The sequence below is a fragment of the Robiginitalea myxolifaciens genome, assembly GCF_900115205.1.
Classification (GTDB): Bacteria; Bacteroidota; Bacteroidia; order Flavobacteriales; family Flavobacteriaceae; genus Robiginitalea; species Robiginitalea myxolifaciens.
Genome location: NZ_FOYQ01000002.1, coordinates 689,599 through 919,643, shown reverse-complemented (window position 1 = coordinate 919,643; position 230,045 = coordinate 689,599). Strand labels below are relative to the sequence as shown.

Annotated in this window: 221 protein-coding genes, 2 tRNA genes and 1 other RNA gene (2 of these 224 only partly in view); 100 read left to right on the top strand and 124 right to left on the bottom strand. The window is 49.0% G+C overall.

Annotation, left to right across the window (positions count from 1 at the left end):
* On the bottom strand, positions 1-104 hold the 5' end (the start) of the coding sequence (gene purU, locus BM318_RS12135) for a formyltetrahydrofolate deformylase (RefSeq protein WP_092982856.1). It extends 769 nt beyond the left edge of the window; the window shows 104 of its 873 coding nt (coding positions 1-104); it begins with the start codon at positions 102-104; the stop codon falls past the left edge of the window.
* 123 nt (positions 105-227) lie between these two features.
* Between purU and BM318_RS12130 the strand changes: the two genes are divergently transcribed.
* Complete coding sequence (locus tag BM318_RS12130; RefSeq protein WP_092982855.1) at positions 228-3,677, top strand: methylmalonyl-CoA mutase family protein; 3,450 nt, start codon at positions 228-230, stop codon at positions 3,675-3,677.
* Positions 3,678-3,686: 9 nt separating this feature from the next.
* On the opposite strand, the gene BM318_RS12125 is transcribed toward BM318_RS12130, so the two are convergent.
* Positions 3,687-3,974, bottom strand: a complete 288-nt coding sequence (locus BM318_RS12125) for a hypothetical protein (protein WP_245759826.1) — start codon at positions 3,972-3,974, stop codon at positions 3,687-3,689.
* A 231-nt stretch (positions 3,975-4,205) separates the two neighbouring features.
* Here BM318_RS12125 and BM318_RS12120 point away from each other — a divergent pair, with 231 nt between their 5' ends.
* The 3 genes from BM318_RS12120 to BM318_RS12110 are packed head-to-tail and all read left to right on the top strand — an operon-like array spanning position 4,206 to position 6,813.
* Positions 4,206-4,640: an Lrp/AsnC family transcriptional regulator gene (locus tag BM318_RS12120; protein WP_092982853.1), complete on the top strand. Its 435-nt coding sequence runs from the start codon at positions 4,206-4,208 to the stop codon at positions 4,638-4,640.
* 33 nt (positions 4,641-4,673) lie between these two features.
* Positions 4,674-6,119 carry an alpha/beta hydrolase family protein gene (locus tag BM318_RS12115; RefSeq protein WP_092982852.1) on the top strand — a complete coding sequence of 482 codons (1,446 nt, stop codon included), beginning with the start codon at positions 4,674-4,676 and terminating at the stop codon, positions 6,117-6,119.
* Between the two features lie 10 nt (positions 6,120-6,129).
* Positions 6,130-6,813: a DUF1684 domain-containing protein gene (locus BM318_RS12110; protein WP_092982851.1), complete on the top strand. Its 684-nt coding sequence runs from the start codon at positions 6,130-6,132 to the stop codon at positions 6,811-6,813.
* 83 nt (positions 6,814-6,896) lie between these two features.
* On the opposite strand, the gene BM318_RS12105 is transcribed toward BM318_RS12110, so the two are convergent.
* The 6 genes from BM318_RS12105 to BM318_RS12080 form a co-directional block, all read right to left on the bottom strand.
* Positions 6,897-7,946, bottom strand: a complete 1,050-nt coding sequence (locus BM318_RS12105; protein ID WP_092982850.1) for a porin — start codon at positions 7,944-7,946, stop codon at positions 6,897-6,899.
* A 107-nt stretch (positions 7,947-8,053) separates the two neighbouring features.
* The gene (locus BM318_RS12100; protein ID WP_092982849.1) at positions 8,054-9,298 is read right to left on the bottom strand and encodes an ammonium transporter; all 1,245 of its coding nucleotides are present in this window, start codon (positions 9,296-9,298) and stop codon (positions 8,054-8,056) included.
* A 29-nt stretch (positions 9,299-9,327) separates the two neighbouring features.
* The gene (locus BM318_RS12095) at positions 9,328-9,666 is read right to left on the bottom strand and encodes a P-II family nitrogen regulator (RefSeq protein WP_092982848.1); all 339 of its coding nucleotides are present in this window, start codon (positions 9,664-9,666) and stop codon (positions 9,328-9,330) included.
* A 315-nt stretch (positions 9,667-9,981) separates the two neighbouring features.
* Positions 9,982-10,353: a fluoride efflux transporter CrcB gene (gene crcB / locus BM318_RS12090; protein ID WP_092982847.1), complete on the bottom strand. Its 372-nt coding sequence runs from the start codon at positions 10,351-10,353 to the stop codon at positions 9,982-9,984.
* Between the two features lie 113 nt (positions 10,354-10,466).
* Complete coding sequence (locus tag BM318_RS12085; RefSeq protein ID WP_092982846.1) at positions 10,467-10,670, bottom strand: hypothetical protein; 204 nt, start codon at positions 10,668-10,670, stop codon at positions 10,467-10,469.
* A 116-nt stretch (positions 10,671-10,786) separates the two neighbouring features.
* Positions 10,787-10,975 carry a hypothetical protein gene (locus tag BM318_RS12080; RefSeq protein ID WP_092983523.1) on the bottom strand — a complete coding sequence of 63 codons (189 nt, stop codon included), beginning with the start codon at positions 10,973-10,975 and terminating at the stop codon, positions 10,787-10,789.
* Between the two features lie 41 nt (positions 10,976-11,016).
* Here BM318_RS12080 and BM318_RS12075 point away from each other — a divergent pair, with 41 nt between their 5' ends.
* Positions 11,017-11,403: a pyrophosphohydrolase domain-containing protein gene (locus BM318_RS12075; protein WP_092982845.1), complete on the top strand. Its 387-nt coding sequence runs from the start codon at positions 11,017-11,019 to the stop codon at positions 11,401-11,403.
* Here the strand turns inward: BM318_RS12075 and BM318_RS12070 are convergent.
* Complete coding sequence (locus BM318_RS12070; protein WP_092982844.1) at positions 11,400-12,467, bottom strand: branched-chain amino acid aminotransferase; 1,068 nt, start codon at positions 12,465-12,467, stop codon at positions 11,400-11,402. The two genes, BM318_RS12075 and BM318_RS12070, sit on opposite strands and share 4 nt — an antisense overlap.
* Before the next feature lie 70 nt (positions 12,468-12,537).
* On the opposite strand from BM318_RS12070, the gene BM318_RS12065 reads away from it, so the two are divergent.
* The 10 genes from BM318_RS12065 to BM318_RS12020 all read left to right on the top strand — a co-directional run bounded on the left by BM318_RS12065 (position 12,538) and on the right by BM318_RS12020 (position 21,929).
* Positions 12,538-13,059, top strand: coding sequence for a DUF4920 domain-containing protein (locus BM318_RS12065; protein ID WP_177218309.1), 522 nt, complete (start codon positions 12,538-12,540; stop codon positions 13,057-13,059).
* 18 nt (positions 13,060-13,077) lie between these two features.
* A complete protein-coding gene (mnmD, locus tag BM318_RS12060; RefSeq protein WP_092982842.1) occupies positions 13,078-13,743 on the top strand; it encodes a tRNA (5-methylaminomethyl-2-thiouridine)(34)-methyltransferase MnmC2 in 666 nt (221 codons plus the stop codon).
* A 39-nt stretch (positions 13,744-13,782) separates the two neighbouring features.
* Positions 13,783-14,697, top strand: coding sequence for a TIGR01777 family oxidoreductase (locus BM318_RS12055; protein ID WP_092982841.1), 915 nt, complete (start codon positions 13,783-13,785; stop codon positions 14,695-14,697).
* Between the two features lie 95 nt (positions 14,698-14,792).
* Complete coding sequence (locus BM318_RS12050) at positions 14,793-15,374, top strand: nucleotide exchange factor GrpE (RefSeq protein WP_092982840.1); 582 nt, start codon at positions 14,793-14,795, stop codon at positions 15,372-15,374.
* A gap of 3 nt (positions 15,375-15,377) precedes the next feature.
* Positions 15,378-16,493 carry a molecular chaperone DnaJ gene (gene dnaJ / locus BM318_RS12045; RefSeq protein WP_092982839.1) on the top strand — a complete coding sequence of 372 codons (1,116 nt, stop codon included), beginning with the start codon at positions 15,378-15,380 and terminating at the stop codon, positions 16,491-16,493.
* Positions 16,494-16,672: 179 nt separating this feature from the next.
* Positions 16,673-17,608, top strand: coding sequence for an ABC transporter ATP-binding protein (locus BM318_RS12040; RefSeq protein WP_092982838.1), 936 nt, complete (start codon positions 16,673-16,675; stop codon positions 17,606-17,608).
* Positions 17,601-18,926 carry an ABC transporter permease gene (locus BM318_RS12035; protein ID WP_092982837.1) on the top strand — a complete coding sequence of 442 codons (1,326 nt, stop codon included), beginning with the start codon at positions 17,601-17,603 and terminating at the stop codon, positions 18,924-18,926. The genes BM318_RS12040 and BM318_RS12035 overlap by 8 nt, the downstream gene beginning before the upstream one ends.
* Before the next feature lie 4 nt (positions 18,927-18,930).
* Positions 18,931-19,860 (top strand): mechanosensitive ion channel family protein, encoded by a 930-nt coding sequence (locus BM318_RS12030; RefSeq protein WP_092982836.1) that lies wholly within the window; start codon positions 18,931-18,933, stop codon positions 19,858-19,860.
* A 41-nt stretch (positions 19,861-19,901) separates the two neighbouring features.
* The gene (locus BM318_RS12025; protein ID WP_143099972.1) at positions 19,902-20,756 is read left to right on the top strand and encodes a hypothetical protein; all 855 of its coding nucleotides are present in this window, start codon (positions 19,902-19,904) and stop codon (positions 20,754-20,756) included.
* 9 nt (positions 20,757-20,765) lie between these two features.
* On the top strand, positions 20,766-21,929 hold the full coding sequence (locus BM318_RS12020) for a sigma-54-dependent transcriptional regulator (RefSeq protein WP_092982834.1): 1,164 nt from the start codon (positions 20,766-20,768) through the stop codon (positions 21,927-21,929).
* A 5-nt stretch (positions 21,930-21,934) separates the two neighbouring features.
* Here the strand turns inward: BM318_RS12020 and BM318_RS12015 are convergent, their stop codons facing one another.
* Positions 21,935-22,663 (bottom strand): hypothetical protein, encoded by a 729-nt coding sequence (locus BM318_RS12015; RefSeq protein WP_092982833.1) that lies wholly within the window; start codon positions 22,661-22,663, stop codon positions 21,935-21,937.
* Positions 22,664-22,846: 183 nt separating this feature from the next.
* Here BM318_RS12015 and BM318_RS12010 point away from each other — a divergent pair, with 183 nt between their 5' ends.
* The 4 genes from BM318_RS12010 to BM318_RS11995 are packed head-to-tail and all read left to right on the top strand — an operon-like array spanning position 22,847 to position 26,781.
* On the top strand, positions 22,847-23,737 hold the full coding sequence (locus tag BM318_RS12010; protein ID WP_092982832.1) for a PPK2 family polyphosphate kinase: 891 nt from the start codon (positions 22,847-22,849) through the stop codon (positions 23,735-23,737).
* A gap of 35 nt (positions 23,738-23,772) precedes the next feature.
* On the top strand, positions 23,773-25,221 hold the full coding sequence (locus BM318_RS12005; protein ID WP_394333339.1) for a M28 family peptidase: 1,449 nt from the start codon (positions 23,773-23,775) through the stop codon (positions 25,219-25,221).
* A 41-nt stretch (positions 25,222-25,262) separates the two neighbouring features.
* Positions 25,263-26,195 (top strand): peptidylprolyl isomerase, encoded by a 933-nt coding sequence (locus BM318_RS12000; RefSeq protein ID WP_092982830.1) that lies wholly within the window; start codon positions 25,263-25,265, stop codon positions 26,193-26,195.
* Between the two features lie 52 nt (positions 26,196-26,247).
* Positions 26,248-26,781: a YfiT family bacillithiol transferase gene (locus tag BM318_RS11995; RefSeq protein WP_092982829.1), complete on the top strand. Its 534-nt coding sequence runs from the start codon at positions 26,248-26,250 to the stop codon at positions 26,779-26,781.
* Between the two features lie 19 nt (positions 26,782-26,800).
* Here the strand turns inward: BM318_RS11995 and BM318_RS11990 are convergent, their stop codons facing one another.
* Complete coding sequence (locus BM318_RS11990) at positions 26,801-27,370, bottom strand: GNAT family N-acetyltransferase (RefSeq protein ID WP_092982828.1); 570 nt, start codon at positions 27,368-27,370, stop codon at positions 26,801-26,803.
* Positions 27,352-27,915 carry a thioredoxin family protein gene (locus BM318_RS11985; RefSeq protein WP_092982827.1) on the bottom strand — a complete coding sequence of 188 codons (564 nt, stop codon included), beginning with the start codon at positions 27,913-27,915 and terminating at the stop codon, positions 27,352-27,354. The genes BM318_RS11990 and BM318_RS11985 overlap by 19 nt, the downstream gene beginning before the upstream one ends.
* Positions 27,916-27,957: 42 nt before the next feature.
* On the opposite strand from BM318_RS11985, the gene BM318_RS11980 reads away from it, so the two are divergent.
* A complete protein-coding gene (locus BM318_RS11980) occupies positions 27,958-28,932 on the top strand; it encodes a bile acid:sodium symporter family protein (protein ID WP_245759825.1) in 975 nt (324 codons plus the stop codon).
* A complete protein-coding gene (locus BM318_RS11975) occupies positions 28,929-29,969 on the top strand; it encodes a 1-acyl-sn-glycerol-3-phosphate acyltransferase (RefSeq protein WP_143099971.1) in 1,041 nt (346 codons plus the stop codon). The genes BM318_RS11980 and BM318_RS11975 overlap by 4 nt, the downstream gene beginning before the upstream one ends.
* A 49-nt stretch (positions 29,970-30,018) precedes the next feature.
* Here the strand turns inward: BM318_RS11975 and BM318_RS11970 are convergent, their stop codons facing one another.
* The gene (locus BM318_RS11970; protein ID WP_092982825.1) at positions 30,019-30,390 is read right to left on the bottom strand and encodes a PUR family DNA/RNA-binding protein; all 372 of its coding nucleotides are present in this window, start codon (positions 30,388-30,390) and stop codon (positions 30,019-30,021) included.
* Positions 30,391-30,464: 74 nt separating this feature from the next.
* The gene (locus BM318_RS11965) at positions 30,465-32,222 is read right to left on the bottom strand and encodes an ABC transporter ATP-binding protein (protein ID WP_092982824.1); all 1,758 of its coding nucleotides are present in this window, start codon (positions 32,220-32,222) and stop codon (positions 30,465-30,467) included.
* Between the two features lie 164 nt (positions 32,223-32,386).
* Here BM318_RS11965 and nusB point away from each other — a divergent pair, with 164 nt between their 5' ends.
* From nusB to yajC, 3 genes are all read left to right on the top strand, one after another.
* Positions 32,387-33,331, top strand: a complete 945-nt coding sequence (gene nusB / locus BM318_RS11960; protein ID WP_092982823.1) for a transcription antitermination factor NusB — start codon at positions 32,387-32,389, stop codon at positions 33,329-33,331.
* A gap of 69 nt (positions 33,332-33,400) precedes the next feature.
* The gene (locus BM318_RS11955; protein WP_092982822.1) at positions 33,401-33,880 is read left to right on the top strand and encodes a DUF1573 domain-containing protein; all 480 of its coding nucleotides are present in this window, start codon (positions 33,401-33,403) and stop codon (positions 33,878-33,880) included.
* Between the two features lie 34 nt (positions 33,881-33,914).
* A complete protein-coding gene (gene yajC / locus BM318_RS11950; RefSeq protein WP_092982821.1) occupies positions 33,915-34,199 on the top strand; it encodes a preprotein translocase subunit YajC in 285 nt (94 codons plus the stop codon).
* A 70-nt stretch (positions 34,200-34,269) separates the two neighbouring features.
* On the opposite strand, the gene BM318_RS11945 is transcribed toward yajC, so the two are convergent.
* Entirely contained in the window at positions 34,270-34,866 is a 597-nt protein-coding gene (locus tag BM318_RS11945; RefSeq protein ID WP_092982820.1) for a YdeI/OmpD-associated family protein, read from the bottom strand.
* Positions 34,845-36,098, bottom strand: coding sequence for a peptidase T (gene pepT / locus BM318_RS11940; RefSeq protein WP_092982819.1), 1,254 nt, complete (start codon positions 36,096-36,098; stop codon positions 34,845-34,847). Before pepT ends, BM318_RS11945 begins: the two co-directional genes overlap by 22 nt.
* Positions 36,099-36,175: 77 nt before the next feature.
* Here pepT and BM318_RS11935 point away from each other — a divergent pair, with 77 nt between their 5' ends.
* The 3 genes from BM318_RS11935 to BM318_RS11925 are packed head-to-tail and all read left to right on the top strand — an operon-like array spanning position 36,176 to position 38,601.
* Complete coding sequence (locus tag BM318_RS11935; RefSeq protein ID WP_092982818.1) at positions 36,176-36,658, top strand: hypothetical protein; 483 nt, start codon at positions 36,176-36,178, stop codon at positions 36,656-36,658.
* Positions 36,659-36,685: 27 nt separating this feature from the next.
* Positions 36,686-37,723: a quinone-dependent dihydroorotate dehydrogenase gene (locus BM318_RS11930; protein WP_092982817.1), complete on the top strand. Its 1,038-nt coding sequence runs from the start codon at positions 36,686-36,688 to the stop codon at positions 37,721-37,723.
* 11 nt (positions 37,724-37,734) lie between these two features.
* On the top strand, positions 37,735-38,601 hold the full coding sequence (locus BM318_RS11925; RefSeq protein ID WP_092982816.1) for a hydroxymethylglutaryl-CoA lyase: 867 nt from the start codon (positions 37,735-37,737) through the stop codon (positions 38,599-38,601).
* Positions 38,602-38,653: 52 nt separating this feature from the next.
* Here BM318_RS11925 and BM318_RS11920 read toward each other — a convergent pair whose 3' ends face one another.
* A complete protein-coding gene (locus BM318_RS11920) occupies positions 38,654-40,915 on the bottom strand; it encodes a TonB-dependent receptor family protein (RefSeq protein WP_092982815.1) in 2,262 nt (753 codons plus the stop codon).
* A 246-nt stretch (positions 40,916-41,161) separates the two neighbouring features.
* Between BM318_RS11920 and guaB the strand changes: the two genes are divergently transcribed.
* Positions 41,162-42,634 (top strand): IMP dehydrogenase, encoded by a 1,473-nt coding sequence (gene guaB, locus BM318_RS11915; protein WP_092982814.1) that lies wholly within the window; start codon positions 41,162-41,164, stop codon positions 42,632-42,634.
* 38 nt (positions 42,635-42,672) lie between these two features.
* Here guaB and BM318_RS11910 read toward each other — a convergent pair whose 3' ends face one another.
* Together BM318_RS11910 and lysA are read right to left on the bottom strand one after the other, a co-directional pair.
* Positions 42,673-43,191 carry a thioredoxin family protein gene (locus tag BM318_RS11910; protein WP_092982813.1) on the bottom strand — a complete coding sequence of 173 codons (519 nt, stop codon included), beginning with the start codon at positions 43,189-43,191 and terminating at the stop codon, positions 42,673-42,675.
* Between the two features lie 54 nt (positions 43,192-43,245).
* Positions 43,246-44,550: a diaminopimelate decarboxylase gene (lysA, locus tag BM318_RS11905; RefSeq protein WP_092982812.1), complete on the bottom strand. Its 1,305-nt coding sequence runs from the start codon at positions 44,548-44,550 to the stop codon at positions 43,246-43,248.
* A 147-nt stretch (positions 44,551-44,697) separates the two neighbouring features.
* On the opposite strand from lysA, the gene BM318_RS11900 reads away from it, so the two are divergent.
* From BM318_RS11900 to BM318_RS11875, 6 genes are all read left to right on the top strand, one after another.
* On the top strand, positions 44,698-45,339 hold the full coding sequence (locus BM318_RS11900; protein ID WP_092982811.1) for an LON peptidase substrate-binding domain-containing protein: 642 nt from the start codon (positions 44,698-44,700) through the stop codon (positions 45,337-45,339).
* Positions 45,340-45,492: 153 nt separating this feature from the next.
* Positions 45,493-46,686 carry an ADP-forming succinate--CoA ligase subunit beta gene (gene sucC / locus BM318_RS11895; protein WP_092983521.1) on the top strand — a complete coding sequence of 398 codons (1,194 nt, stop codon included), beginning with the start codon at positions 45,493-45,495 and terminating at the stop codon, positions 46,684-46,686.
* 200 nt (positions 46,687-46,886) lie between these two features.
* Positions 46,887-47,225 carry a hypothetical protein gene (locus BM318_RS11890; protein WP_092982810.1) on the top strand — a complete coding sequence of 113 codons (339 nt, stop codon included), beginning with the start codon at positions 46,887-46,889 and terminating at the stop codon, positions 47,223-47,225.
* Positions 47,226-47,399: 174 nt separating this feature from the next.
* Complete coding sequence (locus BM318_RS11885; protein ID WP_092982809.1) at positions 47,400-47,744, top strand: hypothetical protein; 345 nt, start codon at positions 47,400-47,402, stop codon at positions 47,742-47,744.
* Positions 47,745-47,869: 125 nt separating this feature from the next.
* Positions 47,870-48,295, top strand: a complete 426-nt coding sequence (locus BM318_RS11880; RefSeq protein WP_245759824.1) for a TerB family tellurite resistance protein — start codon at positions 47,870-47,872, stop codon at positions 48,293-48,295.
* A 117-nt stretch (positions 48,296-48,412) separates the two neighbouring features.
* Entirely contained in the window at positions 48,413-48,841 is a 429-nt protein-coding gene (locus BM318_RS11875; RefSeq protein WP_092982807.1) for an Hsp20/alpha crystallin family protein, read from the top strand.
* A gap of 128 nt (positions 48,842-48,969) precedes the next feature.
* Here BM318_RS11875 and uvrB read toward each other — a convergent pair whose 3' ends face one another.
* The 4 genes from uvrB to BM318_RS11855 form a co-directional block, all read right to left on the bottom strand.
* The gene (gene uvrB / locus BM318_RS11870) at positions 48,970-50,958 is read right to left on the bottom strand and encodes an excinuclease ABC subunit UvrB (RefSeq protein WP_092982806.1); all 1,989 of its coding nucleotides are present in this window, start codon (positions 50,956-50,958) and stop codon (positions 48,970-48,972) included.
* Between the two features lie 34 nt (positions 50,959-50,992).
* Complete coding sequence (locus BM318_RS11865; RefSeq protein ID WP_177218308.1) at positions 50,993-52,714, bottom strand: T9SS type B sorting domain-containing protein; 1,722 nt, start codon at positions 52,712-52,714, stop codon at positions 50,993-50,995.
* 103 nt (positions 52,715-52,817) lie between these two features.
* Positions 52,818-53,651: an ABC transporter permease subunit gene (locus BM318_RS11860; RefSeq protein ID WP_092982804.1), complete on the bottom strand. Its 834-nt coding sequence runs from the start codon at positions 53,649-53,651 to the stop codon at positions 52,818-52,820.
* Positions 53,648-54,553 carry an ABC transporter ATP-binding protein gene (locus BM318_RS11855; protein ID WP_092983520.1) on the bottom strand — a complete coding sequence of 302 codons (906 nt, stop codon included), beginning with the start codon at positions 54,551-54,553 and terminating at the stop codon, positions 53,648-53,650. Before BM318_RS11855 ends, BM318_RS11860 begins: the two co-directional genes overlap by 4 nt.
* A gap of 80 nt (positions 54,554-54,633) precedes the next feature.
* Here BM318_RS11855 and BM318_RS11850 point away from each other — a divergent pair, with 80 nt between their 5' ends.
* On the top strand, positions 54,634-55,716 hold the full coding sequence (locus BM318_RS11850; protein ID WP_092982803.1) for a hypothetical protein: 1,083 nt from the start codon (positions 54,634-54,636) through the stop codon (positions 55,714-55,716).
* Positions 55,717-55,819: 103 nt separating this feature from the next.
* A complete protein-coding gene (locus tag BM318_RS11845; RefSeq protein ID WP_092982802.1) occupies positions 55,820-56,341 on the top strand; it encodes a nuclear transport factor 2 family protein in 522 nt (173 codons plus the stop codon).
* Positions 56,342-56,353: 12 nt separating this feature from the next.
* Here the strand turns inward: BM318_RS11845 and BM318_RS11840 are convergent, their stop codons facing one another.
* The 10 genes from BM318_RS11840 to BM318_RS11795 form a co-directional block, all read right to left on the bottom strand.
* Positions 56,354-57,412 carry a nucleoid-associated protein gene (locus tag BM318_RS11840; RefSeq protein ID WP_092982801.1) on the bottom strand — a complete coding sequence of 353 codons (1,059 nt, stop codon included), beginning with the start codon at positions 57,410-57,412 and terminating at the stop codon, positions 56,354-56,356.
* 63 nt (positions 57,413-57,475) lie between these two features.
* Positions 57,476-57,967 (bottom strand): IS1096 element passenger TnpR family protein, encoded by a 492-nt coding sequence (locus tag BM318_RS11835; protein WP_092982800.1) that lies wholly within the window; start codon positions 57,965-57,967, stop codon positions 57,476-57,478.
* Positions 57,964-59,040, bottom strand: a complete 1,077-nt coding sequence (locus tag BM318_RS11830; RefSeq protein WP_092982799.1) for a COX15/CtaA family protein — start codon at positions 59,038-59,040, stop codon at positions 57,964-57,966. Before BM318_RS11830 ends, BM318_RS11835 begins: the two co-directional genes overlap by 4 nt.
* Positions 59,037-60,476, bottom strand: coding sequence for a CCA tRNA nucleotidyltransferase (locus BM318_RS11825; RefSeq protein ID WP_092982798.1), 1,440 nt, complete (start codon positions 60,474-60,476; stop codon positions 59,037-59,039). The genes BM318_RS11830 and BM318_RS11825 overlap by 4 nt, the downstream gene beginning before the upstream one ends.
* 50 nt (positions 60,477-60,526) lie before the next feature.
* Entirely contained in the window at positions 60,527-61,300 is a 774-nt protein-coding gene (locus tag BM318_RS11820; protein ID WP_092982797.1) for a glycosyltransferase family 2 protein, read from the bottom strand.
* Positions 61,290-62,402, bottom strand: a complete 1,113-nt coding sequence (locus BM318_RS11815; RefSeq protein ID WP_092982796.1) for a glycosyltransferase — start codon at positions 62,400-62,402, stop codon at positions 61,290-61,292. Before BM318_RS11815 ends, BM318_RS11820 begins: the two co-directional genes overlap by 11 nt.
* Positions 62,399-63,514: a glycosyltransferase family 4 protein gene (locus BM318_RS11810; RefSeq protein WP_092982795.1), complete on the bottom strand. Its 1,116-nt coding sequence runs from the start codon at positions 63,512-63,514 to the stop codon at positions 62,399-62,401. The genes BM318_RS11815 and BM318_RS11810 overlap by 4 nt, the downstream gene beginning before the upstream one ends.
* Entirely contained in the window at positions 63,511-64,425 is a 915-nt protein-coding gene (locus BM318_RS11805; RefSeq protein WP_092982794.1) for an ATP-grasp domain-containing protein, read from the bottom strand. Before BM318_RS11805 ends, BM318_RS11810 begins: the two co-directional genes overlap by 4 nt.
* Before the next feature lie 103 nt (positions 64,426-64,528).
* Positions 64,529-65,338, bottom strand: coding sequence for a glycosyltransferase family 2 protein (locus BM318_RS11800; RefSeq protein WP_245759823.1), 810 nt, complete (start codon positions 65,336-65,338; stop codon positions 64,529-64,531).
* Between the two features lie 190 nt (positions 65,339-65,528).
* Complete coding sequence (locus tag BM318_RS11795) at positions 65,529-66,344, bottom strand: 2,3,4,5-tetrahydropyridine-2,6-dicarboxylate N-succinyltransferase (protein ID WP_092982792.1); 816 nt, start codon at positions 66,342-66,344, stop codon at positions 65,529-65,531.
* Between the two features lie 107 nt (positions 66,345-66,451).
* Here BM318_RS11795 and ruvX point away from each other — a divergent pair, with 107 nt between their 5' ends.
* Genes ruvX through BM318_RS11780 form a run of 3 tightly spaced genes read left to right on the top strand, consistent with a single transcriptional unit; the run spans position 66,452 to position 67,912 of the window.
* Positions 66,452-66,856, top strand: coding sequence for a Holliday junction resolvase RuvX (ruvX, locus tag BM318_RS11790; RefSeq protein WP_245759822.1), 405 nt, complete (start codon positions 66,452-66,454; stop codon positions 66,854-66,856).
* Positions 66,853-67,443, top strand: a complete 591-nt coding sequence (gene def, locus BM318_RS11785) for a peptide deformylase (protein WP_092982790.1) — start codon at positions 66,853-66,855, stop codon at positions 67,441-67,443. Before ruvX ends, def begins: the two co-directional genes overlap by 4 nt.
* Positions 67,444-67,495: 52 nt before the next feature.
* Positions 67,496-67,912 (top strand): DUF5606 family protein, encoded by a 417-nt coding sequence (locus BM318_RS11780; protein ID WP_092982789.1) that lies wholly within the window; start codon positions 67,496-67,498, stop codon positions 67,910-67,912.
* Here the strand turns inward: BM318_RS11780 and BM318_RS11775 are convergent.
* From BM318_RS11775 to BM318_RS11760, 4 genes are all read right to left on the bottom strand, one after another.
* A complete protein-coding gene (locus BM318_RS11775; protein ID WP_092982788.1) occupies positions 67,909-69,528 on the bottom strand; it encodes a beta-N-acetylhexosaminidase in 1,620 nt (539 codons plus the stop codon). The two genes, BM318_RS11780 and BM318_RS11775, sit on opposite strands and share 4 nt — an antisense overlap.
* A gap of 83 nt (positions 69,529-69,611) precedes the next feature.
* Positions 69,612-70,286 carry an SGNH/GDSL hydrolase family protein gene (locus BM318_RS11770; protein ID WP_245759821.1) on the bottom strand — a complete coding sequence of 225 codons (675 nt, stop codon included), beginning with the start codon at positions 70,284-70,286 and terminating at the stop codon, positions 69,612-69,614.
* Positions 70,283-71,176 carry an alpha/beta hydrolase gene (locus BM318_RS11765; RefSeq protein WP_245759820.1) on the bottom strand — a complete coding sequence of 298 codons (894 nt, stop codon included), beginning with the start codon at positions 71,174-71,176 and terminating at the stop codon, positions 70,283-70,285. Before BM318_RS11765 ends, BM318_RS11770 begins: the two co-directional genes overlap by 4 nt.
* Positions 71,177-71,243: 67 nt before the next feature.
* Positions 71,244-73,724 carry an SMP-30/gluconolactonase/LRE family protein gene (locus BM318_RS11760; protein ID WP_245759819.1) on the bottom strand — a complete coding sequence of 827 codons (2,481 nt, stop codon included), beginning with the start codon at positions 73,722-73,724 and terminating at the stop codon, positions 71,244-71,246.
* A gap of 111 nt (positions 73,725-73,835) precedes the next feature.
* On the opposite strand from BM318_RS11760, the gene mazG reads away from it, so the two are divergent.
* From mazG to BM318_RS11735, 5 genes are read left to right on the top strand one after another with little or no spacing between them, the layout of a single operon-like run.
* Positions 73,836-74,654, top strand: a complete 819-nt coding sequence (mazG, locus tag BM318_RS11755; RefSeq protein WP_092982787.1) for a nucleoside triphosphate pyrophosphohydrolase — start codon at positions 73,836-73,838, stop codon at positions 74,652-74,654.
* Entirely contained in the window at positions 74,654-76,033 is a 1,380-nt protein-coding gene (locus BM318_RS11750) for an MATE family efflux transporter (RefSeq protein WP_092982786.1), read from the top strand. Before mazG ends, BM318_RS11750 begins: the two co-directional genes overlap by 1 nt.
* A gap of 18 nt (positions 76,034-76,051) precedes the next feature.
* Positions 76,052-76,279, top strand: a complete 228-nt coding sequence (locus tag BM318_RS11745) for a hypothetical protein (protein ID WP_092982785.1) — start codon at positions 76,052-76,054, stop codon at positions 76,277-76,279.
* 1 nt (position 76,280) lies between these two features.
* The gene (locus tag BM318_RS11740) at positions 76,281-76,850 is read left to right on the top strand and encodes a phosphatase PAP2 family protein (RefSeq protein WP_092982784.1); all 570 of its coding nucleotides are present in this window, start codon (positions 76,281-76,283) and stop codon (positions 76,848-76,850) included.
* Positions 76,847-78,505 (top strand): ArnT family glycosyltransferase, encoded by a 1,659-nt coding sequence (locus tag BM318_RS11735; protein ID WP_092983517.1) that lies wholly within the window; start codon positions 76,847-76,849, stop codon positions 78,503-78,505. Before BM318_RS11740 ends, BM318_RS11735 begins: the two co-directional genes overlap by 4 nt.
* On the opposite strand, the gene BM318_RS11730 is transcribed toward BM318_RS11735, so the two are convergent.
* From BM318_RS11730 to BM318_RS11715, 4 genes are read right to left on the bottom strand one after another with little or no spacing between them, the layout of a single operon-like run.
* Positions 78,495-79,385, bottom strand: coding sequence for a lysylphosphatidylglycerol synthase transmembrane domain-containing protein (locus BM318_RS11730; protein ID WP_092982783.1), 891 nt, complete (start codon positions 79,383-79,385; stop codon positions 78,495-78,497). The two genes, BM318_RS11735 and BM318_RS11730, sit on opposite strands and share 11 nt — an antisense overlap.
* On the bottom strand, positions 79,369-80,328 hold the full coding sequence (locus tag BM318_RS11725) for a glycosyltransferase family 2 protein (protein ID WP_092982782.1): 960 nt from the start codon (positions 80,326-80,328) through the stop codon (positions 79,369-79,371). Before BM318_RS11725 ends, BM318_RS11730 begins: the two co-directional genes overlap by 17 nt.
* A gap of 6 nt (positions 80,329-80,334) precedes the next feature.
* Entirely contained in the window at positions 80,335-81,318 is a 984-nt protein-coding gene (meaB, locus tag BM318_RS11720) for a methylmalonyl Co-A mutase-associated GTPase MeaB (RefSeq protein WP_092982781.1), read from the bottom strand.
* Between the two features lie 3 nt (positions 81,319-81,321).
* The gene (locus BM318_RS11715; RefSeq protein WP_092982780.1) at positions 81,322-81,885 is read right to left on the bottom strand and encodes a DUF2911 domain-containing protein; all 564 of its coding nucleotides are present in this window, start codon (positions 81,883-81,885) and stop codon (positions 81,322-81,324) included.
* Between the two features lie 184 nt (positions 81,886-82,069).
* Here BM318_RS11715 and BM318_RS11710 point away from each other — a divergent pair, with 184 nt between their 5' ends.
* From BM318_RS11710 to BM318_RS11700, 3 genes are read left to right on the top strand one after another with little or no spacing between them, the layout of a single operon-like run.
* Complete coding sequence (locus tag BM318_RS11710) at positions 82,070-82,600, top strand: RNA polymerase sigma factor (protein WP_262501555.1); 531 nt, start codon at positions 82,070-82,072, stop codon at positions 82,598-82,600.
* Entirely contained in the window at positions 82,584-83,225 is a 642-nt protein-coding gene (locus BM318_RS11705; RefSeq protein ID WP_245759818.1) for a hypothetical protein, read from the top strand. Before BM318_RS11710 ends, BM318_RS11705 begins: the two co-directional genes overlap by 17 nt.
* Positions 83,197-84,720: a hypothetical protein gene (locus tag BM318_RS11700; protein ID WP_143099970.1), complete on the top strand. Its 1,524-nt coding sequence runs from the start codon at positions 83,197-83,199 to the stop codon at positions 84,718-84,720. The genes BM318_RS11705 and BM318_RS11700 overlap by 29 nt, the downstream gene beginning before the upstream one ends.
* Positions 84,721-84,746: 26 nt before the next feature.
* On the opposite strand, the gene msrA is transcribed toward BM318_RS11700, so the two are convergent.
* On the bottom strand, positions 84,747-85,430 hold the full coding sequence (gene msrA, locus BM318_RS11695; protein WP_092983514.1) for a peptide-methionine (S)-S-oxide reductase MsrA: 684 nt from the start codon (positions 85,428-85,430) through the stop codon (positions 84,747-84,749).
* Between the two features lie 90 nt (positions 85,431-85,520).
* The gene (locus tag BM318_RS11690) at positions 85,521-86,210 is read right to left on the bottom strand and encodes a malectin (RefSeq protein WP_092982778.1); all 690 of its coding nucleotides are present in this window, start codon (positions 86,208-86,210) and stop codon (positions 85,521-85,523) included.
* Positions 86,211-86,662: 452 nt separating this feature from the next.
* On the opposite strand from BM318_RS11690, the gene BM318_RS11685 reads away from it, so the two are divergent.
* Positions 86,663-86,899, top strand: coding sequence for a hypothetical protein (locus BM318_RS11685; protein WP_092982777.1), 237 nt, complete (start codon positions 86,663-86,665; stop codon positions 86,897-86,899).
* Between the two features lie 37 nt (positions 86,900-86,936).
* Here BM318_RS11685 and BM318_RS11680 read toward each other — a convergent pair whose 3' ends face one another.
* Positions 86,937-87,653: an arylesterase gene (locus tag BM318_RS11680; protein WP_092982776.1), complete on the bottom strand. Its 717-nt coding sequence runs from the start codon at positions 87,651-87,653 to the stop codon at positions 86,937-86,939.
* Between the two features lie 88 nt (positions 87,654-87,741).
* On the opposite strand from BM318_RS11680, the gene BM318_RS11675 reads away from it, so the two are divergent.
* The 4 genes from BM318_RS11675 (at position 87,742) to BM318_RS11660 (ending at position 94,907) form a co-directional block, all read left to right on the top strand.
* Positions 87,742-88,428, top strand: coding sequence for an ABC transporter ATP-binding protein (locus tag BM318_RS11675; RefSeq protein WP_092983513.1), 687 nt, complete (start codon positions 87,742-87,744; stop codon positions 88,426-88,428).
* 17 nt (positions 88,429-88,445) lie between these two features.
* Positions 88,446-90,947, top strand: a complete 2,502-nt coding sequence (locus tag BM318_RS11670) for an ABC transporter permease (protein ID WP_092982775.1) — start codon at positions 88,446-88,448, stop codon at positions 90,945-90,947.
* Positions 90,948-91,067: 120 nt separating this feature from the next.
* Positions 91,068-91,829 carry an outer membrane lipoprotein-sorting protein gene (locus BM318_RS11665; protein WP_092982774.1) on the top strand — a complete coding sequence of 254 codons (762 nt, stop codon included), beginning with the start codon at positions 91,068-91,070 and terminating at the stop codon, positions 91,827-91,829.
* Positions 91,830-91,883: 54 nt separating this feature from the next.
* Positions 91,884-94,907: a WD40/YVTN/BNR-like repeat-containing protein gene (locus BM318_RS11660; protein WP_092982773.1), complete on the top strand. Its 3,024-nt coding sequence runs from the start codon at positions 91,884-91,886 to the stop codon at positions 94,905-94,907.
* Between the two features lie 38 nt (positions 94,908-94,945).
* Here BM318_RS11660 and BM318_RS11655 read toward each other — a convergent pair whose 3' ends face one another.
* From BM318_RS11655 to BM318_RS11600, 13 genes are all read right to left on the bottom strand, one after another.
* Positions 94,946-95,773, bottom strand: a complete 828-nt coding sequence (locus BM318_RS11655; RefSeq protein WP_092982772.1) for an SDR family NAD(P)-dependent oxidoreductase — start codon at positions 95,771-95,773, stop codon at positions 94,946-94,948.
* A gap of 189 nt (positions 95,774-95,962) precedes the next feature.
* Positions 95,963-96,553 (bottom strand): Crp/Fnr family transcriptional regulator, encoded by a 591-nt coding sequence (locus BM318_RS11650; RefSeq protein WP_092982771.1) that lies wholly within the window; start codon positions 96,551-96,553, stop codon positions 95,963-95,965.
* A gap of 23 nt (positions 96,554-96,576) precedes the next feature.
* On the bottom strand, positions 96,577-97,491 hold the full coding sequence (locus tag BM318_RS11645) for a hypothetical protein (RefSeq protein WP_092982770.1): 915 nt from the start codon (positions 97,489-97,491) through the stop codon (positions 96,577-96,579).
* A 249-nt stretch (positions 97,492-97,740) separates the two neighbouring features.
* Positions 97,741-99,297 carry an amidohydrolase family protein gene (locus BM318_RS11640; RefSeq protein WP_092983512.1) on the bottom strand — a complete coding sequence of 519 codons (1,557 nt, stop codon included), beginning with the start codon at positions 99,295-99,297 and terminating at the stop codon, positions 97,741-97,743.
* Positions 99,298-99,359: 62 nt separating this feature from the next.
* Positions 99,360-101,873 (bottom strand): M14 family metallopeptidase, encoded by a 2,514-nt coding sequence (locus BM318_RS11635; RefSeq protein WP_092982769.1) that lies wholly within the window; start codon positions 101,871-101,873, stop codon positions 99,360-99,362.
* A gap of 40 nt (positions 101,874-101,913) precedes the next feature.
* A complete protein-coding gene (locus BM318_RS11630; RefSeq protein WP_245759817.1) occupies positions 101,914-103,131 on the bottom strand; it encodes a sensor histidine kinase in 1,218 nt (405 codons plus the stop codon).
* Positions 103,132-103,254: 123 nt separating this feature from the next.
* Positions 103,255-106,617 carry a preprotein translocase subunit SecA gene (gene secA, locus BM318_RS11625; protein WP_092982767.1) on the bottom strand — a complete coding sequence of 1,121 codons (3,363 nt, stop codon included), beginning with the start codon at positions 106,615-106,617 and terminating at the stop codon, positions 103,255-103,257.
* Positions 106,618-106,848: 231 nt separating this feature from the next.
* The gene (locus BM318_RS11620) at positions 106,849-107,073 is read right to left on the bottom strand and encodes a DUF2795 domain-containing protein (protein ID WP_013551418.1); all 225 of its coding nucleotides are present in this window, start codon (positions 107,071-107,073) and stop codon (positions 106,849-106,851) included.
* 131 nt (positions 107,074-107,204) lie between these two features.
* Complete coding sequence (locus tag BM318_RS11615) at positions 107,205-107,783, bottom strand: cob(I)yrinic acid a,c-diamide adenosyltransferase (RefSeq protein WP_092982766.1); 579 nt, start codon at positions 107,781-107,783, stop codon at positions 107,205-107,207.
* A gap of 3 nt (positions 107,784-107,786) precedes the next feature.
* A complete protein-coding gene (locus BM318_RS14450; RefSeq protein ID WP_177218307.1) occupies positions 107,787-107,963 on the bottom strand; it encodes a hypothetical protein in 177 nt (58 codons plus the stop codon).
* A 17-nt stretch (positions 107,964-107,980) separates the two neighbouring features.
* Positions 107,981-108,418 (bottom strand): hypothetical protein, encoded by a 438-nt coding sequence (locus BM318_RS11610; protein ID WP_092982765.1) that lies wholly within the window; start codon positions 108,416-108,418, stop codon positions 107,981-107,983.
* Positions 108,415-110,310 carry an ABC-F family ATP-binding cassette domain-containing protein gene (locus tag BM318_RS11605; protein WP_092982764.1) on the bottom strand — a complete coding sequence of 632 codons (1,896 nt, stop codon included), beginning with the start codon at positions 110,308-110,310 and terminating at the stop codon, positions 108,415-108,417. The genes BM318_RS11610 and BM318_RS11605 overlap by 4 nt, the downstream gene beginning before the upstream one ends.
* Positions 110,307-111,485, bottom strand: coding sequence for an Lnb N-terminal periplasmic domain-containing protein (locus tag BM318_RS11600; RefSeq protein WP_245759816.1), 1,179 nt, complete (start codon positions 111,483-111,485; stop codon positions 110,307-110,309). The genes BM318_RS11605 and BM318_RS11600 overlap by 4 nt, the downstream gene beginning before the upstream one ends.
* A gap of 97 nt (positions 111,486-111,582) precedes the next feature.
* Here BM318_RS11600 and BM318_RS11595 point away from each other — a divergent pair, with 97 nt between their 5' ends.
* A complete protein-coding gene (locus BM318_RS11595) occupies positions 111,583-112,338 on the top strand; it encodes a CDP-alcohol phosphatidyltransferase family protein (RefSeq protein ID WP_092982762.1) in 756 nt (251 codons plus the stop codon).
* Between the two features lie 18 nt (positions 112,339-112,356).
* On the opposite strand, the gene lptB is transcribed toward BM318_RS11595, so the two are convergent.
* The 4 genes from lptB to BM318_RS11575 form a co-directional block, all read right to left on the bottom strand.
* Positions 112,357-113,097, bottom strand: coding sequence for an LPS export ABC transporter ATP-binding protein (gene lptB, locus BM318_RS11590; RefSeq protein WP_092982761.1), 741 nt, complete (start codon positions 113,095-113,097; stop codon positions 112,357-112,359).
* An 81-nt stretch (positions 113,098-113,178) separates the two neighbouring features.
* Positions 113,179-113,532: a carboxymuconolactone decarboxylase family protein gene (locus tag BM318_RS11585; RefSeq protein ID WP_092982760.1), complete on the bottom strand. Its 354-nt coding sequence runs from the start codon at positions 113,530-113,532 to the stop codon at positions 113,179-113,181.
* 24 nt (positions 113,533-113,556) lie between these two features.
* Entirely contained in the window at positions 113,557-114,393 is an 837-nt protein-coding gene (gene tatC / locus BM318_RS11580) for a twin-arginine translocase subunit TatC (RefSeq protein ID WP_092982759.1), read from the bottom strand.
* Between the two features lie 10 nt (positions 114,394-114,403).
* Positions 114,404-115,369: a KpsF/GutQ family sugar-phosphate isomerase gene (locus tag BM318_RS11575; RefSeq protein ID WP_092982758.1), complete on the bottom strand. Its 966-nt coding sequence runs from the start codon at positions 115,367-115,369 to the stop codon at positions 114,404-114,406.
* A 225-nt stretch (positions 115,370-115,594) separates the two neighbouring features.
* On the opposite strand from BM318_RS11575, the gene recQ reads away from it, so the two are divergent.
* Positions 115,595-117,796, top strand: a complete 2,202-nt coding sequence (recQ, locus tag BM318_RS11570; protein WP_092982757.1) for a DNA helicase RecQ — start codon at positions 115,595-115,597, stop codon at positions 117,794-117,796.
* A 7-nt stretch (positions 117,797-117,803) separates the two neighbouring features.
* On the opposite strand, the gene BM318_RS11565 is transcribed toward recQ, so the two are convergent.
* From BM318_RS11565 to BM318_RS11550, 4 genes are read right to left on the bottom strand one after another with little or no spacing between them, the layout of a single operon-like run.
* Entirely contained in the window at positions 117,804-118,211 is a 408-nt protein-coding gene (locus BM318_RS11565; RefSeq protein WP_092982756.1) for a DUF2752 domain-containing protein, read from the bottom strand.
* Positions 118,195-118,482: a CD225/dispanin family protein gene (locus BM318_RS11560; RefSeq protein WP_092982755.1), complete on the bottom strand. Its 288-nt coding sequence runs from the start codon at positions 118,480-118,482 to the stop codon at positions 118,195-118,197. Before BM318_RS11560 ends, BM318_RS11565 begins: the two co-directional genes overlap by 17 nt.
* Positions 118,483-118,497: 15 nt before the next feature.
* Entirely contained in the window at positions 118,498-118,848 is a 351-nt protein-coding gene (locus tag BM318_RS11555) for a CCC motif membrane protein (protein ID WP_177218306.1), read from the bottom strand.
* Between the two features lie 12 nt (positions 118,849-118,860).
* Entirely contained in the window at positions 118,861-119,169 is a 309-nt protein-coding gene (locus tag BM318_RS11550; protein WP_092982754.1) for a DUF2752 domain-containing protein, read from the bottom strand.
* Positions 119,170-119,267: 98 nt separating this feature from the next.
* Here BM318_RS11550 and BM318_RS11545 point away from each other — a divergent pair, with 98 nt between their 5' ends.
* Positions 119,268-119,825: a Smr/MutS family protein gene (locus tag BM318_RS11545; RefSeq protein WP_092982753.1), complete on the top strand. Its 558-nt coding sequence runs from the start codon at positions 119,268-119,270 to the stop codon at positions 119,823-119,825.
* 26 nt (positions 119,826-119,851) lie between these two features.
* Here BM318_RS11545 and BM318_RS11540 read toward each other — a convergent pair whose 3' ends face one another.
* On the bottom strand, positions 119,852-120,364 hold the full coding sequence (locus BM318_RS11540) for a hypothetical protein (RefSeq protein ID WP_092982752.1): 513 nt from the start codon (positions 120,362-120,364) through the stop codon (positions 119,852-119,854).
* Positions 120,365-120,494: 130 nt separating this feature from the next.
* Here BM318_RS11540 and BM318_RS11535 point away from each other — a divergent pair, with 130 nt between their 5' ends.
* On the top strand, positions 120,495-121,661 hold the full coding sequence (locus tag BM318_RS11535) for a cysteine desulfurase family protein (protein WP_092983511.1): 1,167 nt from the start codon (positions 120,495-120,497) through the stop codon (positions 121,659-121,661).
* On the opposite strand, the gene BM318_RS11530 is transcribed toward BM318_RS11535, so the two are convergent.
* Entirely contained in the window at positions 121,658-122,314 is a 657-nt protein-coding gene (locus BM318_RS11530) for a DUF4136 domain-containing protein (RefSeq protein ID WP_092982751.1), read from the bottom strand. The genes BM318_RS11535 and BM318_RS11530 overlap by 4 nt on opposite strands.
* A gap of 83 nt (positions 122,315-122,397) precedes the next feature.
* Complete coding sequence (locus BM318_RS11525; RefSeq protein ID WP_245759815.1) at positions 122,398-124,107, bottom strand: M23 family metallopeptidase; 1,710 nt, start codon at positions 124,105-124,107, stop codon at positions 122,398-122,400.
* A gap of 245 nt (positions 124,108-124,352) precedes the next feature.
* Between BM318_RS11525 and BM318_RS11520 the strand changes: the two genes are divergently transcribed.
* The 4 genes from BM318_RS11520 to rny all read left to right on the top strand — a co-directional run bounded on the left by BM318_RS11520 (position 124,353) and on the right by rny (position 126,767).
* Positions 124,353-124,643 carry a cell division protein ZapB gene (locus tag BM318_RS11520; RefSeq protein ID WP_092982750.1) on the top strand — a complete coding sequence of 97 codons (291 nt, stop codon included), beginning with the start codon at positions 124,353-124,355 and terminating at the stop codon, positions 124,641-124,643.
* Positions 124,644-124,658: 15 nt separating this feature from the next.
* On the top strand, positions 124,659-124,955 hold the full coding sequence (locus BM318_RS11515; RefSeq protein WP_092982749.1) for a cell division protein ZapA: 297 nt from the start codon (positions 124,659-124,661) through the stop codon (positions 124,953-124,955).
* Positions 124,956-125,008: 53 nt separating this feature from the next.
* Positions 125,009-125,115, top strand: a non-coding RNA gene (ssrS, locus tag BM318_RS11510) — 6S RNA.
* Between the two features lie 83 nt (positions 125,116-125,198).
* Positions 125,199-126,767 carry a ribonuclease Y gene (rny, locus tag BM318_RS11505; RefSeq protein ID WP_092982748.1) on the top strand — a complete coding sequence of 523 codons (1,569 nt, stop codon included), beginning with the start codon at positions 125,199-125,201 and terminating at the stop codon, positions 126,765-126,767.
* 29 nt (positions 126,768-126,796) lie between these two features.
* On the opposite strand, the gene BM318_RS11500 is transcribed toward rny, so the two are convergent.
* Entirely contained in the window at positions 126,797-127,975 is a 1,179-nt protein-coding gene (locus BM318_RS11500) for a serine hydrolase (RefSeq protein WP_092982747.1), read from the bottom strand.
* Entirely contained in the window at positions 127,972-128,433 is a 462-nt protein-coding gene (locus BM318_RS11495; RefSeq protein WP_092983509.1) for an SRPBCC family protein, read from the bottom strand. The genes BM318_RS11500 and BM318_RS11495 overlap by 4 nt, the downstream gene beginning before the upstream one ends.
* 141 nt (positions 128,434-128,574) lie before the next feature.
* Between BM318_RS11495 and BM318_RS11490 the strand changes: the two genes are divergently transcribed.
* The 6 genes from BM318_RS11490 to BM318_RS11465 all read left to right on the top strand — a co-directional run bounded on the left by BM318_RS11490 (position 128,575) and on the right by BM318_RS11465 (position 135,610).
* Positions 128,575-129,462 (top strand): peptidylprolyl isomerase, encoded by an 888-nt coding sequence (locus BM318_RS11490; RefSeq protein WP_092982746.1) that lies wholly within the window; start codon positions 128,575-128,577, stop codon positions 129,460-129,462.
* Positions 129,449-130,900 (top strand): peptidylprolyl isomerase, encoded by a 1,452-nt coding sequence (locus BM318_RS11485; protein ID WP_092982745.1) that lies wholly within the window; start codon positions 129,449-129,451, stop codon positions 130,898-130,900. The genes BM318_RS11490 and BM318_RS11485 overlap by 14 nt, the downstream gene beginning before the upstream one ends.
* A 1-nt stretch (position 130,901) precedes the next feature.
* Positions 130,902-131,855, top strand: a complete 954-nt coding sequence (locus tag BM318_RS11480; protein ID WP_092982744.1) for an AAA family ATPase — start codon at positions 130,902-130,904, stop codon at positions 131,853-131,855.
* Between the two features lie 153 nt (positions 131,856-132,008).
* Entirely contained in the window at positions 132,009-134,279 is a 2,271-nt protein-coding gene (locus BM318_RS11475) for an aconitate hydratase (protein ID WP_092982743.1), read from the top strand.
* 33 nt (positions 134,280-134,312) lie between these two features.
* Positions 134,313-134,879: a TlpA family protein disulfide reductase gene (locus BM318_RS11470; RefSeq protein ID WP_092982742.1), complete on the top strand. Its 567-nt coding sequence runs from the start codon at positions 134,313-134,315 to the stop codon at positions 134,877-134,879.
* A gap of 5 nt (positions 134,880-134,884) precedes the next feature.
* Positions 134,885-135,610 (top strand): hypothetical protein, encoded by a 726-nt coding sequence (locus BM318_RS11465; protein WP_092982741.1) that lies wholly within the window; start codon positions 134,885-134,887, stop codon positions 135,608-135,610.
* Here the strand turns inward: BM318_RS11465 and BM318_RS11460 are convergent.
* The 8 genes from BM318_RS11460 to BM318_RS11425 all read right to left on the bottom strand — a co-directional run bounded on the left by BM318_RS11460 (position 135,605) and on the right by BM318_RS11425 (position 143,174).
* Complete coding sequence (locus tag BM318_RS11460; protein ID WP_177218305.1) at positions 135,605-136,258, bottom strand: carotenoid biosynthesis protein; 654 nt, start codon at positions 136,256-136,258, stop codon at positions 135,605-135,607. The genes BM318_RS11465 and BM318_RS11460 overlap by 6 nt on opposite strands.
* 5 nt (positions 136,259-136,263) lie before the next feature.
* Positions 136,264-137,742 (bottom strand): 1-hydroxycarotenoid 3,4-desaturase CrtD, encoded by a 1,479-nt coding sequence (gene crtD, locus BM318_RS11455; RefSeq protein ID WP_092982739.1) that lies wholly within the window; start codon positions 137,740-137,742, stop codon positions 136,264-136,266.
* 3 nt (positions 137,743-137,745) lie between these two features.
* Positions 137,746-138,195 (bottom strand): sterol desaturase family protein, encoded by a 450-nt coding sequence (locus BM318_RS11450; RefSeq protein WP_092982738.1) that lies wholly within the window; start codon positions 138,193-138,195, stop codon positions 137,746-137,748.
* Positions 138,192-139,034, bottom strand: coding sequence for a phytoene/squalene synthase family protein (locus BM318_RS11445; protein ID WP_092982737.1), 843 nt, complete (start codon positions 139,032-139,034; stop codon positions 138,192-138,194). Before BM318_RS11445 ends, BM318_RS11450 begins: the two co-directional genes overlap by 4 nt.
* 12 nt (positions 139,035-139,046) lie before the next feature.
* On the bottom strand, positions 139,047-140,507 hold the full coding sequence (locus BM318_RS11440; protein WP_092982736.1) for a phytoene desaturase family protein: 1,461 nt from the start codon (positions 140,505-140,507) through the stop codon (positions 139,047-139,049).
* Between the two features lie 11 nt (positions 140,508-140,518).
* On the bottom strand, positions 140,519-141,418 hold the full coding sequence (locus BM318_RS11435; protein WP_092982735.1) for a MerR family transcriptional regulator: 900 nt from the start codon (positions 141,416-141,418) through the stop codon (positions 140,519-140,521).
* Positions 141,419-141,509: 91 nt separating this feature from the next.
* Positions 141,510-142,784, bottom strand: a complete 1,275-nt coding sequence (locus BM318_RS11430) for an NAD(P)/FAD-dependent oxidoreductase (RefSeq protein WP_092982734.1) — start codon at positions 142,782-142,784, stop codon at positions 141,510-141,512.
* 307 nt (positions 142,785-143,091) lie between these two features.
* Positions 143,092-143,174: transfer RNA gene (locus tag BM318_RS11425), tRNA-Leu, on the bottom strand.
* A gap of 116 nt (positions 143,175-143,290) precedes the next feature.
* Between BM318_RS11425 and BM318_RS11420 the strand changes: the two genes are divergently transcribed.
* The gene (locus BM318_RS11420; RefSeq protein ID WP_092982733.1) at positions 143,291-144,037 is read left to right on the top strand and encodes a sulfite exporter TauE/SafE family protein; all 747 of its coding nucleotides are present in this window, start codon (positions 143,291-143,293) and stop codon (positions 144,035-144,037) included.
* A gap of 6 nt (positions 144,038-144,043) precedes the next feature.
* Here the strand turns inward: BM318_RS11420 and BM318_RS11415 are convergent, their stop codons facing one another.
* From BM318_RS11415 to BM318_RS11405, 3 genes are all read right to left on the bottom strand, one after another.
* The gene (locus tag BM318_RS11415) at positions 144,044-145,009 is read right to left on the bottom strand and encodes a sodium-dependent bicarbonate transport family permease (protein WP_092982732.1); all 966 of its coding nucleotides are present in this window, start codon (positions 145,007-145,009) and stop codon (positions 144,044-144,046) included.
* A gap of 47 nt (positions 145,010-145,056) precedes the next feature.
* Positions 145,057-145,365 carry a hypothetical protein gene (locus tag BM318_RS11410; protein WP_092982731.1) on the bottom strand — a complete coding sequence of 103 codons (309 nt, stop codon included), beginning with the start codon at positions 145,363-145,365 and terminating at the stop codon, positions 145,057-145,059.
* Positions 145,366-145,433: 68 nt separating this feature from the next.
* Positions 145,434-145,691 (bottom strand): hypothetical protein, encoded by a 258-nt coding sequence (locus tag BM318_RS11405; RefSeq protein WP_092982730.1) that lies wholly within the window; start codon positions 145,689-145,691, stop codon positions 145,434-145,436.
* Positions 145,692-145,776: 85 nt separating this feature from the next.
* Between BM318_RS11405 and BM318_RS11400 the strand changes: the two genes are divergently transcribed.
* Positions 145,777-146,700: a LysR substrate-binding domain-containing protein gene (locus BM318_RS11400; protein WP_092982729.1), complete on the top strand. Its 924-nt coding sequence runs from the start codon at positions 145,777-145,779 to the stop codon at positions 146,698-146,700.
* Positions 146,701-146,750: 50 nt separating this feature from the next.
* On the opposite strand, the gene BM318_RS11395 is transcribed toward BM318_RS11400, so the two are convergent.
* Positions 146,751-147,884 carry a Gfo/Idh/MocA family protein gene (locus tag BM318_RS11395; protein ID WP_092982728.1) on the bottom strand — a complete coding sequence of 378 codons (1,134 nt, stop codon included), beginning with the start codon at positions 147,882-147,884 and terminating at the stop codon, positions 146,751-146,753.
* Between the two features lie 47 nt (positions 147,885-147,931).
* Positions 147,932-149,899 carry an alpha/beta fold hydrolase gene (locus BM318_RS11390; protein ID WP_092982727.1) on the bottom strand — a complete coding sequence of 656 codons (1,968 nt, stop codon included), beginning with the start codon at positions 149,897-149,899 and terminating at the stop codon, positions 147,932-147,934.
* 179 nt (positions 149,900-150,078) lie between these two features.
* Here BM318_RS11390 and BM318_RS11385 point away from each other — a divergent pair, with 179 nt between their 5' ends.
* On the top strand, positions 150,079-151,860 hold the full coding sequence (locus tag BM318_RS11385; protein ID WP_092982726.1) for a hypothetical protein: 1,782 nt from the start codon (positions 150,079-150,081) through the stop codon (positions 151,858-151,860).
* 98 nt (positions 151,861-151,958) lie between these two features.
* On the opposite strand, the gene BM318_RS11380 is transcribed toward BM318_RS11385, so the two are convergent.
* The 3 genes from BM318_RS11380 to BM318_RS11370 all read right to left on the bottom strand — a co-directional run bounded on the left by BM318_RS11380 (position 151,959) and on the right by BM318_RS11370 (position 154,962).
* On the bottom strand, positions 151,959-153,401 hold the full coding sequence (locus BM318_RS11380; RefSeq protein ID WP_092982725.1) for a serine hydrolase domain-containing protein: 1,443 nt from the start codon (positions 153,399-153,401) through the stop codon (positions 151,959-151,961).
* 153 nt (positions 153,402-153,554) lie between these two features.
* On the bottom strand, positions 153,555-154,598 hold the full coding sequence (locus BM318_RS11375; protein WP_092982724.1) for a zinc-dependent alcohol dehydrogenase family protein: 1,044 nt from the start codon (positions 154,596-154,598) through the stop codon (positions 153,555-153,557).
* A gap of 291 nt (positions 154,599-154,889) precedes the next feature.
* Positions 154,890-154,962: transfer RNA gene (locus BM318_RS11370), tRNA-Lys, on the bottom strand.
* A 144-nt stretch (positions 154,963-155,106) separates the two neighbouring features.
* Between BM318_RS11370 and BM318_RS11365 the strand changes: the two genes are divergently transcribed.
* On the top strand, positions 155,107-155,646 hold the full coding sequence (locus tag BM318_RS11365) for a shikimate kinase (RefSeq protein WP_092982723.1): 540 nt from the start codon (positions 155,107-155,109) through the stop codon (positions 155,644-155,646).
* Positions 155,647-155,703: 57 nt separating this feature from the next.
* On the opposite strand, the gene BM318_RS11360 is transcribed toward BM318_RS11365, so the two are convergent.
* Genes BM318_RS11360 through BM318_RS11350 form a run of 3 tightly spaced genes read right to left on the bottom strand, consistent with a single transcriptional unit; the run spans position 155,704 to position 157,213 of the window.
* The gene (locus BM318_RS11360) at positions 155,704-156,201 is read right to left on the bottom strand and encodes a phosphoribosyltransferase family protein (RefSeq protein WP_092982722.1); all 498 of its coding nucleotides are present in this window, start codon (positions 156,199-156,201) and stop codon (positions 155,704-155,706) included.
* 36 nt (positions 156,202-156,237) lie between these two features.
* Complete coding sequence (locus tag BM318_RS11355) at positions 156,238-156,837, bottom strand: methyltransferase domain-containing protein (RefSeq protein WP_092982721.1); 600 nt, start codon at positions 156,835-156,837, stop codon at positions 156,238-156,240.
* The gene (locus BM318_RS11350) at positions 156,827-157,213 is read right to left on the bottom strand and encodes an RNA-binding S4 domain-containing protein (RefSeq protein ID WP_092982720.1); all 387 of its coding nucleotides are present in this window, start codon (positions 157,211-157,213) and stop codon (positions 156,827-156,829) included. Before BM318_RS11350 ends, BM318_RS11355 begins: the two co-directional genes overlap by 11 nt.
* A 74-nt stretch (positions 157,214-157,287) precedes the next feature.
* Here BM318_RS11350 and BM318_RS11345 point away from each other — a divergent pair, with 74 nt between their 5' ends.
* Positions 157,288-158,241, top strand: coding sequence for an FKBP-type peptidyl-prolyl cis-trans isomerase (locus tag BM318_RS11345; protein WP_143099969.1), 954 nt, complete (start codon positions 157,288-157,290; stop codon positions 158,239-158,241).
* Positions 158,242-158,334: 93 nt separating this feature from the next.
* On the opposite strand, the gene BM318_RS11340 is transcribed toward BM318_RS11345, so the two are convergent.
* From BM318_RS11340 to BM318_RS11330, 3 genes are all read right to left on the bottom strand, one after another.
* The gene (locus BM318_RS11340; protein WP_092982718.1) at positions 158,335-158,922 is read right to left on the bottom strand and encodes an outer membrane beta-barrel protein; all 588 of its coding nucleotides are present in this window, start codon (positions 158,920-158,922) and stop codon (positions 158,335-158,337) included.
* Positions 158,923-159,005: 83 nt separating this feature from the next.
* Positions 159,006-159,962 (bottom strand): transketolase family protein, encoded by a 957-nt coding sequence (locus tag BM318_RS11335; protein WP_092982717.1) that lies wholly within the window; start codon positions 159,960-159,962, stop codon positions 159,006-159,008.
* Positions 159,963-159,974: 12 nt separating this feature from the next.
* Positions 159,975-160,820 carry a transketolase gene (locus tag BM318_RS11330; RefSeq protein WP_092982716.1) on the bottom strand — a complete coding sequence of 282 codons (846 nt, stop codon included), beginning with the start codon at positions 160,818-160,820 and terminating at the stop codon, positions 159,975-159,977.
* Between the two features lie 162 nt (positions 160,821-160,982).
* On the opposite strand from BM318_RS11330, the gene tgt reads away from it, so the two are divergent.
* The 5 genes from tgt (at position 160,983) to BM318_RS11305 (ending at position 167,249) form a co-directional block, all read left to right on the top strand.
* Positions 160,983-162,113 (top strand): tRNA guanosine(34) transglycosylase Tgt, encoded by a 1,131-nt coding sequence (tgt, locus tag BM318_RS11325; RefSeq protein ID WP_092982715.1) that lies wholly within the window; start codon positions 160,983-160,985, stop codon positions 162,111-162,113.
* Between the two features lie 36 nt (positions 162,114-162,149).
* Entirely contained in the window at positions 162,150-163,229 is a 1,080-nt protein-coding gene (locus BM318_RS11320; protein ID WP_092982714.1) for an LptF/LptG family permease, read from the top strand.
* Positions 163,230-163,300: 71 nt separating this feature from the next.
* Positions 163,301-164,254, top strand: coding sequence for an acetyl-CoA carboxylase carboxyltransferase subunit alpha (locus tag BM318_RS11315; RefSeq protein ID WP_092982713.1), 954 nt, complete (start codon positions 163,301-163,303; stop codon positions 164,252-164,254).
* A 168-nt stretch (positions 164,255-164,422) separates the two neighbouring features.
* Entirely contained in the window at positions 164,423-165,976 is a 1,554-nt protein-coding gene (gene dnaB / locus BM318_RS11310; protein WP_092982712.1) for a replicative DNA helicase, read from the top strand.
* Positions 165,977-166,034: 58 nt separating this feature from the next.
* Positions 166,035-167,249 carry an asparagine synthetase B gene (locus BM318_RS11305; protein ID WP_092982711.1) on the top strand — a complete coding sequence of 405 codons (1,215 nt, stop codon included), beginning with the start codon at positions 166,035-166,037 and terminating at the stop codon, positions 167,247-167,249.
* A 35-nt stretch (positions 167,250-167,284) separates the two neighbouring features.
* Here BM318_RS11305 and BM318_RS11300 read toward each other — a convergent pair whose 3' ends face one another.
* The gene (locus BM318_RS11300) at positions 167,285-168,115 is read right to left on the bottom strand and encodes an HAD family hydrolase (protein WP_092982710.1); all 831 of its coding nucleotides are present in this window, start codon (positions 168,113-168,115) and stop codon (positions 167,285-167,287) included.
* A gap of 116 nt (positions 168,116-168,231) precedes the next feature.
* On the opposite strand from BM318_RS11300, the gene BM318_RS11295 reads away from it, so the two are divergent.
* Positions 168,232-168,660, top strand: coding sequence for a secondary thiamine-phosphate synthase enzyme YjbQ (locus BM318_RS11295; RefSeq protein ID WP_092982709.1), 429 nt, complete (start codon positions 168,232-168,234; stop codon positions 168,658-168,660).
* An 81-nt stretch (positions 168,661-168,741) separates the two neighbouring features.
* Here the strand turns inward: BM318_RS11295 and rplT are convergent, their stop codons facing one another.
* The 5 genes from rplT to BM318_RS11270 form a co-directional block, all read right to left on the bottom strand.
* Entirely contained in the window at positions 168,742-169,086 is a 345-nt protein-coding gene (rplT, locus tag BM318_RS11290; protein ID WP_092982708.1) for a 50S ribosomal protein L20, read from the bottom strand.
* An 86-nt stretch (positions 169,087-169,172) separates the two neighbouring features.
* Positions 169,173-169,370, bottom strand: coding sequence for a 50S ribosomal protein L35 (gene rpmI, locus BM318_RS11285; RefSeq protein ID WP_092982707.1), 198 nt, complete (start codon positions 169,368-169,370; stop codon positions 169,173-169,175).
* 88 nt (positions 169,371-169,458) lie between these two features.
* Positions 169,459-170,010 carry a translation initiation factor IF-3 gene (gene infC, locus BM318_RS11280; RefSeq protein WP_092982706.1) on the bottom strand — a complete coding sequence of 184 codons (552 nt, stop codon included), beginning with the start codon at positions 170,008-170,010 and terminating at the stop codon, positions 169,459-169,461.
* Positions 170,011-170,028: 18 nt separating this feature from the next.
* A complete protein-coding gene (gene thrS, locus BM318_RS11275) occupies positions 170,029-171,984 on the bottom strand; it encodes a threonine--tRNA ligase (protein ID WP_092982705.1) in 1,956 nt (651 codons plus the stop codon).
* 89 nt (positions 171,985-172,073) lie between these two features.
* A complete protein-coding gene (locus BM318_RS11270; RefSeq protein ID WP_092982704.1) occupies positions 172,074-172,310 on the bottom strand; it encodes a DUF6095 family protein in 237 nt (78 codons plus the stop codon).
* Positions 172,311-172,397: 87 nt separating this feature from the next.
* Between BM318_RS11270 and BM318_RS11265 the strand changes: the two genes are divergently transcribed.
* Positions 172,398-173,525 carry a glycerate kinase gene (locus BM318_RS11265; protein WP_092982703.1) on the top strand — a complete coding sequence of 376 codons (1,128 nt, stop codon included), beginning with the start codon at positions 172,398-172,400 and terminating at the stop codon, positions 173,523-173,525.
* Between the two features lies 1 nt (position 173,526).
* On the opposite strand, the gene BM318_RS11260 is transcribed toward BM318_RS11265, so the two are convergent.
* The 6 genes from BM318_RS11260 to BM318_RS11235 form a co-directional block, all read right to left on the bottom strand.
* Positions 173,527-174,420, bottom strand: coding sequence for a DUF4249 domain-containing protein (locus BM318_RS11260; protein ID WP_245759814.1), 894 nt, complete (start codon positions 174,418-174,420; stop codon positions 173,527-173,529).
* Positions 174,421-174,429: 9 nt separating this feature from the next.
* Entirely contained in the window at positions 174,430-175,341 is a 912-nt protein-coding gene (locus BM318_RS11255) for a DUF4249 family protein (protein ID WP_092982701.1), read from the bottom strand.
* Positions 175,342-175,346: 5 nt separating this feature from the next.
* Positions 175,347-176,270 (bottom strand): DUF4249 family protein, encoded by a 924-nt coding sequence (locus tag BM318_RS11250; protein ID WP_092982700.1) that lies wholly within the window; start codon positions 176,268-176,270, stop codon positions 175,347-175,349.
* A 3-nt stretch (positions 176,271-176,273) separates the two neighbouring features.
* Positions 176,274-178,676 carry a TonB-dependent receptor gene (locus BM318_RS11245; protein WP_092982699.1) on the bottom strand — a complete coding sequence of 801 codons (2,403 nt, stop codon included), beginning with the start codon at positions 178,674-178,676 and terminating at the stop codon, positions 176,274-176,276.
* A 65-nt stretch (positions 178,677-178,741) separates the two neighbouring features.
* A complete protein-coding gene (locus BM318_RS11240) occupies positions 178,742-180,964 on the bottom strand; it encodes an NADP-dependent isocitrate dehydrogenase (protein ID WP_092982698.1) in 2,223 nt (740 codons plus the stop codon).
* A 550-nt stretch (positions 180,965-181,514) separates the two neighbouring features.
* Complete coding sequence (locus BM318_RS11235; protein ID WP_092982697.1) at positions 181,515-182,792, bottom strand: carboxypeptidase-like regulatory domain-containing protein; 1,278 nt, start codon at positions 182,790-182,792, stop codon at positions 181,515-181,517.
* Positions 182,793-182,870: 78 nt separating this feature from the next.
* Here BM318_RS11235 and BM318_RS11230 point away from each other — a divergent pair, with 78 nt between their 5' ends.
* Positions 182,871-184,172 (top strand): aminotransferase class V-fold PLP-dependent enzyme, encoded by a 1,302-nt coding sequence (locus BM318_RS11230; protein ID WP_092982696.1) that lies wholly within the window; start codon positions 182,871-182,873, stop codon positions 184,170-184,172.
* Position 184,173: 1 nt separating this feature from the next.
* Here BM318_RS11230 and BM318_RS11225 read toward each other — a convergent pair whose 3' ends face one another.
* On the bottom strand, positions 184,174-186,630 hold the full coding sequence (locus BM318_RS11225) for a M14 family zinc carboxypeptidase (protein WP_092982695.1): 2,457 nt from the start codon (positions 186,628-186,630) through the stop codon (positions 184,174-184,176).
* 98 nt (positions 186,631-186,728) lie between these two features.
* On the opposite strand from BM318_RS11225, the gene bshC reads away from it, so the two are divergent.
* Positions 186,729-188,336 (top strand): bacillithiol biosynthesis cysteine-adding enzyme BshC, encoded by a 1,608-nt coding sequence (gene bshC, locus BM318_RS11220; protein WP_092982694.1) that lies wholly within the window; start codon positions 186,729-186,731, stop codon positions 188,334-188,336.
* Positions 188,337-188,340: 4 nt separating this feature from the next.
* Here bshC and BM318_RS11215 read toward each other — a convergent pair whose 3' ends face one another.
* Entirely contained in the window at positions 188,341-188,889 is a 549-nt protein-coding gene (locus tag BM318_RS11215) for a pyridoxamine 5'-phosphate oxidase family protein (RefSeq protein ID WP_092982693.1), read from the bottom strand.
* A 448-nt stretch (positions 188,890-189,337) separates the two neighbouring features.
* Here BM318_RS11215 and guaA point away from each other — a divergent pair, with 448 nt between their 5' ends.
* The 7 genes from guaA to BM318_RS14330 all read left to right on the top strand — a co-directional run bounded on the left by guaA (position 189,338) and on the right by BM318_RS14330 (position 198,421).
* Positions 189,338-190,867, top strand: coding sequence for a glutamine-hydrolyzing GMP synthase (guaA, locus tag BM318_RS11210; protein ID WP_092982692.1), 1,530 nt, complete (start codon positions 189,338-189,340; stop codon positions 190,865-190,867).
* Position 190,868: 1 nt separating this feature from the next.
* On the top strand, positions 190,869-193,013 hold the full coding sequence (locus BM318_RS11205; RefSeq protein WP_092982691.1) for a LysM peptidoglycan-binding domain-containing protein: 2,145 nt from the start codon (positions 190,869-190,871) through the stop codon (positions 193,011-193,013).
* Positions 193,010-193,414 (top strand): OsmC family protein, encoded by a 405-nt coding sequence (locus BM318_RS11200; protein ID WP_092982690.1) that lies wholly within the window; start codon positions 193,010-193,012, stop codon positions 193,412-193,414. Before BM318_RS11205 ends, BM318_RS11200 begins: the two co-directional genes overlap by 4 nt.
* 59 nt (positions 193,415-193,473) lie before the next feature.
* Positions 193,474-194,028 carry a DUF922 domain-containing protein gene (locus BM318_RS11195; protein WP_092982689.1) on the top strand — a complete coding sequence of 185 codons (555 nt, stop codon included), beginning with the start codon at positions 193,474-193,476 and terminating at the stop codon, positions 194,026-194,028.
* A gap of 118 nt (positions 194,029-194,146) precedes the next feature.
* Positions 194,147-195,784 carry a CTP synthase gene (locus BM318_RS11190; protein WP_092982688.1) on the top strand — a complete coding sequence of 546 codons (1,638 nt, stop codon included), beginning with the start codon at positions 194,147-194,149 and terminating at the stop codon, positions 195,782-195,784.
* Between the two features lie 92 nt (positions 195,785-195,876).
* Positions 195,877-197,736 (top strand): membrane protein insertase YidC, encoded by a 1,860-nt coding sequence (yidC, locus tag BM318_RS11185; protein ID WP_092982687.1) that lies wholly within the window; start codon positions 195,877-195,879, stop codon positions 197,734-197,736.
* Positions 197,737-197,818: 82 nt separating this feature from the next.
* On the top strand, positions 197,819-198,421 hold the full coding sequence (locus tag BM318_RS14330) for a DUF6515 family protein (protein ID WP_143099968.1): 603 nt from the start codon (positions 197,819-197,821) through the stop codon (positions 198,419-198,421).
* A gap of 264 nt (positions 198,422-198,685) precedes the next feature.
* On the opposite strand, the gene BM318_RS11175 is transcribed toward BM318_RS14330, so the two are convergent.
* A complete protein-coding gene (locus tag BM318_RS11175; protein ID WP_092982685.1) occupies positions 198,686-200,071 on the bottom strand; it encodes a fasciclin domain-containing protein in 1,386 nt (461 codons plus the stop codon).
* Between the two features lie 165 nt (positions 200,072-200,236).
* Between BM318_RS11175 and mnmA the strand changes: the two genes are divergently transcribed.
* Both mnmA and BM318_RS11165 read left to right on the top strand, forming a co-directional pair.
* Positions 200,237-201,433, top strand: a complete 1,197-nt coding sequence (gene mnmA, locus BM318_RS11170) for a tRNA 2-thiouridine(34) synthase MnmA (protein ID WP_092982684.1) — start codon at positions 200,237-200,239, stop codon at positions 201,431-201,433.
* The gene (locus tag BM318_RS11165) at positions 201,430-202,377 is read left to right on the top strand and encodes an NAD(P)H-dependent flavin oxidoreductase (protein ID WP_092982683.1); all 948 of its coding nucleotides are present in this window, start codon (positions 201,430-201,432) and stop codon (positions 202,375-202,377) included. Before mnmA ends, BM318_RS11165 begins: the two co-directional genes overlap by 4 nt.
* On the opposite strand, the gene BM318_RS11160 is transcribed toward BM318_RS11165, so the two are convergent.
* The 8 genes from BM318_RS11160 to BM318_RS11125 form a co-directional block, all read right to left on the bottom strand.
* The gene (locus BM318_RS11160; RefSeq protein WP_092982682.1) at positions 202,374-204,104 is read right to left on the bottom strand and encodes a tetratricopeptide repeat protein; all 1,731 of its coding nucleotides are present in this window, start codon (positions 204,102-204,104) and stop codon (positions 202,374-202,376) included. The genes BM318_RS11165 and BM318_RS11160 overlap by 4 nt on opposite strands.
* Before the next feature lie 89 nt (positions 204,105-204,193).
* Positions 204,194-205,486, bottom strand: coding sequence for a Zn-dependent hydrolase (locus BM318_RS11155; RefSeq protein WP_092982681.1), 1,293 nt, complete (start codon positions 205,484-205,486; stop codon positions 204,194-204,196).
* A gap of 63 nt (positions 205,487-205,549) precedes the next feature.
* On the bottom strand, positions 205,550-206,884 hold the full coding sequence (locus BM318_RS11150; RefSeq protein ID WP_092982680.1) for a DUF58 domain-containing protein: 1,335 nt from the start codon (positions 206,882-206,884) through the stop codon (positions 205,550-205,552).
* Positions 206,885-206,897: 13 nt separating this feature from the next.
* Positions 206,898-207,914 (bottom strand): AAA family ATPase, encoded by a 1,017-nt coding sequence (locus BM318_RS11145; RefSeq protein ID WP_092982679.1) that lies wholly within the window; start codon positions 207,912-207,914, stop codon positions 206,898-206,900.
* A 3-nt stretch (positions 207,915-207,917) separates the two neighbouring features.
* A complete protein-coding gene (locus BM318_RS11140; protein WP_092982678.1) occupies positions 207,918-209,207 on the bottom strand; it encodes a DUF4350 domain-containing protein in 1,290 nt (429 codons plus the stop codon).
* Positions 209,200-209,913, bottom strand: a complete 714-nt coding sequence (locus BM318_RS11135) for a DUF4129 domain-containing protein (RefSeq protein ID WP_092982677.1) — start codon at positions 209,911-209,913, stop codon at positions 209,200-209,202. The genes BM318_RS11140 and BM318_RS11135 overlap by 8 nt, the downstream gene beginning before the upstream one ends.
* Entirely contained in the window at positions 209,910-210,863 is a 954-nt protein-coding gene (locus BM318_RS11130) for a hypothetical protein (protein ID WP_092982676.1), read from the bottom strand. Before BM318_RS11130 ends, BM318_RS11135 begins: the two co-directional genes overlap by 4 nt.
* Entirely contained in the window at positions 210,835-211,812 is a 978-nt protein-coding gene (locus tag BM318_RS11125; protein WP_092982675.1) for a stage II sporulation protein M, read from the bottom strand. Before BM318_RS11125 ends, BM318_RS11130 begins: the two co-directional genes overlap by 29 nt.
* Positions 211,813-211,849: 37 nt before the next feature.
* On the opposite strand from BM318_RS11125, the gene BM318_RS11120 reads away from it, so the two are divergent.
* Together BM318_RS11120 and BM318_RS11115 are read left to right on the top strand one after the other, a co-directional pair.
* Complete coding sequence (locus BM318_RS11120) at positions 211,850-212,572, top strand: RDD family protein (RefSeq protein ID WP_092982674.1); 723 nt, start codon at positions 211,850-211,852, stop codon at positions 212,570-212,572.
* Positions 212,573-212,574: 2 nt separating this feature from the next.
* Positions 212,575-213,198 (top strand): trimeric intracellular cation channel family protein, encoded by a 624-nt coding sequence (locus tag BM318_RS11115; RefSeq protein ID WP_092982673.1) that lies wholly within the window; start codon positions 212,575-212,577, stop codon positions 213,196-213,198.
* Positions 213,199-213,244: 46 nt separating this feature from the next.
* Here BM318_RS11115 and BM318_RS11110 read toward each other — a convergent pair whose 3' ends face one another.
* The gene (locus BM318_RS11110; RefSeq protein ID WP_092982672.1) at positions 213,245-213,985 is read right to left on the bottom strand and encodes a peptidylprolyl isomerase; all 741 of its coding nucleotides are present in this window, start codon (positions 213,983-213,985) and stop codon (positions 213,245-213,247) included.
* Here BM318_RS11110 and BM318_RS11105 point away from each other — a divergent pair.
* Positions 213,984-214,631, top strand: a complete 648-nt coding sequence (locus tag BM318_RS11105) for an NUDIX hydrolase (protein ID WP_092982671.1) — start codon at positions 213,984-213,986, stop codon at positions 214,629-214,631. The genes BM318_RS11110 and BM318_RS11105 overlap by 2 nt on opposite strands.
* Positions 214,632-214,712: 81 nt before the next feature.
* Positions 214,713-215,525 (top strand): lysophospholipid acyltransferase family protein, encoded by an 813-nt coding sequence (locus tag BM318_RS11100; protein ID WP_092982670.1) that lies wholly within the window; start codon positions 214,713-214,715, stop codon positions 215,523-215,525.
* On the opposite strand, the gene BM318_RS11095 is transcribed toward BM318_RS11100, so the two are convergent.
* From BM318_RS11095 to xerD, 4 genes are all read right to left on the bottom strand, one after another.
* The gene (locus BM318_RS11095) at positions 215,522-216,172 is read right to left on the bottom strand and encodes a hypothetical protein (protein WP_092982669.1); all 651 of its coding nucleotides are present in this window, start codon (positions 216,170-216,172) and stop codon (positions 215,522-215,524) included. The two genes, BM318_RS11100 and BM318_RS11095, sit on opposite strands and share 4 nt — an antisense overlap.
* A gap of 4 nt (positions 216,173-216,176) precedes the next feature.
* Entirely contained in the window at positions 216,177-216,671 is a 495-nt protein-coding gene (locus BM318_RS11090) for an RNA polymerase sigma factor (RefSeq protein WP_092982668.1), read from the bottom strand.
* A gap of 125 nt (positions 216,672-216,796) precedes the next feature.
* Positions 216,797-218,209 (bottom strand): amidohydrolase, encoded by a 1,413-nt coding sequence (locus BM318_RS11085; protein WP_092982667.1) that lies wholly within the window; start codon positions 218,207-218,209, stop codon positions 216,797-216,799.
* 58 nt (positions 218,210-218,267) lie between these two features.
* A complete protein-coding gene (gene xerD / locus BM318_RS11080) occupies positions 218,268-219,200 on the bottom strand; it encodes a site-specific tyrosine recombinase XerD (RefSeq protein WP_092982666.1) in 933 nt (310 codons plus the stop codon).
* A gap of 171 nt (positions 219,201-219,371) precedes the next feature.
* On the opposite strand from xerD, the gene BM318_RS11075 reads away from it, so the two are divergent.
* The 3 genes from BM318_RS11075 (at position 219,372) to aroQ (ending at position 221,109) form a co-directional block, all read left to right on the top strand.
* Positions 219,372-219,899 (top strand): hypothetical protein, encoded by a 528-nt coding sequence (locus tag BM318_RS11075; protein ID WP_092982665.1) that lies wholly within the window; start codon positions 219,372-219,374, stop codon positions 219,897-219,899.
* Between the two features lie 170 nt (positions 219,900-220,069).
* Positions 220,070-220,657, top strand: coding sequence for an outer membrane beta-barrel protein (locus tag BM318_RS11070; protein WP_143099967.1), 588 nt, complete (start codon positions 220,070-220,072; stop codon positions 220,655-220,657).
* A gap of 29 nt (positions 220,658-220,686) precedes the next feature.
* Positions 220,687-221,109, top strand: a complete 423-nt coding sequence (aroQ, locus tag BM318_RS11065) for a type II 3-dehydroquinate dehydratase (protein ID WP_092982663.1) — start codon at positions 220,687-220,689, stop codon at positions 221,107-221,109.
* On the opposite strand, the gene BM318_RS11060 is transcribed toward aroQ, so the two are convergent.
* From BM318_RS11060 to BM318_RS11045, 4 genes are all read right to left on the bottom strand, one after another.
* Positions 221,106-221,414: a DUF3817 domain-containing protein gene (locus BM318_RS11060; RefSeq protein ID WP_092982662.1), complete on the bottom strand. Its 309-nt coding sequence runs from the start codon at positions 221,412-221,414 to the stop codon at positions 221,106-221,108. The genes aroQ and BM318_RS11060 overlap by 4 nt on opposite strands.
* Before the next feature lie 4 nt (positions 221,415-221,418).
* On the bottom strand, positions 221,419-222,810 hold the full coding sequence (lpdA, locus tag BM318_RS11055; protein WP_092982661.1) for a dihydrolipoyl dehydrogenase: 1,392 nt from the start codon (positions 222,808-222,810) through the stop codon (positions 221,419-221,421).
* Positions 222,811-222,870: 60 nt separating this feature from the next.
* A complete protein-coding gene (msrB, locus tag BM318_RS11050) occupies positions 222,871-223,371 on the bottom strand; it encodes a peptide-methionine (R)-S-oxide reductase MsrB (RefSeq protein WP_092983508.1) in 501 nt (166 codons plus the stop codon).
* Positions 223,372-223,549: 178 nt separating this feature from the next.
* A complete protein-coding gene (locus BM318_RS11045; protein WP_092983507.1) occupies positions 223,550-224,128 on the bottom strand; it encodes a hypothetical protein in 579 nt (192 codons plus the stop codon).
* Between the two features lie 208 nt (positions 224,129-224,336).
* Here BM318_RS11045 and BM318_RS11040 point away from each other — a divergent pair, with 208 nt between their 5' ends.
* From BM318_RS11040 to BM318_RS11025, 4 genes are all read left to right on the top strand, one after another.
* Positions 224,337-226,277 carry an alpha-1,4-glucan--maltose-1-phosphate maltosyltransferase gene (locus tag BM318_RS11040; protein WP_092982660.1) on the top strand — a complete coding sequence of 647 codons (1,941 nt, stop codon included), beginning with the start codon at positions 224,337-224,339 and terminating at the stop codon, positions 226,275-226,277.
* A gap of 59 nt (positions 226,278-226,336) precedes the next feature.
* Complete coding sequence (locus BM318_RS11035) at positions 226,337-227,971, top strand: maltokinase N-terminal cap-like domain-containing protein (protein WP_092982659.1); 1,635 nt, start codon at positions 226,337-226,339, stop codon at positions 227,969-227,971.
* Positions 227,972-227,994: 23 nt separating this feature from the next.
* Positions 227,995-229,890: a 1,4-alpha-glucan branching protein GlgB gene (glgB, locus tag BM318_RS11030; protein WP_092982658.1), complete on the top strand. Its 1,896-nt coding sequence runs from the start codon at positions 227,995-227,997 to the stop codon at positions 229,888-229,890.
* 99 nt (positions 229,891-229,989) lie between these two features.
* Positions 229,990-230,045 carry the start of a glycoside hydrolase family 31 protein gene (locus BM318_RS11025; RefSeq protein ID WP_092982657.1) on the top strand. The gene runs 2,344 nt beyond the window's last position, so the window shows 56 of its 2,400 coding nt (coding positions 1-56); the start codon lies at positions 229,990-229,992; its stop codon lies off the right edge, out of view.

The following is a 230,045-nucleotide window of genomic DNA, read 5'->3' as shown; positions in this document are numbered from 1 at the left end:
TGGTCCAGGTACACAATGTTCCCTCCCTGGCTATGAAAGAAACCGGTTACCGCACTAATAATGCCCGGGGCATCCGGACAGTGAATGAGTAGTGTTAAAATCACGGCAATAAAAATAGCAGATTGCCAGTGGACTTGACCGATATCGTGTTATTTTTGTAGCATCCGCAAAAGAAGTGGATTTCTATTACGTTTTCTTTAAAAACCAGAACCTATCCAGGCCGGCCAATGAAAGCACCTGAATCGTACAAACCCAAGAACAAGGTCCGTATCGTAACTGCGGCCTCCCTTTTTGATGGACATGATGCCGCAATCAACATTATGCGGCGGATTATTCAGGCAACCGGCGTTGAGGTGATCCACCTGGGTCACGACCGCAGTGTTGCTGAGGTGGTTGACTGTGCTATTCAGGAGGATGCCAATGCTATCGCGATGACTTCCTATCAGGGGGGGCATAACGAATACTTCCGCTACATGCACGATTTGCTGCTGGAGCGGAACGCCGGACATATAAAGATCTTTGGCGGCGGTGGTGGAGTTATCCTGCCCGAAGAAATCGAGGCCTTGATGGACTATGGGATTGAGCGGATTTACTCCCCCGATGATGGCCGGGAGATGGGGCTTCAGGGAATGATCAATGATTTAGTGAGCCGGGCCGATTATCCGGTTGCCGAGGTGCCTTTCCCAGAACAGACGGCACTGGACCAGGCCATGAAGCAAAAAGACCCGCAGGTCCTGGCCCGCTTGATTTCCATTGCAGAAAATACCCCTGAAGTATTTGAAGGACTGCGGGATAAGCTGGGTAAACCCGAAAAACCAGCGCCTGTCCTGGGAATCACCGGGACTGGTGGTGCAGGTAAAAGCAGCCTTGTCGATGAGTTGGTGCGCCGATTCCTTCGCGATTACCCTGAAAAGAGCATAGGAATCATATCGGTAGATCCCTCCAAAAGAAAAACAGGTGGTGCGCTCCTGGGAGATCGCATTCGCATGAATGCCATACATCATCCCAAGGTGTATATGCGTTCCCTGGCTACCCGACAATCAAACCTGGCCCTTTCGCGATATGTACAGGAGGCTGTAGAAGTGCTTAAGGCGGCAGGATTTGACCTGATCATTCTCGAAACCTCGGGAATCGGGCAGTCCGATACGGAAATCCTTGAACATTCCGATCGTTCCCTGTATGTGATGACCCCGGAATTCGGGGCAGCTACCCAGCTCGAGAAAATCGATATGCTGGATTTTGCCGATCTGGTGGCGATCAATAAATTCGACAAGCGCGGGGCTCAGGATGCCTTGCGGGACGTGCGCAAGCAATATCAGAGAAATCACGGACTTTGGGATGCTAAAGCAGAGGAGTTGCCCGTAATGGGAACGATTGCCTCCCAGTTCAATGATCCCGGGATGAATCAGTTATATGCGGCGATCTTTGAGATGCTTCGCCAAGATGGACTGGACTGGGCGGGAAAATCCCAATCAGATCCCCAGGGTAATTCCGAGAAGCTATTTATTATTCCTCCTGCACGTACCCGATACCTCTCTGAAATTGCCGAGAACAACCGTAGCTACGACCGTATTTCGCGGGAACAGGCAATGGTGGCGGATTCCCTCTATGGGTATTTCAGAAGTCTTTGCTCCCTTACTGGTTTGGATGGGCAATCGCAGGATTTAATTGGAAGCGACGGGATCAATCGCAAGGCATTCCAGCAGGCCATACCCGCTGATCATACCCAGGCAGGAACGGCCTTGTTGGAGCTCTTTGAAGAAAAGCGAAAAGACCTCAATCCCCATTACTGGGATCTCATTTGCCAATGGCCGGAACTGCATAATCGGTATAAGAACCCGGAATTCGTTTACCAGGTCAGGGGGAAAGACATTCGGGTGGCTACCCATACGGAAAGCCTCAGCCATCAACAAATTCCGCGTGTTGCCTTACCGAAATACAGTAGCTGGGGCGATCTGCTGCATTGGATATTGCAGGAGAACCTCCCGGGTCATTTCCCATATACGGCTGGAATCTATCCCTTCAAGCGCAAAGGAGAAGATCCAACGCGGATGTTTGCCGGAGAAGGGGGTCCCGAACGCACCAATCGACGCTTCCATTATGTAAGCCTGGAAATGCCGGCCAAACGGCTGTCTACAGCCTTTGATTCCGTTACCCTTTACGGACAGGATCCGGGACATCGGCCTGATATCTATGGTAAAATTGGCAATGCCGGAGTTTCGGTCTGCTGCCTGGACGATGCCAAAAAGCTTTACAGCGGTTTTGACCTGTGCGATCCGATGACTTCTGTGAGCATGACTATCAACGGCCCGGCGCCCATGTTGTTGGGATATTTCCTCAATGCCGCGATAGACCAGCAGTGCGAGCGATTTATTCGGGAGCAGGGCTTGGAAAAAGAAGTTGAGAAGCGCATTTCGGACTACTTCAAAGAACGCGGGGTACAACGTCCGGTTTATCAGGGCGAATTGCCACAGGGCAATGACGGCCTGGGCTTGATGCTTCTCGGGATAACGGGAGACCAGGTTCTTCCTGCAGAAGATTACCAGCGGATAGTCAAGCAGACGCTCAGACAGGTACGCGGAACGGTACAAGCCGATATCCTCAAAGAGGACCAGGCCCAGAACACCTGCATTTTCTCAACGGAGTTTGCATTGCGCCTCATGGGAGACGTACAGGAATATTTTATTGAGCAAGAGGTTAGAAACTTCTACTCTGTTTCTATTTCGGGCTATCATATCGCCGAAGCCGGTGCCAATCCCATTACCCAACTGGCCTTTACCCTGGCCAATGGGTTTACCTATGTGGAATACTACCTGAGCCGCGGGATGGATGTGAATAAATTCGGCCCGAATCTCAGCTTTTTCTTCTCCAACGGGATTGATCCGGAATACGCCGTTATTGGCCGGGTAGCCCGGAGGATTTGGGCTAAGGCGCTTCGGGACAAATACGGAGCAGACCCCAGGGCACAAATGCTCAAATATCATATTCAGACTTCCGGGCGCAGCCTGCATGCCCAGGAGATAGATTTCAATGATATCCGAACCACGCTTCAGGCGCTCTATGCGATTTACGATAACTGCAATTCCCTGCACACCAATGCCTATGACGAGGCGATTACCACACCTACGGAAGAATCTGTGCGCAGGGCCATGGCTATTCAGTTGATCATTAACAAGGAACTTGGGCTGGCCAAAAACGAAAATCCGTTGCAAGGCTCCTTCATTATCGACGAGCTTACCGATTTGGTAGAGGAGGCGGTCCTGCAGGAATTTGACCGGATTACCGAACGGGGAGGCGTGCTGGGCGCTATGGAGACCATGTACCAGCGATCGCGTATTCAGGAGGAAAGCTTGCATTACGAAACCCTGAAACACAATGGGGAGTATCCGATCATTGGAGTAAATACCTTCCTGAATTCCAAGGGTTCGCCAACAATCTTACCGGCGGAAGTAATTCGCGCTACGGAGGACGAGAAAAAGCAACAGATCGCTACGTTGGAACGGGTACATCAACAACACCAACCGGAAGCTCAAACCGAGCTCGACCGCTTGCGCAAAGCAGCCACGGAAAATGAAAATTTATTCACGGTGCTCATGGAGGTATGCAAGACCTGTAGTTTGGGTCAGATTACCCAGGCGCTCTTCGAAGTCGGGGGACAGTACCGCAGAAATATGTAATCGAAAGCCTTAGCGCAATACGCTTTTTCGCCACTTCTTGAAAGCTACGCGGAAGATGCGAACCTCCCGACGCAATAACTCGAGGTATTCGCGTTCACGGATCCCGTCCATCTCCAGTCCTTTGACATAAGCGTTGAGGTTACGCGTAATCACTCCGATGAATTGGACACGTTGCTCGCGAATGGCCAGGCTGGACGAATTTTCTGCTTCAGCAATTTGCTCTGGAATTAAGGTGGCGTCGGTCAGCAGACAATCTGCCAGTTGATCTCTATGGCTCAGGGAATTCCGCAGGCTCATCAGATCCTTATTGTAACTAACAAAAGCAGCTAACTCACTACTCAGAGTACGTAGTGAGAGCGCTTGCCGGTACACCGGCAGTCTATTTAGCCGAGGTGAAGACATGATTCAATAGCAATTTCAATAAAGATACTTCATTCCAGAGGGTAATACGTTTTGTAAAAAAAGGTAAATAATGTATTTTGCTTATTAAAATAAAGTAGTTATTAATTATTGCTTTAATTATAGCGAATGGATGCCTTAAATCGAAAAATACTAGGTGCTTTGCAACGAAATGCACGCATCTCCTTTACCGCGCTGGGACAGCTGGTAGGCCTCACTCCGCCTGCCGTCGCGGAGCGGGTTAAGCGACTGGAGGACAGTGGGGTTATTGAAGGTTACTGGACGCAGATTTCGCATCAGAAAAGCGGCTATCAACTCAAGGCCATAATTACCCTGAAGGCATTTATGGGTAAGCTAAAACCCTTCCTGGAACAGGTAACTACATTAGAAGAAGTAGTCAATTGTTACCGGATAACCGGGAACGAAAATATTATCATGGAAGTAGTACTTCGGGACCAATCCCACTTGGAGGAATTCATAGATCAATTGATTCGATATGGAGAGACCCGAACCCATATTATTCTGTCCGAAGTAATTTCTAACGCACCGATTAAGGCAGTTTGACATTTTTGGCCGAATTTTTGATACCTTAATGGTATGAGAATAGTTTTATTGATTGTACTGGTATGTTGCTCCACATTATTAACCAGTGCCCAAGAACTACAGCTGACCAAAGGCCGGGTCCTGGAAGACCTGGCATTGCAGGACTCTGTAGGCAGTCGTATGCTGCTATACTTACCCACTAACTTTGATGTGGCCCGTAAATGGCCCGTGCTGTTCCTTACCACTCAGGAGGGGTCGGCATCGCAAAGTTTGCGGTTTATGGCCGGGGCGGCCGAACGCGAAGGCTATATTCTCGCCGCCAATGCTGCCCTGCTCGATACCTTGCCACTAACCCAAAAGGTCTTATATGTAGCAGGGAGCCTCGACAAATTAAAGGAAATACTCCCTGTGGATACCCGCCAGATCTATGTTGGCGGACTGCGGGCCAACGCCGAACTTGCCCAGATTTTACCCAGTCTCGTCCAGGGGATTCGGGGAGTACTTGCGCTGTCATCGGCCCCGCCAAACCCTGAATTGCTCTCCCTGCGTTCTTCCTTTCACTATGTTGGCGTGGTACATCGCGGGGACCACCACTACCTGCCTACGGTGGCCTCAGAGATTTCGCTGCGAGAAAAGCGAATTCCTTATTACCTGCGCTACTTTGAAAGTGACCTGGAATTACCCGGGGAGGACCTGATCGCTGAAAGTTTGGCTGTGTTGCGGGTAATGGCCATGAAAGGAGGCCATATTGCCCAGGATTCTGCGTATATCCGAAAGACCTATGAGCGGGTTCTGACCCAAGTAAGCGTGGAGCAGAAACAGGAAGCATTTATTGTTTCGGAGGCACTCGCCGATATGGGGGGAGAACTCTTTGATGATCTATTGCCAACAACGGGATTAAATGCTGCCCGGACTGCGGTCCGGCGATCCGATGGTTTCCGTTCTCAGCGTCGGGAGCTGCGGAACCTCAAGTTGAAGGAGCAGATTTTAAGCGATGATTTTGTCTATTATTTGGAGGAGGACATTCTCCGGTTTAACCTGGATAATTTGGGCTGGTGGCGCTATCAAATTCAGGCGATAGAGGGATTCAAAAAAAGTGATGAGCACGAGGAGCGCCTGATGGGTAAACGATTGCATTCCTATATCGATGCCCTCATTGAGGATTATGAAACCCTTGCGTTTGCAGCCAAACCTGTAGATGAAGATGCCCTGATTCTCCTGGGCATGTTGCGAACCCTCAGTCACCCAACGGCGTCGGAAGGTTATTTACGGGTCATTTCCCTGACATCCAAATACAATGATTACGGGACAGCCTTATTTTATCTGGAAGAACTTCTGAAAACGGGTTATCGCGATAAGCAAAAACTCTACGATCTGGAGCATACGGCCTTGTTGCGGATTGGACCTGAATTCAACGCCCTTATTGAAAAGTACCTGAACGATCCGCGTTATGAAGTTCCCGAAAATCCCGATGAAGGCGGATTCTGGCCAGGCTATTGATTTTTCGACAATGAGAAGCACTATTTTTTCGCCGAAAGTATATCTCGGCACTTGTCTTTTATTTCTCGTGTTTTTGGGTTCCTGCCGGGATGGCAAGCGCTACCACAGCGAGGCAGAAGTAACAGCGACAACCCGTGCCGATGAAAATAAGGTTGCGGTGGTTGGGTTGAAAGCAATCCTGGCGCATCAGGAAGAGCTCAATGCAGAATTTAGTGACCCGGAGACCTCGCCGCTTTCCCAGGAAGAACTCCGCAAGTTCGATGGATTACCCTTTTTTAGTCCGGACACGACTTATCAGGTGTGGGCTAGACTTGAACGCAGCCCGCAGGCATTGCCTTTTGATATGCCTACCACTACCGAGCGGATGGCAAGGGAACGCCGCTATGGTGTATTGAAATTTAATTTGAATGGCGAATCGTTCCAACTGGAAGTATACCAGAGTCCCGACCTGATGCTGCAGGAGGGAATGGAAGATTACCTTTTCCTTCCCTTTACTGATCGAACGAATGGGGAAACCACCTATGAAGGCGGTCGCTACATGGATCTTCGAATTCCTTCCGGGGATTCGCTGCTCCTTGATTTTAACCGGGCCTACAATCCGTATTGCGCTTACAATGTGAAGTATTCCTGCCCCATAGTCCCGCAAGTTAACCACCTGGATACCGAAGTACAGGCCGGAGTGCGCTACTATTAAAAACGAAAACCCCCGGTGCAAATGCACCAGGGGCTTTCTCCATTAACCAAACGAAACAAATGGAAGCGCGCAATTACGCGCTTTTAGAAAGAATATACTGCGGCCAGCAGGAAAGATGCCAGGCTCTTAGTTGGAGCTAAATCAGTATCGATAAAGGCATCATCCGAGGCGCTGTCTAATCGCAATTCGGGTTTGATAAGCAGGTCGCCGATAGTGGCGCTCCCGGTCAGGGTCAGGGCCAGTACGCTGGAATCCTCAACCCCGGTGCCGATAGCTCCGAAATCTCCGGTTTCAGCGAAATATTCTCCACGAAGCCCAAGGGAGAAGGTTTCGGAAACGCTGTACTGTGGGTATAGCGCTACCCCTGCAAACCCCAGGTCGTCATTGTCGAAATAGGCGGCATTGATCCCGAGGAAAAATTCCTCTGTAACATCAAATCCTCCTGTATAATCGATTTCAAAACCGCCCTGGCTGTAAAGGAAATTCAGGAACTGTCCGGAATATCCAAGCTGGGCACCAACGGCGTAATCTCCAGTAGGGTTGAACTCGGTCAAATCCGTAGGATTCATTACTGCAACCATCGCAGACCAGTCGCTTCCCAGATCAAAATCGGCTTTTATACCGGTATGGGAGAAGGGTCCGTAGGAGAACAGATAGGAGGTACTGTAGTTGAAATTGGCAGCCGGTGAGATTACCTCATACCCCAGGAAGGTGTTGAAGTTACCAAAGGTCAGGGTTACATCGTCTGAAACATTCCAATACATGTACAATTGGTTTACAATATTTCCAGTTCCGAAGGCACTGGTCATTGGGGAGGCAAATACAGCGTCCTCGCCACGTGGACCAAATACGAGGTCGGCAACAAATCCAACCTTTTCGCCTTCATAGGAGGCAATTACATTGGCCATACCCAGGGCAAAGCCTGGCAGGTTCGCAAAAGAGGAACCCGGAGCAATGGCTTCTTCATCGTTGGGAGCGCCGATATTTGTTCGGAAATAGGCATCGACAGTCCCGCTGATTGCGAATTTCTTTTCTTCGGCTTCTTCCTCCTGGGCGCTCAAAGCAAAAGAGCTAAGGGAAAGCGCGGAAATAAGGAGAAATTTTAAGTACTTTGAATTATTAATCAGTTTCATAAGCTACAGTTTTGGCTTCCGCTTAAGGAAGCAGGTTTTAGTCTTAGTCGAGTTAATTGATTATGTAGAACGGAGCGTTCCGCCAAACGCTCCGTTCGTTTGTTTTCTTAGTGCTGGTTCATACGGAAGTCCGCATAAGCGTCCATTCCATGTTCGTGTAAGTCCAGTCCTTCCACTTCTTCCTCTTTGCTGACGCGGATACCCACAGTCTTTTTGAGTGCGATGAGGATCAGGAAAGCGGTTATGATACAGAATACCCCAGCGGCGCCAACACCGGCAAGCTGATACAGGAACTGATCCATTCCGGCTTTATCTCCGAAGATCCCAACAGCGAGAGTACCCCAGATTCCACAGATAAGGTGAACAGTTACTGCTCCAACCGGGTCGTCGAGGCGAATGCGGTCGATCAGGGCAACCCCACCTACTATGATTGCTCCGGCGATAAGTCCAATAATAATAGCTTCAAAAGGCGACATCAGGTCAGCTCCGGCTGTGATTCCTACCAGACCACCCAGGATTCCGTTGAGGAACATGGTCAGGTCGTAATTCTTGTAGGCAATCGACGAAACAATAAAGGAACCAACCCCACCTGCTGCGGCAGCCAGACATGTGGTTACCAATACCAAAGAGGTCAGGGCAGGGTCCGCAGAAAGCACGGAACCTCCGTTGAATCCAAACCAGCCCAGCCACAGTATAAGTACCCCAGCGGTTGCCAGTGGAATATTGTGACCCGGGATTGCCTTGGGTTTTCCATCCTCTCCGAATTTCCCGACACGTGCACCGAGTAACCAGATAGCGATCAGGGCTCCCCATCCTCCTACAGAGTGAACCAGGGTAGATCCTGCAAAGTCGTAGAATCCGGCTTCATCGCCACCCAGGGTAGAAAGGAAACCACCACCCCATTGCCAGGAACCTACGATTGGGTATACCAGGCCAACATACAGGATGGTAAAGGCCATGAACGGGCCAATTTTGATACGCTCTGCTACTGCTCCCGATACGATGGTAGCCGCTGTGGCTGCGAACATCCCCTGGAAGAGGAAGTCGGTCCAGTACGTATATCCGCCATCTGCGTATTCGGGGGTGAGGCCGGCAGCATCCGTACCGATCCCGAATCCGGCAAACCCGAAGTATCCGTTGAATTCTCCAGGGTACATCAGGTTAAACCCTCCGATGTAATAGAGCAGGAGGCCCACGGTGATGATGAAGATATTCTTAAAGAGTATGTTGATGGTGTTTTTCTGCCGGGTCAGTCCAATTTCGAGAAAGGCAAAACCGGCATGCATGAAGAACACCAGCGCGGTGCACACCATCATCCATACGTTGTTAGCTGTAAATAATCCAGTATCCATAATTAATTTCTTTAGTCTTTTGAGTTGGGTTAGTTGATTCCGGCGTGTCCGCTTTCTTTGGTGCGGATTCGGTACGCCTCTTGCATCTCGGAGACGAAAATTTTACCATCGCCTACATTTCCTGTTGAGGCAGTCTCCAACAGCGTATTCACAGTTTTTTCTAAAAAGTCATCTGAGATTACGATTACCAGGTACCTGCGCTGAATGTCCGAGGTACTGTAGGAGATGCCGCGATAGACATGGCCTTGTTTTTCATTTCCAACACCGGTGACATCCCAGTAGCTGAAGAAGTTCACCTCTATCTGATGAAGCGCCTTCTTGACTTCATCAAATTTGGATTTCCGAATGATTGCTTCCACTTTTTTCATGGGTAAAGTTTATTTGTTGATCGGGCCAAATATATATGTATTTGAAAACACCCCTAAAAAATGAGGGGGTCATTGCGACATTTTTATCAGTATCACAAAATGACCCCCAAAAAATTTAGGGTGATGGATTTATATCCGTATTATTTTGAGGATATGTTGAATTGTTTTAGGCAAAAAGCCCAAAATGCTGAAGAAAAAGCATCAAATCCCGGGAGTTCAATGCGAAATTGTTAATAAAGACCCAGAATTGTTGATAAAAGTTTCAGATATCACAAGGCGCAGTCAGAAAAACATTACGCCGGCTTCAAATGCGGTTTAAAAGGATCGCATGAGCCAAATCCCGCAAAGAACTGCGAGTATTCCAAGGACCACGCTAAGTAAGGTGTAGCCAATAAAGGGTAGGTAACTGCCTTCTTTTATGAGTAGAAATAATTCAAGTCCAAAAGCAGAGAACGTGGTGAATCCGCCACAGAATCCGGTGGCAAGTAGGGCGGTATATGTGGCAGCCATCGTTTGATTCTTCAGACTCCAGCCAAAGACCAAACCAATGAGCAAGCACCCCAGGATATTGACCAGGAAGGTACCCAGGTAAAAGTTTTCGAAGATTGGATTTAATGATTTACCGATCCAGTAGCGCAGGCCGCTACCGAGTCCCCCACCGACAATAACGAGAATAACTTCTTTCATAGATAATCATACGCGATTACTACGGCTAAAGCTAATAAAAAGCATTAAGGTATGTAGGTAATAAGGGTGTTAGTGCGGAGAATTATCCGCCCATCTGGGAGAATTCCGGTGCCCTAAACCGCATTTCGAAGCTCAGAATCCGTTGTGTTTAAGGGGTAAATTTTAGGACTGCGAGCAGTTCCTGAGTCAGGATTTCCGAAGAAGAGATCCAGGCTCAAATTAAATTTACCACTGCGATAAACCAGGGAATTACTGAGGAATAAAAGCAGGGCGTTGAGGCCGACAAGAGCAAAAAATACGATAAGGAATGTGACCATCAATCAGAGTTGTTTAATCGTATAACGCAAAAGTACGTGTTTTCTTATACTATACGTTAAACGATTCCTCCAAAGACGATCTAAACGTGATTTTTATGAGCTTCGCAATTTTCCTATTAATTTTTTAGGAAATACTTGAGTAGTAGCAGAATTATTAAGAAACTGATAAAGGCCAGAAGTACTTTTAGAACCCCTTTATATTGTTTTCTTTGCCATCCCCGGTCGCGGCGATACATCAGGGTAATGACTACAATAAATACCAGGGCAAAAATTGCCCCAAAAACCATTTGTCCGGTGGTTAGCATCTTAATATTTTTGAACAAAACTAACGCAATCTGTTCGGAACATGAAAAGTAAAATTGATGCGGTCGCCGCATTCCATACCGCCTTTGGCCTGGGAATTCTCCAGGAACCCACAGCTAATCTGGGGGTGTCAAAAAATACACTGCGATTTAAACTGATGCAGGAGGAAAACGAAGAGTACCTGGAAGCAGCCAATGAAGGGGACCTGGTAGAAGTGGCCGATGCGTTAGGCGATATGTTATACATATTATGTGGTACCATCCTCGAACACGGGATGCAGTACAAAATCGAAGAAGTTTTCGAAGAGATTCAGCGCAGTAATATGAGCAAGCTGGGGCCAGACGGTAAACCCATCTATCGGGAAGATGGTAAAGTATTGAAAGGACCCGAGTACTTTCCACCAAACATTCCAGCTATCCTAAATTCTTAAGAGACGGGATACCTCCACCCAAAAGGATCTTCTGATCGATTGTACTGAATGTCGGTAATGCGCTTTTTAAAGAAGGTTGCGTAACTATCGGCTACTTCCGGAAGATCAAAACGTTCGTCGCGATAACCATACCCGCTGATCGGGGAAACAACTGCAGCTGTCCCTGCGCCAAACATCTCCTTTAGCTGGCCTTTTTTGGAAGCCTCTACGATCTCGCTGACGCTTATTTTGCGAACTTCAGTAGGAATTCCTTCCGCTTCGGCTAACTCGAGAATACTTTTCCGGGTAATACCGTCCAGGATCCGATCGCTGGTTGGGCTGGTAAGTAAGGTGTCTCCAATACGCACAAAGATATTCATAGCGCCGGCCTCCTCTATGTACTCATGCGTGTTATCGTCTGTCCAGATCACCTGCTGAAAGCCAGCTTCTTTGGCCAGTTGCGTAGGATAGAATTGTCCTGCGTAATTTCCACCCGCCTTAGCATATCCCACACCTCCGTTGGCAGCCCGGCTGTATTTTTCCTCAATGCGCACATGGACCTCCCCGGCAAAATAAGCTCCCGAAGGCGCCGTGGCAATAACAAAAGTGTAGCGGTCCGAAGGCGAGGCGTGAAAGCCATTCCCGGAAGCGAATAAAAATGGACGAATATAGAGGGAACTCCCGGCAACCGTGGGAATCCAATCACTATCGGTACGCAACAGGGTTTTTAACCCTTCCATAAAAATGGCCTCAGGCAGCTCAGGAATCATTAGGCGGGAAGCAGACTTGTTTAACCGGCGCTGATTTTCCAGCGGGCGAAATAACCATACCTGTCCTTCCTTATCCTTGTAGGCCTTCATGCCCTCAAAAACTTCCTGCCCGTAGTGGAATACCTTGGCGGCAGGTTCAAGACTCAGCGGACCGTAGGGTACTACCCGCGCATCCTGCCATGCCCCGTCGTAATAATCTGCCAAAAACATATGGTCCGAAAAGACGCTTCCAAAGGGAAGATTATTGAAATCGACTTCCGGAAGTCGGGACTGATTAGTCCGTGTAATGGGTATTTCCAATGCAGAAACTTTCATAGGCCTGTTTTACGGGGTAAAATTACGCAAAATTCCTGACCTTTGCACTTGGAATAATCGATCATATCTCATGAAAAAATTAGTGTTTTTAAGTTTGGCAGTACTCGTTTTGGCAGGGTGCAAGGATAAGGCTGAAACCCCGGAAGTTGCGCAGGAACCAGAAGTTGCTGAGCAGGAATTTATCTATGGAGAACGCCCGGACGCGGAGTCTGTACTCCTGGCGACACAACTTCACGATAATTTTAAGGAGATTCAACTCGCCGATACACTACAAACCGCGTTCAAAGCCGAAGTGCTGGAGGTTTGTCAATCCAAAGGATGTTGGATGCGCCTGGCTTTACCGGAAGGGGAAGCGGTAATGGTTCGCTTCAAGGATTATGGTTTTTTCGTTCCCAAGGATTTAGCGGGGAGTGAGGTTTTGGTTCAGGGTCGTGCGTTTATTTCTGAAGTTTCCGAAGAAGATCGCAGGCACCTTGCCGAAGATGGTGGAGCTACCGCTGAGGAAATTAGCGAAATCCAGGGAACGGCCCGGGAATATGGATTTGAGGCCAGTGGCGTCCAGGTACTGGAATATGCTGGCGAAACGCCTTAATCCGTTTAACCTTTAATCATGAAAAGGGAGGTTATACGAACAGCCGATGGTTCACCTTCCCTGAGGATTTCACAGTGGGATGAATCCTATCATTCTATTCATGGCGCCGTACAGGAATCCCTGCATGTTTTCATTCGTATGGGGTTGGAATACCTACCATTTGGTAACAATCTCAACATCCTGGAAATGGGATTTGGTACAGGCCTCAACGCCTTGTTGACCGCTATCCACCCTCAAGTGGAAGGCAAAGCGATTCGCTACACCGGCCTTGAGGCTTTCCCCCTGTCCGCCGACGAATGGCAGCCGTTGGACTATCCCAGCCAGGTCGAACATCCGAAGGCCAACCGAATTTACGAGCAACTTCATCGAAGTGCCTGGGGTATGTTCAATGAAATCACCCCGGGTTTTGAGTTGCGCAAACTCCAGGTAGATGTTCGGGAGTTTGAGCCGACGGAAGCCTTTGATCTTATTTATTACGACGCATTCGGAGCCCGGGTACAGCCAGAATTGTGGACAGCAGCCATTTTTGAAACGATGTACAGGGCGCTTCGGCCAGGTGGTGTTCTGGTTACCTATGCAGCCAAAGGCAGTGTGCGCCGGGCCATGCAGGAGGTAGGATTTCAGGTGGAACGCCTCCCGGGACCCCCGGGGAAGCGCGAAATGTTGCGTGCAAGCAAGCCATAAGCAGCCCGGGATTCGCTAAAATTCCGGTATCTTCGCGCTATGTCAAAAAAGGTTCTCATCACAGGAGCTACCGGTCTGATCGGGAGCGAGCTAAGCAGGCAATTGCTCCAGGCCGGCACCCGGGTAAATTACCTCACCCGCAATCCGGATAAAATCAGGGATACTGAAGATTATATGGGTTTTCGCTGGAATCCGGCGAAGGGGCAGCTCGATGAAGATGCTCTTCAGGGAGTAAGTACCATTATTAACCTGGCCGGCGCCTCTATATCGTTGCCGTGGACAAAATCCAATAAAGAACTAATCGTGCAAAGCAGGCAGGACAGTCTCCGAACCCTGTATAGCGCCTTGGAAGCAAAAAAACAACACGAAGTTACCCATCTGATTTCCGCATCGGCCATTGGGTTGTATCCGGATTCCCTCGACACCCTGTACACCGAAGACATGAACCAGGGAGACCATAGCTTTCTGAGCACTACGGTCCAGGTTTGGGAGCAAGAGGCCCTGAAGTTTACAGCTTTGGGACTTAAAACTTCGCTAGTGCGTATCGGTCTTGTTTTGTCGGAAAAAGGAGGTGCCCTGCCACAACTGATCCGCCCCATACGCTTTTACGCCGGAGCCGCATTAGGTTCTGGGGAGCAATGGCAATCGTGGATCCATCTTCAGGATATTGCGGCAACTTTCCGATTCTGTCAGGAGCATGACCTCGAGGGAATCTACAACGCGGTGGCGCCGAATCCGGTGAGTAATGCGGTCCTGACCAAGGCGGCCGCAAAAGTTCTGAAAAAGCCATTATGGCTTCCCAACGTACCTGGTTTTGTGCTGAAAACTGCACTTGGGGAGCGGTCGCAGTTGGTTTTGGGGAGTCAGCGGGTTAGTTCGCAAAAAATCCAGGAAGCCGGTTTTACTTTTACCTATCCAAACCTTATGCCTGCCCTGGAAGATTTATTGACCTGAGCAGGACTTTTTTGGTGACATTTTGACATTATTATAGAAATGGCAGTAATTTTGCCCGTTCTAAATCGCTTTGTAAAGCGAAATTGAGATAAGAAATGACAGAGAATACTGAGAAGCCTACAAGTCCCGAGCAGGAGACCGCAACAGGAGATAACCAAGCCGAAACTCAGGAGGTAAATTCAGGAGATAACCCTGTGGCCGCTGAGGAAACCGTAGTGGAAGAGCGTTCGGAACTGGAGTTAGCCCAGGAGGCCCTGGCGGTCGAAAAGGATAAGTTCCTGCGCTTGTTTGCAGAGTTTGAGAATTACAAACGGCGCACCAACAAAGAGCGCATGGAGCTGTTCAAGACAGCTGGGCAGGAAGTAATCGTGGCCCTTTTGCCTGTGATGGACGATTTTGATCGTGCCCTCAAAGAATTGGAACGCAATGGCGATGACGATCTGTTCAAAGGGGTGGAGCTCATCCGAAACAAATTTTCTGACACCCTGAAAAACAAGGGGCTGGCCCATATAGAAGTAGGGCAGGGGGATGCCTTTGATGCCGAACTTCACGAGGCCGTAACCCAAATTCCTGCGCCGAATAAAAAGCTTAAAGGAAAAATTGTAGACGTTATCGAAAAAGGATATCGACTCGGAGACCGGATTATCCGGCATCCTAAAGTAGTCGTTGGAAACTAAATCATGAAGCAGGATTACTACGAAATACTAGGAGTTAGTAAAGGAGCGACTGCAGCCGAGATCAAGAAAGCCTATCGCAGGAAAGCGATTGAGTTCCACCCTGATAAGAACCCTGGCGATGCCAAGGCGGAGGAGAACTTTAAAAAAGCTGCGGAGGCCTACGAGGTCTTAAGCGACCCGGATAAGAAAGCCCGTTATGACCAGTACGGCCATGCCGCCTTTGAAGGTGGTGGCTTTGGCGGTGGCGGCGGCATGAATATGGAAGATATCTTTAGCCAGTTTGGAGATATTTTCGGAGGGGCCTTTGGTGGCGGATTCAGTGGTTTCGGAGGATTTGGTGGTGGTCAGCGCACCGTTAAGGGGAGCAACATGCGTATTCGCGTTACCCTGAATCTGGAAGAAGTAGCTGAGGGCGTTGAGAAAAAGGTCAAAGTAAAACGCAAGGTACAGGCGCCTGGAGTGACTTACAAAACCTGCGGTACCTGTGGAGGTCGCGGGCAGGTTACCAAGATAACCAATACCATCCTGGGACGTATGCAAACCGCCGCAACGTGTCAAACCTGTGGGGGTAGTGGTAAAACCATTGACTCCCGTCCGCCGGAAGCAGATGCTCAGGGCATGATTGTCAAAGAGGAAACGGTTGCTATCAAAATACCACCTGGGGTAGAAAGCGGGATGCAACTCAAGGTTTCCGGCAAAGGAAATGAGGCGCCCGGAGATGGAATTCCAGGGGATTTACTCGTAGCCATAGAAACTAAAGAGCATCCCAGTCTTAAAAGGGAAGGAGACAACCTGCACTACGACCTGTATATAAGTGTTCCAGAGGCAGTACTGGGTACTTCCAAGGAAATCGATACTGTGGGTGGAAAGGTTCGTATAAAGCTCGAAGCCGGCATACAATCCGGTAAAATTTTACGCTTGCGCAACAAGGGGATCAAAAGCCTGAATGGCTATGGAAGCGGCGACCTTTTGGTACATGTCAATGTCTGGACCCCGAAGGACCTGTCCAAGGAACAGCAGGAATTTTTCGAGCGCATGCTCGACGATGAGAAGTTCACGCCCAAACCAGAAAAATCCGACAAGTCCTTTTTTGAAAAAGTGAAGGATATGTTCTCCTAACGAATAAATCAGGCCCATTTAAAATAAAAATGTATATTTGATTTAATATTGGGACTCCAATATTAATTTTCTTTTTCATAGCAATTTTTTCCCATCCCCGAGGATCAGCTCGGGGATGGGTTTTTCTTTTTTGGCCTACCCTTGGAGTTCCCTATCTTTAAGCGCCCAAAATTTCGCCGATGAATCACATGCTTTCTATTCGGGAAGTCAGCAAATCCTTTGGAAGTCACAAAGCTCTGGACACCATAAACCTCGAGATCCCGGAAAATGCAATATTTGGCCTGCTTGGGCCTAATGGAGCCGGGAAAACCACCCTCATTCGAATCATTAACCAAATCACCTACCCGGATAGTGGGGAGGTTCTGTTTGCAGGAGAACCACTTAGGCCTGAGCATATCGCGGAAATCGGCTATCTGCCGGAAGAGCGCGGCCTATATAAAAGTATGAAGGTCGGGGAACAGGCCCTTTATCTGGCCCAGCTAAAAGGCCTCTCGCGCGCTGAAGCCAAAAAGCGTTTGTTGCATTGGTTCGAGAAGCTGGAAATCGGGGATTGGTGGAATCGGAAAGTCCAGGAACTCTCCAAAGGGATGGCTCAGAAAATCCAATTTATCGTAACGGTGTTACACGAGCCGCGACTATTGATTTTCGATGAACCTTTCAGTGGTTTTGACCCCATCAACGCTGCCTTGATCAAGGATCGGATTCTGGAACTTAAAGAACAAGGGGCATCCATAATTTTTTCTACACACCGAATGGAATCCGTGGAGGAGCTCTGCGAGTATATTGGGCTAATCCATAATTCGCGCCTGATACTGGAAGGTAAACTTTCCGCTATACGCAAAGCGCATAAGGATAACCGGTATCGCGTTTGTTGGGAACCGGCTGCCGCCACCGAGGGATTAACTGCTATTGAACAGCGCTTTTCGGTTGCCAACCCGAGGTTCGATGCCGAAGAAGGTAGCTGGGATTTTGAAATGAAACTGGAGGAACACCAAAAAGCCGAAGCCCTCGCCATATTAGCGGGTTCGGGAAATCTGGCCACTTTTCAGGAATGGATTCCTTCGGCCAATGATATATTTATTCAAACCGTAAAAAATCAGGAAAGCCATGCGTAAACTCGGACTAATCATCCGCCGGGAATACCTGGCCAAAGTGCGTAATAAATCCTTTGTGGTTATGACGTTCCTGAGCCCCATACTACTGGTGGGAATGATCGTTTTGATCGCTTATCTCACTAAAGTCAATGACGACGAAAAGCGCAGTATCGCCCTGTTGAATCAGAGCGACTTCTTCAAGGAGTCTTTTCAAACCTCCGGAGGGCTCCGCTTTATCCATTTAAAGGGGCTCAATATTGAGGAAGCTAAGGATTGTACCCTGGCCGGGGAATACTATGGCCTCCTGCATTTGCCCGATCGCAATAATGCAGAAGATGTTGCAGCCGATGCCTTTTTCTTTACCGCGGAAGCTCCCAGTACAAATATCCTTCAGGATCTGGAAGGCTTTTTCGAGGAGGAACTCCGGGCGGGAAGGCTGGAATCGCTAGGGGTAACCGCGGAACAGTATGCAGGCGTTCGCAAGGGGTATGAACTTGAGACGGCAACCTTTTCCGGCGAGCGCAGCGGTAAGGGCCTCAACGAAATCAAAGCTATCGTCGGAGGTGCCTTCGGTTACCTGATCATGATGTTCATCATTATCTATGGCGGGTTTGTGATGCGGTCGGTAATCGAAGAAAAAACAAGCAGGATCATCGAGGTGATTATTTCCTCCGTAAAGCCCTTCCAATTGATGATGGGAAAAATCATAGGTACCTCCCTGGCCGGGGTTACCCAATTCCTGATCTGGATATTTTCGGCAAGTCTGTTGATGGTGGTGGCCCTGATGTTTATGGATATTGACCCTACCATCCTCATGAAAGGCACGCCAGCCCCCGGAATGCCTATGGAAGGACTGCCCGACGATGCTACCACACGGCTTATTCTGGAGGAATTCCTGAAAATTCCCATGGGACTCCTTATCGGATGTTTTTTGATCTATTTTGTGTTGGGCTATCTCATTTATAGTTCAATCTATGCCGCTATCGGGGCCGCTGTAGACAACGAAACCGATACCCAGCAATTCATCTTTCCAATAATCCTTCCACTGATGCTGGCTATTTACGTGGGCTTCTTTTCAGTTTTCTCCAATCCCAATGGTCCGATAGCTGTGGGCTTTTCGATATTTCCCCTGACTTCCCCGATAGTGATGCTCATGCGCCTTCCCGGTGGAATAGGCGAAGGTGGCGTTCCACTCTGGCAACTACTGGCTTCGATAGCCTTGCTTTTGATTACTTTTATAGGGATTGTATGGCTGACTGCCCGAATTTACAGAACGGGAATCCTGATGTATGGTAAAAAGCCTACCTACAAGGACCTTTATAAGTGGTTAAAGTATTAAGCCCATGAGCTTGCAGGACGAGCCTATCATTGAGGAATTTATTAAAGAAGATCTCTGGGAACGCATCCGGGAGATCCTGAATTATGGGTTGCATTTCGGAGAGGGAGAAAAATCCATCCATATTACGGTGGGCTTATTACTTGCCCTTGCTGTGGCCCTTTTAGCTGCCAACTTTATCATGGGGTTGCTCCGAAAGCTCTTCACCCGTAAAATGGAGCGGGAGGACGAACTCAAGTTCATTACCGTATTCAAGTATATCAAATACCTGATCTATGTGGCGGTAGTGATTATTACCGTTAGTGCAGCGGGTATTGATATTACGATCCTGATCACGGCATCGGCCGCGCTCTTTGTGGGGATCGGGCTCGCCTTGCAGGAACTGATTCAGGATATCATTGCAGGGATTCTGATCCTGGTCGATAAATCGCTCCGGGTCGGGGATATTGTGGAAGTCGATGGTAAGGTGGGCAAGGTCTTTGAAATTAAATTAAGGACCACACGGGCCATGACCCGGGACGATAAGATCCTGGTTATTCCCAATCACAAGTTTATCAGTGATGTTATTTACAACTACACCCAGAATCACCGTACTACCAGAGAAACAGTTCGGGTAGGCGTTGCTTATGGCAGTGATGTGGAGCTGGTCACAAAACTTCTCCTGGAGGCCGTGGAAGAACAGCGCGGTGTTCTCAAAAGCCCTAAACCCAATGTGATTTTCGAGGATTTTGGGGATTCGGCCCTGATGTTTGCACTAAACTTTTTTACCAACGATTCCTTCGGAGACCCTCGGATAAAAAGTGCCATTCGCTATAAAATCGATGCGCTGTTCAGGGAGAACAGGGTCACCATACCATTCCCGCAGCGCGATGTTCATTTTTATCCGCATAATCCACTGCAAATAATACAAGAGCCCGATAGCGATAAGTCTGAATAGGCCGGTTAAGGGTTTAAAAAAAAGCCTGTTGGCAACAATCGATGAAATATTTTTTAAAAGGACTATTCGTTTTTATCCTTTGTGGAATAGGACAATCGCTAAGCGCACAAGAGTCCATAATTTTTGAAGCTGGCTTGAGGCCGAAAATGGTCTACAAGACCAAGCAACAACTGATTACCCAGAATTTGTTGCAATACAGGGGAGACTCCCTGATGTTGGCAAATTTAGAGCAGGCCGGTATCGAAAATCCACAAGAATCTGTCGATACGATCACAAATTCATCCCTAACCTATACGGGCAATGCACAAGGAGCTAATTATCCCCTTCAAATGAAGATTACGGAGTCTGATAATTACGATTTGCCGGCAGGCGCCTTACTGTTTGGTGAAGTACAGCGTGGAATTCCCGTTTTTGATTCCATTGCGAATTCAAACATGGACGAAGCCACTGCTACTGCTGTACTTAAAGGGGTGAGCGCTTTGATCAAAAACACCCAGGTTCCACCTACGGCATTAAAAGTGGGGGAATCCTTTAGCCACAGTGTTCCTATGGAAATACCCATTGGTCCCAGTGTTTTCGTAGTAGATATTGTAACTGAATATACCTTGATCGATGTGCAGAATGGAATTGCCAACCTCAATCTTGATCAGGTTATTGTCATGAACACTACAATTGAAGGTTATGAAATGACCGCAAATGGAACTGGGAAGGGAACAGCCACTTATAGCGTAGGATCCCGTTTCCTGACTGGCATGAATCTTGAACTGGATATGACCCTGGAGATGGAAATCCAGGGCATTTCGATCCGTGTAGGGATGAAATCCAAAAGCAGGCAAGAACTTGAATTATTAGAGGCGGCTGATTTCCCTGAAGGTTTAATTAATTTAGAAAACTAAAAAAGAACCATGTCCAAAATATTGGTAATAGAAGATGAAGCGGCGATCCGCCGGGTATTGGTAAAAATCCTGTCCGAGGAGAATGATGCGTATCAGGTAGAAGAAGCGGAAAATGGGGTGCAGGGACTGGACCGCATCAAAAATGGTGAATACGACCTGGTGCTTTGCGATATCAAAATGCCCAAAATGGATGGGGTAGAGGTACTGGAGGCCGGACGGAAGGTCCGCCCGGAATTGCCCTTTATCATGATCTCAGGGCATGGGGATCTGGACACAGCCGTCAATACGATGCGCATGGGCGCTTTTGATTACATCAGTAAGCCACCGGATTTGAACCGACTGCTTACTACGGTACGCAACGCTCTGGACAAAAAGGAGTTGGTTGCTGAGAATCGCATCCTCAAGAAAAAGGTCAGTAAGAAGTATGAGATGATAGGGGAGAGTCCCGAGATCACTGCAATTAAGGACATGATCGAAAAAGTGGCTCCCACGGATGCCCGTGTCCTCATTACCGGCTCCAATGGAACTGGTAAAGAACTGGTTGCCCATTGGATTCACCAGAAATCGGAACGCCATAAAGCCCCGTTTGTCGAGGTCAACTGTGCTGCTATTCCTTCGGAGCTTATCGAGAGCGAGCTCTTTGGTCATGTCAAGGGAGCTTTTACCTCTGCCGTTAAGGACAGAGCCGGTAAATTTGAGACGGCCAATAAGGGTACTATTTTCCTCGATGAGATAGGCGATATGAGCCTTTCTGCCCAGGCCAAAGTCCTCCGGGCGTTACAGGAGAATAAGGTAAGCCGGGTGGGTTCGGATAAGGATATTTCTGTCGATGTTCGCGTTGTGGCGGCTACCAATAAAAACCTGCAGGAGGAAATTGCCGAAGGTCGCTTCCGGGAAGACCTGTATCACCGCCTGGCCGTAATCCTGATCAAAGTCCCTGCACTTAACGACCGTCGAGATGATATTCCGCTGCTCATAGAACACTTCGCGGATAAGATTGCCCAGGAACAGGGAACTGCGCCGAAGTCTTTTTCAGACAAGGCAGTTTCCCTGCTCAAGGACTATGATTGGACTGGAAATATTCGTGAATTGCGCAATGTTGTAGAACGGCTGCTCATCCTCGGTGGAAAAGAGGTAAATGAAGAAGACGTTCGCTTATTCGCCAGTAAATAGACTGGTTATCGCCCGCAGCTGCGCAGCTGATCCAGGGCGTTCTGGGTTATCTCTTTGGTTTTGATGTTGTAGTACCGCTTGGCCGGGCTGAGGTCGGTTCGCATGAGTTGCTTTTCGCAATGGGCGTAGACACGCTCAACAAATTCCAGCGCTTCCTCACAGGGAACCGTAGCTACCACTTCGTCCAGGGAACGTGTATAAGCTACCAGCGAGCTATCTATTTTAGCCTCCAGAGCTAGGCCAGTTACTTCGGCCGCCCGGTCGGAATTCCCGGTTTTGGCTGAAGCGGTATTCATCGCCAGCATTCCGGTATTATATTCTCCGGTGTGCAGGGTATTGTGCTCCAACAAAGCTTCCTGAGCTTCTTTTACGTCGTCAAGGGCTCTTTTCAAAAGGATATTGGCACCATCGAGGGTATTGACCCGGGTGGCCAGTTTCAGGCCGGCGTGGGATTCCTCAATGCCCTGCTGGGCATAATCACACCCACAGCCGTCGACCTGTTCCTTAAATTTGACCAGGGTATTCAGGGCTTTAAAAGTATGGTAGCGGAGCATTTGCAGTTCATCGGCCTGCATCGCTTTGCGAATGTGTTCTCCAACAAAGTCCATAAGAGACCCCACGTCGGTACACTTCTTTTCGGTATTCGAAGAAGATAACGCTGCCTCCGGGGTATTGGCAGAGAGGGTAAGGGAACTGGCCAGCAGGCTTATAAGTATTACATATGTACGGAACATAGTAGGTGTATTTCAGGATTTGGGTGCTCCAAAATTAGGTTAATCGAATCCTCCCAGCCGATTTATTCGCTGAGAAGTGATGTTCTAACGACCTGAAGATTCCCGACATTTCAATCTTGCGACAAGCGGTGGAATTCTCTCGTCAAACGACGCAAAAGGGCGATTTTGTTTTATCTTCATCCCATGGAGGAAATAAAAGCTGCCCAATATCTCGCCGACAAAAACATACAGTTAAGCGACCAACCTACTCTTCAGGATTTTGGCAAAACCAAAAAAGAGCTGAAGAAAGCATTAAAAGCGGTTCGCAAAGAATTGGCCGAATTCCAGAATACCCTTTACGCGCATGGGAAATATTCCGTCCTGGTTTGCCTTCAGGGAATGGATACCGCCGGCAAGGACAGCCTGGTCCGGGAAGTCTTCAAGAATTTCAATGTTCGCGGCGTGCAAGTACATAGTTTCAAAGTGCCTACCGAAATCGAGCGGCGTCACGATTACATCTGGAGGCATTATATCACACTTCCAGCCCGGGGGACTTTTGGGGTTTTCAACCGTACGCATTACGAAAATGTATTGGTAACCCGGGTACACCCTCAGTATATTCTGGGAGAATTCCTCCCGGATGTCAATTCAGTAGCTGATATCGATGATTCCTTCTGGGAGAAGCGTTTTCGTCAGATTCGCGACTTTGAACAGCACCTTGCGGAAAACGGAACGATAATTTTTAAGTTTTTCCTGAATTTATCCAAGGAAGAACAGCGCCAGCGCCTCCTGCGCAGACTCCGGCTCAGACAGAAAAACTGGAAATTCTCGCCGGGAGATCTGAAAGAGCGGAAGTTATGGGACGACTATCAGGTATGTTATCAGGATGCGATTCGCAGGACTACCTGCGAGCATGCCCCCTGGTACGTGATACCAGCCGACGACAAGGAGGGCGCTCGTTTGATCGTGGCTTCGGTAATGATGGAAATCCTGCGGCAGTATAACGATGTCGTGGAGCCTGAATTAGCGGACGAAATAAAGGAAAACCTGGAGGCTTACCGAGCTCAGTTGGAAGCGGAGGCCCCGGAGAAGTAAGCCATTGGATAATGAATAAAACCTTGGGTTTGAGAATGAAATATACAGGAATGTACTGCTTGCGTCAATGGACTTTGGTCTTCCTAGGCTTGTTGCTTTGCAGCAGGGTGGGAATGGCACAGCAAAATGCGGAAACGATGGCCTCCGCGGAGGCCGCTATGCTGGAAAAAATTTATAACGCTTCCCTTACCGATGGGGCCGCATACGAATGGCTGCGGTACCTTTCCACCCGTATAGGCGGGAGGTTATCCGGTTCTGTCCAGGCAGAACAAGCCATAACCTACACGAAAAAAGAGTTGGAAGCGCTTGGCCTGGATCGTGTATGGCTACAACCGGTTATGGTCCCTAAATGGGTCCGGGGAAAAGCCGAGTTTGCCTACATTGAGAGTACCCCGGGAAATACCAACAATGTGCCTATTCGCGCCCTTGGGGGTTCAGTGGCTACCCCAGTCGGTGGCCTTAAAGCCGGGGTGGTAGAGGTAAGTGGCATTGAAGACCTTAAATCTCGGGACCCGGAAGACATAATCGGAAAGATCGTCTTCTTTAACCGACCTATGGATCCTACCCGGATCAATACCTTTGAAGCGTATTCCGGATGTGTGGATCAACGGCATTCGGGGGCTAAGGAGGCGGGTATGCTTGGCGCGGTAGGGGTCATTGTGCGTTCGATGAATCTGCGCCTGGACGACTTTCCGCATACCGGATCCATGAGTTATGGAGATTTGCCTGTACCGCAGCGCATCCCTGCTGCTGCGATAAGTACCAATGGAGCCGAACTCCTGAGTACTACCCTGAAATTAAACCCGGACATTAAATTTTATTTCGCTCAAAGCTGCAGGCAACTGGAGGATGTGGAGTCCTTTAATGTAATCGGAGAAATCAAAGGAAGCGAAAACCCGGAAAAAGTAATTGTCGTTGGCGGTCACCTGGACTCCTGGGATTTGGGCGATGGTTCCCATGACGATGGAGCCGGGTGTGTGCAGAGTATGGTTGTACTGCGCCTGCTTAAAAAAGTCGGTTACACCCCCAAGCACACCATACGGGTGGTCCTTTTTATGAATGAAGAAAACGGGCTGCGAGGCGGCCGTAAATATGCCGAAGAAGTTGCCAGAAAAGGCGAACACCACCTTCTTGCCCTGGAAAGTGATGCGGGCGGATTCAGCCCCAGGGGCTTCTCTTTTGACTGCAGTCCGGAACTCCTGAATCAGGTATTAGCCTGGAAACCGCTGTTTGAACCGTATCTGGTCCATCAGTTCTACGCAGGGGGAAGTGGCGCCGATATCGGACCATTAAAACCAAATGCTACCGTACTGGCGGGGCTTCGTCCGGATTCCCAGCGATATTTCGATTACCATCATTCCGATGCGGACACCTTCGAAGCGGTCAATCGCAGGGAGTTAGAACTAGGTGCGGCGGCCATGACTTCGCTGGTATACCTTTTCGACAACAATCCTCCAAAAGCCCTTCCTCCCGGTTCGGAGTAGCGGGTAATTATGCCTATCTTTGCGGCCAATAAATTAAGATTATGCAAGAAGGTATATACGCCAAATTCAATACATCCAAAGGAGAAATCCTGGTAAAACTCACCCACGATAAAACACCGGGAACGGTTGGAAATTTCGTAGGACTCGCCGAAGGTAAAATATCCAATGCCCCAAAAAGTGACGGAGCCCCTTATTACGATGGCCTCAAGTTTCACAGGGTAATTCCTGATTTCATGATTCAGGGCGGATGTCCTTCAGGAACGGGAACAGGAAACCCCGGATATCAATTCGACGATGAATTCCATCCGGAACTCAAGCACAATGCCCCCGGGATCCTCTCGATGGCGAATGCCGGACCAGGAACCAATGGGAGTCAGTTTTTCATCACTCATGTTCCAACACCATGGCTCGATGGGAAGCACACCGTTTTTGGTGAAGTAGCCAGCGGGCAGGAGGTTGTCGATGCCATTGCACAGGGCGATACCATCGAATCTCTGGAGATCGTTCGTGTCGGGCAGGAAGCTGAATCCTGGGATGCTGTGGCGGCCTTCGAAGATTTCAAGGCATCCGGTGCACGCCGGGAGGCCGAGGCTAAGGCGGCCTTGGAAAAACAATTGGAAGATCACTCCAAAGGATTCGAAAAAACAGCCAGTGGGCTGCGCTACAATATGGTTGAATCCGGAAACGGGGCAAAACCAAAGAAAGGAGATCGCGTTCGGGTCCATTATGAAGGTTCCCTTTTAGATGGTACCGTTTTCGATAGTTCTTTTAAAAGGGGAGAACCTATCGAATTCCTTTTGGGAGAAGGTCAGGTTATCCCCGGATGGGATGAGGGGATTGCATTACTCGCTGTCGGAGACCGTGCCCAGTTGCTGTTGCCTTCGGATTTGGCTTACGGAGCCCGAGGGGCAGGAGGGGTGATCCCACCACATGCACCACTAAAATTTGAAGTTGTCCTAGAAGGGATAGCATAAGTAAAGCCCGGGCAGTTGCCCGGGTTTTTTTTAACACTAAAGCTACATTGTGATGAATTTGGAAGAATTGCGTTATCCCATTGGCAAATATCAGGTGCCGGCTATCATTACGGATACCCATTTATCGGGTTGGATTGACCAGTTAGCCGCCCTGCCGGAGGATTTTCGCCGGGAAACGGCTGATCTCAGCGATGATCAGCTCAATACCCCATACCGCCCCGACGGTTGGACCCTTCGGCAATTGGTCCACCACGTTTCGGATAGCCACCACAATAGTTATATCCGCTTTAAATGGGCGTTAACCGAGGATAATCCCATGATTAAAGCGTATGACGAGAAAGCCTGGGCCGAACTGTTCGATACCCGGGAGGCCCCCATTGATTTATCTCTGGATCATCTGTCGGCAGTACACGCCAAACTGGTTTTGTTATTGCGGGGTTTAACACGGGAAATGCTCGATCGCACGTTCACGCATCCCGAAACCGGAGCGGTTACTACCTTGGCCGAAAATGTGGGCCGCTACGCCTGGCACGGATCCCATCATTTGGCACACCTGAAGGCGCTCAAGAAAAGGAAGGGTTGGTGAATAACCGGGTACGAGCTACTTAAAAGGCTAAACCGAGGACCCACATATGGCGCTCCTCCGGCACCACTTCGGGATAGGGCACCTGAGTTTCGCCAATAATCTCAAATCCATTTTTGAGATAAAAGTTCAGGGCAGGCCCTTTCTGCATGGCTTCAAGCCAGATTCCCGTTTTACCTGCTTTCAGGGCAAAATCCCTGAGGAATTCCAGCATGCTTCCTCCTATACCCTTACCGGTGCAGGCTTTGCGGAAATACAGTTTTTCGAGGTAAAGCGATTGCCTATTCAGAAAGCCCGGATACGCCTTGCCTGAATCGACCTTACAGATTCCACCGGCTTCGTTATTCCAATAAACCAACCAATGGGAAAGGCCTTCCCGCCCAACTTCTGACGATACAATTGGAGTGGTGAAGTTCCTGTCGATATAGGGCCAGGGATCTCCTTTAGGCCAAAGGTGGCAATAATGATCCCGGTAACCGGACCGACCTGTTTGCACATAGGTGGCTATGGCCGAATCGTTTGGCTCCAGTTGTCGAAGATTCAGCGTGTACCCCTCCCGGGCTGCAAGAGAGATCAGCTCGCTGTTTTCCATTTGATATTACAACCGATACTGGGTTTTTGATCCGGGGAAACACTATTTCCAGCTAACAAGTTGTCCAGGGCAGCCCGCATATCTGCTCCGGTTACCGGCAGGCCATTTCCTGGCCGTGAGTCGTCTAATTGTCCCCGGTAAACGAGGTTCAGCTCCTCATTGAACAGGAAAAAATCCGGGGTGCAAGCGGCTTCATAGGCGAGCGCCACCTCCTGGGTCTCGTCATAGAGGTAAGGAAAGGTGTAGCCTTCTTCTGCAGCAGTAGCCTTCATGAGTTCGGGACCGTCCTGAGGGTAATTTTCCACATCATTGCTGGAGATAGCGATAAAGGAGATACCCAGATCCTGGTAAGCCGCTGCGAGCGCTACCAATCCCGCATTTACATGTTTTACAAACGGACAATGATTGCAGATAAACATTATGAGTGTGCCTTTTGATCCGGCGAGATCAGCGAGCGCCAACGTTTGATCTGAGACGGTATCGGGAAGCTCAAAATCTGGGGCTTTGGTCCCCAGGGGAAGCATGTTAGAAGGTGTTCTGGCCATGGTTTAGAATCACTGAATTGATCCCGAAAGTTAGGCATAAACTTGTGGAATTCCTCGCCAGAAGTTATCTTCTCCACCCTGACCAACACCAGCAATACCCTGGAACTTCCTATAGATTCCCTGAAACTTAATTTTGACGAGAGTAGTCTTTGGATGCTAAACCTGGCCCTGGCATTCGTCATGTTCGGTATTGCCCTAGAACTGCGCGTCTCAGATTTTAGAACGGTCCTGCAGCGTCCCAAAAGCGTTTTGTTGGGCGTAACTGCCCAATTCTTAGTGCTTCCCGCATTAACATATGTATTAATACTCCTGCTGGAGCCGCACCCGAGTTTTGCCCTGGGTATGTTACTGGTAGCCTGCTGTCCCGGGGGTAATGTATCTAATTTTATGACCCACTGGGCAGGGGGAAACAGTGCGCTCTCCGTTTGCCTCACCGCGATAGCTACTCTGGGAGCAGTCATCATTACTCCGGTAAACTTTCATTTTTGGGGAAGCTTGTATCCGCCTACCGAAACCTTGCTCCAGGCTATCCAAATTGATTTCTGGGCAATGGCGCAACTGGTCGGAATGCTCCTGGGGATTCCTGTATTGCTTGGGATGGCATTGGGGCATTGGAAACCCGCTCTGGCGAGTCGTATGGCCCGGTATTTCAAAATCGGTTCCTTACTGTTTTTCGCACTGCTGGTCGTCCTCGCCCTGGCCAGGGATTTCGATGTTTTCCTCGACTATGTGGGCCTGGTTTTTCTACTGGTACTGGTACATAACCTGATAGCCCTGGCAAGTGGGTATACCCTGGCGAGGCTCTTTCGATTACCACAACCCGATATCAAAACCCTGACCATAGAAACCGGTATCCAGAATTCGGGTCTGGGCCTTTTACTTATATTTACTTTCTTTGGGGGCCTGGGAGGAATGGCACTCATTGCCGCCTTCTGGGGAATATGGCATTTGATCTCAGGGATGGCAATCGCAGGGTTTTGGTCTTCCCCGGTCGCATTAAAACCAACTAAGCCTTGAAAGAACTCTTTTACGGTTGTCTTAAACCGTTGATCCGTTTTGGGTTTTACTGCTACTACCAAAGATTGCGTATGGTAGATATGGACAGGGTTCCCCGAGACAAACCCGCCATGCTTTTGCCCAATCATCAGAATGCCTTATTGGATCCGCTCATCGTAGCGGCCCTGGCCAAAGCGCGACGCCCGTATTTTTTAACCCGCTCGGACGTTTTTACCGGTGGCTTCCTGCAAAACATACTCGAGAGTCTTCGAATGATCCCCATATACCGGATACGGGATGGCCGGGATACCCTGCACCGCAATGAGGAGATATTTGATCGCTGTGCAGATTTGCTCAATCAGGGAGAACACTTGTTGTTATTTCCGGAAGCCAATCACAACCTCGGACGGCGGGTACGCACCTTGAGCAAAGGATTTACACGAATCGCGATTAATGCCCTGGAGAAATATCCCGAAACCGACCTTCAATTGATTCCGGTGGGTATCAATTTTCAACGGGGAGCCGATTTTCCCGATCGGGTTACCTACCGATTTGGGCATCCCCTACCAGCGGCGGCCTATGTCAAAGGGGTGGATTTTAATGAGGATTCCAAGGCTATGAAAGCTGCGGTTTCGGCCTCTTTAAAGGTGCTTACCACCCACGTTCCTGAAGATCAGGATTATGAACAAACAATGGAGCGGCTGGGTGGCTTACAGCCCGACTTTTCCAATCCAGATCCCATTAATGCCTGGTTCGAAAATCCGGATACGGCTGTCCCGAAGCTTCCGCTGAAAAAAGGGTTGTTATGGAAATTATGGGATGTGATTTTCAAAGTAGTCAACCTGCCGCTTGTTGCCATTTGGAAGGTATGGGTAAAACCTAAAGTTTGGGAACCTGAGTTTATGAGCACATTCCGCTTCGGCTTTGCCCTGATCACTGCACCGATTTATCTGATCCTGTTGGGTGTGCTGTTCGGAATTTTCACAGGCTGGATAACTGGAATTGCTGTACCTGCAGGGGTGTTCCTGCACAATATCTTATATATCAAGCTGCGTTGAATCAGATGTCGTTAGCGTCGTTGAATCTGACGCGGTTTGACGCGTTAGATCAGATGTCGTCGAAATCTACGTCTACAAAGTTGTTCCCCGAAGGAGACTCCTCTTTTCCAATGGCTTCGTGCCCCTTGTAATCGGCCTGGTGGCGCTCGGAAATTACTTCCTCACCTTTCTCAGAAACAATGAACTCGGTCATTTCAGAAAGATGGCTGTTAAAAGCCTCGAAGTCTTCTTTGTAAAGGTAGATTTTATGCTTTTTGTAGTGGAAAGAACCGTCCTCGTGCGTGAACTTTTTACTCTCGGTGATGGTCAGGTAATAATCGCCGGCGCGAGTGCTTCTTACATCAAAGAAATAGGTGCGTCTACCGGCGCGTAGCACCTTGGAATGGATCTCTTCCTGATCCATTGAATTTTTCTCATTCATTACTTCAAATGCTTACTCATTGGGAGGTGTGTCTTCCCAAAAATGTGAAAAAAATGCAAAATCAGCAAAAAAATCTACGATTCTTTACCGGATAGCTGATTGATATATAGGTCTTTGTAGTACCCATCTTCAGCCATTAGTTTCTCGTGATTGCCACGTTGGATGATGCGTCCGTTTTCCAGGACAATGACTTTGTCTGCGTGCAGGGCGGAAGAGACCCGATGGCTGACAATGATGGTGGTTTTGTTGCGGGAAGCCTGACGGAGGTTACCCAATATTGCCTCTTCGGTTTCCGTATCCACTGCGGACAGGCAATCGTCAAACAAATAGATAACCGGGTCTTTGATAAGTGCCCGGGCTATAGAAATGCGCTGTTTTTGCCCCCCGCTAAGGGTAATCCCGCGCTCGCCAAGAACGGTTTGGTACTCTTTCGCAAATCCAGCGATGTTGTCGTGCACCACGGCCTGGCGTGCAACCGCCTGAATTTCGTCGAAATGAGCATCCTCTTTTCCAAAACGGATATTGTTCTCTATGGTATCTGAAAAGAGGAAGGCATCCTGGGGTACTGCTCCAATTGCGGCACGCAATGCCTCCAAATCCAAATTAGTGATGGGAACGCCATCGATACGGATTTCTCCGGTGCTGGTATCATATAGCCGGGCAATAAGATCGAGCAATGTAGATTTGCCCGATCCTGTTTTCCCCAGGATAGTTAGTGTTTCCCCGGGGGCCACCTCAAAACTCACATTATCAAGCGCTTTAATTCCGGTATCCGGGTAAACAAAGCTAACCTGATCAAAGACAACGCCCCCTTCGATTTCCAGAGGTTCCGGCTGCTCCGGACTTTCGATTTCCGGCTTTTGTTTGAGGAATTCATTGATGCGTTTTTGAGAAGCTTCCGCCCGCTGAACTATGGAAGTAAGCCAGCCAACAATGGCCACCGGCCAGGTGAGCATGTTCACGTAGATGATGAATTCCAGAATAGTTCCCAGGGAGCTGATTTCCCCCCGGAAGTATTGCATTCCTCCTACATAGATTACAAAGATGTTACTCACCCCGATCAGCAGAATCATCATGGGGAAGAACCAGGCATTTACCTTAGCCAGATCCATGCTTTTATCCCGGCCTTCCTGAGCGAGGTCCGATGCCTGTGCGTTGGTCTGGGATTCCATTACATACGCCTTGATAACCGAAATCCCTGAAAATGATTCCTGGGCAAAAGTAGACAGGTTAGAGAGAAAGGCTTGGACACGCGTGGATCGTTTATGGATTACCCGACTGATCCAATAAATAAGAACAGAGAGTACCGGCAGGGGCAGGAGTGCATAGAAGGCCATAGTAGGGGCCTTGATAAACATCAGGGGAATCAGACAGACAAATAGGGTAACCGTCTGGATTCCGTACATCAAGGCCGGACCGGCGTACATACGCACCTGGCTGACATCTTCGCTGATACGATTCATCAGGTCTCCCGTTCGGTTCGATTTATAAAAATTCAGATCGAGCTTCTGGTAGTGGTCAAAGACTTCGTTTTTAAGGTCGAATTCGATATAGCGGCTGACATTGATGATGGTTTGCCGCATCAGGAAAGTAAAGAGCCCGGAGAGTAAGGCCGCGCCGAATATTATCCCGATATACAGCAGGAGATCCTGCTGGGCAGGCCCTTTGGCAATCAGGCCTTGTCCGTATTTTTCAACAACCTCAATAATATTACTCACATAGGAGGGCATTACCAGTTGGAATACCCGGGCAATAATTGTGATCAGGGTTCCTATAAACAGCTTTTTCCAGTACTTGCGAAAGTACTTGTTTACATGCCGGAGTTCTTTCATCTAAGGGAGGTGCGGTTCATACCCCACAAGGGGTTCTGAGACAAATATAGGCTTTCCCCCTGCAATCCCGATGTTAGGGAAATGCTAAGATAACAGAAACCACTAGGGCATGTTGTGGGAGATTTCTATTTTTGCCGGCAACAGACCGACGCAAAGTTCTTTACATGCTCACCAGAAGGCATATCCGGGTAAAAGTAATGCAGTGCATTTATGCCCTAACCCTTTCCAAAAGCGACTCACTCGAGACACAGGAGAAGTTCCTCAATCAGAGTATCGCGCAATCCTACACCCTTTACCTGTTGATTCTGGCTTTGTTGCGGGAATTGCGAACCGTTGCCCAAACCCGGGCCGAAAAAGGACGCAAAAAGTACTTGAAGCAGGATCCGGCACTGAATCCGGGTCCGGGACGTCTGGCATCCAATGCTGTGCTGAATGCCTTGTCCGAAAACGAGGCCCTTACGGCGGCCCTGAAAAAACGCAAGCTCAAACACTGGTACCTGAACGAAGAGTACGTCAAGATTTTGCTGAAGGAAATCGAACAGAGCGAAAGTTACCGGGAACACGCCCAAACGGAATCTTCCTGGGAACAGGACCGGGAATTTCTTATCGGTATATACCAGGATATCATCGCCCCAAATGACAAGCTATTTGAATTTATTGAAGATGAGGGGATTACCTGGATAGATGATCTTCCCCTTATCAATACCTATTTGGTAAAGCACCTGGGTAAAATGCCACAGGATGCCCCCGATAGCTACCTGCTGCCGGCTTTGCTGAAAAATGAGGAGGATATGGAATTCGCTAAGAAACTGCTGCGTACCACCTTGTTGAAATCCGAAGAATTACAGGGGGAGATCGAAGGGAAGACACCAAATTGGGATAAGGACCGCATTGCTGATATCGATGGAATTCTCTTGAAGATGGGTATCGCTGAATTGCTTCATTTCCCCTCTATTCCCGAGCGCGTAACTATTAATGAGTATCTGGAAATTGCCAAGGAATACTCTACTCCAAAGAGTAGCATCTTTATTAATGGTATCCTCGATAAGCTTATCAAAGAATACAAGGCCTCCGGGCGTTTGAATAAATCAGGACGGGGTTTGCTTTAACGAAATCCTGCAAAGGAGTTCCTGAAATATGCGTATTTTTGACCCATCCATGCTAAAAAAACAATTACAATGAAAAGAGTTTCTTTGATTCTGGGACTTTGCGCCCTGACATTTATGACCTCCTGCAAGGAAAAGGCCTCTGAAAAAATCGACGCTACAAATATGGAAGTTGCCGCCCAGCGGGATGAGGCTTCCCGTAATGTTGCGGTTATGACTTTCGACAAGGCTGAGCACGACTTTGGTACCATTACCCAGGGAATGCCTCAGGAAACAGCTTTTACATTTACCAATACGGGTAACGCCCCTTTGATTATCACCAGCACTTCAGCCAGCTGTGGGTGTACTGTACCTGATGCTCCTGTGAATACGCCAATCGCTCCGGGAGAACAAGGAGAGATCAAAGTTAAATTCAATGGATCCGGTAGCGGGCAGGTAACCAAAACGGTAACCATTCGCGCCAATACAGCCAAAGGATCTGAAATGTTGCGCATTAAGGCATTTGTTGCCCCTGCTGGAAGCACGGCGGCAGTTGGTCCTACCGCACAATAAGAGAGGTATTTACCAAACCTAAGAACTGAGTACTATGGGAGAGATGGGGCAATTCCTGCCTATGATATTGATATTTGCTGTCGCGTATTTTTTCATTATCCGACCGCAGATGAAACGCCAGAAGGACGAACGGAAATTTGTCGAGGCTTTGAAAAAAGGAGATAAGGTTATTACCAAAAGCGGATTGCACGGTAAGGTAGTAGACCTGAACGACAAAGATTCCTCCTTTATCCTGGAGACTATGGCTGGAAGGCTCAAATTTGATCGCTCTGCCATATCTATGGAAATGAGCAAAAAACTGAATGCGCCTGCGAAATAGGACGCTTTTGGCTCCCGTCGATAAAAAAAACGCCGGCAAATAGCCGGCGTTTTTTATGGTGCTTTCCGCATCAGGATTTTTGATATTTATCGTTCAGGCCAATACCCTCCCGAATCATGGGTAATATTTTTTGAAGGCGTCGTGCCTTGGTCGCCTCTTGTTTGGCCGTGGCCACATATTCCGCAAAATCGCGCTGCTTGTAAGGGGAAAGTGCACTAAAAGCTTGTTTTAATTCCGGATCCTCCAGGGCTTTCTTAAGCTCTGGCGGCAGTTTAGCTTTTGCAGATTTTTTGGCCGGAGCAACTTTTAAACCTTTACGGGTATTCTCGATGGATTCGGCGATATAAGCATCTAGTTGCGCTCGGTTGATATCGGTCACGGCTGTAAACTTCCAATGGCGCATGGCCTTGGTCTTGCCTTCCTGGGCATTCTCAAGCACCCCGAGTGGATCACTGAGGAAGACCCCTTGAAAAAACCACATGCCAAAATGGTGTTTAAAGCGCATAATGCCCAGCACATTTTGTCCATCCAGGGTATAAACTGGCGCCCCCCATTTGAGCTCCTCGCCAAGCCCGGCTGCCAGGACGCGTTCCCGGAGGAGGGCAATGCCTTCCCGAAAAGGGCTCTCGGCTTCGAAGTAAGCGGCTATTTTTTCTGCTTTTTCCACGATGAAGGATCTTTTGCAGCAGTAAGTTCGCAAATTTTAACTACAACTTCAACTGCCTTCTGCATACTCTCAACCGGAACGTATTCATAGGGACCGTGGAAATTATGTCCCCCTGCGAAGATATTGGGGCAAGGCAGGCCCATAAAACTCAGTTGTGAGCCATCGGTGCCCCCGCGAATAGGTTTAATAATCGGTTTTACCCCACAGGCCTCCATAGCTTCCTCTGCGACTTCAACAATGGGAAACACAGGCATGATCTTTTCCTTCATGTTGTAGTATTGATCTTCGATTTCCAAAACAATACCGGCACCGGTAGCTTCCTTGTGACTAGCTACTATAGCTTCTAGACGACTCTTTCGGTTTTCAAAAGATTCCCGGTCATGGTCTCTGATCAGCAGTCGGGCCGTAGCCTTTTCTATAGTTGCCTGAAACTCCTGTACATGAAAAAAGCCCTCCCTCCCGGAAGTGTGCTCCGGTACTTCGCGCTGGGGAAGGCCATTGAGCATTTGTTGCAAAACCCGCCCGGCGTTTATCATTTTACCTTTTGCATAACCGGGGTGAACGCTCTTGCCGGTAACTTCGATCCGGGCACCCGCTGCATTGAAATTCTCGTACTCTAACTCCCCGATCTGGCTCCCGTCCAGGGTATAGGCCCAGGCAGCTCCAAAGGCTTCTACATCGAACAGATGCGCGCCCCTACCGATTTCCTCGTCCGGGGTAAAACAGATACGGATTTTTCCGTGTGGAATTTCCGGGTTTTGAATTAACCAATCCATCGCGGTCACTATTTCGGCAACCCCGGCTTTATCATCCGCGCCCAACAAGGTAGTCCCGTCGGTCACAACCAGTTGTTGGCCCTTATATGCCAGCAGCTCCGGAAAGTCCTTTGGCGACAGGACGCGTTGGGTTTCCGGATGCAGTATAATATCGCTTCCGTCGTAGTTTTCTATGACCCTTGGGTTTACCCCTTTGCCACTGTAGTCCGGGCTGGTATCGTAATGGGAAATAAATCCGATAACGGGAACGGGATGCGGAACATTAGCTGGTAAGGTAGCCGTCAGGTAACCGTTAGCGTCCAGGGAAACTTCCTCCATCCCCAGGGCTTTCAATTCTTTCTCGAGTAATCGCGCCAGATCCCATTGCCAATCTGTACTGGGACAAGAAGCCGAATTAGGATCACTGGTAGTATGAATGCGGACGTAGCGTAGAAAACGCCCGAGCAGATCTTTCATATATCTTTGGAACTAATAAAATACTAAAGGTCCCAAATCCGAGTTTTCATTTTTGGAACCCCTGCAAATTACAAATAATGCATCGAGCTTCAGGTTTTAATGGATTGTTGTGTGCCAGTTTTTTTCTGATATCCAGTATTAGTCTCCTGGGTCAGGATTGCACCCTGGGGCTGGGAGGAAAGGACTCTGAGATTATTCGGCAGGTTTTTCAGCTCAATGCCGAACAAACGCAAAAAATGCGCGCCTGGGAAGCTGAGTTATCTGCATCTAATGAGTCGCTCGAAAGGGAAGCCATGGCATTGCTCGACGAGCATCCTCAAAACACCCTCGATGAATTGGAAGCCCTGGGAAACAAATACGGGAAAATACGGGATGCCATGGTGGCTAATGCCAAGAGTTACGATCAACTATTGCTGGGAACTTTCAACCAGAAGCAATATGCACTTTACCTGCAATTATGCCGGGAGGCCGTGCGCAATCCCCTGCCGCCCTCGGTCGAAGTAGACCCGGGAAAACCCAAAGAAACGCCAAAGGATTCAGTAGCTCCCAACCGGGGATAATTTGTACTTTTGTCGTAAAACCGGCGGATGTATAAACTCCTGCTAAGACCCTTGCTATTCCTGCTCGATCCGGAGCGGGTTCACTACCTTTCTTTTAGCGCAATACGCCTGATGCACCGGCTCGGTCTGGGGCCTGTTATCCGGTGGAGATATCAATTGAACAAACCGGAATTGGAGCGGGAGGTTTTTGGACTGAAGTTCCCGAATCCCGTAGGGCTTGCCGCAGGTTTCGATAAAGACGCCCGATGTTTCCGGGAATTATCGAGTTTTGGATTTGGCTTTATCGAGATAGGGACCCTGACCCCCAAACCCCAGCCCGGAAATCCCAAAAAGCGGCTGTTTCGCTTAAAGAAGGATAGTGGTATCATAAACCGTATGGGATTCAATAACCAGGGTGTTGCGGCGGCGGCTATCCGTTTGCAGCGCAAAGGACAGGTGCTTATCGGTGGAAATATTGGTAAGAACAAAGTTACCCCCAACGAGGAGGCGGTCGATGATTACCTGAAGTGTTTCACCCAGCTGTTTCCTTTGGTAGACTATTTTGTAGTTAATGTCAGTTCCCCGAATACCCCGGGATTACGGGAACTACAGGAGCGGGAACCCCTTACCCGTTTATTGAACACCCTCATGGAGGCTAACACGGCAATAGCTCGGGAACACAATTTGAAAACCAGGCCCTTGCTTTTAAAGATCGCGCCTGACCTGACCGACGACCAATTACGGGACATTATCGAAATTGTAAAAGAAACCCGGATCGACGGGGTAATTGCCACAAATACGACCATAAGCCGTGAAGGACTCGCAAGCGATCCTGCAATCGTAAATGAGGCTGGAGGTCTCAGTGGCTTACCCTTGCGGGAGCGAGCTACAGAAGTTATTCGGTTTTTGGTCCAGGAAAGTGACAACGCCTTTCCGGTTATCGGAGTAGGAGGCATCCACAGCGCGGAAGACGCTCTGGAAAAGATAGAAGCGGGAGCTTCGCTCGTGCAGCTTTATACAGGCTTTGTCTATGAAGGCCCGGCCTTGATCCGCAGGATAAACCGAGCAATCCTCAACAAGAAGTAAGCACCTTCCCAATGGCAGAGAAAGTCAAAATCATTGAATGTCCGCGGGATGCCATGCAGGGGATCAAGATGCAGATTCCCACTGTAGAAAAAGCGCGGTACCTGCAGGCGTTGCTTGGTTGTGATTTTGACACCCTCGACTTCGGGAGTTTTGTTTCCCCCAGAGCCATTCCTCAGATGGCAGATACTGCCGAAGTATTGAACAAACTGGACCTGAGCCGAACTTCCACCAAATTACTGGCCATTGTAGCCAACCTCAGAGGGGCTCAGGCCGCGGTGGGCTTTCCGCAAATTAAGTACCTGGGATATCCTTTTTCCATTTCTGAGAACTTCCAGATGCGGAATACGCACAAGACTATTGACCAGTCCGTGGAAGTACTTAAAAACATCTTGGAACTAGCCAATGCACATGACAAGGAAGTGGTCGTTTATATTTCCATGGGGTTCGGGAATCCCTATGGCGATCCCTGGAGTCCGGAGATTGTGTCGGAATGGACCCATAAATTGGTGGGTATGGGTGTTCGTATTTTATCCCTCTCCGATACGGTGGGAACGTCCACAGAAGCCACGATTTATCCTTTGTTCAACACGCTTATACCTGAGCATCCTGAGGTGGAATTCGGAGCCCACCTGCATACACATCCCAGTAGCTGGCACGAAAAGGTCGACGCTGCGTATCGCGGTGGCTGCCGTCGTTTCGACGGAGCGGTACAGGGATTTGGAGGATGTCCTATGGCCAAGGACGACCTTACCGGGAATATGCCTACCGAAAAAATGCTCTCTTATTTTACTTCCCAAAAGGCCGAAACCGGGGTGCGCTGGATGGCTTTTGAAGCTGCCTACAACAAGGCTTCCGAACTCTTTGGCAAATACGCTTAGCAAAACCCGCTGCACCTGAACCCCGGCTGTTAAAATCCAAACCAAACGATCACTAATACCTCAGGGCTATTCCGGCATAGATCCCAAACGGATGACCTGGTCGCAATCCGGCTGGGACACGGGCAACGGCATAGGTTTCATCGAGCAGGTTAATGACATTGGCCGTAAGGCTGATGTGTTCGTTCAGGAGGTATTTTCCACCAAAATCCAGCACGAAATTACTGGCGACTTCTTCGTCGGAAGGAATGGGGCCGCTTCCTGCCTGCGTTCTGAAAGCCCCTGCATACCGCGCATTGAAGTTCAAGGCATAACGATCGTGTTCGAAGCTGATCCCCGCATTCCATTGATGGCGGGAAATATAGGGCAATTCATCGCCCGCTGCCACTTCTCCCCAGAGGTCCTCATCACTACCAAAGGCGTTCTGAAATTCGGTGTCCGTAAAGGTATAGGCAAAGGTGATGGGCAAGCGGTATTTGGAATTGTTTGCCAGTAAATCGTAATTCAGCAATAACTCCAGCCCGCCGACATTAACTTCACCGGCATTGAACTGGTCCAGGGATCCGGTACCCCCGGTTGCGGCTAAATCGCTTCCCAACAAGTTGCTGTAGTCGTTGAAAAAGGCTACCACCTCTCCACTTAAGCCACCGAATCCGAAACGGGTACCCAACTCATAATTGATACTTTCTTCCGGAACCTGTCCTTCCTGATTTCCGGGAGGAGAAAATCCTTTATGGATTCCCCCGAACACAGAAAGTCTTTCAAAGTTATAATTGAATCCGACGCCAGGGATAAAGACATCGACACGGTTTTCCCGCTCGCTGAGGTTTGCGCCGGTTCGCTCCGGATCGCTGCTTCCATAATTCACCCTTCCCAATCGGATGTTCTCATAACGGACTCCGGGGCTCAGGGTTAAATTACCGGTTTTAATTTTGTACATGGCGAAAGTGGCCAGGGCCGTAGCGTCGCTGATTCGGTTGGCGTCGGTTCCGGGAATACCCGCTGTGGTCAGGTTCATCACGCCATCGACCAGGGCATAGTCGTCGACCCACTGAAAGCGATCCTCTTCGTCATAGTGATAGCGTATCCCCACTTCAACATCGTGAAAGGTTTTTTCACCTGCCCAGTGCAGATCGAGCTTGGTCTGTACCCCGGTGCTCAGATATTCGCGGTTATTGTTTTTTAAAGCAAGCGCATCATTCGGGCTATCGACATCGCCGCGAACCACATCGTAAAAGGCCGGAAAAGCTGCGGGATCCTCCAGGATGGATGCAATCCCGACGCGCTCCCCATTAAGGGTCAGGTCATTGAGCTTGTACCAGTTTCGCTTGAAATTGTTTCGGTATGCCGTGGTTGTGATCCGGAAATACTGGCTAAAATCCAGAACGTGGGTGAGGGCAATCTGGCTGTGTTCGGTTTCCATCAGGTCCTCGGCCGAAGAGGCATACCTGCGGAAAGGATCGGCCTCAAAATCCTCTTGACTCAGCCCTAAATAGGTTTCATCCGAACTTTCATCAGAATACTGCAATTTAAGCTCCAGGGCTTGTTTGGTTTTACCGTCGGGATTAATGTTCAGGCGAAACTTGGCCACAAGGTCGTTCTTATCAAAGCCGGTGTCTCCGCCGTTGTCCAGGTTTTTAAAACCGTTGGAATTATAGTTGAGGTATTCTACAGAATACCCAAAATACTTTCGGCTATCCCCCAGTTGGGTATGGAGCCTGCTGCTTTGAAAACTACCATAACTCGCATTGAGCATAGCCCCGAATTGATCGGGAACCTCGGTGGTGATCATGTTAATTGCACCTCCGGTAGTGTAGGGGCCAAATTGTACCTGGCTGCTTCCCTTCAGGATTTCAACGGCCTGCATCCGGGCGATAGTGGGGAAGTAATAGGCCGCCGGGGCACTGTAGGGAGCCGGGGCAATGAGTACACCATCCTCCATTACGGTGATTTTGGCGCTGCGTTCCGGAGAGGTGCCTCGCAGACTTATGTTTGGGCGTAATCCAAAGCCGTCTTCTTCGTAAACGTTAACCCCGGGGACAGCGCGCAGGGTACGCGTCACGTCGGTATAGTTAAAGCGTTGGATCTCTTCAGGACTGATATAATAGGAGGAACCGGTGCGGTTTTTCGCTTCGAATTTGCTTCCGAAAATTACCTTGGCTTCCAAAACAACCTCATTGAGATTGACGACGGGCAGGGGTGGAAGGGAGTCTTTGTCCTGTGCCTGTATGGCTTGAGAAGAAAGCAGGTATATAAACGCCAGTGAAAGGAAGATAGCAGTTTGCAGACGGGTCAGTTTGTTGGAAGGGAACGGCATTAGGCTTGCTGTAATTAAGACTGAATAAAAATAAAATCGACCCCGCAAAACTATGTGCTCCTGATGCGATATCCAAGTTTATTTAGAATAATTAAAAATAAATTCACCTAAGGGATTGGTTTCGTTAGCATTGGAGTGGAACACTTTTTTCCCGTCGGTGACCTTACGTTAATTTTAAGGCGGCTCATGGAGCATGCTGCCAAGAATTTATGTAGTATATTTGCACGCAATTAAGCTCTAATTGCCATGGAAGCTCACAGCGCCAAGATCATGGGAGAAGGCCTGACCTACGACGACGTTCTGCTCGTCCCGGCCTATTCAGAAGTCCTCCCGCGTGAAGTAGATATCACGACCCGATTTACCCGAAACATTCGAATTAATATTCCCATCGTATCCGCTGCCATGGATACGGTTACCGAATCGCGTATGGCCATAGCCATAGCCCGGGAAGGAGGAATTGGGGTGCTGCACAAAAACATGACTATTGCTGAGCAGGCCGGAAAGGTAAGACGGGTTAAGCGGGCCGAGAGCGGGATGATTCTGGATCCGGTTACCTTGCCCAAAACGGCATTGGTTCGGGATGCCAAGGCAGGAATGCGCGAGCACAGTATTGGGGGTATCCCAATTGTGGACGACCACGGTCACCTGATTGGGATTGTTACCAATCGGGACCTTAGGTTCGAACGCAACGACGACCGCCCTATTTCAGAGGTTATGACTTCAGAAAACCTCGTAACCACCGGGGAGGGGACTTCGCTTTCCGAAGCTGAAGACATTCTTCAGGCCAATAAAATTGAAAAACTTCCGGTTGTCAATAAGGACAACAAGCTGGTTGGGCTCATTACCTTCAGGGACATTACCAAGCTTACCCAAAAACCCATTGCGAACAAGGACAAGTTCGGGAGGTTGCGCGTAGCCGCTGCCCTTGGCGTAACGGCCGATGCCCTGGAACGCACGGCAGCGCTGGTCAACGCCGGCGTGGATGCTGTGGTTATCGATACGGCCCATGGACATACCAAAGGGGTAGTGGGCGTGCTCAAGGAAGTTAAAAAGGCCCATCCTGATCTCGAGGTTATTGTGGGTAATATCGCTACAGCCGAGGCCGCGAAATACCTGGTCGAGGCCGGGGCGGATGCCGTTAAAGTAGGAATCGGACCGGGTTCTATTTGTACTACCCGGGTAGTTGCTGGTGTAGGGTTTCCACAGTTTTCCGCAGTCCTGGAAGTGGCCAACGCCCTTAAAGGCAGCGGGGTTCCCGTTATCGCCGACGGCGGGATTCGGTATACGGGAGATATTCCAAAGGCGCTCGCAGCTGGAGCAGACACCGTTATGCTGGGTTCACTCCTGGCAGGGACTAAGGAATCTCCTGGTGAAACCATCATCTACGAAGGAAGGAAATTTAAGTCCTACCGGGGAATGGGTTCAGTGGAAGCCATGAAGCAGGGAAGTAAGGATCGTTATTTCCAGGATGTGGAAGACGATATCAAAAAGCTGGTCCCGGAAGGTATCGTTGGACGGGTGCCCTACAAAGGAGATCTCTATGAGAGTATCCATCAATTTGTCGGAGGCCTGCGTGCCGGGATGGGGTATTGCGGGGCGAAAGATATCGAGACTTTAAAGGAAACAGCCCGATTTGTGAAGATTACGGCCAGTGGAATTAATGAGAGCCATCCACACGATGTGACTATTACCAAAGAATCTCCGAACTACAGCAGATAGTCCGAGTTTCAGCAATTTAAACTAGGATAGCAGCCGGATTATTTACTCTGGCTATAGGATTGCCAGTCCTGATCTTTGTAGATATTATTGCCGAAGTACTGGGCAATCTTCAAAAAGGCGTCTGGTTTTTGATAACCCGGAACAGGCGAAAGCATTTTCAGGTTTTCATCCAGAAAAACAACCGTAGGGTAGCTCAGTCTGCCCTGCAGTAGGGCGGCGGCCAATTCGTGGTAACCGCGCCGTCCCTGAGGGACAAAATTATAGGTCTTCCCATTAAATTCAATCGGTTCTTTTTGCTCGCCATCCAATTTAACCATGTAGAAATTGGCATTCATATAGGCGGCTACTTCAGGATTCTGGAAGGTGTCGGCATCCATTCGCTTGCACCAACCGCACCAATCGGTGTAAACATCAATAAATACCTTCTTGGGATCACTGTCCGATTGGGCCTTGGCCACAGCCTCGTCCCAGCTCAACCAGTCTACTTCCTGAGCCTGCATGGAAGTACCGACCAGGAGGAATAAAATGAGTCCTAAAAAGTGTATTTTTTTTGTCATAACCAATTGCCTAATGGATTGGAGGCGAATATTAGTACGCAACTCCATAAAATCCTAACGTTCGGCAGCTGATTTTATTTTAAGGTTTCCCTTGGGCCGATTGCCATTTGTTTGCTGTGCGCCTCCTACGGGTGCTGCAGGTTTTGCCTCAAATAAATCGGGAACTTCGACTTGCCCTCGTAACAAATCCTCAAAGGTCTCCCGCTCGCGAATCAAATGGGCTTTTCCATCCAACCACAATACTTCCGCGGGTCTGTATCGCGAATTGTAATTGCTGGCCATGGTAAAGCAGTACGCCCCTGCATTGCGGAAGCACAGGATATCTCCTTCTGAGATTTCCCGGATCCGCCGGTTGCTGCCAAAGGTGTCTGTTTCACAAATATACCCAACAACGGAGTAATACCGCTCCTTTCCTTCCGGGTTGGAGAGGTTATGAATCTCGTGTTGGGAGCCATAGAGCATCGGGCGGATCAGGTGGTTGAATCCTGAATCGATACCTGCAAAGACGGTGGAAGTAGTTTGCTTGACCACGTTAACCCGGGCCAGGAAATACCCCGCTTCGCTTACGAGAAACTTCCCGGGCTCAAAGGAGAGCGTCAGCGGTCGACCGTACTCCTCGCAGAATGCGTTAAAACGTCCGCCGAGTTTCTGACCCAGTTCCCCTACATTTGTTTGGATATCGTTCTCTTTGTAGGGTACCTTAAATCCGCTTCCGAAATCAATAAATTCCAGCTCCTTGAAGTGCTTAGCGGTATCGAAAAGGATTTCAGAGGCATAGAGGAATACATCGATATCGAGGATATCACTTCCCGTGTGCATGTGGATACCATTGACATGCATCCCGGTGAGTTCAACAATTCTTAGCAAATGCGGAATCTGATGGATACTAATCCCAAATTTTGAATCGATATGGCCCACGGAAATATTGGAATTTCCACCAGCCATAACATGCGGATTAATACGTATGCAAACAGGAGTTTTTGGATGCAAATGCCCGAACTGCTCCAATATAGAGAGGTTGTCGATATTGATCTGGACCCCAAGGGCAGCAGCCTGCTCAATTTCTTCCAGACTTACTCCATTGGGCGTGTAGATAATGTCTTCCGGATTAAAACCTGCCCGCAGGCCCAATTGTACTTCCTGAATCGACACGGTGTCCAGGCCGCTCCCCAGGCTTTTTAAATAACGCAGGACGGAGAGGTTCGAAAGCGCTTTTGCGGCGTAGTTTAGTTTTAAACGGGGTACACTGCTAAAGGCTTCGGTCAGGCGGTTGTATTGCGACTGGATTTTACCAGCATCATAGACATAAACAGGGGCTCCAAACTCTTGGGCAATGTCCAGCAATTGTTGATTTTCCATGGTGCATTATTTTCTCCAAAGCTATGACACTGGGCTGGAATCGACGAATATTTTATTAGAAATATTAATTTTAAAACAAATTGTTGTATAAATAACAATTACATTCCGCTTGTCCTTTTCCCCGGTGCTTCGTAGCTTAGAACTACTATGAATTTACCGCTTTTCCCACTACGTACAGTATTTTTTCCAGGAGAAACCGTACCCCTGCATATTTTCGAGCCCAGGTACAAAGCCCTTATTGAAGATTGCCATCGGGAATCCCAGACTTTTGGGATACCTGTTTTTATCGACAATACATTGAGCTATGGGACAGAAGTTCAGCTTGCCCGGGTAGTCAATACCTACGCAGATGGTTCCAGGGATGTGGTTTGCGCGGCGCGCCAGGTGTTTCGTTTAAAGAGCTTTGAGTCCTTGTGGTCTGGAAAACCCTATCCCGGTGGGGAAGTGGAGTTTCTCGATCAAATCCGGGATTCCGACCCGGAACTAAAGCAACGCGTTATAACCGGTATACAGGATCTATATAAGCTCATGGATCTTACTCATGAACCCATAGATCCGGATCGTTTCAACAGTTTTACCCTGGCCCATAAAATTGGCCTGAGTATGCGTCAGGAATTTGACTTACTCCGAATGACCTCTGAGGCGATGCGCCTGCAATTTATCAATGATCACCTGCAACAAACGGCTGAGGTGCTGTCTCAACTTAATGCTACCCGGGAACGCATTGAAATGAATGGCCATTTTCGCAATTACGATCCGCTCGACTTTGAGGATTTTAAATTGGAATAGACCTCGGGAATACGGCAAAAACGGCCATTTTTCAGCTTTTTGGAAAAGGCGTTCTCGATTAGGGGATGTGCTTCTCGTTCCCTATTTTTGTACTCGAAATATTCCACCTGTACCGGGCGTAATCCGGCCAGTATCAAACTAGAATTAACCGATATGAATCTACACGAATACCAAGGAAAACAGATTTTAGAAAGCTTTGGAGTCCGCATTCAGCGCGGCCTGGTCGCGCACAATGCCAAGGAAGCCGTCGATGCTGCTAAGCAACTTACGCAGGAAACGGGTACCAGTTGGCATGTAATCAAGGCACAGGTTCATGCGGGAGGTCGCGGAAAAGGCGGTGGCGTGAAGCTGGCTAAAAACCTGAAAGAGGTAGAGGAAATCGCCGGGCAAATCATCGGGATGAATCTCGTAACCCCGCAGACTTCCGCGGAAGGTAAAAAGGTTCACCAGGTTCTTATTGCGGAGGATGTGTATTACCCGGGTCCCTCGGAGACCAGTGAATTTTACATGTCTGTATTACTGAATCGGGCCACTGCGCGGGTGATGATTATGTACTCGACAGAAGGGGGAATGGATATTGAAGAGGTCGCCGAGAAAACGCCTCACCTGATCTTTACGGAAGAAGTTGATCCGGCCACCGGTTTGTTGCCCTTCCAGGCGCGTAAAATCGCATTTAACCTGGGGTTGTCAGGAACCGCTTTCAAAGAGATGAGCAAGTTCGTTACTGCGCTTTACAAGGCCTACGAACAAAGCGATGCAAGCCTTTTTGAAATCAATCCGGTCCTGAAGACTTCAGACGATAAAATTATGGCGGTCGATGCCAAGGTAACCCTGGACGACAATGCCTTGTATCGCCGGAAATCATACGCCGAAATGCGCGATTTGAGGGAGGAGAACCCCATTGAAGTAGAAGCGCGGGCGGTAGGCTTAAATTACGTTGATTTAGATGGTAATGTGGGATGTATGGTGAATGGAGCCGGGCTGGCTATGGCCACCATGGACTTGATTAAGATGGCTGGGGGAGAACCTGCCAACTTCCTCGATGTCGGAGGTACTGCAGACGCCAAGCGGGTAGAAGAAGCCTTTCGCATTATCCTCAAAGACGAGAACGTTCAGGCGATCCTGATCAATATTTTCGGAGGTATTGTTCGATGTGATCGGGTAGCTCAAGGAGTGGTGGATGCCTACAAAAACATGGGAGACGCTATTAAAGTGCCGATCATTGTGCGATTGCAGGGTACCAACGCGGAACTCGCTAAGGAGATTCTGGACAATTCCGGCCTCGCGGTACACTCGGCCGTACAGTTTCAGGAGGCAGCCGACAAAGTAAAAGAAGTTCTGGCGTAAATTTTTTCTAATCCAGATTTTGGAATAAGGGTCATACCTAAAAGGTATGGCCCTTTTTTATTTATCCTATCGGCTGACCAGATTAATTAATTGTTAAAGCAACATACTGCCTGTAACAATCTGTGAGCTCACCTCGTCTGTTAAATAGAATCATCATTCATCAATCAGTTTTCAATCAAAACAATCAAAATCAAAAAGTCATGAGAAAAACATCAATCGTTTTAGCTGTTGCTTTATTCTTTGGGTTAAGCGCTACCGCAATTGCCGCACCCACCGTAGAAGAGAATCCCAGAACCTCATTCCTGAAACAAATTCAGTTCTTGTTAAACCAAAACGATATTTCCCCCGATGCAGGAACCCTCACCGCGAAAGTCTTATTTACATTCGATGATGAAAATCGTATTGAGGTAATCGCTGTTGAGAGCGGGCATGAAGATCTTGCGGCGTTTATCAATTCCCAGATGGACGGCCGAAAGGTATTCGTAGACGAATCCCTGCAGGGAAAACGCTATGTCCTGCCCTTGAGAATTACAAATTAATTCGTCGTTTCGCGCATTAGCTATTGCAGCCTCCTCAACCGGGAGGCTGTTTTATTGAAGCATTCCCAAAAATTAAAATACTGTTAAATACTGAAATCCTTGTAACATTGACTTTCTGGACTCGTCTTTTAAACAGTACAAACATTCATCATCAATCATTTAACAATCTTAGTCATGAAAAAATCACTTGTATTATCTCTAGCAGCCGCCGCGTTTTTATCAGTAAATGCCTTTGCGGCTGATTCGCCTGCAGTCAAAGGTCCGGAAGGCAAAAAAATTGCTCAGAAAATCGGAGACCTGTTGGATAACAACAACATTGTGCTCGAAGAAAACCAGGAGGTCAGCGCTTCGGTTAAGTTTATGGTAAACGAAAACGGAGAAATCGTTGTGCTTTCGGTACGCACTGGAGATGAAGTAGTGGAAAGCTTTGTAAAGGCCCGCCTGAATTATCAGGAAATTTCTGTAGAAGGTCTTGAGCGTGGTAAAACGTACGAAGTACCTGTTCGGTTTACCAGCTAATCGCGCTTCCAAATATTTCCCGCTACCCGAGGGCAGCGGGCAAGCCCCGGCAGTGTATGCCGGGGTTTTTTGTTGGTGATTTTGGAGGGGCTGCAACATACGAAACAGTAGCTTTTTAGAGTTCTATGTATAGAATCTGGCCAACCAGCATGAATACGTATCGGGAAAAATTGGGAATTTTATCTGAAATGATTGCATTTGCGCGATCTGATGCGGGTATAAAGGAATCCGAACACACTTTTCTCTTAGGGGTTAGTCGGATGTTGGGAATCGATCAAAACGATTTCAGGGCTTTACTGGACGAAGGAGTAAACCCCCGGCAACCCAAAACCCAAATGGAACGTATCCTCCAGTTCCACAGACTCTTGTTATTGATGAACATCGATCAGGAACAGCATCCTGAGGAAATTCGTCAACTGCATAATATCGGGCTCCACATGGGCTTGCGACCTTCAGCAGTACAGGAGGTCCTCGCAGCCATGCATCGCTATCCCGACTTGATCATTCCTCCGAGGGAATTGATCGATATCTTCCGGAAACACGAGAATTAACGCCAAAATGGCACTTTTTAAGCGTATATTACTGTCTAAATGACAGTTTTCTGCTATGGTACGGACTTTGACTACTATAGGTCAAAGCGTAAAAACAATTTTTAAAACAATAGTATTATGAACTTGATTCGCAGACACAACGGATTATTCCCAAGTCTTTTGAACGACGTTTTAACCCCGGATTGGTTCGGGGGCATGGACCAGAGCAACTTTGCCTTTCCGGCCGTAAATATCCGGGAGGAGGAAACTGGATTTACCCTGGAACTCGCAATTCCTGGGAGAGAGAAAGAAGATTTCAACATTGAGGTAGATCACGATGTGCTCACGATTTCCATGGAAGTGAAGGATAAGGAGGAAACCAAAGAGAATGGATATACCCGAAGGGAATTCCGATATGGCAGCTTCAAGCGTGCCTTTACCCTTCCGGAAACCGTAAATGCCGATGCGATTGAAGCGAATTATGAGGCTGGCATCCTGAGATTTAGCCTTCCCAAGAAGGAGGAAGCCCTGCCTAAGCCGAAACGTCTGATCGAGATCGGCAAGTAAAAATTTGTAATTGGAAAAAGGATTTCCGTACAAAGAATTATAGGTGCCCTCCTAACGGGCCCTGTGATGGTTGGTTTGTTTAGTTGGTTAGTTAGGGAGCGCCCTCTGCGATAGCGGAGGGCGTTTTTTTATTCCTGGTTTTGTAAAACCTTGATTTCGTCTCGCAGCTTGGCCGCCATCATAAAGTCGAGGTCTTTGGCCGCTTTCTCCATGGCCTTGCGTTTGGTCCGAATCATATCTTCCCGCTGCGCCTCGGTAAGATAAGCCGGATCGGGTTCCTGGGCGGCGAGCTCTTTCTTTTCGAAATGGAATGTCGAAACCGAGTTTTTGGCCAGCGCATTATCCAGGCTTTTGGACAGCGCCTTCGGTACAATTCCGTGCTTTTTGTTATAAGCTAATTGCTTCTCCCGCCGGTAATTGGTCTCATCAATGGTCTTCTGCATGCTGTCTGTAATCGTATCGGCATACATGATGGCTTTTCCATTGAGGTGGCGGGCCGCACGCCCGACTGTTTGGGTCAGGGAGCGATTACTCCTTAAAAATCCTTCTTTATCTGCATCGATAATGGCCACCAGGCTTACTTCCGGCAAGTCCAGTCCTTCCCGCAGGAGGTTTACCCCGACCAGCACATCAAAAATTCCCTTGCGCAAGTCCTGCATGATTTCCACCCGCTCCAACGTATCTACATCGCTGTGGATATAGCGACAGCGAATATCGATCCGAGTTAGGTACTTGGTCAGTTCCTCGGCCATGCGCTTGGTCAAGGTGGTTACCAGGGTACGCTCATCGAGTTGTACGCGGGTTTGTATTTCCTCCACCAAATCGTCTACCTGGTTCTTACTCGGACGTATCTCAATCACGGGATCGAGCAGTCCGGTTGGCCGGATTACCTGTTCCACATAGATTCCACCGCTCTCTTGCAATTCGTAGTCTGCAGGGGTAGCACTCACATAGATGACCTGGTTTTGAAGGGCTTCAAATTCCTCGAATTTCAAGGGGCGGTTATCCATGGCTGCAGGCAGGCGGAAGCCGTACTCCACTAAATTTTCCTTCCGCGAACGGTCTCCACCAAACATGGCGTGGACCTGGGGAATGGTAACATGGCTTTCATCTACGATCATCAGATAATCGTCCGGGAAATAGTCGAGCAGGCAAAAAGGACGTGTTCCGGGTTCCCTGCCGTCCAGGTATCTGGAGTAGTTTTCAATTCCCGAGCAATAGCCCAGTTCCCGAATCATTTCCAGATCAAAATTCGTTCGTTCCTCAAGGCGTTTCGCCTCCAGTGGCTTTCCGATTTCTTTGAAGTAATCGATTTGCTTTACCAGATCGTCCTGGATCTGGTGGATGGCATTTTGCAGGATATCCGGGGAGGTAACAAACATATTGGCCGGATACAGGGTCAATACGTCAAACTGTTCCAAAACCGTATTGTTGAAAGGATCAAAGGCCTCGATCTCTTCGATTTCGTCCCCGAAGAAGTGGATGCGATAGGCGTGGTCGGCATAGCTCGGAAAAACATCCACGACATCCCCTTTTACGCGGAAGTTTCCATTTTTAAAATCGGCCGTAGTCCTGGAGTACAGGGATTGGACCAAAAGGTGCAGCAATTTGGTGCGGGCAATCACCTGGTCCTTTTCCAGGCGGATGACATTTTTCTTGAATTCAATGGGGTTACCGATCCCATAAAGACAGGATACTGAGGCCACCACGAGAACATCCCTTCGGCCGGAGAGCAGGGAGGAAGTCGTACTCAACCGCAACTTTTCGATATCCTCATTAATCGACAGGTCTTTCTCGATATACAACCCGCTGGTCGGGATGTAGGCTTCAGGCTGGTAGTAGTCGTAATACGACACAAAATATTCCACCGCATTGTCGGGAAAGAACATTTTAAATTCCGAATACAACTGTGCTGCCAGGGTCTTGTTATGGGCCAGAACCAGGGTGGGCCGCTGCACGGATTCCACCACGTTAGCCACAGTAAAGGTTTTACCCGAACCCGTGACCCCGAGCAGGGTTTGGGCGGTATCTCCTTCCCGGATACCTTCACTCAATTGACGGATGGCTTCGGGTTGATCCCCGGTTGGTGAAAACTCTGAAACGACCTTGAATTTCATACCCTAAAAATACGAAAGCCCTATGGGTTTGAAGCTATCTTTTTAAGGTAAAATGACCGCGTACGCTGCCTCCGTTTCGGTCTTCTGCCATAAACCAGTAATCGTTGGGAGGAACCGGTTGCCCGTTGGAATTTCCATCCCAACCGCGGCTGTTGGGGTCTATCTGCGCAAGGAGATTTCCGTAGCGGTCGAAGATGGTAATCCGGGTAATCGGGTTGATTCCGGATGGTGGGACAATATATTGCCAGAAATCGTTGACATTATCCCCGTTGGGGGTAAAAAATTCGGGAAAACCCTCCAGGGTCAGGTCGGGTTCCACCAGGACTTCAACGGTTCCACAGCCATTGATATCCCGCACAAATACCCGGTAGGAGTCTACAGGCAGATTGGAAAAGGTGTTGCTGCTTTGATAGGGTCCCGCCGGATCCCCGAGAGCGAATTCATAATCTCCCAGACCGGAAACCTCTATCTCAATGCGTATTACCCCAGCTCCCAGGGTTGTATTGGTCGCATCAATTTGCGGGGCCGAAGAAGCGACAACTGTAAATTCCTGGGAACTGCTGCATTCGAAATCTCCGCCGGGCCCTGTGTTGTTATCGTAAATTTCCAGGCGATAATTCCCCTCGCCGGGAACATCGAAATCGGGGCCTTCCTGAATCAGGGTCTCGCGCCCGGGTTCCAGAAGGAACCAGCGATACCCGTCGGCTGCATTAGATGCTGTGATAACTGTGCTTGGGTCATCAGCACAGATTCCAATGACCTCGGGAAAGTCCAGTTCCGGGCTCAAATCCACGAGTTCCCCGGTGGTTGCGTCAAAGAAAGGACCGCAGCCGAGGATGGTGGTGAATACTTCCTGTCCGCAGTCAATCGCTTCGCCGGCAGCATTGAAGGGGACGATGCGGATATAATAAATACTGTTAGGGTCAAAATCGATAACGTTGGTGCTGGTGGTAGAGAAACTCGAACCGTCCAAAACGTCATTGACCGTTGGGGAAGTTCCTATGAAGACCCGATATCCGTCTGCTCCAGGTACAGGAGTCCATTCAATTCTCGGGGAGAGGGGTACATTCAAGGCGCCATCAGCAGGAGAGATCAGGCTGCTGCAGGTAGGTAAGGTGGCCAGTGCACCTGTCCTGAACGTTTCTTCGATACAGCCTGTAGCCGGGCCATTTTCGTTGTTCGGTATAACGGTAACGTAAATATCGCTTAGCTCGGGTAAATCGGCCGGAGGATTATATGACAATACGTTTCCAATATCGGTTAGCGGCAGGATATCGGTACCACCTGGCGTTGACCCAATGGCAATACTATAGCTCGTCGCCGTAGGGCTATAGTCCCAGCGAATATTGGTCCCTACGGGAATGCCAGTAGACCCGTCCAGCGGTCCGGCCAGGGTCGTACATCCCGGGGGAGTCGTTACATCTTCGGTACGGAAGGAAAACGAATCGCAAATAATATCGGGTTGGCCGAGAATAAACAGGGTTATCGTAACGTAAATCAGTGTGTCGTCCGGAAGTCCTAAGGGCGGGGTAAAGCTGGTGGCCGCACCAACCGAATTCCTGAGAATTTCATTTCCGCCAGGCGTAGTTCCCAGGGAAATGGTATATCCGGTAACACCGACAATATTTTCCCAACTGATGGTTTCGGTTACCGGAACATTCGTGCTACCGGGTAAAGGGTTCAGCAAATCGGGGCATTCCTGAGCGTAGGAACTCAGGCCGATTAACAAACCGGCAAGACACAGCAACTTCTTCATTTTCCTATTCGGGTAAGCGCTTGGGGCTTCCAGAATAGGCATAAATTACGAAATATCCGGTTATTTTAATCCAAACAAACGTTAAACGGCTACAGAGCCTCGGTTAGAGGTCGCGCTTTTTGAGAAGGGCGTAAGAAGCCCAGATAAAGATCGCTGCCCAAGCCAGAACAATAAGGAGTTGTACAGGATCCACGGAGTAGTCCTTGACGATTTCCTCACCAACTTCCCTGGCGGCATTCTGAATGACCGATAATCGGGTAAAGGGTTCTGACAAACTTTGCCACATGGATCCGAAAGGAAAGAACATGGAGACCTGGTCTGCGGTCTGCACAGAATACTTCGAGGTCATATATACCCAGGGAAAGAATTCGGCCCCAATAAACCAGATAAAAAGGAACCCCAGGGCAAAGGCAGAGCGTTTCACGAGCATCCCTACGAAGAAGCAGAAGGAGAAAAATCCGAACAGCTTTACGAAATAGGCGATAAGGTATTCCAGGTCGGAAAAGATGATGGAGATTTCATTGAAATCCGAATGCATCAATCCCAGGATCAGGGATATCAGGAACACAAATACCGTAGAGGCTACCGCCAGGGCCAGGATGGTCCATACCTTGGAGGCTATGAATTCCTTTTTGGAAAGCCCGTCGATCAGATTCTGTTTGATGGTTTTATTGCTGTACTCATTGGATATCATCGAAACGATTACAATGGCCAGGAATACCTTCAGGAACGCGATCATAAAGGTGTTGAAATGCCAGATATACGGAAAGTTGAAAATACCGATATCCGCCACATTGAATTTGAGGGGACCCCAATCGATTTTGATCGATGTAACCAGTGCAATCAGGGCGATCAGGCCAAAATAGGCGACGATCAAAAATCGGCTGGCGCGGTTGTTCCAGAGCTTGATGAATTCTATATGCAGGAGTCTTATCACGGTTGGTTTTGTTTATTGGTAAGGGTGAGGAATTGCTGTTCGAGGCTTTCTTTGCGCTTGACCAGATGACTTAATGGAATTCCTTTTTTAAAGCAGATCTCATTGAGATCGGCAGCTTCCAGGGGTTGGTCCAGGTAAGCGGTCAGCAGGCCATTCTCCTGTTCAAAGTGGGAGAACGAGCCTTGAGCTTCCAGGAATTTCTTTAAGCCGTCCATATCGGCTGTCTTTAACTCAAAGAAGCCATGGGAGGCGAACATTCCATCTACCTTACCGCTGTAGAGATTTACCCCTTTTTGCAGGATTACTACATGAGAACAAACCTTTTCGACCTCGTCCAGCAGGTGGGATGCCAGTAAAATGGTAGTGCCCTGTGAGGCGATGGTTTTTATCAGTTCCCGGATCTGGTGGATCCCTTGCGGGTCCAGGCCATTGGTAGGTTCGTCCAGAATAAGGATTTCGGGGTTGTTCAACAGGGCAGAGGCTATAGCCAACCGTTGTTTCATCCCCAGGGAATAGGTTTTAAATTTACTATGCCGCCGACCCCAAAGGCCAACGAGCTCCAGTTTTTCCTGGATCCGCGATTCCGGAACTTCCTTTATCCGGCACACCAATTTCAGGTTTTGCTCTGCCGACATATACGGGTAGAAGTTGGGCCGCTCTATGATTGCCCCTACTTTCTTAAGTGCCTGGTGGGTGGAAGTCTCGCCGTCGAACCAGAAAAAGGATCCGGAGGTTTTATTAACTACATTCAGTACGATTCCCAAGGTGGTCGATTTTCCACTTCCGTTGGGTCCAAGAATGCCGTAAACATTACCTTTTTCGATGGTAAAGCTTAGGTCCTTGACAGCGGTCAGAGATCCGAATTTTTTGGTCAGGTTGGTTACGGTTAGGATAGTGTCCAAAGGATAAAGTTTATCGGATTGCGAATACTTACTTGACGAATTAATGCTTAATTTGTTACAAAGCCAGGAGAATTCCACCCATGTCCGAAGAGAAACTCATGTCCAAAAAAAAGCCGGCCTATCCCATAATTCCGGCTTTAGATGCCTATCTGGATAAGTATAATCGCAAAATCGAAATCCCCATATTTTATGAGGACCTGCTGCGGTTCGCAGGCTCTGTCGTAGTCTACGATCAGAAGGGGGAAGACAGTCTCTGGGTACGGGTGTTTTACTCGGATTCCGAACGCAAGGAGATCGATTTCAGCCTTAAGCGGGTCTATTCCATTTTGCACTCCGACGGAAGTGACCGAATTTTTCAATACCTCAATGTCGATGCCGTCGATTATTGCACCTTTGGGAATTCCAAACCTTTTCGCATTAAGGTGCGGAATATCCTGAACGACAACTTCACGTATTTCTATGTAAAACGTACTGATGCCTCCCGCATTTACGGGCTGGAACTCGAGCATATGCTTTCCCCTTACAACCTGAATTTCCTGGTCTATAAGGATACCCTGATCGAGGAACATATCGCGGGTATTCCCGGGGATACGTTTATTAAGGAAATGCTCCCCGAATGTACCGAAGGGCAGAAGGCCCAACTGGCCAAGGAATTTGTAAAGTTCAATGAGCGTTGCATGATCCGATTATTGGGGGATATGCGCTCCTACAACTATGTAATCGTGCCTGTTCACGATTTTGACCATGTGGTCTACCGCATTCGCGCTATTGACTTTGACCAGCAATGCTTCGAAGGGAAGCTCAAGGTCTATCGTCCGCAGTTTTTCAAGGAAAACAACATTATGGTGGGGCTGGTAAAGAATAAATTACTCAGCGATTCTGTAGACCAATACAAGGTTGAGGAGCGATCGATCGTGGCCAAGCGGATCCTGAGTTCCGGGCAACGCATTCGGCGGATGGTTCAAATCGCTAAAACCGATGCGATTTCCCTGCCCGAGAATATCGAGCGACTCAAATCTGAAATTTTTGAACTGACCAAGGACGTTCATTTTAAGAAATGTGAGACCATGGGAGATATCCTGGAACTGGCGCTGGATTTTGTGAAGCGGAATTACGAAAACGTCAGCATGCGCCAGATAATAGAAAAGCGTATTGAACTTTGAGCTGAGTAACCGCTTACAGGCAATACTTATCTAGTTACACATAATACGAAGATGTATCTGTCTGATTTATATACTTTTAATAAATAACCGAAAACCTTTAATAATGAAAACTACACACCTTTTTTTAAGCCTGATGGCTTGTGTTCTGATGATAAGTTGCGGCGAACAAGCTCAGGAAGAGATGATTGATCCTGCAGCGGAGGCGGCGCAATGGGAACAAGAACGCGCCGAAGCGCTAGAAGCAATTGAAGCAGCGAATGCGGCCATTCCCAGCCTTACCAGTCAGGGTAAGTTCGAGGAGGCTGGCGCCTACTTTATGGAAGATGTGGTTCAGATCATTTCCGGGCAACCCGCAATCCGCAGCAGGGCAGACTGGATTGCCGCTCAACAACAAGCTGCTGCCATCGGGGATTGGGATCTGGAGTTGGAAGTCCTGGATTTTGAATATATGGGAGATCAGGCAGTAGAACGCGGTCGCGGGGTGCAAACCTTCACAGCAAACGAGAACAGTCCGATGCCTTCCATGCAATCGGTCGGGGACTACATGGTCCTCTGGGTCAAAACCGAAACCGGCTGGAAAATCCAGTACGATTACGTGGTAATTCAGCAGCCGGAGATGCCTTAGGGCCTTTACCGCTTAAGCTTTCTGCTCCCGGTTGAAGTACACCAGGTAGTAGTACATCTGGCGCTCTTCGTCCCATCCCTTTTCAACAAATTTCTCAGCAGACTCCGGGTTGATGAAATTTAGTTTGATCTGGATATTGGTATCCAGGTCAATCACGTTTTTCATCTTCTTCCGGGTGTCGCTCACCGCTTTGTTGGCAATTGGAAAATTGCTGACATCTTCGATACTGTATTTTGGTCCCTTCTCGGTTTTATAATGCTTGAACTCTGGGATTAATTCAGGATTTTCCAGTACCTCGTTGAGGAATTTGCTCTCCTCGAAATCGTCGTTTTTAGCAAAGTGGTTCACTGCCCGATTCATAAACAGCACCTCTTGTTGCTTGTCTTCCGCAGGCAGTACGACCTCCTTTGCAAAATTCTGGCAGAACTTCAGGTAGTTCTTGGTGTAAAAGTTTTCATCGGTTAACGGGGCCAGGCCCAGGAATTCTTCGATCCAGTATTTGGCGTCGTAGCGATTGCTGTCTACTGAAAGTACCTTGAAGCCTGCCTCTGCCTCGCGATTCAATATCAGGCAGCCTTTATCGAGCCGGTTGAGGTTAACCCCCTGTTTGATTTGCATTTCAAGGTCTGAATCCCGCTCCTTGAATTGCAGGAAATCCTGTTTGATTTCGCTTTTGAAGATTCCCAGGGCATCGGTTTTTTGATTGTCTACCAGTACGTCACGCAGGTAAACCACATAGCATTCGCCACTTTTAATATGGGGGTGTTTGGACTGCGCGTACAGGTGCCGGGCAATTTCACGGCTTACCTCCACGAGCCTGTCGGGTTTTTCAAAGAACTGCCGGGCCGCCTCATATATCGGATGAAATTCCAGGGCCGCTTCATGGGTAAAGCAATAATAGTTCTCTTCTTTTTCGCGGAAGGGTTTAAAGAAATATTCCTTGAGCAGTGCACTTAACTCATCGTTGAGGGCCGCTGGCTGGTCGGAAAGGAATAGGGCCTCTCCACGGTGCTGATTCCCTACGCGATGCAGGGTAAGGGTGTCGATTTGGGCAGAAAATAAGTTGAGCATGTATTAGTTGCTTTGGCGGTGTAATTCGTAATTAATTCAGGGGGAAGGAATATCTGGAGGCTATTAATTCCAGTTTTCTTCAAAATCCAGGTCGTCGTAACTCCCAAAGGAATCTTCGTCGGGCCCTTCGGTTTCAGCTTCAAAACGTTTTTCAGGCGGGGAATCCGGAACCTCTCCAAAACTGAACAGCAAATTGGGGTAGGAGCGACCGTCTTCTTTCTCGGCGATGTCCGCCAATTCCACAAAGAAGGTCCACATGTTCAGGAAATCGTACACGTAGAGCAGTTTTGGCCTGGCTTCATGCAATACATCGCAGATACGGATGTCCTTCATGCGATTGCCGTCCGGGACATCACCCAGGTCAAAGAGGGGAATTTCGTCTTCCTGCTGCCAGTTTTCATCACAGGTATAGAAGGAAGCCATCTCCTCTCCCAGGAATCCAAAAGCCTGTGTGATAGCCGTGTGAAAGTCTTCCAGACTAACTTCTTCTTCAATTTCCAGGTCTCTGAAAATATCTTCCTGCGCATCCAGAATAACACGGATTTTGTAGATCATTTCGCCCGATTTTGGGATTCTGGCAAAGGTACAAAAAAGCGTACATCCCTGCGGATTTCAAGGAGCAGGTAAAACTGCAAACCAAACAGGAGGGCGGCCCCGAAAAGGTGTAAGGCCTGACTGGAAAACGGGAAGGCAAAGTAGTTCATCGCTATTCCACTTACCACTAGCAGCGCCAGTAGTCCGAGGATCGGCCTGATTTTGGGATATTTCAATTGATTCTTAAACATCAGATAGGCTACCCAGAAATGAAGGAGCAGTACCAGGATCGAAAAAGAGCGGTGGATATAAAAGATCATGCTGGGGTCACTGAGCCATAATTCCCGGGCCTGTTCCCCAAATAGTTCGCCCTGCTGGTCTACAAACTGGCGTACCTGGGTACCCATGAGTATCTGCATCAGGCTTACGAAAAACGTAAGGCCCCAAAGTCGAAACAAGTTCCGGCTGGCCGGTTGTGCAGCCCGTCCTTCGATTTTTTCACTGGTAAATACTATCCACAGCAAGAGGGCCACAATAAGAAGGGCCATAAACATGTGCAGGGTAATGCGCACCGGAGCCAGCACGGAGTAAACCACCGTGGCGCCCAACCATGCCTGAAATCCAATGGCTACAACGGAAATCCAGGCCAGCGCGGTCCAGGCAGGTTTCTCCTTTAACCAACCCAGGGAGCAAACTGCCATGGCCAGAATTGCCAGGCCCGAAAGTGCCCCCAAAAGCCGGTTAATGTATTCCACCCAGGTATGCACCGCGTTGAATTCGGCATAATCGTGGCGGGTATAGGGTCCCCAATTGGCCGCATTAAATGTATTCCCGGATTGAAAGTCTTCGCGGGCCAGAAGCAGGGCTTCCTCCCGGATGATCACCTGCCCGGATTCATAGTCACTGTTAGCTTGCCATTCGAGTTCTGAAGCCTCAACAGGGGGAATCAAATAGCCGAAGCATTTGGGCCAGTCCGGGCAGCCCATACCGCTTCCCGTCATACGAACCACAGCTCCCGCAAGAATTACCAGATACACCAGTGCCAGCGACAATTTGGCCATTCGGCGGTAATTAGCTTTTAAAAAGTATTTCATTGATCTACTGGTTTTAGGCCCATCTTCCGGCCTTGTTCCAACATGAATTTTCGCGCAGCATCCACCTCATTGGGAATAACTCCTTCCAGGATAGCTTCCTTGATGGCCTCTTTGATTTTACCGATCTCCCGGGAAGGGGACAGGCCAAAAGTAGACATGATCTCTTCCCCGCTTACCGGAGGTTGAAAATTCCGGATTCTGTCCCGCTCTTCCACAGCCACAATTTTCTCGCGCACCCTTTGGAAATTGGCCAGGTAGCGCTTTTGCTTTCTGGGATTCTTAGTGGTGATATCGGCTTCGCAAAGCGTCATCAGATCGTCTACATCTTCTCCCGCATCGAAAACGAGCCGGCGTACCGCAGAATCCGTTACTTCCTCCCCGGAAAGCGCTGTGGGCCGTGAGCTCATGCGGACAATTTTCTGAACATACTTCATCCGATCATTCAACGGCATTTTGAGCCGCTTGAAAATTCCCGGCACCATTTTACCACCCCGGAACTCATGCCCGTGGAAGGTCCAGCCGATTTTCGGATCAAAGCGCTTGGTTGGCGCTTTTCCAATGTCGTGCAGGAGCGCCGCCCAGCGTAACCATAGCGAATCCGTATGCCTGGAAATGTTATCCACTACCTCAAGGGTATGCCAGAAGTTATCTTTATGCCGTTGCCCTTCAATTTCCTCAATGCCCTGTAATGCAGTAAGCTCGGGCAGAATGCTTTGCAACAGCCCGGTCTGATGCAGTAGTCCTAATCCTATCGAGGGTTGCGAGGTGAGCATGATCTTGTGTAATTCGTCTACGATGCGTTCACGGGAAACGATCCCGAGCCGTTCTTTGTTTTGGGAGATTGCCTTTAGGGATACTTCCTCTATGGTAAATCCGAGCTGCGCGGCAAATCGAATGGCGCGGATCATACGAAGCGGATCGTCGCTATAGGTCGTTTCCGGATTCAAAGGTGTGCGAATGCATTTTTTCTGCAGGTCCTCCAGGCCATTGAAAGGATCCAGCAGCATTCCGAAGGTTTCCGGATTTAAGGACAGGGCCAGGGCGTTGATGGTAAAATCCCGGCGGAGCTGGTCGTCCCTCAGGCTACCATCTTCTACCACAGGTTTTCGGCTATCGCGACTATAACTTTCCTTTCGGGCTCCGACAAATTCGATCTGTGCATCCTCGAATTTAAGCATGGCAGTCCCGAAGTTCTTAAATACCGAAACCTTTGGTCTGCCGGGTAAAGCTTCACTTAGGGCACGGGCAAGTGCAATCCCGCTCCCCACGGCGACAATATCGATATCCTTCTTATTTGTTCTTTTGAGGAAAAAATCGCGGACAAATCCGCCGATGACGTAGCATTCCAGATCAAGGGCAGCAGCTACCTCGCTGATCTTGGTAAAAATGGGAGCTTGTAAGGCCTTTTCGTAATGTTCGCGCTTGCCATTTTCCATGTAATTGCAAAGGTATTACTTCGATTACACAGGTGGAAATTTATGACTGGCTAATCCCCTTCGCGACGCAGACGAATGAGCTCTTTGTACCGGGCATGAACGCCTAAAGCGTTCAGGTAGGAAATGATGATGCCTTTTTTACCATCGAGGATGCCGAGACGCAGGAAATAGTGATTGAAGAACTTGTACCAGGGTCTGAGCCATCGCGCTGGCCACAGAAAGCGTTTTCCACGGGCAAATTCCTCCCGGGCTTTCATCTGGCCGTATTTGACCATTTTCGCCTTATAATCCTCATAAGAACTGTAAGAGTAGTGTATGAGTTTGTTTTGTAGCACGGCGGTGGGGCCATTAACGATAAGGGTCTCATGTACAATCCGTTCAGGGTCAAAATGACACTGCTCTTTCTGCCACAATCGGAAATTTTTATCGCTTTGCCACCCGCTGAACCTCAGTACCTCCTCCTTAAACATGAAGGTCCTGCGGAAATAATAGGCTGAAGCAGGATTCTCAACTTCTCCTACTGTAGTGAGGATTTCTTCCTTAAGCCGCTCCGGGATTCGCTCATCGGCATCCGTAAACAGTATCCAGGGATGGCCGGCTTGTTCCAGCGCAAAAGACTTTTGATCAGTAAAACTCACAAAGGGGCGCTGAATCAAGTGTACCCCCTCGGCTTTGGCTGCTACTTCTGCAGTCCCGTCGGTGCTGAAGGAATCCACCACAATGATTTCATCGGCAAAGGACAGGTTTTCCAGTACCGCAGCAATGTGCTCGATTTCATTGAAAGTAATCAGCAGGGCGCTTATTTTGGAGGCTTCAGTCTTCACTACTCAAATATGCCGCTATATCGGCCATGATTTTTTCTCGTTCAAAATTTTGGGTCACGTAGCCATGGCCATAGTCACCCATTGTCGCTCTTCTTTCGGGGGATTCTATAAGGGATTGTACCGCATCACAAAACGCCATGCAATCGCCAGGGGCCGTAAGGATACCCGCTTTTCCATCGGGAATAACCTCGGGATTACTGCTGCTGTTAAAAGCTACCACTGGTTTACGGACGTAGGCTGCTTCGGCCAGCACGTAACCGAATCCTTCCCAGTGGGAAGGCAAGAGGAAGATATCTCCGCCAGACAGGAAATCGAGGGGGGAATCGATAAAACCGTGTAGTTTGACCCGGTCTTCAAGGTTTTCTTGGTTAATCCGATCTTCCAATACCTTTCGAAGGCGTCCTTCCCCGCCTATATGCATTCGGAAATCGAGGGCCCGGCGACTCAGTTCTACAGCTACATCGATGAGAAAGCCCTGATTCTTTTGAGCCTCCAGGCGTCCCAGGTTAACGAGGTGAACCGGGTTACCTGTTCCAAAGTCATAGCCTGGCACGCTCTGTTTGGCCTTGGTTTGTAGCTTTTGGGCCATACCCTCAAAATCCAGCCCGTTATAGGCAACCTTAATTTTTTCTTTCGGAAATAGCGTTGGGTTATTGGATAATAGGGAAGTTGCCGTGGCATTTGAGTTTACCAGGACCTCTGAAATTACTTTTCCGAATAACAACCGGTTAAGCCAGGTATTCCGAACTGGGATATCGCTACCTCGCCTGTAAATAATGCGGGGTATGCCCGCCCATCGTGCGGCCAAACCGGCCAGCTTCACATCCCGACTCAGATTCATCAAAACCACCCCAAAAGCATTTCGCTTAAAGAATTGCCTCAGGCGGTACACTTTCAGAATATTCAGAAAGCTTAGGTTTCCACTCTCTAAACCGTGAACGGGGATGCCAATAGCCTGCGCTTTTTGATATAGTGCTCCTTTGCTGTGGGCTACGAGTAAAACCGTTTGCTGTTGCTTCCACAAATAGGTCGCCGCTTCGAGATGCCATTTCTCGCCTCCGCCCCAGGCCTTAGTTGTATTGAAAAAGCAAATTCCGCTCACGACATCAGGTTTTTATAGAATTGCTTGAGGTTGGCTGCTACATTCTCATCGGTAAATCGCTGGACATAGTCCAGTCCTTCTGATGCCGCCTGATTGCGCTTTTCAGGAGCTTCCATCCAATTGGTAATCGCTTTTCGAAATGCTTCCGGATCTGTGGCGGGTACATAGACTGCCGACGGTCCGGCTGCTTCCGGGAAACAACCCCCTGCACTGGCAATTACCGGTGTTCCTGAGAATAAGGCCTCAATTATTGGGATGCCGAATCCTTCGCACAGCGAAGGATAGCAAAAGATGGATGCCCCCTGATACAAGGCAGCCAAATCCTCTTTTCCGGTATTACTGAGGATACGAACCTGTTGTTCCATCTTATTCGTTGCGATGTATTCCCGGACTTTGCGCTCATAGGATTTGGGAGACCCTACCAGTACCAGCTTATAAGGAGTATCCTTAATAGCCTTCAGGAGGGTCAGCGCATTTTTTCTTTCCTGGATGGTCCCTACATTCAGGAGATATTCCCCCTTGAGACCGAATTTCTGCTTAACGGCTTCGATCTGCGCTGCAGATTGTTTTTGCTTGTATATATCATTGCAACCCTGGTAGACCACTTCTATTTTTTCCGGATCAACCCCCAGATAATCGACCAAATCCTTTTTGGTCTGCTCGCTAATCGCCAAAATCCGGTCGGCTATCCGCACCGCATATTTGACTTTCAGGGTATAAATCCACCGATCCGTTCGGGAGTAGAAATGAGGGTGGCTCAGGAAAATAACATCGTGAACCGTAACAGATTTTCGAATTCTCAGTCTGTTGATGCCCATTGGAAGCTCCCCCGAAAGCCCGTGATAGGCATCCAGCTTTTCCTTTCGGATTTGTCTGGAGATTCCCCAAAGACGCCAAAGGGAAGGCACGAGATTCCAAAACCAACCTTTGGGATAGGCAACGCTTAGTGGTAACTCCAGGATTCCCGGGTATCTTTTGGAACGTTTCGGGTTAAAAAGCACCAATTCCCAATCTCCGGCGTATTCTGTAAGAATGCGGACAACATCCCGGCCGTAGTTTCCCAGGCCGGTGCTGTTGTGAAATATCCGTTTGGCGTCATATCCTATCCTCATAGTTCCCGGGTTTTATGGAGGTAGGGCAATAAGGCATGGCCTAAGCGATTGAGGGCTTTGGCCCGGTTTTCTTTGGAAAGCCCGCTGGGACCTGTCGGCGTGGGATTGACGTCGATAATAAAAATCAGTCCGTCGGAATTGTTGCGCAAGACATCCAGTTCTCCAAAGTCCAGGGAAACCTTTTTTATAAAGGTGTTGATCTTTTCAATCTCTGATGGGTTAAAGACTGTTGCCGTCTCGTGCATTTCCGTTCGGGTGATCGGGTTTTTTGTCTGGTTGTTATCCGCGCGGTACTTCTTGTAAACAAAGTCTATGCACTGACCTCCGATTACCGGGACCCGCACATCGACTACTTCCCCTTTCCCATTGGCCGTATCTATGTGGCGTTGATAAAAGTAGTCCGGTTTGGTTTCTGAAAGGGGACCGGTCAGGATTTGACCTTCCTCGACCGCATTCAAATTGGGTTTGACCACCAGCTTCCCAGCGAAGGTTAGGGGATCCACTGTGGTGCTGTATCCGAATACTTCCTGGAAATCCCTTTCTACCCGGTCTTTACTAATATCCGTACATCTGGCATTCCATACCCGGTTATGCTGCATCAGATTCTTGAGGGTAGCGTCCTGTTGCCGGTACGTATTGAGATCCCAATTCAGGTATAAATCGGGTTGGGAACTCCGACTGACCCGATTGGTCACACTGATTTTCAGGGTAGATAAAATCTTGAAGAGGGTGGAAGACTTGCCCGGATAATACGGGTAGCAAATGACTTTTCTTGCCTTGCCCCCGTGCGCCAGGGCACTTCGAAAGTTTAGGAGCAAATGCCTCAGGTCGCTTAGAAAAACCTCAAAGCCACCCTTCTGACTGTTATAGTCATTAAAAAGTCCCTTGCTATAGCGGTATTCCTTAATCATTGGTTGGCTAACCCGAATTAATCGAGAGCAGCAAAAATACTAACTAAATTCTAAGCAAAGGGCAGGCTTAGGCAGCAGGTATGCCCAAGCGGGTATGTGCCTGTCAGGAAGCCTTGGGCAGGGGGTAAGGCACCTGGGAAGCGGGTAAGGGTCTGCGCACAGTGGTGCTGGTACTCGTTTTTCTGGCACGGGCTCCTCGGAGCATTCTGAATTGTACGAGGTAGCCGTAGGCATCGAGATAGCAAATGGTTACCCCGCGCATTCCATCGAGGATACCGAGGCGGAAGAGATAGTTATAGCAGAATTTCCAGATAGGTTTCAAGAGTAACAACGCCATCTTGGGTCTGCGCTTACCCTCCAGTACCTCCTGAGCTTTAAGTCGGCCATAGAGGACCATCTTCTGTTTGTAAGAAGCAAAATCCCTGTAGCAATAGTGCAGGAGCTGGTTTTTCAGGGCTGCCGTTTTTCCTTTGATGTCGAGCTTTTCGTGAACCAGTCGGTTGGTGGAATAGCGCGCGCAGTCTTTGCGGAAGAGCCTGATATTCTTATCGGTTTGCCAGCCGCTGAACTGCAAGGGGATATTTTTGAACATGAACTTCCTGTAAAACCAATAGGCACTTACGCTTTGATCATTTCGGGCAATTACCTCGCGGATCTCCCGAGCCAATTCCGGGCTCACTTCCTCATCGGCATCGACAAAGAGAACCCAGGGCTGACGGGCCTGATCCAGCGCGAAATTCTTTTGTTCAGTAAAGTTGCGAAAGGGTTTACGAATTACGCGGACTCCGGGGCGATTCAGCAAATATTCATAGGTGCCATCTGTACTTCCGGAATCGACAACAATAATTTCAGTGGCAAAATCCACGGCATTCAAACAACGGGCGATATTGCTGATTTCGTTGTACGTAATCATCAAAACGCTTAATCCGGTATCTTTCCTGCTATCCTTCATAACAACTGGTGTCGTTTGGGTTCGACCCCCTATTATAACAGGAAAACCACTTAAAAATTATATCCAAATTGGTTTCCCGGCGACAAAAGTAGGATAAAGATTACAATAAACCAGTTTCTATCCGGTGTAATCCCCCGGAATAACGGGAGTGTCAGACGGCTACGTCGTACTCTCTGAGGGCATTGTTGAGGGAAGTTTTTTTGTCCGTGCTTTCTTTGCGCTTACCGATAATAAGGGCACAGGGAACCTGGAATGACCCGGCCGCAAATTCCTTGGTATAACTTCCGGGGATTACGACTGAACGCGCTGGGACCCTGCCTTTATATTCAACCGCTTCGGACCCACTAACGTCGATGATTTTGGTTGAGGCGGTCAGTACGACATTCGCCCCGAGAACGGCTTCTTTTTCTACGCGAACCCCTTCGACCACGATGCAACGACTACCAATAAATGCGTTGTCCTCGATAATTACAGGTGCCGCCTGCAGCGGTTCCAGTACCCCGCCGATTCCCACGCCACCACTCAGGTGAACATTTTTCCCGATCTGGGCACAACTCCCTACCGTGGCCCAGGTATCCACCATAGTTCCCGTGTCTACATAGGCCCCGATATTGACATAGCTGGGCATCAGGATCGTCCCGGGGGCGATATAGGCACCATGACGGGCAACGGCATGCGGAACTACGCGAATTCCGCGTTCCTTGTAATTCCGCTTAAGGGGGATTTTGTCGTGGTATTCAAAAATTCCCGCTTCCAGCGTTTCCATCTGCTGAATGGGGAAATAAAGCACAACACCCTTCTTAACCCAAGACTGGATGATCCATCCGTCGGCACTGGGCGCTGCACACCGCAGTTCCCCCTTATCCAGGAGGTCGATTACCTCGCGAATAGCCTGCTGGGTTTCCGCCTCTTTGAGTAATTCCCGCTGCTCCCAGGCAGCTTCAATTTGTTTTTGTAATTCCTTCATGCCGCTAATTTGCGCAAAGATAGTTTGCCCACTTCAATTCCCCGAGCCGGTTTACAGGTATAACTAATTATGGTTTATTTTTGCAAAAAAAAGCTTTGGGCAGGATTATGGCGTTGGATTTTGGTGCAAAAAGGACGGGTATAGCCGTTACGGATCCTTTGCAGCTTATAGCTTCTGGTCTGACGACATGTGCCACAGAGCATCTCCTGGATTATATTGAGAAGTACTATCGGGAAGAAGGCCTGGATGCCCTGGTTGTTGGACAACCCAGGAGAATGGACCATTCGTTTTCGGCGGTGGAAACAGAAATTCTCGAATTCATAACTGCACTGGGAAAGCGACTTCCGGAATTGAAAATTGAACGGGAGGATGAACGGTTCACCTCGAAAATGGCCGCCGATGTCCTGGTCCGCGGAGGAATGAAAAAGAAAAAACGAAGGGAAAAAGGGGCGCTGGACCAGGTGAGCGCTACCCTGATCTTACAATCATATCTAAGTAGAACGCAACCATGATATTACCCATTGTAGCCTACGGGGACCCGGTACTTCGCAAGAAATGCGAACCAATAGGGGAAGACTACCCGCAACTTAAAGAGCTTATTGCCAATATGTGGGAGACCATGTATGCGGCGAATGGGGTAGGGCTGGCAGCCCCCCAGATCGGACGGGATATCCGCATCTTTTTGGTAGATACAGAACCTTTCGCAGATGATCCGGACCTGGACGATGCCGAGCGGGAACAACTCAAAGGTTTTCAACAAGTATTTATCAACGCCGAAATACTGGAGGAAACCGGAGATTCCTGGAGTTTTAATGAAGGGTGTTTAAGCATTCCGGATGTCCGGGAAGACGTTAGTCGCAAACCCGAGCTTACCATTCGATTTCTCGATGAGGAATTTCAGGAGCACACACTAACTTTTGATGGTCTTTTGGCCCGCGTTATTCAACATGAATACGACCATATCGAAGGCGTATTGTTTACCGATCACATAAGCACCTTAAAGAAACGGTTGTTAAAGAACAGGTTGTCCAACATCAGTAAGGGTAAGATTTCAGTGGATTATAAAATGCGCTTCCCGGCCATGAAGCGCAAGCGATAATTTTAGCATATTTGCACCCTCAAATCAATCGTCTAAGTTATACTGATCAACTATGAGTCTTGAGAGAATCTTATCTATTGGAGGAAAACCCGGTCTTTACCGATTGATTACCCAAACCAGAACGGGTTTTGTGGCGGAATCGCTGCTGGACGGGAAGAAAATCTCCGTGGGTATGACCGGAAATGTGAGCGTGCTCTCAGAAATCGCTATTTATACCCTGGATGAGGAACTGCCTTTGCGTGAGGTATTCTCCAAAATCAAGACTCGGGAAGCTGGTAAAAAAACAGCGATTTCCCATAAGGCCGATAAGCTGGAACTCGAGGAATTCTTCTTCGAAGTGCTACCCAACTATGACGAAGACCGCGTTTATGCCAGTGATATCCGCAAGGTAATCCAATGGTATAACCTGCTGGTCGAAAAAGGCCTCGACGATTTTTCCGAACCGGAAAGTGAGGAAGCCAAGTCTTAGTCTTTAATGGCTGGCTCCGGAAGTTCCATCTCCGGCCAGGGAATCAGCGGTGATTTGTAGTAGTTGATCTCCATTCGCCGGAAATAAGGCGCCTGTGCTGCAAGTCGCAAGCGATAGCTTTCCCAATCTCGATTTTCCTCTTTACTCCAGGCCAGTTCTGCATAGCCAGATAAACGTGGAAATGCGAGAAATTCCAGCTCTGAAAGCTCACTGATGGTCTCGGACCAAAGCGGGGCTTCGACCCCAAGGATGTCGTCGCGATCCAAACCGGCGGTATAGGAAACAGGATTCCACTGGTAAGCGGTATCCACCGGGATATATCCTGCCCAATGCAGACCCAGGGGGGACAGGGAATCGTACTGCATGTCCAGGTAAGCTTTCTTAGCGGGGGAGAGGATAACTTTCATCCCTTGAGCTACAGCTTTTTGCGCGTTTTCCTCGCTAGCCCAGAATTGGGCAATGCTGCTAGAATCGAGCTTGGCGATGGCCATTTCGTCCCAACCAACCATTTGTTTCCCATATTTGCGCACAATGGGTTCTACCCGCTCCATAAAATAGATGTAATCACTTTGGGACGTTACGTGGGTTTCGTCTCCACCTACATGAAAATAAGGCCCTGGAGTGATCGCCGAGATTTCCCGTACGACATCGTCAATGAAACTGTAGACCGTATCCTTTCGGGCATCCCAGGTACTGAAACCAACCCGGGTACCCGTATACAGTTCAGGGGTTTTGCCATTGCCGTTAAGGAAAGGATAGGCCACTGAAGCGGCATTCGTATGGCCGGGCATATCCACTTCGGGTACAATGGTAATGAATTGCTCGGCGGCGTAAGCCACGATATCTTTGTATTCTTCCTGGGTATAATAACCTCCAGGTCCACCGCCTACCTCTGTACTTCCCCCGACTTCTGCCAGCAGCGGCCAGGATTTAATTTCGATACGCCAGCCCTGGTCATTGGTCAACCCAAGGTGCAACACATTCATTTTATAATAGGCCATGATATCGATATATTTTTTTACGTCTTCGACGGAAAAGAAATGCCGGGCCACATCGAGCATGGAACCCCGATAAGCAAATTCCGGGGCATCCGTGATCTTTCCGGTCGGTACCGCCCATATCGGAAATTCGGCCAGGGTATCATTGGCAGTTTCAGGCAATATCTGTCGCAGGGTTTGCACGGCCATAAAAGCTCCAGCTGCACTACCCGCATTGATCAGGAGAGAATCTCGGGTAATGTACATATCGTAGTCTTCTGGCCCTTTTTCTGTATCCGTATTCAGATATATGGCCCGGTGGATATCGTTTTCTGCTGAACCGTTAACGGGCAGGCGGAGGCCAGTCCGACTCTGCAAGCGGTCAGCGAGGTAATCTGCAATTTCGAGGAGTTCCCCATCTGCGGCCGGGGCATAAATTCCCGTGTGCCGGTCAATACCAAAAGCATCCCCTGTGGGCACCACTTCATCGGGTATCGGCATAAAGGGGGAAGCGGAAAGATCGGTCTCCGGGTACACTATTTGAGGCCTTTTTTCTTCCATACAAGCGGTAACTACCAGGAAAAGTCCGAGCATGGCCAGACTACGGATCAGGCTGGTTCCGAAGGAGGGTACTTTCATTACTTGCTGAATTGTTTTGCGGTACATGGTTGCGTTTGTTATTTAACGGGTGGTATTTAGATTCTAAACTTGTCTTTATAATTTCAGGGCTGCAGGACTAATGGCCCAAGGACATTGGTCCAAATCGCATATCCCTTGGCATTCATGTGGAGTCCATCTTCGATAAAGAGAGAAGTATCGAGTTTTTTCCCCATATGCAGCATGGGGGTCCAGACATCGGCAAAAACCAGTTTTTCGTAAGAGCCGGCCAGCTTCGCCAGGTGACGGTTCAGACGTCGGTACTTGCCGCGTAAATTCCAACGGCTTATACTGGGCTTAACCCCGATAAGTACAATAGGGATATCGGGAAAATCACTGCGTATTCGGTTAATGATCTCCACCTGGGTTTCGAGGACCTCGCGGGGGCTCTTCCCGTTGGCCAGGTCGTTATCGCCCTCGTAAATAAAAACTTGGGAAGGTGAGAAGCGCAGTACCAAATCGTCCAGGAAATAGAGTAAATCCTCTGATTGGGATCCCCCGAATCCGGTATTGAGGATTTGTTGCTCCGGAAAGGTTTCTTCCAGTGTTTTCCAAAGTCTTACGCTGGAACTTCCGGTAAATACGATAGCCTCACGCGAAGGGTCGTAAATACTATCAAGGCGCAACCCCAATTGCTGCACTTCCTCCGTAAATTCCTGGACCGTTTCCGTTTGCTGAGCGCAGATCGCACCACTCAGACTGAACATTACCAGGAACGCAAGCAAAGATCGTTTCATCATTTATTGGGTTTTTTGGAATTGGAAAGTACATGAAGCTCGGCCCATTCGTGAAAGCGGGATATCCAGCTGTCGGAGGGCAGGTTTTGTTTTTTCATCCCAAAACCGTGTTCGCCTTTGCTGTACATATGGAGGGCAGCAATAGCCCCCGATTTGTGCCAGGAGGAATACAAATCCACACTTCCCTTTACGAACTCAGGACCATCATCTGAAGCACATACGATAAAGATGGGTTGCGGGTTTTCCGGTGCAGGCCGCACGGCATATGCATCGGTCCATGGGTAAATAGGAGCCAGAAAATCGGGACGTTGTTGGTCGCTTCCTGTATAACCCACACCCATAGTCACAGCGCCACCCGCAGAAAAACCCATAAATCCTATTTTATCCCTTTCAATTGCAAATGTCGCTGCCCGTTCCCGAACCCAGGCCACTGCAGCCAGGCCGTCCTCAATCGAATACGGAAGTACTCTGGCCACCGGTTCTAATACCTTTTGGACGTCTTCCGCCCAAAGGGCCGAAATTTCCTGTACCCCATCCTCGCCGGTAGGTACCAGTCGATATTTGAGGACGAATGCCGTATAACCTCTTTGGTTAAGCCATCGGGCTACCTCCCTGCCTTCATTTTCAATACTTAGGCCAAATAAGGCCCCTCCGGGTGCTATTATTATACCTACCCCGTTGTTTGTTCCCGGTTCAGGCCGGAAGATTTCAAGACTTGGTGTCGAAACATTGGTCACGACATCCGTATCCCATATTTCGGAAAAATAATGTCTCTCCTGTCCGACCCAGGCGGTGTCGCTGGCTACTTCGTAGGGTAAAGGTATACTGTCGGATTGCGCCTTGGTGTGTTGAATCATCAGGAGTGCTGCAATGGAAATCAATAGGTATTTCATATTCACTTTGGAAAGTTAACAGATTCACGGGTAAAAGTGCCCGTTTTAAGCGTTAAACTCAATTCACTTAGCGAACTCCAGGTACTTGTGTGCGCAGCGTATAAACAGCGTCCATGGCAGTAATAATGAGCGTTTTCCGGTCTTTCCCCCCAAAGGTAATATTGGCTGTCCAGTCTTCCGGGATTGGGATGTGCTGTATCCATTCTCCCGCCGGATTGTAGACATCGACTCCGTATCCGGTGAGGTAGAGATTGCCTTCACTGTCTAGGGTCATACCATCAGACCCCTGGGCGGCGTGGAGCTTGCGGTCCCCGAGACTTCCATCTTCACCAATAGTATATCGATAGGTCTTAGCATCCCCGATATCGGCTACATAAAGGTATTTCCCGTCTTCCGTTCCTATGATGCCATTGGGCTGCACCAGTCCATCGGCCACTAGCTCAGGTTCGCCTCCGGGTTCCCGGATCACATATACCCTTTCCTCCTCGATTTCTTTGGCTTGTCGGTTCCACCAGGGACGTTGGTAGTACGGGTCCGTAAAATAGATCCATCCTTTGGGATGCACCCAGATATCATTAGGACCGTTCAGGTTACTGGACTCAAACTGGGAAGTTAAAACTTCGATAGAATCGGCCTCATGAATCCGCCACAACTCAAATTTTTCGTCGGCTGCTGCCAGCAATTTGCCTTCCCGATCCCAATACAGGCCGTTAGCACGACCCGCGGGCTCCATAAAGGTAACTATGCTATCGGTATCGGCAATCCAGCGCAGGATGCGGTTATTGGGTTGATCGGTAAAATATACGTCCCCGTTTTCTGCGGTTGCCGGACCTTCCGTAAAGCTATACTGCTCCGATAGCAATTTCAGACTTGCCCCTTTTTCGGCGATTTCTGTGGTTCGGGCTTTCCGGGCCGCGGGACCCTTTACAAACCTGCCCGGTGTGGCGCCGGTATGTTCCCCTTCAGCAAGAACAATTCCTCCATTAACCAACACATATTCCATGCCGGTGGCGTATTGGTGGGGTTCTTCAAAGGTGGCTTTATCCTGAATACTATCCGCGTTAAATACCACTACGTCGGCAAAGAATCCGGGTTGCAGTTGGCCCCTGCGGTCCAGGCCAAGGTTGGTAGCAGGTAAAGCGGTGAGTCTGCGAATGGCCTCCTCCAGGGAAATTACTCCCCGCTCCCTTACGAAGTGGGACAGTAAGCGCGCAAAAGAGCCATAGGCCCTGGGATGGGTACTCTGTTCGAGAAAGACACCAGCAGCGGTATAGGAGCCGGCATCCGAACAGATGGCCATATAGGGCAATTTTAATTTACGCTCCACATTTTCCTCGCTCATGGAAAAATAGACTACCTGAATGCGACTATTGTCTTCGAAAATGAGGTCGGTCACAGCCTGGGCGGTATCGATACCGCGTTCAGCAGCAACTTCGGCCAAAGTCTTACCGATGAGGTCCCGCATCTCCGGATTGCGAAAGCCTACCAATAGTATGTTTTCCGGCGGAACATGAAATTTGGTTTCTGCGATCATTTGCCTGCGGCGCACCGGGTCTTGCATTAACTTCATCGTACTGCTATGCCCGCCGTCTTTTGCCCAGGCCGGCAAGAGCACGTTGAGTCCGGTTGAGCTCGCGTTATACATGTACATGTCCGTGCTAACCTCCAATCCGCGATCCCGGGCTCCTTCTACCAGGGCAATGGCACTATCCAAGAGTCCCCAATTATCCTGACCAGATGCTTTAAAATGGTAGATTTCTGAGCGGATGTCTGCAGCATCTGCTATTTCGATCAATTCCCGGACTGCATAGAGCAAACTATCCTCCTCATTGCGTATGTGGGAAATATACATTCCCCCGAAATCAGCCGCTACGCGCGCCAGTTCTGTGATTTCCTTCGTACTCGCATGCCCGCTGGGCACATAGATTAGTGAGGTGGAAAGCCCAACAGCGCCCTCGGTCATCGCTTGACGCAATAACCCTTTCATATGATTTAGTTCTTGCTGGGTAGGTTCCCTTTTTTCGTAGCCCATAACGTACTCCCTCAGCGTCCCATTCCCTACAAAAGAAGCGACATTCGTACTCACTCCCCGATCTTCGAGATGCTGCAAATATTCGCCTAAAGTAGACCAGGCAATTTCGTAGGTAATATCCTGTTGTCTCGCCTTTTGTGTAGCTTTCATTTCCTCGCTCCAGGGTCCCATGGAACGCCCTTCCCCCAGAATTTCAAGGGTTACCCCCTGGCGGATATCGCTCTGTGACCGGCCATCGATAAGCAGGGAAACGTTCGCCCAGCTAAGCATGTTTATAAATCCCGGGGCCACGTGTAAGCCCGTGGCATCTATGTTAGTGGAGGCTTTTGCCGCGCTGAGGTCGCCAATAGCGGCAATGGTATCTCCGCGAATCCCCAGATCCGCACTATACCCGGCAGATCCGCTGCCATCAAGGATGGTTCCCCCGCGAATAATGGTATCAAAAGATTCCGGCTGGCTACAACCAGCTAGCAAGAGGATCAAAAGTGCGGTGCAGCTCGATTTTGGAAAGGTCATCAGTACTATTTTTTAGCTGCCTTAAATTACGCCAAATGCTCCGGATGCCCAAAGCGCGATTCTCGTACCTTTGCGCCTAAGTCATCGAGAAGGTGCATAAAGAAGAATACTATGAAAGAAGGTAGTTCCCATCAAGATCCAATAGCCGTTCAGGCAGGCAGGCGCGCCGCTCAGCTCGCTGCCCTGGATCGGTTACTAACCATTATGGATGAGCTCCGGGAAGGCTGTCCCTGGGATCGCAAGCAAACTTTGCAAAGCCTGCGGCACCTGACTATTGAAGAAACGTACGAGTTAGCCGACGCCATCCTGGAGGACGACCGGGTTGAAATCTCTCGGGAACTGGGCGATTTGCTCCTTCATATTGTTTTTTATGCGCGGATAGGTTCCGAAACGGGGGATTTTGACATTGCTGATGTCGCTAACGGTATTTGCGAAAAACTCATTCGCAGGCATCCGCATATCTATGGAGACACCCAGGTCAGTGGCGAGGAGGAAGTAAAAGCGAATTGGGAGGAAATTAAACTCAAAGAAGGTAAAAAAAGCGTACTGGAAGGCGTTCCGATGAGTTTACCCGCCCTGGTTAAGGCCAATCGGATACAGGAAAAAGTAGCAGGCGTGGGATTTGATTGGGAAAACCCCGGTCAGGTGCTCGAAAAGGTTCAGGAGGAATTCCGGGAAATGGAGCAGGCGCGCCAGAGCAAAGATCCCGAAGCCCTGGAAGCGGAAATGGGCGACGTGTTTTTCGCCATGGTTAATTATGCTCGCTTTCTGGGTATCAATCCGGAGAACGCTCTGGAACGCACCAATAAAAAATTCATCCGTCGTTTTCAATACCTGGAGAGCGAAGCGGGTAAAGCGGGCAAAGCCCTGCGCGATATGGATCTCGAGGAGATGGACCGATACTGGGAAGCTGCCAAGAAGTTGGAATAATGCAGCAGTACACCCGGGAATTCAAAACCAATTTTAAACTGGCCAGCCCGGTAATCCTGGGGATGCTGGGGCACACCTTCGTTGCCTTTGCAGACAATATCATGGTGGGCCGATTGGGTACTGCCGAACTCGCAGCAGTATCCCTGGGGAATAGCTTCATCTTTATCGCCATGTCCCTGGGAATAGGATTTTCAACAGCCATTACTCCGCTGGTGGCAGAAGCTGATGGCGCCGGTAACCCCAGGGAGGTCAAGCGTACGTTTAAACATGGCCTGCTTTTATGCACCATCCTGGGTATTGCCTTGTTCGTGGCCATTATGTTGGCAAGACCATTACTCCATTACATGGAACAACCCCCCGAAGTGGTAGCCCTGGCCATGCCATACCTGAGCTGGGTTGCCCTGTCCCTGATTCCCCTGGTAATCTTTCAGGCGATGAAGCAATTCTCGGAAGGGCTTTCCCAGACCCGTTATCCCATGTATGCCACAATCCTGGCGAACATTGTGAATATTGGGATTAATTACGTGCTCATTTTTGGGGCCCTGGGATTTCCCAAACTTGGGGTAACCGGTGCCGCTATAGGTACCCTGGCTGCCCGGATAGCTATGTGTTTTATCCTCTGGGGCTTGTTTAAGCGTCGCAAATTCTTCCGTCCCTATATCACGGACATCAAATTTCGCGTCATTGAGAAAGGGCGCTTTCGTAAAATCATGAACCTGGGCTTTCCCTCTGCCCTACAATTTTTCTTCGAAGTCGCCATTTTTACGGCTGCGATCCTGTTGAGTGGGGTGTTGGGTAAAAATCCTCAGGCAGCCAATCAGATTGCACTGAATTTAAGTAGCATGACCTTTATGTTTGCCACCGGGTTTGGTGTGGCAGCAATGATTCGGGTGGGCAACCAAAAAGGGCTGAAGGACTATCCGGAACTAAAGCGAATCGCCCATTCTATTTTCTGGATGTCGGCCTTGTTTATGGTGGGCTTTGCCTTGATTTTCTTTTTTGGCCGCCACTTGCTGCCACATCTCTATCTTGATCCCCAGGATCCCCTGAACCGGGTCGACAACCTGGAGGTGATGGCTATTGCAGCAGAATTGCTGTTGGTCTCGGCCGTCTTCCAGATATCGGACGGGCTGCAGGTAGTGATACTTGGAGCGCTGCGGGGCTTGCAGGATGTTCGCATCCCAACGCTGATTACGTTTATTGCCTATTGGGTCATCGGTTTCCCGATTTCCTACATGCTGGGCCTTATGACGGATTTGGGAAGTACCGGAATCTGGATCGGCCTCCTGGCGGGCTTAACCGCCTCCGCGATTATGTTGTATCTTCGATTTCGATATAAAACCAACCGACTTTTAGTGTCCAGTGAGGCAATGGTTTGACCTATTATTTAAAGAACTATGGACCTTCCTAAATTTTTATTAGCGGATAACACCGATTTCCCCGAGGAGATCTTTGTAATCCACACGGAGTATCCAAGATTCATCATTAATCTCAAGGACGACCAGGTAGAATGGCTGGAGGAATTTGCCCAATCCGACCGCAAAGACCTGGAGGACGAATCAACGACTTTGATTCAGGAAGCCATGGACTTCTATGATCGGGAGGTAAGCAGATACGACGCCTGAGATGTGGGAATCCCTGTTAGATACTGATCGCCAGTTTTTTTTGTGGCTCAATGGAATGGGCGATCCTGCCTGGGATACCTTCTGGCTCACCCTTTCCGACAAATGGGCGGCCATACCGCTTTATCTCCTTCTTTTATTGGTGTCCCTTAAACAATTAGGTTGGAAACGCACCGGATTCTTGTTGGTATCGATTGCCTTGCTCATTACCTGTACGGATCAGCTCACGAATTTTTTTAAAGATGGGGTAATGCGTCCCCGACCCTGCCACGCAGCGGATCTGGAAGGCCTGGTGCGTTTGGTAAAGGCTTCCTGCGGTGGGAAATATGGATATTTTTCTGCCCATGCAGCCAATAGTGCTGCGGTAGCGGCCTTCTTTGCCACCCTGTGGGCGGGCAAATTGCAGCCCTGGGGTTGGATCCTGGTTTTCTGGGCCTTTTTGGTAGGGTACAGCAGAATATATTTGGGCGTTCACTATCCTTTGGACGTCCTGAGCGGTCTTCTGGTCGGCTTGTTGTTCGGGTGGATTTTTGCCCGGCTCTATACCCTGGCCATGCATAAGTGGATGCCATGATCAGTAAACGATTTTTCTGGACCTTTTTTCTGGGAATCCTCCTGGTCTACATCCTGGGGCTGTTCAATACCCTGATGGAAAACGATTCTGCCCAATTTGCTGTAATGGCACAGCGAATGGTGCAGCAAGACGACTACCTGAGCCTGGTGAAGGGGGTTGAAGAGTACCTGGACAAACCCCATCTGCATTACTGGCTCGCCGCCGCTTCCTATAATGTGTTCGGTATTGCCGATTGGGCCTATCGTATCCCGGCCCTGCTGGCAACCCTGCTGGCTGCCTTCAGTTGTTTTGGGATGGGGAGGCTGTACTACTCAGCCGATGCCGGCCGGTTGGCAGCGCTCATTTTCATGAGTGCCCAAACGATAGTGCTATCGGTAATCGATGTGCGAACCGATGCTGTTCTTACGGGCTTTGCTGCTTTCGCGCTCTGGCAATTATTGCGATATCTGAAGCTAGGGAGTACCCGGGGCTTGTTCCTGGGAGCTCTTGGGGCAGGTCTGGCTTTTTCAACCAAGGGCCAAATAGCTCTGGTGGTCATCGGCTTACCAATTCTTGCGGAACTTGTTTATTCCCGCAAGTGGAATCGACTGCTGAATTGGCGTCTGCTTCCGGCTGTACTGATTTTTCTGCTGGTTATTTCCCCGGTATTGTATGCCTATTATCAGCAATTCGACTTACATCCCGAAAAGGTTATTCGCGGTCGGGACAATCGCAGCGGGGTACTCTTTATCCTTTGGGAACAGAGTTTTGAGCGATTGAGCGGGGAAGGAGTTGGCAAGAATAGCAGTGATTACTTCTTTTTCTTCCATACGTTCCTTTGGGTATTTCTGCCCTGGACGCTGATTGGGATAACGGCTTTCGGGCATCGGGTAAAGCAACTGTGGAAGGCCTTCAGGGGCAATGCGCAACGGCCCGAAGAAGCCTGGTCTGCAGGGGGGATAACCCTGATTTTTATCCTGATAAGTTTTGCTCAGTTTAAACTGCCACACTACCTGAATATAACGATACCCATATTTGCGGTTCTGGCCGCCTCCTATCTGCTTTCCTGGAGAAGCGAAAGCCTGATGAAATTTTTGAAATGGGGTCAGATCGTCATTGCCTGCCTGGTATTGATCGCTATAGGGGGGATTAGTCTGTGGGTATTTCCGCTGCCGTCCCATCTTGGAATCTTACTGAGCCTGGGGGTAGCAGGACTGCTGTGGTTTAGCTATAACAGAGAATTCCAACTGCCCTTGCGTATCGCAGGATTGGGTCTGGCGAGCGCAATCTTGCTCAATGCCGTAATGAACGCTCACTTTTACCCGCGCCTGCTGGAGTTTCAGGCAGGTTCGGAGATTGCCCGTAGTTTGGAAAAAACCGCTCCAGAAGCCGGACCTATTTACAAGTTGGGCGACGGGCATACCTGGGCCATGGATTTTTATAGCGGAAGCCCGCTGCGGATAACCAGCCCGGAGCAGCTCAAAGAAAGCAATGAGGTCGAATGGATCTATGTCAGTCGCAAGCAGCTGGCAACTATTTCGGAAATGGGACTCGAAGCCGATACAGTTCTCGCAGCCGACCAGTTTCGCATTACGCGGTTGCAGGCCCGTTTTTTAAACCCGGAAACGCGGACAAAGGTGCTTAATAAGCGATACTTACTTCGTCTCAAGCGCTAGATTCCCCGGACCGGGAAGGTCCTTCTAGTCCTAATCCTCTTATTTGAAACACCACGCCAAAAAAGGAAACAACAAGCGTAATACCCAGGAAAAGTAAACTTATGGACAGTGCAACGGGCTCTTCCAGTCCCCACCATTTAGAACCATAGAGAAAGACAAATTCGCGCAGTCCGACACCTCCAATGGAAATGGGGAGTATGGCTGCGACACTACTGGCCAGGAAAAGTAGTAAGTACGGAAGGAATTGCGATTCCACCCCAAGTGCCATAAGTAGCATAAAGGCAGCACCTAGTTGGGCCAGCTGCACCAATGCGGAAAAGGCGAAGGCCGCCCAAAATGCCTTTTGAAGGTAAGCGAACAACCAACGGTGACCATAATAGAAAATGAGGAATCCCAACCCTATGGCAATAGGCACAACCCAACGGAAGGCACTGATGCTTTCTGGATTTAATACAAAGAGCAGGATTAGCGCATAGGTTAGTAAAGCAATCAAACCACTTACCCGATCGAGGATCAGTACCCCGGCCAATTTCTTTCCCGAAGCTCCGAATTTACGATGCAAGACCACTCCTTTATAGGCATCACCCCCGATTCCCCCGGGAAGGAACAGGTTGTAGAACATCCCCAGCAAATAGAGTTTCAAATTATCCCGGGTCGATAGGGGTACTTCGATTTCATGGAAATAGCGGTTGAGCCTGAAGGCCGCTAGGACTTTTGATACAACAAAAAGTATTAGTGCTGTAAATACCCAAAGCAGGTTGCTAGTCTTCAGGGTTTCCCATACTTTCTGAAGTGGAATCTGCCGAAATACAAAGAAGAGCAGCGCGGCGCTGATTAGGATCTTCAGGGCGGTTAGCGCCCTTTTACGCAGTTTGGCCACCTATCTGGACTTTTTTGACGCGATAGGGGCGCTTGCTTTGGGACTCATAGTAGGTACGGATGAGCAACTCCATAACTATCCCTATGGTGAATAGCTGAATTCCCCCAAGGATAAACATCATCCCAAAAATCAGCAAGGGACGTGTACCAATATCCTGTCCAAATCCGAATTTCACAATCAGCAGGTACATATTGATCGCGATTCCCAGCAAGATCAGCAACACCCCGAAAATTCCGAAAAGGTGAATTGGTCGTTGGAAATATTTGCGGATAAACAGCAGGAGCATCATATCCGCAATGACCTTAAAGACACGCTCCAGGCCATACTTGGAAACACCTGCGTGCCTGGCGTGGTGGCGAACCGGCACCTGCTTAATCTGGGCTCCCTCCAAATGGGCCAGCAGGGTAATAAACCGATGCATCTCCCCGTAGAGGTTCAGGTCTTTGGCTATGGTTTTGGTGAACACCTTCAGGGCGCACCCATTGTCTTTGATATCCAGTTTGGTGACCCGTCGAACCAGGAAATTTGCGATTTTAGAAGGAATCTTTTTGACCAGAGAATCCTTGCGCTTCTGCCGGATTCCGGTAACGACATCATAGGATCCGTCGAGTACAAAAGGCAGCATTTTAGGGATGTCGCCCGGGTCGTTTTGCAAATCCCCATCCATGGTAATAATGTATTCCCCGGAAGCATAATCCAGTCCTGCTGCCAATGCCAGGCTTTGCCCGTAATTCTTTTTAAGACAAATCAGGTGAACCTTGGGATCGGCCAAACCATTGACTACCGAACGCGTATTATCCGTAGAAAAATCGTCTACATAAACGATCTCATAAGAATATCCCTGAAGGCTTTCATGAATTTTCTCAGTGAGCAAGCCAACATTGTCTTCCTCATTATACAGAGGGACAACAACAGACAACAAGGATGAGGTTAAAACCTCCATAGCTGGTTATTTGGCCTCAAAGGTAATCTTTTTGAGCAGCATCTCCGCAGCCCGGAAGGGGCTGAGGTTCCCTTGCGCGACCTGCTCTTGGAGCCTTTGGTATTCTTCCCTGATTACCGAGGATTCCTGAAAGATCCGTTGCATTCCGGAATCCAGGGTATTTTGCATCCAGGCGATGTTTTGTTCAGTCCGCTTTTTATTCCAGCTGCCTGAGGTGCGGTTCTCCACCGCATATCGGGACAACAGTGCTTCGATTTCATCAAATCCGGATCCTTCCAGAGAGGAACACAGAAGCACTTTGGGGTCCCATCCGTTGGGTTTGGGAGGATACAGATGCAGCGCCTTCTTAAAGGTCGTTTGGGCGGTTCGTGCCGCAGCCATGTTCTCGCCATCCGCCTTATTAATAACCAGGGCGTCGGCTAATTCTACTACACCTCTTTTAATTCCCTGCAGCTCATCTCCGGCCCCGGAAATTTTAAGTAAGAGGAAGAAATCCACCATCCCGTGCACGGCCGTTTCGCTCTGTCCAACCCCAACGGTTTCCACCAGGATTATATCGTAACCAGCCGCTTCGCAGAGCGTAATGGTTTCCCGGGTTTTTCGAGCCACCCCACCCAGGGAATCCCCGGCAGGGGAAGGTCTAATAAATGCAGCATCGGCACGGCTTAATTCCTGCATCCGTGTTTTATCCCCGAGGATACTTCCTTTGGTAATGCTGCTACTGGGATCTACGGCCAATACAGCAACCCGATGCCCGGCAGCGATATAGCGCATACCCAACTGCTCGATAAACGTACTTTTTCCGGCTCCGGGAACCCCGGTAATCCCTATTCGGTAACTGTTGGATTTAATTTTCAGGCAGGCCTCAATAAGTTGTTGGCCGGTTTGGAGATCTTCCTCCCGCCGGCTCTCCACCCGGGTTATTGCACGGGCCAGGGCCGCCCGGTCCCCGCTTTGAATTGCAGCTGCCCAGGAATCTATATCAGCCATCAATTAATAGTTTATAGGAACCTGTATTTCGGTCTGGTCCCAGCTAAGACTCAGATATAGTCCGGAGTTGTTTGCTCTGAATTCCAGAAGTAACTGCTCTTGCGGAGCGGTCAATTCGCCTGCGGCCACGATACTATTTACCACATCGGATTCCGGATCACGCGAGGTTTTCTCGCCACCCGACATAAGCGTAACCCCCCAATCGGGTACTTCCTCATTAAGGATAAAGATCCACTGATCGGGGTTTGGAATGGTCCACAGGGAGTATGTCCCCGGAGCTAATCGCGTACCGGCAATTTCAATTTCCCTATTCGTTGTAAAAGTAGTGGGCTCATTTGCACCCGTACGCCATACCTGCCCGTAGGGCACGAGCCCTCCGAATATTTTCCGGTCTTTTTTGTAGGGACTGCAATAGGTTACCTCAAGTTCAACGCCTTTATTACTGTACTGGGCGGTCTTTTCGGGACTGTATTTCTTAGTCTGTTCCCGCAGATAGGGTATACCTACGAAATACGTCAGGAGAACAATTGCCAGCAATACAATGCCGATCCATTTGAGTACCTTCATAAAACTGACCTTTAGCCTTAAAGGTACGAAATCACAGGAGGCCGGGAGGAACGCCTGTCCCGGTTTGCAAAAAATTTCAAAAAAAATACAGGCTTTTGCAACGTCGCATTTTTTGAATCGTCTTTAGGATAACAACACTTTTAAACCAACAAAGCTGGAATTTTCGGCCGGAACACAAGAGGAGTTGATCGACCACTGCCGCAGGCACGATCGCAAAGCACAAATGGAGCTCTATCGCAAATACGCTCAGGGCATGTTTTGTGTCGCGATGCGGATGGTACGCAACGAAGCAGATGCAGAGGATTTGATTCAGGAAGCTTTTATAAAAGCCTTTCAGAAACTGGACCAGTTCCAGGGGCAGGTAAGTTTCGGGGCATGGCTGAAGCGTATTGTAGTCAATCGTTGTCTGGATTTTTTGAAAGCGAGAAAGCAGTATTTCGTAGATATCGAGGAACATCGACTGCAACCGGTTACCGCCGACGCCGACTGGGAAGTTAACTATCCCGTAGGCCCTGAAGAGGTGCGCTCGGCTATCGACGCTTTACCCGACAAGTACCGGGAAGTCGTACAGCTTTATCTGATAGAAGGGTATGATCATTCCGAAATCGCCGAAATACTTGGGATAAAGGAAACCACATGCCGGACCCGTTTAATGCGGGGGAAGAGCTATGTGTTAGAACAATTTAACGATAACAATCATGTCGCAGGATCTTAGAGACTTATTCAACGACGAACGCAAACGGAGCTTCGAGATGCCCGAGGGCCACGAATCCCGTTTCGAAAACCGCCTGGAAAAGGCCTTCTCACAAGCTGGGGAGGACAGAGTAGAATCGGCGGAGGTTCCCGTTCGCGAAATCGGAAGCCGCCGGACCAGCCCGTTGCTTTGGCTGGGTATTGCCGCGAGTTGTATTGGCCTGCTCGGGTTTGGTATCTGGATGCTGAGACAACCGGCATCTACCCTTAGCGACCCGCCTAGCCAGCAAGTGGTATCCACAGATACCCTCGAGGTTGTTCCCGGGGTTTCTCTTGGAGATCTGTCGCCGGATTTGAAGAAGGTAGAAACGTATTATACAGCCAGCATCAATCTGGAGTTGGCAAATCTGGAAATTTCAGATGACAATAAAAAAGTTGTCGATGACTTTATGGCTCGTCTTAAGGAGTTAGATGAGGCCTATTCTGAATTGAGTCGCGAATTGAATGAAATCGGACCCAATGAGGAGACCATCAATGCAATGATTCGCAATCTGCAGCTGCGGCTCAATCTCCTACAACAATTAAACGAAAAACTCGAAGAAATTAAACAATCAAAAAATGAAACAGTTACGAATCTCAGTGCATAAGGCACTGCTAATAGGCGCTATTTTCGCTGGCGGAGTCGCCTTTGGCCAGCAAAGTAAAACCTACAGTGAAAAATTCGACGTCGATTCGGATGTCGAAGTGAACCTGAACACCAGTCATACCGATATCGAATTCGAAACCTGGAATCGAAACGAAGTACAGGTAGAGGCGATCATTACGCTGGAAGGGGCATCCGAGGAGGAGGCAGCTCAGTATTTCGAAGACAACGGAATTGAAATAATGGGCAATAGCGCTAAAATCACCGTCAGCACCCGATCCGATTCGCCCTGGGGGTATCGCTTTAATAGTGATATGGATTTTGATTTCGAGATGCCCGAGATTGAAATCCCGGAAATAAACATCCCGGAGTTCGAAATGCCGGAAATCGCCCAAATCATCGAAAACCTGGAGATCCCGGAATTGATGGAGATGGAGGAATTGACCGAAATTGCGGACCTTCCGCCCATGCCAGCTATGCCGCGCATGCCCCGGTTTGATCACGAGGCTTATGAGCGGGATGGAGAGGAATACATGAAAAAGTGGAAGGCCGAAATGAAGGAAGGCTTCGATGAGGATTTCCAAAAGCGTATGGAAGAATGGGCAAAACGTGCAGAAGAGCGCAACAAAGCCCTGCAGGAGCGTCTTAAAGTTCGCTCAGAGGAACGCAAGGCCCGTATGGAAGCCCGTTCGGCTGAGCAGGAACAACGTATCGAGGAGCTGATGCGTCGTCAGGAGGAATTACATAAGAACCGGGCGGAGCATCGGGAGCAGGCGCAGCGTTTGCGCGAACAGGCTCAGGCCCAGTTGGCAGAGGCCCGGGAGCGCTTGCGTTCCGGCGAGGCAAGGACACGTGCTTATTACTTCCAGGGTGCCGGCAAGAACCGCAATTTCACCATTAAAAAGACCATAAAGATCAAAATGCCCAAAGGAGCTCGTTTAAAGCTCAACGTTAGGCATGGTGAAGTAAAACTGGCCGATAACGCAGTCAATATCAAAGCCGATTTAAATTATGCCACACTGCTGGCATCTACGATCGAAGGAGAGAATACCCGGGTTATTGCCCGGTATTCTCCCATTTCGGTGGGTCAGTGGCGATCCGGTAAGTTAAATGCCGAGTTCTCAGACAACGTACAACTGGATCTGGTACGCAGACTTAATCTCTCGGCGAATTCTTCGGATGTAACTATCACGAGGCTGCTCCAGCAAGCCAGTATTGAAAACAATCTGGGGGTTATCCGCATCGGCAGTATCTCCGATGATTTCAAGGAGATGAAGGTGATGGTCCAGAATGGGGATTTCAGCTGTGATTCGCCGGGAAGTGCCTATCGCATTTCGCTCAAGAACAATCAGTCCTCCCTGGACATTCCAACTTCTGTGGTTTGGGATAAAAAACAAGCCGGAAGCTCAGGTTGGAAAAGCGGTTATAGCGGAAACAAAGACGCCGCCAAATCTATCTTAATTGATGCTTCCTACAGTAAAGTGGCTATCAATGAATAAAAACTACACGAACTAGGGGTATTCCACTAGTGTGCATCTTCCTTCAGCAGGTCCGGAAAATTCTCTTTAAACCGGTTTAACCGGGGAATGGAAACATTCTGAACGTAGGGATTGTTCGGATTTCTTTTTTCGTAGTCCTGGTGGTATTCTTCCGCCATGTAGAAGGTATCCAAAGGGGTCACTTCAGTTACTATAGGACGATCGTAAACATTGTTTTCCCGCAGCGCATCCATATAAGCGAGGATTATGTTTTGCTCTTCTTCATTTGAATAAAAGGCAATCGAACGGTATTGAGGGCCACGGTCAGGTCCCTGGCGATTCAGCGTGGTTGGGTCGTGTGAGCCAAAAAAGACCTGTACCAGCTGGAAAAAATTCACCTCTTGTGGATCGTAATAAATTTCTACGGCTTCAGCGTGGCTGGTTCTTCCACTCCCTACATCCCGGTAAGTAGGATCTTTTTCGGTCCCCCCTGCATAGCCTGAGTAAACTTCTTTTACCCCGGTAACGCTTTCAAAAATAGCTTCGACGCACCAGAAACAGCCGGCTGCGAAATAGGCCTTCTTGTATTTTGATAAATCCTGAGCAGTAAGAGAAGTCTTAATTTCTTTTGCCGGTACGGCTTCTGCAGTTTCCTGAGACTTTTTGTCGGTTTTGGACTGGCAGGCAAATGCAGTACTCAGGGCCAGCAATAACAAAAGGGATCGTTTCATAGCATTGTTTTGCATAATTCGATGCAAAATACAAAGCTCAAAACGAACCCTTTCTTACCGGAATGTTAATTTCCGTTAGCTAGTTGCTATCTAATTTCGAACCGCTCCGTCTCCTTCCAGCTCCAATGCTGAAAGTTTCGGATAATCCGTGGTGGCGCTAAAGACAATGTTTAACTCTTCGTCTGTCACCGTTACGATAAAGGTTTTTGTAGTGGCGGTTGCACCTCCGACATCGGCGAACAAGTCGTAATTATCCAGAACGGTGGTGCCTTCTACGGCAACATCGAAAATTCTACTGTTTTCTCCACCTGCTTCGCCGGCACCGGGCTGTCCCCAGAATATTTCGGCAAAATGAAGGATTACGCGGTAATCACCATTGGTGACCGGAATATCGTAACTATACGTACCTCGTATGGCCGAGCTAATGCGTTCGGTCAGATAGATCTCATCCTGATCCGTTTCGGCAATTTCTGTGACATCCGGATTGGTGAAAGGTTCTGAATTTCCATCGGAGAAATACGTATCCTCCAGGAAAATAACATCACCGAACGCTACTTCAGGACCTCCGCTATTGAGCCTGAGGATGGAAGTAGTACTTACATCTGGATCGGGATCGGGATCTGGATCGGGATCCGGGTCAGGATCGGGATCTGGGTCGGGATCCGGCGAGGTAATGGGCGGTTCTTCGGGATCATCACTACTGCATGAGGTAATTGGGGCGGCCAGAAATCCTAAAAAAAGGAACATCAGGGCCATTCGCTGAAGGTTAATCAATTTCATAAGCTAGTGTTTTAATGAATTCCAGGTAGTATTACCTGTGGACGGATTAATGTAAACATATTATGGCTCAGTGTCAATGCTTTAGGGCAATTATAGACGAAATACACAAAATGGGTGTTCATTGAACGATAATTACTGCACTAGCCGGAGTATTTCAGGCAGGCCGGGCGCTGACCGAATCTTTCCAGATTACACCATCCCATTCCCATATAGTATCAGAAGTGTCCAAAAGGGGTATTTCGGAGTTTTTCAACCCTTTTTCAACGGTAAAAACATCGGTTAAAAACACCTTTTTCCGATAAGGGGTTTTGGCCATATGTTCCGTTCGTCGATAGATTTTTACCGATAAACGGAAGTTTTGTCAGATACCGAAAATACTGGGTTGTTCGCCGAATGACCACCCGGTTAAACGGCTTGTGCCCCGTTCAAGTAACAGCTAACAATCCTTAATTATGAAAGCTGTTTTTGCCATTATCGTTTTTACTTTTTCAGTTCAGTTCGCTCAAGCTCAGAATAGCGCTAACGATCAGAAGATCGACGCCATCCAAATGGAGTTGGTTTCCGTTTCTGAAATTCAGGAAAACATCGAAGCTAACGATAAGCAAACTGCCCGTCTGTATCGTCGTGCTGATTCCCGTGTAAAGAAGGCGCTTTCTTTTTCTACCAAGCGTGATAAAGGAGTTGCTTAATCAGCAACTAAATTGAAGCTATCAGGGAAATAAGGATTTAGCTCTTTTCCAATTCCACTTTCAGTACTTCCCAGACATTGTCCGCCAAAATTTGGTGACCTGCTGCAGTAGGATGAATACCATCGTCCTGATTCAATTCCGGGATTCCACCTACACCCTGCAATAGAAAAGGGATCAAGGCCACTTCATACTGGGCTGCCAACTCGGGGAATATCTGTCGGAATTCTCCGGTATATTCCGGACCCATATTGGGCGGCAGTTGCATTCCTGCCAAAACAATCCTCGCCTCAGGATACCGCTCATGAACCCGTTCGATAATCGAGCTGAGGTTTTTGCGCGTTTCGCTCAACGGAATACCGCGCAATCCATCATTGGCTCCAAGTTCCAGTACAAAAACGGAAACAGGCTGCCGCAGTACCCAATCCAGGCGGTTAGCGCCTCCGGAAGTTGTTTCCCCGCTCAAACCGGCATTGACAACACGCATAGGGATTCCCAGAGAATCAAGTCTTTCCTGAATTAGGGCAGGGAAGGCCTGTTCTGGTTCAAGGCCGTAACCAGCGGTCAGGGAATCTCCGAAGAATAAGATGGTGGCTGCATTATCGGCCTGATCTGTGGTTTTCTCCTCCACTTCAGTTACGGCCTCCGCACCCGAAGCTTCATCTGACGTATTCCCGGATTCTTTTTTGGGGTTATCCCCGCAACTGATGAGCAGCAACAGGAAGAAAAAATAACGAAATTTTAAGAAGCTTTGCATGGCGTAGAATTGGAGTTATGGGGGGCTTATCCGTAATTTCAGCGTTTTGAAGCGCCGCGGCCCAGGCAGCGGCCAGTTCTTCATGCCTATGTCAAATATATTAAACGTCAGCGACCTGCATAAGTCGTACCGCAGTGGGGAGAACCGGCTGACTATCCTCGATAATATCAACTTTAGTGTCCCTGCCAGGAGTACTTTTGCCATAGTCGGGCCATCCGGCAGCGGTAAAACCACGCTTCTCGGCCTCTGTGCGGGATTAGATGTGCCGGATTCGGGTACGGTAGAACTCTGTGGCACCTCACTTTCAAGTCTCAACGAAGATGGTCGGGCCAAACTCCGAAGTCAGAAGGTTGGTTTTATCTTTCAGAATTTCCAGTTGCTACCCACTTTGACCGCTCTGGAAAATGTAAGTGTCCCCCTGGAACTTCAAGGGGACAAATCTGCGCGAAATACTGCCATGGACCTATTGGACAAAGTAGGCCTGGGAGAACGCCTTCGCCATTATCCCAGCCAACTATCGGGGGGAGAACAGCAACGGGTTGCATTGGCCCGTGCGTTTGCCAACCGGCCAGAAGTCCTGTTTGCCGATGAACCCACCGGGAATCTCGATGCAGAAACCGGGGATCGCGTCACCGAATTGCTTTTTAACCTCAATCAGGAGGCCGGGACCACCCTGATTATCGTTTCCCACGATATGGACCTCGCCAATAAGTGCGATCGGCAGTTGCGATTAAAGGGAGGGCGCGTATTGGAACCTAACACGGCTTCCCTTTGAATAGTTGGCACCTACAAATGGCCTGGCGAGACGCCCGCTCCAGCCTGAATAGGTTGCTCTTATTCATGGCTTCTATCGTACTCGGTATTGCAGCCCTGGTGGCCATTCAGAGTTTTGGCCTAACCCTGGAGGATACCATATCCGGTCAATCCAGGGAGTTAATGGGAGCCGATTTTTTGGTGGATACCGAATCTGCACCATCCGAAATATTAAACGATACCCTCGCCCAAATCCCGGGAAGACAGGCTCGGGAAGTGAATTTTGTCTCCATGATCTCTTTTGTTGAAAAGCCGGGTACACGGCTGGTTCGGGTACGGGGGATCGAACCCGGCTATCCGTACTACGGACGGGTGGAAACACAGCCTGCTGAGGCCTCGCGTTTTTATAAAGAAGATGGGGGAGCGCTGGCCGATGCTGCACTGATGACCCAATTTAACCTTCAGGTAGGAGATACGCTAAAAATAGGGGAGCTCATGGTTCCAATCCAGGGTAAGATCATTCAGGCGCCCGGGAATACTCAGGTGGCTACTTCGGTGGCACCAGTGGTTTGGTTGCCCTACCGCCTGATTCCGGAAACTCAACTCATACAAACGGGCAGTCGTGTAGGATACAACATTTACTTTAAAGCCGATAAAGGTGCTAACCTTCAGGATATCTACAATCGCTGGGATCCGATTCTGGATGATCTCAATGCAGACATGGACCTGCATACGGATACCAGCCAACGTCTGGGCCGGCGGTTCAACAATGTAGGCCGTTTTCTAAAGCTGGTCGCTTTCATAGCGCTCCTACTGGGCTGTATGGGGATTGCCAGTGCGGTGCATATCTACATGCGGGATAAGCGAAATTCCATCGCTATCCTCAAATGTCTGGGGGCATCCCGGGCCGATACTTTTCGGATCTTCCTCATCCAGATTATCGGGATCGGTATCCTGGGCGGTATTTTGGGAAGTGTTCTGGGGTATGTGCTTCAAGGGGTATTCCCTTTATTCATAGCCGATTTCCTGCCAGTGGAGTTACAATGGGATTTCTATTGGAAACCCCTGGGCTTTGGCTTGTTTCTGGGGATTAGCATGTCTTTGCTCTTTGGGTTGTTGCCGCTGATCCGAAGCTGGTTTGTGAGCCCGCTGGCGGTGCTGCGCATCGATGAGGGAAGTCCCCCGGTTTCAAAGCGCGTCAGCCTCACCGTTATGGTCTTCATCTTTGGGATTTTATGGGGAGTGGCCTATTTGCTGCTCCAGCGCCCAATGCAGGCATTGTGGTTTGTGGTGGGGATGGCTGTTGCTGTTTTAATTCTAGGGGCGCTCACCTGGTTATTGATGCGTCTGATTCGACGCTATTTTCCTAAGGGATGGAGTTTCGAGGCCCGTCAGGGGATTCAGAATTTATTCCGCCCGAATAATCAGACCCTGGTATTGATTCTAGCCATTGGTCTGGGCACATTCTTGATCAGCACGCTTTATTTTACTCAGGATATGCTCCTGGCACGTGCTAAAATCGAAGATCAGACCCCGGCTGCGAACCTCATCCTCCTGGATATACAACCCGGTCAGCAGGAAGGTGTGGCAGCGATAATCGGCTCAGCAGGAATGCCTGTTATGGAAAACATTCCTATTGTGACCCTGCGGCTCGACCAGATTGCCGGGAAATCGGTAGAAAGTATTCGCAGGGATACCACTTCGCGCATAAATCCATGGATCCTGAGCCATGAATTCCGGGTTACCTATCGCGACACCTTAATCGCTTCTGAATCCCTGCAATCCGGGGAGTGGGTCTCGGAGTATTCCGGCGATGGCCCGGTACCCATTTCCTTATCGGACAATGTTGCCCGGGATGCGTTGGTAGGGATAGGGGATACCCTAATGGTTAATGTACAGGGGGTATTAATGCCTACTGTGGTCGGTAGCATCCGGGCAGTCGACTGGGGCCGCATGCAACTCAATTTTTCGATGGTCTTTCCCAGAGGCGTTCTCGAAGAAGCCCCTCAGTTTCAGGTTATGACCACTTATGCCGATAATGCAAATGCCTCTGCCGGACTGCAGCAGCAATTGGTGCAACGCTTTCCGAATATCACAGCTCTGGACGTGCGTCAAATCCTGGATGCTGTAGGGGACATTCTGGATAAGATAGGTTGGATCATCCGGTTTATGGCTTTCTTCAGTATCCTCACAGGGCTAATTGTTTTGCTCGGTGCCGTGCGGACCAGTAAATTTCAGCGCATGCGGGAAGGGGTCTTGCTGAGAACGATCGGAGCGGATAGTCGGCAGATTATCCGAATCAATACCCTGGAATACGTTTTCCTTGGACTCATCGGCAGTATTATGGGCGCCCTGCTCGCCCTGCTCGCTACCCAACTCCTGGCGGTTAGCCTGTTCGAGGTGTCCTTTAATCCGTCCCTGATCCCATTCCTGATTGTGATTCCTGCGATCACACTAATGGTTGTCTGGATTGGACGCGCAAACTCTAAATCGGTTGTAAAGAGCCCACCGTTAGAGGTATTGCGCAAAGAGGGAGTTTAAGCTTCGATTAACTTTTCGGTATTTTCCGATTTATTTTCCGGTGATTCTGTAACAATTCTTATTTTAATCACACCAATAGTCCAGAGACTATTTCAATAAAACACTTCCAAAAAATTTTCAATGAAAACATTACACAAATTAATCATGGTAATCGCTTTGGCGATTGCGATGCCTGCTCAGGCACAAACCGCCGATGAAATCCTCGATACGTATTTCGAGAATATCGGTGGAAAGGAGAACCTTAAAGCCATTAAGGGAATGAAGATGACGGCCAGCGTTAATCAGGGGGGAATGGAAATACCCCTGGAAATCTATCAGATGAGTGATGGGCGCCAGGCTACTGTCATAAAGTTACAGGGACAGGAATTCAAACAAGGGGTCTTTGATGGAGAAAGCCTTTGGGGAACGAATTTCCAGACTGGAAAAGCTGAAAAAAGCGATGCAGAAACTACTGCCAATTTTAAATTGAATACCAACGACTTCCCGGATGCCTTCCTGGATTATAAGGAAAAAGGATATACCGTGGAATTGATGGGAACCGAGACCATCGAAGGAACCGAAACGTTTAAGATTAAGCTGGTTAAGGAACCACTTACCATCGAAGGGGAGACCGTTGAGGACATTTCATTCTACTATTTCGATGCGGAAAACTTTGTTCCGTTGGCGCTGGAATCCCAGATTAATCAGGGACCTGCTAAAGGACAGATGCAATACATTACTTTCTCTGATTACCAGGAAGTAGATGGAATTTACATGCCTTTTTCAATGAGCCAAGGTGTAAAGAATGGTCCATCACAGCCTATCAGCATGACTACTATTGAGCTGAATCCCGAAGTTGATGAAGCCATATTCGCCTTCCCAGAGGAAGTCACCGACAAGTAAAATTACTGCTAAAGGCAGGCTACGGCCTGCCTTTTTTCTTTTAGACAAACCACTATGAGAACACTAGGAATCCTGGCAGGTCTGCTATTATGCCTGCCTGCAACTTCGTATGCCCAGCAAGGAGACACTTTGCGGGTAGACAATTTATTTGGCGACCTCAGGGCTCGCCATATCGGACCCGCCCTGATGAGTGGTCGTATCAACGACCTGGAACTACACCCGTCCAACAATCGCATTATGTATGTTGGTGCTGCCGGTGGTGGCGTTTGGAAATCCGGTGATGCCGGAACCACATTCGCTCCGATTTTTGACGATCACTGCCAGTCTATCGGCGTGGTTACCCTGGATCCCAGCGATCCGGACAATACAATTTATGTGGGAACCGGTGAAACCTGGACCCGAAATAGCGTATCTATTGGATGCGGCCTGTTCCGATCCCAAGATGGAGGAGCCACCTGGGAATCGCTTGGATTTGAAAACAGCGAGCGCATTGCCAATGTCATTGTTCATCCTCAGGATCCTAATACACTTTACGTAGGTGTACTGGGTGCTTTATGGAGCGATAGCGAAGAACGCGGCGTTTATAAATCTACCGACGGAGGCGCCAACTGGGAAAGAATCCTGTATGTGGGGCCTGGAACGGGCGCAGCGGACCTGGCAATGGACCCGACAGATCCCAATACGCTCTATGCTTCCCTATGGGATTTTCGCAGGACAGGCTGGTCCTTTTCCTCAGGGGGAGGCAACAGTGCCCTGTACAAGTCTACCGACGGGGGGCAAAGCTGGAATAAGATTCATAACGGCTTTCCCGAGGGAGATTTGGGCCGCCTGGCGATCGCTGTGGCTCCCTCAAACCCCGATGTCCTCTATACGGTAATCGAAGCCGAAGAGGATACGCGTAAAGGCTTGTACCGTTCAAATGATGCCGGTGCCAGCTGGGAGCAACTCAACAATGATTTTGAGATTACCGTTAGACCGTTCTATTTCTCCCGTATCGTGGTAGATCCACGGGACGAAAATGTTGTGGTTAAGGCCGGACTTAGCGGCTCTATCTCAAGAGACGGTGGTAAAACCTTCCGCAACCTCGGAAACATGCACTCCGATATCCACGATCTGGCATTTGGCATTTCAGATTCAGATATTTTTTATGCCGGTACCGATGGGGGACTGTATCGCAGCTGGGATGGAGGAAACACCATGGAAATTTGCGAGGATCTTCCCTTATCGCAGTTTTACCAAATCAGTGTAGACAATGCAGAACCCTATAACATTTATGGAGGACTTCAGGATAACGGTTCCTGGTACGGACCTTCGGACTCCCCCGGAGGTATCTCTGCCCGGGACTGGAATTCCGTAGGGGCCGGGGATGGTTTCCGCGTATTGAAACACCCTACAAAACCGATAATCTATTCCGAAATGCAAGGGGCGGAAAATGTTTGGAGGTTCGACACGGAGCGCCGTTTGGTCAAGACCATCGAACCACAACCTTCAGCTGGGGCGGAAGATCTTCGGTTTAACTGGAACCCTCCCATGGCGGTAAGCACCCATCAACCGGATCGCTTCTATATGGGCAGCCAGTATTTGCATAAATCTGAAGATATGGGCGATACCTGGGAAGTCATTAGCCCGGATCTTACCACGAACGACCCGGCCAAACAGAACCAGGCCGACAGCGGTGGATTATCTACGGACAACTCCGGTGCTGAGAATCACACCACAATTTTTACGATAGCCGAGTCTCCTTTGGATGAAAATATAATCTGGGTGGGAACCGATGATGGGAATGTACAAATCACCCGCGATGGCGGTAAAACCTGGACCAATACCGTTGCCAATATCCCTGGCCTTCCCGCAAATACCTGGGTATATCATATTGAAGCCAGCGTTCATAACCCGGGAACCGCATATGCGGTATTCGAGGGGCACACAAGTGGCGATATGAATCCTTACGCCTATAAAACCACGGATTTTGGAGCCAGTTGGAAGTCGATCATCACCGACGAGGTAGAAGGGTTTACCCGGAGTATCCAGGAGGATTTTGAGAATCCGGACTTGTTGTTCCTCGGGACTGAATTTGGATTATTTGTTACGCTCGACGGCGGGTTGAGTTGGACGCCATTCCGAAACAATGTTCCTCCCGTAGCTGTACATTTTATAGAATTACAGGAGCAAACCAATGACCTTGTTCTGGGAACTCATGGGCGGGGAATCATTATTATCGATGATATTTCACCCTTGCGTCAATTAAACGCAACAGTGATGGGGGAGACCCTGCACTTTTTCAGCGGGGAGCCCACGGTAATCGATGAAACCGGAGGATTCGGAAGTTCAACGACCTCAACGGAGTTTGTCGGATCCAATCCTACGGACAATGCACAGATCAAATATTTCATGAAAAGCCGGCACACCTTTGGGAAAATGACCATGGAAATCCAGGATATGGAAGGAAACAAAATCCTCGACCTGGAGCCCGGTAAGGCCAAGGGAATCAATATAGTGGAATGGGGGTATACCCGCAGGCAACCAAAAATGGCTAAGGGTAAAACCTTTACTTTCGGAGGCTTTACCTCACCCACGGTACCAGCCGGTTCCTATAAGGCGGTCATCAACAAGGGACGCCAGACCTATGAGTATCCCTTCGAATTGGTATACGCCGACAATGGAATTTCAGCGGAGGCCCGCGAAGCCAAGCATAAGACCACTATGGAACTCTACAACATGACGGAGTCCCTGGCTTATATGGTCTATGAGGTGGATGCCTATATTGCCCAGGCAGAGGCCGCCGGGGATACCCGAGATTTGCGTAAGCTCAATACCTTAAAGGAGAGTTTGGTGATTACCACTGGTGATAACTATGTGGGCAGTGCTGAGCCCCAATTGCGTGAGAAAATGGGCGATTTGTACAGCAAGGTGGCCAGTAGCTATGATGCCCCTTCGGCAGCAGACCTGGAAAATCTCAAGCTTATCCGGGATCGATTTGAGGCCGCTAAAAAAGAGTTCGCCGCGCTTAAGCCTAAGGTAAAAGGCGGAGACGAACTGGAACTCGATAGTTTTGAGGAGTTCCTCTCCAAAGACTAAAGGATATAAAAACCACCAGTGAAAACTGGTGGTTTTTTTTAATAAATCACTTCCGAGGCATGAGCTTGTGAAGCCTTCAAGGCTGCTTCCAGCGCCTCCTGCTTTAGGGTAACTGTCTTCAGGGCAGTTGGCCCCAGGATCAAGCGAAAAGGCCTTTTATCAGTGCTCAGGGTTTGGTAAATCAGTTTGGCAGCCTTTTCGGGATCGCCTTCCTGCTTTCCACTTACTGACTTCAATTTATCTCGAAAAGCACCCGAAGTTTCTTCATAATCAGGCAACCGCATCTCGGCCTCCGGCAATTGGGAGGCAAATTGTGTTCGGAAAGGTCCGGGTTCCACCAGAATTACGTCAATGCCATGCGGAGCCAGTTCGGCCTTCAGCGCTTCGGATAAACCCTCCATGGCAAATTTACTCGCACTGTACATGCCGAATCCAGGAAAGGCATGAACCCCACTATGAGAAGAAAGCTGTACAATTTGCCCGGATTTACGGGCCCGCATGCCTGGAAGAAGCGCCCGGGTTAAGGCGTGCATCGCAAAGAAATTTACCTGAAACAGGTGCAGGGCCTCTTCTTGGGTTGTTTCTTCAATGGCCCCGACGAATCCCATACCGGCATTATTAACCAGAATATCAGGGACTATGCCTTCTTTCCCCAATTTCTGAATCAAGGAGGCTACCTGCTCCGGCATGCCCAAATCTACTACCAGACCAATGGCCCGTCCCGGGTATTGGGCTTCAAAATACTGGGCCTGCTCAGACGACCGGAACGTTGCATAGACGGTATCCCCTGCCTTAATTGCGCATAGGGCCAGGGATTTGCCCAGACCACTCGATCCTCCTGTTATCAACCAACTTCGCTGTTTCATAATATTTACAGATGTTTTTTATGATGTATTGATCAAGTGATCAAGTACCCGACAAAAATGCCCAACAAGCTGGCGGATACCAATGAAGTAGTTCAGGAAAACCGCTTGAACTAGTTTAAGATAATAGTGGGGAGGGAGTTCCGAGAAATTCGAATCTTATAGAAAAGGACTAGGACTCGTAGAAAAGGACTAGCACTCGCTGCTAATCTTTTTCTTGATTTTACTTAGAAATTCCGGGGTCATTCCAAGGTAGGAGGCAATTACTTTCTGGGAAATCCGGCGATCCATTTCGGGATACCTCGCAGCCCATTCCAGGTACCGCGCCTCAGCCGACATGGAAATCCCGGAAAGGGCTCTATGCCGTGAAAAAGCAAAGGCACGCTCCGTGGTTATCCGAAAATATTCACTCAAAGCGTGGATTTCCTTACAAAGGCCTTCAATATCCTTGTAGGCCATTTGAACCAGGGTAGTATCTTCCTGAGCCTCTACAAACAAAGTTGCCGGAGTTTGGGTGATATAACTGTAGAAATCGCTGACAAACCAATCCTCAATAGCGATTTGAACGGTGTGTTCTTTTCCTTCAGGGTCAATGAAATAGGACCGGAATGCGCCTTTGAGAATGTAATTGCGGTACCCGCTAACAAAGCCGGGCTGATCCAGGAACTGTCGTTTTCGGAATGTTTTCACTTCACAAATTGCGAGCAATTTCTCGATTTCACCCTCGGTGAGGGAAACATACCTTTGAATCTGATTGAGGAGGGGTTGGAGTTCGGTCCGCATCGCTTATTGAAAATAAACCCGTTTTAATTCGGAAATACCACCTGGATAGGGTAGGCGGTGTCTACCTGCCGCTTCTCATCTTCGTCCAGATTGGCAATAGACTTTCCGAAGGTGGCAACGGCATATTCGTTGCGAACCGTATTAATAACGCCCAGTAACTGGTCTTTCACCCGCAGGTATTCGCGAAATCGAAGATCGGGGTCTACAGTAACCACAAAGACGGTTTCCGATTTGTAATCGCGGAAGTGCCTTTCTATGCGTTTCTTGATCCAGCCAGGATCGATTTGAACATTATCGATCAGGATTTGTCCTTCCTGGGTGTAGTACAGGCGTAAGGTGCTGGACCCTTCTGCAGGAAAATTAGGCCTGCTGTTAATACTTACCTCCGGTAGTTCTGCGGGTTCCTGTAAGTCGAGTATCCAATAGGTTTGCAAGCGATATAAGGGTAAGTTGAAATCCCTTATCTCCAGCAAGTCCAAAACTACCTGTGCGAGCTGGGAGCGCGTCTTTTCTGAGGCCTGTGGGCCATAGAGTGTTAGCTCAAAAAGCGCCAGTTTTACGCCGCCCTCCGGTCCCGGATCATAGTTGATCAGATTTTCCTGACATTTCAGGGATGCGGTGGAATCTATAGCGGGAAGGCGTTCCATTCGAAAGACAAACTCAAGGCCTAAGTCTCGTTCTATCCGGGAGCCTGAGGCTAATCGCTGGAAAAGATTATAGTAGGATTCTGCGGAGCGGTCCTCCAGGAATCCCTGTGCCACTAATTCATTCTCGTACTGGTCTACCAGGCTGTCCAGAGCTTTGCCCTGGTCGGGATACGCATTTCTAATACATTCGTACACAGCCACTTCCAGTCGCTTCTCCTGGGAGTGTAAATCCGGGATGACCAGGCATGTCATCGCCAGCAGATAAAGGACAAAACGTATTCTCTTGGTCATAGCAAAAGGTGATCTTTACCGAAGATACTAACCGTATGCCGAATAAAGAACTGTTTTTGAGGGATTTGGATTACTTTCTCACTTCAAAAATCTACTTTTTGTCCCTACCCAAATCTTTTACCCTATGATACTCCTGACCTTAGCATTACTTTTCTCCGCAGCAGCCATACAGTTTCGAAACAGGAAAAAGCAGCTTAAAGCGGTGCGTGTGCGCAAGTAATTACCTGCCTCCCAGCATTTAATCGACGATTATTCTTTCCCAGGTTGTTTCAGTTGGAAATTTTCCCGGGCCTTGGCTTCGTCTACCTGGCGTTTGACATCGGCCAGCAGGGCTGGAGCATCGTAGATAATTCCATCTTTGATGGTATAGCGTACTCCTCCCACTCGAACAACTTCGTTATCCTCTGTGAGTTTAATGGCACCTGTTCCGTAAAGTACTTTTAAATTCTCCAACGGATTTTCACCAACCAGCACAAGATCGGCTAGTTTGCCAACGGCTACCGTACCTATTTTATCAGACATTCCGAGGGCTTCTGCCCCGTTAAATGTCGCTGCCCGGATAACCTCCAGGGGATGAAATCCGGCTTCCCTTAGCAATTCCAGTTCCCGAACGTAGGCAAAACCATAAAGCTGATAAATAAACCCCGAATCTGATCCTGCAGTCACCCGGCCGCCTCTATTCTTGTATTCATTGATAAAGGTCATCCACAGCCGGTAATTTTCCTTCCAGGCAACCTCCTGTTCTGTACCCCAATAATGCCAGTAGGAACCGTGGCTTACCTTGCTGGGGGCGTAGAAGCGCCAAAGCGATGGCAAGGTATAATCCTCGTGCCACTCGGCCCTTCGGGCCCGATGCAGATCCCGGCTTGCCTCGTAAATATTAAAGGTTGGATCCAGGGTAAAATCGAGGTCCAGGAGTTCCTTCATTACCGCATTCCAATGCTCGGAATACGGGTCTGCGGCCTGTTGCCATAGATTACCGGCTTGTTCAAAACGATGTTGCTCGTTGGCATAGTTATAGTCGAGGGGATAATCCTGTACCGTCCTGTCTTCAAAAAGGGCTTCCGGTAAGCCGTACCAGTGTTCCATACTGGTCAGGCCGGCACGTGCCGAATTGAGGACATTCCACCGCGCCACATCCATCTGGGCGTGATGGCAGGCCGATCGCAGTCCCAGCTTTTTATTTTCTTCGAGCGCTGCCTGCATAATTTCGGGAGGAGCCCCGAAAAATTTTATACCATCCGCCCCCTTACGGGCGTTTTCCCGCACCCATTCGCGCGCCTGCTCGGGGGTTGAGATTGGACCATCATGCCCCTGTCCAAATCCGGTATAGGCCAGGATACGCGGGGCTACGATACTATTTGCTGCACTCTTTTTCTTCAGGTCCAGAGTAAAATCGACGCCTCTTCCACTGGGTTCCCTTACGGTGGTTATCCCATGAGACATCCAGAGTTTAAAGACGTAATCGGGCTCCGCTCCCTGTGAGGTTCCCCCAATATGTCCGTGCATGTCTACAAATCCGGGTAAGACATACATGCCACTGGCATCGATCTCCTTTCCGCCGGCCTGCAATTGCGGTCTGCGATCCGGGTTAATAGCCACTCCGGGATATCCAACAACCTGAACCCGAGCAATAGTATTTCCCTCAATGACAATGTCTACCGGGCCTATGGGTGGCGCTCCGTTACCATTTATCAGGGTTGCCCCCCGGATAATCAACTGGTCATAGGGGCCCTCGGAGAAATTGCTTTGAGCTGAAATCGCCGAGCTTATTAGCAGCGCAAAAAGAAGTATTGTGGTTCTCATAATATCAGGTTGGTGGTTTGATTTTGGAAGTTGGAATTTGGGTTTTGGAATTTGGAATTTGCCTAGTTCGGTACGCGGATATGATTCCCCAGGAAAATTGCATTCAGGAACAGGCGGTTTGTACCGTACCAACTACCGCGGAAATTAGGATTGTCGGCAAATAGTACTACCCGGCCTCCGCCGAGGCGGCTCACCACGAGCGATGCAGAACCTTTGGCATTTTCCTCCAGGTTCTCTCGCGAAATAAAACCATCGATATGTGGGTTTGGCGTGTACTGAGCTACCGTGCTATAGGCATTTTTACTTGGTTTGAGCCACACTTCATTATTCTTGTACACCGGCAGGTCGGAGCGGGTATAACCAAAGGCCAGGGGATGGCTGAGGTCCAGATCGGCTTTAAGGATAATACCTCCAACACGTTCCCTGCCAGAATTTTCACCGGCATCCCCATATGGCAATCGTTCTACGGTAGCTGTGCTGTCCTTTTTATCGCTGACCAGGGATTCTTTCACCCATTCCTTATCAACCACATAAGAAGTAGCTGTACCTATGGTAATGAGGGTATTCCCTTGCCGTACCCACTGTTTGATTTTTTCCTGCTGGGTCTCGGAAAATCGATAGTTTCCGCTTACCATCACCAGGGTATTGTATCCTTTCAGATCGATACGATCAAAATCGCGTAAAGGAAGTTTGGTTATGGGCATCCCAACACGGGTATCGAGCAGGTGCCATACCTCCCCAGCCTCGTAGGATCGGGTGCCTTCACCTACCAGCATCGCTGCTTTTGGTTTACGCAGGGGATTCATGTAGCGGCTACCTAAATCAACCCCTTTGAGATGATAACCCGATCGTACGCCATCGATTGGAATCTGGAAGCGCGATTGCCCCTCCTGCACGATTTGAAATACGGCATCGGCCGATTTGGACTGAGAAGGGACATGGATGATAACCGCACCGTAATCAAAGGACTTTTCCTGACTGTTTACCCTTGTGGTAAAGGGTTTGAAAGCACTGCTTACAACCAGCCCCTGGGACTGTAAATAGTGTATCAGCGCGGGGGTATTGTAATCATTGCCGTTGACGATATAGGCGTAATCCGATCGTTGCACGGCATCGGGAAGGAAGAGGTCTTCCACACTGGTGAGTTCCTGCCCGGAATTAAAGCTGCGCTGTGGGCGATACGCTATGTTATAAAAGTTCGCTACCGACCAGGCCGACGCATCGTAGAAAACGCTATCCCGGTAGGTGGAATACGTTTCGAAGAAGCTTTGCACCATGCGATACTGCGGTTGATCTGTAGGTACTGTAAATCGGCGATCTCCGTTTCGATATACCTTTACACGATGGATCAGGAGTTTATCCAGAAAGGCCTTTAAGCGGTTGGCATCGTCTTCCAGTTCAAAGGTGTATGCCCGCGTTCGGGAAGCCGCGGCGTTGCGCAATCCACTGGTAAAGAAGAGCTTCTGATAATTGCGTAGATAGTCCTTATTCTCAACGGCAGCTTTTATGGTAGCCATCCCGGAGACCAGTTGATTACGAATGGTAAAAGGGAAGGTAATTTTCCCAAAAGCGGTTCGTTGGGCATGTCCCCGGGAACTCGCTTGTTCAAAAAGCAATCCCAGACCACCTTGAAGGTCCGGATAGGAGGAACCGTATCCGGGGTAGGTTCCGTCGAAAACTTCTTTAGAGAAATACAGGGATCCCAGGCTGTCGTGCGCTTCTACAAAGTATTCCGCAAATTTGTTATTGAGGTCTTCATAGTTTTCCTTCGGCATAATTGGATTTCGAGAGCCGTTGGCTTTCATAGGTTCAAAAAAGTGCGTGCTTTGCGTACCCATTTCATGGAAATCCGTAACCACATTCGGATACCACTGGTGATACCAGTTTAGCTTTCCCCGACTCTCGGGGTTAATTGCGAGCAGCCAATCGCGGTTCAGGTCAAACCAATAGTGGTTGGTTCGTCCTCCCGGCCAGTATTCATTATGTTCAGCATCCTGAGGATCTGTAACCAGGGGATTGCCCCTATAGGTGTTGGCCCATTGCGTATGTCGGTCGCGTCCATCCGGGTTGATCGTTGGATCCAGGAAAATTACCGATTGCTCCCGGAATTTGGCAATTTCAGGGTGCTCCGAAGCAACCATAATGTAGGCGGTAAGCATGGCGGCCTCAGAACTGGAGGGCTCATTGCCATGGACATTGTACCCCAATTGAATAAAAATTGGAAGCTCCGGGTCGCTGGCAGCACTCTGTTGCGGATCGGTGAAGACCAGGTGCCTTTGCTGAAGCGCTTCAATATTTTGCAGGTTTCCTTGCGTCCCTATCCTGAGGATTACCAAAGGCCTTTTTTCGTGGGTATAGCCATATAGTTCAATCTCCGCTCTGGGCGAACTGGTGGCCAGGGTGTTCAGGTAAGCTACAATACGGTCGTGGCGGGTATGGTATTCGCCAACGCCATATCCCAGAAAAGTTTCAGGGCTTGGAACATCCGAATTATAGGGTTCGTACTTTTTTAGAAAATAGTCTTGAGCAGTAACGGAAAAGCTGCACAGCAGGAGCAGCAGTGTAATTTTTTTCATAGGTTCTCGGGTTGGTCCGAGCTTTAAAGATAGAAAATCTTTAGGCGAGCGTATGGAAGGGTGCCTGGGCCGCTTCCTGGAAGTGGATGATGTAGTTGGTTCCTTTCTTGGAGAAATCCCGAATTACATCTCCCTTGAGTTGTCGGCTGAGGTTGTGGATGAGTTTCAAGCCGAGGGATTTGGTAGAAGCCGGAGTTATTTCCTCCGGGAATCCAACTCCGTTGTCCCCGATCCGCAGGATGTATTCTGTTTTGTTTTCGCGTTCGAGCGCAATGGTAATTTCGCCCTCGTCCAGGTCTTTGAATCCGTATTTCAGGGCATTGGTTACCGCTTCGTTTATCAATAGTCCCAGTGGGATCGCCGTATCTATCCCTAACTCAATGTCCGGGATGTCGATATTCAGGCGGATTTTACTTTTAGGCCCTTTAATAGATTTGATCAGGTAAGCACCCAGGTCTTCGACATAGGAGCGGTATTCGATTTTGGCCAAATCGTCGCGCATATAAAGCATTTCGTGCACCATGGCCATGCAAACCACGCGATTCTGGCTTCCCTGCAGCAGGTTCTGTATATCCTTGTCGTCGATCTCCCGGCTTTGCATGCGCAGGAGTGAGGATACCGTCTGCAGGTTATTTTTGACCCTGTGGTGCACCTCTTTCAGCAGCATTTCCTTTTCCTGCATCCGCTGTTCGATCTCCCCTTTGGAGCGGTAAAGTTTGTGGTGCGCACTTAACAAGTTCCTGCCGAACACGCCACCGAGTAGGTATACTGAAAGCATAATGCTGAATAAGGCAAAAAGCTCCCGGGAATTCTCCGGTACAACATTAGATACCCGGCTGAATCCCTCTACACTCTGTGAGTAAATCAAAACCAGGAATACCAGGCTCACGATCAGGTATATCCGCCCGTAAACCCGCGTGGTGACATAGCCGGCAAAGACGAGCACAGCCAGGATAAAGATAAACGGGCTGTTAATTCCACCACTATACAAAACAATGGCTACCGATCCGGCCAGGCCCATAAGCGAGGCAATATTGTACGTCAGGGTCAGGTTCTTATGCGTTCGGAACGCATAGAGGTTAATGAAATTCAATACGACGAACCCCAGAAGGATCCAGGGGATAATTGCGGTGATCTTCAGGAGGAAGTAACACAGGATGGCAAGTACCAGGCAGCAAAGCGTGCCAATGTGGTTTACTTTGAGGAAAAGCTCGGTTTTGTCCTTCAGGCGCTCCCGGAACTTGTCCTGCTTCTTCATTTTTAGGTATAAAGGCTGGTCCTGCATCGGCTTGAATCGGTAGTACAGCGACAAAGGGGGAGCCCGCTGAACCTATTCAGGACGTAAAGCTAAATATGTTTTAGGAGATTACCAACAACGGGACTAATCTTCGACCAGTACCCATTCCCCCTTAGCTATCAGGGGCTCAGCCTGCTTGAATTTCAGGGTTTTGTTTTCCCCGGACATGACATTCTTGATCGTTACCCGCTCATTACGGCCAATTTTGGGTTTGTCCCGCGTAATGGTTTCCGTAATCTGAGGTCGTTGTCCCTGGGTTTGGCCTGCAGCCCGGCTGCGGGCGGCCAGTTCGTCGCTGTTCGGGATTTCTTCCTTACTGGTTTGCAGTTTTTCCTTGGGCCTTCTAACCTGACGTGCTTCCTGGATTTGTCCGGTGTTTGAACTGGGTAATTCCCCTTTATAGAGGAAAGACACCACTTCTTTATTCACCTTCTCAATCATGGACTTGAACAGCTCAAAAGCCTCGAATTTGTAGATCAACAGCGGGTCTTTCTGTTCGTGTACGGCTAGCTGAACCGATTGCTTGAGTTCGTCCATTTTCCTTAGGTGCGTCTTCCAGCTTTCATCGATAATTGCAAGGGTAATATTCTTCTCAAAATCGTTGATGAGTTGCTTTCCTTTGCTGTCGTAGGCTTTCTGCAGATCGGTTACGACCTTCAGGGTTTTAATGCCATCGGTGAAGGGGACCACAATACGCTCGAAGCTACTTGCCGGGTCCTCGTGTACATTCCGGATTACCGGGAAGGCAGTCTCGGCGGCCCGCTCCATCTTTTCCTGGTAGTGGGAATAGGCCTGATCGTAAGTTTTTCGCGCCAGGTCCTGCAGTGGGATCTTTTTGAATTCATCCTCCGTTACGGGGGCGGTAATTGAGAAATACTTGATCAGTTCAAACTCAAAATTCTTGTAATCCTCCGCCATTTTGTTGGTCTCTGCAATCACCTCACCGGTGTCGTAGATCATGTTGGCGATATCGACTTTCAGTCGGTCTCCCTGCAAGGCGTGGCGACGGCGTTTGTACACTACTTCCCGTTGCGCATTCATCACATCGTCGTATTCCAGCAGGCGCTTGCGGATTCCAAAGTTGTTTTCCTCTACTTTTTTCTGGGCGCGTTCTATGGATTTCGTCATCATGCTGTGCTGAATAACTTCTCCCTCTTTCAGGCCCATGCGGTCCATCATCTTGGCTACGCGCTCGGAGCCGAAAAGTCGCATGAGGTTGTCTTCCAGCGACACATAGAATTGCGAGCTACCCGGATCTCCCTGACGACCGGATCTACCGCGCAATTGGCGGTCTACCCGTCGGGAATCGTGGCGCTCTGTACCAATAATCGCCAATCCTCCCGCTTGTTTTACTTCGTCGGAGAGTTTAATATCTGTACCCCGGCCCGCCATGTTGGTTGCAATGGTTACCACCCCGGCCTTACCGGCCTCGGCAACGATATCCGCTTCCTTTTTGTGGAGCTTGGCGTTGAGGACATTGTGAGGAACCTTGCGCAGGTTGAGCATGCGCGAGAGGAGTTCCGATATTTCCACAGAGGTAGTACCGATAAGCACAGGCCTTCCGGTAGCACTCAGCTGGGTTACTTCCTCGATTATCGCATTGTATTTTTCCCGTTTGGTCTTGTAAATCAGGTCGTGGCGGTCGTCACGGGCAATGGGCCGGTTGGTAGGGATCTCCACCACATCCAGTTTGTAGATTTCCCAGAATTCCCCGGCTTCGGTAACTGCGGTACCGGTCATACCCGATAATTTGCGGTACATTCGGAAATAATTCTGGAGGGTGACCGTGGCAAACGTTTGGGTCATGGCCTCGATCTTCACGTTTTCCTTGGCCTCAATAGCCTGGTGGAGACCATCGGAATAACGCCGCCCGTCCATAATCCGCCCGGTCTGCTCATCTACGATCATGACCTTATTGTCCATCACCACGTATTCCACGTCTTTCTCAAAAAGCGCGTAGGCCTTGAGGAGCTGGGTCATGGTATGGATGCGTTCGCTTTTCACCGCAAAATCCTTGAATAGGGTGTCTTTAAGCTTTGCCTCCTCTTCGATTTCCAGTTCCTGGTTCTCGATGGCAGCAATCTCACTCCCAATATCCGGAAGTACAAAGAAGTCTTTTTCCTGATCGCCGCTAATGTATTCGATCCCCTTATCGGTTAGCTCAATCTGATTGGTTTTTTCTTCGATAACGAACAGCAATTCTGCATCTACCTTGGGCATTTCTCGGTTATTGTCCTGCATGTAGAAGTTCTCCGTCTTTTGCAGCAGCTGTTTGGTACCTTCCTCGCTGAGGTACTTGATCAGGGCTTTATTCTTAGGTAATCCGCGATGGACACGAAGCAGGAGGAATCCCCCTTCTTTGGCATCGCCCTCGGCGATCTTCTTTTTGGCTTCGGCCAGTACCCCGGTCAGGTAGCGTTGTTGTTTTTGGACGAGCTCGGCAACCTTGGGCCGCAGTTCATTGAACTCGTGGCGGTCTCCCTCGGGAACGGGTCCGGAGATGATCAAAGGAGTTCGCGCATCATCGATCAAGACGGAATCCACCTCATCTACAATGGCGTAATGGTGGGGGCGCTGAACCAAATCCCCAGGGGTGTGTGCCATATTGTCACGGAGGTAGTCGAAACCGAACTCGTTGTTGGTTCCATAGGTAATATCCGCGTTGTATGCTGCACGCCGGCCTTCCGAGTTCGGACGGTGTTTGTCAATACAGTCTACGCTCAGGCCATGAAATTCAAAAATGGGTGCCATCCAGGCGCTGTCCCTTTTCGCAAGGTAATCGTTAACCGTTACCAGGTGCACGCCTTTGCCCGCTAATGCATTGAGATAAACCGGTAGGGTGGCAACCAGAGTTTTCCCTTCCCCGGTTTGCATCTCGGCGATCTTACCCTGGTGCAGGACAATACCCCCGATGAGCTGAACATCATAATGCACCATATCCCAGGTAACTTCCTTCCCGGCCGCGTCCCAGGAATTACTCCAATGGGCTTGCTCTCCTTCGAGCTTCACATAATCCATAGTTCCGGAAAGCTGGCGGTCAAATTCACTCGCTGTAACGGTAAGGGTGGAGTTTTCCACGAATCGGCGCGCCGTTTCCTTAACGACTGCAAAAGCCTCCGGGAGCAGCGCTTCCAGGGTTTTTTCGGTTATGCTGTGGGCCTCTTCTTCCAGGGCGTCGATTTCCGCATAAAGGGATTCGTTCTTATCGATATCGGTAGACTCCTCAACTTCTGCCTTAAGGGCGTCGATTTGCTCCTGGACCCCGGCGGTTGCCTCTTTTATGGCGGCCTTGAATTCCAGAGTTTTCCCGCGTAATTCATCGTGGGAGAGCCCCTGTAGTGCGGGTTCAAAACTCTTTATTTTTTCAACAATGGGCTGAAGGGCCTTGACATCTTTCTCGGCTTTATCTCCAACAAAGGCCTTCAGGACTGAATTTAAAAAACTCATATAAGTGTATATTTTGGAATTCCACGGATCCGCTTTGACAGGTGGAATTTTCGAATCGTTTCAGGTGGACGGCGGTATTGCTGCGCGCCCTGTTTGTTTTAAAAGGTTATTCCCAATACAACAAAAGGTATTCCAAGGCTGACAACCCCTTAAAATTTGGCAAAAGCCTGTCAAAATTACATAAAAAAAAAGCCTCCGAAGAGACTTTTTGGGGCTTTATTGGCCAGGGAATTAGTATTCATCCTCATTCCAGAGGTAATCCTCTTCCGTAGGATAATCCGGCCAGATCTCTTCGATGGATTCGTAAATTTCTCCGCCTTCTTCTTCCATGGATTGTAAATTCTCCACAACCTCAAGCGGGGCTCCCGTCCGGATCGCATAATCGATCAGTTCATCCTTGGTGGCAGGCCAGGGGGCGTCACTCAAATAGGATGCAAGTTCTAATGTCCAATACATGTTAGCAGATGGTATTTAAATTTTTGCAAAAATAAATTTTAAGCGTAAACGGCAAAGAAATACAGAATCTTTTTGAGAGATTAACGAAATTATTGCCGTTTAAGCAAATCTAGAACGATGAAATTGCGGATTTATTCCTGATTGGCGTCTGGCATCCACTTTCTTTCAACCACTCCGAGATCAGCGGTCAACTTTCGTGCCAGAATAAAGAGGTAATCGGAAAGCCTGTTGAGGTATTTGAGTACGGCTTCCGGAATAGGTTCCTGCTCATTGAGTAGGGTACTCATGCGCTCCGCCCGGCGACAGACCGTTCGGGCAACATGGCACTGACTTACTATGGGATGCCCACCGGGAAGGATAAAATGCGTCATGGGCTCCAGGCTGGCATCCATCCGATCCATGGCTTCCTCCAGGGCAAGGATGTCCGATGGCGTTACTTCCGGTAAGGGATTTGCCCTGCGAGCGCTTAATTTATCTGCTTTTGCAGGTTCAGTGGCCAATTGGGATCCCAGAGTAAAGAGTCGGTCCTGAATACGCTCTAATTCTTTGCGCAGTAAATCGGATTCAATCTGGTCATAGAGCAGTCCAATCCAGGAGTTTAATTCGTCGACCGTACCATAGCTCTGGATACGAATGTGGTGTTTGGGTACCCGGGTACCCCCAAAAAGGGCGGTGGTTCCGGCATCCCCGGTCTTGGTGTATATTTTCATAGCCTATTCCTTGGAGTCGTCCGATTTTTGGTGATTCCCGGTTTCCTTGCGATCCCGGTAACGGCGTCCTTCCATAAAATTGCGATTCCTACGCTGTTTACCTTTTCTACGGTTATAAATACCAATAACGAGGTAAACAAATAACAGTCCTGCGAGTATGTAATAAATGCCTTGCTCCATCCTCCCGAAAATAGCGATTATAAACGTATTTTAAAATGTTCCCGGACCTGGTTGGTGCGGAAAAAGAGCAATGCCGCCCCATAGGTTTCCAGAATTTGTCCAATATTGGGATGCGCCTGGATTTCCTTCCAATCCTCATAGTTCTCCGAAGAGGATCGAATCCCATCCCAGTAAAGGACAACCTTTTCCCGCTGCATCTGCTGATCCTCCAGCCATGCTTTAAGTTGCGTCGCGGAATCTTCCCAGTTCAGGAACGTGTGGCCCAGAGATGTAAAATAGGGTTCGGCGGCTTGTTTTAAACGCAACTCAGGATTACCGGTTCGGGGTCCGGCGTAAAGCGACTTATCCAGGAATTCATAGATGAATGGGGAATGGGTGCCGTGCCTGTTTTTTGCCCTGAGATTAAATGAGAATCTTCTCCAGGCCTCCGGTACTATGCTTAGGCCTGCTTTCATCCTTCCTCGATGGCTGCCAATTCAAACCAGCGTTCGGTCTTTGATTCCAAATCCGCGATCAGTGCAGACATTTCTACGGACAAGGCATCCATAGTGCCCCCGTCGATATCCGGATAGGCAAATCCCTTTTCGATTTCCAGTTTCCGTGCCTCCAGGCTGGCAATTTCTTTTTCCAGCTCCTGATATTCGCGTTGCTGGGCATAATTACGCTTACCCTTTCGCGCCCCGGTTGACTGCTTGCTGTCGGTTGCCCCGGAATTTGAAGCAGTTGTTTCCGATGCAGGCTTACTGTCTTGAACTTCGCCGGAATTTTCCGGGAAGCCGGTAGCCCTGTAATCGCTGTAATTTCCAGGGAAATCCCGAATACCTCCCAGGCCATCAAAGACAAAAAGGTGATCCGTGATCTTGTCCATGAAATAACGATCGTGCGAAACAATGAGCAGGGTGCCCGGAAAGTCCATCAGAAATGATTCCAGAACCCCGAGGGTAACGATATCCAGGTCATTAGTCGGCTCATCCAGGATCAGGAAGTTCGGATTTCCGATAAGTACCGTGCACAGCATTAAGCGCTTAAGTTCGCCCCCACTGAGTTTTTCCACATAATCGTACTGTTGTTTGCGATCAAAGAGAAAGCGTTCCAGTAATTGCTGGGCGCTGAGTTCCCTGCCCTTTTTTAAGGGGATATAATCCCCGAAATCCCGGATAATGTCTATCACCCGACGTCCGGGGGCAACACTTGGTCGCTGCTGGGTGTAGTATCCGAACTGAACCGTTTCCCCTCGGACTACTTTACCTTTTCCGGGTTCCAAGGCCCCGGTGACCAGGTTCAGGAAACTACTTTTTCCGCTTCCATTGGGGCCTATGAGCCCAACGCGTTCCCCGCGCTGAAAGTTGTAACTGAAGTGTTCAAAAAGCACTTTGTCCCCAAAGGCAAGACCTACATTATGGAATTCCACAACCTTGGAACCCAGACGCTCCATGTTGATTTCCAATTCTAATTCCCGGTTTTGAACGCGACTGAGCGCCTTTTTTTTGAGTTCGTGGAAATCCTCAATCCGGGCCCGGGATTTGGTTGTCCTTGCCTTGGGTTGGCGTCGCATCCATTCCAGTTCTTTGAGGTAGAGCGAGCGCGTTTTACGTTGGGTGGTCGCTGCTACTGCCTGACGCGCCTCCTTTTCGCTCAGATAATCCCTGTAATTACCAGGATAGGTGTGCAGGCCATTTCCCTCCAACTCCAGGATTTCGGTGCAGACTCTATCGAGGAAGTAGCGATCGTGGGTAACCATGAGCAGGGCTATAGGCTGATTCTCAAAATAAGACTCCAGCCATTCGATCATTTCCAGATCCAGATGGTTGGTCGGTTCGTCGAGGAGTAGGAGATCAGGATCTTCGAGCAAGGCGTGGGCCAGGGCGAGTCTCCTTTTTTGACCTCCGGACAGTACGGCGACTTTCTGAGATTGATCGTGCAATTGCAGTCGCGAGAGGATTTGGCTAAATCGCGTTTCCAAATCCCAGGCTCCAGCTCGTTCCATGGCATCAAAGGCCCGCTGATAGGCCTTGGTGTCTTCAGGATGCTGCAGCGCTTTTTCATAGGCTTCCAGAACCTTCAACGCTGGGTGATCCGAAGCGAAGAGTGTTTGGCCGATGGTCAATTCAGGATCTAATTGCGGCTCCTGTTCCAGGTAGGACAAACGCAAGCCTTTCCGGTAGACTACCTGACCGGTATCGGCGGAATCCCGGCCGGCCAGAATATGTAAAAGGGTAGATTTACCGCTTCCATTTCGGGCGATCAAGCCGATTTTTTGCCCCTGATTAACCCCAATATTCAGGCCTGAGAACAGTTGGCGTTCCCCATAGGATTTACTCAGGTTTTCCGCACTCAGTAAATTCAATTTCGGGAAGTATAGTGATGGAGCAGGAAGGCAATACGCAGGAACAAGGTGAGCCAAATCACCAGTACCAGAGGGGAGAATACCTGAATACCGAACAGCCAAAGCAAGGCGCAAACCCCGATGGCAGCCGCTAAACCTTTAAGGTAATTAGGAACCCAGGCCGGGGCCTCAGCCCGGACCAAAAGCAGGTATCCCAGCAGGAGGTTAGCCGGAAAAGCCCAAAGCAGGTTAGCGTTCCAGACCGTATCCTGATGGTCCGTCAGGAACCATAGAAAGAATAAAAACAGTCCGGCCAATCCCGTAAGGAGGAAGAGTACCCCATCCATTAGCCTGCTCCGGCTTTTGTTTTTGAAGTCGATCCAGGTAATGGCAATGGTCAGTATGAGTAGTACCAGTAACCAAAAAAGCGGGGTGGCCGTAAAATATAGTAGTGTATCGGGGGATTCCAGATCCAGAACTACCCTATCATAAGCGATTAGCGGCTTTCCATTATACACGGCCCCGGTCAGTTGCTCCATTACATATTCTGGGAGGAATTGCCGCTCTTTAGCGGTAGCGCCCCGATCGATCCGGGCACCCAGTGCCAGATCAATACCAAAGGACGACCAACTGTTGGTATGCAGGTTCGATTGAATCAGATCACGGAATGTCTTGTCCAGCCTTTCCTCGTCGGATGCTATTTGCAGTTCCCCGCTGAGGCTTTGCTGCAGGATATCGGGAATCTTGGTTGCGCAATTTTCCCGGAGGAAACTGTATTTGTAGAACCGGTTTTGAGGGCGATAATTTTCCTCTAAAAATTCGAAGACTTCCTGGCGCTCGGCAGGCTGCAGGTCTAACCATTGCTCTCGTACCCAACGGCTTTCCAGTTGATAGACATAAAGGAAGTTGGGGAATTGCTGACGGCTTAAGGCATAGTCGAGCTGGCCCCTTGCAAATTTGAGATAGAAATTTGGCTGGTCAAAGTCGAAGGTGCCGTAATTGTATACCCAGTCCAGGCCCAGTGCAGGATCCTGAACACGGAATGCCGTATGACCGAATTTGGAGTATAGATCACTTCCGGGACCACAGGTGAGCACGCTGATTCGCGATTCCGGCCCGAGTTGGATGTCCTGGGCACATATCGTGGATAACATGCCCGTGAAAGACAAAAGTAAAACGAGCAAATACTGCTTCATGTAATGAGGGAAATATAGGGTGGTTTTCGAGGGCTTCACAAAGATGAAAAATATTTACCAAACTTGAATCGGGTGAAAGTTTGTATTTTCATACCGTATGAAACACCTACCCAATCTCATAACCCTCCTGAACCTGTTCTTTGGTTCTATTGCGGCTGTTTTTGCCGTATTGGGGCGCCTGGAATGGGCCGCGATATTCTTTATCCTCGGCGTTGTTTGCGATTTCCTGGACGGACTTTTAGCCCGATTACTCGGGGTGCAATCCGAATTGGGAGTACAATTAGACTCCCTTGCAGACCTGATTACCAGTGGGCTGGTCCCTGGGCTGGTCATGTGTCAGTTATTGGGAATGTCGGTCTTTGGCGGGTGGAACTCCGGCAGTTTTTTTCTGGATGCCCTCGGACGCGAGCATTTTATGGATGCCTGGTTCCCTTTCTTGGGGCTGGGAATAACCCTGGCCTCGGCCTGGCGTCTGGCCCGTTTTAATATCGATGAGAATCAGGTAGATAGCTTTATCGGGCTGCCAACACCAGCCAATGCGCTGATGATTATTTCCCTTCCCCTGATTCTGATGTACAATGGGAGTGAGGCCATTAACGGACTACTGCTCAATACCTGGTTACTGGTGGGATTGACCCTGCTTTCTGCCTGGCTGCTCAATGCCCCGATTGCCTTGTTTGCGTTAAAGTTTCGCGGGTGGTCTTTCAAAGAGAACGGCTTGAAATACATCTTTCTGATTGTGGCTGCCGTGCTCATCCTTACCCTGAAGTATTTGGGGATCCCCCTGGTTATCCTGGCGTATATTCTCTTCTCCCTGGGGACACCTAAATCCAAGGGAGACGAAAGTCAGTAAACTGCTGATAAAAAGGTTCTAGAAGTGTAATTTCTTCTTTCTCAGCTCGAAATTTTGCCCGAGGTATACCTTGCGCACCATCTCATCTGCTGCAAGATCTTCTGGTATTCCCGATTTGAGGATGCCCCCTTCGAACATCAGGTAGGAGCGCTCGGTTATCGCCAGGGTTTCCTGAACGTTGTGATCCGTAATCAGGATTCCAATATTCCGCTCTTTGAGCTGCGCAACAATACGCTGGATATCTTCTACGGCTACAGGATCTACCCCCGCAAAAGGTTCATCAAGAAGTATAAATTTAGGATCGGTCGCCAGGGCACGTGCGATTTCGGTCCGTCGCCTTTCCCCTCCTGATAGTAAATCGCCCCGGTTTTTGCGGATATGGCCGATACCGAATTCCTCCAACAGGCTTTCCATACGCATATGCTGCTCTTTCTTACTGAGCTTGGTCAGTTGCAGTACGCTGAGGATATTCTTTTCTACGCTTAGTTTGCGGAAAACAGAGGCCTCCTGGGCCAGGTACCCGATTCCATATTGCGCCCGCTTGTACATGGGGAATTTGGTGATCTCCGTTTGGTCCAGGAATATGCGACCCCCATTGGGTTTGATCAATCCGACAATCATGTAAAAGGAAGTGGTTTTACCGGCTCCGTTTGGACCCAACAACCCCACGATTTCCCCCTGATTGACCTCCAGGCTAATTCCCTTCACCACCTTCCGACCCCGGTAGGACTTCATGATATTTTCAGCGCGTAATTGCATGTATTGTCTTTGTTTACAGTGCGAACCCAGGATACAAACCTACAGTTTTTAAGGTGTACCGTGATTGGATTTGACAAGATTTTAACCTGCCTCTTGTGCTTCCAGGGCTTCCCAGAATTCGTAAGCGCGACGCAAATGGGGAATAACAATGGTTCCTCCTACCAAGGTCGCAATCCCCAGACTCTCCATTACCTCCTGCTTGGTGGCTCCATTGGAATGAAGGGTTTGCAGGTGGTAGCGGATACAGTCATCACAGCGTAAAACAGCCGAAGCCACCAACCCGAGAAATTCCTTGGTTTTAACGTCCAGGGCCCCCGGGGCATAGGCATGGGTGTCGAGGTTAAAGATGCGCTTTATTAATTTGCTATTGCTCTCGAGTAGTTTCTCATTCATGCGCTCGCGATAGGCGCTGAATTCTTCGACAGGATTTGACATGGGATATAGTGTCCTTAATGTTAATTATGCCTTAGCGGCCTTTTTTCGGGCTTTTTCCTCTCTGCGGATAACCACCTTGGAAATGTAGATACTCACCTGATACAGGATGAGTACCGGTACGGCAACAATGATTTGACTGGCCACATCGGGTGGTGTGATCACCGCAGATAGAATCAAGACAATTACCAGGGCAATCTTGCGATACTTCTTTAGAAAATCCGGAGTAACCAGGCCTACCTTGGTCAGGAAGTAGATTATGATAGGCAGTTCAAACATGATCCCACAGGCAATAACCGATGCCCGCACTGTGGAAATGAAAGAACTGATATCAATCTCATTGGCAACTTCCTGGCTAACCTGGTAGGTTCCCAGAAAATTGATCGACAGGGGGGCTACCACATAATACCCAAATAATACACCCAAAAAGAAGAGCAGGGAGGCTACCAGGATAAACCCGCGGGAATATTTGCGTTCTTTCTCATAAAGCCCGGGGCTGATAAACTTCCACATCTCGTAGAGCAGGTAGGGGAAACCAACAATAAAACCAGCCCAAATCGAAGTCCAGATATGTGCAGAGAACTGCCCGGCCATGGTCCGGTTTTGAATGGTAAAGGGGAGGGAATCTGCGCAAAATGCAGAATCCAGACCAATTTTTGTGGCAATATCACAGAACAAACGGTAGGTTGGAAAGCTCATTTTTTTTGGCCCGAATATGATGGTGTCAAAAATGAAATCCTTCATTAAAAAAGCCACAACGCCAATAATCACAATAACCAGAGTAGATCGGATTAAATGCCAGCGCAACTCTTCCAGGTGATCCAGGAAGGACATTTCATTGGGGTCTTTTTGGTTTTGAGCCATGAATATTTTGTTAGAGGATGCCTTCTTTGATCAGATTGTGCAAATGGACAACACCGAGATACTTTCCATCGGCTACGGCGAGCAACTGGGAAATACCAAATTCCTGCATTTGCTCCAGGGCCTTAACGGCCAACTGTTCCCCGTCGATCGTTTTTGGGTTGCTGGTCATGATGTCACGGGCGCTTAAATCGCTGATGTTGTCGTGTTTGTTCAGCATCCTACGGATATCCCCATCCGTAATGATACCTGTGATTTCTTCGCCTTCGAGCACTGCGGTAACGCCCAGCATTTTCTTGGAAATCTCAACAATGGCGTCCTTGACGGGGGTGTCTCCGGATACTTGGGGTACCTGATTCTGAGCTACTACATCGCTAACACGCAAGTAGAGTCGCTTACCCAGGGTCCCTCCAGGATGGAAGCGGGCAAAGTCGCTGCTGCCAAAGCCGCGCAGATCCAATAGGCAAATTGCCAGGGCATCGCCCAGAACTAACTGGGCAGTGGTACTTGTGGTAGGAGCCAGGTTATTGGGACAAGCTTCTTCGGCCACGTAGGAATTCAGGACGTAGTCGGATTGCAGTCCCAAAAAGGATTCCGGATTGCCGGTCATACCAATCAGGGTATTCCCGCCTTTCTTAATGAGCGGCACCAGCATTTTGATTTCCGGGGTGTCCCCGCTTTTTGAAATGCAGATGACGACATCGTGTTTTTGGATGGTTCCCAAATCGCCGTGGATGGCATCGGCGGCATGCATAAAGATGCTCGGGGTTCCTGTGGAATTCAGGGTGGCGACTACCTTGGAAGCGATAATTGCACTTTTTCCAACTCCGGTGATGACCACCCGGCCTTTTGCCTGTAGGATTTGGTGTACAGCTTCAGCAAAATCATCCGTAAGCAGTTCGGAGAGGTGGGCAATGGCCTGGCTTTCCGCGGCGATGGTACGCCGGGCCAGTTCCAGAATAGCGTTACTTTCTTTCAAGGCTCGAGGGCTGGTTTAGCAGGGGGTGGATATCCTTAAAAACGACATAAAATTGAAGCGTTTTCAAAAAGAAACCACTATATTTAAGAAAACAAAAATACGCAATTACGATTAAGAATTTGCGCCGCCCTTGCGCAATTCACCTCAATTGCCAAGCCTGCTATTATCACGCAATTGATGAAGATAAAGGCTCCCTCGCGCCACTTTGGTAAAACCCCCTGAGGAATGACATTGAAAGAAATCGATCTCAAGGCATCTTTAAAGAAGTTTTTCGGATTTTCCCAGTTCAAAGGACTGCAGGAGGACGTAATCCAAAACATCCTCCAGGGCAATGACACCTTTGTAATCATGCCAACCGGTGGCGGGAAATCGCTTTGCTATCAGTTACCCGCATTGATCGAAAAGGGAACGGCCATTGTGGTGTCTCCGTTGATCGCGCTTATGAAGAATCAGGTCGATGCGATCCGCGGGATTTCAGAGAACGAGGGAATAGCCCATGTTCTGAATTCTTCCCTGACCAAGGCCGAGGTTCGGCAGGTCATGGAAGATATCTCAAACGGCGTCACCAAATTACTCTATGTTGCACCGGAATCCCTGACCAAGGAAGATTATGTCGAATTTCTGAAAGGGGTCCATATTTCTTTTGTCGCCATCGATGAGGCGCACTGTATTTCGGAATGGGGCCATGATTTCCGGCCAGAGTATCGCAACCTCAGATCAATTATCAATCGGCTTGGGGATAATATTCCCTTGATTGCTTTGACCGCAACGGCTACCCCTAAGGTACAGGAGGATATCCTGAAGAACCTCGGGATACCTAAGGCCAAGGTATTTAAGGCATCTTTTAACCGGCCTAATCTCTTCTACGAGGTTCGCCCCAAGAATCAGGATGTCGACGCCGATATTATTCGGTTTGTCAAAAAGAACAGCGGGAAGTCCGGGATTATCTACTGTCTGAGTCGTAAACGGGTAGAGGAACTCGCCCAGGTATTACAGGTAAACGGGGTCAGCGCTGTTCCTTACCATGCCGGATTTGATGCCAAGACACGCTCCAAATATCAGGATATGTTCCTGATGGAAGAAGTGGATGTGGTAGTTGCAACTATTGCCTTTGGCATGGGGATAGACAAGCCCGATGTCCGCTATGTTATCCACCACGACATTCCGAAAAGTATTGAAAGTTATTATCAGGAAACCGGTCGTGCCGGCCGGGATGGAGGCGAAGGACATTGTCTGGCCTTCTACTCATATAAGGACGTCGAAAAGCTTGAAAAATTTATGGCCGGAAAGCCGGTAGCCGAGCAGGAGATCGGAAATGCTTTGTTACAGGAAATCGTTGCCTATGCCGAAACTTCCATGTCCCGGCGCAAATTTATCCTGCATTACTTTGGGGAGGAATTCGATGAGGTCAACGGAGCAGGAGCGGATATGGACGACAATGTCCGCAATCCCAAACCAAAAGAAGAAGCCGGTGACGAAGTGGTGAAGCTGCTGCAGGCGGTGAAGCAGACCAATGAAAAGTTTAAAGCTAAGGAGATCGTCAAAACTCTTGTTGGAAAATCCAACGCCCTGATTTCTGCTCATAAAACTGAAGAAAAAGAGGTTTTCGGCAGTGGATCGGAGCGTGACAAGCATTATTGGATGGCGCTGATTCGCCAGGTTTTAGTGGCGGGATTACTCCATAAGGAAATTGAGCAGTACGGCATCCTGCATGTCACCAAAGCGGGAAAGGAATTTCTGCAATCGCCGGGTTCTTTTATGATGACCCGTGATCATCGCTTTGAAACCGACGCCGAAGGCGGGGTCAAGGCGGGAGCGAAACCCAAGGCAGGAACGGGCGACGGGCAGTTGTTATCCCTGCTTCGAAAACTGCGAAAGGCTGAAGCAGACAAGCTCGGGGTGCCTCCCTTTGTAATTTTTCAGGACCCTTCCCTGGAAGATATGGCGCTCAAATATCCGGTTACCATGGACGAACTGGTGAACGTTCACGGAGTGGGCGAGGGGAAGGCAAAGAAATACGGCAAGCCCTTTATTCAGCTAATCGCCAAGTACGTCGAAGAGAACGATATTACGAGGCCCGAAGATCTCGTCGTCAAGAGTACCGGGGCCAATTCCGGCTTGAAGCTCTACATAATTCAGAATGTAGATCGCAAGCTACCCTTAGATGATATCGCCTCTGCCAAAGGCCTCGAGCTTGGAGAACTGGTCAAGGCCATGGAGCAGATTGTTTTTAGCGGTACAAAGCTCGACCTGAGCTATTATATCGACGAAATTCTGGATGAGGACCAGCAGGAAGAAATCCACGATTATTTCCTGGAAGCGGAATCGGATAATATCGATGCAGCCATGGAAGAATTCGATGGGGAATACGAAGATGATGAGTTGCGGCTCTATCGCTTAAAATTTATGAGCGAAGTAGCCAATTGATCCGGATCTAAGGAGCCAAAAAGGAAAAGGGTTGGCCGGGGATATTCCTGAGCACAGTGAAAACAAGTACAACCCCAAGAAGGATGGCCGGGGCGTAGCGCCCGTCTAGCGGGCTTTTCCACAGCGACTTCCCCTTTACATACAAGATGCGATTTCCGAAATGACCTACCAGGAGAAGGATAGCTGGTGGAAACAAAAGGTTGTGCCCGAAACTACCGGCAATATCGCCGTGCAGCAAGTCGTGCAAGGCGCGCTGGCTCCCGCATCCCGTACAAAAAAGTCCGGTAAGACGCTCAAAAGGACAGGCTGGGAAGGCCCCTCCTTCGGGATTCCAGAAATAATAAAGGGGCAGCAGGAGTAAAATTCCGACTGCCCCGAAAATATAGTATTTACGCGTATTAAAACTGGCCACCATTCTCCATCAATGCGGCAAAGAATCCAAAGCCAAACAGTGCCAGATAAATAATAACACCGATTCCACCTACCACAAGGCCAACAATACCCCAGGTTTTGGCATTGCTGGAATATTTCTCGGCGAGTTCATATTCACCCCGGGCAAAGGTCTCATTGACCCTCGCAGCGTATACAATGCTTACAATTCCTGCGGGCAGGCAGCAACACACGGTACAGATAATGGCGAGCGCCAGATAGTTCGAGGGCTTTTGTGGTTCAAGTTGATCTGACATAAAAGTTGGTTTAAGTTATTGTTGAGATTGTTCTAAGGCTTCCTGGTATTGCTCCATGACCATGGACCAGAATTCGCTCCATCCGCCACCGGTATAGATGACGTAAATCCAGCGAATCAGCATTAATACCCCGAGGACCAGTGCAATGATATTCAAGATCCTTGCGGTTTTCCACTCTTTGTAGTTGTAGGCATTTACAGCGTCTTCCCCCAGAGAGGCATAGCTCTTTTTCAGAATAAGCATCCCGCCTCCACCTAATAGGATTGCGGGCAGCCCTCCAAGACAACAACAGAGGTAACCCAGGATGGGAAGGACTATTGCAATGGTAACATTAGGTAATTTCTTTTGTTCTTGTTCCTGTTCCATAAGTATTGGTTATTATAGGATTAAGCGAATGATAAAGTTGGTCAGTATGGTTCCCACGGTCAGCAGTCCTAAAAAGGCAATACCGCGCTGTCCGAAGGATAGGTTAAAAATACGATCGAATACGATTAACGCAAATAGCAGTATCAGGGGATAGAGTCCCGGGTACATCAGGAAAGAGGCCTTGACTTCGCCCTGCAATAACAGCACCACGGAACGCTGTAACCCACAGCCCGGGCACTCCAAATCCAGAAGTTGTTTGCTCAGGCAAGGAAGCATTTGATCTTCTGTGGGCAACCCCAATGTAATATGCGTCAACAGCATCGAAAGGTTGTGTTATTCCCCCGAAAATACCACTATTTTTGAGCAATGGAAACAAAACTTTTTGTTTTTCAAATGCGTTGCGGCTATTGCATTCGGGCATGAATAACACATTCCAAATAGGGGACAGGGTCCAATTGCTGGACGAACCACTCGAGGGAAAGGTTATTGCCATTGACGACACGAGCATTACCTTTTTGTCTTCGGATGGATTTGAATTGGAAGTTGCGTCGGCGGATTTAATACGTTTACCCGATAACGCTGCCCGGGAACATCTGTCGGGGACGGTAAATCCTTCCCTTAAGGAGGGGGACTCCCCTAAACGTAAAAATCCAACCCAATCCCGGAAGAAAAAGGGGCAGGATCCGCCTGTAGTGGTAGATTTGCATGCCGAAAAGTTATTCCCCCAAAAGAATTTTCCCGATGCATATGAATTGCTGGACCGGCAAATAGAAGAGGCCCGGAGGATGCTTGAATTTGCCTTGCGCAAGCGAATTCAGCACCTGGTTTTTATTCATGGAGTGGGAACCGGGGTGCTCAAATCGGAGTTAGAAACGCTGCTGCGCCGGTATCCGGAAATCTCTTTTAACCAGGCCGATTACCGTACTTTCGGACAGGGTGCGCTCGAAGTATTTATTCCCCAATCTGCTTTCTCCTAAAGGGCTTCCGGCAGATAAGGCTAGTGCTATTGGGATGTCGCAAATGTTGTGATAGTCCCGAAATCGGTAACTGTAAGATTGGTGAGACGCTCCCCGGCAGCATTTACAAAAGTGACTCCGGCCAGCTCAATGGTGTGGTCAAAGCGAAGGGTGTCGGTTTGGTCCTGAATGGTAGTGATGCGAACCTCCCCTTCCGTTGCAGTAATCTCCTCGAGGACGCTGGGGGTGGCAGGTGGAATGTCATCACAAAAATAATTGGCAGCCACGTTATCGGTAAAAATCCGATAGGTCAATTGTGAATTGCCGGGAACGGCGCTGGTCAGGGTGCCGTCCGAAGCTTCATTGCGCAATAATCCGGTTCCCAGATTTAATATCAGGGCTTCCGTCCCGTCTATTTTGAAAAACAACTCTGTCTCTGTGCTCAAGGTACCACAGAAGGCTACGCTCTCATCGTCGAAATTGATTTCCTCTATTTGTAAATCGGCCTCCGAACATCCGGCAAGGACCATAAAACAAATGGAGAACAGGATTTTTCTCATGGTTCCAAAGATATCACAAAGCCTTCATTAAAATGTCCGGGCTTAGGGTAATTTTAGGAAAGGAAGCGAGAATTCGATACTTTTGAAGCCGGAGAAAAAGGCTATTTTTCCCGTACAAAAACAGGATATTATGCGTCATGTTTACCTGGATAATGCGGCCACAACCCCGCTGCGGCAAGAGGTGATAACTGCCATGCAGGATGCGTTGGCAGATTGCTACGGAAACCCTTCCTCAACCCATGCCTTTGGACGAAAGGCAAGGACGGGAATTGAAAAAGCGCGTAAATCCATTGCGGCACGTATGGGTGTTAAGCCGGGAGAAATCATTTTTACTTCCGGGGGAACCGAGGCCGACAATATGATCCTGCGGTGCGCCGTTCGCGATTTGGGAATTCAGACCCTGATTACCTCACGTATCGAACATCATGCTGTATTGCATACCGCAGAGGCACTGGCGCAAGAATATGATATTCGTCTGGAATTTGTGCCTGTAGATGCAACGGGAAATCCGGATCTCGCCGCCCTGGAAGCTTTGCTATCCGAAGATGAGCGTAAAAAACTGGTGAGCCTGATGCATGTGAATAACGAAATAGGAACCCTGCTCGACCTGCAGGCAGTAGGTTCGCTTTGTGCGCAATACAATGCGCTATTTCACTCCGATACGGTACAGTCCATTGGCCACTATCCCATGAATCTGGAGGAGCTTCCCCTCGATTTCGCCACCGCTGCCGCCCACAAATTCCACGGTCCTAAAGGGGTAGGGTTTGCGTATATCCGAAAACAAACGGGCTTAGGGTCGCTCATAATGGGTGGATCTCAGGAACGAGGTTATCGGGCCGGAACAGAGCCCTACCACAATATTGTCGGGTTGGAAACTGCCTTTGATTTGGCCTATGACCGGCTGGAGGAGGAAAGTGCCTATGTCTCAGGCCTGAAAACCTATTTTATTGAAGCTTTGAAGGAAGCAGTCCCAGGGGTGCAATTCAACGGTTGCTCAGGCGATCTCGAAAAAAGCACTTACACCCTGGTTAATTTCAGGCTCCCCTTAAATGAAAGTGGAGCGCGAATGCTTTTGTTCCATCTGGATCTGCAGGGAATTGCATGTTCCAAGGGAAGTGCCTGCCAGTCGGGCAGTACCGGAGGCTCTCATGTACTCAATGAGATATTAAGCGAGGCAGAAAAACAGAAGCCATCCCTGCGCATGTCTTTTTCCCATTACACCAAGCGGGAAGACCTGGATTATGCTATTGCTGTTTTAAAGGAGTTTTGCAAAGCTCCCGAATCGGCGTTGGGCTAGCGCAAGGCACGACGGCCTTCTTTGTCATAGGGAAATTTCCGGGTAGCTTTTTTCATCATCTTATCGATGAGTTCCTCGGTATTCTTGCCGGATTTACGACTAATTTCCTGCTCGTATTTCCAGAGTAATTTGCCCGAATTGCCATCGCTGATTTTAATTCCAATGCGACCGTAGTTGGCATCTCCAAGAATATAATCCAGGAAACTGTAGTCCGAAGGCAGCCCATCTGAAAGCAAGATGTTTACGTCAAGGTTTCCACTAATTATTCCGTCGACTCCCAGCAATTCACTCAGTTCCTTGATCGTATACCGGTCTATATTGCTGTAGTCGATGTTATTACGACGCAACAGCGCATTGGTGTCATCGGCATTCTGAAATTCAACAGTAAACTTTTTGCGTTTGCGACCCCTGCCGAAATAATGCTCCAGGGCCTCCTGTACTGCATATCCTTCTTTTTCTTCCAGGCGTTTAAGCTCGCTTTCGCTGAGTTCTTCGTCCAGGTCTAATCGGGAAAAGAAGGGGAGGATCGCGAGGATCTTGTGATCCTCACTGAGTTGTTCAAAACGATTGCTGAGAAAAATATCCTTCTGAGCATTTCCTATTTGAGGGAATGCGGTAAAGAGCAGCAACACTAAAATGACGGTAATACGCAACTTCGGATGTGTAATTAATGATTTTGTAAAGGTACGGAAGTATGCGCTAACAGGTCAAGCGGAAATGGCACTAAAACAGGCGATTACCGTCTGAATATTGTGGCTTCGTACGTGCTTTTGTTACCGCAGTTATCTGTGACTACAACTTCGAGCTTGCTTTGCCGGTCTTCTCCGATTTTATCGTCGAAGGTATAGGTTATGGTTCGGAGTTTGGGTTCGTATTCCATCAGGACCCAACGCCCATTGATGGTAGCCGAATAGCTGGAAATCCCGCTGAGGTCGTCTGAGATTGTGAGACTCAGGTAACGATAGTTTGTTAGCCATTGCCCGGCCTTGAAATTCCGCGGTTTGATCTTTGGAGGCACGGTATCCTGTGCCAGGGTATAGGTCCCCAGATTACGGGTACGGGTCGTGAAGGTATTGCCCCTTCGAAAAGTTCTCGCGTACTGTGGCCTTCCACGACCGTCGAGCCGCGCAATAAATGTGCTGGCACGCTCCGCTTCAGGAATGTCATCCACCTCAAAAGTCAGGGTATAGTTGCGATGCAGGGGGATGTTGGCTTCGTGGATTTTGAAGTTATCCCCATCGACCTGCAGATCCAGGGAGGTGTCCTCATAGAAACTTTCTGCCGGGAAATAAACTTTAACCTTACCGAGATCAAAACTAGAGGGTTTACTGGCCCGAATAAAATAGGCCGATTGCACTTCGGGCTTCGGATTCTGTACGGGAAGTACCTTGCCGGTAACCGGGATGCGCAATAAAGTGGCATTGCCGGCCTGATCGGAAAGTTCAATCTCAACCAGCGACTGGCTGCCAGGACGAATGGTTACCATGCCATCCTGATAATCGTTTTCATAAAGGCTAAGGCGGTTGCCGGAATCTTTGAAACACTTCAGAATCCTGCTGTTGTGCCGGGCATAGTAGGGATAATCGATCAGAGTATTAATCTGCCGGTCTTCGGTAAACGAATAGCCATTGAAAACCAAATCGGTGTATGGGGTACCATTAACACGCTGAATAACCCGGTATACCCCGTTGTGATTGGCGGCCAAATCCTGACGATCATAGGCTTTAACCCCAAAACCAAGCCTTCCTGAAGCCTGTAGTGTATCCGACAGATAGGTGCCATCGGCCTGCCTGCTAAATGCAATTTCTATGCGGCTGGCACTGCCATTGACCTGGGCATCCGGGGATAATGGATAGGCATAAGCATCTACCAGCGTTGGGTTGGTTGCATCCCGAACTTCCATCCCAAACAACAATGGATTCTGCGGGCGTTCGTTGGCGCTATTTCGGATTTCAAAATGCAGATGGGGTCCGGAAGATCCCCCGGTATTCCCGCTGTAGGCAATCAATTCTCCTTTATTTAATGGGAGGGTGCCGTAATCTGGAAACACCTCGATTTCATAGGAGCGTTTTTCGTATTGAAGTTTGCGGATGTAGGCTTCAATCTCCGGAGAAAACTTCTGCAGGTGAGCATATACCGAAGTATATCCATTGGGATGGGCTACATAGAGCACTTTTCCGTATCCCCAATGACTAATCTTGATCCTGCTAACCGTTCCATCAGCAATGGCGTATACCGGAAGCCCCTGTCGCTGCTGTGTTTTTATGTCCAGTCCGGCGTGGAAATGATTCGATCGTAGTTCTCCAAAAGTACCGGCGAGGATCAACGGAATGTCTACCGGTGATCTGAAATCAGTATCCTGGGGCTGGACCTGGGCGAATGTAAGCTGGCTGCAAAAGAAAAGCACAAGTGCTACCAGCCGCATCATGTTGTAGAGTTGGGGCAAATTTGAGTCGCTTTCGGACAAAATTAGGGATTCGAAGCGCAAAAGAGAAACAGTTGGTTAGAAATTGGTTCTTGGAATTTGCTGCTGAAGCAGCTTTAAATGGCCAGCGCACCTGCTGGCTCCTCACTAAAATTGGTCCACCGGACCAATTTTGGTCGCTCGGCCCGGAATTTGATGCTTGGAATTTGTGAGAGTATTCGATCAGGTTTCTTATCTTTGTTAGAACGCATCGAAGGAAAAGCAACGTGAGCGAATGGGTCGAAATCGTTGATTCCCTGGAAAACAAGATTAGCAAAATGCTGCATAAAGTACAGTTACTTAAGCAGCGGAATTCTGATCTGCAACGGGAATTACAGGAGCTTAAAAGCGCCAATCAGGAGGCCCTGAGCGCCGCCAGAGTCTGGGAAGAGAAGTACGAATCCCTCAAGCTGGCCGAATCGATGCTGGGCAGTGAAACAAATAAAAGAGAAGCCAAGCTCAAAATAAATGCGTTAATCCGGGAGTTGGACCATTGTATCGTTCAACTTTCAGAATAACCAGAGCGTTTAAATATGGACGAGAGGCTCAAAATAAAGCTATCCATTGCGGATCGCGTATACCCGTTAACCATAGACCCTTCCCAGGAGGAAGGACTCCGGAAAGCGGCAAAGAACATTGAGCAACTCGCCAAAAAGTTTGAACAGAATTATGCCGTGCGCGACAAGCAGGATGTACTGGCCATGTGTGCCTTACAGTTTGCTTCTAAATACGAGCAGCGCGACATAGATAAAGATGAAGACCAGGAAGAAGCCCTGGGCCGGTTAAAGGCCTTAGGAGAAATGCTTGGATCTGAATTGAGCCAGCTTTAAGTTCATTTACATACGCAAACGATACTGCCCACATTGGTATTATTTTTTGACAAACTCAACACTATTTCAATTAGAAAGGGTGAGTTTAGGTTGTAAAAGCACGCCTTCTCGAAAGGATCCTTGATCAGCCTGGTAGCCCTAAACCTGTTTATAGGAGTTTGTACAAAACTCAACCGATGTGGGCTTTTTTATTGTTTGAGATGGCCATTGCTGTCCGGGCCGCTGAATATTAAACCAACACCAATGGATATAACAACGGGTATTATTGCCCTGGCTCTGGGCTTACTCATAGGCTTCGCAATTGCGAAATTGCTCGAAAAAGGACAGGCGTCAAAGACCATAGATTCCGCCAAGAAGGAAGCAGCTTCCATCCTCAAAGACGCCCGTAGCGAAGGTGAGAACATCAAAAAAGACAAAATACTTCAGGCCAAAGAAAAGTTCATTGAACTTAAAGCGGAACACGAGAAGGTCATTATAAACCGGGATAAAAAAATCGAAGAGGCGCAGAAAAGGACGCGCGATAAGGAATCCCAGGTCAGCAGCGAATTGGCCAGAAACAAAAAACTCAACGAGACCCTTGTTACCCGCCTGGATGAGGTAGAGAAAAAGCGGGACTTTTACGAGAAGAAACAGGAGGAGCTCGAAAGGTTGCACGCCAGCCAGGTACAGCAATTAGAAGTGATCTCAGGCATTTCTGCAGAAGAGGCCAAGGAGCAACTTCTCGAGTCGCTTAAGGAAACTGCAAAAGCAGATGCCATGAGTTATCTCCAGTCTTCCCTGGAGGAGGCCAAGATGACCGCACAGCAGGAAGCCAAAAAAATCATCGTAAACACCATTCAGCGTATTGGAACGGAGGAGGCCGTGGAAAACTGCGTGTCTGTTTTTAACCTGGAATCCGACGACGTTAAAGGGCGCATTATTGGACGTGAAGGTCGCAATATCCGGGCCTTGGAATCGGCAACCGGGGTGGAAATCATCGTAGACGATACCCCAGAGGCCATTATCCTTTCCTGTTTTGATTCCGTACGCCGGGAGGTTGCCCGCCTTTCGCTGCACAAACTCGTGACGGACGGCAGAATTCACCCCGCGCGAATCGAGGAAGTAGTCCGAAAAACCGAGAAGCAGATCGAGCAGGAAATCCTGGAAGTTGGTAAGCGAACGGTTATTGAATTGGGTATCCATGGGTTGCATCCCGAGCTGATTCGGGTTGTGGGTCGTATGAAGTACCGTTCTTCCTATGGTCAGAACCTTTTGCAGCACAGCCGGGAAGTAGCAAAATTATGTGGGGTCATGGCGGCAGAATTAGGCTTGAATCCTAAAATGGCCAAGCGGGCCGGCCTGCTTCACGATATCGGTAAGGTACCCAGTAGTGAGACCGAAATCGAAACCCCACACGCCATCCTCGGGATGCAGTGGGCTGAGAAATACGGCGAAAAACCGGATGTCTGCAATGCTATCGGAGCACACCATGATGAAATTGAAATGAAATCACTCATTGCCCCTGTGGTGCAGGTTTGTGATGCAATCAGCGGGGCACGACCCGGAGCCCGTCGCCAGGTGTTGGATTCCTACATCCAGCGTTTAAAGGATCTCGAAGACATCGCATTTGGATTCGGGGGCGTCCAGAAGGCTTATGCCATTCAGGCCGGGCGTGAATTACGGGTAATCGTAGAAAGCGAGAAGGTGAGTGATGAAAAAGCTTCTCAGCTTTCCTTTGAGATCTCCCAGAAAATCCAGACGGATATGACGTATCCCGGACAGGTAAAGGTTACGGTAATCCGAGAGACTCGAGCGGTGCACGTGGCAAAATAATCGGTAAAGGCGTACTTCCGGAGAAGTTCTTAATCGGACTGCGGATGTGCCAGTTCATAATTATAAACGGCACGGCCAAGAGCGGCTAAGAAGGGAATCCCTACGGTGTCGAATTCGTAGGTATTATCATTGAATATCCCATTTTCATTCACCAGCAGGGTTGCCGAAAGCATAAACTCCACCTCGTTTTCGAGGTCCTGAATGTAAGCGACATCCGTTAAGGTGCCATAAGCGAAACCGACCTTGTTATAGATATTCACCGACGCGGGAATTTGCTCCTCGCTATCTCCAAAAATGAAAAATTTGCAATAGCCATCCGGATAGGTCTCGGGGTCGTAACCCAGTTCCCTAGGGGTTATTCGCATCGCTTCCATCAAAAACTCCCGTTGGTCCTCGCTGAGGGCAAAACGCTGTGATACCGGAAATTTTTCAGGAAAAATCACCCGTTGCAATGTGCCGTGCAGGCTGTTTAGCGGCAGGTAATTTTTCAACCTGAAATCAAAGGGTTCTGTTCTCAGAGAATCCCCGGCCATGAATCCTTTGCCCTTCAGACTTCCGCGTAGATCGAGCGGTTGTATTGGGGCATTGCCGATTGGAAGCAATTGGGTGCTCACCGAGTCGGCCACGGCAATAATAATTGGACGTGTAGTCATTTCTTCCCATCGAAATCCCAGGCGGTGGGCAATACGTACCGGTGCAACGCCCCGACGGGTGAGCCCTTCATTGATAGCATCTTGTCCCAGGAATTCGAAAAGCCTGTTGCTGGCATGGTTGTCGCTTACGGCAAAGATCTCCTCGATATCCCCTTCAAATGATCGTTGCACGGAGTCGCCCTCATAGTAGAAATCCATCTTGCGGTTGTACTCCGGGAGGCTATTGAGTTTTTCAAGGGCCAGGACGGAAATCGGAAATTTCACCGTGCTGGCCGGGTAAAAATAATTGCTGTCCGAAACTCGGTAAGCGTATTCTTGGAAGGCCACGCTATCTCCCTTTCGTTCTATTCGCGTGTACCGAATCTGCAATTCATAGGAATCCGGATCCTGCAGAACCCGTTGCAACAACGCATCGTCCGTGCTGAGAATGTCGTCCAGGGGATCTCCTGAAGGTGCCGGATTACCGGAGCAAGCCTGCAGGAGCAGGAACAGGCTATAAATTATGCCAAGGGAACAGGGGATCTTGCCCCGGTTGGTTTGGTAGCTGTTGTTCATTGGTTGTCTTCGGCCACAGAGGTGCCTTTTTCGGCAAAATTCTTAAAGTCCTGAGCGTATACCATGGATTGTTTCTTGAAAGCGCCGGGCATTAACCAGCCCATAACCTTCATCATAAAACTACCAAACTGGAAGTCGGATTCAGAAATCCAACGCGTGCTGGTCTGCGATTCCTCCTTAAAATAATTTCGTTGGATGTTGTGAACGCCTTTGGTGTCGTAGGAGAGGTGCCATTGGTCCGGCAAGTCTACTTTAAGAATGGTTTCCACCATCACCAGATGCCGTTTTCCCATTTGATACTCGAGTTCCATCCGGGCCCCTTCTTCCCCCGGGTTGCCAGCCAGGTGACGGTAGGCCATAAGCCCGCGCTGCCAGTGTTTCATGTTATCCTGGTCCATAAGGAGTTTCAAAACCTCGCTGCGCGGCAGGTCAATGACTATTTCCGTTTGATATTTCATGATAAAGGCTTTCTGCAATTTACGAAAAGTATCGCCTGTCCATGAGTTTATAAAGTTCAATTCCACGTGAGCCGGCCTAAAAATCTGTTAATCTGCTACCGATCGGTTTGCACGAGCGGGGGAGTTCATTATTTTTGCGCGATGCGCAAGCTAACCGACATCGCCCCGGGGTATGCATTGCCCGTAATCGTCTTACTGTGCCTGCTGGCTTTTACAGCCTGTGAGTCCTATTGGCGGAAAAAACCTGAGAAGACGCCTTTGGCACGTGTCGGGGAGGAGTATTTGTATAAAGAAGATGTGGCCCAGCGGATCGATGATGATTTGAGTCCGCAGGACAGCGCAGCCCTGGTGAGCAACCTGATCACCACCTGGGGAATTCAGCAGTTGATGCTTCAAAAAGCCCAGATAAATCTTTCCGAAGAAGAAATTGAACGCTTTGAATCCCTGATCGCCGACTACCGGGCCGATTTATATACCAGAGCCTATAAGGAGGCCCTGGTCGCTCAAAGCGATACACTTGTAACGGATGCTGAACTGCGGTCGTTCTACGAGCAGGAGCAGGAGAATTTCAGATTGAAGGAAAAGGTTGTTCGCTTGCGGTTTATCGAAATGCCCCCGCAGTTCCTGAATCGGGACGAAGTTACCCGGCGCCTCAGAAGTTTTGAGGATGAGGACCTGCAATTCCTGGATTCCGTTGGGGTACAATTCCGAAAACTAAACTTCAACGATTCCCTCTGGGTTCCTGCCACCCGGGTGATCCAGGAAATACCGCCCCTGACACTGGAAAATGAGGGGGACTACTTAAAAAAATCACAATTTATTGAGTTGGAGGATGAAGGGGGGGTATATTTGGCCTATATAGTGGATGTACTCCCGGTGAATGAAATTGCGCCTTTATCCTACATCCGTCCGACACTTTCTCAGGTTTTGCTCAACAGGCGAAAAATGAGGTACCTCCGTGCCCTTGAGACAGACTTGATCGACGAAGCTGTTCGCAATAACGAATTTCAGATTTATGAGAATCCTTAAGACTATTTTTTGCACCACTGCATTTTTGACCCTGGCGACTTCGATTCAGGCCCAGGTGCTAGATTCCATTCCCGATCCGGAAGTAGAACCTCCCATGGAGGAACTGCAGCCTTCGGATGTTGCCCTCAATACAACTCCCCAGGCAGGCCCTCGCAGGAAGCTCGACGGGATCGCTGCTGTAGTAGGCGATTACGTAATCCTGGATTCGGACATCGAAAAGACGCTTTACGATCTTAGATTGCAGGGGGCTACAGAGGAAGACGTAGACAATTGTAGTCTGTTGGGAAAGCTTATGGAAGACCGCCTCTATGCCCACCAGGCGGTTCAGGACAGTATCCTGGTTTCCGACGATGAGGTCTATGCCCAGAGCGATCGGTATTTGCAACAATTCGAGCAGCGACTCGGATCCATGGAGAAGGTCCTGGAATTCTACAAAAAGGCAACCGTGGAAGATTTGCGGGAGGAATTGTACGAGATCAATAAACTCCAGATGCTCTCTCAGCGCATGCAGCAGGAAGTTGTGGGGGAAATTGAGGTAACACCCGAGGAGGTCCGGCAGTTTTTCCGCGATATCCCGGAGGACGAGCGGCCGGTATTCGGAGCGGAGCTGGAAATTGCCCAGATCGTCAAGAAACCGGAAGTTCCAGAAGAGGAGAAGCAGAAGGTTATCGATCGCCTGCGCCGGATAAAGCAAGATGTGGAAGACAATGGGGCGAGTTTTAGGGTAAAGGCAATTCTGAACACAGACGACGAGGGTTCTAAATCAAACGGGGGCTTCTACAGTATCAATCGACAGACCAGTTTTGTCAAGGAGTTCAAAGATGTTGCTTTTAGCCTGCGCGAAGGCGAGATTTCAGAACCTTTTGAAACTATATTCGGCTATCACATTATCTATATCGAGCGAGTTCGCGGGCAGGAACTGGACTTGCGCCATATCCTGATCCGCCCGGAAATTCCCAAGGAGGCGCTGGAGGCCGCGAAGGTAGAATTGGATTCCATCCGCCAGCAGATCCTCGATGGACGCTACACCTTTGCCGAGGCGGCAAAGAATTTTTCGGATGAGAAAGAGACCAAGAATGAAGGTGGGCAATTGCGCAACCCGGAAAACTTCGACTCCAAGTTCGAATTGACCAAGATGGACCCAACTTTGTACAACCAGGTGCGGAACCTGAAGGACAACGAAATTTCCTATCCCATTTTTGAAGATGATCCCCGCGGGGGACCACCGTCCTATAAAATTCTTATGGTTACCAACCGGTACGATGAACATCCTGCCGATTTTGCCCGGGATTACCTGAAAATCCAGGAGCTGGCACTGCGGAATAAACAATTCGAAGCCATACGGGACTGGATTTCCGAACATATTGAGGATACCTACATCAGCGTTAGCGCAGCGAACCAAAGTTGTGATTTTTCCAATAACTGGCTAAAGCAATAGTATGTCCGATGTTGCAGCCATAGAGCGCCTGGTTCAAAGACACCGGGAACTCAAAGCGGAAATCGCCCAGGTAATTGTTGGGCAGGAGGATGTGGTGGATCAGATTCTCTGGTCGGTTTATACCGGGGGACACGCTTTGCTGATCGGGGTGCCTGGCTTGGCCAAGACGCTTATGGTCAAGACTATTGCCCAGGCCTTGGGTCTGGATTTTAAGCGGATCCAGTTTACTCCGGACTTAATGCCCAGTGACATCCTCGGAAGTGAGATACTGGATGAAAACAGGCGCTTTAACTTCGTAAAAGGACCTGTTTTTGCCAACATTATCCTGGCCGACGAGATCAACCGTACCCCTCCTAAAACTCAGGCAGCGCTTTTGGAAGCCATGCAGGAGCGGGCGGTAACCATTACGGGTAAATCCTATGCCTTGCCCAGCCCTTATTTTGTACTGGCTACGCAAAACCCAATTGAACAGGAAGGAACCTATCCGCTACCAGAGGCCCAGCTCGACCGCTTTATGTTTGCTATAAGCCTTACATATCCTTCCCTGGAAGATGAAATCCGGGTAGTGGAAACTACTACCGATGACCGAACAGTTACTGTAAACAGCCTTTTTTCAGCCGAGGAACTTCTCGAAGTCCAACAACTGGTTCGACGTGTACCGGTTCCCGACAATGTCGTGCGATACGCTGTTGAATTGGCTCAGCGCACCCGTCCGGGTACAGAAGGGGCCTCAGAACTGGTAAATACCTATCTGGATTGGGGTGCGGGCCCCAGGGCTTCTCAGAACCTGGTATTGGCTGCCAAAGCACACGCCGCCGTATCCGGGCGTTTTTCTCCGGATATAGACGATGTGAAAGCTGTGGCTCACGGTATTCTCAGACACCGGATTCTACGTAATTACAAGGCCGAAGCTGAGGGGATTTCAGACGCAGCTATCATTGACCGTCTGCTCTAATTCCCAGGCGTTTTTCACTCCATCATAACCCATCTGGAGCTACTGGTTTCGCAGGAGCTGCCCTCGCTTTCTTTCCCCTTGTTTTTCCTTTTAAATCCCTGCCTGATTTTGTATTTTTGAGCCTCAACGTAACTCTGAAAAACACAAGTCACTATGGCATTTGATATCGATATGATCAAAAAGGTGTACCAAAACATGCCCGGCAGGGTAGATGCTGCCCGGGATTTGGTAGGCCGTCCGCTGACCCTGGCGGAAAAAATCCTCTACGCACACCTTTGGGACGGAACCCCGTCCAAAGTCTTTACAAGAGGAAAGGATTATGTCGATTTTGCCCCTGACCGGGTTGCCTGCCAGGATGCTACTGCGCAAATGGCATTATTGCAATTCATGCACGCAGGAAAGCCTAAGGTGGCTGTACCGACTACCGTGCATTGCGATCACCTGATTCAGGCTAAGGTTGGAGCTGATAAGGATTTGGCCCGCGCCAATGAAACCAGTAACGAAGTATTTGATTTCCTGGAGTCTGTTTCCAATAAGTATGGCATTGGCTTCTGGAAGCCTGGGGCTGGGATCATTCACCAGGTAGTCCTGGAAAACTATGCCTTTCCCGGGGGTATGATGATCGGGACGGATTCGCACACTGTAAATGCCGGTGGCCTCGGAATGGTAGCCATTGGTGTCGGAGGTGCTGATGCCGTTGATGTAATGGCGGGAATGGCCTGGGAATTAAAATTCCCGAAACTCATCGGGGTAAAACTGACGGGCAGCCTGTCTGGTTGGACGGCACCTAAGGATGTAATCCTGAAAGTTGCAGATATACTGACTGTTAAGGGAGGTACCGGTGCCATTATCGAATATTTTGGCGAAGGTGCTACCTCTATGTCTTGTACCGGAAAGGGTACCATCTGTAATATGGGGGCGGAAGTAGGGGCAACTACGTCGACATTTGGATATGACGAGTCAATGGATCGCTATCTGCGGGCAACCGGACGTGCAGACGTGGCCGATGCCGCAAATGAAGTAGCCTCCTACCTCACTGCTGACCCAGAAGTGTATCAAAAACCAGAGGATTATTTTGATCAGGTAATCGAAATTAACCTGGATACCCTGGAGCCTCATCTCAATGGGCCTTTCACTCCGGACCTGGCAACCCCTATTTCCAAAATGGCGGAAGCCGCTCGGGAAAATGATTGGCCATTGCGTGTGGAATATGGTCTGATCGGATCTTGTACCAATTCCTCCTATGAGGATATAAGCCGGGCCGCATCTCTGGCCAAGCAGGTCTCAGAGAAAAACCTGAAAACAAAATCGAATTTTACGATTACGCCGGGCTCGGAACAAGTCCGCTATACGATCGAACGCGATGGGTTCATCGATACTTTTGACGCTATTGGAGCCACCGTATTTGCCAATGCCTGCGGGCCGTGTATCGGGATGTGGGACCGCTACGGAGACAAGGCTTCTCAGGGTCCAAGAAACACGATCGTTCACTCCTTTAACAGAAACTTTGCCAAGCGCGCAGACGGTAACCCGAACACCCTGGCCTTTGTAGGGTCACCTGAGCTGGTTACAGCCATTGCCATTGCCGGCCGCCTTGATTTTAATCCGATTACGGATACCCTGATCAACGAAGATGGGGAAGAGGTTCGCCTCGAAGAGCCAAGAGGGTATGAATTACCCCCGGAAGGCTTTGCAGTAGAAGATGCGGGCTACATTGCCCCGCGGGAAGACGGAAGTTCTGTGAAGGTTATCGTTGCCGATGATTCTGAACGGCTCCAGCTACTGGATCCCTTTATTCCCATCCAAAATGAGGAATTGCAGGGCATGAAATTATTGATCAAGGCTTTTGGGAAATGTACTACCGACCATATTTCCATGGCGGGTCCCTGGTTGCGATTTCGCGGACACCTCGATAATATTGCTAATAATACGCTCATCGGGGCAGTCAATGCCTACAACAAGAAAACCAACTTTGTCAAGAATCAACTCACTGGTGAATATGGCGGGGTTCCCGATACCCAACGTGCATACAAGAAATCCGGTATCCGGACCATTGTAGTGGGAGACCACAATTACGGAGAAGGTTCGTCCCGGGAGCATGCTGCCATGCAGCCGCGTCACTTAGGGGTAGCTGCAGTTCTGGTTAAATCCTTTGCCCGTATTCATGAAACCAACCTTAAAAAGCAGGGTATGCTAGCGCTTACCTTTGCTAATGAGGCCGATTACGACAAGATTCAGGAAGACGACACCTTTAACCTGATCGATATCGCAGACTTTGCGCCAGATAAGCCGTTGACCCTTCAAATTGTCCATGCCGATGGAAGTCAGGACGAAATTAAGGTGAACCACACTTACAACGAGGCGCAGATCAATTGGTTCCGGGAAGGATCAGCACTGAACGTGATCAAGAAGGAAAATGCCTGAGCCCGTTTTCGTAATCGCTGAGACTACTCGGCCATGAACAAAACGCGCAGAAAGACCTGGCTGAATATTTTGTTGATTGGCCTTGTACTATCCTTTTTTGTCACGCCAATTGGGCATTGGGGCAAGATTGCGCTTATGCAACTTTTTGCCTTTGCTCCCGACGAAATCCCGGCTGAAGAGCGAAAATTAATACCGACTTACGACTGGACATTGAAGGACGCTGAATGGGAATTCTTCAACTTTGACCGTTCCCGCGGCCGTGTTGCCCTGATCAATTTTTGGGCTTCCTGGAGATTGCCATCACTTCCCGAGCTAATGACGCTACAGGACTTGTACGAGGATTATGGCGACCGGGTAGACTTCTATATCATTACCGATGAAGAGCGAGAACCCGTGGAGTTATTCATGGAGGAACACGGGTTTACCTTTCCAGTAACTTACAAGATCATCGGCACACCGAGTCCCTTCCCGGAAGGAGACCCGCCCCGTTCCTTTCTAATTGATCGCGACGGCTACATAGTGGTTGCCAAGGAAGGAATTTCGGATTGGGACAGCCGTAGTGTTCGGGAATTACTGGATAACCTCTTATCCACACCCTGAAACGAATGCCTCGAATTACCACTATATCCCTGTACCATTTCCAAGGTTTTCAGGATATACTCTGGGCGCTTAAGCAAAACAAAGTGGCTCGCGAGCCCCTGGAAGAAGTAGCAGGCCTGACGTTTTACAAACTCATGGGATCCGGTGCGTCTGGATACAGCATTTTCCCGGATTGGAATGTTTACGCTATCCTGCAAGTATGGGAGTCTGAGGCAGCTGCAGATGATTATTTCCGGGTGCATCCGCTGGCTTTGGAATATGCCAACCGGGCTAAGTTTCACCTTAACCTGTATCTCAACCTGGTGAAAGTCAGGGGGGCGTGGGATGGCGAAAACCCTTTTGGCGAAACATCGGCTGACGCACCTTCAGTAGCGAAGTCACATCTCAATAATCAGATGGCAGTACTGACCAGGGCTACGATAAAAAAGCGTCATCTCTTCCGTTTTTGGAAATACGTTCCCCATTCACAAAAACCCCTGAATAACGCCCCAGGGCTAATATTTCACAAAGGGATCGGGGAGGTTCCCCTCATACAGATGGCTACCTTTAGTATTTGGAAGGACGCAGCGGCTATGAAGTCCTATGCCTATGGTACCCAGAACCATCAGGGAGCTATCCAGCGAACCCGAAAACACGATTGGTACCGGGAGGAATTATTCGCTCGATTTACGCCTTTTAAAAGTCTGGGCTCCTGGCCTAATGTGCCCGATTTCGGGGCTTCAGGACTATAAGAAATCCGTTAGCTTCAGCACTACGAAGAAGACCGCTTGCGCACTGAGCAGATGGAGGGAAATGAGATAGCCGTTTTCAGGTTTCCAACGCTGATACAAGTATTGCATCCCGCAAGCCACTAAAAACCAACTGAGGTAATTGGTCCAGGGAGCCACCCCACCTTCAAATTCCCAGAAATCAAATACCGGTGCCAGGGGCTCTATCGCGAGGTCCAGTAAAGTCATCAGGCCCGCGGCGATAACAGTGCGCAATATCCGACCCTGCACCAGCCTGCTGGCAACAGCACCGGATGCGAATCCCAAAAGGGCCCAGTTTAACCCGATTAGGGCCGGTACCCCGTAAATTTTGGGTCCCAGATTTTCCCCATAGGCATAGGAACCGAATAGTAATCCGCTATGTACGCCAATCCATTCCACTGCCATACCGATAAGCGCAAATCCAAGAAATAGTAAACCCGTTTTAAACCGGAGAATCGGAAAAGCAAGAACAAAAATAATCCCGCTGAGCAGCAGATTTAGCGGGGTTTTCGGGATGAACCAATCGGCATATCCTATAAGAATGCCCACCAAACCACTGAGGTGGAACAACCAGATCAGGAAGATCCCAAAGGACACTAAGGAAATGCTATGGTTTTTGGTATTCGGCATCAGTTTCAAGCGGAATTTCTGCATTCTGGAATGGCCGCTGCCGCGATTTTGGCCGAAAGCAGACACAAGGGGATACCCCCACCAGGATGGACCGATCCCCCTACAAAATATAGGTTATCGAATCGTGAATGTTTATTGGGATGTCTTAAGAAAGCAGCCATTCGGTCATTACTGGCCGCGCCATAAAGCGCCCCTCTGAAGGAACTGGTTCGCCTGGCTATTTCAGGTGGGTCCAGGACAGCTTCTGTTTGGATCAGGGAAGCGATATCGCGCTTGAGGATGCGAGATAGCTTATCCAAAATGAGTTGGCGGGCTTTGGCGCGTAAGGTTGCCCAATCCTGCCCGTAATCCCCAGGGGCATTCACCATTACGAACCAATTTTCAGAACCTTTTGGGGCATCGGAAGGTGTTTCTTTGGCGGTGATATTCACGTAGACCGTTAGATCATTGGCCAGGTCCCGGGTTTCGAAAAGGTGACGAAATTCCTCTCGATAGTCTTCGCTGAAGAAAATATTGTGCAGGTCTAATTCCGGAAAGGTTTCGGATATCCCCCAGTAAAAAATAAGGGCCGAACTGGAGCGCTCCTGTTGTAAGGTGCGCTCGGGGGCAGCAACTCCGGGTAGTAGCTTCCGATAGGTTGGCACAACATCCATGTTTGAAACAAACAAATCGCATGGATAATTGCCCGAGGCTGTTTCAACAGCTCCTATCCGATTTCCCTCCGGATGCAATCTTGTGACCGGGGTCCCGAGGTGAAATTTGACCCCGTGGCGCTGAGCCAGTTCATACAGCGATTGGCTGATGCGATGCATGCCTCCTTTCGGGTAAAACGTGCCAATTCCCATCTCCAGATGTGGAATCATGGACATAATTCCGGGAGTGCGATAGGGGTCCGAACCATTGTAGGTGGCGTACCGGTCAAAGAGCTGGACCATTTTCGGATTGGTGAAGCGCTGTTGGTTTACTTTGTGCAGGCTTTTAAAAATGCCAAGTCCGCTACTCAGGGCCAGGGCTTTCAGGGTTTTGGCATTCGTATAGGTGTTTAAGCGATGCAGGGATTTTTCCAGGAAAACGGGTGCTGTCAGTTCGTATTTTCGGTCGCTCGACTTCAGATAGCCTAATACGTTTTCCTCGGCCTCGCCGAATACCCGTGAGGCTTCCTGGCAAAATGCTGCCCGATCCGCAGGGGCTTGAAAACGTGTGCCGTCCTCCCAAAAATAGTGGCAGGAGGTGGATTTCTGATGGTACTCGAAGTGGTCTTTGGGCGACTCACCCATCAGGTCGAATAATTCGTCTACCAGATGGGGAAGGGTAAAGAGGGAAGGTCCCAGGTCAAATCGGAAATCACCGTATTTGGCGGCGTGCAACTTTCCACCGGTATAGGGGTTTGCCTCGAATACGCGTACCTCATAGCCCTTGGAGCGAAGCCTGATAGATGCGGCCAAACCCGCGATTCCGGCCCCGATTACGCAAGCCTGGGGCATGAATTATTTTTTGAAGTATTTGAAGGGGACCACTAACATCCCGAAGCATTCGCCATCCTCTTTTCCCAAATGCTTGTGATGGATCTTATGAGCTCGTCTCACCCCCCGGGCGTACCGGTTATTGGCGTTTCGAAAAAGTTTGAAGCGTTGGTGAATGAAAACATCGTGGACCACGAAATAGGCTATTCCGTACGCCAGGATTCCAAAGCCTAAAGGCCAACCTGGAGTGAAGCCATATTCCGCCGCTGAAATGATAAAACTCATGGAGACAACGGCATAGAAAATGAAGAAGGCATCGTTGCGTTCAAACCAGGAATCGTGATCCTTCTTGTGGTGATCTTTGTGCAGTGACCAGAGAAATCCATGCATGATGTACTTATGGGTAAACCACGCCATAAATTCCATGATGCAGAAGGTAGCTATGAAAATTAGGATCCAGATCGCGATACTCATGTGACCAGGTTTAAGCGGTATTTTACGTATGAACGGGCGAGAAGCCCAACTTTTTGATAATTCGGTACCCGAATCCGGGCATTGGCTATTTCCAACGAAGGGGTGCGTCTGAGTTTCCCCAGGAGCTTATTGTAGTAACGATAAGCCATATAAACCCCGAATTTAGATTCTGCCGGTAGTTTTAAGATGCCACTATATCCCAATCGAAAATCTTCCTCGATCTCAGCAACAATAGCTGCCTTAGAGGTTTCATCCAGCTCCATCAGATTGACATTGGGGAAGTAACTGCGATCCAAACCTTCGTAATCTGCTTTCAGATCCCGCAGGAAATTTACTTTTTGAAAGGCAGACCCTAAGGCCATAGCCGATTCTTTAAGTTGTTCATAGCGCTCCCTGTCTCCTTTGACAAAAACACAGAGGCACATCAAACCAACCACATCGGCCGAACCATAAATATATTCCCGGTATTCTTCCTGAGTCAGATAATCCTTTTTGTGCAGGTCCAGGCGCATACTTTTCATAAAAGCTTCCACCAGATGCATCGGGATCCCATATTTGTGATAGGTCCCCTGGAAAGCATTGAGAATAGGGTTCAGACTGATTTTCTCTTCGAGAGCTTGCTCCAAATCCTTTTCGAAGCGCTCAAATAGGTCAGCTTTGTCGTAATCGTGGAAGGAATCCACGATCTCGTCGGCCAGGCGCACGAAGCCATAAATGTTGTAGATATCCTGACGGATACTGTCCGCGAGCATTCGCGTTGCCAGGCTAAACGAGGTACTGTAACGTCTGGTTACCAGCTTACTGCATCCCTCGCTAACATGATCAAAAAGAGCTTTCATAGTCTTAGGGAATTAAGCATACTGTTTTTGAATCAATTCGGCTACTAATTTTCCAGAGATTAACGAGGGCGGTACCCCTGGCCCTGGAACGGTTAGCTGGCCGGTGAAATAGAGGCCTTTGACTTTCTTACTCTGCAACCCAGGCCTTAAAAAGGCGGTCTGCCTCAGCGTATTGGCCATGCCATAAGCGTTTCCCTTGTAGGAATTATAGCGGTTTTCGAAGTCAGAAACACAAAAGCTCTCTTTAAATATAATATTATTTCGCACAGTTTGGCCAGTTCGCTGCTCCAACCGGTCGATCATGCGCCAGAAATAGGTTTCCCGAAGCTCCTGGGTATCCTCGAGACCCGGGGCCAGGGGCATTAAAAAGAAACCAGCTTCTTTGCCTTCTGGTGCCATAGAATTATCAGTAACTGAAGGGAAATTGACATAGAACAACGGTTCCTTAGGCCACTGGGGTTGATCGTAAATCTCCCGGGCATGTTGTTCGAAGTCCGTATCAAAAAAGAGATTATGATGGCGTACTCCTTCAATTTTCTTATCGAAGCCCACATAGTAGAGCAGGGAGGAGGGTGCAAAAGTTCGCTTCTCCCAGTACTGAGGACTGTATTGCCTGCAGGAAGGGGGAAGCAAGGTTTCGCTATGCGCATAATCCGCTCCGCTAAGTACCAGATCTGCCTGGATTTCCCCATCTGTTGTGGTAATCCCTTTGGCCTGACCTCCCTGGACAATAATTTCTTCTACGGTTTCCCGGGTATGTATTTTAACCCCTAGCGATTGCGCGAGCGCAACCATACCTTCGATGATTTTGTACATTCCTCCCCGGGGATGCCAGGTTCCCAAACCAAAATCAGCATGGTTCATGAAGCTATAGAAGGAAGGCGTATCTGAAGGCTTGGCTCCCAGGAACAAAACAGGGAACTCCAGGATGGAGACCAGTTTGGGATTGGTAAATTTTTTGCGGACATCCTGGCTGATGGTACTGAAAAACTGCCCAACCCGCATGGCCGTTTCCGGACTAACTAACTCCAGGGGATTTCTGCCGGGCTTGTACACCATTTTGCCAATAGCAATTTCGTAGTTCTTCTGCGCCTTTGCCATAAAACGGTAGAGTGCAGGGGAACTTCCCGGTTCGATTCGTTCAAATTCAGCAGCAATTTTTTCCAGGGAATCTCCAATGGTCACTACCTGATCGGCAAAAACAATCTGATAGGCGGGGTCCAGTTTGTCTAAGTGATAGTAGTCGGAAACCTGTTTGTCGAAATCGTTGAAAAAAGACTCGAAAATATCGGGCATCCAGTACCAACTGGGGCCCATATCAAAGGTAAAACCGTCGCGTTTGAACTGAGAAGCCCTGCCACCGGGCTGTTCATTTTTTTCGAAGATTTGCACCTGATGCCCCTGTTTTGCTAAATAGCAAGCTGCTGATAGCGAGGAGAATCCGGAACCGATAATAGCGATATTCTTACTCATGAACGCAGGCTTCAGACCTGGGAAATAAGGGCTTCAATGCTCTCGAAGGTACGCACATTTTCGGGGAGATCCGCCTGCTGCATCGTCTCTGTCTGTCTTCCGAGGATCCAAAGTTCGCAAGGAGCCGCGTCCAAAAGGTTTTCTTTGAAAGACTTCAGATAATTCGCGATCTGATCCGGACTGGGGTCTACGGTAAAGTAAGAGAGAAATACCGGGTCATCGTAGTACGTAAACAGATCCCTTAGGTGTTCTACGGGAATGGTGGGCCCGAGATAGACGGTATGATAACCACGCTCGAGTAATTCGTAGTTCACAAATAACAGCCCGATATCGTGTATTTCATTTTCCGGGAGGAAAAGAACGAACACACGATCTTTGGTAACCGCTTCACGGATCTGTATCTTTTCTGTGCTCGTCAGGATCTTTTGCTTGATCAGGTGGGTGATAAAATGCTCATGGGCCGGACCGATGGTATCTGTCTGCCATAGCAGTCCGATCTCGGTGAGCAACGGGATAAAGACATCCCAGAAGATTTCCCTGAAGGGTTTTTCGGCCAGCAGTGAGCTATAGGTTTGTTGGAAGAGGCTTAAATCAAAATTGATCATGGCCAGTTTAAAGGCACTTATGGCATGATCATTACTCGTTTGCTGATTAACCAGGGTCTTGACCTCCTCCTTAATTTCTTCCTCCTTTAGGGCGGCAATCTTGGAGATTTTATAGCCGTTGTTGTAGAGCAGAGTAATATTCAGCAGCTTTTGAAGACTGCTCAGGCTGTAGGAGCGGATGTTGGTTTCGCTGCGCTCAGGAGAGAGCAACCCATAGCGTTTTTCCCAAATTCGTATGGTATGCGCCTTGATTCCTGTTAGGTTTTCAAGATCGCGAATACCGAAGGACTTTTTTACGTTGTTCATGTTTTAATGGAAAAACTTAAACAAACATACCAAAATTCTGGGGATCCGCGGGGTAGTTGAGCGTTAAATTCTTCTAAATCCTGAAGTATTATTAAAATCGCCGATCCGGGTGCAGATCTTCCAGGGAAACAGAGGGTTTTTGATTATCGGTAATTTCGGACACCAATTTACCCGTTATCGGCCCTAAACTCCAACCCATCATCGCGTGTCCGGTAGCCAGGATCACATTCTTCCAACCTCCCGGCCGGCCAATGTAGGGCAAACCATCAGGGGATACTGGTCTGAGTCCGCATGAGGCTTCCTGTAGTTCGGATTCCTCGGCGTTCAGGTCCTTGTAATAGGAGGCAACACCATCGGCAATAGCACGTACCCGATTCATGCGGATCTTATGGTTAACTCCTGAAAGTTCCATGGTGCCTGCGAAACGGGTAAATCCGGACATAGGCGTAATGGCCACTTTTGATTCCATTAGGACGGCAGGCAGGGTTATTGGAGTAGGCCTTTTCAAGTCGATGCGGTACCCTTTTCCAGCTTGAAGAGAAAGGCGAAGTCCGAGTGTCTTCATGAGTTCCGGTGTCCAGGCCCCGCTGGCCAGTACAACCTCGTCTGCCGAAAAGGCAACTTCAGCATCTCCCTGCCCATTGCTTTTCTCACCCAGCACTGCGCTTACCTTTTCACCGTTCTTTTTAAATCCGGTGATCCGGACGTTGGGTTCAAATTCCACCCCCGATTTTTTCAAAGCTTCCTGTATTCTGGGCATGAGCTGTACCGGGGTTGTGTGGGAATCACACAGGAAGTGGATGGCTCCCGCGACCTCATCACGCAGGCCAGGTTGAACCTCGAGCAATTCGCTTCGATCCAGTTCCCGAGCCTCCAATCCAAGTTCACCAGCCCGGTGCATGACCTGCCGCTCTGCTTCCAGGGAGGCCTCTGATTTTGCGAGCATTAATAAGCCGGTGTGTTCTAGCTGGAATGATCCGAATTCTCCAGAAGCCAGCCATTGCGAATAAAGCGCCTTGCTCTGGAGGTTGATTTCTGCAATTAACGGAATGGCTCGGGCCACTTTGGCACGGGTGGAACTGCGATAAAATTCCCAGGACCAACGTAAAAAATCCCAATCCAGGCGCGGTTTGAGGTAGAATGGGCTACTGCTGTTCCACATCCATTTAAGCCCTTTGGCCATGACGCCGGGAGCAGCAAGGGGAACAATATGGCTCGGGGTCAGGTATCCGGCATTCACATAAGAGGCCCCGGAATCCATGCTTCCCTGATCCACAATGGTAACCTGGTGTCCGGCTTTTTGAAGGTAGTAGGCACTGCTGAGCCCCATGATACCTCCTCCAACTATGACTACTTTTTTACTCATGTTTCCGCTTAGGCAAGGCTAATTTATGGAATTTGGGGATTGGAATTTGGTTCCAGGAATTTGTTATGACCTACTTCAAGAGCCAGCAGGTGCGTGGGCTTTTGAAGTTAAGTAGGCCATTCCTTAAAAGCGCTGGAGTACCTTCGCTTTGCTCGGTGCTCCAGAATGCGCTCCCGAGTGAAAATGCAATCCCTGCAATGCTTTCAGCATTGCGGTTTTGTGTTCATCAACGCCTTTCAAGAGCAAGCTCTTGACGTCGTTTCTAAACACAAAACCCCGCTCAATCGAGCGGGGTTTGCGCTTTAAGTGACCACGACTGGAGTCGAACCAGCACGTCCTGAGGACACTACCCCCTCAAGGTAGCGCGTCTACCAATTCCGCCACGTGGCCCTGGAATTTAGCGGCACAAATATACTCCGATTCCCCGATAGCTGCCAAACGTTTTATTGACAAAAATCATTATTCCCTCAGGCAGGGCGCTTTATCTTGGTTGAAATACTTCAGCCATGCTGCTACGGAACCTGCCCTGGTTTATTATTCTGGCCCTGATTGCCGAGATTCTCGGGACGGTTGGGGGCTTTGGGTCTTCGGTATTTTTTGTGCCGATGGCGAGCTATTTCCTGGATTTTCAATCGGTCTTAGGTATTACGGCTGTCTTCCACCTGTCCAGCAATCTCACCAAAATTGGCTTTTTCCGCAAAGGGATCGATAAGCGATTGTTGGTGTACCTGGGAATCCCTGCGGTACTGTTTGTAATTGTGGGTGCCTGGTTGAGCAAGTTTGTAGATCCGAAATATCTCAGTTTGAGCCTTGGGATTTTCCTCCTGCTCTTCGGGGGTTTTTACTTAATCCAGCAGCAAAACGAAATGAAACCTACCAACCGGAATGCGTTTGCCGGTGGGGCAGCTTCCGGTTTTCTGGCAGGGTTAATGGGCACAGGCGGGGCCATACGAGGGGCCTTTATGGCGGCATTTAACCTCAAAAAGGAAACCTTTATTGCCACTTCCGCCTTTATCGACTTTGGGATAGACCTGAGCAGAACTGTAGTCTATGGTCTTAACGGATATATCCACAAGCACGATCTCTACCTGATCCCAATACTGGCGGTGGTCAGCGTCATTGGAACCTATATCGGAAAGCGCATCCTGGACCGGGTAACCCAGGAGCAATTCCGCCGATTTGTATTGATAATCATCGTTAGCCTGGGGTTGGTAACCCTGGCCCTGCATCTTTTCACCCAACAGGGCCAATAACGGTTATCAGGGGAACAGTTGAATCAGCCACAGGTAAATGGGCATCCCCAAGGTTATATTGAAGGGGAAGGTAATGGCCAGGGCCATCGGTAAATATAAACTTGGATTTGCCTTAGGCGCAGCAATCCGCATCGCAGCGGGCACAGCAATGTAAGAGGCGCTAGCCGCCAGGATGGCAAACAGGAAGCGATTCCCCGTACTTTCGACAAATGCTGAGGTCAGCGCAGCGGTTACCGAACCATTGATAAGGGGAATTATAATGGCAAACATAAGCGCAAACCATCCTTTTTTGAGGAAGTCCCCGATTTTCCGCCCACTACTGATACCCATGTCCAGGAGGAAGACAGCCAGGAATCCCTTAAAGATATCCGTAGTGAAGGGCTTGATCCCTTCGGCCTGAGCATCACTGGCCACTAAACCAATTACCAAACTTCCCAGGATGAGCAGCACGCTGCCATTGGTGAGGGAGTGCCGTAATATGGAGGGCATATGTACTTTCTCGGTATTTGTCCTATCGAAAAGGGACATCAGCAAAACGCCTACTACAATCGAAGGTGCTTCCATCAAAGCCATAACCGCCACCATATGGCCGCCGTAGGTAATCTGTTCCATATCCAGAAAAGCGATGGCTGTGACGAAGGTCACCGCACTAACCGAACCATAAGCTGCCGCAATGGCCCCCGAATTGGGAATGCTCATCGCGCGCTTAAGGATGAAAAATGTATAGATCGGAACAACTATGGCCAGAAGGATCCCGAAAATCAACGAGTAGAGGATTTCCGGTTCGTAGGGGCTGTGTGACAATTCCTGCCCTCCCTTGAAACCAATCGAAAACAGCAAGTACAGAGAAATAAACTTGGATGAATTCGGAGGGATTTCGAGGTCACTTTTCAGCTGTACCGCAATAATCCCAAGAAAAAAGAACAGAAGGGCAGGGTTGGTCAGATTATCGACCAGAAGGTGTAAATCCATTAGATTTTCAGATCTTCTTTACGATTGGTTCAAAAAAAATGCCGGGATTATTTTCCGGCGTTTTGATCTTCGAAGGAGAGGTTTAAGACTCCGTCTATGGTCAGGCATTTACCTTCTTTTCGGGCCAGTCGGATAAACTCTCGAACTTTATCTTTTTCTTCTTGAAGTTGGGCGATTCGGGTGTCCGCATAGGAAGTATCGGCTTTGAAGTAACCCTCGCACCAACGCAGGCGTTGCAATTTGTGAAAGTTGATTTTCTCGTCCAGAAGGCTCAGCAATAAGTCGCTAGCTTCTGAGGGGGTAAAACCTCCTTTTACGATTTGAACTTTTTCAGTTGTTTTAGTTTGTACAGCCATGATAATTTGTTTTAAACGCTTAGTTTTTTTCAGATTGAAATCGCAGCGGGTGTTCGCTGATTAAATCGTTAGGAAATCTGTCCTTCTTGCTTGTCGCCAAGCCAGTTTACCAGGATCAGCAGGGAAATAACTGCAGAGATCAGGACTAGTTCTTTGAAGAAGAGTTGATCCACACTCCAGGAAAGCCCCAGCAATGTTCCCAGGCCTGCGATTATTGCAACTCGCTTCGCGCCTCCTTTGCTCAGGACAGCACCCTTGCGCAAGCTGGAACCTTCAGTGCTTTGCGATTGCTGTGATGTGTTAAAATCTGTTGTACTATGTGCCATGTTAAATTGAATTTTGATGCAAAGATGTAATAGAATTTTAATTAAATAATATTTATATTTAGCATGGTTAACATTAATATATTTTATGAATTACACCCTGCATCAGTTGAAGATATTCTATAATGTTGCTCATTATCAGAGTATTACCAAGGCTTCAGAGGCCATGCACTTAACCCAGCCTGCCGTTAGTATACAGTTAAAAAATTTTCAGGATCAGTTTAGTATCCCCTTGACCGAAGTGGTAGGAAGACGCTTATACATCACCGATTTTGGTAGAGAAATTGCAGAAGCCGCCGAGTCAATTATCCACCAGGTAGAGGCGATTAACTATAAGACCCATGCCTTTGAAGGTGAAATTGCCGGCCGCCTCACAATTTCCACCGCTTCAACCGCCAAATATGTAATGCCTTATTTCCTCACGGATTTTATGGAGGCCAATCCGGGGGTAGATCTGGTCATGGATGTTACCAATAAGTCGCGCGTAGTCGAAAGCCTGGAAGAAAACGCGGTAGACTTTGCCATGGTTTCCGTTTTGCCGGAACACCTCAAAGTAAATCGGGTAGAGCTCATGCAGAATAAGCTCTATCTGGTTACCGGGTCGCGCAGGAAACTTCCGGCCAATTATTCCAAGGCAGATATTTTCAGGAAGCAACCTTTGTTGTTTCGTGAACCTGGTTCTGCCACGAGGATGGCCATGGAAACTTTTATGAACAAGTACAATTACGAGAACCCCAAAAGAATCGAGCTTACCAGTAACGAAGCCTTAAAGCAGGCGCTTATTGCGGGATTGGGCTATTCCATTATGCCGCTGATTGGGATTAAGAATGCCCTAGGGAACGGAGATCTGGAAATCATACCGGTTCGAGGCTTACCCATGATCACCCACTGGAATCTGATTTGGTTGAAATCCAAGAATCTTTCACCGACGGCTGCTGCCTATTTGGAATTTGTGCAGCGTGAAAAAGACCGAATTATCCAGGAGCATTTTGGTTGGTTCGAAAAGTATTAGAAAAATAACGTCTATGGTATCCCAGAATACAGATATTAATTTAGGACGATCTATTTTTCTTGGTTAAGGTAAATCCTTTGCCCGCTGCTTGCGCTTTCTCTTGCTGCATCGAGGATTTCCACCACAACGAGGTTATTCTCCAGGGCACTTAAATCGGCTGGGGCCACAGGAATAGTTCCGCGAATCACCCCGGCAAAATAGGTAAAGGGATCATTGATCGGGGCCGGGCGTTCCTCCAGCTCAAAGGCTTCCTCCTTAAAGCCGTCATAACCCTCTGCCATACGGATACGCAGGGAATTCCGATTGTCGGCAAATACGGCACCGGTGAGCCCGTATATTTCCATGTCTTTGCGGCCAATGGGCCAGTTCCAGGAACCCTGAATGATACCAACGGCATTAGGGTATTCGACCAGGATAATGGCCTCATCTTCGACCTTTGGATTGTTCTCGGCCTGTAACTGTTGGGTAAGAGCCGTGACACTTACCGGACGCCTTCCTTGATGGAGCCAGGTAAGGAGGTTCGCTCCATAACAACCAAAATCTGTCAGTGCACCTCCGCCATTCTGCATTGGATCGGTTAGCCAGTCCAGAAATTCGGCATTGATACCAATTTTCTTGGGTCCGCGGTGACCATCGCGGATAACCACTTTCCGAATATCACCAATGGTTCCTTCCTGTACCACTTTCCGATACGCAAGGTGATTGCTCGGGTACCAGGTAGTTTCGTAGTTTGTAAGCAAATAAATACCATGGGTCCGTGCCAATTCGGCCATGCGCTGGGCGTGTTCCATACTAACCGCGAGGGGTTTTTCCACCATCACATGAATCCCCAGTGGAGCAAAAGTTTCGACGACCTCGAGATGCTCGTAGATGGTACCAAAGGCAGTTACCGCCTCCGGGGTAACGGCTTTGAGCATACTTTGGGAATCAGGGTACACCAGATTCATGGAGTAACCGTGTTGCTCGGCATAGCGACGGGCTAAATCCCGATTCGGTTCAACGATAGCTACGATCTCGAATCCGCCACGTTTTTCACTGTCAAAGATCCAGTGGACATGCGTATGGGTCAGCCCTATTACCGCTATTTTTAAGGGTACTTCTTTTGTTTGGGATTCTGCATTCTGGGCATTGGCAGGCTTTGGGCTTAGCATAATAGCCAGGAGGATCAGGACATACTTTTTCATTGGAAAAAGATACAGGATTTAATAACAATGCGCTCGTTATACTTCCTTTAATGAATGCCCTGAGAAAACAAGACGGCCAGGAGGATCATAGCACCCAGGAAGGAGAGGGTCTTTACCCACCAAGCAGCCTTGGAAGACTCCTGGGTTCCCACAGAACGCACGATATTCCAAAGCAGGACAAACAGCAATATCCAGGGAAGGTACAAGGCCCAACTCCAGTGAGCAGGAAGCCCGAAAAGCGGTAACATGGGATTAATACTAAGTGCAGATATAAAGGCGAGATATAACCCACCTGCTGTTAATACGCTAACGCCAAGTAAAAGCCAAATGCGACGGCGTATCCCGGCCTCCGATCGGGTTAACAGGGACTTCACTCCGACGAACAATGCCAGTAACAGGGCTAACACCAGAAAAACCGTCCCAATACCGGCTACGTAGGCTATGGTTGGGATACCCGACGCAGCCGCAACAGCCAGGGAAGAAACTCCTGGATTGAGGGTTACGCCGCTCACAAAGTTCATGGCCTGAGGTTCAGGTCCCGGGGAAGCTTCAGTAAGGCCCGAAGGATTCTCAATAAAATCCACAATAAAATCCATAGCGCCCGGTCTGACGTCATGCCCGCGGTTGGCAACGGTGTACCGCTTGGCATGCGGCATAAACTGGAGCAGAACTTCCGATTTCATGGGGGCCGTTACTGGATCCATTTCCCCGTCAAGTATCAATATCGGCACTTCGGCGGCCCAATGGATTGGAATGGTGTCCGTCTGCATGGTGAGGCTATCAACTACTACTGTCGACCGCTCGATTCCGGGTATTTCCGGCTCCGGAATTCCAAGTTGGTCACAATCAATCCGATCCGGGAAATAGGTGTTAAACCAATGGTCGTGTAATCTGCTGGCGAACGGATCGTTGTACGCATCCGAATTCCGGATCGCATAATTATCGGGACTGTCATTGCAGTTTACAAATACGCTGACATCATTGCGCAGGCCGGCAAACATCTGAAGTTGCCCTTCGGCCAGATTTTGCATCAACCATGCTTCTTCATTGTTGACCGTTTGAATCAGTAACGGGATGATTTCAAGCGTACTCTTACCATACATGAGCTGGAATATGGCCCCCAGGAATACATAGTCGTTAAGCAATAGGGTTTCATCCCCATCCAAAACATCGATTTCCATGGGAGCATCCCGAAGCCGATTTAATACCTCAAAAATCTGGTCTTCCAAATCCGGATAGCTCTCGTTGCAATTGGAATCGGTGGCGCATTCGTCCAGGAGCGCTTTTAAGCTACTGGCAAATCCTTCGAAATCGTACTCCAGGCTTCTTTTACCTGGGGCAACAATGCCGCTGAGCACTGCAGTTTTAATGGTTTCGGGAAATTGCTGTAGTAAGGCCTGTCCGTGATAGGAACCGTAACTGTGTCCATAAATTACCCATTGGTCATATCCCAATGTCCGACGCAGCACCTCAATATCCCGAGCCAGTTGTTTGGAACTGTAGCCATTGAGGTCTATTCCCTGTTCCGCAAGTGAATTTTTACATGCCTCTAAGGCTTCCCGCCGTGCCGCTTCAACTGTTTTACGCTCTTTTTTCCAAATCCCCGGATATTGAAATAAAGGCGTATCCAAATTATCACAGGCCTTTGGCTCAGAGTATCCTGTGCCGCGGGGGTCTGCCAGGACAATATCGTATTGATCCGTGAGTTCAAAGAATGCACTGCGCATAACCCCCGGAGCATATTGCGCAATGTCTCCTCCCGGCCCACCGGGGATAATGATCAAAGCATTCTTTTTGGGCGCTTCAAGATTCTCGCGAATCACCGCGAACGCCATCTTAAAAGGCCCGTTTGCCGCGGGGTACTCCGGGAGATCCAGATGGCCAAATACTATGTGCTCCTGCTGGGCTGGATTTAATTCCAATGGAAATTCTTTCCAATCGATTTCCTGAGCCTCGAGGGTATTGAATATGAGGAAAACAAAGGCAAGGGTTAGTAGTTGGAATGTCCTTTTCATTATTGGTATGGTTTATTAAAAGATTGAAGGGGGGAGGCCTGTGTAAGATAGTTAATCTGTTGTTAAATGCCGCCCGGGATGTATAACCAGCGTATCCTGTTAGAAGGAATATTCCTAATTTAACAAAAGTTCCTCCCCAACCTCTGGTGCCTTCAATAGCCAGATCAAAATCGTATTCAATGAGAAAACCGTTACTCAGTGTATTGATCTTATTCTTTGGAGCCCTGGCCATGGCACAGGACGGCCAAAGAGTACACGGAACCATTACCGATGGATTTGATGTAATTGCGGGAATTAAAGTCGAAATTGAAGGACAGGCCAGCGGCCTTGCCATCATCGAAAGCGATTCTCCGAGCGCAGTTACCTACAGCGATTCTGAAGGTATCTATGAGATTTATGCGAATCCGAGGGATATTTTACTATTCACAGGTACCGCTGTAGACTCCCTGCGAATTGTTGTGGAAGACGTTACGTCCCGACTTAATGTGGAGATGAAACGTACGATAAATGAGTTGGATGAGGTAGTTGTAACGGAGAAGAAATTGTCCAGGCAGGAACAATTGGCTATGGAGTATTTTACCAAGCCAACCATTATCAATACCACCTTTGGTTACCTGGATAGTGAGCGTTCGGCTTATCATTTTTATACTATTGATGAAGATAAAATCAACGATGGAGCCGTTGACATTATCAGCGTAATTGTAGGCAGGGTTCCTGGTGCGCGACTTCTCACTACTCCGGACGGAGAACGCCGCTTGATCTTACGTGGAGGATTCGCCTCGGTAAACGCTACCTCCTCGCCGATTTACGAAATAGATGGAATGATCTTCGAGGAAACACCATTCTGGTTGTCGCTTCCCCTTATCAAGCGTATCGGGATAATTCCGGGATTACAGGCACAATGGCGATACGGGCAAATTGCCTCCGGGGGCGTGGTAATCATCAATGCTGTAAATGGTGCCCATGGCTTACGAGAGGAAGGAACCGGTGAAAATTACGATCAGGCCCGACTCAGAAGCAACTTTGCCACAGACGACTTTTTAGATGAAGAGGATGTGCTGAATAACGCACCTTCCTATTGGGTGGAACTGGCACAGTCCAGTGAATTGCCTCAGGCACTTGAGGTTATCGAAAAATATCGAGCGGGGTATTCCCGTGATGCTGCTTTTTTCCTGCAGGCTTATGAAATGCTGTACGATCGCTGGGGGGAAGAACCGGCGGATGCACTGATACAGGAAAATGAAGCCATTTTCGCCGACCATCCGGTAAACTTGAAGTCCCTGGCCTACCTCTACGAAGATCAGGGCCGAAAATCCATGGCCCGCGAGCTCTACAAAAAGATTTTCCTACTGCGCCCGGATTATGCCCAAAGCTATATGGACCTGGCCGGAGGGTATTACGGCATGAATCAGTTCGAAAAATCGGCTTCGCTATTGATGCGATATATCGACTTTACCAACCGCTTAGATTCGGAAACAGATCCAGAGGGAGCGGAAAGTAGCGAGTTTGAGCTTTTGATGCGGAACGAACTGGTCTCTGCCTCGGCCAATATGCCAGGTAAAGGCCCCAAAGTGGAATCCGAAATCGGGGGAACCCGCCTGGTATTTGCGTGGACGGACGCTGAGGCGGAATTTGATCTGCAGTTTATAAATCCGGGCAATCAATATCACAAATGGATCCATTCCCAGGAGTCAGATGCAGACCGGATCTACCAGGAGAAATTACTCGGTTATTCTTCTCAGGAGTTCTTTTTGGATGGGTCGCTTCCCGGGCAGTGGGAAGTGCGTTGTACCTACAAAGGGAATAAAAAACGTTCCCCCAGCTATTTAAAAATGACCGTCTACCGAAATTTTGGCATGCCCAACCAAACCCGGGAAGTTCAAACGTTCCGGTTGCAACTCAAAGGAGTTAGTGTTCGCCTCGCAGGCATATTTGTTCAACCGAGTGGGGTAGGGCGGTAATAAAGTTTAATGATCTTGTTTTCTAGATTAGGCCTAAGGTCTACTTTGAATGTTATTCTATTTTAAGTAGTACCTTATTCTTCAAATTGCCAACATTGCTAATCAATTTTTTCACCTTCAAGTCTAGAAAATTTAAGCCCGACGGCCTTATTATCCTTAAGGATAAAATGATAGCGAGTTCCGGTTTCCTTGTTAAAAAACGTGCTATCAGCTTCCGGCCATAAGAAAATGACATCTGAAAAAAGATCTCCTGTGACTTCCAGACCGTCGTCCCGGACAACAATTCTTGCTTGACCGCTATCATTGAAATCATATTTGCCGGTAAATCTTGAAAGGCTATCATGAGACTGTCGCTTAAATATACGTTTGCGCGGCGCGTACTCTGGAAGACCATATTCCCGTACCACACTTAAGAGTAATTCCCTGATAATAGTACTTCCCTGATCAGAATTAACCATTACAGCTACGGCATTTGCTGTTTCTTTCCAAACCAGAAGTTCCGCACGAAAACCTTCATCAGCTCCACCATGCCCGAAAGTAAGATCTAAAACATAGGGTCCAAGGCCTTGAGAGTCCTCATTGGGAGTAAGCATTTCATTAATGGTTTCCACATCTAACAAACCCGCTTCTTGCGTCATCAGAATTTTTTGGACTTCTTGAGCCCAAAGCAAGAGCTCAGATGGAGTGGTCCAAAGCCCTGCCGCTGCCATTTCGGGATATATATGCCATTGACCATCGACTATTGTGCCATCCTCACGATAACCGGAGGCCGCTATACTGTGATATTTCTCGGGCAAAGGATTTTCATAGGTGCTGAATTGCATCTTAAGCGGATTCAAAACTTCGTTGCGTAGGATAACATCAAAAGATTCATTTTCTAAATCTGCAATGAGTTGTTGCATTATGGTATATCCACCGCCGGAGTACCGCCAACTTTCCCCGGGTTCTTTAAAAACTCTGACGGAATCGGTATTTCCTTTTCCGTCTAAAATATCTGGAATGCTTGGAATTGTCTCACCCCTAGCATAGCCTGGAAATCCCCAGACCGAAAGTCCTGCGGTGTGATTGAGGATTCTGCGTGTGGTAACCTTTTCGCTTCTTGTGAACTCATTGTCCGGTAATTTCCAACTTGTCAAATAGGTGTTTATGTTCTCATCCAAATCAAGTAATCCTTGCTCTGAAAGTTGGAGTGCCCTGGTGGCTGCGATTGGCTTACTTATGGAGCCGGCCTGAAATAGCGTTTCAGTGTCTACTTTACGATCTTCAAGACTGTCCGCTATCCCATAACCTCTGGCCCATTCGATTTCTCCATCGTTAAGTACGGCAATACTCAATCCAGGTATTTTCAATTCCCGCATTCGGTCCTCTAGGTTGTAAACGCTTTTAATTAGACTATCCCCGTATTGTATTTGCAAATTAGACTCAAGGCCATTTTCAATTTTTGAGATTCTTTCGTCAAGTAGCGCGTTATCCTTTTTTTCTGAATTGTTGCAACTCAATAGTAGGAAGGTCCCCAGAGGAATTAGGAGTAGATTTTTCATCTTGTGTTGGTATAAGTTTCTTCTTAAAGACGAAAGATCTATTAGTTCGTTCCCACTAAACCACTTTTTAATTAATGGGATTTCTTTTAGTGATGTCTGAAGAGCTACTTGAAACGATTTTGAATCGCAATTTTGGGATGGCCTATTCTGTAGTTATTCAAAAGAATTAATAACAGTTACGCCACTACTTTTGAATTCATTCATTTTAGGCAGTATATGCACCGAATCTTCCAGGGAAACGGTCTTTTCCAACAGGCGTTGAGGGCTGAGTTTACCAGCTGCTATCATTTCGAAGATTTCCTTGTATTTATGGGCTTGCATCCCATGGCTCCCCAAAATCTCAAGTTCATCTGCAATGACCCGGTCCATGGGTATTTGAGGATATTTATGGGCACCGGCCATGAGACCAACCTGGATGTGTTTCCCCCTTTTTCTCAAGTTTGCAATGGAGTTAAAGCAAGTTTCCTGATGTCCTAAGGCATCCAGTGAAACATGCGCCCCACCCTGGGTTAGATCTTTAATTTCGCCTACGATATCTCCCGAATTCTTGCTGTTTACTACCGCGATAGCTCCAAGTTCTTTTGCCAATGCCAGGGTTTTGTCATTGATGTCCACAGCAATGACCTGAGCACCGACTGCATTGGCTATCATGATAGCGGATAATCCGACCCCGCCGCAACCGTGTACGGCTACGAATTCCCCACCTTTCAGATTGCCTTGTTTTACCACTGCCCTGAAGGAAGTTATAAATCGGCAACCCAGTATGGCCGCGGTTTCAAAATTTATATTGTCGGGTAATTTCACCAGGTTTAAATCGGCCTGGTTCAGGGCCATGTATTCGGCAAAAGATCCCCAATGTGTAAACCCGGGCTGGGATTGGTTATCGCAGACTTGTTGATTTCCTGAATGGCATTGATAGCAACTACCACAGCCACCGACAAAGGGAACGGTAACCCGGTCGCCCAGTTTAAAGTTTTTGACCTCACTGCCGAGCGCTACAATTTCACCTGCCAGCTCATGACCGGGAACGTGAGGCAAAACAATGTCCGGATCATGACCTTGCCAGCCGTGCCAGTCGCTTAGGCACAATCCGGTTGCTTTGATTTTAAGCACTACGCCATGAGCAGGAGGCTCGGGATCGGGAACTACATTGACTTGTAGCTTCCCCTTGTATGCTTCATAAACTACTGCTTTCATGGTACGTGCACTGATACCAGAGTAAGTTAGGAAAAAGGGTGAAAAGCGTCGGTTTAGCTCTGGCTGGGGTTGGCTCACTAGGTTCGCCTCACCATGGCCGTGCCTGAGATCTCTGGCTGGGGTTAACTTCGCTGCGCTCGTTGGACCCAGCCGTCCCGTACTGCAAATGCAAAACCCAGCCAAGCTTCGCTTGGCGGTTTTTTGCGTCCAAACGCAAGCCTAAAGCAAGCTTTGCCTTACTCCTGAACGCAAAAAACCCCGCCAATTCTGGCGGGGTTTTGCGCTTGATCGTGACCTGGCTGGGGCTCGAACCCAGGACCCTCTCCTTAAAAGGGAGATGCTCTACCAACTGAGCTACCAGGTCGTCGCAAAAAAAGGACCGTGGATACGGTCGATTTGCGGAGTGCAAATATAGTATCTATTTATCATTATTCAAGTGAAAGCGGGATAAATTTCCCTTTTGTACAAAAAGGCGGATATTTACGACCAAAGGGCTAAAGTTAGCAGCATGCAAATTGTACTTGTTGGGTATATGGGAAGTGGTAAATCTGCGGTTGGAAGGGTCTTGGCCGAGGCTACCGGATTGGATTTCACCGACCTGGATAACTACATCGAATCCCGGGAAGCCCTATCGATTCCTCAAATCTTTGAGCAGCGGGGTGAATTGTATTTCCGTAAACGGGAACACGAATTACTCAAAGAGTTTCTCGAGCAGCACCAAACAGGAATCCTGGCCCTTGGCGGGGGTACGCCATGCTATGCGGGCAATATGGACCTGCTCCTCGGTCAAACGCCTCATGTCTTTTACCTGCAACTCGGCGTAGGGCAGTTGGTAAAACGACTGGAACCTGAACAGCAGGGAAGGCCATTGATTGCGCATCTGGATAAGGAAGAGTTGCCCGAATTTATCGGGAAACACCTTTTTGAGCGCAATCCTTTTTACGATAAAGCCCACCATGTTATCCGCATTCAGGAGCAATCAGCGGAGGAAGTGGTTCAGCAAATCCTTACTATCCTTAGTGCAAAAACCAAGCAGGCGGAGGACTAGATTCAAGCAGTCAGAGGACTGGTATCACGCGGGCAGAGTGACTAAAAGCTCAAGCAATTAATCCAGATATACCCCGTAATTCTTAGCAGAGAAATCTACGCGAACGTGTTCTTGTAGTGAAGTAGATAGTGAGAGTCCTTTGAAATCAGCTTTGACCGGATAGCGCTTGTGGTTGCGGTTTACCAGGACGGCGGTTTTCAGTTGTCTGAGGGGCTGTTTCAGGAAGTGATGCACTCCGTAAATTAGGGTACTGCCGGAATTCAGCACATCATCGATCAAAACGATGGAGCGATTCTGATAGGCTTCTGGTGCCAAAGAGGTGGTTACCCCACTTTCCAGGGGAGCCTCCTTGTCCATGGTCACTTTGCACAGGGTAATTTTAGCCGGGGTAATTTTTTCCAGCACGGCCTTGATCTTCCGGGTAAATTCGAGTCCCCCACTTTCGATTCCCGCCAGGATTATTTCCTCCTCATCCACATTGCTCTCATAAATCTGATAGGCGATGCGTCGAATCTTGTATTGAATCTGCTGGTGGTTGAGGATTTGATTCTCCATTGTGCGGCTTGTGTAAAACAAAGATGCGACAACTTTTCAAAGTTGTTGCTCCGGTAATTCAAAGATAAAAAAGAGTTCATTGCCCATTCGGGGTGGAATGGAATTTGTCGCCTGTTCCAAGGTCTTTATTTCGAAGTAAGGGGAAAACAATGCGCGGTATTCTGCCGCTGAACCCCCGAAAGGCGGTCCTTGTTCGGTCAGGGGGAAACTAAAGAACAATCCCGCCAGTTTACCATCCGGAGCGAGTAAAGCTGCCATCTTACGTACGTACTCCGACCGGAGGGCAGGAGGAAGGGCACAAAAGAAGGTATGCTCCAAGATCAGATCAAAAGGCCCCCCTTGAAACTCAAAGAAATCGGCTGGAATCAGTTGGGATTCCGGAAATTCCGGAACGCGGGCCTTCAAATCCGCGAGGGGCTCCGCGGCAATGTCAATGACCGTGAGCGCAGTAAAACCTGCCCGAAAAAGGTATTCGGCTTCATAAGCACGCCCGGCACCGGGAAGCAAAATCCGGATGGATTTATCGGTCAATTGGTCGGCATATGCAGTTAGTGCCGGTGCGGGCCCACCCATATCCCAACCTGTGGAGCCGTTACGATAACGTTCCGACCAATAGTCCTCGGAATTAATCTTCATGTTCCTTGTCCTCGTCCGTTAGATATTCGTCCAAATCCCTGCGGTCTTTCTTCGTTGGGCGGCCCGTACCTTTCTGGCGATAATATTCCTGACTTTTACGGATTAACTGCTGCTCTTCGAGCAATTCAGCAGGCGTGGTATCCTCGCGAAAGATTCCAACCCACTTGGCTCCAACACGTGAAGGCGGAATATCCAGGACGGTCAATTCAAAATTGATTTGATTTTTTCGCAGCCGGATTTTATCCGTAGGCAGCACTTCCCGGGAAGGCTTACAAGGGGTTCCATTGATACTCACCTGACCCTTCTTGCAGGCTTCGGTCGCCTGATTGCGGGTTTTGAAGTATCTCGTACACCAAAGGTATTTATCGATCCGCATGCGGATAATTCTTTGTTAAGGCGGAAGGCAAAAATAGTGGAAAATTGTATCTTGCGACCCTCAATGGAATGGCTATGAAATTGAAGCATGCCCTGCTAACCCTGCTCTTAGGGGCTTTATGGATTTCTTGTAATAATGACGATGACGGTGGTGTACCCGGTACAGTAGTCCCTCCAAGGGATCTTGCTGAGGTTGCCGAGGAAGATGAAGCGGCTATCCAGGAATTCCTCCAGACGCACTTTTACAACTACGAGGAATTTCAAAACCCACCTGCAGATTTCGACTTTCAGATCGTAATCGATACGATTGCCGGCGATAATGCCGATAAAACACCGCTGAGCCAGCAGGTCAATTCCCGAACCATTGTCCTGAGCCCTGAGGACTTAGATCTGGACCAGGCCGATGTGGATGTACCGCATACCTTTTACTACCTCTCTGCACGGGAAGGCGCGGGTATCCAGCCCACAACCGGAGATTCGGTATTATTGCGCTATCGCGGTACCTTTCTCGACGGGGTTGCTTTTGATGCCATACCCAATTACTCCTGGCAAATTCTCCCATTCTTCCTGAGGGGATATCGGGAGGCTATGACGCATTTCAGTTCCGCCACGGAGGATAGTTTTGTCATTAATCCGGATGGAACAACGGAGTACACCAACAACGGGGTAGGTTTGTTAATCATTCCTTCTGGGCTGGGCTATTTTAATGATACCCGACAAGTCCCGGCATTCAGCCCGTTGATTTTTACCGTAGATGTTGGAAGGGTAATCGAAAACACCGATTCGGATGGCGACACCGTTCCTAATTTCATGGAGGATGTCGATGGAGACGGGGACTACCTCAATGACAACACCGATAGGGACTGGGAACGCGCCAACTTCCGTCAGTTAATAGCGGATTTTCAGGACTCCGACGACGATGCAGACGGGATTCCTACCGCGGATGAAGTAGATGTGGTTAACGGAGTGGTTACCTTCAGAGATTCTGATGGCGATGGAACGCCAGACCACCTGGATGCCGATTCCTAAAACTATAGCACATAAAAAATAAAGCCCCGGAATACCGGGGCTTTTCTTTTTTAGCTTTTTCGATCAGGCAAAGCCTGGAGGGGATCTCCGGAATTACAATTTCAGAGACAAACTCAGGATCAACTGATCGGGTCTTGTATCGATACGACTCGCTCCGATGGTGGTAATGTTGGTATTGATAAAGTTTGCTTCGTTATCTCCGAGACCACGTTCGTACCGTAAATCAATTCCCAGCTTTCCCAGGTTAATCCCGGCGCCGATATTTACACCCACGGTAAAATCATTATCCACATCGTCGATGGAGATACCATCGAATTCAGTGTCCAGGATATACTGGAAGGCGGGTCCGGCAAACACATGCAGGGGGCCTATAACTTTAATTCCTAAAAGGACAGGAAGATCCAGCTTGGTCATATCGAAGTCATCCCCATTGTAATCGGATTTGGTTCGGGTGTAGACGAGTTCGGGACGCAGGTAAATATCGTTCCCCAGTTTCCCCCAGATTCCCAGGTGGTATCCAACGTTGCGATCCGGGTTTCGGGCGGCCTCCCCGGCCGATTCAAAATAGTCCCCGTTTGCATTGTAGTTTAATCCGCCTTTGATACCAAAGCCTGAGCCGGCCTGGGCTGATGCAGAATACGTAAATAGCGCGAATAGGCTAAGAAGCAGTAAGCGTTTCATAGGTGTTCGTTTTTGTGGGCCCGCAGTCTTGCCGCAGCCCCGGGTTACGAATTCCCCTTACTGCAAGAAAGATGCCAGACTAACTAGGCCTTTCGTTTTAACACCTGTAAAACGGCGTTCTCGACTGCTTTATTGTCAATGCCGTACTTGGCCATAAGTTCTTCAGGAACCCCGCTTTCTCCAAAGCTATCGCGAACGGCTACAAACTCCTGAGGCGTAGGGTGCTTACGGGCCAGTAAGCCGGCTACACTCTCGCCGAGTCCGCCCAGATAGTTATGCTCTTCGGCGGTAACGACGCATCCGGTCTTGGCCACTGAGGCCAGGATCGCCGCCTCGTCCAGGGGCTTAATCGTGTGGATATTAATTACCTCGGCCGAAATCCCTTGCTCGTGCAGTCTTTCGGCTGCCAAAAGCGATTCCCAAACCAGGTGTCCGGTGGCGATGATGGTTACATCACTACCTTCCTGCAGCATAACAGCCTTTCCAATTTGGAATTCCTGGTCTACCGGGGTAAAGTTGGCAACCTTAGGCCGGCCAAAGCGAAGGTAAACCGGGCCGTGGTGCTCTGCGATCGCCAGGGTAGCTGCCTTGGTCTGATTAAAGTCGCAGGGATTGATTACCGTCATGCCGGGAAGCATTTTCATCATCCCGATATCCTCCAGGATTTGGTGGGTTGCGCCATCCTCTCCGAGGGTAAGGCCGGCGTGAGAAGCACAGATTTTTACATTCTTGTCGGAATAGGCAATGGACTGGCGAATCTGGTCATAAACCCTTCCTGTAGAGAAATTGGCGAAAGTGGTGGTGAAGGGAATGTAACCGCCAATGGTCAAGCCTGCGGCAATTCCCATCATATTAGCTTCCGCGATCCCAACCTGGAAAAACTTCTCCGGATTTTCTTCAATAAAGGTTTCGATTTTAAGGGAACCCACCAGGTCGGCGCAAAGGGCAACCACCTGAGGATTGGTTCTTCCCAATTCGGTCATTCCGGCACCAAAGCCGCTACGCGTATCCTGTTTTCCCTGATCCGTATATTTTTTCATGTCTTGAGTTTGTTAGTAGTCCCCGAGGGTTTCAGGATTTTGTGCTAAAGCGGTTTCTAATTGCTCATCGTTAGGGGCTTTCCCATGCCAGGCGTGGGTATGCATCATAAAGTCTACCCCATTGCCCATAACGGTAGTCATAATAATGGCTACGGGTTTGCCTTTGCCGCTGCGGGACTTGGCTTCCAAGAGGGCTTCGCGTACAGCTTGCAGGTCATTGCCATCGGACAACTCCAGTACGTCCCAGCCAAAGGCTTCAAATTTAGGGCGCAGATCTCCCAGGGACATTACTTCCTCGGTTGGCCCATCGATTTGCTGCCCATTGCGGTCTATAGTGGCAATCAGGTTATCCACCCCTTTGCTGCCCGCATACATTATGGCTTCCCAGTTTTGGCCTTCCTGCAGTTCTCCATCCCCATGCAGGCTATATACTAAATGGTTGTCCTTATTGAGTTTCTTGGCCTGTGCGGCACCGATGGCTACAGACATCCCCTGACCCAGGGAGCCGGAAGCGATCCGAACCCCAGGCAATCCCTCATGCGTGGTCGGGTGGCCTTGTAAACGGGAATCGATCAGGCGGAAGGTATCGAGTTCTGCAATCGGAAAATACCCCCGACGTGCCAAAACGCTGTAGAACACGGGGGAGATATGTCCGTTGGAAAGGAAGAATATATCTTCACCCTTTCCATCCATATCGAAACCGGATTTCAATTCCATGATATCGTGGTAAAGGGTTACCAGGAATTCGGTGCAACCCAGGGATCCGCCGGGATGCCCGGAGTTGACTTTGTGAACCATCCGGAGGATGTCGCGGCGCACCTGGACCACCAGGGCATCTAAATCTTTTGTATCGGCCATAGTATTGTACTGGTTTGCTCAAAAGTAAGGGCAATCCCCCGGTCTTACAAATGGGCAGTACCACAACTTATCAACGCTTTTTCACCCATCCAACTTTAGGCACATTTTAAGAGGTAGTGCCCCTGAGATGCGTATCTTTGGCCGGGATTTTTCTGTTGAATATTGAACTTTACCCTCAAACATACGGATCCGGGCAGTAAGGCCCGGGCAGGTCTCCTCAAAACTGCGCACGGGACTATCGAGACCCCTATTTTTATGCCTGTCGGTACGGTAGCCAGCGTTAAAGGTGTCCACCAGCGGGAGCTACGGGATGAGATCGATCCGGACATTATCCTGGGAAACACCTACCACCTGTACCTGCGTCCGGGAACGGAAATCCTGAAGTCGGCCGGGGGCCTGCATAAATTTATGGGATGGGACCGACCTATCCTTACAGACAGTGGGGGCTACCAGGTATATTCCCTGAGCGGGCGGCGCAAAATAAAGGAGGAAGGGGTTAAGTTTAAATCCCATATAGACGGCTCCCTGCACGAGTTCACCCCCGAATCTGTGGTGGATCTTCAGCGGGAAATCGGTGCAGACATTATCATGGCCTTTGATGAATGTACCCCCTATCCCTGTGAGTACGACTACGCCAGGCGCTCGATGCACCTGACCCACCGCTGGCTGGATCGTTGTATAAAGCATTTTGAGGAATCCGAGCCCCTGTACGGGTATCAGCAACTTTTTTTCCCAATAGTCCAGGGATCTGTTTACACCGACCTGCGCAAGCAATCCGCTGAATATATTGCGGGTACGGACGCCGTGGGGAATGCAATTGGTGGACTTTCCGTAGGCGAACCGGCCGAAGAGATGTACGAAATGGCGGAGGCCGTTTGCGATATCCTGCCAACTGGGAAACCCCGTTACCTGATGGGTGTGGGTACCCCGATCAACATCCTGGAGAATATTGCCCTGGGTGTCGATATGTTCGATTGTGTAATGCCTACGCGCAATGCCCGGAATGGCATGCTTTTTACCTCAGAAGGGACCATTAATATCAAGAATAAGAAGTGGGAAGATGACTTTTCCCCCCTGGATCCTATGGGGCACACCTTTGTGGATCAGGAATACTCCAAGGCGTATCTGAGGCACTTGTTCGCCGCCAATGAATATCTTGGGAAGCAGATTGCGACCATTCACAACCTTGGATTTTACCTTTGGCTGGTTCGCGAATCCCGCCGGAGGATTCTGGACGGCAGTTTCCGGCCGTGGAAGGATCAAATGGTAAAACAAATGGATAAACGTTTATAATTTGCTATTCGGAAAGCAAGACCACAGCCTGGCTTCATGACCATAATAGATCGATATATCCTTAAGAAGTACCTGCTCACCTTTGGGCTGATGCTGCTGTTATTCGTTCCTATTGGGATCATGCTCAACCTGGCCGAGCAGGTGGGCAAGATGATAGACAATGAGGCGCCACTGGTAGAGATCCTGATATACTATGGGAATTTCACCATCTATATCGGGAGCCTGCTTTTTCCCATTTTCCTCTTTCTATCCATAATCTTTTTTACCTCGAAAATGGCCAACAACACCGAGATTGTGGCCATCCTTAGTTCCGGGGTTAGCTTTTGGCGCTTCTTACGGCCTTACTGGATCGGGGCGAGTATCATCGCGGTACTCATGTTTATGATGGGGATGTTCATTGTTCCATCTGCCAGTAAAGGGTATAATGAATTCAAGTACAAGTACCTCAAAAAGGGTAAACAGGACCGGGATAAGGATAATATTTTTAATCAACTTGGGGATAGGGACTATCTGTACGTCAGCAGTTTTGACCCGGAACGTCAGATTGGTTACAACTTTACCTATGAACATTTCGGGGAAGATGGAAAGCTGGATTACAAGATATCTGCTGCCAATATCCGATGGATGGAGGAGGACAGTGTATACCGGTTAACCACCTACACCAAACGTATCGTGGAAGGGGAAACGGAGCGCCTGGAGACCAGACGTCGCCTGGATACCTTGTTTGCCTTCCAGATCGACGACCTAACCCCGGTAAGTTATATCGCCGAAACCAAGAACCTCTTTGAGTTAAATGAGTTTATCCGGGACCAGCAGCGTAAAGGGGCATCCAATGTCAATACCTACATCATGGTAAAGTACAAGCGTTGGGCCTTGCCGATAACCGCCTTTATCCTTACCGTAATTGGCGTCGCGGTTTCCTCAGTGAAGCGCCGTGGGGGAATGGGGGTGAACCTCGCCTTTGGAATCGGCGTAGCGTTCATATACATCTTTATGGATAAGGTATTCGGTACCCTGGCCGAACAGTCGGGCTTTCCTCCGCTATTGGCGGTAGGGATCCCCAATCTCATTTTTGGTTTTATCGGATACTATTTACTCAGCAAAGCAAAACGATAGGGTTTTTCGAATATCCGTTATCTTTGCCTACCAACAACTAACAATCTACTCGGAAATAACCACTCGCAACTATGGAATATCTGGACTTTGAACTCCCGATCAAGGAACTGGAAGAACAATTGGAAAAATGCCAGTTGATAGGTGAGGAGAGTGATGTGGACGTCACCGAAACCTGTAAACAGATCGAAAAGAAACTCGAGAAAACGCGCGAGGAGATCTATAAGAACCTGAGCGCATGGCAGCGGGTTCAACTCTCCCGCCATCCCAACCGACCCTATACCCTGGACTATATCCGCGCTATTTGCGGCGGGAGTTTCCTGGAATTACATGGCGACCGTACCGTTAAGGACGATAAGGCTATGATCGGGGGGCTCGGAAAAATCGGGAATCAATCCTATATGTTTATTGGCCAGCAAAAAGGTTATAATACCAAAACACGTCAGTACCGCAATTTCGGGATGGCCAATCCAGAAGGCTACCGGAAGGCACTACGACTGATGAAATCGGCAGAGAAATTCAATATTCCTGTTGTCTGTTTTATCGATACCCCGGGAGCCTATCCCGGAATTGAAGCCGAAGAAAGAGGGCAGGGGGAAGCCATCGCACGGAATATCCTGGAAATGACCCGACTCAAGGTGCCAATTATTGTACTGATTATCGGGGAAGGTGCCTCAGGAGGAGCGCTGGGAATCGGTGTCGGCGATAAGGTGCTGATGCTTGAAAACACCTGGTATAGTGTTATATCTCCGGAATCTTGTAGTTCCATACTCTGGCGCAGCTGGGAGTATAAGGAGCAGGCAGCGGAAGCCCTGAAGCTCACCGCTGAAGACATGAAGAAAATGAAGCTGATCGACGAGATCGTCAAAGAACCTTCCGGGGGTGCGCACGCAGATCGGGACAAGACCTTTGAGATCGTCAAAAACAAAATTCAGAAGCATTTTCGCGATCTTAAAAAGTTATCACCAAAAGAATTGGTGGATCAACGTATGGAGAAGTACGCCAACATGGGCGTATTCAAGGGGTAAAATCCTTAAGATCAATGACACTGGGAGATCCGGATTCTGGCATTCCGGATTTTTTTAGTTTTCCACAGAAAGTTGTAACTTATTAACAGGGTAAATGTTCATTACCGGTGAACATCGGGCCCAGGGTAACTCTGTTAACTTAAGGTTAATTCCCTACTTTTGACCCCTATGGAAAAATCCACCCCCATCGCGGCTCACCGCATCTCAAAAGCTTCGGTAATTCCCCTGGAAAAAGGGAAAATACCACCTCAAGCTGTTGATTTAGAGGAAGTTGTATTGGGGGCGATGATGATCGACAAAAAAGGGGTAGACGAAGTTATCGACATTCTGCACCCTGATGTCTTCTATAAAGAAGCCCACAGATATATTTACGAGGCCATCTTTACACTCTTCGAATCCTCCGAACCGGTAGACTTATTAACCGTTTCTGCCCAATTAAAGAAGGATGAGAAGCTCGACCTGGCCGGAGGGGATTTTTATCTGATAAAACTCACTCAAAAAGTAGCCTCATCGGCCCACATTGAGTTCCACGCCCGCATCATCCTTCAAAAGTATATCCAGCGATCCCTGATTAAGATTTCCAGTGAGATCATCGAGGAAGCCTACGAGGAAGGGACGGATGTCTTTGACCTGCTGGACAATGCGGAATCCAAATTATACGAAGTTACTCAGGGGAACCTGAAGCGCTCTGCCGAAACAGCGCAGAACCTTGTTATTCAGGCCAAGCGCAAGATCGAGGAAATCTCTAATCAGGAGGGCCTCAGTGGGATACCTTCAGGCTTCGACAAGGTAGACAAACTCACCTCCGGTTGGCAGCCCAGTGATCTGGTTATTATCGCTGCCCGTCCCGGTATGGGTAAAACCGCCCTGACCCTGTCCATGGCCCGGAATATTGCGGTAAACGCAGGAATCCCGGTAGCTTTCTTTTCCCTGGAGATGTCTTCCGTACAGTTGATTACGCGATTGATTTCCTCGGAGACGGGTCTGTCCTCAGAGAAGTTGCGAACCGGGAAATTGGAGAAACACGAATGGGAGCAACTCAATGTCAAGGTTAAGTCCCTGGAGAAAGCCCCCTTGTTTATTGACGACACGCCATCCCTGTCGATTTTTGACCTGCGTGCCAAGGCACGGCGACTGGCTTCCCAACATGGGATTCGCCTGGTCATTATAGATTACCTGCAACTGATGACCGGTGGTGCCAGTCAGAAAGGAGGAAACCGGGAACAGGAAATTTCCACGATTTCCCGAAACCTGAAAGCCCTGGCCAAGGAACTCAATGTTCCCGTTATTGCGCTATCCCAGCTCTCCCGTGCGGTAGAGACCCGTGGGGGAAGTAAACGCCCTATCCTTTCCGATTTGAGGGAATCCGGAGCTATTGAGCAGGATGCGGATATTGTCTCCTTTATCTATCGTCCGGAATACTACAAAATAGACGAATGGGACGACGAGGAACGCACGCCAACTCAAGGGCAGGCGGAGTTTATTGTGGCCAAACACCGGAATGGGGGACTCGATAATATTAGGTTAAAGTTCATTGCCCAACTTGGGAAATTTGATAATTTGGATGACTTCGACTCACCATTTGAGTTCCAGTCGAAGATGAATGCAGACGGGGAAAATCCGTTCATATCCCGCAATTTACCTAGTGCCGACCAGGCATTCGGAAGCGGCATGAACGATGACCCTGGTGCAGATCCGGATGACAATGACGTACCTTTTTAAGCACTTTTTTTCTTCTCGAATACTGATTTTGTTGGTCTTCTGCAGTTTGACCCTGCCGATGCATGCCTCCAAAATCCTGATACCCATGGATGCGGAAACCCAGGAGAATCACCTGAAGGCCTATGGCATTACGTACTGGGTGCTCAGCAAACAACAAAAGGTGCAATGGCTGTTGAATTATCGCGGCGGCTCCTTCTTACTGCCCGACGGGGAACCCATACGCAACGAGTGTCGCATTCGCGGGGTTAGTTTCGAAGTCCTGTCAGACGCCCAGGCGCAGAGCATTCTCGATGGCATTGCCAGCCCATCCCAGAATCAGGAGGCGGTGATCCTGGAGAAAGCCCCTAAAATCGCTGTGTATTCCCCCAAGGATAATCAACCCTGGGACGACGCGGTGACTATGGTACTCACCTATGCGGAAATCCCTTATGTTACCGTATACGATCAGGAAGTCATGGAGGATAAGCTGGCGATATACGATTGGCTCCACCTGCATCACGAGGATTTCACCGGCCAGTACGGAAAATTCTATGGCTCGTATCGGGCCGCTCCCTGGTATATCGAAGGCAAACGTCAGGCAGAAGCCCTGGCTGCCCAACTTGGGTTTTCTAAAGTGAGCGATTCCAAGAGTGCGGTTGCCGAAAAAATACGGAACTATGTTATCGGTGGAGGTTTTATGTTCGCCATGTGTTCGGCTACGGACAGCTTTGATATTGCCCTGGCAGCTAAGGACGTGGATATTTGTGAACCTATGTTCGACGGAGATCCTTCAGATCCGAATTACCAAAACCGACTCGACTACGGGCGAACCTTTGCCTTTCGGAATTTTACCCTGGAACGCAATCCCTTGCGATATGAGTTTTCGAGTATCGATATGACCTCTAAACGCAATGACTTCCCCCGGGAATCCGATTACTTTTCCCTAATGGACTTTTCGGCCAAGTGGGATCCCGTGCCTACCATGCTCTGCCAGAATCATACAGCACTGGTGAAAGGCTTTATGGGGCAAACCACAGCCTTTACACGGGACGAAGTAAAGCCAACGGTCTTGGTACTGGGGGAAAATAAATTAAATGGGGAAGCGCGCTATATCCATGGTATAGTAGGACGCGGATTCTTTACCTTCTATGGGGGCCATGATCCGGAGGACTACCAGCATCGGGTAGGGGATCCGAAAACAGAGTTGGAATTGCATCCCAATTCCCCTGGCTACCGATTAATTCTCAACAACGTGCTCTTTCCGGCCGCCCGCAAGAAAAAGCAGAAGACTTGATTCCAGGCCATTGCGGTAACAGTTCAATAAGTGAGTTACCCAAGCGCTTCGGCTAGTTTTTCCAGTACCTGATCCACTCCGCGTTCCTCATTACTTGCTGTCTGATACCGGGCTGCATCCAGGACATTCGGATGGGCGTTGGCCATAGCAAAACTGAAGTCGGCCCGTGACATCATTTCCAGATCGTTGTTGTAATCTCCGAAGACCATTGTCTCTTCCGGGGCAATGCCCAAATGCTCCTGCACAATTTTCAGGGCAAAGCCCTTATGTGCGTCAACATGGGAAAGATCTACCCAGTGGGCTCCGGATACCTTAACCATAAGGTCTGTTTCGAATTGCTTAACCGCCGGATAGATATATTGCTCTGAGCTCTCAAAATGGTAGGCAGCGATCTTCATGATTTCCCCCTGGAATGCATGCAGGTTTTCATGGATTTCGAAACCGGTATAATACTCCCTGAGTTTATCCAGGAAATTGTCCGGATGGGGTTTGACATAGGCGTTGTCCTTGCCACAGAGTACGGCATAGGTTCCAGGCACATTCTCCAGAGCGCTGAGTACTTCATTACGCAATTGAAGGGGTAGGGGAGTCGAAACCAATTCCTGTCCCTGATACGTTGCCAGGCCGCCATTCTCCGCAATGATCACCATGTTCTCTCGGATTTCGGGCAACTTCTGAACGATGCTCTGGTATTGCCTGCCACTGGCCGCCCCAAAAATGACGCCCCGTGCACTTAAGCTGCGGTATAATTCAAAAAATCGATCGCTTACCTCATGCCTGGCATTCAGGAGGGTACCATCCATATCGGTAATAACCAGGCGTACCTTTTTCAGGTCTTCGGGAAGCGGATATTCGAATTGGGCCATAGTGCGAATGGTTTTAGCAAAGGTATTTTTTATCCGTAACTTTCGTTGTTGGAAGGAATTGATTTAATCCAAATTTAATCGGCGGCTTGAGATGTTTAGTCGCAATTTTGATCCCTATGCCTTGGATTCAGAAAGATATACGTTTGCAACCTTTTCCCAGGGGGTTCCACCTGATCACCCGGGAAATTCTCAGGGCTTTGCCGGAAATACGTGAAATCAAAACGGGATTCCTGCAGGTTTTTATTCAGCATACCTCGGCCGGGCTTACCCTGAACGAGAACGCAGATCCGGATGTACGCCTGGATTTCGAAAGCCATTTTAACCAGATGGTTCCTGAGAATGCTCCCTATTACGTGCATACCTTAGAAGGACCTGATGATATGCCTGCGCACATCAAATCTTCTTTGGTGGGACACTCCGTACAGGTGCCCATTGGGAATGGAAGCTTAAAACTGGGAACCTGGCAGGGTATTTACCTCTGTGAACACCGGGATCGGGCATCGGGAAGGCGCCTTGTCCTTACCCTGTTTGGCGAGCAGCGCTGAATACGTGATTTCTCCAGATTTACGGAATAAAAAAATCCCGGCTCCATGGGAACCGGGATTCTAAGTGAGAGTGGCGTTTACCTACTTAACCTTGTCCACCACAGCTTTAAAAGCTTCTGGGTGGTTCATGGCCAGGTCTGCAAGCACTTTGCGATTCAATTCGATGTTGTTTGCCTTAACGGCTCCCATAAATTGGGAATAAGACATTCCATGCAGGCGGGCACCAGCGTTGATACGCGTGATCCACAGCGCACGGAAGCTTCGTTTTTTATTTCTTCGGTCGCGATAGGCGTATTGCATCGCCTTCTCAACCGCATTTTTGGCTACGGTCCAGACGTTTTTACGTCGGCCATAATACCCCTTGGCCTGCTTCAGGACTTTTTTCCTGCGGGCTCTAGAGGCTACTGAATTTACTGATCTTGGCATTTTGTTTCTTGTTTTTTTGTAGCAGGCGGCTCCTTTGTGGAACGCTTTTATGGCCTGACTCCAGGGTTAAACTTACCGGCTGCGATTTATTTCAGGCGCAGCTGTTCTTTAATACTATTCTCATCGGACGGATGTACCAATGTAGAATGCGTCAGACGGAGCTTACGCTTTTTAGACATCTTGGTTAAGATGTGGCTTTTGTAAGCGTGCTTCCGTTTGATTTTCCCGCTACCCGTCAGCTTAAATCGCTTCTTGGCGCTGGATTTGGTTTTCATCTTGGGCATTGTCTCGCTTGTTTACAGATTCTTAATTTCGCTTTCTCACTTATTAAATTTCATGTAACTCTCGCTTAGGCCAGAAGCTACAATCCATTTATTTCTTAACTGTCTTGGGAGCGATGAACATAGTCATTCGCTTTCCTTCCAGCTTGGGCATCTGCTCTACTTTCCCGTAATCTTCCAATTCCTGGGCCAGGCGGAGCAGCAGAATTTCCCCTTTATCTTTATACACAATCGAACGTCCCTTGAAGAATACATAGGCCTTTAACTTGGCGCCTTCTTTCAGGAACTTCTCTGCGTGCTTTTTCTTAAAATCGTAGTCGTGATCGTCCGTGTTGGGTCCGAAACGAATTTCCTTGATTACGACCTTGGAAGCTTTTGCCTTTAAGGCTTTATCCCGCTTCTTTTGCTCGTACAGGAATTTCTTGTAATCCATGATCTTGCAGACCGGTGGATCTGCGCTAGGGGAAATTTCAACCAGGTCTAACCCGATCTCTTCAGCTTTCTCGAGGGCTTCGCGAATGCTGTATACTCCCATCTCCACGTTATCACCTACAAGGCGAACCTTGGGTGCCGTGATTTTATCATTGATATTGTGCGGGTTTTTATTTTCCCGTCTCGGCTGCGGCCGGCGTCTTCTACGTATTGCTATGGTTTCTCGATTTTAATTTAACTTACTTTCGAACGTCTTTAAGGTACTATTTATTTCTTTTTGGATCAAGTCGGCAAAGGCTTCCACCGTAAGGGATCCGAGATCCCCGCCTCCGTGCCGACGCACCGAAATTTTACCTTCTTCAGCTTCCTGGTCACCGACGATGATCATGAAGGGATATTTTGCTAACTCTGCCTCCCGGATCTTCTTGCCGACCGTTTCACTGCGCGCGTCTACGAGGGCGCGAATTTCGCGATTTTCCAGAGAATTTAAAACTTTTTCCGCATATTTTTCGTGCTTCTCGCTGACTGGCAGGAGGATAGCCTGTTCAGGAACCAGCCACAACGGCAGATTTCCACCCGTGTGTTCCAACAATAATGCCACAAACCGCTCCATACTTCCGAAAGGTGCACGGTGGATCATTACAGGCCGGTGCAATTCGTTATCACTGCCTTTGTAGGTCAGGTCAAAACGCTCTGGTAAATTGTAGTCGACCTGGATGGTACCCAGCTGCCATTGGCGTCCCAGGGCATCCCGAACCATAAAGTCCAGTTTGGGTCCATAGAATGCGGCTTCTCCAGGTTCGATCACAAAATCGAGTCCTTTCTCTGTTGCGGCATTGATAATGGCTTGCTCCGCCTTGTCCCAATTATCGGAAGAACCGATATACTTCTCAGGATTTTCCGGGTCGCGTACCGAAACCTGAGCGCGGAAATTCTCGAATCCCAGGGAACCGAGGACATAGAGGGATAGATCGATAACATTCTTGAATTCCGCATCCAATTGATCATTGGTGCAGAAAATATGGGCATCATCCTGGGTGAAGCCCCTGACCCGGGTAAGCCCGTGTAATTCCCCACTCTGCTCATAGCGATAAACCGTCCCGAATTCCGCATAGCGCTTGGGCAGTTCCCGGTACGAGAAAGGTCGCGCACGGTAAATCTCACAGTGGTGCGGGCAGTTCATGGGTTTCAGGAGGAATTCTTCGTCCTCTTTCGGGGTGTGGATCGGCTGAAAGCTGTCCTCTCCATATTTCGCGTAGTGGCCGGAGGTAACATAGAGTTCTTTTTGCCCGATATGCGGGGAAACGACCATCTCGTATCCTGCTTTCTTCTGGGCCTGCTTCAGGAAATTTTCAAGGCGTTCCCGTAATGCGGCTCCTTTGGGCAACCAAAGCGGCAGCCCCTGTCCAACCCGCTGGGAGAAGGTGAATAATTCCAATTCTTTACCCAGTTTCCGGTGGTCCCTTTTCTTGGCTTCCTCCAGCAGTTCCAGATATTCCTTCAGGTCCTTTTGCTTCGGAAAACTTATCCCGTAAACGCGCGTTAGTTGCGGCCGGTTTTCGTCACCGCGCCAATACGCCCCGGCAACATTCAGCACTTTGAAGGCTTTGATGATCCCGGTATTGGGAATGTGCCCCCCGCGGCAGAGGTCTGTAAAGGTACTGTGGTCGCAAAAGGTGATATCCCCGTCTTGCAGGTTCTCGATCAATTCCACCTTGAAGTCATTGCCTTCTTCCTTGTAGTGGGCCAGGGCATCTGCCTTGGAGACCTCCCGCATTTTAAAGTCGTGCTTACCACGGGCTATTTCCAGGGCTTTCTTTTCGATCGCGTCAAAATCCTTCTCGGAGACGGTGTGCTCTCCGAAATCGACATCGTAATAAAACCCATTTTCGATGGCCGGACCTATGGTGAGCTTAACTCCGGGGTACAGCTCTTCCAGGGCCTGTGCAAGTACGTGGGAAGAGGAATGCCAAAATGCCTTTTTGCCCGCCTCGTCGTTCCAGGTATAGAGCACCAGCGCGCCATCCTCCTTAAGAGGGGTGACGGTTTCCACCGTATTTCCGTTGAAACTGGCGCTGATCACATTTCGGGCCAGACCTTCGCTAATATCCCGGGCTACCTCGTAAGGAGTAATTCCACTGGCATATTCCAGAACTTTGCCATCGGGCAGGGTAATCTCAATCATAGGGAAAGGATGTAGGCGGCAAAGATAATATCTCCCTGCGACCCGAACAACCTCGGCTGCGCCAAGTCAGATAAAATCACGGTGGTAGCTCAGGATTTGGATTTGGGCTTGGCAAAAAAGGCGTCTACAAGCGTCTTAATGCCCCAGAATCCCATGGCCATCGCCCCAAGGGCAAGGATGGCCCCGATAATCAGAACGGGAATGTACCAGGGGTGGTCCTGGTTTTTAAAGGCCTGGTAGAGCACAACCGGCCCCGTAAACATCAGAAATACAGTAATCAGTAGCCTCCTGAATCCTTTAAGCAGTTTTTCCCGGTCTGTTGGCATTATTCTTTAATTTCTTTTGCTGCCCATAGTACGACAGCTTAACTTTAACCGTGAAGGTACGTCAAATTCTAATTTCCCATTGATTTAATGCGCGTATTACTACTTCCCGATAAATTCAAAGGATCCCTGACAGCGGCACAGGTCAGCGATGCGGTGGTAGCAGGGATTCGCAAGACGTATCCGAAGGCCGAAACTCCCAGGTTTGCAGCCTCAGATGGGGGAGATGGATTCCTGGAGGCGGTTGGGGCCATTCGAACCTTGGAAACCATATCGCTCAGGGTCCCGGATCCAATGGGTAGGCCGGTAGAAGCTGTATACCTGTTCGATCCTGAATCCGGAACTGCCTTTGTAGAAATGGCACAGGCCTCTGGATTGGTGCTGCTCGAACCCCATGAGCGCAATCCCCTATTGGCGCATACAGAGGGCACAGGTCGGTTGATCGCAGATGCGCTGTCCCGAGGTGCCACGGAAATCTATGTCGGTCTTGGGGGTAGCGCTACCAGTGACGGAGGCATGGGTTTGGCTCATGCCGTTGGATATCGATTTTTTGATCGGGAGGGTAACTTGTTAAGCCCTTCGGGTCAGAACCTCGAACGTATTGAGCGTATTGATGCCGGCTTGGTTTCAGACGCCTGGAAAGCGTGTCAGATATATGCTGTAAATGATGTGAATAACCCCCTTTATGGCGAAAACGGAGCGGCTTATGTCTATGCCCCTCAAAAAGGGGCTGATCCCGATATGGTAGGCAGCCTGGATCAGGGGTTGCGGAATCTGGATCGCGTAGTACAACAGGATTTGGGTAACGATACTGCCCAAACTCCGGGATGTGGGGCTGCAGGAGGAACGGCCTATGGCCTGAAGGTTTTTCTGGAGGCAGCGTTTTTGGGTGGGGCCCAATACATCTTACGGCAGACCGGGGCGGAGGCGGCCCTGGCTTCTGATAAAACGGATTTTATTGTTACGGGGGAAGGAAGTCTGGATGCACAGAGTTTACAGGGAAAATGGATCCAGGCCGTAGTGGATCTTGGCAAACAGTTTAATACACCCGTTGTTGCCGTTTGCGGACGTTGTACCCTGGGTGCAGCGGAATGGAAAGCCGCGGGATTGCATACGGTCCTGGAGGTCGGGCAGCGGGATCGCCCATTAGCCTGGAACATGGAAAACGCCGCAGCACTTACCGAAGCAGCAGTGGCAAACTATTTCGAAGGATTGTGATTTAGCGGATAATCAGCTCTTCTTCGTATTGCTGCACCACCGCGAAATATCCTAAGGGAAATACCTCGGGCCGATCCGCGTTGTTAGAACGTTCCAGGTTATCGATATCCGTAACATCCAAAACGTTTCCCCTTACTGTGGCTGCGGGTACCTGAAAGGGTCCTTCCAGTTCACTTTGTTCGATGAGTAAATCCATGTAATTGTAAAATTCCGCACTCGCCCCCATGATCCGAATGGTTTTAAGCGTGCCCTCTGGAATAGGATCTTCATAGAAATAGGAAAACTGAAATAGCTGTCCCTGATAAAACTGATCCTCGGTTACCAAATACTCCCCCGGGTCAAACTGGAACAAGTAAAAATCGTCGGTCGTACCCGGATCAGAAAAGGTGATTATTACCTCGGTCTCATCTCCTTCAAAAAGGGTATTTCTGCCTTGTAATACAAAATCGATCGGAACTACAGGTTGGTACCAGGTTTGTGCTACATAGTTCCTTCCCTTATGGAGTATATTCAAGGTAAAGCGAACCTCGGCATTCAGAAAGACCGTTGGAATCCGCTGGTCTCCAAATGCATTCGGATCCGGCACATAGAGCCCGGTTCCCGGACTTTCTTCCGCCAGGAGCGAACTGAAGGATTCGATGAGCTGTCCATCCTCAAAACGCTCCACCTGGATAAAGATGTTCTCGGCCTGGGTAGGGGTAAGTTCTTCAAAGAATCCAGCGGTTTCCTTAAGCTGTATCCTCACGGGGATAAAGGCTTGTTGTTCGTCTACCCGAAGCAGGCCTTCGACCAGGAGTCTGGGGGGTGAATCTGTGACTTCCACTTCCACCACATCTTCACAGGCCGCAAAAAGCAGGCTAACGCTAAGGAACAATAAAAATCTGGAAACCTTCAAAATGTGATACTATTCGGCCGGAACGGTATAGGTAAACTCCTGAACGATTGCAAAATAACCCAGGGGGAAGACCATGGGGGAGCCAGCATTGTCAAAATTTTCAATGTTGTCCAGTTCAGTAACGTCAAAAACATTGCCCCGAACAGTAGCCACTGGAACCTGGAACGGATTTTCAAGCAGCCCGGATTGTTCGGTAAGGAGCAGCATGTAGTTGTAAAAAGTCTGGTCTGCCCCCAATATTTTAATTTCCAGCGGATCTTCCGTGGTTAGTTCCCGTTGTACAAAATAGGAGAACTCAAAATCCTGACCGTTGTAAAATTCGTCTTCTGAGGGGAGGTATTCCCCTTCCCCGAAATCGAAAATATAGTAGTCACCCGGATCTGCATTATCTGTAAATCGGACAACGATCTCGGTTTCATCTTCGTCGAAAAGCGTATTGCCCCCGAAGCTGGCCTCGGCAATGGGCACAGCGGGTACATATCGGGTCTGAGCGGCATACCGCCTTCCTTCCCAAGTGATTACCAGGGTGTATAGGACGTCAAATTCAATGATTCCCATCCCAACGCGCTCGTCCACATCTCCTTCGATAACCACGGGAATGTAATAGCCTTCGCGGGTTTCATCACGTCCCAGTACCGACGTACCTGTACCCTGGGAATTGCCCTCTTCGTCAAAGACCTGAATGATAATCACAATTTCTTCGACCTCGTTAACGGGCTGAAATTCCCCGAAAAATGGCGTCGTGGTACTTAATTTGATTTCGATAGGGAGGAATTCTTCGGTGGTATCTACCCGAATTAATCCTTCGACATTCAGGCGCGGGTCTTCTTCCGGGACTTCCACCTCGATTACATCCTCGCAGGAAGCAAAAGCGATTGCAAGTAACGGGAGCAACAATAAGTAAAATCTGCGCGCCGACATTTGTACTATTCTATGGTGATGTTGGCTGTAAACTCTTGTACCACAGCAAAATACCCTAATGGAAAGATTTCAGCCTGGTTCGCATTATCAAAATCATCAATATTGTCGAGGTCGGTTACGTCAAAAACATTTCCGCGGACCGTGGCAACCGGAGTCTGAAAAGGGCCATCGTCCGACTCTGCCTGCCCGACCAATAGATTCATATAGTTGTAAAATTCCTGATCTGCCCCCAGAATGCCGATGGTTAACTCCGTACCCGGTTCAAAAATCTCATCGTAGAAATAAGAGAAACTGAATTGCTGCCCCTGATAAAAAGTATCCTCGGAGGGAAGGAAATTTCCAAATCCGAAATCAAAGAGATAAAAGTCGTCCCGCTCTCCGTTATCGGTAAATTCTACGACTACCTCGGTCTGTTCGTCATCGAAAAGGGTGCGATCCCCCTGTGCCAGATCGTCTAATGGGACTGTTGGCACGTATCGGGTCTGTGCGGCGTACCTACGCCCGCGCCATTCGATAACCAGGGTATATAATATGTCGTTTTGCGTGATTGAATCCACCGCAATGCGCTGGTCCTCGTCAAAGGTGGGGTCCGGGATGTAAATCCCACTACCCGGGCTGCTCTGCGCCAGGCTGGAACGTCCCGACATCCCATTGGGAACGCCGTTTTCGAATTGCTGAAGGATAATGAAGATTTCGTCCACGTCGGTAACCAGCTGTACTTCTTCAAAAAATCCTGCCGTTTGTGTTAAGCGGATTTCTACGGGCGCAAATTGCTGGTCCACATCTACCCGTATCAGCCCTTCAACGACCAGCCGGGGTGGCTCCGTGGGTACTTCTATTTCAATTACATCCTCGCAGCTATTGGCTATCAGGCCAAGCAGGCAAAGCATGACAAGCAGTACTCCCTTTGTTGCGTTTTCCTTCTTCATAGCTTAGAATCGAAAATTATAGGTCACAGAGGGTACAATTCCGAATATCGAAGTACGCACCGCTTCATTGCGACCGGTATCCTGATTTTGTCGGAAATTGATCGAAGCGGCGTTCATGCGGTTGTAAACATTATAGATGCTGAAGACCCATTCACCCTGTACTTTCCGATTCGGTTTCCGTTTCGGGGTAAGGGTAGCCGCAATATCCAATCGGTGGTAATCCGGCAGGCGCTCCTGATTTCTCAGACCAAAGTAAGGGACCACCAGGCCTTCGAACTGAAATTGACCAATCGGATAGTTGGTAGGTTGGCCGGTTTGATAAATAAAGTTGGTATTAAAACTCCATTTGGCATTGAGTTCATAGTTACCATAAACGGCAATATCATGACGTTTATCAAATGGCGTGTTATACCAGTCCCCGAAATTTATTCCGGTTTCCTCAACTTCAATTCCGGTAGCTGTTAGGGTAGTGCGACCAGGCGTACGTTGCTCCGATTTTGCCAGGGTGTAGGCAATCCAACCCGTTAAAGGCCCTTCATTTTTCCTCAGGAGGAATTCCAAACCATAAGCACGAGCCTCACCGTTGAGAATTACCTGCTCTATGGCGTTATTGGCAATCAGGTTAGCCCCGTCGATATAATCTATCCGATTTTGGACTTCCTTGTAAAACACTTCGGTTTCCAGACTGTACTTCCCCTGGCCGATATCCCTGAAATAGCCAACGGCGTAATGATCGATAAGTTGTGGTTTGGTATACGGGCCACTAGGGGTCCAGACGTCCAGCGGGGTAGGCGAATTGGTGTTTGAGAGCAGGTGCAGGTACTGGGCCATTCGCGTGTAGCTGGCCTTTACCGAAGTCCTGTCGTTAAAGGCGTAGGAAACGGAAGCGCGGGGTTCCAGGTTCAGGAATTTTTCCAGGGTCTGAAAGCGGTCTGCACTGAGGGTGTCAATCGGGGTCGCTTCCTGATAAACCAGGCTAAAAGGATTAAATATTACCGGATTGTCGTTTTCATACACAAAAAACTCATCCTGTCCCAACCGGTTAAACTGACTTACCCGAAGACCGTAGTTCACATTGAGTTTCGGGCTGATCTCCTGGTTTACGTCTACATAGATCGCATTTTCGTTGGCGTATTTCTGGGTCAGCTGCTCTTCTACGATCCCGGATTCCGGAGAATTCGGCGTGATCTTTCCCGGGTTAAAGACGTAATAGATATTGTTGAGCCCGTAATTGATTTGCAAGCCATCATTGATATAGTGTTTCAGGTCGTACTTCAGGTTAAAATTCCTGATGCCTGAATCCCATTCGAAGCCTACAAAATCCAGTTCCAACCCGTAATAGTAATCGGAGTAAATTAAGCTGAGGTTGGAAAAGAGTTTATCCGAAAACAAGTGGTTCCACCGGAAGTTTACCACGGCATTCCCGTAGGTATTTACAAATAAATCATTGATGCTGAACAGGTCCCGACCAAAATAGCCCGACAAGAAGAGGCTGTTGCGTTCGTTTACCCGGTAATTGAATTTGGTGTTCAGGTCATAGAAGTAGGCCCTGTTGTCAATATCAAACAAGGGGAGGAAAAGGTGGGCGTAGGAAGCCCTTCCTCCAACCAGGAAAGCGGCTTTGTCCTTTACAATAGGACCTTCGGCGAGTAGCCTGCTGGCTACGGCTCCAATTCCGCCATTCATATGGAATTCTTTGGAATTTCCTTCTTTCTGGAAAATCTCGAGAACGGAGGAAACCCGACCGCCATAACGAGCCGGAATACCGCCTTTGAATAGTTTAACATCTTTGATCGCATCCGGGTTGAATACCGAGAAGAAGCCAAAGAGGTGGGAGGAATTAAATATCACCGCCTCATCGAGCAGGATTAGGTTTTGATCTGCTGCACCTCCCCGCACATTGAAACCGGAGGATGCTTCTCCCGCATTGGTAACCCCCGGGAGGAGGATTAAGGATTTAATTACGTCGGCTTCCCCCAGGACTACGGGGATTTTTTTGATCGTCTCTACCTTGAGGGTATTCACGCTCATTTGGGGCTGGCGAATATCCAGGCGGGTGGCATCATCGGTTACTACAACTTCCTCTAACTGCTCAGCTTCTTCAACGAGGTTGAAATCCAGGCGTCGGTCGGCATTGAAATTGATGGTTTGGCGGATATCGGAATACCCCAGAAAACGAACGACTACCTCATAGCTTCCTTCCGGGAGGGAAAGGGAAAAGAATCCATATTCGTTAGTAACCGCGCCGGTTTGCAATTCGGGAACAATGATGTTTACCCCGATCATGGTCTCGTTGGATCCTGCCTCGTAAACTGTTCCGCTTAATGTGTATCGTTGCTGCGCTGCAAGTTGAAATACGCAACATATCAGTAGGGTTGGAAGAACCCAAAAGCGTTTGTGCCCCATGCAATTCTTTTTCCTAAAAATAGGGAATTACCCTGGGAGTACTGCTATGTTCGGTAAATTCCTGCCTAGTTAAGCTGGGCGAGGATGGTATTGAACGTATGACTCGGTCGCATGGCCCGGGATACTTTATCCGGATCGGGCAGATAGTACCCTCCCAGGTCCTGGGTACTTCCCTGGGCTTCCAGGAGTTCCTCCAGTATCTTAGGGGTCTGGCCTACCAATCCCTCAGCAATAGGGGCAAAGCGGTCGGCGAGATCGACATGCTCTTGCTGAGAAGCCAGGGCTTCTGCCCAGTAGCGCGCCAGGTAAAAATGGCTGCCACGCGTATCCAGTTCCCCTACCTTTCTGGAAGGAGACCGGTTTTCTTCCAGAAACTTTTCCGTGGCTTCATCCAGGGCTCCGGCCAGCGCTATGGCTGCAGGGCTGTTATTCTTCTGTCCGTAATGCTCCAGGGATACGGCCAGGGCCATAAATTCCCCCAGGGAATCCCAACGTAAATGGGCTTCCTCCAGGAATTGCTCTACGTGTTTTGGTGCAGAACCCCCTGCGCCGGTTTCGAAGAGGCCTCCGCCGTTCATCAGTGGAACAATCGATAGCATCTTGGCACTGGTTCCCACTTCCAAAATCGGAAATAGATCGGTGAGGTAATCCCGCAAAACATTTCCGGTTACGGAGATGGTGTCTTTTCCCTGCCGAATTCGTTCCAGGGTGTAGTGGGTGGCAGCTTCGGGGGATAGGATTCGGATGTCTAAAGCTTTGCGTTTTTCCTCTGGTAAATATTGATTCACCTTAGCGATCAGTTCGCGATCGTGGGCCCGCTCAGCATCCAGCCAGAATACCGCTGGAGTCGAAGAGAGTTCGGCACGTTCAACCGCCAGGGAAACCCAATTCTGGATCGGCAGGTCTTTAACCTGGCACATTCTCCAGATGTCGCCCGCATTTACAGTGTGCTCCATGATTACTTCAACCGTGGCCGTATGAACCACCTGTACTTTTCCAGGAGCGTGGATTTCAAAGGTTTTGTCATGAGAGCCGTATTCTTCGGCTTTCTGAGCCATCAAACCTACATTGGGCACGGTGCCCATGGTTCGCGGATCCAGCGCACCGTTTTTCTTGCAATCCTCTATGGTTGCCTGATAAACCCCGGCGTAGCTGCTGTCGGGAATCACGGCCTTGGTATCCTGAGCCTTCCCGTCTGCATTCCACATTCTACCCGAATTTCGGATCATAGCTGGCATAGAGGCATCGATGATCACATCGCTGGGAACATGCAGGTTGGTAATGTCCTTATCAGAATTAACCATGGCCAGGGAAGGTCCTGAAGCACGCGTATCGGAAATGGCCTGCCGGATGGCATTTGCCTTGTCTTCCGGTAGTTGCTCCAAGTCAGCAAGCAAACTTTCAAGGCCATCATTGGCGTTTACCCCTAGGTTCTGAAGCGTTTCCCCATAGGTTTCAAACACTGCTTTGAAGTACGAACGCAGCACATGTCCGAAAATAATCGGGTCCGAAACTTTCATCATGGTAGCCTTCAGGTGAACCGAGAAAAGCAAACCGCGTTCACGGGCATCGGCGATTTCTTTAGAAAGGAATGCCAGGAGGGCGTCCTTTTCCATGACGCTGGCATCGACGATTTCCCCCGCCAATACCGGGACACTTTCCTTAAGCGTTTTGGAGGTGCCATCCACTCCAACCCATTCGATTCGCAGGCAACCTGCCTGATCCAGGGTGCGGGATACTTCGTTCGACTTAAAATCTCCCTGCCCCATAGTCGCCACATGACTTTGGGAATCTGCCGACCAGGCACCCATGCTGTGTGGGTTTTTGCGCGCAAAGTTTTTGACTGGCTTAGGCGCACGCCGGTCCGAATTTCCTTCGCGGAGCACGGGGTTCACCGCACTTCCCTTTATTTTATCGTATCGCGCTTTGATTTTTTTCTCCTCCTCATTCTGTGGCTCTGCCGGATAGTCCGGGATGGCGTAACCTTTGGCTTGCAGTTCCGAGATCGCTGCTTCCAGTTGTGGGATGGAGGCACTGATATTTGGCAATTTTATGATATTGGCTTCCGATTCTTTGGCCAGTTGCCCCAGGAATTCCAAATCATCCGACACCCGTTGTTCTTCGGTGAGATTGTCCGGAAAGGTTGCCAGGATCCGTCCTGCCAGGCTTATATCGCGGAGCTCGAGCTCTATACCAGCGCTCTGTGCGAAGGCCTGAACAATTGGTAGGAAGGATGCGGTTGCCAGGGCTGGCGCCTCGTCGGTACGGGTGTATCGTATTTTTGCCATGAAAAAAGGTTGTCTTAAAAGCGGAGCAAATATACAAAAAAGAGAAAGCCATCTCATCGCGCGAATGGCGTTGACATGGCTTTCGAAATAACCTTCAGGAATCGCCGGTTGCTTTCGCGGTTGGCGCCGATTTTGCAATCTTGCCTTTGGGCTATTTGACGTTTAAAATTACAGGTCTTAGTTTCACTAATGCTTCTCCACTACCTCTAATTTCTTCTCGTTGGCCGGTTCTTTTGTCCTGCACAGCTAACCGGGGTTATCCATGTAGCGCATAAGTTCCCACCAGCTTCCAGGAAACAACGGCCTCCTGAAAGGGCTCCTCCACAGCGTTCACTTTAAAAGTTTGACCTTTTTAAGCTATTTCCGGGATTAGACAACGATATGAAAGAACGTCAATTTCACAGTAACCTTTCTCTGCATCCTTGGACCGGATACCCTTACTTGATTACATTGTTGAAAGTAGACGATCAGACCGAATTTGCCAAAAAATAGACAAGAAACTAATTTACAGGTTATTAACCTCAATTATGAACATTTGTTCATAACTGGATTATCGCGCCTGTTCCCGGCGTTGCTCACGCCGCAGTTGTCGTTGTATCTTACGAATAGCCGACTCTATGGATTTATCCGGCTCAATGATATTATACGCTCCCCAAAAATCCGGATCGGAGAAACCGACTGCCTCATCACTGAGGATAATCGAGGATTTAAGCCGGTCCCGATAACGGGGAATATCCCCTTCCGGGTTGAGCTCCCAGTCCGTAATCGCCATCTCCAGACTCAGACTGTAGATGGAATTGAATAATTTCTTGTCCCAGTCTACCTTGAACTCCAGCATGGCATTGCTGTAACCGTAATACCAGCGCCCATCTTTCTCTCGATAATCGACCCTGTAGGCGATTTCTGTTGGAGTTACCTCGGCATTGGCAGGTTTTCGCCTGACAAACATCCGGCTGGCCAATTCCTCGTTGTTGATGTTCAAAGAGAAGATAGCACTGGTCAAAATGCGTTTTTCCCCATCGATAAACAATTTGCCCTGGTACAGCGGTTCCTCGATTTCAGGCTTTTGCTTAAATCCTATCACGAAGATCAGCCGATCGTCTATTCGCGTATTTCGCTCGAAATAAAAGTCGTAATCATCGATGTACTCCTGGGCAAAAAGATACTCCGGATACTTCATGATATCTACAAAGAGGGCATTATAGGGGCCGCCCTGCAATTTCAGGGCTACGGTGTCTAATTTGTTATAATCGGTGCTCTTTCGCGCTTTATACAATTCCACGGCATCCCTTCGATTAGCGGTATAGGGCGCTTTGTAAATGTTTACTACTGCTTCGGCAAGGGAAACATTCTGTCTTCTTCTTCGGATCGTCTCCCGGTAAAAGCCGGTCATGGTCAAAGGCTCATCGTAGTATACATTACCTCGGTTTCGCAGCGTTTCCTTGACCAGCACGGTGGCATTGGCCGGAACAACCACATCTACTTCGGGCAGATTCAGTACATTGACATTTAGGGCAATACGGTTGTTGTTTTCCTGTAAATCCTCCAGGGCCATTGATTTGGAAGTATAGCCGAGAAAGGAGATACTCAGCGTACCCGTAGTAATGTCATTGGGAACCTTCAGCAGGAATTTACCATCGGAATTTGTGACCGTACTTATATTTTCAGCAGTTAAGGCCAGGGTTGCAAAGACCAGGGGATCTCCGGTCTCAGCGTCGACTACCTCCCCGCGAAATTGCCGAAAGTCGTCAGCACTGGTTTCCTGTGAATGAACAGGGATAATGTTAGCGAGCACGAACAATGTGCAAAGGCCTAATAATTTCTTCATAGCGGTGAATATTTAGTGCGTCGTTAAAGACCATTAAAGATACAAATTTTGCTGCGCATTTAATACCTTTAGTAGCATATGGACAAGCGTGAATTCTTAAAAACAGCAGGCAGGGGAGCTCTGGGTGCAAGTTTTATCTGGCCTGCTTTAACTGCTCAGGCAACTGCTCAGGGTTCCTCCCTGAGGCATGATGTTAACCTACAGGTTTTAAGCCAATTGGAACCAGGGAAGAGCGGAGAGGAAGACTACTGGGAGGAAATTCGGGGGCATTACCGTCTAAAGCCCGATTACATCAACCTGGAAAGCGGTTACTACAATATCATCCCTGTGCCAACTCTGGAGGCCCACCTGGAGAAAATTCGTATGGTGAATTACGAGGGTTCCTATTACATGCGGACGGTGCAATGGAACAATAAAAATGCCGTTGCGGCTCGCCTGGCGGGATTGGTCAATTGTGACCCTGGTGAATTGGCTATTACCCGCAATACAACGGAATCGTTAGATATGATCATCTCGGGCTTCCCCTGGGAACCCGGGGATGAGGCCGTTTATGCAGAGCAGGATTACGGGGCCATGCAAATGCAATTTGAGCAAGTCGCCCGCCGCCGTGGAATAGTCAATCGAAAAGTAAGCGTTCCGTTACATCCACAATCCGATGAGGAGATTGTCCAGGTATACGAAAATGCGATCGGGCCTAAAACGCGCTTGCTAATGGTATGCCACATGATCAATATTACCGGTCAGATTCTGCCCATTAGAAAAATCTGTGACATGGCACACAGTAAAGGTGTGGAAGTAATGGTGGATGGCGCGCATTGCGTGGGGCACATCCCTGTTGACATGCGCGAACTCGACTGCGATTATTACGGCTCAAGCCTTCATAAATGGCTGGCTGCACCACTGGGAGCCGGCCTGCTGTATGTGCGCAAGTCACACATCGATAAAATCTGGCCCCTGTTGGCAGAACACCCCACGGAACCCGGAGATATTCGAAGGTTGAATCATACGGGAACCCACCCGGTTCACACAGATCTCGCCGTTGGAGCCGCCCTCGATTATCTGGAGGCTATGGGATTGGAGCGCAAAGAAAAACGCATGCGGTATTTGCAACGGTACTGGACAACCCCTTTGCGTGGCAGAGATAGGATCATCATCAATACCCCCGAGGATGAACACCGCAGTTGTGGAATTGCCAATGTGGGTATTGCGGGCATCAAACCCGCTGATCTGGCCAAACGCTTGTTGGAGGAACACGGCGTATTTACCGTGGCTATTGACGGTGCCGGGGTACACGGATGTCGTATTACGCCCAATGTATTCACCACTACCGGTGAATTGGATCATTTCATCAGTGCCCTGGAAACGCTGGCTTCCTCCTGAATTAATCGACCATAAAAAGGGCGTTGGCGAAAAAGAGTTTTCCGCCTTCCCAAAATCCGCGAAACAAGGGATTGTCTGCAAAGTATACCACGGAGCCCCTTCCGGAATACTCCATTCCAAAAATCAGACTTTCAGGAAGTTGAGTCAGCGCTCTGCTTCCGGCAAAACCTGCCACTGGTTTCGGGGATTTACCCAGGGTAACCACATTGGAACCACCTTTGAGGTAAGCAAATCCGCCGCCGTTGACCTTGAGGGTAAAATAATCCGACCCATATCCAAAGGCCAGGGGGTGGGTGGGATCTACCTTCGCTTTAAAGATTGCCCCGGTAATGGCGCTGCTGATACGATCCCTGCGGGACGCTTCAAAAGATTGCAGGGGGTCCCCGTCGTTAGGACTGCCTTCGGTGGCTGAAATGCCAAAACCTCCTTCTCCGCCCAGGGCACTCAGTGAACCGCCCATTGCGATCAACCGTCCCCCTTTACGAACCCATTCCACCATTGCCTTTTTCCTTCCTTCATTCAGAAATCCGCGATAACCCCAACCATCGGGCAGGATGAGTACGTCGTAGTCGTCCAGGGATACGCGGTCAATGTAGGAGGCATCGAGCACGCTAACGGGATACTTCAGCTGTTGTTCAAAGAAATGCCAGACCTCTCCAAACCGCAGGGTTGAGGTTGGATCTCCGGTTAGTACCGCAATTTTGGTGTCTGGGATCATCTGAACATAGCGGGATCCAAAATCCTTACCTCCATTGACCAATCCAGTGCTTACTGAAGTAAGGGGTTTTTCATGTTCCTGGACCGCAGCGCTGAGGATGGCTTCAAAATTTTCCACCCGTGCGTTGTCGGAACGGGTAATAATCAGGGTTCCGCGTTCCCATTGATTTCCTTCCAGATCAAACGGAGCCAGGGCACGCCTTACGCGAATACCCTGCTGCAGGATGCTGGAAAGAAAGCGTGCGTCTTTCATGCTGTTCCAGTCTCCGAGGTAGGCATAAGCCCCTGCAGTTATAGCGCTGCTAGTACTTGCATCAGGGGAATAGGTGTCCATGGCAATGCGGGATTCGGTAACCATAGCCTCAAGGCCATAGGCATAGGGCAGTGACCAGGCCGTAATATCATAAGTCAGGGAATCGACCAGCTTGGCATCGGGTTCGAACAGGACCTTCACCAGGGTACTCTTAGTCTGATTTCCCGGTACTACCAGGCTTTTGGAGCTCACTGTCTGATTTCCACTACTCCCGGTTCTGTAATTAAAGCCCCGGATGCTTCCCGAGCGTCCCTGCCCGAATTCAATCTCATGAGCCTGTAGCAGTTGAGCCAGGGCGGCGATTTGGTCGTCATTACCATTCAAGACGTAGGTCTTGTTTTCATAGGGTTTGGACTGCCCGTAGAATTTTCTGAATTCTTCATTGAGCTGGGTATGGTTGGAAGCGGCAACTTCGACGGTACTCAGACCCGTTGTGCGATGGTGGGCAATCCGATCCTTCAGGCTCAGGGTATCTCCGTTTGAATTGAGTACGGCCAGGCCTGCGCGTCCACTTCCACCTTGTTCATAAGTCATCCCTATGGCTCCGTTATACGTGGGATAGGTATCCCCGTAGCTCGGATAGAACAGGTCAAAGACTTCCCGGGTAAAGTAAAACCAACCATTGGCATCGAAATACCGGGCGTGATTTTTACCAATGGTGCCTTGAAAATCTCTTTGGAAGGGGGTGATTACCTCGTGATAGGGTTCTGCTGCTGGTGCGAAATAATACGGGGCATCTACGCCTTGCTCGTGAAAGTCGACATGGATATGCGGCATCCATCGATTATAAGCCTTAAGACGTTGTTGGCTTTCCACCTGCGTCAACCACGCCCAATCCCGGTTCAGATCAAACATATAATGGTTGGCGCGCCCGCTGAGCCAGCCTTCGTGGTGTTCCTTGCTATTCGGGTCTACATTATAAGGAGTGTTGCGAAACTGTTTGTAAAAGTTCACATAACGGTCGCGCCCATCCGGATTAATGCAGGGATCTATATGCACCACCGTATTATCCAGGTAATTACTTTTTTCGGTAAGCAGGAGATAGATCGTTTCCATGGAGGCTTCCGTGCTTACGCTTTCGTTTCCGTGGACATTATAACTGAGCCAGACTACCGCTTTATCGGCCTGCCCACTGCCTTCCAGGCTTTTCAAATGTTCGGATCGAATAGCCTCTAAATTCCTCATATTCTCCGAGGTGGAGAGTGTTGCGATCACTAGCGGACGACCCTCATAGGTCTCCCCGTATTGTTTCAGTTGTACCCTTGCAGGTTCCGCCTGAGCTACGTGTTCGAAATAATCCATCACCCGATGGTGCGGGGTAAACTTTGTACCCAGTTCATAGCCTAAAAATTCTGCAGGGGACTGCAGGTCCTGTGCCTGTGCGGACGCCAGCGTCAGCGAGAGGAAGAGTAGTAGGAATTTTTTCATATTCAAAACTAAGGATTCATCACGACTTTTTGATCTTAACGAAATTTTTAAAAGGCCGTATCTTAGGGCTGTTTATCTTTGACAGGTTAACCACTTCGATGCAGCTGCACAAAATTCCCTACCAAGACACCGGTTATTTCTCTGGATTGATTGCCGATTACCTGGATCGCAAGGCTTCCCTGAAACCCTTCTATAACCGTTTTCCTGCCTTAGCAGAATTTGAGGCGCAATGCGAAGAAAAGCAAGGCAGTTTTCCCCAGGAACATCGGGAGGTATTGGTTCGCGAACTTCAGGATCAGTATCGGGAGCTAAAGGTTAGCGAAGAGACCCTGCTTCATATTGAGTCCCTATCGGATTCCAAAACATTCACCGTAGTTACCGGACACCAGCTGAACCTATTTACTGGACCGCTGTATTTCCATTATAAGATAGCCACGGCTATTGGGTTGTGCCGGCGATTGCGTGAGGCCTATCCGCAATATAACTTTGTGCCGGTTTACTGGATGGCAACGGAGGATCACGATTTCGAGGAGATCAACCATTTCAATTTCACGGGGAAGGAATTCCGGTGGAATCGCCCTAGTGGCGGAGCCGTTGGCCGGATGGATACCGATGGGCTGCAGGCTGTGCTTGAGGCCTTTTCCGGAGAGCTGGGCCAGGGCAAAGCTGCCGATCGCCTTCGGGAATTATTTACATCGGCTTACCTGAAGGATATGGACCTGGCGTCCGCCACCCGCTATCTGGTCAATGAACTCTTCGGTCCTGAGGGACTCGTCATTATCGATGCAGACCGGCCAGCACTGAAGAAATTATTTATCCCGCATATGCGCCAGGATCTGCTGGAGCACATGGCCTATGACACCGTTAGCCGGGATGCTGAGGCGTTGGGGAAAGTAGATCAGAATTATCCCATTCAGGTAAACCCCCGAGAAATCAACCTCTTCTATTTAACTGAGGGCAGTCGGGAACGCATCGTGAAAGAGGGAGAACAGTATGGCGTGCTCAATACTTCGATTTCCTTTAGCAAGGAGGAATTACTTGCCGATCTTGAGGAGCACCCCGAACGCTATTCCCCAAATGTGATTACACGGCCCTTATATCAGGAAGTGATTTTGCCTAACCTCTGCTATATCGGTGGAGGGGGAGAGCTTGCCTATTGGCTTGAGCTTCACGGGTATTTCAAAAAGAGTGCGATCCCGTTTCCTATTTTGCTCCTGAGAAATTCGGCCCTGTTTATTTCTGACAAGAAGGTCCAGAAGGCTGGTAAGTTGAATCTGAGTATCCAGGAGCTTTTCCAGAAACAAAATACCCTGATTAACCGCAAAATCAGGCAGATTTCCAATATTGATATCGACTTTAGCCCGCAGCGCAAGCACCTGAAAGAGCAATTCGAAGCCATGCATGAATTGGCTGCTCAGACCGATCCATCTTTTCTCGGGGCCGTTCGCGCACAGGAAAAGAAACAGCTCAATGGCCTGGATCACCTCGAAAAACGGCTGTTAAAAGCGCAAAAGCGGAAATTAAAAGATCAGGTAAACCGGATGGTTGAATTACAGAATGATCTTTTTCCGGGACAGGGGCTGCAGGAACGCAATCGCAATTTTGCGGAGCTTTATCTGGAGTTGGGCGATAACTGGGTACCCGCGTTGCTCGAAGGACTCAATCCGCTTGAATTGGTCTTTACAGTCTTCGAGTATCCCCGCTAGGGCATCAGGGCACTAAGAACTCACCATTCCAAACGTCACCTTCCCTGCTGTATCGCACCCGCAGGTGATTTGGGCGCTTGAGTTGCAGGTATTCAATCTTGTGGGGCTGGATGTAGATGCTGGCGAAGAACTTCTCGTCGTGCAGGTATTCTACACTATCCGGCCCGGGAATCTCTGAACCTGGCGCGATATGGGTGATATAATCCTTTCGTGAAGATTCCGGGATAGCCGCCCACCTCCGTGCATTCTGTTTTTCGTCAGATTCCTTGATGGCGATGCCTTCCAATCGCAGTTGTACCAATTCTTTTGGATTATAGAGCAGTAAGCTAACTCGTTTGTCTTCTTTGATGTGGACCATTTTTTTGGAGCGGGAATCGGTGTAAAAACAGAGCCGAACAGAATCCGGGTCAAATTCGCGAAGCACAATAGTGCGTTGACGGGGCATATTGTCCAATCCCTGGGTAGCCAGGGAGCCCGTTCGCCAGGGATGGTCGGACTGCTTTACTGCCTCGGTTAAGCTTTCAATAATCTGATTCCAAATTGCACCGGTCATACCATCATTTTAAATAAAATTAAAAAAAATCACCTTTCAGGGTAGGGTAAAATAATGTTTGGTTGTTTCATAGTTGAAAAGTTGCTGAGAAAGAGAAGTAAATCCTGTTTTCCGTCGCAGCCCCCAATTGCGGCGGGACAGGATTTATGAAACTTCCGAAAAGTAACTTGTGTCATAATTAGTTCATGTGTTTAGGTTGGTTTTGACCCTGTGAGAACAGGGGAAAGAAAGACCCCGGCTCCAAGGCCGGGGTTTTTTTGTTGGGTGGAGTTTGAAGCAGGGCAGCGCGTACATTAATCGCTTCATAAATCGCCTAAAACAATTTGTAGGAAAGCGTTTAAAATACTTTATACCAGTACAATATAATATGCTACCTAGACTGTATGTTTAATATATAGAATTTTTATTATCAGGAGGTAGGGAATCGCGGATTTTGCTATTTTTGCCCATGCAAAATAACGTTCTCATCCTTGACTTTGGCTCACAATACACACAACTCATCGCCAGAAGAGTTCGCGAGCTGAATATTTATTGCGAAATAAAGCCTTACAACAAACTACCTGAAAACCTCGACGATTTTAAGGCTGTAATCCTGAGCGGTTCTCCCTTCTCGACGCTTTCCGAAGATGCTCCCCATCCCGACTTAAGTGCCATCCGCGGGCACAAGCCGATGTTGGCCGTATGCTATGGGGCACAGTACATAGCGCATTTCAGTGGCGGTGAGGTGGCACCGTCCAATACCCGGGAATATGGACGGGCCAGATTATCGCAAATAAAAGAGGGGCGGTTTTTTAACGGCATCTCTTCAGGATCGCAGGTTTGGATGAGCCATAGCGATACCATTAAAAAACTTCCTCCTGAAGCAGAATTGTTAGCCAGCACGGAAGACGTTACCAATGCGGCTTTTAAAATCGAGAGCGAAAAAATATATGGGATTCAATTTCACCCTGAAGTATATCACACCCAGGATGGAGCCCGCTTGTTGGAAAACTTTCTGGTTAACATTGCAGGCTTAGCCCAGACCTGGACACCTGACGCGTTCGTAGAAAGCACTGTTGCCGAACTTAAGGCAACGGTAGGAAGCGAAAAGGTAATCCTCGGGCTGTCCGGCGGGGTGGATTCAACGGTGGCAGCCGTACTGCTTCACAAAGCCATAGGCGACCACCTCCACTGTATTTTTGTAAACAATGGATTGTTGCGAAAAAATGAGTTCAGCGAAGTACTGGACCAGTATTCCGGGATGGGACTCAACGTAAAAGGCGTTGACGCTTCTGAGCGGTTCCTTTCAGCCTTGAAAGGCGTTGAAGACCCGGAATTAAAGCGAAAGGCTATCGGGCGGGTGTTTATCGAGGTATTCGATGAAGAAGCCCATAAGGTAACGGATGCCAAATGGTTGGGCCAAGGTACGATATACCCGGACCGGATCGAATCTGTTTCGGCCAGTGGAGGTCCCTCGGCCACTATCAAGAGCCACCATAACGTTGGTGGGCTGCCCGACTATATGAAACTGAAGATTGTAGAGCCCCTTAAGATGTTGTTCAAGGATGAGGTGCGACGCGTGGGAGCCAGCTTGGATATTCCGGGGGAACGCCTGGGACGTCATCCATTTCCGGGTCCGGGCCTGGGGATTCGTATCCTTGGGGAAGTCACTGCCGATAAGGTAGCCATCCTTCAGGAAGTAGACCACATTTTTATTCAGGGGTTACGTGATTGGGGCCTTTACGACAAGGTCTGGCAGGCCGGGGCCATGCTCCTTCCCGTTCAGAGTGTAGGGGTCATGGGAGACGAGAGAACTTATGAAAAATGCGTAGCTTTACGTGCAGTAGAAAGTACAGATGGCATGACCGCAGACTGGGTAAACCTGCCGTATGAATTTCTGCAAAAGACCTCAAACGAAATCATAAACAAAGTGCCGGGTGTCAATAGGGTGGTCTATGATATCAGCTCCAAGCCTCCGGCGACCATAGAATGGGAATAGCATGAAATGGCCTGCAAAATTTGCGCTTTGCGCTGTTTTCTTCCTGTTACTGGGATGTGGGGTAAAGGCTCAGCAGTTTCGCTCGCATGCGGTTAAGCAAGGGGAAACGCTCTCTTCCATTTCGCGGGAATACGGGGTATCAGTAGATCAAATCCTGAGGTACAACAAGGAATTGGATCGCGAATCCACCCTGAAACCCAATACCATTTTGGTGATCCCTGCTCAGGAAGCTACCTCGACAGTAAGCCGGCCGGCGATTTCTTCTCAGGATACCACCGGGCAATTCCAACCCGTTAGCTTCAAAACCCATAGGGTACGCAAAAAGGAAACCCTGTTCGGGATTACCCAACGCTACGAGATCGAGGAATCCGAACTTAAAAGATACAATCCCGAGTTGTATTCAAAAGACCTGCAGCGTGGGATGGTGCTCCGGATCCCGGTTTATCCGGAGGGATATCGGGAGGAATTGGAGTTGGAAGCGCAATTGGGCACTTACATTGTAAAGCCACAGGAAACCCGTTGGAGCATTGCACATGAATTCGGAATTTCCATGGACAGCTTGCTCAGCCTCAATCCGGAACTACCCCGAAGTACTTCTTACCTCGCTATTGGTCAGGAGTTGCGCGTTCCTGTAAAGCCGGGTGAGACCATTGAAAATCAACAGACTCAGATTTATATATCCTATACCGTCCCTCCCCAAAAGACGCTTTTTAGCCTTAGCCAGGAATACGGAATAAGCCGGGAGGAAATTGTACGGCTGAACCCGGAGATCATGGACCGTGGCGGGTTACAGGAGGGTATGGAAATCCGCCTGCCGGAAAAGCCTGTACAACCCGAAAACACCGAAGATTCCGAGTTTCTTTTTTATGAAGTTAAACCCAAGCAAACCGAGTTTTCCCTGACCCGGAAATTCGGTATCGGCTGGACCGAACTCATCGCACTGAATCCGGATTTGCGTCTCGGGCTCAAGGCTGGAATGGTGTTGAGAATCCCCGGGAACCGGGCCGAAGACCTGGCTGTTAAGAATGCGGTTGTTCTGGACCAGTTCAACCTCAAGGACAGCATAAACCCAATGAATGTGCCTAAGCTCCTGGTACTCTTTCCATTCCGATTGGATCGCCTGAATTTACAGGATGAAGAGCAGACCGGGAAGCGGATAGAAAACAACAATGCCCTGAAATACAGCCTCGGATTGTATTCAGGAATGCTTGTAGCCATGGATTCCCTGAGGGAAATGGGCGTCTCTGCTGAACTGATCGCCCGCGATACCCGCCTTAAAACAGAGCACGTACGCAGCTTAATGCTATCTCAGGAACTATCGGGATTGAGTGCCATTGTGGGTCCCCTCGAACCGCAATCCATCCGTGAGGTTGCCGCAAGGGCCTCAGAACTGGAAATACCTGTAATCGCACCTACCCGGGTGTCTTTGGAAGTTCCGGAGGAGAATATATTTTACACCTTCACCTCGGATCAACGCCTGCGTAAAAGTCTGCTCGATTACGTTGATGGGGAACGGGAGGAACAAAAAATCCTGATTATTTCCGACCAGGAGAGCATTGAATCAGAAACACAGATCCTGGAGCGCTTTCCCGATGCCGAGTTGGTAGACTTGCGGCAAGAGGAGGAAAATATTAGCCTGAACGTCGATGATTTGTACAACAAGCTTTCGGAGGAACAGGAAAACTGGGTATTTGTAGAGACCGATAATTTTAAGATCGCCTCCAGTGTGGTGTCTATTTTGAATTCCGCGAATTCAGATACCACCGCAATCCGAATGTTGACTACCAACGGAAATCGCATTTATGATAATCCTGTAATTTCTCCTACCCACCTCTCCAACCTGAAGTTCACCTTCCCTTCAGTAAACAAGGAGCAGATGGATCCAGGCTTTATTCGCCGGTATCGCCGTCGGTTCGGGGGGGAACCCGACCGATTTGCAGCCCGTGGTTTTGACTTGGCAATGGATTTAGTGTTGCGCCTGGCCTACAAGCCTGACCTGTTTGAGGTAGCAGACCAGCTTGGGGAATTGGAATACAGTGCAAACAGATTCAATTATGTTAAACCGCTGCAATCCGGATATTTCAATATGTCGAGTTATATTCTCATGTATTCCGGGCTGCGCATTGTTGAAGTAGACAAACCATGACTTCAAAAGTTCTCTATCAGGGCGAGTTACGCGCCCAAAGCACCCACCTGAAATCGGGGAGTAGTTTTATTACCGACGCCCCAACCGATAACCACGGGAAAGGGGAGGCTTTTAGTCCTACGGATACCGTTGCCACCGGATTAGCAAGTTGCATGCTAACGGTCATGGGAATCAAGGCCAGAGATATGGGGTTGGACCTCAAGGGGTCAACAGCCTCTGTTACTAAAGTTATGGCGTCGAACCCCCGGCGTATTTCCAGGATAGCAATTCAGCTGGAACTTCCTGCTGCTGCCAGTGATAAAGAACGCAAGATCCTGGAGAATACCGGAATGACCTGCCCGGTACATCAGAGCCTGCACCCCGACATTGAACGGGATATCACCTTTTCCTGGACACTATAATTCCACCTTTCCCCGTTATCTGGTAAACAGCCTGAATTCAGGCTATAACCGGGAAGCAAATGGGCAAGGGGAAGCGCAACTTCACCATTCAGTTACTGTTATTCGTATCCTTTTCAGGGCTATGCGGCTCGCTTAGTGCCCAAGCGGAACGGGAAGCAATTCGCTGGGAGCCCGGCCATCGCTTGTCCTGGTCCAACTTCAAGGCTACTCCACCGGAGAGCACGCGCATAGCAGCGACCACAGCCAGCGGGATCAGTTATCGGTACAAGACACGGTCTTCAGGGAGGCGATATTTGCTGGATTTTGAAGTAGACACTTATTTTTATCCGGATAAGTCCTGGTACCACGCTGCGGTTTGCGACGACAATGTACTGAGCCATGAACAGCTTCATTTTGACATTTCCGAATTATTTGCCCGGGAATTCAGACGCCGGTTGCGATCCAGGACATTTTCTGAGAACGTAAAGGCCGAAGTCCGGGCCATGTTTCAGGAAATCAATCGGGAATTGTCCGAATTTCAGAATCGCTATGACCGGGAAACGGATTATTCCCGCAACCGTGCTGCACAACAGGCATGGAACCGCGAAATCGCAGAGATCCTGGCGCAGGATTAATCCGGGATATCTTAGGTTTCCCCCATACTCTTAACAGCTTTCTGAGAAAACCCTCTGCTGAGGGCAGCAGTTCTTACGGCAATTTGTATCTTTGAATCCCGTAACGAACAATCCGCAAATGGCAGCTACGAAATACGTCTTTGTTACGGGGGGAGTAACTTCTTCTTTAGGGAAAGGAATCATTTCCGCCTCCCTCGCGAAACTCCTGCAGGCCAGAGGCCTGAGAACCACCATCCAAAAATTAGATCCTTATATCAACGTAGACCCGGGTACGCTCAACCCCTATGAGCACGGGGAGTGCTATGTGACGGATGACGGAGCAGAAACCGATCTGGACCTGGGGCATTACGAACGCTTCCTGAATGTTCGAACCTCTCAGGCAAATAATGTGACCACCGGGCGCATTTATCAAAGCGTTATCGAGAAAGAGCGCCGGGGCGAATTCCTGGGGAAAACGGTTCAGGTAGTTCCGCATATCACTAATGAAATCAAAGAACGGATCCAGTTATTGGGAAATAGCGGGGAGTACGACGTGGTGATTACCGAAATCGGCGGAACCGTGGGGGATATTGAATCCCTGCCCTATATCGAAGCTGTACGTCAGTTGCTCTGGGAACTGGGAGATGGCAATGCCATTGTGGTTCATCTAACCCTGGTGCCCTTCCTGTCGGCTGCGGGAGAACTCAAAACCAAACCCACACAACACTCTGTCAAAACCCTGATGGAGAGTGGGATCAAAGCAGATATCCTCGTATGCAGAACGGAGCATGAAATCTCTGAGGAGATCAAACAAAAACTGGCGCTTTTCTGCAACGTTAAAAAAGAGGCAGTAATCCAATCCATCGACGCAGATACCATCTACGCGGTTCCGCTGATGATGCAAGAGGAAGGACTGGACCGGGTAGCCCTGGAAAAACTACAGATGCCTGTATTGCCGGAGCCTGACCTGGATTCCTGGAATGAATTCATCCACCGGCTTAAAAACCCGAAAAAGAAAGTCACCATTGGGCTGATTGGCAAATACGTTGAGCTGCAGGATTCCTATAAGAGTATTTTGGAGGCCATTATTCATGCAGGGGCAAGTAACGAAGCGGAAGTAAAGGTAGTTTCTATCCATTCCGAACACATCAGCGAGAATAACCTCGAAAAGAAAATGGCCGGGCTTAACGGGATTATCGTAGCTCCCGGATTCGGGGAGCGCGGAATTGAGGGAAAAATTAAAGCGGTGCGGTATGCGCGCGAGCAGGGGATTCCCTTCCTCGGGATTTGTCTCGGGATGCAAATGGCCGTCATCGAATTTGCTCGGAATATCCTGGGTCTTGAAAACGCAAACTCCACGGAAATGAACGAAAATGCCCCGCATCCGGTTATTGATCTGATGGAAGCGCAGAAGACCATTGTGAACATGGGGGGTACCATGCGTTTGGGCGCCTGGGATTGCGAATTGAGCGAGGATACCCTGGTTTCCGAAGTATACAACAAGGCGGCTACCATCTCGGAACGCCACAGACACCGATATGAATTCAACAATGATTATAAGGAGCAGATGGAGGCGGCCGGAATGGTCTTCTCCGGGATCAATGCCGAAACAGGCCTGGTAGAAATTGTTGAGTTACCGGATCACCCCTGGTTTATCGGGGTTCAGTATCACCCGGAATACAAGAGTACTGTAGCCACTCCACATCCCTTATTTGTGGGTCTTGTAGAGGCTGCTGTTAAACATCAAGAGCAGCATAGTAGTGCCAGTTTGGCATAAGTGGGGTTTTTGGATTGGAAATTGAGACCCTGGAGCTGGGCCAAAACAAAAGCGCCTGACCAAAAACGCATTCGACTATAGATTACATATAAATGGAAGAAAAGAAATTAGACCTGAACTCTATTATTGGCTTTGTGCTGATTTTCCTCATCCTCATAGGATGGTTCTGGATGACCAAGCCCAGCCCGGAAGAATTGGCGGCAGAAAAGGAGCGACAGGAGCAGGTACAGGACTCCCTGGAACAACTGGAGGCCCAGAATAATCCAATCCCGGAAGTACAGCCAGAGCAAACTGTTGTACTCTCCGACTCCGCGGCAAATGCCGCATATCGCAATAGGGTAGGGGCCTTTGCCTTTACAGAAACCACCGATGGTGAAACCACCCTGGAAAACGACCTGCTGTTCCTGGAGATAAGCAATAAAGGTGGGCAGATCACCGAGGCCCGGATGAAGCAGTATGTTACTTTTGATTCCATCCCGGTATACCTGATCAAAGATGGAAATGCGAGTTTTAATCTAGTCCTGACCACCAACGATAACCGGGTACTCCAAACCCGGGATATGTATTTCCAACCTGAACTGACCCAGGACAACGGGAATCAGGTATTGTCAATGAAAGCGAAAGCGGGTCCGCAGCAATTCCTCGAATTCCGCTATACCCTGAAACCTGGAGAATACCTGCTCGATTTTGACATACGTTCCCAGGGGCTTGCTTCCGTACTCGCATCGGGCGATGGAGTACCTATGCAGTGGGAAATGAAGGGGATTCGACATAACAAAAGCGTTATGTACGAGAACCGCTACACCCGACTCACCTACCGGCACGAAGGAGAAGATATCAGTAAGTTATCCGAGAGTAGTGATCTGGACGAAGAAACAGAAGTCGATGTTCGCTGGATGTCTTTCCGGCAACATTTCTTCAGCAGCATCCTGGCTGTGAACCAACCGCTGGCTTCGGTAGACCTGAAGTCGGCCAACCTGGTCGAGGAAGAAAGTCGGGAGACGGAATTTACCAAGGAGTTTGGAATTGCTACCGAGCTCCCGAAGTCTGCTGGAGAACTGGCCAGTAGCATGCACTGGTATTACGGGCCAACCGACATCGACACACTCGAACAATATGAAGATTTGGCCCTGGCCGATTCCATACCCTATGGATGGGGGATTTTCGGTTGGATCAACCGGTATCTGTTTACCCCGTTCTTTGGCTTTTTGAGTTCCTTCCTGCCTTACGGTATCGCCATCGTAGTCATGACCATCCTCGTGCGTATTTTGCTGTCACCCGTGACGTACAAGTCCTATCTCTCTCAGGCCAAGATGCGGGTGCTGAAGCCGGAGATCACAGAAATCAATGAAAAGCATAAGGACAACGCCATGAAGCGGCAGCAGGAGACTATGAAGCTCTACAACAAAGCTGGGGTAAGCCCCTTGAGCGGGTGTATCCCCGCCCTGTTGCAGCTGCCGATATTCTATGCGCTGTTTATGTTCTTCCCGACGAGTTTTGCACTCAGGCAGAAATCATTCCTTTGGGCTGAGGACTTAAGTTCCTATGATACCATAGCGCAATTGCCCTTTACTATTCCTTTTTACGGGGATCACGTAAGTCTGTTCCCAATCCTGGCATCCGTAGCCATCTTCTTTTATATGATGATGACTACTGGCCAGCAAATGCAGACGCAACCCGGGATGCCAAACATGAAGTTTATCATGTACCTCTCCCCGCTGTTGATGTTGTTCTTCTTTAATAACTACGCCAGTGGTTTGAGTTTGTACTATTTCGTTTCCAACCTGATTACCATAGGTATTATGCTGGTGATCAAAAATGTAATCCTGGACGAGAACAAAATCCACGCTCAGATCGAGCAGAAGAAAAAGCAGCCCAAGAAAGAGAATCGTTTCCAGAAGAAGATGCGTGAAATGATGGAGGAAGCGGAAAAACAAAAAAAGAAGAAATAGCGCATTTCGTCGATTTCCTGGCAATGTGATTAAACCTTGGTCGTTTTAAACTATCCAAGAGCAGTCACCAATATAACAAGCTATGAAATCTACATTATTCTTTGGCCTAACCCTTCTGGCCTTGCTTTTCTGTGTTCCCGCTACCGTTGAAGCACAAAATTCCGCACGTCGGACGACCACAGTTGTTAAAGTAGACCGCACCAAAAGGTCTGCGGTACGACGCAAAAACCGCCGCGTCAGAAAACGCGTCAACAGAAGAGTTAACCGCCGTGTTGCTCGCCGCACCCTGAGACGTTTGCCTGCAGGCACTCGCGTAGTTGCCTTTCGAAGTGTAAACTATTACCCCGTCAGGGGGATGTATTATGTCTCAAGACGAGGCGTATATGTAAGAACATTTCCTCCTATCGGATTTCGAGTAAGAACCCTTACCGTTGCCCCGATTCGTATTGTGGTGAGAAATCGTCCCTACTGGTATTCCGAGGGCGTTTTCTATCAAAAGCAAGGAGAGGACTATGAGGTAGTGGAAACCCCTGTAGGAGCTGTAGTTCCAGATCTTCCTGAAGATGCTGAGGAATTCGACTTCTCTGATGTGCCCTCCTACGAATTGAATAATGCTGTTTACCAGGAAGTAGACGAAGGCTTTGAGATCGTGGAAATTCTCGAAGACGAGGAAGAAGAAAATTAAAATTACTTCGGAGTCCTGAACTATCCGAAAAGAAAAAAACCCGGGAACTGGATTCCTGGGTTTTTTTGGTTGGTTAAGTATGGTAAGATTTGGGAAGCTAAAGATGCAATTCTGTTGAGGGCTATCAAACTAAAAGTTGCCAAGGCCAAATATTCGGTTGGGAGCTGCCCGCTTTTTGTGGTCACAGCGATGAATAAAAAAAGGCCGCACATGGGCGGCCTTTTCTTTGGAACTCCGGGATCTTTTTTGCGATCCGGGTATTCTCTAATTCATAGTGTCGGGGATCATTACCTGATTCAGAACGTGGATCACCCCATTTCCAGCTTGTACGTCTACTACGACAATTCCGATTCCTGAATTTCCAGCTCCGTCGGTTACATCGGCGATATTATCTCCGGTACCGGGGAGGTTAATGGTGATGTTATCTCCTTCCAGTGTCATCGGCATAATACCATCGGTAAGGTCTCCAGAGCGTACATTTCCAGATACCACATGATGATTCAGTACGGAAGTTAACAACCCTTCTTCAATGTCCTCGACAGTAGTCCAATCCATATTGCTATCCAGCAATGCCTGGAATGCTGCATCGGTTGGTGCGAATACTGTGAATGGGCCATCTCCGCTGAGTACGGTCGCAAAATCAGTTGCAGGTGTTGCCGTGGTCAGAGCGGTTACCAGTGGTGCGAACGTTGGATCAGCAACGGCAAAACTTACCACTGTCGGGATATCGATAACTTCATTAACCACATGAATTACCCCGTTAGTTCCAACGATGTCGGCGGTTGTTACGGTACTGCTTCCGTTGAGGACTACCCCGGTATCGGTATTGATGTACAGGGAGAGTAAATCCTCATCGGCATTTTCACCGAGGGTATTCACATAGGAATTAGATAGTCCTGTTGACAAGGCAGCAACTCCGGCAATTACATGATTTGCCAGGATGTTATTGATGTCATTGCCATTCGGATTATTGAAGTTGGCGAAGGCCGCGTTATCAGGTGCAAAAACGGTGTATGGACCATCGAGTGAAAGCAATCCTGTGAAGGTTGTATTTCCTCCTGCAGTAAGGGCTTCAACGAGGTTGCTCAAGCTAGGATTTGCTACCACATGATCTACGACATTAGGCAGTCCGATCACGGCATCTACCACGTGGACAACTCCGTTGGAAGCGTCGATATCAGCAATAGAAACGTTAGACTGGCCATTGACAGTTACTCCTGTCTGCGCCTCAATAAAAAGACTTAGCGTGGCTCCACCAGGTCCGGCGGTGGAGGAGGAGGGAACATAGCCCGTAGAAAGGCCGTTTGAGAAAAATTCCCCGGCAACTACGTGATTCAACAGTACTTGGGTGAGCACGTCGTTCGGGACGTCGTCTAAGCTGGCAAAACCATTATCGGTAAGGAATGCAGCAAAGGCATCGTTAGTCGGGGCAAAAACCGTAAAAGGTCCGTCGCCGGCCAGCGTCGCATCCAGTCCGGTTTCGGTAAGTGCAGTTACCAAAATGCTCAAGTCAGCATTTCCGGCTGCGAGTTGTACAATCGTTGGGTCCGAATTTTCGCCTCCATCCCCGTCATCATCAGAACAGGAATTCAGGGAAACCAACCCAAGGGTAAGAAATAGGATAGTGAAATACTTAAACTTCTTTTTCATAGCAATTTTTTAAAGGTTTAGCAATTTATTGTTTAACGAAACTATATAAAAGATTAAACAAAATGATCAAGCTTTGCAAAACTTTAACGCCTGGTTTGCGCGCTAAATCGGGTTATGAGAAAATGGAAGGGGACGCAATAATTCGTAATTTTGCCGAGATAAACTATGGAACGAAAAAAAGTTGTAGTCGGGTTATCCGGTGGCGTTGATAGTAGCGTCAGTGCTTTGTTGCTCCAGCAACAAGGTTACGAAGTTATTGGCTTGTTCATGAAGAATTGGCACGACGACAGCGTGGTCATATCCCGGGAATGCCCTTGGCTGGACGACAGTCATGACGCACTGCTGGTAGCTGAAAAATTGGGGATTCCGTTTCAGACAGTAGATCTCAGTGCAGAATACAAGGAGCGTATTGTAGATTATATGTTCCGGGAATACGAACAGGGTCGAACTCCCAATCCCGATGTGCTCTGTAATCGGGAAATTAAGTTCGATCTTTTCCTGAAACTGGCCCTGGATCTGGGAGCGGACTTCGTGGCTACCGGGCACTATTGCCGCAAGGAGAGTTTTGTAAATTCCAAAGGGGAAACGATTCACCGTTTGCTGGCCGGGGAAGATCCGCAAAAGGATCAGTCTTATTTCCTGTGCCAGCTCAATCAGGAACAACTCGGGCGTGCCCTCTTTCCTATCGGGCATTTGCAAAAATCCGAGGTGCGGGCCATAGCGCGGGAAAACGATTTGGCTACTGCTGGTAAAAAGGACTCCCAGGGTCTCTGCTTTATCGGGAAGGTGCGCCTGCCCGAATTCCTGCAACAACAGCTACAGCCCAAACCTGGCGATATTGTCGAAGTACCTGGGGACGCCCCGCAGTTTTCCAGACACCTGCCGGATTTTGAGAATCAGGAGGAAGAGTTGGCCTTTCATGCTGAAAAGCCTGAATTTACCCCGGATCAGGGGCGAATCGTTGGGAAGCATCAGGGTGCACACTACTTCACGATCGGGCAACGCAAAGGCCTGGATGTAGGCGGAACGCCAGAACCTTTGTTTGTGATACAGACCGACGTAGCGAAAAATATCATTTATACCGGCCAGGGCAAGCAGCATCCCGGACTGTACCGCAGGACGCTTTTTGTAAAGGAGGAGGAACTGCATTGGGTACGTGAGGATATGGCTCTGGAACTCGACGGGCAAATGGAAGTACTCGCCAGAATACGATATCGTCAGGAATTACAGGAGGCCACCTTGTACCGGGTGAGCGGGGGACTTTATGTGGACTTTAAAAACCCGCAATCCGCAATTACGGAAGGGCAGTTTGTTGCCTGGTATCGGGGAGAAGAACTTCTTGGATCTGGAGTAATATCATGAAAAATAGGGTAACCGAACTCTTTGCTATTGACTACCCCATTATCCAGGCTGGCATGGTCTGGGCTAGTGGATGGCGATTGGCATCGGCCGTTTCCAATGCAGGAGGATTAGGATTGCTGGGCGCTGGAAGCATGTACCCGGATGTGCTGCGGGAGCACATTCAAAAGTGTCGGAAAGCCACCAATAACCCTTTCGGCGTAAACGTGCCCATGCTCTATCCGGATTTGGAAGAAATCATGGACATCATCCAGGAGGAAAAGGTTCCTATAGTGTTTACCTCTGCCGGCAATCCCAAAACCTGGACAGCGACCCTGAAAGCTGCTGGTTGTACGGTAGTTCATGTAGTAAGCAGTCTAAAATTTGCCATGAAGGCTCAGGATGCCGGCGTTGATGCGATAGTGGCAGAAGGGTTTGAAGCCGGGGGGCACAACGGTCGGGATGAGACCACCACCCTTACCTTAATTCCCGCTGTTCGCGAGCAAGTATCCGTTCCCTTGATAGCCGCGGGAGGGATCGCGACAGGAGAGGCGATGCTAGCTGCCATGGTCCTTGGGGCCGATGGGGTGCAGGTAGGTAGCCGATTTGTCGCCAGCGAGGAAGCTTCCTCTCACCCGGAATTCAAACGTATGGTAGTTGAAGCTGGAGAAGGAGATACCCACCTTACCTTAAAGGAACTGGCTCCTGTCCGACTGCTTAAAAACAAATTCTACCGCGATATCCAGGCGGCCTATGCCCGGGGAGCGACCCCGGAGCAGCTTGCAGAAATCCTCGGACGTGCCCGCGCTAAAAAAGGGATGTTCGAAGGCGATCTGGAAGAAGGCGAGTTGGAAATCGGACAGGTATCGGCTATAATCCACGACATCCTGCCCGCAGCGCAGATCGTAGCGAACATGTTGCGCGAATTCCGTACCGCTCGAGACAAGGCAGCCCGGCTCGACTTTTAGAATACCGAATTTTCCAATTGTACATCCGCATCTTTCCAGATGGCTTCGTAGGCTGCCAGGGCAGCTGCTGCCTCGCCGTTTTTCCCTTGTGCTTTAAGACTCTGATAGAGCCCATATAAGGACCATCCATTTTGCCGGACCCGTTCCAGGTCGGCCCGATAGGTCTTTTCGGCAGCTTCGAAATCTCCCTGGGCCATTAGAATCGCGCCGAGGTTTTGCCTCGGTGGAATGTGCCAGGCAGAGGGTTCGGTATAGGTCAGGGCTTCTTCGGCCGCCACCGCATTGGTCAGATGATTGCGCGCCATTTCATGCTTACCTTCCAGCTGCGCTAATTCCCCGGCAACCACCTCATAAGCTACCTCAGCAATTTTATCCGTGGTATTCTGAGAAGCCGCCATCAGTTCGGCAGAACCCGGATCTTCGAGAATAACCCGAATGGCTTCCAACTCTTCCCTGGCTTCATCCGCATTGTTTTTTCGAATAAAAGCCAGACCACGCGCATAGTGTCGGATCAGATGCAAATGCACGATTTCGCTATCAGGTGCGGGATAGGTGAGGATATCGTTCCACCTGCCAAAACGGACGTAGGCCAACAAGGGAGTAGCCGCAAAATCCTGGAGGAAAGGGAGCTCGACCATTTCTCCCTTTGGTACTTTTTCAGCTGTTTTTTTGGCGGCATCTATAGCAATCTGACTCTGACCGATCATACTCGATGCGGACCAGAGAAAATGGATATTATGCGGGTAATAACCCAGCGGATAGAGCCCTTGCGAATAGCATTGGGATATATAGTCTTCGTCGGCGAGAATTGCTTGCTGATTCGCTGCTACGGCGTCCTGATAACGTCCTACACGGATATAAATGTGAGAAGGCATATGCACTAGATGGCCTGCTCCGGGCATCAGACTGCCCAGGGCGTCGGCACTGGGAACCCCGGTATCCGGATAGGGGAGTTCGACCATATGGATGTAATAATGGTGTGCCCCGGGGTGTTCCGGGTTTAGCGAAATTGCCTGTTCCAGAGCTTTTTTCGCTGCAGGGGTATTGGGTGAAGGATTCCCGTCCAGATCCCAATAATTCCAGGGCATGGTATTCATAGCCGCTGCGGCATAGAGCGTTTGGACATCCGCATTGTTGGGGTATTTCTCCCGAACCGCTTCCATGGCCAACAGATAATTCGCATTGAGTTCCTCTTGATCGCGTTCCCAATCATCGCTATAGCGCGCTTCCAACGCCGAGATTAAGTCGCGTTCCATTTCAGATGCTCCACCTTTAAGACTTAGTGCCTGTTGCAGGGCTTCCCAGGCGGCCTCTTTGCGTTGTTGATCGGGCAACTGGTCATTGATGTTGGGCCCAAGGGCATAGGCCTGGCCCCAAAAGGCCATGGCGCTTTCGGCATCCAGTCGGGAGGCCTCCAGGAAGGAACGATGGGCCTCGGCATGATTAAATGCAAAGGTGAGGCGCACGCCCTGATCAAAAAATGGCTTCGCCTCCGCATTCCCACTGTAACCTTCAAAAGTATAATTCCCCAGATTATCGAATAGGGGAGCAATTTGCCGGGTGTGGTCTACGTCTTCCAACAAAAATTTAGCGACGGTGCACTTTATGGCTCCGATGGAAGCCATATCTCTTTTCGGAAGAGTTACGGTTCGTTCTGGTAAAAAATTAATCAGTACTAACGCCAGGGCCAGAAGCGCCCCCACGATAATGGATTGCCTGAATTTCATGATTGGTTGTTTTTAGGTTCCCCGGGTTCCAGGGGGAAGAAAATCTCGGAGTTACCTGATTCTCTGTAAGATACAAAAAAATTCCCGAGCTACTCCAGGGAAGAGTCAAGGTCCAGTAGTGCATTGAGCAGGACCTGTGTGCCATTGGCGAAATCTTCCGGAGAAGTATATTCATCCGGGGAATGACTGATACCGCCACGGCTGGGCACGAATATCATCCCCACAGGAGCGATTATCGCAATATCCTGTGCATCGTGACCTGCCCCACTGGGCATTCTCAGGGTGCTCAACCCCAGTTCCTGGGCCGCTTCTTCAATAGTCTGCTGAATATCCGGGTCGGTCAGGGCTGGAATTCCGGTGGTATCCAGGGCTTCAAAATTGATCTGTACCCCGGAATCGCTGGAAATATCTTGTGCACGCATCTGGATATTTCGATACAATGACTGGATTACTTCGGCAGATAAATCTCTGATTTCCAGACTTAATTTCACCTCTCCGGGGATTACATTAGGCGCGCCTGGCTGTGCTTCGATACGTCCAACAGTAGCTACCTGACTTCCCTCCATTTTCAAAGCCTCTTCATTCACTGCCTGTACAAATCGCGCGGCTGCCAGCAAGGCGTCTTTTCGAAGGTTCATGGGTGTTGTGCCTGCGTGATTGGCCATTCCCTGAAAGGTAACATCCCACCAGTTTAAACCGACGATCCCGGTCACTACTCCAATATCCAGGTCGCGGCGGTCCAGGATAGCCCCCTGTTCTATATGGAGTTCCAAAAATCCACTAAAGGCACCCTTGGGTCTCTGGGCACTCTCCAGGGTGAGGGTATCCCCACCCAGGCGTTGAATACCTCCTGCCATACTGTATCCCGTACTATTGCGAACCCGAAGGGCATCCTCCGAGAGCTTGCCCGCCATGGCCCGGCTTCCCATTACGCCACCTTCTTCATTCGAAAAGATGATGAACTCCAGGGGATGTCGGGTAAGGACTCCGCGATCATTCAGGGTGCGTGCCACTTCAATGGCTCCCATAGATCCTACGCAACCATCGAAATTCCCACCCAGGGGAACCATGTCAATATGGGACCCCAGGGCAAGCGGCTTCAGTTCCGGATTGCGACCAGCACGGGTTCCGATAATATTCGCAGCTGCGTCTATCCGAACTTCCAGGCCTGCGGCCTCCATAAGGCTGATAACATACTCCCTGCCTTGTAAATCACCGTCACTGAAAGCGACCCGATTTGGCCGGTCCTGGTTATCGCGACCAAAAGTGGCCAGGGAATCCAGGGTCTGTTGGAGGCGTTGCTCATTTATTTCGGGGTATTGCTGGGCGCATAAAGCAGAAAGGGCAAGCAGTATTGCCAGCAACGTCAGTATCGGTTTCATGGTTGGCTTTATTGACCCGCGTGGCGGGTATTAAAATCCCAAGGTACGAAATCAACTTTCGATTTAAAACAAGCCCCTTGCCTTGAGTTCCAGGTACTTGTTCAGGGTGGCGACGGTAAGGTCTTCGGGCCGGGTAAGGAGGGATTGGATTCCGTGTCGTCCTAGTTCGCGGACAATTCGCTTCCTCTCAAAGATGAACTTCTGGGCTATTGTCTGCTGGAAGATACCCCGAACGGCGTCGGTTTCCTCTGTGCTGAAGGTTTCCAGCTCGGTATTCCGAAAGAAGATCACTACCAGCAAATGATCCCGGGACAGGGCTTTGAGATAAGGAAGCTGCCGATTGAGCGCATCCAGGGTTTCAAAATTCGTGTACAACAACAGCAGGCTGCGGAATGGTAAGCTGCGTTTAATATCCGTATACAGGCGGGCGAAGTCGCTTTCGGCAAAGTCAGTTTTAATGTGGTAGAGCGTTTCCAGGATGCGTTGCATCTGAGAACTGCGACGATTGGCTACCACCCGGTTGTCTACTTTTCGGTTAAAAGTCATCATTCCCGCCTTATCCTGTTTTCTCAGTGCCACACGACTGAGGACGAGGGTCGCATTTATGGCATAATCCAGCAGGGAGAGTCTGTGAAAGGGCATTTGCATGACCCGACCCGTATCGATCACAGAATAGACAGGTTGGGACTTTTCGTCCTGATACTGATTAACCATCAGTTCGGCCTTTTTGGCGGTGGCCTTCCAGTTCAGGTTTCGCACGTCGTCTCCACTGACGTATTCCCGGATATGCTCGAACTCCATGGTGTGCCCAATGCGTCTGATCTTTTTTAGTCCGTATTCGGAAAGGCGATTAGACAATGCCAGTAATTCGTATTTGCGCAATTCCAGAAAAGAAGGATATACCGCTACGGATTCCCCGCCCTGAAAGGAAAAACGCCTTTGTATCAGGCCCAAAGGAGAGCTAACCAGGGCGATGAGCCTCCCAAAAGTGTAGATCCCCCGTTCGGTGGGCCGCAATTCGTAGGTAATTTTCCGGGCATCCCCGGATTTCAATTTTCCGGAATACTTGAAATCCCGCGCTTGAAATTGCTCGGGTAGTTCTTCGATAAGCTCGTAATCAATTGGGAATGAATACCGATTCTGCAAAGAAATCGGAACCGGATTCTGATCCCCGTTCGAAAAACGCTCCGGTAATTCCCTGCTCGCGTGAATCCCTTTTCCTGCCGCAAACAAAAGCGCACAGTCGAGCAGGACCAGTAAAGCCAACAGGGCTGCAAACCAGCGAAATATCCCGAACCATCCCGGGAAGACAAAGGCCAGGATAAACCCAAACACCAGGAGGCTGCTCAGGAGGAAAAATCGCTTGCTCAAAAAGAGCTGTCGCAGTAGTTTACGCATGGGCTAGTTAGGCTTATCGCGGAATTTCGACACTGTCGAGTAGTTGCCGGATAACTTCCATTGTGGTTGCGCCTTCCATTTCGCGTTCGGGAGTAAGGACAATGCGGTGGGAGAGCACGTAAGGGGCAACCCGTTTGATGTCGTCGGGAGTCACAAAGTCCCGACCTCTCAGGGCAGCCTGCGCCTTGGCACCCTGCAGAATAGCGATGGAAGCCCGAGGGGACGCCCCGAGGTACAGACTGGCATTTTCACGGGTGCGATTCACAATTTCCGCAATGTAGCGCATGAGTTCTTCCTTGACGATAATCTTTTGGATACTCGCCTGGTACGCCTGAATTTCTTCAGGTCCGAGTATGGGTTCGATCAAGGTGGATTCCTCCTGGCCCTGAAGGGCGTGCTTCCTCCGCAGGATTTCCACCTCCTCTTCCAGATTCGGGTAGGTGATGGGTATTTTGAACAGGAACCGGTCGAGCTGTGCCTCGGGGAGGCGGTAGGTACCTTCTTGTTCTATAGGATTTTGGGTGGCGATTACCAGGAAGGGTGGTGGTAAGGGATAGGTTTGACCATCCATGCTGATTTGTTGTTCGGCCATGGCTTCGAAAAGTGCAGCTTGTGTTTTGGCCGGGGCCCTGTTGATCTCATCGATCAGAATAATATTTGAAAAGATCGGTCCTTTCTTAAACTCAAAATCAGTAGTTTTTGCATTAAAAACAGAGGTTCCCAGAATATCACTGGGCATGAGGTCCGGGGTAAACTGAATCCGACTGTACCCGATATTCAATCCCCGCGAAAGCATTTTTGCACTCAGGGTTTTTGCAATGCCCGGCACCCCTTCAATCAGAGCGTGTCCATCGGCCAAAAGAGCAATGAGCAACATTTCCACCAGATCTTTTTGGCCGACAATCACTTGCCCTAATGATTCCGTTAAGGCAGCAGCAGAGGCCTGAAGTTTTTCGAGGTCAACGCGGTTATTGAAGGCGATGGGATCCTTTTCATTTTCCGGGGTGGGTTGCTGAGGTGTTGATTCCATGGGTTATGAGTTAAAAGGTTTAAGCAGCTCGTGGAGCTTGATCAAATCGTTATTATCCGGGTATTTTTTCTTTTCTACCTGGTGTATGAATGCAAAGGTTTGTGCGATATATTCGGGATCTAAACCGGACTTATGGGCGAGGCGTTCGAGGGCTTCATCGCCTTCGCGTTGTCGGGTGATTCCAAAACGGCTGTGGAGCATTTCCCTGAAATAACTCAGGCGTTTGGCGATTATGTCTGCATAATCCCGTTGCTCAAAATAAAGGTCTCCCACCGTTTGGGTATAGGCAATACTGGTATTCTCCAGGGGTGTTACCACGGGAATGATGCGCTGAACGCGGCGTGAACGCACCAGTACAAATAACAGCAAGGTTATTATCAAAATGTAGTAGGCCCAACGCAGCGGAGCCTGACTCAATACAAAGCGCAAGGGGGAATCTACCACGCGACGCCCGCTTTTCAGGTTGTTGTCCCAGTATATGGTTTGGTCTTCTAAATAGGAGAGTACCCCGGCTACATAGGCCTCATTTCCGCCAAGCATATAATAGTTGCCGAAGGCATACGGGGTACTGTGCAGCAGCAGCGTGCCCTGGCCAAATGGGATCCGCAAAAAGTTTGGTGCCTCCAGCAATGGAGCTGACTCCAATTCGGACAATTCCACCTCATCAAGGGATTCATCACCGAAGGGATCTGTAAGCAAGGAGTCCAAATCGGTATCCCCTTCCCAGTCCGATTCTTCTTCTTCGGGCAAATGAAGCCAACCCAAAACTTCTGCATTGGTGCTGTCCGTGAGCTCAAAATAATTGCGCAGGTAGCCTTTGGTATACTTAAAGCGGTCGGGACTGAAACCATCGTATGCCAATTCGAGTTCTATTCCCTGCTCAATAAGGCTGTATCCGGTTTGTAACCGGAGGTTAAGGGTGTCTTCGAGGGTGGGGCCGATATAGGCGCTCGAAACAAAGGCCGTGTTTCCTTTGGACACATGCGCTAAAAGGGCCCGGGTGAGGGCGGGATCAAAATTTGTTTGATTGTTGATGACAACCAGGGAGGAATTATTGACGGTATCCCGGTGGGTTAGCCAATAATACAGGTCCTGACCTATCGGCTCAATATCCCGGTTGGAAAATAGGCCAGGTAATTCAGAATACATGACAAAACAACCGAATGGCCCTTTTCCCGCACGCGTAAAGTCGGCTCGCCAGTTTATGGGTTGGGGCCTTGCTATTTCTGCGATCAGAATTCCCAGAACAGCCAACCCAAAAAGGGCTACAATTATTTTATTGGCCTTACTCATGGGCGCCCTGCTTGGATTTAACAGTATCGTTCTCGCTCTCAAAGAGCGAAACAACGCCTCCGTAGGCGGCAGCGCTTAAACGCTGTTCTCCATACCAGGCATATTCATAAATTCGGGAAGCTCGCGAGAATTGAGATTTCAGCGGACTATCCGATAATTCGGCCAAATAATCCCAGTTCGTCTTTTCCGGATGATAATCGATCTTACCTTCCCGATTGAGTTTCTTAAGCAGGCGGAGGAATTGATACCGCACCGCCAGGCGATAGTCTCCGGAATCGAGCGCTTCCTTAAGCAGGGCATCCAGGTCAATTTCCTGCAGGTCATCTTCCTGCCAGACAGCGCCTGGCATCTCGGGCTCCTGTTTGCTGAAGAGCTGGCCCAGGGGGGCTTGAGAAATATTTCGAACCACGAGGTACAGGGCCAATACCCCTAATAACGCATAGATTATGAATTCCATGATCGAGAGCGTTTCGGCACTCACATCGACCCCGAATATTTCCGCCAGGGATTCTACCACCCAGCGAATAAATCGGCTGAGATAGTTCTGTGCCTGTCCTTCTATGCGATCGTAATTGAATTCATCGCCGGTATAGTTTTCCTTCCACCCGGAATCAAATTGCCGCATGGAATCGGGAGCGACCTGCGCACTATCGGGCTGCTGCAGTAATGGCTGCCACGAATCTTCATGTGAGGAAGTTGTATTCACCCCGCGTCCTGATTTCCGATAAGGGCGATTTTGCGCCGCGTATTGGTGTTGTATTTCTTTTCATGCAAGGCGTAGTACAACATTCCGTTTACCCACTGAGTCAGACTTTGATTGAGGATCCCCATGATCAGATAAATCCCCACGCCCAGGGTAAAAACAAAAGTATCCAGCCATTCCACCGTTTGCTGCCCATCGATTTGGAACTGATGGAACGCATAGGCGCCGATGAGTACTCCGGGGATGGTCATCAGGAGCATCATCAGTATAAAATTCAGAATTCCCAGGATAAAATTTACGCCAATACAGGTCCAGAACGATTTAAACAAGAGGTCCCAGCCTTCGCCCAGGGCTTCGCCCAGGTTTTTGTCGTGGGCGAACATAGCGGTAAAGGACATCCCTAACCATGCGCTCATAAAGAACAAAATCCCGTAAAAGAGCAAGGGGCCAACCAGCGGAATAAAAGACAGGAATATTCCGATAAACATAGCAACGGCGAGCAACACCAATACCATGAGCATAAAGAGCAGGCTGCTCCCAATTCGCTTTTTGATCAGATTCCAGACATCCCGGGCGCCTGCGCGCTTTCCTTCCGTGTTCTGATAGTGAACGATATAGCCCGTTGCCAGGGCATAATTCAGCGTAGTGGCAATAATGGCAATCACGAAATACAATAATATTCCAAAACCCAGCAGGGCACCGTAATTCTCGCCTCCCTCTGGGGTTACCCCCATGGTCTGGTTCCCAAATACATTGAATAGTCCTGAAAACCCGGAGACTAAAAGGTAGCTACTCAGTAGGAGTCCAATCATCAGCAGGCCGTTGTAGCGGATAAAAACCTGTATGAATGCCTTGAAGTTCCTCTTGAGGAATTCAAAGTACAAGGTCAGGAGATCGCCAAATTCCCGGCGTTCCAACAAGTCGTTAAAGGGGTGGGAGGGATTTCCTTTCATGGATTCGGTAGAGAATTCTGGGATAAATGATATAGTAGAAAATAACAATGCTGAAGCAAAGGAAAATGATCAATAAGGCGAGGGCTGTGGGCATTTCGGAATACCGGGTAATGAATCCTTCAATGAAGCCGGCTACCACAAAAAATGGGAGCGTACTCACTAGTACCTTCATCCCATCCTTTGCACCCCGCATAAAGCTAATCCTCCTGGAATACGTCCCTGGGAAAAGGATGCTGTTACCCATTATCAAGCCTGCGCAACCGGCGACAATGATCACGGAAATCTCGAAACTACCGTGCAGCCAGATTTGCTTGTTGGCTTCCAGGAAAACCCCCTGGGAGTAGAAAAAGGTAATAAAAGCCCCAACCATGACCCCATTGGAAAACAAGATGTAAGCCGTTCCCAAACTGGTAATTACGCCAAGGGCATAAGCGATAATAGCTACCCGAATGTTATGGATGGTTATCCCCAGAAAAGTACCCAGTTTACCACCGCTCTTATAGATGGCCGTGGGATCCCCGTTGGCTATATTTTCAAGGGTAGTGTTTACATAGGAGTCGCCCAGGATAAGGCGTACAAAACTCGAATCATTTAATGCCGATAGCGACCCGATTGCCATGGCCACGGCAAAAATCAGGAAGGCTACCCCCAGCGTGGGCTGATATTGCCTGAAAAAAAGGGGAAACTCCTCCAGCCAGAATCCGAGCAGGCGGTTTTTTCGCTCTTTCCGGTTCCGATATATCTTTTGGTGTGCCTGGGAAGCCAGGGAATTGAGGTATTCCAGGGTCTTGCTATCCCTGTAATAGGTTTGGGCGTAGGCCAGGTCGTTGGTAAGCTGAATATAGCTGTCGGCAAGCTGGTCCGAGCTAAGGCTGGCGGAACGGTCCAGCGCTTTTTCAAATGCGATCCATTTTTCCTTATTTTGCTTGACAAAAGCGGCTTCGCGCATAGGCAGTTCTAGCTTATACGTCTAAAAATAGCACTTAATGCCAAACCTTCAAATACGCACCACCCAAAATGTGTTGCTCAATTACAGCCTGGCCGGAATTGGTGAACGGATCCTGGCTTTTCTCATCGATGGTTTTATCCTTTTCCTATACGCTCTGCTCATAGATCAGGTGGCGAAATTGGTGGGTTGGATCTCGGAAGATGGATGGACCCAATGGGGCTTTTCCTCGCTGTTATTTCTGCCGGCCGCCTGCTACAGTTTGCTGATGCACAGCTTGTTCAATGGGCAAACTATTGGTAAAATGATCCTGAAAATCCGGGTGGTTCGCCGTGATGGCGACCCGGTAACCTGGAGCAATTATTTGGTTCGCTGGTTACTGCGCATACTCGATATCTGGCTTTTCTTTGGCGCCATAGGCCTGCTCGCCATCATTTTTTCAGATACGCTGCAACGGGTAGGAGATGCTGCGGCAGGGACGGTTGTCGTTAATAACAAGCGGAAGGTCAAGGTAAGCCACACCATCCTGGAGGAGGTAGCCGAAGACTATACTCCGGTATTTACGAATGTTACCATTTTAACCGACCGGGATGTTCGTCTGATTAAGGAAACCTACCATGTAGCCCGAAGGACCAATGATCACAAAACACTACGCGCCCTGCGCGAGCGGGTCGAAACCATACTGGAATCCCAATCTGATCTTTACGACAAGCCCTATTTGGACACCGTTTTAAAGGATTACTCTTACTATACCGGAAGTTAGGTATGGAACTGCAAAATTTTATTTTGGTCCTCGACATACTCGGTACCGTTGCTTTTGCGGTTTCCGGGGTACTTGTGGCTATGGAAAAACGCCTGGACCTTTTTGGCGTCCTGATCATAGCCTCAGTTACCGCAATTGGAGGAGGAACGCTCCGGGATTTATTGATCGGCACGGTACCCGTAAGTTGGATGCTGCAACCGGAATACCTCCTTACCATAATCATCACGGTTGTGGTCGCGATTTTGCTGCAAGGCCGGCTGGCTTCCCTGAGGCGTTCGCTTTTCCTATTTGACACCCTTGGAATTGGCTTGTATACTATAGTGGGTATTGAGCGGGGATTGGCAGCTGGATTATCGCCAGGGATTTGCATTATTTTGGGTACGATGACGGCGAGTTTCGGCGGGGTGCTGCGCGATACCCTGTGCAATGAGATTCCGGTTATTTTTCGCAAGGAAATCTATGCCACCGCCTGTATCGCCGGAGGGGCGTTATACTTCTTGTTGGAAGCTCTGGGGGTGCCGGGATTCTGGACCTATTTGGGGGGCATTTTAGCCGTAGTCCTTATTCGCCTGGTTGCCGTTAAGTTCAGGATAGCCCTCCCGAATATCTATCGCGGTAGGGAGTAAAGCCCTGGATACGGTTTGAAATGCCGAAGGGTCGTATTTCAAATCCCTATTCCAGCACCTCGGCCTTGAGGATATATACATTTTGCATGGGCCATTCCCCGGAATCGGTTTCCACCTGGTTAATGGCATCTACCACATCCATTCCTGATACAACCTGTCCGAAGGCGGTGTATTCTCCGTCCAGGTGATAAGACCCCGGATTTGTAACGACTATGAAAAATTCATAGGGGGAAGCGAGCATGTGCGGGTTGTCGATTTCACTCGAAGGCATGGACACGGTACCGCGGTGGTGTCGGTGGCCTTTGCGGGTGTCGGGTGGAAGCAGGTAACGCCCGATCTCGGTACGCTTTCGAGCTGTTTCTTTGTTATCGGCATTTCCGCCCTGAATGATAAAGTTCCGAACCACGCGGTGAAACATGGTGCTATCAAAATAGCCCTGGCGCGTGAGGTATATAAAATTCGATTTGTGATAAGGCACATTATCGAACAGTTCAATGGTAAAATCCCCCATGGTGGTTTTGATGCGCACCTTATTGACTTTTAATTCCTTTTGGTAATCGAAGAAGAAATCGATGGCATTATCTTCGTTTAAGACAAAGGCTTCCTCCTCGGCCGTAGAATCACTTTCCACCGCGGTAACTTCCAGCCCATCCTCAATGGCAGTTGCGGAATCCCGGGCTAACGACTCAACGGCTTCATTGCTTTCTTTTTCTTTATTTTGTTCACCGCAACCCAGGCTGGCAAAAAAGATAAATGACAGAAATAAAGCAGAACGGATTTTAATCATGCAATACGGGGATTTAGAAGATTTGCTGTCAAAAATAAAAAATCTGCCACTTCCCGGCCGGGAAGCGCATCAGGGGATGATGCCGGAAATGCGACAGCGCGAACTCCAGCGGTTTACCAAAATCCCTGAGGATGCAAGGCAGGCCGGGGTTATGGCACTTTGCTATCCGGGGACAGCAAAGCAAGCTACCCTGGTATTGATCCAAAGACCCTCTTATCCGGGGGTGCATTCGGGGCAGATAGCCTTACCCGGAGGGCGTTTCGAAGACGACGACAGGGATTTGTTGGAAACCGCCCTGCGGGAAACGGAAGAAGAAGTCGGGGTCCCCCTTGAGTTAATGCAGCCGGTGCGATCGCTGTCGTCCCTTTATATTCCACCCAGTAATTTTGTAGTCAATCCCTATATGGGTATTGCTAACTCACGCCCGCAATTCATCTTGCAGGAGGAAGAAGTTGCCGGGATAATCGAAATAACCCTGGCGCAACTCCTCAATGAATCCTCCACCTCCACGGAACGTCTTACCACCTCCTATGCCCGGGAAATTGAGGTGCCCGCTTTTCGGTTCGATGGACATATGGTTTGGGGAGCTACCGCAATGATTCTCAACGAATTCAAATCCCTCCTGAGAACAGCCACCTCGGGTTAGGGGCTCGGAAAATCCCGCAGGGCAGTGTAAATCGGGCCCCGGCTTGTATCAAACTCAGTGAAATTTGTACTTTAGTCCCCTATGGCTCTTTTCAAGAAGAATCCTTTCGGACATATCCTGTTTTTAAAGAAATGGTTGATCCGCATTATGGGATTATTGACCCATCAGCGTTACAAAGGTTTTAACAGGCTGGAGATTGAGGGTTCGGAAATAATCCGATCCCTGCCAGATAAAAATGTCCTCTTTGTCAGCAATCACCAGACGTATTTCGCGGATGTAGTGGCCATGTTCCACGTGTTTAATGCCAGCCTCTCCGGGCGGGAAGATTCTATTAAGAATGTGGGGTATTTGTGGAATCCCAAGCTCAATATCTACTATGTGGCTGCCAGTGAGACCATGGGGAAAAGCCTGCTCACAAAAATCCTGGCCTATGCCGGTTCCATCAGCATTCAGCGTACCTGGCGCGCCGACGGACAGGATGTGCAACGCCAGGTTAAGATGAGCGATATCACCAATATCGGTACTGCCCTGGATGATGGATGGGTAATAACTTTCCCCCAGGGAACAACAACTCCATGGAAACCATTGCGAAAGGGGACTGCGCATATCATCAAAAAATTCAAGCCGGTGGTAGTTCCCGTTGTCATCGACGGATTCCGCCGATCCTTCGACAAGAAAGGCTTATTTATCAAGAAAAAGGGGATACTGCAGTCTATGGTGGTTAAGAAACCCCTGGAGATTGACTATGATAACGAAAGCGTGGAAGCGATAATCGAGAAACTCGAATACGCTATCGAGCAGCACCCATCATTCCTGAAAGTGATTCCAGAGACCGAATTAATGGCTTACGAACAATCGAATAAGCAACGGCAGTGGCGGCCGAATAAGACTTAGCCTTCCATCCGCTTCAGGTCCTTGTAGTTGAAGAGTAACCTTCGTGTAAGCAGTCCATAAAGCAGGAAATATATTCCTCCCATAACTACGGTAAATACAATAGCTGCTACCGACATTATTCCGATCACCATCCATTTGAATCGGGCCGGATCCATATCCGGTTCTTTGCCCAGTTGCAGGCTTTCTACCAGGTTATCGCTGAAGTAAAGCCCCAGAATAAAAATCATAAAGAAGATGAGGATCATCCCCAGGCAGAACAGCACATAGTGTTTTACCGTTTTCCGGGTGCGCATGATTTTGTCCATTAAGTTACTCGCATTGTCGAGCACGGAGATCTCCTTGTAACGCCTGTAGAATTGTACGATAAAATATATGGCGACACCGTATTGGATTACGCTAAGCCCAATAAGAATGGGCTGAATGCCCAATGCTCCGGAAATATCCGTATTCATGCCATCCCGGAACGAAGGCAGGAGGTAGAGCAGGTGAGGAACAATAAACTCAATGATGCTGATGTAAAAAATCCAGCGCACCACTGAGGAGGATTTTTTCCAAATCATCCGGTGAATCTGGTCATAGGAAAGCTTTGGCATTTCCGAATCGCGCTTCTGCCAATCTTTTTTAAGTAAATCCAATTCGTCTATCATGGTCTCATGGATTGAGAATCGCCTTGAGTTTGGTCTTTATGCGGTTCATTTTGACCCGCGCATTGACTTCGCTTATCCCTAAGGTCTCTGCGATTTCTTTATAATTTTTATCCTCCAGGTACAGGAATACCAGGGCTTTATCAATATCGCCCAGCTGTTTTACGGCCGCGTACATGAGGTTGATTTGTTGTTGCTCGGTGGGATCGTATTCTTCACTTTGAATACGATAAACCACGGAATCAAAGTCTTGTGTTTTCGGTTGCTTTTTTGACTTTCTGTACAGCGTAATAGCGGTATTCAGCGCTACTCTGTACATCCAGGTACTGAATTTGGAATCGCCACGGAATTTGGGATATGCTTTCCAGAGTTGGATGGTGATTTCCTGAAAGAGATCGTTATGCGCATCCCTGTTATTGGTGTACAAGCTGCAAACCTTGTGCACAATATTCTGGTTTTGTTCCAGCTCCGTAACAAACTGATGTTCGAGTTCCTGGGTCACGTGGTTGGCGTGAGTTGTTAGTGGTTAGGGCTTAGTTTCTGGCTAATAAGTAGCGTTAACCCTCGGAACGTTACACTCCGGGGAGGATTAAAACTGGATAAACGGATCGATTTCCGGTAGCGCTCCTAATTCCGGTAGTTCAGAGCGGGTTCCCGATCTCCCAGGAGCGGGATGTATTTAAAATCGGCACCCCTTCGTTGTTCGAACTCTTCCCGGGCTTTGGCGATTGTTTTGGGGTTTTGCATAAGGTCAATGGCGGTTGCCGCGAGGGTATTGGCAGCGACCATCATTCCCTTGGTCCCGATTCCTGTACCGCCGGCCGCAACAGCCTGCCAACTGTGGGCAGGGGTTCCCGGCACCCAGGTGGCGATCCGCAGCCCTCCTGTTGGTACGGCAAAGCTCACATCGCCTACATCCGTGGAGCCATAAGCTCTTCCTTCTGTAGTAAAGGGTTGTACCCCTGAAGCTAACTCCATGTTCACCCCGTCCAGTCCGAGGCTGGTCGCGATCTCCTGAGCAAAAGCCATTTCAGAATCGGAATAGGTTACTCCGGCATGCGTAAGGAGTTTATCCTGCATTACTTCCTGCAGCGTTAAATTCGGCAGCAGTTCGTGCGTACCGCCTATCATTTCATAGTCCATGGTCGTGCCTGTTCCGAGGGCTGCTCCTTCAGCGGCCTTGACAATCCGGTCAAAAATATCGATTACCACATCGCGAGAGCTATGGCGCGAATAGTAGTAAACTTCGGCATAGTCCGGTACAACATTGGGGGCTTTCCCACCGTCCGTGATTACATAGTGGATACGGGCGCGTTCCGGGATATGCTCACGCATCATATTGACCATGGCGTTCATCGCTTCGACACCATCGAGGGCAGAACGTCCGCGCTCAGGCGCACCTGCGGCATGGGCGCTTACGCCGTAAAATCTGAATTTTGCAGATTTATTGGCCAATGCTGCTCCGGCCCCGGCGCTGTTGCGATCCCCGGGATGCCAGTGGAGTGCAATATCCAGGTCGTTAAAAAGTCCGGCCCGGGTCATATAGACTTTTCCGGATCCCCCTTCTTCTGCCGGGCAGCCGTAGAAGCGAATGGTTCCTTCTTTCCCGCTGGTTTTGAGCCAATCCTTCACAGCGATAGCTGCTGCTGTGGATGCGGTGCCAAATAAATGGTGGCCACAGGCATGTCCGGCCTTGCCGCCGGCGCTCGCTTTGGCGGCGGTCGCTTGCTGCGACAAACCGGGCAGGGCATCGTATTCGCCCAGGATTCCGATGATCGGACCGCCGCTACCGTATTCGGCGACAAAAGCAGTAGGGATGCCCGCTACCCCCCGGGTTATGGTAAATCCTTCTGCTTCCAGTGTTTCCTGCAAGAGTGCGGAACTCTGCTTTTCCTGATAGCCCATTTCGGCCCAGTCCCAAATTTGCAAAGCTATTTGTTCGTAGTCCGCAGCCTTTTCGTTGAGTCGATTCAAGGCGTCCTTTTGAGCAAAAGAGGCTGTAGCAATGAGTAATGCGGTGGTCAGAATTACGTTTTTCATGATGTTATATCGGGTTGGTAATACTTAAATAATGACTTCCCCGAATATACAAAGCGTTTTACGAATCAAACCCTTTTCTAGGGTGAAAGCGCTGAAGTATATCGGAAAGATGGCTGCGATCTACGTGCATGTATATTTCAGTGGTAGTGATGCTCTCATGTCCCAGCATTTGCTGGATTGCACGTATATCAGCTCCATTCTCAAGCAAGTGGGTTGCAAAGGAGTGGCGGAATGTATGGGGGCTGACTTTCTTTCGGATTCCGGCTTTTTCCCGAAGCCTTTTAACTACTTCGAAAACCATGGCCCGACTCAGACTTTTGCCCCTGCGATTCAGGAAAAGATGATCACTAAAAGCTTTAACTGGTTTGAAATGCGGGCGAACTTCCCTTCGATAGAGCTCAATGCACTGTTGATTGTGGCTTCCAACCGGCACAAAACGCTGCTTGTTTCCCTTCCCGGTGACTTTCAGGAACCCTTCATCAAAATACAGGTCGCTCAAACGCAATTCCAACAATTCAGATACCCTGAGACCACACCCATATAAGGTTTCGAGCATAGCCCTGTTGCGTTCCCCTTCTGGCGTAGAACGGTCAATAGCCCGAAGGAGCTGGTCGATTTCAGCCACTGAAAGGGTGTCGGGTAGTTTACGCCCAATCTTGGGCGAGGCAATCAATTCCATGGGATTGTCCTGTCGGTATCCCTCAAAAAGCAGGTAATCAAAAAAACCTCTAAGCGCTGAGAGGATCCTGGCCTGCGAGCGGGGATGCAAGGTTTCTGCGAGACTATGGTTAAATGCTTCAATCTGAATCCGATCTATTTGCAAGGGGCCGGCAAGATACGATTTCCGCGCCTCGGATTCATCCTTTTCAATGCGGAGGAACTGCGCCAGTTTGTGAACATCCCGACGATAGTTCGAAAGGGTGTTTTCCGCCAAACCCCTCTCCAGTTTCAGGTAGTTCAAGTAGTCTTTAATTGCTGTTTCCCATTGCACGGATTAAAGATAATTCAATGAGCGGGAATGATTCATTGGGTTTTTGACAAGAGAAATGTGCATGAGCAATTTATACAGAGAAATTTGGCATCATTGGTCGAAAATTCTTGCTTAAAGCCTCATTTGCGTGGGAATATTCCTAATTTTAAGAACAACATTAAACGAAACAACATGAAAAAGGTAATTGTAGTATTGGCCTTCCTGGCAGGAGGCTTATTGGTAAACGCCCAGGATGATACCGGGGCAACATCAGAAGGCCGGTGGCTCATTGAAGCCAACACCGGTTTTGGGGGAGATGGCCTGGCCCATGGGGCCAATACCTCATTTGGGCTGTCCACTTCAGACGGATCAACTATTTGGGCTGTGGGGGGAGAAGCTGGTTATTTTGTGATCGATGACCTTGCCATTAAAGTTGGCCTGGGATATACTGACCTGGATGGATTCAGTCTCTTCACCTACAAACTAGGGGCTAAGTATTACATCAACAGTGCGATTCCGGTACAATTAGATTTAACTGGAGGTAGTATTCAGGATGCTGATGAAAACCCATTGTATCTCGGAATGCAAGGCGGCTACGCCATCTTTATTTCCAATAGTGTGAGCATTGAACCTGGTCTCCGATACAATTTCAGTCTGAACGATCAGTTTACTGAGGAGGGGATTTTTGAAATCCGTGTAGGGTTCGTAATCCATATCTGAAAGTAAAGGGTTTTAATCAATAAAAGCGAAGGATTTCCTTCGCTTTTTTATTTTGTTACCTACCTGATTTGCCCCTGTTTTCAGGGCCTGAGAGTTCCTTTTGGATTTTTGGCCCGGATTTTGTTTTCAATTGGCTATCTTGTTTAATCCTAAGTAACACACTATTGAAAATGAAAAAATCAATTTACCTATTCGCACTGGTTTTGATGACCTCGGCCTTTTCTTTTGCCCAGGGAACACCCAAAATCGGAATCAGCGGAGGACTCCTCAATTCCAATGTAGACTTTGACTTTACCCTCAGCAGTCTGACAGCGACCAATAACACGGGTTTCTATATCGGATTGGCTGCGGACATTCCAGCTACTGATAAATTTCACCTCCAACCCGAGCTGCTCTATGGCTCTGCAGGAGACCTCGGATTTGTGATGCTCCCGGTTATGGCAAAATTCTATGTTGCCGGTCCATTTCATCTACAGGCTGGTCCGCAATTCAGTTTTTCGACCACTCTGGACGATATCAAAAATAAAGTGGGAGCAGCCATTGAATTGATCGACGATGACTACAACGGCAGTATCGAAGATACTTTAAAGACCGTTGGAGTAGATTTCGGTTTTGGAGCCGGCTTTGATGCGACCGATCAGCTCACCGTTCAGGCGAGGTATTCTTTTGAAATGACGAACCGCTACGATGGGCCGGGTTCAGGCTTACTTACCCTGCGCGCCCAGCAATTTACAGTCGGACTGGTTTATTTCTTTTAAGGAACTTACTATTTAGTACATTTGGGCTCATGAAGATAATCATCATCAATGGGCCCAATTTGAATTTGCTCGGTAAGCGTGAGCCGGAAGTCTATGGCGACAAGACTTTTGAGGACTACTTCCGGGATCTTCAGATGCAGTTTCGCGATGTTGAACTCGAATACTTTCAGTCCAACATTGAAGGTGAACTGATCGATAAATTACAGGAAGTTGGTTTTAGCTATCAGGGGATTATCCTCAATGCCGCTTCCTATACCCATACTTCAGTAGGGCTGGGGGACGCGGTCAAGGCCATTGAAACTCCGGTAGTGGAGGTGCATATCTCCAATATAGCTTCAAGGGAGCCCTTTCGCCATGAATCCCATATTTCATCAGGGGCCCGGGGAGTGATCTTCGGATTTGGCCTTAAAGGGTACGCCCTGGCGATCCGAAGTTTCCTGGAGCAGGACTAGTTTGCCGCCCTTTTACGATCTTCCTGCGCTACTTTAGAGAGCCATTCGCGGTCCAGGTAAAAAGTGCCGAAGGGCAGGAGGGAGGCCAATAAGAGATAGGCCAACTTCTTTATTCCCCATTTGCGTTCCATCCAAAGGACTACAGCCAGCACAATGTAGGCGATGAATAATCCCCCGTGAACATATCCCACAACCTTATTCGGTCCGGGAATGGAAGACCAGTGTTTTAAGGGCATACTAATGGCGAAGAGCGCTAAATAGCTCACTCCTTCCAGCAGTGCAATAGCCCGAAAGATTTTCAGCATGGAATTACAGGTGGATTACTTCGTCGTAAGCGTCTGCTACCGCTTCCATTACGGCCTCACTCATGGTTGGGTGCGGGTGAACAGCCTTGAGAATTTCATGTCCGGTAGTCTCGAGTTTACGGCCTACCACCGCCTCGGCGATCATGTCGGTAACCCCGGCTCCGATCATATGGCATCCCAGCCATTCCCCGTACTTGGCATCAAAAACCACCTTAACGAAACCATCTGCGTTTCCGGAAGCTTTGGCTTTTCCACTTGCAGAGAATGGGAATTTACCAACCTTGATATCATAACCCTGTTCTTTCGCTTGTTTCTCGGTAAGTCCAACTGAAGCAACCTCCGGCATACAATACGTACATCCTGGAATGTTCCCGTAATCGAGAGCTTCCACATGCATTCCGGCAATCTTCTCAACACAAAGAATACCTTCCGCAGAGGCTACGTGCGCCAGGGCCTGACCCGGAGTCACGTCACCGATAGCATAGTATCCCGGAATATTGGTTTGGTAGTAATCATTGACCAGAATCTTGTCCCGGTCAGTAGCAATACCCACTTCTTCCAGGCCAATATTTTCGATGTTGGTCTTTATTCCCACAGCAGAGAGGACGATGTCCGCCTCCAGGACCTGCTCACCTTTAGCCGTTTTTACGGTGGCCTTTACACCCTCGCCCGAGGTATCAACTCCAGTTACTTCTGCACTGGTCATGATTTTTACGCCCGCTTTTTTGAAGCTGCGCTCCAGTTGCTTACTGACATCTTCGTCTTCAACAGGTACGATATTGGGAAGGTATTCTACAACGGTAACTTCAGTACCCATGGAATTGTAGAAATAGGCGAATTCTATGCCTATGGCACCACTACCCACAACAATCATTTTCGCGGGCTGCTTTTTGAGGGTCATCGCCTCGCGGTAACCGATAATTTTTTCACCGTCCTGGGGCAGGCTTGGCAATTCGCGGCTCCTGGCCCCGGTTGCTATGATAATGTGCTTGGCCTCATGGGTAGTTTCTTTCCCTTCGGCATCCTTTACGCTTACCTTTTTTCCAGGCTTAAGGGTCCCATATCCCTCGATTACCTCGATCTTATTTTTTTTCATCAGGAACTGAACCCCTTTGCTCATCCCGTCCGCAACACTTCGGCTGCGCTTAACCACGGCGTCAAAATCCTTGTCAGCTCCTTCCACGGTTAGCCCGTAGTCCCCGGCATGCTTGAGATATTCGAATACCTGGGCCGATTTTAATAAGGCTTTGGTCGGAATACATCCCCAGTTCAGGCATACGCCTCCCAGGTTTTCTTTTTCGATGATTGCGGTTTTAAATCCGAGCTGTGAAGCTCGTATAGCAGTTACATATCCACCGGGTCCGCTACCCAATACAATGACGTCAAATGTGCTCATGAAGTTCGTAATTCGAGGTTGCGCGGCAAAGGTACGAAACGACTGGCAATTTGTGGATAGCTACTCGGAAGCAGGAATGAAATCCAGGGCTGCTCCGTTAATGCAATGACGTTTCCCGGTAGTTTGCCTTGGGCCATCGTCAAAAACGTGTCCCAGGTGCCCGCCACAGGTGGCGCAGTGCTCCTCCGTGCGCTTATATCCGATCTTGTAGTCCACATCATAAGCTACATTGCCTTCAATTTCACGATCGAAGCTCGGCCAACCGGTACCCGAATCAAATTTATGTTCGCTCTTGAAAAGTGGGGTCTGGCAGGCAGCACAGACAAAAGTTCCGGCTTCCTTTACCTCCAGCAACTCACTGCTGAACGGCGTTTCGGTACCCGCTCTTCTCAAGATATAATATTCCAGGTCCGTTAGCTCGGCCCGCCATTCGGCATCGGTCTTGGTAACGGGATAGCTGACGGCTGCCACTTCTTCTTCGGCAGGTTGTGCGGCTTTTTTCTGTTGGCCCTGGCAGCTCCAGAGGCCAAAAAGTAACAGGAGGGATAATAATTTTCTCATGGCATTTTTATTTTTTTCGCGGATCGCAATCATCGTGATTCCGATGTATAAGAACTGTATTTCAATAAGTTCGGATCCTCGAGTAAATCCTTTCAAAAATACGGAACAAAAAAAACATCCCCGGAAAGAATTTCCGGGGATGCCATTTGTATTTGGGGTGCCGTAAGCAGGTAAAGTTCTAATTCCTTATAACTTCAGGAACACGGCTTTCTTCTACTTGCAGATAGTCCAGTACAGCCTGCATGTTGCTTACATCAAGTCGGGCCTGGCTCAATCCGTCTGCCGGCAATACAGCAATACGGAAAGTCTGGTTATCTGTGTCTCCCGGGGCAAGGGTAGCCAAATCAAAATCGGCCTCCAGGAAAATACTCACATCCAAAAAGGTGTGGTCGTAATTGTATTGTAATATTCCCTGATCCAATAATCTGGTCTGGGTTAGGAGGCGCCATACATCGATTGGAGCTCCACCACCTGGATCATCGACGGTTTCCCACAAGATGTAGACCAGAACCACATCGGTTTCGAAAACTTCCAGTTCAGGGGCATCCTCTGAGAAAACGGAGAAAAAACTATAGTTGTTCCCTGCAGTGAAATCTCCCGTGATATCGTAAACGGTACCGAGGATGTTGACCCCATCTGCACCGTCGAGGCCGTCAAGGCCGTCAAAACCGGGAGGGCCGGGAGGACCTACGGGGCCTTCGCAGGACATTAGAAAAAAGACGAAGGCAAAGCTGAGTAAAGCGTTAAACTGTTTCATAATCTGTGATTTTTCAATGATGGTCGCCGGTATCTCCGACTTTTCTAGGCTAAGTTTCAAATAGCGTGCCAAAAGTTGGGAAATTCCAAATTTCAAATTTCAAATTCCAGTTTTCAAATGTGGTGATTGACTTGGATAACCGGCTAAAATGGGGTTCTTAAAGTTTCTAGAATTACCTAAATTTAGGGCGTACCAACAAATCCTTATAATGTTCCGACAAGAGCGCGTAGTAATTGATAACATAAGTCCCAGCCTGGAATGCGGTAAGTTTTTTATCAAACGGGTTACAGGAGAATCTGTAGTAGTCAGTGCCGATATTTTACCTGACGGCCACGATATCATGCAGGCCGAAGTGCTGTACAAGCATTCCGCCTCACGCAGTTGGGCCAGCCAGCGTATGCGACCCCTGGGGAACGACCGGTGGGAGGCTTCGTTTTCAGTCGAAAAACAAGGGTTTTATCAGTATAAAATATCGGGATGGGTCGATTATGCGTTGAATTGGCAACACGGAATTGAAGCGAAACTGGAAGACGGGCAGCATGTGAAAAGCGAATTGCTCGACGGGATACAATACATAGATTTCCTGTTAAAAGAAGCGGGAAAAGGCCAGCAGGATTACCTCAGCGGGGTTAAGGAGGCCTTTGCCGATGAAGGCCGCTATCTCGAGGCTACTCAGGAAGCCACCTCCGATCATTTGAGACGTTTATTCCTGGAATTCCCCCAACGCTTTTTGGCCAATGAAACCGATCCATTGGAAGTTTATGTAGATCGCAAACGCGCCAATTTTAGCACCTGGTACGAATTTTTCCCGCGATCTGCCGCGGAGGAAGCCGGGAAGCATGGTACGTTTCAGGACTGCCACCGACTGCTGCCCAGAATTGTAAAGATGGGCTTTGATACGGTTTACCTGCCTCCGGTACACCCAATAGGCGAAGTAAACCGAAAAGGAAAGAACAACACCACCAATGCCGAAGAAGGGGATTGCGGAGTGCCCTGGGCCATTGGCTCCCGGCATGGCGGGCATCGCGCACTGCATCCCGAGCTGGGATCAGAGCAGGATTTTAAGGACCTGATCAAGGCTGCCAATGATCAGGGACTGGAAATAGCCATGGATCTGGCTTTCCAGGCGGCCCCGGACCACCCTTACATAAATGAGCATCAGGAATGGTTCCGCAAACGCCCGGACGGGACCATGCAGTACGCCGAAAATCCACCCAAGAAATATCAGGATATTGTGAACTTTTACTTTGAAAGTTCGGCTTACAAAGACCTGTGGAAAGAATTATTGGGAGTTACCCTGCAATGGGTCGAATACGGGGTCAAAATTTTCCGTGTAGACAATCCGCATACCAAACCCTATTATTTCTGGCACTGGTTAATTGCAGAAGTCAAAAAGAAGCATCCGGACGTACTCTTCCTCGCTGAGGCTTTTTCCCGCCCCAGGGTAATGCAACAGTTGGCCAAACAGGGATTCTCACAATCTTATACCTATTTTACCTGGCGCGTCCACAAGCAGGAAATCATCGATTATATGATCGAGCTCACCCAGTCGGAAATGCGGGAGTATTACCGTCCTAATTTCTGGCCAAATACCCCGGATATCAATCCCTTCCACCTGCAGAATGCCGGGGCGGCCATGCATATGATTCGTTACGGCCTGGCTGCCACATTATCGGGAAATATAGGAATTTACGGTCCTGTGTTTGAGCAAATGGTTTCCGAGCCCTTCAAGAACAAAGAAGAGTATTTCCACTCGGAGAAGTATGAGATCCGCCACTGGGATTGGAATGTGGAGAACAAGCTCACACATATTATCGGGCGGATTAACCACCTGCGCAGGGAACACGCCGCCTTGCAGCAAACCAATAACATCTATTTCTGCGGTCTGGAAAACGATCAAATGCTCGCCTTTTACAAATGGGACGACGCGCGTGAAGATGAATTGCTGATTGTAATTAGCCTGGATCCCGAAAACGTGCAGCAGGGTCACGTTCGTTTGCCCTGGGAGGCGATGGAACTACATGGCCCTACTTCCCTGGGGATCTTCGATCACATGACCCAAACCAATTACACTTGGCAGGAGGAATGGAATTTCGTGGAATTGAACCCATCACTGCCGATCCATATTTTTCAGCTTAAAAGGCAATGATGTTCGCTGTAAAGGCGTACCTTAAGCAGTCCACCTCAAAATTAGCGTAAAGAATACCCATGGCTAAAAAAACGGAAACTCCTGTAGAATCGGCACCCTATAAATGCGATGTCCCCTGGGAACAACTTATGGACGATGCGGCCTTTGTAAAAGTTTTCCTTTCGGATGTTTTGCAGGACTATGTCAATAAACAGCGCTGGTATGGGGGTAAGGCCAGCACCATGAAGTATATCGAGCTGCAGGAATATTTCAGGATCCAGCAGCGCGAGGAAGTCTATTATGGTCTCTTGCTGGAGGTGAACTTCGAAGAAGCCTTTTATCAGCATTATTTCCTGCCTATCGCCTTTGTCTCGGACGAAAGCCTGGCGGAAAAGGACCGCATCTTACCCATTACCATGGGGGATCAGCAGGGATGGATCATCGATGCGGTAAACCTGGAATCCTTCCGGCGACTGGTTTATGAACGCATCGCTTCTGCCGAACCCAATGATACAACCCGGGTGCGCTACCACAAGAGTACGCTTTTTGAGCCCGGGGGGTATGAGGACTCCAAGTTTATGGGGCTCGAACAGAGCAACACTTCCATTATAATCAATGGCAAGTCGGTGATCAAATTCTTCAGGCGCATCTATGCCGATAAGAATCCCGATTATGAGATGAGCCGGTTTTTATCAGAGCGCAAGGGATATAAGAATACCCCGGCATACCAGGGTAGCCTGAGCATCAAAGACACCGACAATGTCGATGTGACCATTGCCCTGATGCAGGAATTGGTGCCCAATGAAGGGGATGCCTGGGAGTATACCTTAAAGGAGCTTCATAAGATTTTCGCCAATCTTGAATACAAGCGAATCAACATCGACAGGCTGCCGGAAACAAGGCTCTTTACTCGCCTGAGCATTCGCGACGTGCCTCCTGAAATCATCGATTGGGCGGGGCTGAGCATTTTTCTGAAATTACAGAAACTGGCGCAGCGTACGGCCGAGATGCACATTGCGCTGGGCTCAGAGTTCGAAGACACCGCCTTTGTTCCCAATCATTTTAACGGGGACTATGAGGTATGGCTCAAGAATCGCATGTTATACATGTTCCAGAACCGGCTGAATATCGTTGAGAACAATATGGGCCGCCTCAAAGGGCTGTCCCTGGAATTAGCCCGGGAATTCTTGGAACGCAAGAATGAGATTCGCAAGCGGTTCGTGAATTTTGACTGGACCAAACTCAAAGGGGAACGCCTTCGTGTACACGGGGATTATCATTTGGGCCAGATCCTGGTCAATGGCGACGATTTTTACATCCTGGATTTTGAAGGTGAACCGGAAAGTACAATCCGCGACCGCAAGGTAAAACAGCCGCCACTGAAGGATATTGCCGGAATTTTCCGTTCCTTCCACTACGCGGTGTACGCCACCATATTCAATCACCAGAAGGATTATAATAAACCCCTGGAAAAGCTGTTTAAAGCAGGAGAAATACTCTACCGTTACTTTATCGGGGTTTTTCTGGAAACCTATATCGAACTAATTCAAAAGCACAATATCAACATCGGATATAGTGTCGAACGTATATTCCTCCTCAAATACTGCATGCTGGAAAAAGCGGTATACGAACTTGGGTACGAAATGAATTCAAGACCGGATTGGGCGGTGATCCCGCTGGAAGGAATTCGCAGTATTATCGAGGAAGATCATTAACCAACATTCTAAACCAAACAATCATGGGTCAAGTAATTCCCCATAGCCTATTTACTGATTTTGATATCAATCTATTCAAATCCGGCAAGCATTACCGCCTGTACGAAAAACTCGGTTCGCACCTCACAGAGGTCGATGGGCAGAAGGGGGTATATTTTGCCGTTTGGGCACCTTCGGCCAAGGCTGTTTCCGTTGTGGGAGACTTTAACTACTGGTTGGAAGGGGAGCATGCCCTGAATGTTCGCTGGGACGAAAGCGGAATCTGGGAAGGGTTTATTCCCGGCCTGGATCAGGGTACTTTGTACAAGTATAAAATCCATTCTCATATCGGGGATGCCAAAACAGAAAAGGCCGATCCTTTTGCCCGGTATTGCGAGCATCCTCCTAAAACGGCTTCGGTTGTTTGGGAAGCCAAGCACAGCTGGAAAGATGCTACCTGGATGAAGAACCGGGCGCAGCACAATGGCCTGGATAAGCCCTATTCGGTCTATGAGGTACACCTGGGTTCCTGGAAACGCAATGACGGGGATAAATTCATGAGCTATATTGAACTGGCAGATGAGCTGGTGGCTTATGTCAAAGACTTGAATTTTACCCATGTTGAGTTTATGCCCATTATGGAGTACCCCTATGACCCGTCCTGGGGGTATCAGCTAACCGGGTATTTTGCCCCGACCTCGCGTTTTGGTAAGCCGGAAGATTTCAAATACCTGGTAGATGCCCTGCACAGAGCGGGGATAGGCGTGATCCTGGACTGGGTTCCTTCTCATTTTCCGGAAGATGCCCATGGCCTGGGTTATTTTGACGGATCCAACCTGTATGAGCACCCCGACCGACGCAAGGGATACCACCCCGATTGGAAGAGTTTAATTTTTAATTATGGACGGAATGAGGTGCGCGCTTTCCTAATCAGTAATGCGCTGTTTTGGATGGATCAATACCACATCGATGGTTTACGGGTAGACGCGGTTGCCTCGATGCTCTATTTGGATTATTCCAGGGAAGATGGGGAGTGGGAGCCCAATATGTACGGCAACAACGAACACCTGGAGGCGATTTCCTTTATCCGGGAACTCAATACGGAGGTCTACGGGAATTTCGAAGGGGTCCAGACCATAGCCGAGGAGTCAACAGCATTTTCGGGAGTAACCAAACCGGTAAACCTGGGCGGCCTGGGATTCGGGATGAAGTGGATGATGGGATGGATGCACGATACCCTGGAATACTTCAAAAAAGAACCCATTTACCGCAAACATCACCAGAACGATATTACGTTTAGCATGACCTATGCTTTCACGGAGAACTTTATGCTGCCATTCTCGCACGACGAGGTCGTTTACGGCAAGCAATCCCTGTTGTATCGCATGCCTGGGGATGAATGGCAACGATTCGCCAACCTGAGGTGTCTCTATGGGTATATGTTTACCCACCCGGGTGGAAACCTCCTGTTTATGGGCGGGGAATTTGGCCAATCCTCTGAATGGAATTTTCAGCAAAGCCTGGACTGGCACTTGCTGCAGTATGATTTCCACAAAGGGATTCAAAATTTAATCCGCGATCTCAATACGCTCTATCGCACCCAGCCGGCATTGTATGAAAAGCAATTCAGCCATGAGGGCTTCCGATGGATCGACTATGGGGATTCTGAAAATTCTGTCCTGACTTATGTGCGCATGGGCCATGAGGATAAAGATACCCTGGTCATTGCCTGCAACTTAACCCCGGTACCCCGTGAGGGCTATCGTATCGGAGTTCCCAAATCGAGAAAGATGAAGGAACTCTTCAATAGCGATGCTAAGGAATATGGGGGAAGTGGAATGATTAATGGCGAAGCGGCTATCGAAAAAGAGCCCTGGCATGCTTATGAGAAGTCTATTTGCGTTGATTTACCTCCGCTTGGGGTAGTTATTTTCAGGTAAAAACGGCCCGCAATCGTTGTAGTTCATATTTTGTCGTTGGCCGGGTTTCGCTTTCTGCCGGATATGTCTTTCTTTTGTCTGGTTAAAAACTAACCGGCTATGATTACCAATACCGAACTGGAATACAAAGGGAACCTGTATCCGAATCAGGTTAC

Bases quoted from the DNA above. Each gene is read 5' to 3' on its own strand.
- BM318_RS11645 (WP_092982770.1), bottom strand. From the start codon at position 97,491: ATGACCAAGAGAATACGTTTTGTCCTTTATCTGCTGGCGATGACATGC.
- aroQ (WP_092982663.1), top strand. From the start codon at position 220,687: ATGAAGATAATCATCATCAATGGGCCCAATTTGAATTTGCTCGGTAAG.
- BM318_RS11705 (WP_245759818.1), top strand. From the start codon at position 82,584: ATGTCGCAGGATCTTAGAGACTTATTCAACGACGAACGCAAACGGAGC.
- BM318_RS11540 (WP_092982752.1), bottom strand. From the start codon at position 120,364: ATGAGAAAAATCCTGTTCTCCATTTGTTTTATGGTCCTTGCCGGATGT.
- BM318_RS11100 (WP_092982670.1), top strand. From the start codon at position 214,713: ATGGCTCTTTTCAAGAAGAATCCTTTCGGACATATCCTGTTTTTAAAG.
- BM318_RS11125 (WP_092982675.1), bottom strand. From the start codon at position 211,812: ATGCGCGAAGCCGCTTTTGTCAAGCAAAATAAGGAAAAATGGATCGCA.
- BM318_RS12110 (WP_092982851.1), top strand. From the start codon at position 6,130: ATGAGAAGCACTATTTTTTCGCCGAAAGTATATCTCGGCACTTGTCTT.
- BM318_RS11305 (WP_092982711.1), top strand. From the start codon at position 166,035: ATGCATGCCTCCAAAATCCTGATACCCATGGATGCGGAAACCCAGGAG.
- BM318_RS11480 (WP_092982744.1), top strand. From the start codon at position 130,902: ATGTCCGATGTTGCAGCCATAGAGCGCCTGGTTCAAAGACACCGGGAA.
- BM318_RS11715 (WP_092982780.1), bottom strand. From the start codon at position 81,885: ATGAAGGTACTCAAATGGATCGGCATTGTATTGCTGGCAATTGTTCTC.
- BM318_RS11830 (WP_092982799.1), bottom strand. From the start codon at position 59,040: ATGAAATACTTTTTAAAAGCTAATTACCGCCGAATGGCCAAATTGTCG.
- BM318_RS11545 (WP_092982753.1), top strand. From the start codon at position 119,268: ATGAATAACACATTCCAAATAGGGGACAGGGTCCAATTGCTGGACGAA.
- uvrB (WP_092982806.1), bottom strand. From the start codon at position 50,958: ATGAAATTCAAGGTCGTTTCAGAGTTTTCACCAACCGGGGATCAACCC.
- BM318_RS11435 (WP_092982735.1), bottom strand. From the start codon at position 141,418: ATGAACAACGTAAAAAAGTCCTTCGGTATTCGCGATCTTGAAAACCTA.
- BM318_RS11660 (WP_092982773.1), top strand. From the start codon at position 91,884: ATGAGAACACTAGGAATCCTGGCAGGTCTGCTATTATGCCTGCCTGCA.
- meaB (WP_092982781.1), bottom strand. From the start codon at position 81,318: ATGGCTGATATAGATTCCTGGGCAGCTGCAATTCAAAGCGGGGACCGG.
- BM318_RS11885 (WP_092982809.1), top strand. From the start codon at position 47,400: ATGAAAAAATCACTTGTATTATCTCTAGCAGCCGCCGCGTTTTTATCA.
- BM318_RS11420 (WP_092982733.1), top strand. From the start codon at position 143,291: ATGCTGCTACGGAACCTGCCCTGGTTTATTATTCTGGCCCTGATTGCC.
- BM318_RS11635 (WP_092982769.1), bottom strand. From the start codon at position 101,873: ATGAAAAAAATTACACTGCTGCTCCTGCTGTGCAGCTTTTCCGTTACT.
- BM318_RS12125 (WP_245759826.1), bottom strand. From the start codon at position 3,974: ATGAGCCTGCGGAATTCCCTGAGCCATAGAGATCAACTGGCAGATTGT.
- BM318_RS11485 (WP_092982745.1), top strand. From the start codon at position 129,449: ATGAGAATCCTTAAGACTATTTTTTGCACCACTGCATTTTTGACCCTG.
- BM318_RS11360 (WP_092982722.1), bottom strand. From the start codon at position 156,201: ATGGAGAATCAAATCCTCAACCACCAGCAGATTCAATACAAGATTCGA.
- BM318_RS12070 (WP_092982844.1), bottom strand. From the start codon at position 12,467: ATGAAAGTTTCTGCATTGGAAATACCCATTACACGGACTAATCAGTCC.
- msrA (WP_092983514.1), bottom strand. From the start codon at position 85,430: ATGAAACGATCCCTTTTGTTATTGCTGGCCCTGAGTACTGCATTTGCC.
- BM318_RS11760 (WP_245759819.1), bottom strand. From the start codon at position 73,724: ATGACCTTTCCAAAATCGAGCTGCACCGCACTTTTGATCCTCTTGCTA.
- BM318_RS12075 (WP_092982845.1), top strand. From the start codon at position 11,017: ATGAAAAGTAAAATTGATGCGGTCGCCGCATTCCATACCGCCTTTGGC.
- BM318_RS11535 (WP_092983511.1), top strand. From the start codon at position 120,495: ATGCGTCATGTTTACCTGGATAATGCGGCCACAACCCCGCTGCGGCAA.
- BM318_RS12055 (WP_092982841.1), top strand. From the start codon at position 13,783: ATGTCAAAAAAGGTTCTCATCACAGGAGCTACCGGTCTGATCGGGAGC.
- BM318_RS11610 (WP_092982765.1), bottom strand. From the start codon at position 108,418: ATGAAAGCAGGCCTAAGCATAGTACCGGAGGCCTGGAGAAGATTCTCA.
- BM318_RS11355 (WP_092982721.1), bottom strand. From the start codon at position 156,837: ATGAAGATTAATTCCGAGGACTATTGGTCGGAACGTTATCGTAACGGC.
- guaB (WP_092982814.1), top strand. From the start codon at position 41,162: ATGGAAGCTCACAGCGCCAAGATCATGGGAGAAGGCCTGACCTACGAC.
- BM318_RS11700 (WP_143099970.1), top strand. From the start codon at position 83,197: ATGAAACAGTTACGAATCTCAGTGCATAAGGCACTGCTAATAGGCGCT.
- BM318_RS12025 (WP_143099972.1), top strand. From the start codon at position 19,902: ATGAAATATTTTTTAAAAGGACTATTCGTTTTTATCCTTTGTGGAATA.
- sucC (WP_092983521.1), top strand. From the start codon at position 45,493: ATGAATCTACACGAATACCAAGGAAAACAGATTTTAGAAAGCTTTGGA.
- BM318_RS11800 (WP_245759823.1), bottom strand. From the start codon at position 65,338: ATGATTACGTACAACGAAATCAGCAATATCGCCCGTTGTTTGAATGCC.
- BM318_RS11070 (WP_143099967.1), top strand. From the start codon at position 220,070: ATGAAAAAATCAATTTACCTATTCGCACTGGTTTTGATGACCTCGGCC.
- BM318_RS11680 (WP_092982776.1), bottom strand. From the start codon at position 87,653: ATGCAAAGCTTCTTAAAATTTCGTTATTTTTTCTTCCTGTTGCTGCTC.
- BM318_RS11675 (WP_092983513.1), top strand. From the start codon at position 87,742: ATGTCAAATATATTAAACGTCAGCGACCTGCATAAGTCGTACCGCAGT.
- BM318_RS12040 (WP_092982838.1), top strand. From the start codon at position 16,673: ATGAATCACATGCTTTCTATTCGGGAAGTCAGCAAATCCTTTGGAAGT.
- glgB (WP_092982658.1), top strand. From the start codon at position 227,995: ATGGGTCAAGTAATTCCCCATAGCCTATTTACTGATTTTGATATCAAT.
- BM318_RS11770 (WP_245759821.1), bottom strand. From the start codon at position 70,286: ATGATGAAACGATCTTTGCTTGCGTTCCTGGTAATGTTCAGTCTGAGT.
- BM318_RS12000 (WP_092982830.1), top strand. From the start codon at position 25,263: ATGCAAGAAGGTATATACGCCAAATTCAATACATCCAAAGGAGAAATC.
- BM318_RS11775 (WP_092982788.1), bottom strand. From the start codon at position 69,528: ATGAAAGTACCCTCCTTCGGAACCAGCCTGATCCGTAGTCTGGCCATG.
- BM318_RS12020 (WP_092982834.1), top strand. From the start codon at position 20,766: ATGTCCAAAATATTGGTAATAGAAGATGAAGCGGCGATCCGCCGGGTA.
- BM318_RS11935 (WP_092982818.1), top strand. From the start codon at position 36,176: ATGCATCGAGCTTCAGGTTTTAATGGATTGTTGTGTGCCAGTTTTTTT.
- BM318_RS11430 (WP_092982734.1), bottom strand. From the start codon at position 142,784: ATGAGTAAAAAAGTAGTCATAGTTGGAGGAGGTATCATGGGGCTCAGC.
- BM318_RS11175 (WP_092982685.1), bottom strand. From the start codon at position 200,071: ATGAAAAAGAAGTTTAAGTATTTCACTATCCTATTTCTTACCCTTGGG.
- BM318_RS11400 (WP_092982729.1), top strand. From the start codon at position 145,777: ATGAATTACACCCTGCATCAGTTGAAGATATTCTATAATGTTGCTCAT.
- BM318_RS11410 (WP_092982731.1), bottom strand. From the start codon at position 145,365: ATGGCTGTACAAACTAAAACAACTGAAAAAGTTCAAATCGTAAAAGGA.
- BM318_RS12065 (WP_177218309.1), top strand. From the start codon at position 12,538: ATGAAAAAATTAGTGTTTTTAAGTTTGGCAGTACTCGTTTTGGCAGGG.
- BM318_RS11245 (WP_092982699.1), bottom strand. From the start codon at position 178,676: ATGGGGCACAAACGCTTTTGGGTTCTTCCAACCCTACTGATATGTTGC.
- BM318_RS11450 (WP_092982738.1), bottom strand. From the start codon at position 138,195: ATGAGTATCGCGATCTGGATCCTAATTTTCATAGCTACCTTCTGCATC.
- BM318_RS11690 (WP_092982778.1), bottom strand. From the start codon at position 86,210: ATGAAATTGATTAACCTTCAGCGAATGGCCCTGATGTTCCTTTTTTTA.
- BM318_RS11035 (WP_092982659.1), top strand. From the start codon at position 226,337: ATGGCTAAAAAAACGGAAACTCCTGTAGAATCGGCACCCTATAAATGC.
- BM318_RS11385 (WP_092982726.1), top strand. From the start codon at position 150,079: ATGAGAAAACCGTTACTCAGTGTATTGATCTTATTCTTTGGAGCCCTG.
- BM318_RS11600 (WP_245759816.1), bottom strand. From the start codon at position 111,485: ATGAAGCAGTATTTGCTCGTTTTACTTTTGTCTTTCACGGGCATGTTA.
- BM318_RS11300 (WP_092982710.1), bottom strand. From the start codon at position 168,115: ATGGCCCAATTCGAATATCCGCTTCCCGAAGACCTGAAAAAGGTACGC.
- BM318_RS11825 (WP_092982798.1), bottom strand. From the start codon at position 60,476: ATGGAAAATGGCAAGCGCGAACATTACGAAAAGGCCTTACAAGCTCCC.
- crcB (WP_092982847.1), bottom strand. From the start codon at position 10,353: ATGAAAGAAGTTATTCTCGTTATTGTCGGTGGGGGACTCGGTAGCGGC.
- BM318_RS11845 (WP_092982802.1), top strand. From the start codon at position 55,820: ATGAAAACTACACACCTTTTTTTAAGCCTGATGGCTTGTGTTCTGATG.
- BM318_RS12005 (WP_394333339.1), top strand. From the start codon at position 23,773: ATGAAATATACAGGAATGTACTGCTTGCGTCAATGGACTTTGGTCTTC.
- BM318_RS11240 (WP_092982698.1), bottom strand. From the start codon at position 180,964: ATGGCAAAAATACGATACACCCGTACCGACGAGGCGCCAGCCCTGGCA.
- BM318_RS12100 (WP_092982849.1), bottom strand. From the start codon at position 9,298: ATGGATACTGGATTATTTACAGCTAACAACGTATGGATGATGGTGTGC.
- BM318_RS11315 (WP_092982713.1), top strand. From the start codon at position 163,301: ATGGAATATCTGGACTTTGAACTCCCGATCAAGGAACTGGAAGAACAA.
- BM318_RS12105 (WP_092982850.1), bottom strand. From the start codon at position 7,946: ATGAAACTGATTAATAATTCAAAGTACTTAAAATTTCTCCTTATTTCC.
- BM318_RS11780 (WP_092982789.1), top strand. From the start codon at position 67,496: ATGAGTCTTGAGAGAATCTTATCTATTGGAGGAAAACCCGGTCTTTAC.
- BM318_RS11120 (WP_092982674.1), top strand. From the start codon at position 211,850: ATGCCAAACCTTCAAATACGCACCACCCAAAATGTGTTGCTCAATTAC.
- BM318_RS11440 (WP_092982736.1), bottom strand. From the start codon at position 140,507: ATGAGTAAGAATATCGCTATTATCGGTTCCGGATTCTCCTCGCTATCA.
- BM318_RS11405 (WP_092982730.1), bottom strand. From the start codon at position 145,691: ATGGCACATAGTACAACAGATTTTAACACATCACAGCAATCGCAAAGC.
- BM318_RS11150 (WP_092982680.1), bottom strand. From the start codon at position 206,884: ATGCGTAAACTACTGCGACAGCTCTTTTTGAGCAAGCGATTTTTCCTC.
- BM318_RS11085 (WP_092982667.1), bottom strand. From the start codon at position 218,209: ATGAAAAACGTAATTCTGACCACCGCATTACTCATTGCTACAGCCTCT.
- BM318_RS11215 (WP_092982693.1), bottom strand. From the start codon at position 188,889: ATGACCGGTGCAATTTGGAATCAGATTATTGAAAGCTTAACCGAGGCA.
- BM318_RS11340 (WP_092982718.1), bottom strand. From the start codon at position 158,922: ATGAAACGCTTACTGCTTCTTAGCCTATTCGCGCTATTTACGTATTCT.
- BM318_RS11865 (WP_177218308.1), bottom strand. From the start codon at position 52,714: ATGAAGAAGTTGCTGTGTCTTGCCGGTTTGTTAATCGGCCTGAGTTCC.
- mazG (WP_092982787.1), top strand. From the start codon at position 73,836: ATGAAAGAAGGTAGTTCCCATCAAGATCCAATAGCCGTTCAGGCAGGC.
- BM318_RS11795 (WP_092982792.1), bottom strand. From the start codon at position 66,344: ATGAAGGAATTACAAAAACAAATTGAAGCTGCCTGGGAGCAGCGGGAA.
- BM318_RS11565 (WP_092982756.1), bottom strand. From the start codon at position 118,211: ATGGTGGCCAGTTTTAATACGCGTAAATACTATATTTTCGGGGCAGTC.
- recQ (WP_092982757.1), top strand. From the start codon at position 115,595: ATGACATTGAAAGAAATCGATCTCAAGGCATCTTTAAAGAAGTTTTTC.
- BM318_RS12095 (WP_092982848.1), bottom strand. From the start codon at position 9,666: ATGAAAAAAGTGGAAGCAATCATTCGGAAATCCAAATTTGATGAAGTC.
- BM318_RS11155 (WP_092982681.1), bottom strand. From the start codon at position 205,486: ATGAAACCGATACTGACGTTGCTGGCAATACTGCTTGCCCTTTCTGCT.
- BM318_RS11130 (WP_092982676.1), bottom strand. From the start codon at position 210,863: ATGAAAGGAAATCCCTCCCACCCCTTTAACGACTTGTTGGAACGCCGG.
- BM318_RS11205 (WP_092982691.1), top strand. From the start codon at position 190,869: ATGAAATGGCCTGCAAAATTTGCGCTTTGCGCTGTTTTCTTCCTGTTA.
- BM318_RS11195 (WP_092982689.1), top strand. From the start codon at position 193,474: ATGGGCAAGGGGAAGCGCAACTTCACCATTCAGTTACTGTTATTCGTA.
- BM318_RS11650 (WP_092982771.1), bottom strand. From the start codon at position 96,553: ATGCGGACCGAACTCCAACCCCTCCTCAATCAGATTCAAAGGTATGTT.
- lptB (WP_092982761.1), bottom strand. From the start codon at position 113,097: ATGCAATTACGCGCTGAAAATATCATGAAGTCCTACCGGGGTCGGAAG.
- BM318_RS12050 (WP_092982840.1), top strand. From the start codon at position 14,793: ATGACAGAGAATACTGAGAAGCCTACAAGTCCCGAGCAGGAGACCGCA.
- BM318_RS11900 (WP_092982811.1), top strand. From the start codon at position 44,698: ATGAATTTACCGCTTTTCCCACTACGTACAGTATTTTTTCCAGGAGAA.
- rny (WP_092982748.1), top strand. From the start codon at position 125,199: ATGGATATAACAACGGGTATTATTGCCCTGGCTCTGGGCTTACTCATA.
- BM318_RS11140 (WP_092982678.1), bottom strand. From the start codon at position 209,207: ATGAGTAAGGCCAATAAAATAATTGTAGCCCTTTTTGGGTTGGCTGTT.
- BM318_RS11495 (WP_092983509.1), bottom strand. From the start codon at position 128,433: ATGAAATATCAAACGGAAATAGTCATTGACCTGCCGCGCAGCGAGGTT.
- BM318_RS11985 (WP_092982827.1), bottom strand. From the start codon at position 27,915: ATGGCCAGAACACCTTCTAACATGCTTCCCCTGGGGACCAAAGCCCCA.
- BM318_RS11265 (WP_092982703.1), top strand. From the start codon at position 172,398: ATGCGCGTATTACTACTTCCCGATAAATTCAAAGGATCCCTGACAGCG.
- BM318_RS11880 (WP_245759824.1), top strand. From the start codon at position 47,870: ATGTATAGAATCTGGCCAACCAGCATGAATACGTATCGGGAAAAATTG.
- BM318_RS11235 (WP_092982697.1), bottom strand. From the start codon at position 182,792: ATGAAGAAATTATTAGGCCTTTGCACATTGTTCGTGCTCGCTAACATT.
- BM318_RS11560 (WP_092982755.1), bottom strand. From the start codon at position 118,482: ATGTCAGATCAACTTGAACCACAAAAGCCCTCGAACTATCTGGCGCTC.
- BM318_RS14450 (WP_177218307.1), bottom strand. From the start codon at position 107,963: ATGGAGCAAGGCATTTATTACATACTCGCAGGACTGTTATTTGTTTAC.
- rpmI (WP_092982707.1), bottom strand. From the start codon at position 169,370: ATGCCCAAGATGAAAACCAAATCCAGCGCCAAGAAGCGATTTAAGCTG.
- BM318_RS11475 (WP_092982743.1), top strand. From the start codon at position 132,009: ATGGCATTTGATATCGATATGATCAAAAAGGTGTACCAAAACATGCCC.
- dnaB (WP_092982712.1), top strand. From the start codon at position 164,423: ATGGAAAAATCCACCCCCATCGCGGCTCACCGCATCTCAAAAGCTTCG.
- BM318_RS11725 (WP_092982782.1), bottom strand. From the start codon at position 80,328: ATGGAGGTTTTAACCTCATCCTTGTTGTCTGTTGTTGTCCCTCTGTAT.
- BM318_RS11395 (WP_092982728.1), bottom strand. From the start codon at position 147,884: ATGAAAAAGTATGTCCTGATCCTCCTGGCTATTATGCTAAGCCCAAAG.
- BM318_RS11110 (WP_092982672.1), bottom strand. From the start codon at position 213,985: ATGATTAAAATCCGTTCTGCTTTATTTCTGTCATTTATCTTTTTTGCC.
- BM318_RS11745 (WP_092982785.1), top strand. From the start codon at position 76,052: ATGGACCTTCCTAAATTTTTATTAGCGGATAACACCGATTTCCCCGAG.
- BM318_RS11890 (WP_092982810.1), top strand. From the start codon at position 46,887: ATGAGAAAAACATCAATCGTTTTAGCTGTTGCTTTATTCTTTGGGTTA.
- BM318_RS11640 (WP_092983512.1), bottom strand. From the start codon at position 99,297: ATGAGAACCACAATACTTCTTTTTGCGCTGCTAATAAGCTCGGCGATT.
- ruvX (WP_245759822.1), top strand. From the start codon at position 66,452: ATGGCGTTGGATTTTGGTGCAAAAAGGACGGGTATAGCCGTTACGGAT.
- BM318_RS11200 (WP_092982690.1), top strand. From the start codon at position 193,010: ATGACTTCAAAAGTTCTCTATCAGGGCGAGTTACGCGCCCAAAGCACC.
- yajC (WP_092982821.1), top strand. From the start codon at position 33,915: ATGGGAGAGATGGGGCAATTCCTGCCTATGATATTGATATTTGCTGTC.
- bshC (WP_092982694.1), top strand. From the start codon at position 186,729: ATGCAGCTGCACAAAATTCCCTACCAAGACACCGGTTATTTCTCTGGA.
- mnmA (WP_092982684.1), top strand. From the start codon at position 200,237: ATGGAACGAAAAAAAGTTGTAGTCGGGTTATCCGGTGGCGTTGATAGT.
- BM318_RS11075 (WP_092982665.1), top strand. From the start codon at position 219,372: ATGAAAAAGGTAATTGTAGTATTGGCCTTCCTGGCAGGAGGCTTATTG.
- BM318_RS11490 (WP_092982746.1), top strand. From the start codon at position 128,575: ATGCGCAAGCTAACCGACATCGCCCCGGGGTATGCATTGCCCGTAATC.
- BM318_RS11740 (WP_092982784.1), top strand. From the start codon at position 76,281: ATGTGGGAATCCCTGTTAGATACTGATCGCCAGTTTTTTTTGTGGCTC.
- rplT (WP_092982708.1), bottom strand. From the start codon at position 169,086: ATGCCAAGATCAGTAAATTCAGTAGCCTCTAGAGCCCGCAGGAAAAAA.
- tatC (WP_092982759.1), bottom strand. From the start codon at position 114,393: ATGGCTCAAAACCAAAAAGACCCCAATGAAATGTCCTTCCTGGATCAC.
- BM318_RS11335 (WP_092982717.1), bottom strand. From the start codon at position 159,962: ATGAAAAAATATACGGATCAGGGAAAACAGGATACGCGTAGCGGCTTT.
- BM318_RS12035 (WP_092982837.1), top strand. From the start codon at position 17,601: ATGCGTAAACTCGGACTAATCATCCGCCGGGAATACCTGGCCAAAGTG.
- BM318_RS11965 (WP_092982824.1), bottom strand. From the start codon at position 32,222: ATGAAAGAACTCCGGCATGTAAACAAGTACTTTCGCAAGTACTGGAAA.
- BM318_RS11750 (WP_092982786.1), top strand. From the start codon at position 74,654: ATGCAGCAGTACACCCGGGAATTCAAAACCAATTTTAAACTGGCCAGC.
- BM318_RS11330 (WP_092982716.1), bottom strand. From the start codon at position 160,820: ATGGCCGATACAAAAGATTTAGATGCCCTGGTGGTCCAGGTGCGCCGC.
- def (WP_092982790.1), top strand. From the start codon at position 66,853: ATGATATTACCCATTGTAGCCTACGGGGACCCGGTACTTCGCAAGAAA.
- BM318_RS12010 (WP_092982832.1), top strand. From the start codon at position 22,847: ATGGAGGAAATAAAAGCTGCCCAATATCTCGCCGACAAAAACATACAG.
- BM318_RS11665 (WP_092982774.1), top strand. From the start codon at position 91,068: ATGAAAACATTACACAAATTAATCATGGTAATCGCTTTGGCGATTGCG.
- BM318_RS11375 (WP_092982724.1), bottom strand. From the start codon at position 154,598: ATGAAAGCAGTAGTTTATGAAGCATACAAGGGGAAGCTACAAGTCAAT.
- mnmD (WP_092982842.1), top strand. From the start codon at position 13,078: ATGAAAAGGGAGGTTATACGAACAGCCGATGGTTCACCTTCCCTGAGG.
- crtD (WP_092982739.1), bottom strand. From the start codon at position 137,742: ATGCCCCAGGCTTGCGTAATCGGGGCCGGAATCGCGGGTTTGGCCGCA.
- BM318_RS11225 (WP_092982695.1), bottom strand. From the start codon at position 186,630: ATGAAAAAATTCCTACTACTCTTCCTCTCGCTGACGCTGGCGTCCGCA.
- BM318_RS11955 (WP_092982822.1), top strand. From the start codon at position 33,401: ATGAAAAGAGTTTCTTTGATTCTGGGACTTTGCGCCCTGACATTTATG.
- BM318_RS11095 (WP_092982669.1), bottom strand. From the start codon at position 216,172: ATGATAGACGAATTGGATTTACTTAAAAAAGATTGGCAGAAGCGCGAT.
- BM318_RS11805 (WP_092982794.1), bottom strand. From the start codon at position 64,425: ATGATTAAGGAATACCGCTATAGCAAGGGACTTTTTAATGACTATAAC.
- msrB (WP_092983508.1), bottom strand. From the start codon at position 223,371: ATGAGAAAATTATTATCCCTCCTGTTACTTTTTGGCCTCTGGAGCTGC.
- BM318_RS11875 (WP_092982807.1), top strand. From the start codon at position 48,413: ATGAACTTGATTCGCAGACACAACGGATTATTCCCAAGTCTTTTGAAC.
- BM318_RS11550 (WP_092982754.1), bottom strand. From the start codon at position 119,169: ATGCTGTTGACGCATATTACATTGGGGTTGCCCACAGAAGATCAAATG.
- yidC (WP_092982687.1), top strand. From the start codon at position 195,877: ATGGAAGAAAAGAAATTAGACCTGAACTCTATTATTGGCTTTGTGCTG.
- BM318_RS11365 (WP_092982723.1), top strand. From the start codon at position 155,107: ATGCAAATTGTACTTGTTGGGTATATGGGAAGTGGTAAATCTGCGGTT.
- BM318_RS11765 (WP_245759820.1), bottom strand. From the start codon at position 71,176: ATGAAATACCTATTGATTTCCATTGCAGCACTCCTGATGATTCAACAC.
- BM318_RS11840 (WP_092982801.1), bottom strand. From the start codon at position 57,412: ATGCTCAACTTATTTTCTGCCCAAATCGACACCCTTACCCTGCATCGC.
- pepT (WP_092982819.1), bottom strand. From the start codon at position 36,098: ATGAAAGATCTGCTCGGGCGTTTTCTACGCTACGTCCGCATTCATACT.
- BM318_RS11320 (WP_092982714.1), top strand. From the start codon at position 162,150: ATGACCATAATAGATCGATATATCCTTAAGAAGTACCTGCTCACCTTT.
- BM318_RS11165 (WP_092982683.1), top strand. From the start codon at position 201,430: ATGAAAAATAGGGTAACCGAACTCTTTGCTATTGACTACCCCATTATC.
- BM318_RS12015 (WP_092982833.1), bottom strand. From the start codon at position 22,663: ATGTTCCGTACATATGTAATACTTATAAGCCTGCTGGCCAGTTCCCTT.
- BM318_RS11415 (WP_092982732.1), bottom strand. From the start codon at position 145,009: ATGGATTTACACCTTCTGGTCGATAATCTGACCAACCCTGCCCTTCTG.
- BM318_RS11595 (WP_092982762.1), top strand. From the start codon at position 111,583: ATGAAACACCTACCCAATCTCATAACCCTCCTGAACCTGTTCTTTGGT.
- BM318_RS11350 (WP_092982720.1), bottom strand. From the start codon at position 157,213: ATGCGGATCGATAAATACCTTTGGTGTACGAGATACTTCAAAACCCGC.
- guaA (WP_092982692.1), top strand. From the start codon at position 189,338: ATGCAAAATAACGTTCTCATCCTTGACTTTGGCTCACAATACACACAA.
- BM318_RS11250 (WP_092982700.1), bottom strand. From the start codon at position 176,270: ATGAAGAAGGAAAACGCAACAAAGGGAGTACTGCTTGTCATGCTTTGC.
- BM318_RS11655 (WP_092982772.1), bottom strand. From the start codon at position 95,773: ATGAAACAGCGAAGTTGGTTGATAACAGGAGGATCGAGTGGTCTGGGC.
- nusB (WP_092982823.1), top strand. From the start codon at position 32,387: ATGCTCACCAGAAGGCATATCCGGGTAAAAGTAATGCAGTGCATTTAT.
- BM318_RS12085 (WP_092982846.1), bottom strand. From the start codon at position 10,670: ATGGTCACATTCCTTATCGTATTTTTTGCTCTTGTCGGCCTCAACGCC.
- lpdA (WP_092982661.1), bottom strand. From the start codon at position 222,810: ATGAGCACATTTGACGTCATTGTATTGGGTAGCGGACCCGGTGGATAT.
- BM318_RS11850 (WP_092982803.1), top strand. From the start codon at position 54,634: ATGTCCGAAGAGAAACTCATGTCCAAAAAAAAGCCGGCCTATCCCATA.
- BM318_RS11990 (WP_092982828.1), bottom strand. From the start codon at position 27,370: ATGGAAAACAGCGAGCTGATCTCTCTTGCAGCCCGGGAGGGGTACACG.
- thrS (WP_092982705.1), bottom strand. From the start codon at position 171,984: ATGATTGAGATTACCCTGCCCGATGGCAAAGTTCTGGAATATGCCAGT.
- BM318_RS11515 (WP_092982749.1), top strand. From the start codon at position 124,659: ATGGACGAGAGGCTCAAAATAAAGCTATCCATTGCGGATCGCGTATAC.
- BM318_RS11930 (WP_092982817.1), top strand. From the start codon at position 36,686: ATGTATAAACTCCTGCTAAGACCCTTGCTATTCCTGCTCGATCCGGAG.
- BM318_RS11230 (WP_092982696.1), top strand. From the start codon at position 182,871: ATGGACAAGCGTGAATTCTTAAAAACAGCAGGCAGGGGAGCTCTGGGT.
- BM318_RS11460 (WP_177218305.1), bottom strand. From the start codon at position 136,258: ATGCCGAATACCAAAAACCATAGCATTTCCTTAGTGTCCTTTGGGATC.
- dnaJ (WP_092982839.1), top strand. From the start codon at position 15,378: ATGAAGCAGGATTACTACGAAATACTAGGAGTTAGTAAAGGAGCGACT.
- BM318_RS12030 (WP_092982836.1), top strand. From the start codon at position 18,931: ATGAGCTTGCAGGACGAGCCTATCATTGAGGAATTTATTAAAGAAGAT.
- BM318_RS11920 (WP_092982815.1), bottom strand. From the start codon at position 40,915: ATGCCGTTCCCTTCCAACAAACTGACCCGTCTGCAAACTGCTATCTTC.
- BM318_RS11630 (WP_245759817.1), bottom strand. From the start codon at position 103,131: ATGAAGAAGCAGGACAAGTTCCGGGAGCGCCTGAAGGACAAAACCGAG.
- BM318_RS11105 (WP_092982671.1), top strand. From the start codon at position 213,984: ATGCAATACGGGGATTTAGAAGATTTGCTGTCAAAAATAAAAAATCTG.
- BM318_RS14330 (WP_143099968.1), top strand. From the start codon at position 197,819: ATGAAATCTACATTATTCTTTGGCCTAACCCTTCTGGCCTTGCTTTTC.
- BM318_RS11145 (WP_092982679.1), bottom strand. From the start codon at position 207,914: ATGGAATCAACACCTCAGCAACCCACCCCGGAAAATGAAAAGGATCCC.
- BM318_RS11160 (WP_092982682.1), bottom strand. From the start codon at position 204,104: ATGAAATTCAGGCAATCCATTATCGTGGGGGCGCTTCTGGCCCTGGCG.
- BM318_RS11040 (WP_092982660.1), top strand. From the start codon at position 224,337: ATGTTCCGACAAGAGCGCGTAGTAATTGATAACATAAGTCCCAGCCTG.
- BM318_RS11295 (WP_092982709.1), top strand. From the start codon at position 168,232: ATGCCTTGGATTCAGAAAGATATACGTTTGCAACCTTTTCCCAGGGGG.
- BM318_RS11910 (WP_092982813.1), bottom strand. From the start codon at position 43,191: ATGACAAAAAAAATACACTTTTTAGGACTCATTTTATTCCTCCTGGTC.
- BM318_RS11380 (WP_092982725.1), bottom strand. From the start codon at position 153,401: ATGAAAAATCTACTCCTAATTCCTCTGGGGACCTTCCTACTATTGAGT.
- BM318_RS11585 (WP_092982760.1), bottom strand. From the start codon at position 113,532: ATGTCAAATCCTGTCGAAGAATTCAGCGCCTATCGCGAGCGCATGAAT.
- BM318_RS12115 (WP_092982852.1), top strand. From the start codon at position 4,674: ATGAGAATAGTTTTATTGATTGTACTGGTATGTTGCTCCACATTATTA.
- BM318_RS11735 (WP_092983517.1), top strand. From the start codon at position 76,847: ATGATCAGTAAACGATTTTTCTGGACCTTTTTTCTGGGAATCCTCCTG.
- lysA (WP_092982812.1), bottom strand. From the start codon at position 44,550: ATGGAAAATCAACAATTGCTGGACATTGCCCAAGAGTTTGGAGCCCCT.
- BM318_RS11500 (WP_092982747.1), bottom strand. From the start codon at position 127,975: ATGAACAACAGCTACCAAACCAACCGGGGCAAGATCCCCTGTTCCCTT.
- BM318_RS11685 (WP_092982777.1), top strand. From the start codon at position 86,663: ATGAAAGCTGTTTTTGCCATTATCGTTTTTACTTTTTCAGTTCAGTTC.
- BM318_RS11835 (WP_092982800.1), bottom strand. From the start codon at position 57,967: ATGATCTACAAAATCCGTGTTATTCTGGATGCGCAGGAAGATATTTTC.
- BM318_RS12120 (WP_092982853.1), top strand. From the start codon at position 4,206: ATGGATGCCTTAAATCGAAAAATACTAGGTGCTTTGCAACGAAATGCA.
- BM318_RS11270 (WP_092982704.1), bottom strand. From the start codon at position 172,310: ATGCCAACAGACCGGGAAAAACTGCTTAAAGGATTCAGGAGGCTACTG.
- BM318_RS11045 (WP_092983507.1), bottom strand. From the start codon at position 224,128: ATGAAACAGTTTAACGCTTTACTCAGCTTTGCCTTCGTCTTTTTTCTA.
- BM318_RS11810 (WP_092982795.1), bottom strand. From the start codon at position 63,514: ATGAGGATAGGATATGACGCCAAACGGATATTTCACAACAGCACCGGC.
- BM318_RS11445 (WP_092982737.1), bottom strand. From the start codon at position 139,034: ATGAAAGCTCTTTTTGATCATGTTAGCGAGGGATGCAGTAAGCTGGTA.
- BM318_RS11255 (WP_092982701.1), bottom strand. From the start codon at position 175,341: ATGTCGGCGCGCAGATTTTACTTATTGTTGCTCCCGTTACTTGCAATC.
- secA (WP_092982767.1), bottom strand. From the start codon at position 106,617: ATGAGTTTTTTAAATTCAGTCCTGAAGGCCTTTGTTGGAGATAAAGCC.
- BM318_RS12130 (WP_092982855.1), top strand. From the start codon at position 228: ATGAAAGCACCTGAATCGTACAAACCCAAGAACAAGGTCCGTATCGTA.
- BM318_RS11670 (WP_092982775.1), top strand. From the start codon at position 88,446: ATGGCCTGGCGAGACGCCCGCTCCAGCCTGAATAGGTTGCTCTTATTC.
- BM318_RS12080 (WP_092983523.1), bottom strand. From the start codon at position 10,975: ATGCTAACCACCGGACAAATGGTTTTTGGGGCAATTTTTGCCCTGGTA.
- BM318_RS11995 (WP_092982829.1), top strand. From the start codon at position 26,248: ATGAATTTGGAAGAATTGCGTTATCCCATTGGCAAATATCAGGTGCCG.
- BM318_RS11115 (WP_092982673.1), top strand. From the start codon at position 212,575: ATGGAACTGCAAAATTTTATTTTGGTCCTCGACATACTCGGTACCGTT.
- BM318_RS11470 (WP_092982742.1), top strand. From the start codon at position 134,313: ATGAACAAAACGCGCAGAAAGACCTGGCTGAATATTTTGTTGATTGGC.
- BM318_RS11555 (WP_177218306.1), bottom strand. From the start codon at position 118,848: ATGGAACAGGAACAAGAACAAAAGAAATTACCTAATGTTACCATTGCA.
- BM318_RS11060 (WP_092982662.1), bottom strand. From the start codon at position 221,414: ATGCTGAAAATCTTTCGGGCTATTGCACTGCTGGAAGGAGTGAGCTAT.
- BM318_RS11390 (WP_092982727.1), bottom strand. From the start codon at position 149,899: ATGAAAAGGACATTCCAACTACTAACCCTTGCCTTTGTTTTCCTCATA.
- BM318_RS11615 (WP_092982766.1), bottom strand. From the start codon at position 107,783: ATGAAAATATACACCAAGACCGGGGATGCCGGAACCACCGCCCTTTTT.
- BM318_RS11190 (WP_092982688.1), top strand. From the start codon at position 194,147: ATGGCAGCTACGAAATACGTCTTTGTTACGGGGGGAGTAACTTCTTCT.
- BM318_RS11620 (WP_013551418.1), bottom strand. From the start codon at position 107,073: ATGTATTGGACATTAGAACTTGCATCCTATTTGAGTGACGCCCCCTGG.
- BM318_RS11465 (WP_092982741.1), top strand. From the start codon at position 134,885: ATGCCTCGAATTACCACTATATCCCTGTACCATTTCCAAGGTTTTCAG.
- BM318_RS11970 (WP_092982825.1), bottom strand. From the start codon at position 30,390: ATGAATGAGAAAAATTCAATGGATCAGGAAGAGATCCATTCCAAGGTG.
- BM318_RS11345 (WP_143099969.1), top strand. From the start codon at position 157,288: ATGAAATTGAAGCATGCCCTGCTAACCCTGCTCTTAGGGGCTTTATGG.
- BM318_RS11925 (WP_092982816.1), top strand. From the start codon at position 37,735: ATGGCAGAGAAAGTCAAAATCATTGAATGTCCGCGGGATGCCATGCAG.